Raw genomic sequence first — 190,088 nt, 5'->3', positions numbered from 1 at the left:
GTGTCGGAGTCGGTGTTGGTGTTGGTTTCGGGGTTGGCGTCGGCGTCGGCGTTGGTGTCGGTGCCGGTGCCGGAGTCGGAGTTGGCGTCGGTGTCGGAGCCGGGGATGGTGTCGGTGTCGGCCTTGGCGAGGGCGTAGGCGTCGGAACAGGTGTCGGAGTCGGAGTCGGCACAGGCGTCGGAGCTGGAGCGGGCGTCGGAGCCGGAGTCGGTGCAGGTGCCGGAGCCGGCGAAGGACGCGGACTCGAAGCCGGACTCACACCGTCCGCTTTATCGTTATTCTGCACCGCCGCGCCCGATGCATCGTCGCCGCCACCGCCGCCGCAACCGGAAAGCCCGACGCTAGCCGTGAGCAAAGCGAAGCAAACTGTCTTGCTGAAAGTCTTCATTATTTTCTTCTTCGTAAATCGACGCGGGCCGTTACCGGACATCTTCTGCACGGACATTCGCCGGCAGCAGCCGCGGCAAAATCGCTTTGCCGAAGAAATTGCCAGGCCGGCCGACCGACTCGATCTGGAAGTCGTCGCTACGGTCGATTAACGGACCGGTGCCGCGAGGCTTACCCGCACCCGCCGGCGCCGCGCGATGAAAATAATTGCCTAGCAGCGCATTCATGTCGGGGCGCACCGGCCCCTGCCACGCGACGGCAAACACGACGTTATTGGGCAGCACGTATTCGCGAATCGTGACGCCGTCCGCGTCGCGCGCTTCACGCACGGTGTACGAGGCGGAAGCCAAAGCGGTGGGCGCGGCAACGGCGGCGGACCGCAGCCGTGACTGCGACGCTGCGCTGATCGTCGGCGCGCCGCCCAACGCCGCATAGGAAGCCAGCGGTAACATCACCGCAGCGGCGAGCGCGGCCTTCACAAGATTCATCGCAATGCTCCAGAAAACAGGTCGGAGCATGTTGCCAGCGCAGCCGTACCGGAATATGCCGACAAAGCTGAATGTGTCCTGGGAAATGGCGCAAGAAGGCGCAGCGGTAACAGCGGTAACGCCGCGCCTTCAGTGCCGCGCGAAATGGTTAGAACGCGATGAACGGTCCGGTCTGAGTGCCTACCTTCGCGTTACCCATGGCCGTATAAACGTCGCGCCCATAGAAAAACGGCAGTCCCCACAAGAACATGCTGTTCTTGTGCTGCGAGAAGTTGCTGCCGGCGTCGCTCAGCGCGTAGTAACCCGCTGAGCTTCGGCCGCCCGGATTGGCGATCGAGAACGGCACATCGAGCGGCTTGCCGGAGCCGTTGGTCGACTCCATTGTTGCGCTCAGGCGGAGCGGCGCAGCGGGCGTGTACCAGTCGCCGAGCGCGGTCGGAATGGTGTCGTCCGGAAAGGCATAGGCATTCGTGCCGCTGTCTATCAGGCTGTGGGTGAAGGCCCGGCCTTTGTACTGCGTGGTGAAACTGCCGTATTTGTCGACGGCAAGAATCGTCGCGGTGGACGGCACCTGGTTGTTCTGCTGCGTACCGATGCCGAACACCAGTTGCCCCGTCACGCTCGTCTTGCCGCCGGCCGGCACGGCGGGCAGACGGATGATCGCGCCGTTGTTGTCGGTGGCGAATGACGCGATCGGATTCCTGACCTGCTTGCCGGCCAGCATGCGCGTGCTGACGCACGAGTTCTGCGACGGGCAATAGTAGTAAAGGCCGGGAACCGCGGTGGTCAGTGCGTCCGCCGAATCGCTTGTGAAACTGTCCACACCGACAATGCCGTTCATGTTGGAGAAGTCGGCGCCGCCAATGTCGGCACCGGAGTTCGAGCAGTCGTCCGGCACCGGATAGGCGTTGTCCGAATACACCTGAATGGGAAGATTGCTCGCCGTCTTGCTGCCGATCGTGATGTCGGCGCGCTTGACCGAGCCCCACGTGTAGCCCGACGCGAACGGCATGCATTCGACAATAGGCGCCGAGCCGCTCGTGTCGTCCGCAGCGCCGACCTGCGTGAGCAGCAACGGGGCCAGCGTGGGAATCGCGCGCGCGGCGATGCGCACGCCCGTGGAGCCGGTGTCGACCAGCATGTTGTCCACGGTCACGCATTGCGGCGTGCTCTGCGTGCCCGGCACGCAGATCTTGATGGACACCTTCGGCATGTTGATGCTGCCCATCGACTTGTCGACGGTGATCGTCGCCGTGTTGTCGCCGGTTGCGGGCGGCGATGAATTCCCCGAGTCCGTGCCTGAGCCGTGCGGCGTCCAGTCCGGCGTCGCATTCCAGCCAACCGAATTGCTGCCCTGATTGTTGCTGCCGCCACTGCTGCCGCCGCCTCCACATGCCGAAAGCGCGAACACGCCAATGGCGGCCGCGAGCGAAAGCGTCTTCTTTAATGTATTCATGTCTTGTTCTCTTCGTGCCGAGCGGCGGTTATTCGAGGTCGCCGGGACGCACGCCCGCGGGCAACAGACGCGGCAGCCAGGCCATGCCGGAGAAGTTCCCCAGGCGGCCTGCGGACTCGATGCGGAAATCGTCGTTGCCTTCTATCAGCGGGCCGGAGCCGCGCACGCCGGTCTGGCCGGCGGCAACGTAGTTCGTGAAGTAGCTGCCGAGCAGCGCGCGCATGTTCGGGCGGATCGGCCCTTGCCAGGTGACGGCGAACACGACGTTGGCCGGCAGCAGGTATTCGCGGATCGTGACGCCGTTCGCGTCGACGGACTGGCGCATCGTGTAGGGCGCCGTAGCGGTGACGGCGCTGGCCGGCTGGCTGCCCGCGGCAGGGGATCCCGAAGCGGAACCCGCAACCGACTGCGACGCCGCGGCGCGCAGCACGAGCGGCGCGGAGGCGTTCGCGACGGGGGCGCCGCCAAGCGCCGCAAACGACGACAGCGGCAACAACGTTGCGGCCAGCATCGCGATCTTTATTAGTCTCATCACACGGCTCCCAGAATGAACAGAGCATGGTGCCTGTGTGGCATGCCGAAAAACCTGTGAAATTTCGCAATCAATGCGGCGAAGCGGTGCAAATCTCTTCCATAACGCGGAGCGCGTCCGTATTCTCCATTCGATGCGTTTGCAGTTGCTTGTGCAGTCGCCGCCACCGTGGTGGCTTTCGTAACACGGCAGCCGGATCATGTAGCCGGCTATCGCCAAAAATCTCAACCGGAGAAACGACCATGCCGTATGTGACAACGAAGGACAACGTCGAAATTTTCTACAAGGACTGGGGCCCGAAAGACGCGCAGCCGATCGTCTTCCATCATGGCTGGCCATTGTCTTCCGACGACTGGGATACGCAGATGCTGTTCTTCGTCCAGAAGGGCTATCGCGTGATCGCCCATGACCGGCGCGGCCACGGCCGCTCGTCGCAAGTGTCGGAAGGACACGACATGGACCACTACGCCGCGGATGCTTTCGCGGTGGTCGAAGCGCTCGACTTGCGCAACGCGGTGCACATCGGCCATTCGACGGGCGGCGGCGAGGTGGCGCGTTACGTGGCGAAGCATGGCGAGCCTTCCGGCCGCGTGGCGAAGGCGGTGCTGGTGAGCGCCGTGCCGCCGCTCATGCTCAAGACCGAGGCGAATCCCGAAGGCTTGCCGCTCGAGGTTTTCGACGGCTTTCGCGCGGCGCTTGCAGCCAATCGCGCGCAATTCTTTGTCGATGTTCCGGCGGGCCCGTTCTACGGCTTCAACCGTGCGGGCGCGACAGTCCATCAAGGCGTGATTCAGAACTGGTGGCGTCAGGGGATGATGGGCAGCGCGAAGGCCCACTATGAGGGCATCAAGGCTTTTTCGGAAACGGACCAGAGCGGGGACCTGCGCGCGATCTCGGTGCCCACGCTCGTGCTGCACGGTGAGGACGATCAGATCGTGCCGTATGCGGACGCGGCGCTGAAGTCGATCAAGCTGCTGAAGAACGGCACGCTGAAAACGTATCCGGGCTTCCCGCACGGCATGTTGACGGTGAATGCGGATGTGTTGAACGCGGATCTTCTGGCGTTCGTGCAGGCGTAGTAGCGATTGACGTGAGTCCGCGTTTCGCGGGCTCACGCTCGAGCTGGCGGAAACGAACCGCCTCTACACGATCAGTACGCGATCAGTACGTCGGAACCGACGGATCGACCTGACGCGACCAGGCGTCGATCCCGCCTTGCAGATTGAAGACGTTGGCGTGGCCGCGCGATTCGAGGAACATGGCGACCTGGGCGCTGCGCGCGCCGTGATGGCAGATGCAGACGATCTGCGCGTCGTCGTCGAGTTCCTCGCTGCGCGCGGGAATCTCGCGCATCGGAATCGACACGATGCCCGGCATCGCCGCCGTTTGAATTTCCCACGGTTCACGCACGTCGAGCAACACGGGGGCGGGGCGCGACGTGTCGGCGAGCCATTCGGCGAGTGCGGGAGCGGTCAGGTTTTGCATCAGCGGGACTTCCGTTCAAAGGACGGCGGCGCGCGCCGGCCGTCCGTGAAAAACAGGCGAATCAGAACTTGAAGCGCGGCGGCTGCACGGCGTTGACGAGCGGCTCGACATACGTCTCGAACACGTCGGCAATGCGGTACTGCTTTTCGTCGATGCGCGTGATGATCTGCGCCTTCATGACCGGCGCCGTGCCGACGAATGCCGCCAGACGGCCGCCCACTTTCAGTTGTTCGAGGATTTCCTGCGGCAGCACGGGCAGTCCGCCCGACACGCAGATCACGTCGTACGGCGCGGCGGCGGACCAGCCGCGCGCGGCGTCGCCGGTCGCCACTTCCGCGTTGAGCACGCCGTTGGCGATCAGGTTGGTTCTCGCCAGTTCGGCCAGTTCAGGTTCGATGTCCACCGTCAGCACGTGTTGCGCGCGATGCGCGAGCAGTGCCGCCATATAACCCGAGCCGGCGCCGATTTCCAGCACGCTTTCGTGCTTCTTCACCGCCAGTTCCTGCAGCGTGCGCGCTTCGACGCGCGGCGCCAGCATGTGCTGGCCGGCCGGCAGCGGCACTTCGAAGTCGACGAAGGCCAGTTCGTGGTACGCGGCGGGGACGAAGTTTTCACGCTTGACGATCGACAGCAGATTCAGCACGTCCTGGTCGAGCACTTCCCAGGGGCGGATCTGCTGTTCGATCATGTTGAAACGCGCTTGCTCGATGTTCATGGTGGATTGGCGGTTCTGGTTTGCAAGTTTTGCGATTTATCCGCTGCGCGGGCGCCTGGGCATGAGCCTCGGCATTGAAGCCGGCAGGCAGGCACGGCAGGGTAACTGCGGGATTGTACCAAATGGCGCCGGGGTTCCGGGCCAGGGCGCGCAGCGCGGCGCGGCTGCTTTTGTCCGCGTTGCCCCGCTGCTGCCCGCCGTTGCCCCCGTGTTAATCCCTAGCAATCTGGGCTTGCACTTCGGGCTGTCATCGCTCAAAAATGTAATCGATTACATTCTGGAGCCGCGTCCGTGTCGAGACCGACGTCGAAAGCGAAGCCTGTGGAAAGCGCTGCCACACGCGCAGCCGCAGTCACGCCCGCGCCCGAAGGTTTGTCGATCGCCGGCGTCGCGCGGCAGGCGGGCGTTTCCGTCGCCACCGTATCGCGCGTGCTGAACGCGCACGAGAACGTGCGGCCCGCGACCCGTGACAAGGTGCTGGCCGCCATCGACGCAAGCGGCTATCGCGTCAACGAACTCGCGCGCAATCTGCGAACCGCGGAAAGCCGCCTGCTGCTGACGATGGTCCCCGACTTCGGCAATCCGTTTTACGCGGAGATCGTGCGCGGCATCGACAGCATCGCGCGTCAGCACGGCTACTTCATGCTTCTGTGCGATACCGGCGCCGACCCCGGCCGCGAGCGCAGCTACTTTGATCTGCTGCGCCGCCGCCGCGCGGACGGCGCGATCTGCCTCGATCCCGCGACGATCCAGCAGGCGCTCGGCGAAGCGTCGAGCGCGCTGCCGTGGGTCGCGTGCTGCGAGTTCGATCCGGCGATGGGCGTGCCGTATGTGGGCATCGACAACTATCGGGCCGCGGGCGACGCCGTGCGGCATCTGCTCGCGCGCGGCCACCGGCGCATCGGCCTCATCAATTCGGACGTCGACTACCTGTACGCGCGGCAGCGTCAGCAAGGTTATCTCGATGCGCTGACCGAGGCGGGCATCGAGCCGCTCGACGGCTGGCGCATGAATCTGAACAGTCTCGACTACGAGGCGGGCGCGTCGGCGGCGGTTTCGCTGATGCTGCCGAGGCAAAGGCGGGGACAAGGACAAACGGAGCCGCCGAGCGCGATCTTCGCCGTCTCCGACACGCTCGCGACCGGCGTCCTGCACGGCTTGCGCAGCATCGGCAAACGCGTGCCGCAGGATGTCGCCGTGGTCGGCTTCGACGACATCTCCATCGCCGCGCAAGTCGATCCGCCGCTCACCACCATCGCCCAGCCGATGCGCGAACTCGGCGAGACCGCCGCGCGTCTGCTGTTGCAGCGGCTCGCGAATCCGTTGGCGAACGTGCCGGGCGTGCTGCTGCCGCATCGGCTCGTGATTCGCGGGAGCACCTGAGCCATGAGTCTCGCGATCCGCTTCGACGACATCCGCAAGGACTTCGGCCCTGTGCGCGTGCTGCACGGCGTGAGCTTCGATCTCGCGCCGGGGCGCATCTACGGTTTGCTCGGCGAGAACGGCGCGGGCAAGTCGACGCTGATGAAAATTCTCGCCGGCTACGAAACCGCGACGTCGGGCACGTTGCTGGTCGACGGCCATGCGCAACACTTCGCCGGTTCGCGCGACGCCGAAGCGCAAGGCATCGTGCTGATTCACCAGGAGTTCAACCTCGCCGAGCATCTGACGATTGCGCAGAACATGTACCTCGGCCACGAGAAGCGGCGCGGCTGGTTCGTCGACGACGCCGCGATGCGCGCCGAAGCCGCGCGTTATCTCGCGCAGGTGGGTCTCGACAAGGCGCCGGATACGAAGGTGCGCGAGCTGATCGTCGCGGAAAAGCAGATGGTGGAGATCGCGAAGGCGCTGTCGCGCCGCGCGCGTCTGCTCATCATGGACGAGCCGACCGCTACGCTCACGCCGTCCGAAACCGAGCGGCTTTTCACGCTGATGGCGAAGCTGAAGGCCGACGGCGCGACCATCGTCTACATCTCGCACAAGCTCGATGAAGTCGAGCGCATCACCGACGAAGTGATCGTGATGCGCGACGGCCGCTTCGTCGCGCGCAACGAAACGGCGGCGCTTGCGCGGCAGCAGATGGCGAACCTGATGGTCGGCCGCGACGTGTCCGACATGTTCCCCGACAAGATCACCGTGTCCGCGAGCGCGCCGGTCGCGCTCAAAGTGGAAGGGCTCGTGGTGCCGGAGTGGGTCGACGATCTGAGCTTCGACGTGCGCGCCGGCGAAGTGCTCGGCTTCGCCGGACTCGTCGGCGCGGGCCGCACCGAAGCCTTCGAAGCGATCATCGGTTTGCGCAAGCGCACCGCGGGGCGCATCGAAATCGCCGGGCATGCCGTCGATCTGAAAAGCCCGCGCGATGCGATGCGTCACGGCCTCACGTATCTCAGCGAGGACCGCAAGGGCAAGGGCCTGCATGTGAACCTGAGCCTGCAGGACAACGTCACGCTGATGACGCTCGAACGCTACGCGCATCCGCTGCTCGATATGAAGGCGGGCCGCGACGCGTTGAAGCATGCGGTGAGCGAATTCGGCATACGCACGGGCGATCTGTCGAGCCGCGCGCGCATGCTCTCGGGCGGCAATCAGCAGAAGCTCGCGCTCGCCAAGTTTCTGCAGCCGGAGCCCGACGTGATCGTGCTCGACGAACCGACGCGCGGCGTCGACGTCGGCGCAAAACGCGACATCTATTTCCTGATTCATCGTCTCGCCGCGCAAGGCCGCGCGGTGATCGTCATTTCATCCGAACTGATCGAGCTGATCGGCTTGTGCCATCGCGTCGCCGTGATGCGCGCGGGACGTCTGCAAGCCACGCTCACGCTCGACCATCTGACCGAAGAGGAGTTGATCGCTCATGCGACCGGCACCCACTGAAGCCGTGCAATCCGGCCGCGCGTTGCGCTTCGCGCATCGTCTGTATGCGCTTGGGCCGTTCGCCGGCCTGATCGCGCTGTGCATCGCCGGCACGCTGCTGAACCGCGACTTCGCCACGCTCGACAACATGATGAACGTGCTCACGCGCACGTCGTTCATCGGCATCATCGCGGTCGGCATGACGTTCGTGATCATCTCGGGCGGCATCGATCTGTCGGTCGGCTCGATGGCCGCGCTGATCGCGGGCAGCATGATCTGGCTGATGAACGGGCTCGCCGCGGGCGTCGGCGGCCATACGTTCCCGCCGCTCGTCATCGTCACGTTGGGCATCGCATTCGCGCTCGTACTCGGCGGACTGTTCGGCTGCGCGCACGGTTTGCTGATCACTAAAGGACGCATCGAGCCGTTCATCGTCACGCTGGGCACGCTCGGCATCTTTCGCGCGGTGCTGACTTGGCTCGCCGACGGCGGCGCGCTGACGCTCGATAATTCGTTATCCGATCTTTATGGGCCGGTTTATTACGCGAGCCTCTTCGGCGTGCCGGTGCCGATCTGGGTGTTTCTCGTGACGGCCGCAGGCGGTGCGCTGATTCTCAACCGCACCGCATTTGGCCGGCACGTGCAGGCGATCGGCTCCAATGAACAGGTCGCGCGCTATGCGGCGATACGCGTCGACACGGTGAAGATCGTCACGTATGTGCTGCTCGGCATCTGCGTCGGCGTGGCCACGGTGCTGTACGTGCCGCGCCTCGGCTCGGCGACGCCGACCACCGGCCTGCTGTGGGAGCTGGAGGCGATTGCGTCGGTGGTCGTCGGCGGAACGGCGCTCAAGGGCGGCGAAGGACGCGTGGTCGGCACCGTGGTCGGCGCAATCCTGCTGTCGGTGATCGCCAACATTCTGAATCTCACCAGCATCATCAGCGTGTATCTGAACGCGGCGGTGCAGGGCGTGGTGATTATCTTCGTCGCGTTCGTTCAACGCGGAAGGCGGTAGCGATTCACGGTGATTCACGGTGAAACAACGGAAGGGGCGCACGATCGCCTCACAACATCAGATAGGAGACACACCATGAAGCAGGTCATTCGAGCGATCGGCGCCGGCATGCTGGCGTTGGGCATAGTGAGCACGGCGGGCATCGCGCGCGCCGACGACAAGGTCACGCTGGGCGTCGCGATTCCAACCGCCGATCACGGCTTCACGGGCGGCATCGTCTGGTGGGCCAACAAGGCGAAGGCCGATCTTGAGAAAGAACATCCGAATCTGAAAGTGATCGTCAAGACCGCGGCCGGCTCGCCCGAGCAGGCCAACCAGTTGCAGGATCTCGTGACCGTCAACAAGATCAATGCGCTCGTGATTTTCCCGTTCGAATCGGCGTCGCTCACGCAACCGGTCGCGCAGGTGAAGAAGAAGGGCGTGTATGTGACGGTGGTGGACCGCGGCCTGACCGACACCAGCGCGCAGGATGCATACGTGGCCGGCGACAACACCGCGTTCGGCAGAATCCCCGCTGAATTTCTGGCGAAAGCGCTGGACGGCAAGGGCGACATCGTCGCGCTGCGCGGCATTCCGACCACGCTCGACAACGAACGCTGGACCGCTTTCACCGGCGTATTGAAGGGCTATCCGAACATCAAGATTCTCGACGCGAAATACGCGAACTGGAATCGCGACGACGCGTTCAAGGTGATGCAGGATTACCTCACGCGCTTCAAGCACATCGACGCCGTCTGGGCCGCCGACGACGACATGGCGGTCGGCGTGCTGAAGGCCATCGACCAGGCGAAGCGCAGCGACGTCAAGATCGTATTCGGCGGCGCGGGCTCGAAGGGCATGGTGAAGAACGTGATGGACGGCGCGCCGCTCATCAAGGCCGACGTGTCGTACTCGCCGAAATTCATCTACGACGCGATCAAGCTCACCGCCGAGGCGCGTCTCAAAGGCGAGAAGCTGCCGGCCACGACGATCATTCCTTCGGTGCTCATCACGAAGGAAAACGCGCAGCAGTTCTACTTCCCCGATTCGCCGTTCTGATCGTGAAGCGCGGCCCTCGTTAATGGGTAGATCAACCCAGGATCAAAGGAACCCAAGGTTAAAGGAACCCAACGATGAAAACCATCAAAGGTCCGGCGATTTTTCTCGCTCAGTTCATGGGCGACGAGGCGCCGTTCGACAATCTCGCGCACCTGGCCAGTTGGGCCGCGAGTCTCGGCTTCAAGGGCATTCAGGTGCCGTGCGATGCGCGCCTGATCGATCTCGAACAGGCCGCTTCGAGTCAGTCGTATTGCGACGAGTTGCGCGAGACCGTGGACAACGCGGGCGTGACGATCACCGAGTTGTCGACGCATCTGCAAGGGCAACTCGTGGCCGTGCATCCCGCGTACGACACGTTATTCGACGGCTTTGCGGCGGCTCACGTGCGCGGCAATCCGTCAGCGCGCACCGAATGGGCCATCGAGCAATTGAAGCTCGCCGCGAAGGCGTCGCAGCGTCTCGGCCTCGATGCGCATGTGTCGTTTTCCGGCGCGCTCGCGTGGCCGTATCTGTACCCGTGGCCGCAGCGTCCGGCCGGTCTGGTCGAAGCCGCATTCGACGAACTCGCGCGCCGCTGGACGCCGATTCTCGACGCATTCGACGCCGCCGGCGTGAACGTCTGCTACGAGCTGCATCCGGGCGAAGACCTGCACGACGGCGTGACCTTCGAGCGTTTTCTCGATGCAGTGAGGCAGCATCCGCGCGCGAACATTCTCTACGATCCGAGCCATTTCGTTTTGCAGCAGCTCGACTACCTCGCGTTCATCGACATCTATCACGAGCGCATCAAGGCGTTTCATGTGAAGGACGCGGAATTCCGGCCGAACGGCAAGCAGGGCGTGTATGGCGGCTATAGCGGCTGGGTCGAGCGCGCGGGGCGTTTTCGTTCGCTCGGCGACGGGCAGATCGACTTTCGCGCGATCTTCTCGAAGATGGCGCAATACGATTTCCCCGGCTGGGCAGTGCTCGAATGGGAATGCGCGCTCAAGCATCCTCACGACGGCGCGCGCGAAGGCGCGCAGTTCATTCGCGAGCACATTATCCGCGTGGCCGAACATGCATTCGACGACTTCGCGGGCAGCGGCGTCGACGCGGCGCAATTAAAACGCGTGCTCGGCATTTGAGCGTAGGTAAGCGCAGTGCAACGACAGCAACGACAGGCGAAAGGAAGAAGCGCGATGCCATACAAGAGACTCAGAAGACTCAGGCTCGGGATGGTCGGCGGCGGGCAGGGCGCGTTCATCGGCGCAGTGCATCGGATCGCTGCGCGGCTCGACGATCGCTTCGAACTGGTGGCGGGCGCGTTGTCGTCCGATCCCGAGCGCGCGCGTCAGAGCGCGGCGGAAGCGGGCATCGGGCGCAGCTACGACGACTGGCGCGAGATGGCGCGCGTGGAAGCGGCACGCGATGACGGCATCGACGCCGTCGCTATCGTCACGCCGAATCATCTGCATGCGCCGGTCGCGACCGCGTTTCTCGAAGCCGGCATCCATGTGGTGTGTGACAAGCCGCTCGCCATTTCGCTCGCCGAAGGCGAAGCGCTGGCGAAACTCGCGCGCGAGAAGAACCGGCTCTTTGCGCTGACGCACACCTACTCCGGCTATCCATTGGTGCGCCACGCACGCGAGATGATCGAAGCGGGCGAACTCGGCCAGATTCGCGTCGTGCAGGTCGAATACGCGCAAGACTGGCTGGCCGAACCGATTGAAAACGGCGGCCTGAACAAGCAGGCCGGCTGGCGCACGGACCCGGCGTTGGCGGGGCCGGCAGGTTGTCTCGGCGATATCGGCACGCATGCTTATCAGCTTGCCGCGTTCGTCACGGGCATGACGCCCGTCGCGCTTTCCGCGGAGTTGCATACGTTCGTGCCTGGACGCCGCATCGACGATCATGTGCAGGCCATGCTGCGCTACGCGAACGGCGCGCGCGGCATGCTGTGGGCGAGCCAGGTCGCGAGCGGCGCGGAGAATGCATTGCGTCTGCGCGTGTACGGAACCAAGGCGAGCCTCGCATTCGATCAGGAGCAGCCCAACGAATTGTGGTTCACGCCGCTTGGCGCAGCAGCGCAGCGTTTGACGCGCGCACGCGTGAGCGGCGCGAGCGCGGCCCATGCGACGCGTGTGCCGGCGGGTCATCCCGAAGGTTATCTGGAAGCGTTCGCGCAGTTGTACAAGGACGCGGCGTTGCAGATCGAGGCGCTGAACGAGGGCCGCGCGCTGCCGCCGGAAAGTCTCTTGCTGACAACGGTGGATGACGGCGTGGCGGGTCTGCGTTTTATCGACGCCGTGCTGGCGAGCAGCGCGGCCGATGGTCAGTGGCGCGAGATTGCGCCGTAACCGTTCTAGCCGCCTTTGCTCTTCTTGATCTGGGCTTCGAATGCGATATCGAGCTTGCTTGCCTTGCGAGGCTTGGGCGGGCCGTATGCGTCGACGAACTTGACGAAGTCGTCCAGCGTGAGCGGGTCGGAGACTTTCTTGTCGGAGCCGCCTGATTTGTCGACGAGATAAAAGAGGCCGCCCGAGAGGCTGATCGCGGCGAACTGCGGATTGCCGCTGCGCGTTTTCAGGCGCTCGACGGCGTGGATGGCTCGCGTGGTGCGCATGGTGTGGTAATGCCGGTCGGTTGAAGACTACTACTTTAACAATTTCGTGGCGGCGGTTAAGTTACGCGTGAAGCGCCGCTCCACGCGTAACCGTCGCTTGTTAGACGCTTACTGGCTCAGGTACACGAACTTGCCGTTCTTAATGATGCCCATCACGCTCGCGCGCTGATCCAGTCCGACGTGATCCTTCGCGCTCGTGCTCACGACGCCGTTTGGCACCACCAGTTCATGGGCGTGCTCGAGTTCGTTGCGCAGCGCCACGCGGAAAGCCTGCGTTCCCGGTTGCGCCGTCTTCAGCGCGCGCGTGACCGCATCCTGTAGGCGCGGATAGACGCCCGCTGCATCGCCCGCGAATTGCGTGACGCTGCCTGCGCCGTACTTCGCTTCATAGTCGTTCGCGAACGCGAGCGCCGCTTTTTTCGCGGGATGATCCGCCGGCAACGTGCGCGCGACGACGACCGGCTGCGTCGGAAACAGCGTGCCTTCGACGTCCTTGCCGCCCAGCTTGATGAACTCCGGCGTCGCGATGCCGTGCGTCTGATAGATCGGCCCTTTATACCCGCGCTCGATCAGCGTGCGCTGCGGCAGCACCGTCGGCGTGCCCGCGCCGGCGATCAGAATCGCGTCGGGCTTCGCGGCCATCAGCTTGAGAATCTGGCCGGTGACGCTCGCGTCGGTGCGGTTATAGCGCTCGGTCGCGACCAGTTGAATGTGGCGCAGCGCGGCAAACTTGCTGAACTCGTTGAGCCAGCTTTCGCCGTAGCCGTCCGCGAAACCGATGAAGCCCACCGTCTTCACATTATGGTTCGACATGTAGCGCGTCATCACGTCGGCCATCGCGCTGTCGGTCTGCGCCATCTTGTACGCCCACACCTTCTTGCCTTCCTGCGGCTCGACCACGCTTGCCGAGCCGATCAGCGTGATCATCGGCGTCTGGCTTTCGGCGACCGGATCGAGCGCGGCCATCGCGGCCGGCGTGATGTTCGGGCCGACGATCACGTCGACGTGGTCTTCGTTGATCAGCTTGCGGATATTGCGCACGGCGGCGCCTGGGTCCGACGCGTCGTCGAGAAAAATATAGTCGGCTTTCTGGCCGGCGATCGTGGCCGGCCACATCAGCATCGCGTTCTTGCTGGTGATGCCGATCACGGCGGCCGGGCCGGTGCTCGACAGGTCGATGCCGACCTTGATGTCGGCCTGCGCGGCGGTGGCGAGCAAGAGCGCGCCGAGAGCGGCGAGGCCGCGAAGTCTGTTTTTATGCGACGTCATCGATAGGTCTCCGTAGCGGACAAAGCAAAGCGCGTTGGTCAAATCAAAGTTCGTAGGTTTCGTGTTCGCCCTTGAGCGCCTGTTCGATCAGCCTGCGGTTCAGGCCCGGCGACAGAAGCTCGACCAGCGTATACACATAGCTGCGCAGATACGCGCCGTGCTTGAGCGCGACCCGCGTCACGTTGCTGCCGAACAGGTGGCCGACCGGCATCGCGCGCAGATGACGGTCGCGCTCGGCGTTGAACGCGATATCCGCCATGATGCCGACGCCGAGGCCGAGTTCGACATAGGTTTTGATCACGTCGGCGTCGATCGCCTCGAGCACGATGTCCGGATGCAGCGCGCGCAGCCGGAACGCCTCGTTGATCTTGGTGCGGCCGGCGAACGCGTTGTCGTAGGTGATCAGCGGATACTGCGTCAGATCGTCCAGCGACAACAGCTTGCGGTCGAGCAGCGGGTGATCCGGCTGCATCACCGCGACGTGATGCCACTGGAAGCACGGCAGCGAGACGAGTTCTTTATAGTTGGAGATCGCCTCGGTGGCGATGCAGAGGTCCGCCTGGTCGTGCAGCACCATCTCGGCCACTTGCGTCGGGCTGCCTTGCAGAATCGAAAGGTGAACCTTCGGGAAGCGTTTCTTGAACTCGGCGATGGCGGCGGGCAGCGAATAGCGCGCCTGCGTGTGCGTGGCCGCGATCACCAGGTTGCCCTGATCCTGCGCCGCGTAGTCCTTGCCGACGCGCTTCAGGCTCTCGACTTCCTGCAAAATACGCTCGACCGACTGGAGGATGATGCGCCCCGGTTCGGTCAGCGAACGCACGCGCTTGCCGTGGCGCGTGAAGATTTCCACGCCCAGCTCGTCCTCGAGCTCGATGATCGCCTTGGAAACCCCCGGCTGGCTTGTAAACAGCGCCTTGGCCGCTTCGGTCAGATTGAAGTTCTGCCGCACAGCCTCGCGGACGAAGCGGAACTGATGCAGGTTCATATATAACCTCTCCGCATATCAAAAGAATTTTTTAGTCGTTTGAAATATAAGGCGAGTTTATTACGATCTGTCCATCTTTTTCAATATGGATATCTGTATTTGTTATAAGCAAATGAGAGATAGGTCTAAACCCTGACTCCATCGAGCTGACAAACACGGATGTTCAGAAGCGCGGCGGAGCCGGAGCGCCGGTCGCCGGACCGTCGTGTGTGCAAGCCAAAAAATTGGGGTCCCCGAATGTACCAATACGATCAGTACGACCAGACCATCGTCGATGAACGGGTCGCGCAGTACGCCGATCAGGTTCGCCGCCGCTTGTCGGGCGAATTGAGCGAAGAGGAGTTCCGTCCGCTGCGTCTGCAGAACGGCCTGTACTACCAGCGCCACGCGTACATGCACCGCATCGCGATTCCCTACGGCAACTTGCGCAGCGACCAGCTTCGCATGCTGGCCGTGATCGCGCGCGAGCACGACCGCGGCTATGGCCATTTCTCGACGCGCTCGAACATCCAGTACAACTGGATCAAGCTCGAGGAAACGCCGGAGATTCTGCGCAAGCTCGCGTCGGTGCAGATGCACGCGATCCAGACGTCGGGCAATTGCATCCGCAACATTACCGCCGATCAGTTCGCGGGCGTGGCGCCCGACGAATTCGTCGACCCGCGGCCGTGGGCGGAAATTCTGCGTCAATGGTCGACGTTCCACCCCGAGTTCCTGTGGCTGCCGCGCAAGTTCAAGATCGCCGTTTCCGGTTCGCAGGAAGATCGCGCCGCCGTGCAGATTCACGACATGGGCGTGTACGTGAAGCGCAATGAGCAAGGCGAACTGGTGGTCGACATTCTGGCGGGCGGCGGTCTGGGCCGCACGCCGATCGTCGGCGCGGTCATTCGTCGCGATCTGCCCTGGCAACATCTGCTGACGTACAGCGAAGCCGTGCTGCGTGTGTACAACCGCTACGGCCGCCGCGACAACATGTACAAGGCGCGTATCAAGATTCTGGTGAAGGCGCTGTCGCCGGAGAAGTTCGCCGCGCAGGTCGAAGAGGAATGGCAGCATCTGAAGGACGGTCCTTCGACGCTGACGCAAGCCGAACTCGATCGCGTGTCGCAATACTTCCAGCCGCCGGTGTACGAGAAGCTCGCCGACACGGACGCTTCGTTCGAAAAGCATCTGCTCGAAAACCGTGGCTTCGCGCGTTGGGTCGAGCGCAATGTGCGTCCGCATAAGGTCGCGGGTTACGCGGCCGTCACGCTGTCGCTGAAGAACGGCATCGTCGCGCCGGGAGACGCAACCGACGCGCAGATGGAAGCCGTCGCCGATTGGGCCGACGAATATTCGCTGGGCGAAGTTCGCGTGTCGCACGAACAGAATCTGATTCTCGCGAACGTCAAGAAGCGCGACCTGTTCGCGCTGTGGGAAAAGGCCAAGGCGCAAGGTTTTGCGACGCCGAACATCGGCTTGCTGACCGACATCATCGCGTGCCCGGGCGGCGATTTCTGCTCGCTCGCGAATGCCAAGTCGATCCCGATTGCACTCGCGATTCAGGAGCGTTTCAACGATCTGGACTTCGTGTACGACCTGGGCGACGTGTCGCTGAATATCTCGGGCTGCATCAACGCTTGCGGTCATCACCATGTGGGCAATATCGGCATTCTGGGCGTCGATAAGGACGGCTCGGAGTGGTATCAGGTGACGCTCGGCGGCGAGCAAGGCACGGGCGCAACCGGCGCGCATCTCGGCCGCGTGATCGGCCCGTCGTTCTCGGCGGAAGAAATGCCGGACGTGATCTCGAAGGTGATCGACACGTTCGTCGAGCATCGCGAGGAAGGCGAGCGTTTCATCGACACGTACAGCCGTATCGGCATCGCTCCGTTCAAGGAACGCGTGTACGCATCGCGTCAACCGGCTCACGCGTAAGCGCGCAAAGGATACAGAACAGATGGCTTCTATCATCAAGAATCGCGCGATCGTCAACGATGACTGGACGCTCGTGCGTCCCGCCGAAGACGGCTCGCTGCCCGCGGTGAACGAACTGCCGGCCGGCAAGATCATCGTGCCGCTGGCATTCTGGCAAGCGGAGCGCGACGCATTGAGCGCCTCGCGTGGCGCCGCTGAACTCGGCGTGTGGCTTGCGCCGGACAGCGAACCGGCGGACATCGCCGGCGATTTCGACAAGCTCGCGGTAATCGCCGTGGACTTCCCGGTGTTTCGTGACGGCCGCGGCTACAGCATCGGCCGCCTGCTGCGCGAGCGCTATGGCTACAAGGGCGAATTGCGCGCCATCGGCGACGTGCTGCGCGACCAGGTGCGTTTGATGTTGCGTTGCGGCTTCGACGCATTCGCCGTGCGCGCGGATAAAGACATTAGCGACGCCATCAAGGCATTCGACGATTTCACCGTGCAGTATCAGGGCGCATTCGATGAACCGGCGCCGCTGTTCCGCCGCCGCGCTGCTTCGGCTTCGTCGTCGGCTGCTTCGCAAAAGGTTTCGGCATGAGCGCCGCTTTATCGCAGTCGCTCGCGCCCGAACTCGCTGCCAAGGTCGAGCGCCTCAATGCGCTGCTCGATTCGATCGCCGCGCGTCACGCGAACGTGAAGTTCGCGAGCAGCCTCGCCGCCGAAGACATGCTGCTCACGCACGCGATCCTGTCGCGCGGCGTGAAGATCGGCATCTTCTCGCTGAATACTGGCCGCTTGCACGCCGAGACGCTCGGCATGATCGATCGCGTGAAAGAGCGTTATGGCTACGACATCGAGCAGTTTCATCCGCAGGCTGCCGCCGTCGAAGAATACGTCACGTCACATGGTCTGAACGCGTTCTATGAAAGCGTCGATCTGCGCAAGCGCTGCTGCGAGATCCGCAAGGTCGAGCCGCTCAATCGCGCGCTGTCGGATGTCAGCGCATGGGTGACGGGCCAGCGCCGCGAACAGTCGGTGACGCGTGCCGAACTGCACGAGGAAGAGCACGACGCCGCGCGCAACATCGCGAAGTTCAATCCGCTCACGGACTGGACCGAAGCCGAAGTATGGGATTACCTCAAGGCGTTCGACGTGCCGGTGAATCCGCTGCATGCGCGCGGTTATCCGAGCATTGGCTGCGAGCCGTGCACGCGCGCCGTGCGTCCCGGCGAGGACAGCCGCGCGGGCCGCTGGTGGTGGGAGTCGCGCGACACGAAGGAATGCGGACTGCACATCACGACGATCACGCCGATTGCGGTGGATCGCAGCGAGAACGCCCCGGCCTGAAGCATCGCTTATTGATGCGGCGTGGAGTTGAAGACTTGTCTTTGCTTCTTCACGCCGCACATACCGAATTGAATCTGTGCGCTTCGCGAGCAACCGCTCGACAAGCGAATCAACGAAGGACCCAAACATGAGCACCACGCTCGATTCCACTGTCAACGCTCCGCTTGCCAACACGGCGAACCGGATGGATCACCTCGATTGGCTCGAAGCCGAGTCGATTCATATCCTGCGCGAACTGGTCGCCGAATGCAGCAAGCCGGCGCTGCTGTTTTCGGGCGGCAAGGATTCGGTCGTCGTGCTCGCGCTCGCACTGAAGGCGTTCGGCATCGGCGCGAATCGCAAGACCGTGCTGCCGTTTCCGCTCGTGCATATCGACACGGGCCACAACTACGACGAAGTGATCGACTTCCGCGACCGTCGCGCGAAAGAGATCGGCGCGGAACTGGTGGTTGGCCACGTTGAAGATTCGATCAAGCGCGGCACGGTGCGTCTGCGTCGCGAAACGGATTCGCGCAATGCGGCGCAAGCGGTGACGCTGCTCGAAACTATCGAACAGCATGGCTATACCGCGCTGATCGGCGGCGCGCGTCGCGACGAAGAAAAGGCCCGCGCGAAAGAGCGCATCTTCTCGTTCCGCGACGAGTTCGGCCAATGGGACCCGAAGGCGCAGCGCCCCGAACTGTGGAGCCTGTACAACGCGCGTCTGCATAACGGCGAACATCTGCGCGTGTTCCCGATTTCGAACTGGACCGAACTCGACGTGTGGCAATACATTGCGCGCGAGAAGCTCGAATTGCCGTCGATCTACTACGCGCACCAACGCGAGATCGTGCGCCGCAACGGCCTGCTCGTGCCCGTCACGCCGCTCACGCCGATGCGCGAAGGCGAAGTCAGCGAAACGGCGGTGGTGCGTTTCCGCACGGTCGGCGACATTAGCTGCACCTGCCCCGTTGAAAGCGATGCGGACGATCTGGAGAAGATCATCGCCGAAACGGCCGTGACCGAAATCACGGAGCGCGGCGCGACCCGGATGGACGATCAGGTCTCCGAAGCCGCGATGGAACAGCGCAAGAAGCAAGGTTATTTCTAAGCACGCCGACATACGTAAAGGAACATCATGAGCAGCATTCACCAACCAGAAGACCTCGGCGTGCTTCGCTTCATCACCGCGGGTAGCGTCGACGACGGCAAGAGCACGTTGATCGGCCGCCTGCTGTACGACAGCAAGGCTGTGTTGAGCGACCAGCTTTCCGCGTTGTCGCGCGCGAAGAACAAGCGCACCGTCGGCGACGAAATCGACCTCGCGCTCCTCACCGACGGTCTCGAAGCCGAACGCGAGCAGGGCATCACGATCGACGTCGCGTATCGCTACTTCGCGACCGCGAAGCGCAAGTTCATCATCGCCGATACGCCGGGCCACGAGCAGTACACGCGCAACATGGTGACGGGCGCATCGACCGCGCATGCGGCGATCATTCTCGTCGACGCAACGCGCGTGACCTTCGTCGACGGCGTTGCGCAACTGTTGCCGCAGACCAAGCGTCACAGCGCGATCGTGAAGCTGCTCGGCTTGCAGCATGCGATCGTCGCGATCAACAAGATGGATCTGGTCGACTACAGCGAGACGCGCTTCAACGAGATTCGCGACGCGTATGTCGAACTCGCGCGTCAGCTCGGTTTGAGCGATGTGCGCTTCGTGCCGGTGTCGGCGCTCAAGGGCGACAACATCGTGACCGCCAGCGAGCGCATGCCGTGGTACGCGGGCGAGCCGCTGCTCGATCTGCTCGAAGCGCTACCGGTGCAAGTGCCGACGGGCCAGGCGCTGCGTTTCCCGGTGCAATGGGTCGCGCGCCAGGACGGCAGCCAGGCCGACGACTTCCGCGGCTATATGGGCCGCGTCGAAGCGGGCGAGGTCAAGGTCGGCGACACGATCGTCGTGCTGCCGGCCAATCGCGAAGCGACCGTTGCCGAGATCATCGCGCCGGTGGTGGGCGGCACGGCCGCGGTAGACCGCGCGTTTGCCGGTCAGACGGTGACGATCCGTCTCGCGGAAGACGTCGACGTGTCGCGCGGCGATACCTTCGTGCTGCGCGAGGCCGCGCCTGAACCCGCGAAGAAGCTCGAAGCGGACCTCTGCTGGTTCGACGACACGCCGCTGTCGACACAGCGCAAGTATCTGCTGAAGCAGACCACCAACACTGTGTTCGCGCGCATCGGCTCGATCAAGGAAGTGCTCGACGTGCATACGCTGTCGCAGTCGACGGATCGCCGCGAACTCGCGATGAACGACATCGGCCGCGTGGCGCTCACGTTGCAAAAGCCGCTGGTGTGCGACGTGTACGACTCGCATCAGGGCACGGGCGCGTTCGTGCTGATCGACGAAGCGACGCATCACACAGTCGCGGCCGGCATGATCCGCGCGTTCTCGGCGTAACGGTGATTGATTGGCAGCGAGCGCACTGACGAACAGGCTGACACACATGGGTAAGGTTTATCTGATCGGCGCGGGACCAGGCGCCGCCGACCTGATCACGGTGCGCGGTGCGCGGCTTCTCGCGAGCGCCGACGTCGTGCTGCACGACGCGCTGGTGGAGCCGGCGATGCTCGACTACGCGCCGTCCCACGCAAAGCGGATTGCTGTCGGCAAGCGCTGCGGACAGCTATCGACGGCGCAGCAGTTCATCAACAAGCAGATCGTCGATGCGGCTCTCGAACACGAAGTCGTCGTGCGGTTGAAGGGCGGCGATCCGATGCTGTTCGGTCGCGCCGACGAGGAAATGCGTGCGCTCGAGGCCGCGGGCATCGAGTATGAAGTGGTGCCCGGCATCACGGCTGCGCTCGCCAGCGCGGCCTCCCTGAAGCGTTCGTTGACGTTGCGCGGCGTGTCGCGCAGCGTCGCACTCGCGACGTTCAGCCGCGCGCCGGGCTCCGATGAAATTCGCGAGCAGGTGAACGCCGATTCGCTCGTGTTCTATATGGGGCGTGACAGCGGCGTGGAGATTGCGCAGCAGTTGATCGACGCGGGCAAGCCGGTTTCGACGCCCGTGGCGATTGTCGAGGCCTGCAGCACCGAGCGTGAGCGCATGCTGACGTTGACGCTCGAAGAACTGGCTGCGGGGGAAGCGCAAAGATGGCTGGACGCTTCGCAGCCGAGTCTGTTGATGATCGGCGAGGCGTTTGCGGCGCGCGAAGGTGTGAAGGCGAAGGACGCGGCGCGCTCTGTGGCGGGTGGGATTCTGGTGGCGGCTTAAACGCCGGCTGCAACTAGCGATCCTGGAACAAAAGAATCACTCCTGCCGCAAGCAATACCCCACGACAGCATCGAGCACAGCCTCATCCTCACCCACGGCAACCGCGCACGTAATCTCCACCGAAGGCTGCGCGTCGCGGCAACGCTGAATCAACTCGGGCAGATCGTTCCTGATATGCCCGCCTTGCCCAAAAAACACCGGCACGACGGTAATCGCATCGCAGCCGTCGGCAACGAGTTCGCCGACCGCGGTGGGTAAGTCCGGCTCCATCAACTCGAGAAAAGCGAGACGCACACGGCCATCGTCGCCGTTCGCGCCCGAAGCGCGCGCTGCGCGCAGCTTGTGCGCGAGCCGCTCAAAGGGCTCACGCCAGCGCACATCGCGTGCGCCATGCCCAAACAGGATCAACCCATGCGTAGCCATCGCGAAGGCTCCTAATGGCGATCAACCCACTTTAGCCCGACGAGGCCGAGCACCAGATAAACCAGTCCAGGCGTGGCCGCCGTCAACGGTGCGGGCCACGTGTTCAGCGTGCCGATATGCGAGAACAGCGTGTTGAACAACTGGAAGCTCATGCCGAGCATGATCCCGCCGAACACCTTCATACCGACCACGCCGGCGCGCGTATGCAGATACGCAAAGGGCAGCGACAGCACCAGCATCACGAACACCGCGAACGGATACAGCACCTTGCGCCACAGCGCGATTTCATAGCGCTGCGTGTCCTGATGATTCTCGGTCAAATGCTGAATGTAGCGGAACAGGTTGAACATCGACATGCGATCCGGCGACACCAGCAGCACCGACAGAATCTGCGGCGTCAATTCCGAGCGCAACGAATATTCGGGCAGCGCAACCTGCCTCGCGCGATACACCGGATTCAGCGCATCGGCGGGCGTGCCGGAAGGCGGGGGCACGTCGATCAACTGCGTATCCGTCACGCCGGTCAATTGCCAATGACCGGGCGGCTGATACACGCCGCTCTTCGCAATGCGCACATTCGAAAGCCGGAACTTCGAATCGAACTCGTAAATGCGGACATTGCTGATGGTCGCGTCCGGCTTCAGTTCGCCGACGTTGACAAAGCGCGTGACCTGCTCGCCGTCGGCGCGCGCGGTCAGCGTGTCCTTCACCCATACGCCCGACTGGAAGTTGCTCGACACCGACGACCCGAGCGCCTCGAGCCGCACGCGCTCGGACAACTGATCCGTGTACGGGCCGACCACTTCGCCGATCAGATACGTCAAAAACACCAGCGGAATGCCGATTTTCAGCAGCGAGCGCAGCGCCTGGTTAGTCGCGAGCCCGGACACGCGAAAGATCGTGTACTCGGAATTCGCCGCCATTTGCGCGAACACGTAGATCGCGCTGATCAGCGCGGCGACCGGAATGATCTCGTAGAAACGCGACGGCGTTTGCAGCGCGACGCGCAGCACCGCGTACTGGAATTTATAGTTGCCGTGGCCGACCGAGTTCAGTTCGTTGATCAGGTCGAAGAAAAAGAACAGGCCCGAAAACGCGAACAGAATGAAGATGAACGTGAGGTAGACCTGACGCGCGAAGTACCTTTCATAGATGCGCATTGATCAGGCTCCCTGCGAACGGCTGAACATGGCCCTCGTGAAGAGCGGCCGGTTGCGCACGCGCAGCCAGAAGATAAACGCGACAATCGCTGCCACGATGACATGCAGAATCACGAGCCCGAGCGCGAACGACATCTTGCCTTGCTCGATCCACGACTGCACGACGTTCAGCAGATTCGAATACGTCAGATAGATCAGCACGGCCATCACGAGATTGATCGTGCGGCTGCGCCGCGGGTTCTGATGCGCGAGCGGAATGGCGAGCAGCATCAGATTGATTGCGATGAGCGGCAGCCCCGCGCGCCACGCGAATTCGGCGAGATTCACCTGGGTCGGATTGCGCAGCAGCGTGAGCGTGGGCGTGCCCGTCGTGGTGGGCGTGTTGACCACCGGCTGACTCTCGATTTTGACGCCGTAACGCTCGAACTCCATGATGCGGAAATCCGGATGCCCCGGCTCGCCTTCATAGCGCCGGCCGTTTTCGAGCACGACGAAGCGGTCGCCGTTCTTGTGCGTTTCGGTATGGCCGTTCTTCGACACCACCACGTTGACCTTGCCGTTCTCGGTGCTCGTCACGAATACGTTCTCGACGTGGCCCTGATCCGGCGACATCTTCTCGATGAAGAACACACGATGGCTGCTAGCCGATTCGCGGAACTGGCCTGGCGCGAGCAGTGAAACCTCGTCGCGCTGCTGAAAGCGCGCGCGGATCATTTTGCTTTGCTGATTCGACCACGGCCAGCCGACGAATACGAAGAAACAGATAAGAATAATGATCGGCGTGGCGAACATGCCGATGGGCTTGATAAACCGGGTGAGACTCACGCCCGACGAAAGCCACACGACCATCTCGGAGTCTTTGTACCAGCGCGTCAGCACGAACAGGATCGACACGAACAAAGTGGCGACGAGCATGATGGCGAGATAGCCGATCACGGTCAGGCCGATCAGGACCAGCACGTCGCGCGGGTCGATCTCGCCTTGCGCCGCGAAGCCGACGATGCGGATCATCATCGTGGTCAGCACGAGCGTAAGCAGAACCATGAACACGGCACCAGCCGTATACGCGAGTTCGCGCTGGAGGGAGCGTTCGAAGATCATTATTGATGACGAGAGGGGGCGCTCTCAGCGACGCGCGGATTGCTTTCCGCCACGCCTCCGGTGCAGCCGCCGCAGGAAAAATAGCGGATAATTGCGGCTTTCATCCTAAGCCCAGATTTTATCCGAGGACAAGCGCGATGGACTTTAGCATAAAAGCCTGTGATTGGACCAAAGGCTCGTCAAACGGTTTCCTCACCGGGAAATCGGATTGCATCGTAATCGGCGTGTTCGAGTCGCAGACGCTCTCGGGCGCGGCACTCGAAATCGACGTAGCCACCAAGGGCCTCCTGACCCGCATCATCAAGGCGGGCGACATGGAAGGCAAAGCGGGCAGCACGCTGTTCCTGCATGAAGTCTCGGGTATCGGCGCATCGCGCGTGCTGCTCGTCGGGCTCGGCAAACAGGACGCTTTCAGTCAGAAAGCCTATGGCGAAGCAGTGCGCGCGGCATGGCGCGCGTTGCTCGCCACCAAGGTCGTGCAGGTCACGTTCACGCTGGCGCAACTGCCCATCCTCGAGCGTTCGGCCGACTGGGCTGTGCGCGCCGCGATTCTCGCGCTGCGCGAACTGACCTACAAGTTCACGCAGATGAAGAGCAAGCCGGACAACTCGGCGCGCGCGCTGAAGCGCATCGTCTTCAGCGTGAATACCGGCGACGAGAAGGCCGCCAAGCTCGCCGCGAAGCAGGGCGCCGCGCTCGCCAACGGCATGGACCTGACGCGCGACCTCGGCAATCTGCCGAGCAACGTCTGCACGCCGACTTATCTCGCGAACACCGCGAAGAAGCTCGCGAAAGACTGGAAGCTGAAGGTCGAAGTGCTCGGCGAAAAACAGTGCGAAGCGCTGAAGATGGGCTCGTTCCTGTCGGTCACGGCGGGCTCCACCGAACCCGCGCAGTTCATCGTGCTGCAGTACCAGGGCGGCGCCGCTAAGGCCGCGCCGGTGGTGCTCGTCGGCAAGGGCGTGACGTTCGACACGGGCGGCATTTCGCTCAAGCCCGGCGAAGGCATGGACGAAATGAAGTACGACATGTGCGGCGCCGGTTCGGTGCTGGGCACATTGCGCGCGGTCGCCGAAATGGGCCTGAAGATCAATGTGGTCGGCATCATTCCGGCTGTCGAGAACATGCCTTCGGGCACGGCCACCAAGCCGGGCGACATCGTCACGAGCATGAAGGGCCTGACAATCGAAGTGCTCAACACGGACGCCGAAGGCCGTCTGATCTTGTGCGACGCGCTCACTTATGCGGAGCGCTTCAAGCCCGCCGCGGTGATCGACATTGCCACGCTGACGGGCGCTTGCATCATCGCGCTCGGTCATCACAACAGCGGCCTCTTCTCCAAGAACGATGCGCTGGCGGGCGAGCTGCTCGACGCATCGCGCGAGGCATCGGACCCGGCCTGGCGCCTGCCGCTCGACGACGAGTATCAGGAACAGCTCAAGTCGAATTTCGCGGACCTCGCGAATATCGGCGGCCGGCCGGCGGGCAGCGTGACGGCGGCGTGCTTCCTGTCGCGCTTCACCGACGCGTATCCGTGGGCGCATCTGGACATTGCCGGCACGGCGTGGAAGAGCGGCGCGGCGAAGGGCGCCACCGGACGTCCGGTGCCGTTGCTCGCGCAGTTCTTGATCGATCGCGCCGCGGACGGTAGGGCCGTGGACGGCCGCGCGGCGCAATGACGCATCGCAGTAACGTTGCGCGCGTCGCAGGTGTCCCACGTGCCCCACGTGTCGCAGAGCGCGCCGAAAGCGTAAAGCGGGGCCGCCGATGACTCGAATCGACTTCCATTCGAACGTCGGCGACTCGCTGCTTTATGCGTGCCGCCTGGTGCGCAAGGCGTATCAGGCGGGGCAGCCCACCATCGTCGTGGCTGAGCCCGAGCGGCTGCGCGCGTTCGACGAGCAACTGTGGACTTTCTCGGCGCTCGACTTCGTGCCGCACTGCATGGTGGGCACGCCGCTCGCCGCGCAAACGCCGATCGTGCTGGCCGCGAACCTCGACGACGTGCCGCATCATCAGGTGCTTCTCAATCTCGGTGCGACGGTGCCCGCGCAGTTCGCGCGCTTCGAAAGGTTGCTCGAAGTGGTCGGTAACGCACATGACGAACTCATTGCCGGGCGCGAGCGCTATCGCTTCTATCGCGATCGCGGCTATGCTTTGAACAACTATAAGCAGGGCGGCTAGAGCTTCGTCCCGCCTCGCGTCATGTGTTGCGTTGTGTCCTGTCAAGGCGCGCCGGCGCATACGCGGCCTGCTTCCGCTACGACTCAAACACGGAGGGCGCACGTGTCCGATTCCAACGATAATTCGATTCCTATTCTGCAAGAGGTGCTCGTGCCGGGCCATGCGGCGCAACGGCGCGAGCCGCAGAGCGGCGGTGGGGGGGCGGGTGCGGCTGGTGTGCCGGGCGGTGGTGAATCGGCTGGTGCTGCTGCGGCTGGTGCTGCGCCGGCTGGTACTGCGGCCGCGCCAGCGCCTGTGCCGGTCGCTACCCGGACCGATACTCAGAGCGCGGCTCAGGCCGGTACTCCAACTGCCGCTCAGCCCGCTACTAAGCCCGCTACTCAGCCCGCTGAGGCCGCCATTCAGCCTACGGCTCAGAGTGCCCCTCAGAGTGCCGCTCAGCCCGCGGCTCGCTCCGATACACCTCTGCGCGAACCCGAAGACCTGCGTGAGCCCGGCCTAACAGCCGAGCCCGAACTCGCACCGCAGCCGGTTCTCTCGCCCGAACAAACGTTGACCCCCGAGCCCGTGCTTGCACCGGAGCCTGGCGCAGCGACGCCGGCGCATTCCGCACAGCACGCACAGCCAACCACCTATCCCGACGATGCCCATCGCGCAGCCGAAGCCGAGCACGCGCATGACGAGGTGCTGGCTGCATCGGCGGGCGTGTTCGATCGCACCGAGCCGCCGACGCCGCTCGAGGCGGGCGCCACCGTGCCGCCGGATTTCGCGCACGAAGTGGGCGAGCAGGCATCGTCCGCCGTCGACGCAGAGGTCATCGCCGGGCGTCTACAGGAACGATTCGCGGATTTTCTCGCGGGCGATGGACGCGGCATCGTCGAAGCGCGCTGCCGCAGCGCCGCGCAGGAGCACACCACGCGGCTCGTCGATCAGATCACACGCGAAGTGGTGTCCACGCTCGCGAACGAAATGACGGGCTGGGTACGCGAAGCGGTGGAAGCGGAGATCGCGCGGCGAACACCGAAAGCGTGATCGAAGAGAGGGTCGCGTATCGAGCGCGGCTCGCGCCGTGGCGCTGATAGTTCAGGCGCGGCCCGCTCGTACCCGACCAAGGTCGACCAACGCCGATCAAAGCAAGCCGCGCTACTTCAACGTCAACACCCAGCTCGCGAGCGTGGCCGCCTGGTCGGGCGTGAGCTGCGTATTCGCGGGCATCGGCACCTGGCCCCACACGCCGGTGCTGCCATCCAGAATCTTGTGCTTGAGATAGGTGGTCGCGTCTTCGCGGCCCGAATATTTCGCGGCCACGTCGTGCAGCGCCGGGCCCATGAACGGCCGTGCTACCGAGTGGCAGCTCATGCAGTTTTGCTGTTGTGCAAGCGCGAGTCCCGCCGCCGCTTCCGCATGCGCGGTCGCGCTGACGCCCATCGACAACGCGGCGAACACGGCAGCCGCTGCAAGCACCGCATACGACATTGATTTCATTCTGGTCTCCGCCGGTGCGGATGCCCGGCTTGTGGTGCAGGCATTATAAAAGGAAAGGGGCACACGGTTTTTCGTGCGCCCCTTTCGCTTTTACGTAGGGCTAATGCAGCGACGTTTTGCCCGCCTGCATCGTTACAAACCTTCCCGCGTCGCTTCCAAACCGCATCGCCATCAACCGGTGACCGCCCCCTTGTTGGCCGGCAACGCCAGCGCCGAGTACTTCGCCAGCACGCCGCGCGTGTAGCGCGGCTTCGGCTGCTGCCAGGCGGCGCGGCGGCGCTGCAATTCGGCGTCGTCGACGTTCAGTTGCAAGAGCAACCTGTGTGCGTCGATGGTGATCGAATCGCCTTCCTGCACGAGCCCGATCGTGCCGCCGACGAACGCTTCCGGCGCGACGTGGCCGACCACCATGCCCCATGTGCCGCCCGAAAAGCGTCCGTCGGTGATGAGGCCGACGCTTTCGCCGAGCCCTTTGCCGATAATCGCCGACGTCGGCGCGAGCATTTCCGGCATGCCCGGACCGCCCTTCGGGCCGAGATAGCGCAGCACGACGACATCGCCGGCAACGATCCTGTCCGCCAGAATCGCTTCGAGCGCGCTTTGCTCGTCGTCGAACACGCGAGCCGGCCCGGTGATCACCGGGTTCTTGAGGCCCGTGATCTTCGCCACCGCGCCGTCTTCGGCGAGATTGCCCTTCAGAATCGCGAGATGGCCTTCCTTGTACAGCGCCTTCTCGATCGGGAAGATCACCTGCTGATCGGCGCGCGGCTTGCCCGGCACGTCCTTCAGTTCTTCGGCGAGCGTCTTGCCCGTGATGGTGATGCAGTCGCCATGCAACAGACCCGCGTCGAGCAGAATCTTCATGACCTGTGGAATGCCGCCTGCCTTGTGCAGGTCGGTCGCGACATACTGGCCCGACGGCTTCAGATTGCAGATCACCGGCACTTTTTTGCGGATGCGCTCGAAGTCCTCGATCGTCCACTCCACTTCGGCCGCGTGCGCGATCGCCAGATAGTGCAGCACCGCGTTGGTCGAGCCGCCCGTCGCCATGATCAGCGCGACGGCGTTTTCAATCGACTTCTTCGTGATGATGTCGCGCGGCTTCAGGTCTTTCCTGACCGCTTCGACGAGCACGCGCGCCGATTCAGCGGCCGAGTCGACCTTTTCCTCGTCGGGGTTCGCCATCGTCGACGAATACAGCAGCGACATGCCGAGCGCCTCGAATGACGAGCTCATCGTGTTGGCCGTGTACATGCCGCCGCACGAACCCGTCGACGGGCACGCGTTCTTCTCGATGCCTTCGAAGTCCTCTTCCGACATGCGGCCCGCCGTGAATTCGCCGACCGCCTCGAACGACGACACGATGGTCAGATCGGTGCCCTTCCAGTTGCCCGGACGGATCGTGCCGCCATACACGTAGATGCCCGGCACGTTCATGCGCGCGAGGCCGATCATGCCGCCCGGCATGTTCTTGTCGCAGCCGCCTATCACGACCACGCCGTCCATCCATTGGCCTTGTACGCAGGTCTCGATGCAGTCGGCGATCACTTCGCGTGAGACGAGCGAGTACTTCATGCCTTCGGTGCCCATCGACATGCCGTCCGAGATGGTCGGCGTGCCGAAGATCTGCGGATTCGCGTCCGCGCCCTTGACCGCGGCGACGGCGGCGTCGGCAAGACGCTGCAGGCCGGCGTTGCATGGCGTGATCGTCGAATGGCCGTTCGCGATGCCGATCATCGGCTTGTCGAAGTCTTCCTTCTGATAGCCGAGTGCGTAGTACATCGAGCGGTTCGGCGAACGGGCCACGCCTTGCGTGATGTTCTTCGAACGACGGTTGTATGGCATGGGGAGCTCCAGTCTGTTTGTTTTGCTGGTCGGTCCAGTGTAGTTCGGACGCGTCGGGCAAGAATGCAATTTTGCGAGATGCGTGTCCAATATATTATTGACGGCTTATTAGGTCGTAAAATGTCTTAATCATGCTGCCAGCCGTTCCCGACCTGCGTCAATTGCGCTATTTCGTGACCGTGGCCGAAGAAAAGCACTTCGGCCGCGCCGCCGCGCGCCTGTCGATGACGCAGCCGCCGTTGTCGCAGGCAATTCGTGCGCTCGAGGAGACGCTCGGCGTCGAGCTGTTCGCGCGCACCAAACGCTCGGTGGAGCTGACGCGCGTAGGCGCCGATCTGTTGCCCGAAGTGCAGCGTCTGCTGGCGGGCGCCGAAGGATTGCGGCCGCTTGCGCAAAGCCTCGCGCGCGGGGAGGCGGGCGTGCTCTCGCTGGCGTTCGTATCGACGGCGGATTACGGTTTGCTGCCGCGGCTCTTGCGCGAGTTCGGCGCGCGTCATCCGCGCGTGCGGCTCGAACTGACCGAAGCCACGAGCGACGTGCAGGTGGATGAACTCGTGGCCGGCCGCATCGACGCCGGCCTCGTGATCGCGCCGCTGCCGTCGCGTCATGCGATGCAGCTTTCGTGGCTGCCGATCGAGCGCGAGCCGCTCGTCATCGCGATGTCGACGGAGATGGCGGCGCGGGTTGCGCATGGTGGGGCGCATGGGGCGCATGGGGCGCATGCCGCGGCGGCCACGGACAGCGCCGGCGAGCCGCACGCCGAATGGCTCGACACACCCGTCAGTCTGCGCGAGGTCGCCGACGCGCCGCTCGTCATCTTCCCAAGACGTTTGGCGCCGGGCTTTTATGACATCATTATGGATTGCTACGGCGTCGCGGGGCTCGTGCCGCGCATCGGCCAGGAGGCGATACAGATGCAGACCATCGTCAGCCTCGTGTCGGCCGGCATGGGTGTCGCACTGGTGCCGCAATCGCTGCGTAACCTGCGCCGCACCGGCGTCGTATACCGGCCGTTGCGGGAGTCCGTGCCCGCCATCGAGACAGGCCTCGTCTGGCGCAGCGCCGAGGTGAGTCCGGTGCTCGCGGGCTTTATCGACATCGCGCGGGCGCATGCGGCCGCTGCAGACACGCAGCCGGCCACGTCACGCATCTAGCGCCACGGCGGCGAACGCATTGCGCGCAAAGCCGTCCAATGCAGACGGCGCCCGAGCCGTCCGTCATCCCTACCAACCCGCTTCTGAACCCGAACTGCCCATAACAACACGATGCTCATTCACCCGAACTTCGACCCCGTCGCCATTCACCTGGGGCCGCTTGCCGTGCGCTGGTATGGACTGATGTACCTCGTCGCGTTCATCGCGGCGATCGTCGTCGGCCGGCTGCGGCTGCGCTTGCCGTACGTCGCCGCGCAAGGCTGGACGCCGAAAGACATCGACGACATGCTGTTTTACGGCGTGCTCGGCACGATTCTCGGCGGCCGGCTCGGCTACGTGCTGTTCTACAAGGCGAGCTTTTACCTCGCGCATCCGCTCGACATCTTCAAGGTGTGGGAAGGCGGCATGTCGTTTCACGGCGGCTTTCTCGGCGTGACGTTCGCGATGGTGCTGTTCGCGTATCAGCGCAAACGCTCGTGGCTGCAGGTCACCGACTTCGTTGCGCCGATGGTGCCGACCGGACTCGCCGCGGGGCGGCTCGGCAACTTCATCAACGGCGAGTTGTGGGGGCGCGTGACCGACCCGTCCGCGCCGTGGGCGATGCTCTTTCCCGGCGCCGCGTCCGACGACGCCGCGTGGCTCGCCGCGCATCCGCAGCTCGCCGCGCAATGGCATCTGAACGAAGTGTTCGCGCAATATCACATGCTGCCGCGTCATCCGTCGGAGCTGTACGAGATCGCTCTCGAAGGCATCGCGCTCTTCTTCGTCATGTTCTTCTTTTCGCGCAAGCCGAAGCCGATGGGCGCGATTTCCGCCGTGTTCCTGATCGGCTATGGCCTCGCGCGCTTCACGGTGGAATTCGCACGCGAGCCCGACGACTTCCTCGGTCTTCTCGCAATGGGTCTCTCGATGGGTCAATGGCTTTCGCTGCCGATGATTCTCGCGGGCATCGCGATGCTGGTATGGTCGTATCGGCGCGGCCGCAGCGAAGCGGCTCACGCGTTGCCGTAACGCGTGGCGCGCGTTTTCTTTTGCGCGCGATGGACAGCAAAACGCCACGGGATGCAGTGCATGCCCGTGGCGTTTTTGTTTGGCCGAAAATCTGGCGAAGTGCCAGCGTGTTACTTCATCTGCACCGAGCCCGACACATTCACCGTCACCGTCGACGTGCCGCCTTCTATCGGCACCGGCGCAGCCATTTTCGCGTCCGCGCCCATCGCGCGCGCGCTCATCATCATGACCGGCCGCGGCATCGAGCCGTTGTGCCCGACGTTGACCTCGCGGATCGAATAGCCGCTGTAGCCGAACGCCTGCGCGGACGATGCCGCCTGCTCGCGGAACGACTTGATCGCCTCGCCGGTGAGCTTCTGTTCGGCCACGCGCTGCGCCGCGGGCGACAGCGAGAACTGCACGTTGCCGACCTGCATGATGGAAGCCATTTGCCCCGCGAGCTTCGACGCCGCGGTGAAGTCGTGCGACTCGAGCACGATCTCCGTGCGGCCGCGCCATGCGGAGATGCGCCCGTCACGATCGGTCGACGGATAAATCGAGAACGAACCGGTGCGCGCGGTCACGCCGCTCACACCCTTTGCTTTTTGCAACGCGGAATCGGCACGCTGATTCAGCGTTGACGTGAGCGCCGACGGGTCGCTCGCTTCCTGCTCATAAAAGAGCGTGATGTCGACCACGTCTTGCGGTACGTCGGCGCTCGCTTGCGCATTCAGCGACAGCACGCCGGCCGGTTGATAGGGCACGACGCTCTGCGCGCGCGCAACGGCGGGCGTGAGCGCGAGTGCAGCGGGCGCCGCGCAGACCAGCGCGAAAGCGAGTGCACGTGCGGTGTGTTTCGTCATTATTGGACTCCATGCTTGAACAGGGTTGCGCGCGACGAGGCGAGCGCGACGCAACGGCACGACGCTTGCCGAAGCCGTTTGCGAGTCCGTTAGGCGCTCGTAACCTGAGCTTGGTTCCCTAATTTAACCTTGCTTCAACGTTGCTGCAGCGTGGGCCGCGCGACGTCAAACGAGCCGCGTCGTGATGAAGCGCCACTCCGCTTCGGTCACTGGCGTGATCGACAGACGGTTGCCTCTCGCGAGCACGCGCATGTCCTTCAGTTCTTCATGCTCGCGCAAGGCGGCGAGCGGAATCAACGGAATCTTCTTCTTGAACACGACGTCGACGAGCAGCCAGCGCGGCGTTTCCTGCGACGACTTCGGGTCGTAATACGGGCTCTTGCTATCGAACTGCGTGGGGTCCGGATAGGCCGTGGACGCAACTTCAGCAAGCCCCGCGATGCCCGGCTCGGGGCAGCTCGAGTGATAGAACAGCACGCCGTCGCCGATCTGCATGCCATCGCGCATGAAGTTGCGAGCCTGATAGTTGCGCACGCCCGTCCACGGCAGCGTGCGGTGCGCGGCGTTGGCGAGATGGTCGATGCTTGCTTCGTCCGGTTCGGACTTCATTAGCCAGTAGCGCATGAATCGAATTGAACGTTAGGGGTTTGAAGAAGCACGGCGCCCAAACAAAAACGGCACCGGACGCAAGTCCGATGCCGTTCCAAATAAGGTCCCCGCCTTAGCCGCTAGGCCGGCATCCTGAACCGGGGGTTCAGAATTGGTCGCAGTTAGCAGCACTTCGGGTACATCAGACAGAGTGACGCGCACGCCCGTGCTACAAATTTCCGCAACCGTGCACATGGCATTGGTTCAAGGAATATATGACCTTGGCGAACCAGGCAGGGAAGCTAAACCGATGAAGCTAAACCGATGACACTCAAACGATTGACTCAAACGTTGGGGACCTGTTCGCCTCGCGCAGTTCGTGCATGCTTCACGAACCTTGCCTGCTTACTTTCCGTTTGAATCCGCAGCCGGTATCAGCACCGGCCGCACTGCTTGCAACATGCTACTTGCAACTTACTGCACGCTGTACTGCTCGATGACAGTACCCAGTTGCTCGTTCATTTGATGCATTGTACGCCGGATTTCTTCAGCGGGAAATGCTTCTCCGTGACGCACGCTTGTTTGCAGCTTAAGCAGTTCGGATGCCAGCGACAGCGCAGCCATGACTGCAATGCGATCCGTGCCGCGCACGTTGCTGTTATTGCGGATCTTCGACATTTCGGCGTCGACTCGCGCGACTGCTTCAAGCAGCGCGCCTTCCGTTTCCGGCGAGCAGGCGAGGCGATAGGGCACGCCGAGAATCGATACTTCGATCTGCTTGGTCGTCATGCATTTTCTCCGTGGCGAGTGGCGTCGCTCTCTGTTTCGACCTCGTGCGGAGCGGGCTCGAGCAGATCGAGCTGGTTGTCCGGCTCGTTGTGCGCACGCGCACGCGGCAATTTTTCGAGGATCGCGTTCAGGCGCACCTGCGCGTCGTCGATCTTGGCCGACAGCGCGTCGCGCTCCGCTTGCAGTGCGTCGCGTTCCTCGCGCAGCAGCGCAAGTTCCGTGCGCGTAGCTTCGGCTTCGGCGCGCGACTGCGCGAGTTGCTCTTCGAGCGCGAGGCGCGCTTCATTGTGGCGCTGGCTGATCGCGATCAGCTTGCCGATATTCTGTGAAAGTGTTTCGAGTTCGGTGAGCATGTGCTGCGTCCTCTAAAGACATCGCATTTTAGCGCGGAATGTCGCACGTTCCGACATTTGTCTCGTTTCGAGACGTAACAACCCCGCTTTTTGCAGCCTTTTTTCGACTGAAGAAGAGAAACTACGCGCGTGCCGGAGATCGCGTCGGACAATAGCTCGACCCTGTCCGAATGAATCGCTCTCGCGGCCCGCGTTCTTGACTGACTCAGAGGGCGCTCATACACTGGCCGCACTCTGGTGCCCGCGCGCATTTCATTGTGCGCGCAGTTAAACGGGAAGCAGGCCGCGCCGTTCTACCCGAACGCGCCAACCTGCGCTGCCCCCGCAACGGTAAGCGACCGCATTTCGCGTGCATTGCAGTTCGTCGCATTCGCTGCAGTTCATTGCTGCTCATCGCAGTTCAGTGCTGCGGTACGAATCGTATTTCGAACAGCAGTTCGCGCTTTTGCAGTTCGATCCCCATCGCGTGTTCCGGTTCAACTCGCGAGTGTGCCACTGCGCGTCACGCGTGGGAAGGCGGGATCGAAAGTCGTTAGCCCGGATACCGGCCAGAGGGAGGGGCGCGCGGCGCGAATTGTCAAAAGCGCACGCGCCTCGTTACGCGACGGCCTGCGGGGAAGCGGGCCGCGCACGCCATCCACGGGAAATCTCACTTCATGCTGTCCCCCATCGCCCGCGCGGTGCTGCTCGCTTTTGCCGGGCTGCCCCATCTCGCGCATGCGCAGGCCGCCGCGCCTGCAAACGCCGACGCTTTGTCCACCGCTTCGTCCACTGCATCGTCCACTGTTTTATCGCCCGTCGTGGTGACCGCCGAGCGCGGACCGCAAGCGCTTGCCGATACGATCCCGCAGACGTCGCTATTCGATCAGCAGGACCTGGCCGACACCACCGCAACGGATCTGCCCGGCCTGCTGCAACTCGCGCCCGGCGCGCAAATCTCGCGTACAGGCGGGCCCGGTTCGACGGCGAGCCTTTATTTGCGCGGCGCGTCGTCGACGCAATCGCTGATTCTCATCGACGGCGTGCGCGTCGATTCCGTGAGTCTCGGCACCGCGCAAATCGCGCAGGTTCCGCTCGATCAGATCGATCACGTCGAAGTCGTGAACGGCAACGTGTCCGCGTTATACGGCTCCGGTGCGATCGGCGGCGTGGTACAGGTGTTCACGAAAGACGGCGGCGCGCATCCGCCGCGTTTCAATTTCTCCCTGGGCTACGGCAGCTATCACACGCAGACGCAGCAGGTCGGCGCGAACGGCGCATTGGATAAAGACGGCCGCACGACCTTCAGCATTTCGCTCGCGCGCTCGAAAGACGACGGCTTTTCAGCGCTCAATCCAAGCGAGGCGCCCAACGCGAATCCGAACGCGAACGGCTATCTGAACGAGAGCATTTCGGCGTCGCTGCGCCACAAGTTCAACGACCAATGGGACGCGGGCGTCCGCTATCTGCAGTCGAACGGCAACAACAGCTACGACAACGCGTACGGCGCGCCGACCGATCTGAACAACCTCTACACGAAAGTGCGGCAGGTGTCCGCGTTCGCCAACGGCAAGCTGACCGACTGGTGGACCACGCACTTCATCGTGTCCGAAGGCGACGACCGCAGCGTGTCGAAGACCAACGGCCTCTACAACGGACGCTTCGATACCGACAACCGGCAATACACGTGGCAGAACGATTTCGCGCTGGCCGCGCAGCAAAAACTGCGCGTGGGCTACGAGCATCTCGATCAGAGCCTCGACTCCGATACGTTCGCCGCGCCCACGCGGCATGTCGATTCCGTCTTCGCGGGCTACACGGCGCGCTTCGGACGCAATCAGATCCAGGCCAACGTGCGGCGCGACCAGTACTCCGATTTCGGCGGAGCGAACAGTTACTATCTCGGCTATGGGTTCGACATCACGCCGCATTGGAAGCTGAGCGCAAGCTATTCGGATTCGTTTCGCGCGCCGAGCTTCGACGATCTGTACTATCCGCTAAGCGGCAATCCGTCGATTCAGCCCGAGCGCAGCCATTCGCTCGAAGCGGCGCTGCAGTACGCGTCGAATGCGTTGGGCGTGATGCGTTTGAGTGCTTTCCAGACGCGTTATTCGAATCTGATCGACTATCAGCAGGTCACGCCGGGCATCTATCTGGCGGAGAACGTGGGGCATGCAAAAGTGCAGGGGCTCGAGGGATCGTGGAGCGGACATGTGGGCAAGACCGATGTGCGCGCATCGGTCACGCTGCAAAATCCCGTCGATCTCGACAACGACGTGGACCTCGTGCGGCGCGCGCGGCGCTTCGCGTCCTTGACGGTGAACCGCAGCATCGCAGGGTGGCGCGTGGGCGGCGAGTGGGTCGTGAGCGGCCCGCGCGAGGACAGCAGCGGCAAGCTCGGCGGCTACGGCATCGTGAATCTGTCCGCGCGCTACAACATCACGAAAGCCTGGTACGTGGCCGCGCAAATCCAGAATCTGTTGAACAAGGACTATGAAACGGCCTACTCGTATAACTCGCCGGGGCGCGGTGCGTATGTCACGCTCGGCTGGCAGCAGCAGTGATGCGCGCGCCATGTTGAGAGCGCGCCGATGAGTCGTCATCCAGGTTCGTTGCCCGCCGCATTGCACGCGATGACCGCGAAGCGCGCCGCGGCAATCTGGCTCGTGCTCGCGCTCGCCGCGCTGGTCGTGCTGATGGCGTCGCTGGCGCTGGGCAGCGTCTCGCTCGCGCCCGCGCGCGTGATCGAGGCGCTGTCGCCGTTGCATGCGTCCGCGTCCGGCTCTGCAAGCGCCTCCGAGGATCTCGCCGGCGAGATCGTCCGCACGCTGCGCTTGCCGCGCGCATTAGCCGGTTTCGCGTGCGGCGCATTGCTCGCGATGGCCGGTGCGCTGCTGCAAGTGCTGTTGCGCAATCCGCTCGCGGAGCCGTACGTGTTGGGCGTATCGGGCGGGGCCGCGAGCTTCGCGCTGATCGCGATGATCGCCGGCAGCGCGTGGTGGCTCGTCGATGCGTCCGCGTTCGCAGGCGCATTCGTATCGATTCTGCTCGTGCTCGGTCTCGCGCGCCGCGAGTTGTGGCGCGGCGAGCCACAGGACACGTCGCCGCGTTTGCTGTTGACCGGCGCGGTCATCGCGGCGGGTTGGGGCGCGTTGATCACGTTGCTGCTGAACCTCGCGCCCGACAATCGTCTGCGCGGCATGCTGTTCTGGCTCACCGGCGACCTCAACGGCAATGCGATGCCGTGGACGGCGCTTGCGGCGCTCGTGGTCGTTGTAGTTGTCATCGTGCCGGTTGCGCCGCGTCTGAACGTGCTTTTGCGAGGCGACGCCGTCGCAGAAGCGCTCGGCGTGGCGGTCATGCCGCTGCGCTTGCGCGTCTATCTCGCGGCCTCGCTCGCGGCGGCTGCGGCCGTGACGACGGCGGGCACCATCGGCTTCGTCGGGCTCGTCGTGCCGCATGTGCTGCGGCTCGCGTTCGGCAACGACCAGCGCATGCTGCTGCCCGCCGCGGCGCTCGGCGGCGGCGTCGCGGTGATGGGCGCGGACCTGATCGCACGCCTCGTGATCGCGCCGGCGCAATTGCCGGTCGGCGTGATCACGTCGATCATCGGCGTGCCCGTGTTTCTGTGGATGCTGCTGCGCGCCGGCCGATGATGCACGCCTCCCATCACACCTCCAACCAGGCTCAGCCCGCGCTCAGCGCGCAACGCGTGACCTTGCGTGCCGGCGCACGCACCTTGCTCGACGCCTTCACGCATACGTTCTATCCCGGCGAGATCTGGTGCGTGGCTGGACCGAACGGCGCGGGCAAGACGACGCTTCTATCGACGTTAGCCGGCTTGAAGCAACCGTCGGCGGGACATGTCGAACTCGACGGCGTGCCGCTTGCTCGCTGGCATGGTCAGCAGCTTGCGCAGCGTCGCGCGTTGATGCCGCAAAGCGCGCCCGACGCTTTCAGCGCAAGCGTGCTCGACATCGTCATGCTCAACCGCTTTCCGCATCTGACCGGCTGGGGCTGGGAGCGCGAGGCCGATCGCGAGGCGGCGCACGCCGCGCTCGATGTGCTCGGCCTCACCGAACTCGCCGCGCGCGACGTGCTGTCGCTCTCAGGCGGCGAACGTCAGCGTGTCTCGCTCGCCGGGGTGCTGTGCCAGCAAGCGCCGCTGTTGCTGCTCGATGAACCGCTGTCGCATCTGGACTTGCATCATCAGATAGAGTGCCTGGAAGCGCTGAGCGAATGGACACGCGAGCCGGGACGCACGGTTCTGTTTTCCTGTCACGACCTGAATCTCGCGCGCCGGTTCGCGACGCACGCGCTGCTTCTGGACGGCGCGGGCGCTGCCTATGCGGGTCCCGCCCACGATGTACTGACGCCCGCGTTGACGAGCCGCGTATTCGGCTATCCGCTGATACTGATCCGCGATGGCGAGCACGAAGCACTGATTCCCGCGCCGCGTTCACGTCATGAATCGTCTTCGGTTCATGACACATCGGCAAGCCGGTAGCCAGACCACAACATCATCTATCTTCACGAACTCATGACTTCCACGCCAGGCTTGTCCGCATTGTCCGAAGTTGAACCGCTCGATGAGACGTTGCGCGCCGAGCTTCAGCACATCATCGATACGAAGACGAAGCCGCCCGGCAGTCTCGGCCAGCTTGAAACGCTCGCGTGTCAGATGGGCCTGATCCAGCGCAGCACGCGTCCCACGGTACAACGACCCGCGCTGATCGTATTCGCCGGCGATCATGGCGTTGCCGCTGAAGGCGTGAGCCCCTATCCACAAGCGGTGACCGCGCAGATGGTCGCGAATTTTCTCGCGGGCGGCGCGGCGGTCAATGCGTTGAGCCGCGTCGCGGACGTCGAACTCGAAGTCGTGAACGCCGGTATCGCCACGCCGCTGCCGCACACGGACGGCCTCATCGACATTCCGATTGCAGCGGGCACGCGCAATTTCGCGCACGAACCGGCGATGACGCGTGACCAGGCGCTCGCCGCAATGCACGCCGGCGCCGCGCGCGCGCGGCATCACGCGGCGCTCGGCAGCAATGTGATCGGCTTTGGCGAAATGGGCATTGCGAACACGTCGGCGGCGGCGTGTCTGATGAGCCGTTTGTGCGGCGTGCCGATTGACGAGTGCGTGGGCCGCGGCACCGGTCTCGACGACGCGGGGCTCGCGAAAAAGCGCAACGTGCTGGCGGCGGCGCTCGCGCATCACGGTGCATCGCATGATCCGCACGATCGGCACAATCGGCACAATCCGCTCGATGTGCTCGCCACCTTCGGCGGCTTCGAAATCGCGATGATGGCGGGCGCCTATCTCGCGGCGGCGCAGGCGCGCATGACGATTCTGGTCGACGGCTTCATTGCGAGTTCGGCGCTGCTGGTCGCAAACGCCATTGCGCCGAACGTGCGCGAGCACTGCGTGTTCGCCCATGCGTCGAATGAAGCGGGGCACCGGCGCATGCTCGATCATTTCGGCGCCACGCCATTGCTCGCGCTCGACATGCGGCTCGGCGAAGGCACGGGTGCTGCGCTCGCCGTGCCGCTGCTGCGCGCGGCCTGCGCGTTCATCAACGAGATGGCGAGCTTCGAATCGGCCGGCGTCGCGAATCGCGAAGCCTGAGCGATCCTCGGCATGCTTTTCAAACCCATGCACGCGACGACGCACCCATGAACCCGCTGGCGGAATTGCGCTACTTCTTCACCGCGCTCGGCTATTTCACGCGCGTGCCCGTGCCGCGATGGGTCGGCTATGAACCGCATTATCTGAATGCGGCGGCGCGTTACTTTCCGCTCGTCGGCGCGCTGATCGGCGGCGTCGGCGCGCTCGTCTATCTCGCTGCGCTGCGTGTGTTTCCGGCGGGCGTCGCGGTGTTGCTGTCGATGGCGTCGACGTTGCTGGTTACCGGCGCATTTCACGAGGACGGTCTCGCCGATTGCGTCGATGCGTTCGGTGGCGCCTATGCGCGCGACGATGTTTTGCGCATCATGCATGACTCGCGCATCGGCGCATTTGGCGCAATCGCGCTGGTGATCGCGCTCGCGCTCAAGTGGCAGACGCTCGCCGCGTTGCCGCCGATGCGCGCCGCCAGTCTGATGATTGCGGCCCATGCGGCGAGCCGTGCATGCGCGATCAGCTATCTGGCGACGCTCGACTACGTGCGCGCGGAGGGCAAGGCAAAACCGGTCGCGCAACGCCTGAGCGGCATCGCGCTGCTGTGCGCGGCGGTGTTCGGATTGCCGTGGCTGCTGTGGCCCGATGGTCCGCACGGACTGCTCATGCCCGATTGGCGCTTCGCCTGCGCGACGCTTGCCGTGCTGCTGGTGCTGCGCTTTGCGATGGGCCGCTACTTCGTGCGGCGCATCGGCGGCTATACCGGCGATTGCCTCGGCTTCGCGCAGCAGATCTTTGAACTGAGCATCTATCTGGTGGGGCTCGCATGGACCTCGTTCTGATCCGTCACCCCGCAGTCGCGCTCGACGCGGGCGTGTGCTACGGCCACAGCGATGTGGCGCTCGCCGAGGCGGCTGATGTGTCGTCGGCCGCGCTTGCGCTCAGGCTTGCCGGTTTGCAGGTGCCCGCGCCGCGCGTCGTGATGTCGAGTCCGTTGACGCGCTGCTCGGCGCTCGCCGTCGAAATGGCCAACGATTTCGGCTGCGTGCTGAGCCACGACGACCGGCTGAAGGAAATGAATTTCGGCGCGTGGGAAGAGCGCCGCTGGGACTCGATCGATCGCGAATTGCTCGACGACTGGGCTTCGAACTTCGAGCACGCGCGAGCGCATGGCGGCGAAAGCGTCGCGCAATTCGTCGTTCGAGTGCGTGCATGGTTCGACGCGTACGCGCAAACGCGCGAGCTCTCGCCTGCGTATGTGGTCACGCATGCCGGCGTCATGCGCGCGATTGCGTCGCTGGCGCTCGACCTGCCGCTCGAACGCTGCTTGCGATGGTCGCTTGAAACCGGCGCCATCGTCTGGCTGCGCCGCGGCGGTGACGGCGAGCCGTGGTCGCTCGTGAAGTGGAATGCGTGAGCGCTTGGCGATGTTTGCTTGCTGATGCTTTGTTCACGCTTTGCCGCGCTTCCCGCATCGAGCGTTACTGCGCGTTCTGCTTTCTGCGCGAGCGCGCGAGTTCAAGGTCCTCGCACAGCCGCGTCGCGCCCTGCACGATGCGCGGCGTGGGCCGATTGATCACATCCCCGTCGATGGCGAACAGGTTGTCGTGCGCCACCGCCGATAGACGCGGCCACGCGCGCCATGCGCTCAATTGCGGCAACGTGGTATCCGGTTTCGTCGCGCCGGGCGCGGCCGTGACGATCGCTTCGGGATTGGCGGCGAGCACGGCTTCCGTCGACACCGTGGGCACGAGCGGTTGAAGCGCCGCGAACACGTTGCGCCCGCCGCATAGCGCGATCACGTCGCTGACCATGTGTTCGCCGTTGAGCGTCATCAACGGTTGATCCCACACCTGATAGAACACACTCACAGCCGGCCGTTTCGCGTACTGCGCGCGCAGGTTCGCGATGTCGCGCCGATATGCGGCCGCGGCTGCATCCGCAGTGGACGAGGTGCCGAGCAACTGGCCGAGCTTCGTCAGCGAAACGGCAATATCGTCCAGGCGATGCGGCTCGCTGAAGAACAACGGTATGTGCAATTCGCGCAAACGGTCGAGCTGACGTTGCGCATTGCCGTGCCGCCACACCACGATCAGATCGGGCTTCAACGCGACAATGCGTTCGAGATCGAGCGACTTGTTATCGCCGACGCGCGGCAGTTGCTTTGCCTCGGGCGGATAGTCGCTGTACGACACGGCGCCGACGATTTTCGAGCCGCCGCCGGCCGCATATAAAAGCTCGGTGACGTGCGGCGCGACGCTGATCACGCGTTGCGCTGCGGCGGGCAGGGTGACGACCGCGCCGGTATCGTCGGTCACGGTGATGCCGGCTCGCGCCGGCAGTGCCGCGGTGATCAACATGGCGGCGAAGGTGAGGCGGGCACGGCGCACTGATTGAGTCATCGGTTGGGAGATCGTGTTCGGTGGCGCGTCGGCATGGCAACGGTCGAAGAATCAGGCGGCGCCCGCAGCGCCGATCATATCGATCGCGGCGCGCAGGCTCTCTTGCAGCCGCGCCCATTCCGCTTCGGTTGCAGGCAAGCCGAACCGCACGCTACCTGACGATGCAAAGAGCCGCGTCCACACGCCGCGCGTGGCCAATGCCTGATGCAAGGCCGCGGCGCGTGCGTCGTCGGTCCAGGCGAAGAGCGGCGTGGCGCGCGTGCGAATGCCGTGGGCTTGCAACATGTCGACGAGACGTGCGCTGTCCGCGACGAGCCGTGAGCGCATCTGCTGTTGCCACGCGCGGTCCGCGAACGCCGCTTTCACGGCATGACGCGCGGGGCCGCTGACCGTCCACGCGCCGAGCGCGCGGCGCAAGCTGTCGAGCACGGCGGGCGCGGCGAGCACGAAACCGGCGCGCACACCCGCGAGGCCGAAGAACTTGCCAGGCGAGCGCAACACGATCAACCCTTCGCGATTCGCGTGCGCTGCGAGCGAAGCGGCGGGCATCGTATCGGCGAAGGCTTCGTCGACGAGCAGTGTGCCGCCGCGCGCGCTCAGTTGAGCATGCCAGGCGAGCAGCCTCGCGGCGCTCAAATGCTCGGCCGTCGGATTGTTCGGATTCACAACGATTGCATGCGTGAGCGTCTCGGGCAGCACGTCGCAGGAAATATCGAGCGACATGACGCGATGCCCGGCCCGCTCGAACGCGGGTGCGTATTCGCTGTACGTGAGCGCCGCGACGCCGGCCTGCGCGCGCGGCAGTAACGCCGGCAGCGCGCGAATTGCCGCCTGGCTTCCCGCCACCGGCAACACGTGCGCCGCGTCGGGCGCGCCGTAGTAGCGCGCGGCGCAGGCGGCGAGATCGTCGCCATCGTCGGGCAGGCGGCGCCATGCGTCGGCGGGAACGGGCGGCACCGGATAGCCGTGCGGATTGATGCCCGTCGACAAATCCAGCCACTGATCGTACGGAATGCGATAGCGCTCGGCCGCTTCGTGCAGATTGCCGCCATGCGTGATGAGCGCGCCAGCCGACGCATGAGAAGCCGTGTCGGGCGACGCGTCATGACGCATGCGGGATTCGGCGATGCGCTCAGACATGCAGGGGCACGCTCAGCAAGGCCAGCACGATCAGCACCGCGAGCCACAGGATCACCGTGCGCTCGACCAGCATCAGCGCGGCCGTGATGTGAGCGGCCTTCGCGGGATGACCGAAGCCGAGCGTCGGCCGATGTTCGAGCATGCCGTTATAAACCGCGGGCCCGCCGATCAGCACGTTCAGACTGCCCGCGCCCGAGGCCATCACCGGGCCGGCGTTCGGACTGTCCCAGCGCGGCGCCTGCTCGCGCCAGCAGCGCCACGCGGTGCGCGTGTCGCCGAGCAGCGCGTAGCTCGCGGCGGTGAGGCGCGCGGGAATCCAGTTGAGCACGTCGTCGAGGCGCGCGGCGGCCCAGCCGAAGCGCAAATAGCGCGGCGTGCGATAACCCCACATGGCGTCGAGCGTGTTGGCGAGGCGAAAGCCGAGCGCGCCGGGGCCGCCCGCGATCGCGAACCAGAAGAGCGCGCCGAAAATCGCGTCGTTGCCGTTTTCCAGCGCCGATTCGACGGCGGCACGCGACAGCGCGGCTTCGTCGGCATTGGCGGTTTCGCGCGAGACGATCCGCGCCGTCAGCAAGCGCGCCTCGCCGAGGTCGCGCTGCGCGAGCGCTCGCGCGATCGGTTCGATGTGATCGTGCAGGCTGCGCGCGCCGAGCGCGAACCACAGCAGTGCGACGTGCACGGCGCACGCCGCAAAAAACGGCAGCACGGCGACGAGCCACCAGGCGACCAGCACCGGCGGCAACACAGCCAGCGACCACGCGAGCAAGCCCTTGAGCCGCAAGCGCCGGCCACGGTTGTAGTGCGTTTCGAGGCGCGCCGCCCATTTGCCGAAGCCGACCAGCGGATGCGCGCCGCTCGGCTCGCCGATCCAACGGTCGACGGCCACGCCCGCGGTGGCGAGCGTCACGATGAGAGGAAGCGACAGCATCACGCGCCGCCCGCGGTTTTGAGCGACAGCGGCAGGCCGGCGACCATCATCGTGGCCTGCGTGGAGAGGGCCGCGATACGTTGATTGAGCCGCCCGAGTTCATCGACGTATAGACGCGTGGCCGCGCCGAGCGGCACGACGCCGAGACCAATTTCGTTGCTGACCGCGATGACCTTGCCGCGAGCGTTGGCGAGCGCGGCCTCGAGCGCTTCGATGTGGGCCTGAGTTTGAGCGGGCGGGAGCGCGTCGCCGTCGGCGGGACATAGCAGGTTGGCGAGCCACAGCGTCAGGCAGTCGATCAGCGTGCAATGCCCGGGCGCGTCCGCCTTCGACACCGCGCCCGCGAGGTCGACGTCCGCTTCGAGCAGGCGCCAGTGCGCGGGACGCCGCGCGCGATGATGCGCGATGCGCGCGCTGAATTCGGCGTCGCCGGTGACGCGTGCCGTCGCGATGTAGGTGACGGGCAGCGCGCTTTGACTGGCGAGCTGTTCCGCGTGCACGCTCTTGCCGGAGCGCGCGCCGCCGATGACGAAGGTGAGGTCGCGGGAAATCATCGCGTGATTGTACCGGCGTGCAGCGCGGGTCGGCGCGATGGGATAATGCGTTTCCCCACCGAATCCAACCTTCCCGTGAGCATTCATTCGATCCCGCATGACGCCGTCTTCATGCCGCGCGGCACGCTGATGATCCAGGGCACCACGTCCGATGCGGGCAAGAGCACGCTCGTCGCCGGCCTGTGCCGGCTCGCGCGGCGCGCGGGCGTGCGCGTCGCGCCGTTCAAGCCGCAGAACATGGCGCTCAACAGTGCGGTCACCGTCGACGGCGGCGAGATCGGGCGCGCGCAGGCGCTGCAGGCGGTGGCCGCCGGCATCGCCGCGCACACCGATCTGAACCCCGTGCTGCTCAAGCCGACGAGCGATCGCGGCGCGCAGGTGATCATCCACGGCAAGGCGCGCATGAATCTCGACGCCCGCGCGTATCACGACTACAAGCCGGTCGCGTTCGAGGCGGTGCTCGAGTCATATGCGCGGCTGCAAGCGGCCTACGACACGATCTTTGTGGAAGGGGCGGGCAGTCCGGCCGAGATCAATCTGCGCGATCGCGACATCGCCAACATGGGTTTTGCCGAAGCGGTCGACTGTCCGGTCGTGCTGGTGGCGGACATCGACCGGGGCGGGGTCTTCGCGCATCTCACCGGGACGCTCGCGTGCCTGTCGGCGAGCGAGCAGGCGCGCGTGCGCGGTTTCATCATCAACCGTTTTCGCGGCGATATCGGACTGCTGCAGCCGGGGCTCGACTGGCTCGAAGCAAAGACCGGCAAGCCGGTGCTCGGCGTGCTCCCGTATCTGCACGGCCTCACGCTCGACGCCGAGGACATGCTGCCGCCCGAGTTGCGCGCGGCGCAGCGCGGCGACGCCACGCGCACGTTGCGGGTCGTCGTGCCGGTGCTGCCGCATATCAGCAATCACACGGATTTCGACGCGCTGCGCGCGCATCCGCAGGTCGATTTTCATTACGTGCGAAGCGGCATGGCGCCGCCGCCCGCCGATCTGATCATTCTGCCGGGTTCGAAGAACGTGCCCGGCGATCTCGCGTTCCTGCGCGAGCAAGGCTGGGACGCGGTGCTCGAGCGGCATTTGCGCTACGGCGGCCGGGTGATCGGCATCTGCGGCGGCATGCAGATGTTGGGGCGCGAGGTGGCGGACCCGCATGGCGTGGAAGGCGCGCCGGGGACGTCGGCGGGGCTGGGCTGGCTCGATTACTCGACGGTGCTGACGTGCGAGAAGACGCTCAAGAATGTTAGCGGCCGCCTGGCGCTGCCTGGTTCGCCCGAAGTCGCGGGCTATGAAATTCATATGGGCGAGACGCACGGTCCTGCGCTCGACTCGCCGGCGCTGCGCCTCGGGCAAGCGGACGAGTCGCGTCCCGACGGCGCGCTGTCCGTGGATGGCCAGATTCTCGCGACCTACGTGCACGGCCTGTTCGACACGCCGGCCGCGTGCGCGGCGCTCCTGGCGTGGGCCGGGCTGAGCGATGCCGCGGCGATCGATTATCCGGCGCTGCGCGAAGCGTCGCTGGATCGGCTGGCCGATACGCTGGCGGAGCACTTGGATCTCGGGAAATTGATGGCGGCGATGGCTTGACGGCGGTTGCGCTTGAAAGGACGCGGCCGCCGACTGCATCGCGGCAGGAAATAATCAAAGCGAAATCGACGGTTTTTCGTGCGTGGTGGTTCGAATAGAGTGGCGGACATCGACCGGCTTCGTCCAAGCCGTCTCCCACCTCTCACCAAGGATCCCGTCATGAACCCGAACCGCTCCGCCGATCTGGCGGCTTTGATCTTGCGCGTCGCCCTCGGCGTGCTGTACCTCGCGCACAGCCTGCAAAAGATTTTTGTGTTCACGCTACCCGGCACCGCGCAGTTCTTCGTCTCGCTCGGCTTGCCGGGATGGCTGGCTTATGTGACGACGTTCGTCGAACTGATCGGCGGGATTGCGCTGTTGCTCGGCGTGCAGGTGCGCTGGGTAGCGCTCGTGCTGCTGCCGTTTATGCTCGGCGCAGTCTCCGCGCATTGGCACAACGGCTGGGGATTCGGCTCGCCGCACGGCGGCTGGGAATATCCGGCGTTCTGGGCGGTGACGCTCGTCGTGCAGTCGTTGCTCGGCAGTGGCGCGTTCGCGCTGGGCGGCGTGAAGGCGCCGCGGGCGGTGGTTGCCTGAGGTGCGGCGGGGCGTGGGCGCCGCCGCCTTTAGCCGGCGCCCCTTGAGCCCATCCAGGCAGCATTTCAAAAAGCACGCACCGTCAGGTCGCGTGCTTTTTTGCATCGCAAGCGCGACAGTCGCGTGCCTGCTCCTTCTCCAACCCCTCAATACAACACGATCTGCGTGCAGCGAAACAACGCAATCGTCTTGCCGTTCGCATCGCTCACCGTCGCGTCCCAAACCTGCGTACTGCGGCCGAGGTGCGCGCCTTTCGCCACCGCGCGGATGATGCCCTCTGTGGCCGTGCCGAGGAAGTTGCTTTTCAGCTCGACCGTCGTGAAATTGCGCGCCGTCTCCGGCAGATGCGCGAGGCACGCGTAGCCGCAGGCGGTGTCCGCGAGCCCGATCACCGTGGCCGCGTGCAGAAAGCCGTTCGGCGCGAGCAGTTCCTCGCGCACGGTCAACTCCGCGCTCAACATGCCTTGATCCAGCGACAGCACACGCACGCCCAGCAAGCCGGGCAGCTTGCCCTTCTGGCGTTCGTGCAGGCGTTCGACGGTGTATTCCGGACGGAGCTTGCTCATGGCGGTGGCTTCCTCGAAGGATGGATTCGCTGACGGACGACGCCGATTAGCCATTCGGGGGCTTCGGCCTCGCTGCATTTGTCGATATTATCAACGGCTGGATCGGCGCGCGGACTGAAGCCCAGGCAAATCGGCACATCGGCGCGGCAGCAGGACAGCAGGGCAGCAGGGCAGCAGGGCAAAATCCGACGCATACAGTTGAAGACACACAGCGGCAAACCGGCTGGCAGCGCCCAGCCTTCTTTCCGGGAGTATTCATGACGGTAATCGTGGTGGCGAATCCGAAGGGCGGCGTGGGCAAAAGCACGCTGTCGACGAATCTGGCCGGCTATTTCGCCGCAAACGGCGAGTGGGTGGCGCTCGCGGATCTGGACAAGCAGCAGTCGGCGCATGCGTGGCTGTCGTTGCGGCCCGACACGTTGCCCGCCATCGAAACGTGGGAAGTCAACCCGGAGACGCCTGCCAGGCCGCCGAAGGGGCTCGAGCACGCGATCGTCGACACGCCCGCCGGCCTGCACGGCAATCGCATGAACGTCGCGCTGGAACTGGCGGACAAGGTGATCGTGCCGCTGCAGCCATCCATGTTCGACATCCTCGCCACGCAGGATTTTCTGGAGCGCTTGGCCAAGGAGAAGGCCGTCAGGAAAGGCGCGATCGAGATCGGCGTGGTCGGCATGCGGGTCGACGCGCGCACGCGCTCCGCGGAGCAATTGCACCGTTTCGTCGAGGGATTGAAGCTGCCGGTGCTCGGCTATTTGCGCGACACGCAGAATTACGTGCAGCTCGCGGCGCACGGCCTGACGCTGTGGGACGTCGCGAAAAGCCGCGTGGAGAAGGATCTGGAGCAGTGGCAGCCGATCATCGAATGGACGAACGGCGCCGCGAGGAAGGGTTGAGCGATTGCGGGGCTGGGCGGCGTGGCAATCTTAGGCCGGGCGACGCCGCCCGCGGCTTTCTCAGGTCCAGTTCTGCGTAGGCACGTGGTCGCGGCTACCCTTGACCTTGTTGTTTTCGTCGACGAAAACCAGGTCCGGCTTCCAGCCCGCCTTCAGTTCCGCTTCGTCGACCACGGCGAAGGCCGCGATGATCACGAGGTCGCCCAGTTGCGCGCGCCGCGCCGCCGAGCCGTTCAGCGAAATCATGCCGCTGCCGCGCTCGCCCTTGATCGCGTACGTCGAGAAACGCTCGCCGTTATTGATGTTCCAGATGTCGATCCGCTCGTTTTCGACAATATTCGCCGCTTCGAGCAGATCTTCGTCGATCGCACACGAACCTTCGTAATGCAGCTCGCAATGCGTGACCGCGACGCGGTGAATCTTCGACTTCAGCATGTTGCGTTGCATGGCTAGTCAATCCCTTGTGACTCGTAGGCGCAGTCCAATCGCCTAAGGCAATTTCAGATTTCGAGGTTGTCGATAAGACGGGTCGACCCAAGCTTGGCGGCCGCCAGCACGACAAGTTCGGCGTTCGCGTCTTGCGGACCCGGCGGCAGCAGATTCGAGCGCTTGCGCACCGCGACGTAATCCGGTTGCCAGCCGCGCGCGCTCAGCGCGGCCATCGCCGCGCGCTCGAGCGCCGCGAAGTCGTGTTCGCCGGCGAGCACCGCGTCGCGCACGCGATTGAGCTCGGCGGCCAGCATCGGCGCCTCGGCGCGCTCGGCCGCCTGCAAAAAGCGGTTGCGCGAACTGAGCGCGAGGCCGTCGGCATCGCGCACGGTTTCGGCGGCGATGATGTCGGTCGGCAGCGCGAACTGGTGGCACATGCGGCGCACGATCATCAACTGCTGGTAATCCTTCTTGCCGAACACCGCGACGCGCGGCTGCACGCACGACATCAGCTTCATCACGACGGTGCACACGCCCTGGAAAAAGCCCGGCCGGAATTCGCCCTCGAGGATGTCGCCCAGATCGTGCGGCGGATGCACGCGATACTCCTGCGGCTCCGGATACAGATCGCGCTCGGTCGGCGCGAACAGCACGTAGACGTTTTCCTTCTGCAGCTTCTCGATGTCGGCTTCGAGCGTGCGCGGATATTTGTCGAAATCCTCGTTCGGCCCGAACTGCAGACGATTGACGAAGATGCTCGCCACCACCGGATCGCCGTGCTGGCGCGCGAGGCGCATCAGCGACAGATGGCCCTCGTGCAGATTGCCCATGGTGGGCACGAAGGCCGTGCGATTCTGGCCGCGCAACTGGTCGCGCAATTCATGGATCGAGCTGATGACTTTCATGATCGGACAGGGATTCCTCGCGCGGCGCGAGACTGGGTTGACGCAACGGCCTGGCCGGTTGCGCGGCCCGCGGCCTCACTGGTAATGACAGGTTCGAAGCGCGGGATTGTAGTGGATTTGCCGGCGCGACGCACCGAAATGAGGCCTGATCGGCCACTCGAAATGGGGAGGTGCGGCGCCGCGGTTTCCATGCTGGCCCCGCTGGCGAATGGCTTCGCTAACGGCCTGGCGAATGGCCGGCCCAACGGCCGCGCTTCCGCCCGAAAGCGACGCTCAGGCCGGCAAATAGGCGAGGCGCACATAGATCGGTGCGAACGGCTCCGCCTGCGTAATTTCGACGAGCGATTCCCGGCACAGCTCGAGCACCGCGATGAAGTTCACCACCACCACAGGCACGCCCTTGCCGGTATCGAACAGCTCGGCGAACTCCATGAAGCGTGCGCTTTGCAATTGCCGCAGGATCGAGCTCATGTGCTCGCGCACGGACAGTTCCTCGCGCGAAATCTTGTGATGCTGGACGAGCTTCGCGCGCTTGATGACGTCGGCCCACGCGGCGCGCAGGTCTTCGCTGTTCACGTCGGGAAAGCGCGGCGTGATGCTTTGCTCGATATAGACCTCGGCGCGCAGGAAGTCGCGCCCGAGTTGCGGCAACTGGTCGATGCGCTGCGCGGCGAGCTTCATCTGCTCGTATTCGAGCAGGCGCCGCACGAGTTCGGCGCGCGGGTCTTCGGCTTCCTCGCCGCTGTCCACTTTCTTGACGGGCAGCAGCATGCGCGACTTGATCTCGATCAGCATGGCCGCCATCAGCAGATATTCGGATGCCAGTTCGAGATTGGTCTGGCGCAACTGGTCGACGTAGCCGAGGTATTGCACCGTGACATCCGCCATCGGAATGTCGAGCACGTTGAAGTTCTGCTTGCGGATCAGGTAGAGCAACAGATCCAGCGGTCCCTCGAACGTTTCGAGAAACACCTCGAGCGCGTCCGGCGGGATGTACAGGTCGGTGGGCAGCTTGAAGAGCGGCTCGCCATACAGGCGCGCGAAAGCAATGCCGTCGACGGTGTCCGGCGTCGAATCGGTGGCGGGCGCGGCAAGCGCGGCGTCGGACGAATCCGGCGGCGCGCCGTGTGCCTCGTCGGCGTGACTCATCGGTTGCGCCGGGCGCTTAGAAGTTCTGATAGTACTGGTAAGGCGTCTGTTCGACGCGCGAAGCCTTCTGCTCGGCGCGCTCTTCCAGGTCGATCGGCTGCTTGTCCCACAAGAGCGCCCGGCCGCGGCGCTGCTCGGCTTCCAGCGTGGGCTTCTGCTCCTTGAGCTGATTGAGGAACTGGGTGATGTCCGACTGATACATGGCTCGACGTCCGTGGTTGGGGAAACGGCGGCTTCGCTGGTCTTCGTGCGGATGCCGCATCTATTTCGCAATTTTAGCGCATGCGCCGCGCGCGGTCGAAAAACCCCGTCGACGGCGCACGCATCGTGGCCGATGTTGCGCGTTGCATGCGTGGCTGGAACCGCGCGCCGTATGGCGCGTCAAAGGCGGGCGCGTCCGCCTCGCGGGATGCGTCTGCGGCGGGAATCGGCAGCGCGTTCAAGCTTGTGTTCGGGCGTGCGTTTAGAGATAGCGCGCTTCCGCCGATGTGGTCAAATAGCGAGCTTCGGCGGCACTGCGCGCCCGAACGAAAAATTCATCAACCATGGCCGGAGGTCCTGCTTGGCGGGGTGTGCGATCGAAAAGCCGCTGGAGCGGCGCGGTGAACGCGGCGCGCGGGGTGCAGCGCAGCGGCGCGCGTCGGCCGGCAACGCGGCGCTGCGGCGCTGGCTGCGCGCGTGGCTTGCCGCCGCCGTGCTGCTGCTGACGCTCGCCGGCGGGCCCGCTTACGCGGCGCGCGCGGCGGCGAGCTACAAGGTCGACGTGGAAGCCTCGCCGCGCTCGCTGCGCAAACTCCTCGAAGAGCATCTGGATATTGCGCGCTTCGCGAAGCGTCCCGACATCAGCGAGGATCAGTTCGAGTTTCTGATCACCGCGACGCCGCAGCAGGTGCGCGATCTCGCCGCGACGCAGGGCTACTTCACGCCGGTCGTGCGCACCGACGTGCGCACCGTCGACAACGCGAAGCGCGTCACCGTGAGCGTCGATCCAGGCCCGCAAACCACCATCAGTTCGATCTCGCTGTCGTTTCGCGGCCCGGTGCTGACCGAGGACCCGGAGCAGGAAAACACCGCGCGCTTCGCATTTTCGCTGCACGAAGGCGATCCGTTTTCCCAAGGCGACTGGGACGACGCGAAGAACGCATCGCTGAAGGCGTTGCAGGCGCGCCGCTATCTCGGCGCGAAGATTTACCACTCGGAGGCGCGCGTCGATCCGCGCACGCACGAGGCGAAGCTCTCCGTCGCCTATGAAAGCGGGCCGACCTTCACGATGGGTAAGCTCGACGTGTCGGGCACGCGGCGCTATCCGGAGCAGATCGTCGACAACGTCAATCCGATTTCGGTCGGCGATATTTACGACGTCCAACGCATCACCGAATTGCAGCGGCAGTTGCAGAACACGCCGTACTACGCGAGCGTCGCGATCGACGTGGACAGCGACCCGGCCAAGCCGGCCGAAACGCCGCTGCATGTGAAGGTGTCGGAATATCCGTACAACAGTATTCGCGGCGGCGTCGGCTATTCGACCGATAACGGCGCGCTCGTGCAGGGCGCGTACTCGTATCTGAATACGTTCGGCAAGGCGTGGCCGTTCACCATCGACGGCCGGGTCGATCAGGTGCAGCAATACGGCCAGATCCAGCTTGCGATGCCGCCGGGCCCGCGCGCATGGACCAATAGCGTGCTCGCTTCCTACACGACGACAGATGTTTCCGACACGCGCATCTACAGTATCCGCGGCGGTGTGCAGCGCACGCGCACGTCGCAATTCATCGACTACAACTACGCGCTTCTGTTCTACCAGGATCGGCTCGATCAGAACGTCGGCCCGCCGACCACGAGCCGCGCGCTGGTGCCGACCTGGTCGTGGACCCGGCGCAATACCGACGACCCGCTGTTTCCGCGCAAAGGCAATCTGATCCACGTCGAGGCCGGTTTCGCGGTGAAGGGCGTGCTGACCGACCAGACGTTTATCCGCGGCTACGCGCGCGGCCAGCAGTACCTGCCGATCGGCAAGCAGGACCTCGTGGTATTTCGCGCGGAACTGGGCGGCGTGTTCACGAGCGGCAGTTCGAGCGGCATTCCGGCCTCGCTGCTGTTTCGCGCGGGCGGCTCGAATTCGGTGCGTGGCTATAGTTACCAGAGCATCGGTAACAACGTTCAGGGTTCCGTGCTGCCGACCAAATATCTGCTGACGGGGTCGGCGGAATATCAGCACTGGTTCACGCACGACTGGGGCGCGGCCGCGTTCTTCGACGTCGGCACCGCCACCGACACCTGGGGCGAAAGAGTGTTTTATCCGGGCGTGGGCGTCGGCGCGCGCTGGCGCAGCCCGGTCGGTCCCGTCAACGTCGACGTGGCCTACGGCATCCGCAACCGAAGCGTGCGGCCTTATCTGACGCTTGGGATCGCCTTCTGATGGAAACCTCCTTTTACCCGAACCGCGCATGACCACGGACGTTTCCGCCCAACCTCCCGCGCCGCCGCCCGGCAACGAGCCGCCCGGCGCCGCCGGACAACCCGGCGCGCCGCAGCCGCCTGGGAAGCGCCGCGGCGCCGGCCGTCTGCTGCTGAAGACGCTCGGCTGGATGGTCGTGGTGCTGGTGTTGCTGCTCGTTCTGGCGCTGGGTCTCGTGTACGGCGCGCTTACCACCGAGCGCGGCACCGCGTACGCCTGGCAGGCGGCGGTGCGGCTGCTGGGCGGCAAGCTGAGCGGCACGCTCGAAGGCGGCGCGCTGGCCAACGGCGTGCGGCTGCGCGCAGTGCGCTGGCGCGCGCTGGACGGCAGCGGCACCGACATTCAGATCGACCGCGTGTCTGGCCGCTGGGGACTCACGCGCGAACCGTGGCGCTTCACGATCGACTATCTGCATGTCGGCACCATCGACGCGCGCATCGGCGCATCGTCGCCGAGCAGCAATGAACCGCTGAAGCTGCCGCAGGACCTGCGCTTGCCGATGCAGCTCGAGATCCGCGATGTGCAAGTCGACAGCCTGCTGCTGCGCCAGGGCACGTCGACGAGCGAGTTTTCGCACTTCGCTTTTCATGGCCGCAGCGACGGACGTCATCACGAGGCCGCGGTCGAGCGCCTGGATACGCCGTTCGGCGGGGTGACGGCGTCGGCGAGACTGGACGGCGTCAAACCGTTTCCGCTGACGGGCGATGTCGGTTACTCGGGCAAGGTCAACGACGAGGCGGTGCAGGTGGGCGGGCATCTGAGCGGGTCGCTGGAGAATGTGCTCGCCGAACTCGACGCAAGCGGGATGAAGCTCGCCGGGCACGCGCAAATCGAAGCCACGCCGTTCGCCGAGGTGCCGCTCAAGCGCGCGACGCTGACGTTCGATCACGTCAATCCGCAGGCGTTCGCGCCGGGCGCGCCGCTCGCGGATCTCGCCGTGAGGGCGGAGTTGCAGCCGGTGGGGGCGGGGGCGGGTGCGAGCAGTGTGAACGGCGCGAGCAGCGGAAACGGCGCGACCAGCGCGAACGGCGCAACCAGCGCAAACAGCGCAAACAGCGCAAACAGCGCAAACAGCGCAAACAGCGGAGCGGGCCGTGACGGCGCCGTGCATGCCCCAGGCTCCCCCCATCGCCCCAACGCCAGCAAAAAAACCAGCCCGTTCGCCGTCGCAGGCCATATCTCGATCGTCAACGCGCGTCCCGGCGCGATCGATCAGAACCTGCTGCCGCTCATCGACGCCAACGCCGACGTGCGCCTCGACGCCGACGCGCAGCGCATCTCGAACCTCGCCGTCCGCCTCGTGAAGAACGCGACGCTCACAGGCGGCGGCGCGCTCACCGGCAAGCGCGGGCAGTTCGACCTGCAGGTCGCCGGCCTCGACCTCAACGCACTCCAGGCGACCGTGCGGCCGACGCAGCTTTCCGGGCCCATCGCCATCCGTCTGAATGACGACATTCAGAGCGTGACGCTCGATCTCGCCGACCCGAAAGCGGCGTTGCGCGCGCAAGGCAAGCTCACGATGGACCCGGCGCGGCTCAGCTTCAACGACGTGCGCATCACCTCGGGCAAGGGCCGCATCGAACTGTCCGGCGCGCTCAAGCACGACGCCAATTCCAGCTACAACCTGAAAGCGCAACTGACCGACTTCGACCCGTTGACGCTGACCTCGCAGATGCCGTCGCGCACGCCGGTCGCCGCGTCCTCTGGACCGCAGCGCGCGGCCAAAGGCAAGCAGGCCGCCGAAGTGTCCACCGAAGCTGCCGCACAAGCCGGCAGCACCGCGGGCGCAAAAAGCGCGGCTCCGGCCGACAAGGCGGCTGCCGCCGTGAAGAACACCGGCAAGGCCGTCGTCAAAAGCGAGGTCATGCAGCGCAAGACTCCCGCGCCGAAACGCGCCGCGCCGCCCGCGCGCAAGATCGAGGCGAAGGTCAACGGCACCTTGTCCGCGACCGGCGTCCTGGCTCCGGGCTTCACCACCAAGGCCGAATTCAAACTGGGCCCGAGCGTCTACGACGGCCTGCCGCTGACGGGCGGCGGCACGATCCAACTGGCCGGCTCGCGAATCCTGCCGAGCCGCGCGAACCTGTCGGTGGCGGGCAATCAGGTGGACTTGCAAGGCAGCTTCGGCGCGCGCGGCGACCGCTTGCGTTTTCATATCGACGCGCCCGCGCTCGAGCGCCTCGGCTTCGGCCTCGCCGGAATGATTGCCGCCGACGGCGATCTCACCGGCTCGTTCGACCATCCAAACGTCGTGCTGAACTACAAGGCCGACAGCGTCGTGTTGAGCAGCAACCGCATCGGCCACGCGGAAGGCCACGCCGAAGTGCGCGACGGCGCGAACGGCGCGCTCGTCTTCACGACGGATGCGCGCAACGTGAGCGCCGGCGGCGTCGATCTCGCCACGCTCACCGCGCGCCTGACCGGCACGCGCGCCAATCATTCGCTCGAAGCAGCCGCGACCGGCAAGCTGCAGGATCGGCCGCTCGATCTGACGCTCGCGGCCAACGGCAAGCTCACCGAAGCACGCGACGGCACGCGCTGGGACGGCACCGTGACGCGTCTGCAAAACCGCGGCACGCCCGCGTTGAATCTCGAGTCGCCGCTTGCCGTGAGCGCCGGGCCGCGCCACCTCACGCTCGGCGCGACGCGGCTCACGCTCGAAGGCGCGGTGCTGAGCCTGAAGTCGTTCGCGTTCGATCACGGCCGCGCGCAATCGGCGGGCACGCTGACCGGCATTTCGCTCGCGCGTCTGCAGGACTTGCGGCGCGAGATCACCGGCGCGCCGCCGGCGGTGAGGACCGATCTGATCTTCGACGGCGACTGGGACTTCGCGCTCGGCAGCACCGCAAGCGGCCATATCCAACTGAAGCGGCGCAGCGGCGACGTCACGGTTGAAATCGGCCGCGGGCTGGCATCGCTCGGCATTACCGATATGGCCGCGCGCGCCGAGTTCAGCGGCGGCAATCGTCTGAATGCGACGCTGCACGCGCAGGCGAGCCGCATCGGCGTGATCGACGCGGATGCGCACACCACGCTCGTCGCGCGCGACGGCTTCTTGACCGTCGACGAAGAGAGTGCGCTCAGCGGCAATGTGAGCGCCAACGTGCCGTCGCTGAAAACCACCGGCGGGCTGTTCGGCCCGAGTTATCTGCTCGACGGCCATCTCGCGCTGAAGCTCGCGCTCGGCGGCACGGTGGCCAAGCCCAATCTGACCGGCTCGCTGCTCGGCGACGAGCTGTCGGCCACGCTCGTCGATCAGGGCGTGCAGTTGAAGGACGGCATCGTGCGGATCGCGCTGTCGCACAATCTCGTGGACTTCCAGCAGGTCGAGTTCCACGGCGCGAGCGGCACCTTGCGGGCCACGGGCCGCGTGCGCCTCGACGGCGCGGAGCCGGATCTGACGGCGAGCATCGTCGCCGACAAACTGGAGTTGTTTGCCGCGCCGGACCGCAATCTGTCGCTGACGGGCAGCGCGACCGTCGCGAACGCGGGTGCGCAGGGCGGCATGGCGATCAACGGCAAGTTTGTCGTCGATCACGCGCTGTTCGACATGCCGGAGCAGTCGGCGCCCAAGCTCGGCGACGACGTGGTCGTGGTGCGCCCGGACGGCACCGTGGCCGGCGAGCGGCCGCGGCCGGTACCCGGCAGCAACAAGCCGATCGGGCCGTTCGCGCCGCGCGCGAACATCGACATCAGTCTCGGCAACAGCTTCCGCTTTCGCGGGCAAGGCGCGGATCTTGGCCTGACCGGCACCATCACCGCGATGAGCGCGCCGAATCTGCCGCTGCGCGCGGTCGGCAACGTCCGCGTGACGCCGGGCTCGACGTATACCGCGTTCGGCCGCAAGCTCAACATCGAAAACGGCTTCTTCACGTTCAACGGACCGGTGGCGAATCCGGGCCTCAACATTCTGGCCATGCGCCGCAATCAGCAGGTCGAGGCGGGCGTGCAGGTGACGGGCACGGTTCAGTTCCCGGTCGCGAAGCTCGTGTCCGAGCCGAACGTGCCGGACAACGAGAAGCTCTCATGGCTGCTGTTCGGCCACGGTACGGACCAGGGCAATAACCTCGGCCAGCAGAGCACGATGACGACGGCGCTCGCGTTGCTCGGCAGCGCGAGCGGCAAGCGGATTGCGCAGACCTTCGGGCTCGACGAGTTTTCGATTGGACACAGCGAAGTCGGGCTCACCGATCCGCAGGTGGTGATGGTGTCGAAGGCGATCAACGAATGGCTCGTGATCGGCTATGAGCAGGGCTTGCAGTCGGCGAGCAACGCGATCAAGGCGACGGTCAATCTGACGCGCTACTGGTCGGTCGCGGCTTATGGCGGCACGTTCGACGGACTCACGTTGCTCTACACGCGGCGCTACGACCGGATCAAGTGGTGACTTTTTCGCAGGCGTAAAAAACGGCACGTCTTTTGAGGACGTGCCGTTTTTGTTTGCCGGGCGAGAGCGTGGTGCGGAAAAGCCCGCTGCCGGTTTTACTTCACCCGCATGCCCGGCTTCGCGCCGCTGTGCGGCTCGAGCACGTAAAGGCCCGGTTCGGCTTTCTCGTCCGCCGCCGATGCCGCCAGCACCATGCCTTCGGACAAACCGAACTTCATCTTGCGCGGCGCGAGGTTCGCGACCATCACCGTCAGCTTGCCGATCAACTGCTCCGGCTGATACGCGGACTTGATGCCGGAGAACACGTTGCGCGTTTTCTCTTCGCCGACATCCAGCGTGAGTTGCAGCAGTTTGTCCGAGCCTTCCACCGCCTTGCAGTCGACGATCTTCGCGACGCGCAGGTCGATCTTCGCGAAGTCGTCGATTGAGATGACGTCCGGCGTTTCGTCGTGCGCGCCAGCGGCTGCTGTGAGTGCTTTGGCAGCCTTCGACTTTGCCTTCGCGTCCGCGGCGGACCCAGCCGTTTCCGGCGTGGCCTGCAGCGAGTCGCGATTGGCCGCGATCAGCGCTTCGATCTGCTTCGGATCGACGCGCGTCATCAGATGTTTGTACGCGTTGATCGGGCGCGCGGAGCTGAGCGGCACGTTGGCGTCGGCCCACACCAGCGGCTCGATACCGAGAAAGCCTTCGACGGCTTCGGCGAGCTTCGGCAGCACCGGCTTGAGCGCAAGCGACAACAGGCGGAACGCCTCGATGCTCACGCTGCATGTTTCGTGCAGCGCGACGGCGTTGGCCGGGTCTTTCGCCTGGTCCCACGGCTTGGCGGTATCGACGTAGGCGTTCACCGCGTCGGCCAGTTCCATGGTCTGACGCAGCGCGCGGCTGTACTCGCGCGCCTCGTAATGCGCGGCGATTTGCGGGACCGCGGCGCGCAGCGAAGCGAGCAGCGGATGCTGCATCGCGCTGTCCTGCACACGGCCGTCGAAGCGCTTGATCAGGAAGCCCGCGGCGCGGCTCGCGATGTTCACGTACTTGCCGACCAGATCGCTGTTCACGCGCGCCTGGAAGTCGTCGAGGTTCAGGTCGAGGTCTTCCATCGTGCTGTTCAGCTTGGCGGCGAAGTAGTAGCGCAGCCATTCTGGATTCAGCCCCGTGTCGATCACGCTTTGCGCGGTGATGAAGGTGCCGCGCGACTTCGACATCTTCGCGCCGTCGACGGTCAGAAAGCCGTGCGCGAACACGTTGGTCGGCGTGCGGTGGCCCGAAAATTCGAGCATGGCCGGCCAGAACAGCGTGTGGAAATACAGAATGTCTTTGCCGATGAAGTGATACTGCTCGGCCGTCGAACCCTTGCGGACCCACGCGTCGAAGTCGAGCCCGCGCTTTTGCGCGAGATTCTTGAAGCTCGCGTAGTAGCCGACCGGCGCATCGAGCCACACGTAGAAATACTTGCCCGGCGCGCCCGGAATTTCGAAGCCGAAATAGGGTGCGTCGCGCGAGATGTCCCAGTCGGCGAGCTTGGCTTCGCCGGCGTCGCCGAGCCATTCGCGCATCTTGTTGGTCGCTTCGGGTTGCGCAAGGCCGCCCACCCACGCGCGCAGGAAATTCTCGCAGCGCGGGTCGGACAGGCGGAAGAAGTAGTGCGTCGACGTCTTGCGGATCGGCGTGGCGCCCGACACGACCGAATACGGATTGACGAGCTCGGTCGGCTGATAAGTCGAGCCGCAGACTTCGCAACTGTCGCCGTACTGGTCTTTCGCGCCGCATTTCGGGCACTCGCCCTTGATGAAGCGGTCGGGCAGGAACATTTCCTTGACCGGGTCGTACGCCTGTTCGATGTCGCGCGCGTCGATCAGGCCCGCCTCCTTCAGCGCGAGGTAGATGTTCTCGCTCAGGACGCGGGTCTCTTCGGAATCGGTCGAATAGTAGTTGTCGAACGAAATGCCGAAGCTGTCGAAGTCGCGCTTGTGCTCCTGCCACACGCGGTCGATCAGTTGCTTCGGCGTTATGCCTTCTTTTTCCGCGCGCAGCATGACCGGCGTGCCGTGCGTGTCGTCGGCGCCCACGTAGTAGACCTCGTGACCGTGCATTCGCAGCGCGCGGACCCAGATGTCCGTCTGGATATATTCGACCAGATGGCCAATATGGATTTGCCCGTTCGCGTAAGGAAGGGCCGACGTGACGAGAATCTGGCGGCGGCCCGACGGCGCGCCTGCGATGAGATCGGTAGCGGGTGCTGACATAAGGATGGTGGGAGCCTGCGGTGGGACGAAAGGTCGATTCTAGCAGGCGGACGCCCACCGGGCGCGGGCTCGCGCGGAGCCGGACGCGGAGCGGGATGCGAAGCCGGAGTCATGCCGCGCTGCACCGGGCGATGCGAAAAGCGAGCGCCCAAAAAAAAACCGGGGCGATTAACCCCGGAGCAACAACGACAAGAGGAGAATGGTGACGCGGCGGCTTCGCCAGCCACGTACCGTAAAGACAGACAGCGGATTTTCGCGAGAGTTCGAAATTTTTTTCGTCCTCGTGCGAGATTTCCCGCGATGCATCTTTTACGGCTGGATCATGGCCCGGCGCACGTCGACGCCAGGCGCGCGGGGCCCGCCTGCGGCCCCATTTCTCCTGCGCTTTCGCGCGCTGTCCTTATTGCGTCGTGTGCTGAGCCGTGGCGCGCAGATAGATTTCCACGCGACGGTTAGCGGCACGGCCGGCTTCGGTGTTGTTGTCGGCGATCGGCTGGTTCTGGCCCATGCCTTCTGCCGACAGGCGTTGCGGCGCGACGCCGCGTTGCGCCAGATAGCCCGTCACGCTTTGCGCGCGGTTGACCGACAGCGTCTGGTTGTACGCCGGCTGGCCGGTGCTGTCCGTGTGGCCGACCACTTGCGCGATCACTTCAGGATTCTGCTGCAGCGTTTGCGTGAGCTGATCCAGAACCGGCGCGAACGACGGCTTGATCGCGTAGCTGTTCGTGTCGAACGTGACCGAGCTCGGAATGTTCAGCTTGAGCGAGCCGTCCGGCTGCTCGGTGATCTGCGTGCCGGTGCCCTTGGTGGCGCCCGACAGCTTGTTGTGAATGGATTGCCAGTTGTAGCCGGTAATGCCGCCCACCGCAGCGCCGACGCCGGCGCCGATTGCCGCGCCCTTGCCGCCGCCGAAAATCGCGCCCAGCGCCGCGCCGGTGCCGGCGCCCACGCCCGTGCCGACGGCCGTGTTGGTGCCTTGCTGGCTAGCGCAGCCTGCCAGCAAGGAGCCGGCAACCGCGAAAACAGCCAGGCGAGTCATGATTTTTGCATTCATTTTTAAGTCCTCTTGAGTGAAGCGAATGACGCGCATGAAGCGCGCAGGTAAAGCACTCCGCAGCGTTGCGTCTGGATCAAGCCTGGACGGCGAACGCGGCGGGAGCCAAGCAGACTGCTCATCGAGACGGAACCCGGGCGTCAACCCAGGGCCGCTCTTCAGTCCCGGTCCGACAGTGAAGAAGGGTCTTCCGGCAGCGCACGACGCGAGCCACTACAATAAAGCCTGGCGCGCAGCGATGCGGCCCCACGGCCGTCCGCCTGCCCGAAGGGTGCCCGGCAGGCCCGGTTTTCGCAATGCTGCCTAACAATTTCTTGCAAATTCCGGCGCGTGGACGGGACTTCGATTCCGCCGCGCCGCGAGTGTTCCCTCGGAGTGTCAATGAGTATCGATCGGGCTTTGGTCGACGCTGCGCTCGCAGCCGTCGCTGACCCTAACACCGGCCGGCCGTATGCCGCTGCCAGGAACATCAAAAACGTAACCGTGGAGGGTGACACGGTTAGCGTCGCGGTGGTACTCGGCTATCCGGCCATGCGCCAATTCGACGCGATCCGCAAGCAGTTCGACGACGCGCTCAAGGCCGTGCCGGGCGTGGCCGGGACGCGCGTCGAGGTATCGCAGGAAATCGCCGCGCATACGGTGCAGCGCGGCGTGAAACTCTTGCCGAACGTTAAAAACATCGTGGCGGTGGCGTCGGGCAAGGGCGGCGTCGGCAAGAGCACGACCGCGGTCAACCTGGCGCTCGCGCTGGCAAGCGAAGGCGCTTCGGTGGGCATACTCGACGCGGACATCTACGGGCCGTCGCTGCCGTTGATGCTCGGCATCGAGGGGCGCCCGGAATCGCCGGACGAGAAGACCATGAATCCGATGACGGGTCACGGCCTGCAGGCCAACTCTATCGGCTTCCTGATCGAACAGGACAATCCGATGGTCTGGCGCGGCCCGATGGCCACCTCCGCGCTCGAACAGTTGCTGCGGCAGACCAATTGGCGCGATCTCGACTATCTGATCGTCGACATGCCGCCGGGCACCGGCGACATCCAGTTGACGCTCTCGCAGCGCGTGCCCGTGACCGGCGCCGTGATCGTCACGACGCCACAGGACATCGCGCTGCTCGACGCGCGCAAGGGCCTGAAAATGTTCGAAAAAGTGGGCATTCCGATTCTCGGCATCGTCGAGAACATGGCCATGCATATCTGCTCGAATTGCGGCCACGAAGAACATATCTTCGGCGCCGGAGGCGGCGAGCGCATGGGCAAGGAATACGGCGTCGACGTGCTCGGCAGCCTGCCGCTCGACATTGCGATCCGCGAGCAGACCGACTCCGGCCGGCCGACGGTCGTGGCCGATCCGCAAGGGCGCATCGCGGACATCTATCGCACGATTGCGCGGAAGATGGCAGTGCACATCGCGGAACGGGCGCGCGACATGACCTCGAAGTTTCCGAACATCGTGGTCCAGAACACCTGAGGCGCCCGAGCGGCGGCGGGCGCAACGCTCTATTTGCGCCTTCTCTCGCGGTATCATGTCGACTTCACAAGTTCGGCTCGGCGGCCGCAGGGGCGGCCACCAGGCCGGCAAGAGGATCGCATGGGAAAACGAATCGACGGGCAGGCGGTGCATGCGTTCATCGTCCTGACTGCCTGCAGTGTGCTGTTATGCGGCTGCAGCGCGTTCCTGAGACCACAGGAAAAGCGCGCCGACGCGCAGTTGCTGCCCACCGTGGGCAATCAGGCGCGCGGCCTCGTGACGTTCATCGAGCGCTCAGACGGCGTGCAGGTGACCTACAACCTCTCGGGCTTGCCGCCCAATAGCGATCACGCGCTGCAAGTCCACGAGTGCGGCGACTGCAATGCGACCGACGGCTCGAGCGCCGGCCAGATATTCTCGCCGGCCGCCGAGCGTCTGAAAGCAGGCGCGCGCGTGGAAGGCGATCTCGGCAACATTCATGCGGATGCGAACGGCGTGGCAACCGGCTTCATCGTCGCGCCGGACGTGTCGCTCGACGGTATCCGTTCGGTCCTGCAACGCGCGGTTCTGCTGCATCGCGATCCCACCGATCCTTACGCGTATCCGCAGCATGGCGCCGGTCCGGCGCTCGCGTGCGGCGCGATCCGGCAATGAACGATCGCATGACGGGCCGCGCGCTTGTCCATTCGCGGCGCCTTCGTGGTCCGCATTCGTGGCCCGCATCCGCGGCAGCATCTTCGTGATCGCGTAAAATAAGCGCCTTTCGTCGCGGCGTCCGGCTGGCGTTATCGTCAACAGGACTCGCGGGCGGCTTCGTCCGGGCGCGCTAGCAGCCTTCCCGCCGTCACGGCAATGCGCGAAACCGGCCGCAAGGCGGCCGGCGCACACCGGGCGGTTATCCGTCACACCTCTGTTATTCACGTCGAGCAGCGTTCACCTATGACCATCAAATCCGACAAGTGGATCCGGCGCATGGCCGAGTCGCACAAAATGATCGAGCCGTTCGTGCCCGATCAGGTTCGCGTCTCCGAAGACGGCCGGAAGATTGTCAGCTACGGCACCTCGAGCTACGGCTACGACATTCGCTGCGCCGACGAATTCAAGATCTTCACGAACATCAACTCGACCATTGTCGATCCGAAGAATTTCGACGAGAAATCGTTCGTGGACTTCAAGGGCGACGTCTGCATCATTCCGCCGAATTCGTTCGCGCTCGCGCGCACGGTCGAGTATTTCCGCATTCCGCGCTCGGTGCTGACCGTGTGCCTCGGCAAGTCGACGTACGCGCGCTGCGGGATCATCGTGAACGTCACGCCGTTCGAGCCGGAATGGGAAGGCCACGTCACGCTCGAATTCTCGAATACGACACCTTTGCCTGCGAAAATCTACGCGAACGAAGGCGTCGCCCAAGTGCTGTTTTTCGAAAGCGACGAGATTTGTGAAACGTCGTACGCGGATCGCGGCGGCAAATATCAAGGTCAGCACGGCGTCACGTTGCCGAAGACCTGACGCCGGCAGCGCATCGACCCACCAGGTACACAGGGTGACCGCTGCAATTTATCGAATGCAGCGGTCGTTCTTTTTGGAGAATCGCCCATGAAGTTCCGTTTTCCCGTCGTCATCATCGACGAAGATTTCCGCTCCGAGAACATCTCGGGTTCCGGCATCCGGGCTTTGGCCGAAGCAATCGAGAAAGAAGGCGCGGAAGTGCTCGGGTTGACGAGCTACGGCGATCTGACTTCGTTCGCGCAGCAGTCGAGCCGCGCGTCGTGCTTCATCCTTTCCATCGACGACGACGAGCTGCTGCCGTACGTCGAAAACGTCGTGGTCGAAGGCGAGACGCCGGAACTCGCGGCGGCCATCGTCGCGCTGCGCGCGTTCGTGACCGAAGTGCGCCGCCGCAACGCGGACATTCCGATTTTCCTGTACGGCGAGACGCGCACGTCGCGCCATTTGCCGAACGACATCCTGCGCGAACTGCACGGCTTCATCCACATGTTCGAGGACACGCCGGAGTTCGTCGCGCGCCACATCATCCGCGAAGCCAAGGTGTACCTCGATTCGCTCGCGCCGCCGTTTTTCAAGGAACTGGTGCACTACGCGGAAGAAGGCTCGTACTCGTGGCACTGTCCGGGCCATTCGGGCGGCGTCGCGTTTCTGAAGAGCCCGCTTGGGCAGATGTTCCATCAGTTCTTCGGCGAGAACATGCTGCGCGCCGACGTCTGCAATGCGGTCGACGAACTCGGTCAATTGCTCGATCACACGGGCCCGGTTGCGGCATCGGAGCGCAACGCCGCGCGCATCTTCAGCGCGGATCACGTGTTCTTCGTGACCAACGGCACGTCGACGTCGAACAAGATCGTCTGGCACGGCACGGTCGCGCCGGGCGACATCGTGCTGGTGGACCGCAACTGCCACAAGTCGATCCTGCACGCGATCACGATGACCGGCGCGATTCCGGTGTTCCTCACGCCGACGCGCAACAACTTCGGCATCATCGGTCCGATTCCGCGCAGCGAATTCGAGCCGGAAAACATCCGCAAGAAGATCGCGGCGAATCCGTTCGCGCGCGAAGCGCTCGCGAATAATCCGAACCTGAAGCCGCGCATTCTGACCATCACGCAAAGCACGTACGACGGCGTGATCTACAACGTCGAGATGATCAAGGAGATGTTGGGCGAATGGCTCGACACGCTGCATTTCGACGAAGCCTGGCTGCCGCACGCCGAGTTCCACGAGTTCTATCAGGACATGCATGCGATCGGCGCGGGCCGTCCGCGCATCGGCGCGATGATCTACGCGACGCATTCCACGCACAAGCTGCTGGCCGGCATTTCGCAGGCTTCGCAAATCGTCGTGCAGGATTCGAAGAACAGCCGCTTCGACAAGCATCGCTTCAATGAAGCGTATCTGATGCACACGTCGACGAGCCCGCAGTACGCGATCATCGCGTCGTGCGACGTGGCCGCGGCGATGATGGAAGCGCCAGGCGGCACGGCGCTCGTGGAAGAGTCGATTGCCGAGGCGCTCGACTTCCGCCGCGCGATGAGCAAGGTCGACGCCGAATACGGCGACGACTGGTTCTTCAAGGTGTGGGGCCCCGACCAGTTCGCGGAAGAGGGCATCGGCTCGCGCGAGGACTGGATGCTGCGCCCCGACGATTCGTGGCACGGCTTCGGCCCGCTCGCCGAAGGCTTCAACATGCTCGACCCGATCAAGGCGACCATCGTCACGCCGGGTCTCGACATGAACGGCGATTTCGGCGAGACCGGCATTCCGGCTGCGATCGTCACGAAGTATCTGGCCGAGCACGGCATCATCGTCGAGAAGACCGGCTTGTACTCGTTCTTCATCATGTTCACGATCGGCATCACGAAGGGCCGCTGGAACTCGATGGTGACCGAGCTTCAGCAGTTCAAGGACGACTACGACAACAACCAGCCGTTGTGGCGCGTGCTGCCGGACTTCGTCGCATTGCATCCGACGTATGAGCGCGTCGGGTTGCGCGACTTGTGCCAGCAGATTCACAGCGTCTATCGTGCGAACGACATTGCGCGCCTGACCACCGAGATGTACCTGTCGAGCATGGAGCCGGCGATGAAGCCGTCGGACGCATTCGCGAAGCTCGCGCATCGCGAGATCGACCGTGTGCCTATCGACGAACTCGAAGGCCGCGTCACGTCCATTCTGTTGACGCCGTACCCGCCGGGCATTCCGCTGCTGATTCCGGGCGAGCGCTTCAATAAGACCATCGTCAACTATCTGCGCTTCGCGCGCGAATTCAACGAGCGGTTCCCGGGTTTCCACACGGACATCCACGGACTCGTCGGCGAAATGATCAACGGGCGCATCGAATATTTCGTCGATTGCGTGCGCGTCTGACGATGCGATCGACGTTGCTCGCGCGGGCTGTCATCTGTGCGCTGCTGCTTGGCGTCGCGCCGCTCGCGGCGCGCGCCGAAGTCGCCGCCGCCGATCCGATCGACGCGGCCATGCGCACCTGTCTTGCGCGCAGCGATATGTCGTCGACGGCCGGGCAGGTGCAGTGCATGGAGACGGCGCGCATCGGCTGGAAGAGCGCGCTGGATAACGCATGGCAGCAGTTGCAGGGCGAGTCGCCGCAGACGCGCCGCAAGCAGTGGCAGAAGAGTCAGGCGAGCTGGCAGGCCTGGCGCGATGCCGACACGCAACTGCTCGCGGCGGTGTTCGCCACCACGCGCGGCACGATGTATGTGCTTGCCGCCGCCGATATGCAATTGCAGCCGGTGCGCGACCGCGCGCTCGTGCTGCGCAGCGCGGCGGCAGATGCGAGCGCAGGTGGGCAACCTAAGGCCGGTCGTTCGCGGAGCGGCCGTGTGCGCGCCTGTGCCGCCGACGCGCGCTGCGAACACGCGATGTTCGACATGAACCGCTACTACCGTCGTCTGCAAGCGAAAATGCCGGCGCGTTCGCGTTCCACGCTGACGCGCGCGCAAAAGGCGTGGACCGCTTATCTGAACGCAAGCACGCCTTTGGTCGACGAGCGGGGCCGCATCGACATCATCGGTGCGCGTGTGGCGACGCTCAAGCGCTTGTCGGAAACGGTCGGCAACGACTAGGCTTCTGCGCGCGCAGAAGCCGCCTCATCGAGACGAGAGCTTCAGGTCAACGCGTAGCTGTCGGCTTGCAGATCGGGCAGCGCGACCGCGGGTTCGCCGCGCAGATCGCGCAGTGCGTCTTCAATGGTGAGCGACATGGTGTGCAGCGCGAGGTCGTTGTCGTCGGTGCCGAACGGCTCTTCGATTTGCGACGCGATCGCTTCGTGCGCCATGAACGTGTACGCGACGAACACCGCGAACACCGGCGTAAAAATGCCGATGCTGTCGACGAGTCCGAACGGCAGCGACGCGCAGAAGAAGTAGACCGTGCGGTGAATCATCACCGAGTAGGCAAACGGCAGCGGCGTGGAGGCAATGCGCTCGCATCCGCCGATCACATCCGACAAGCCATTCAGATTCCGGTCGAACGCGAGTACGGCCATCGGATCGATTGAGCCTTTTTGCGCCTGGCGCTGCACCCATTCGCCGAGAACCAGCATCAATGTCGCCGGTTGGTAGCGCGACGCCATCACGCGTTCGAACAGCGCGGGCGGCAGGCGCGCGGCGAGGTCTTCGCGCGGATCGCTTTTGCGAAGCTGATGCCGCAGCGCATGCGGCAACGCGCCCAATGCGGCGCAAAATTCGGCCGCGTCTTCTTTGGGCAACGGCGTCGTTCGCAAGGTCAGCGCCTGACGAATGAGCGAACGCGCGTCGTTCAGCAGTTGACCCCACAGCTTGCGCGCTTCCCACCAGCGGTCATAACTGGCGTTGTTGCGAAAGCCGAGAAACACTGCGAGAGCGATGCCGACGAGCGAGAACGGCGCAGTCGTGTTGAGGTTCAGCGAGATGGGCAGCAGATGATCGTGCGCTGCGACCGCAACGATCGAGATCGCGAAAATGAGGAACAGCCGGGGAAGCAACTGCGGAAGCACCGAGCCGCGCCACGCAAGCAGCATGCGGAACCAATGGAGATGCGGACGGATGATCATCGGTGTGCTGTGCCATGAGCGATGGAGTTTCTATTATCGCTTGTTGTGCGAGTCGCGCGATTGAAGCGCAGGCTCGCACGGGCAATGCTTCAGCAGAAAGCATGAAGGCCACGCCGTAGCGTGGCCTTCATGCAAGCCTCAATCTGCAAACGTCAATCGCGCGCCGATGAAGCCGCGCCGTGACTGAGCCAGTCGAGTACGGCGGTTGCGTCGTCGTCCGCGCCTTGACGCGCTTTCGCCACCGTTTCCGCGACGTCCGCGCTCGGCACGGCCCGGCGAATCGCCACGCCGACCGCGAGAATATCGATCATCACCAGATGCAGGATGCGCGAGATCATCGAGAGTTGCGACTCGCGAATCTCGATGTGATCGGTTTCGAGCGCGACCGTCGCGCGCTTGGCCAACGGCGTGTTGCTCGACGTGATCGCGATCACTTTCGCGCCGGCCTGCATCGCGACATCGAGCACGCGCAGCAACTCGGGCGCGCGGCCCGACTTCGACACCGCGACGATCACGTCGCCCTTGCCGAGCAACGCAGCGGAAGCCGCCTGCATGTACAGATCGCCGTAAGCAATGGTCGGAATGCCGAAGCGGAAGAACTTGTAGTGCGCGTCCTGCGCGACGATGTTCGAATTGCCGAGGCCATAGAACTCGATACGACGCGCGCCGTTCAACAGATCGATTGCGCGTTCCACCTGCTCGAAGTTCAGATGCTCGCGCAATTGCAGAATCGCCGACACGGTGTTGTCGAGCACCTTCGCGCCGAAGTCGGTCGCGGTATCGCCGAGATGCACCTGGCTATGGCTCACCGGAATTGTGCCGGTCAAGCCGGTGGCGAGCTTCAGCTTGAAATCCGACAGTCCCTGGCAGCCGAGCGAACGGCAGAAGCGGATCACGGTCGGCTGACTCACGTCGGCCTTGCGCGCGATGTCGACGATCGGATCGTTGATGATCGAGCGCGGGTGGTTCAACGCGAGATCGGCGACGCGGCGCTCGGCCGGCGTCAACGCGTCGCGCATCTGGCGAATCCGCTCGAATACCGCCGACGAACTGCCGCCCGCGCGATTCGACAACTGTTCGGCGAGAATCGCGGACACGCCGAGAAAGGCCGGATATTCCGCGGTGATCACATAGGTCGGCACGTTCTGCAAGTACGCCTCGAAGCGGCCCTTCGCCTCAAAGCGCTTGCGAAACGACGAGCGCGCGAAGAAGTCGCCGAGCCGCGGCACCACGCCGCCGCCGATGTAAATGCCGCCGAGCGCGCCCAGCGTCACCGCGATATTGCCTGCGAACGTGCCGAGAATCCCGCAGAACACATCGGCGGATTCGGCGGCGAGCGGCTCGCCTTCGAGCGCGCGCTTGACGATCTCGCGCGTGTCGACGTTGGCCGCCACGCGCTTCTTGTCGCGGCCCGCGAGCGCACGATAAATCACTTCCATGCCGGGGCCCGCGGCCACGCGCTCGAACGACACATGCGACCACTTCTTGCGCGCGTAGTGCAGCACGATGTCCTCGCGCTCGTCGGCGGGCGCGAAGGTGGCGTGGCCGCCTTCGCTGCCGAGCGCGATCCAGCGGTCGTCGGCGGGAATCAGACCCGAGACGCCCATGCCGGTGCCCGGACCGAGCAGGCCGATCACGCTATTCGGGCGGCGCGTGCCGCCGCCGACCTGCACGCGCTGCGCGTCGGTGAGGCCCGGCAAGGCCATCGCCAGCGCGGTGAAGTCGTTCACGACCAGCAGCGTGTCGAAGCCGAGCGCGCGGCGCGTCGCTTCGATCGAGAAGGTCCAGTCGTGATTCGTCATGCTGACCTGATCGCCGTCGACCGGGTTCGCAATTGCAATGGCCGCATGATTCACGCGGCCGATCTTCATGTCCTTCAGATACTTCTTGATGACCTCGGCAACACCGGGATACTCCGCGCACGGATAGACCTGCACCGAGCCGATCTCGCCCGGTCCGGTTTCGAGCGCGAAGCGCGCGTTCGTGCCGCCGATGTCGGCGAGAAGCCTCGGTCCATCGGCGTGCTGGCCCGCGCCCGGAGCAGCCTTAGTTTGCACACCAGTAGACATCGAGTCTCACTCCCTTGTCGTTCGCCAACTGCGAGATGGCATTTTTTTGTAGCGAAGAGGCGGCGGCGTTCAGCACATCCATCTTGCGCGGTCCTGCGATCAGCAAATACAGGTGCTTCACTTCCTTCAACGCGGAAAGCGACCAGCTCACGCGCGCATGCGGCGCGCTGCCGGGATGCACGGCGACGAAGCGCTCGCGCGTGGTGATCGCGTGATCCCACTCGGGTGCGTCGGCGAAGATCGACGCGGTGTGGCCGTCTTCGCCCATGCCGAGAATCGCGACGTCGGGCGCATTGGCAAAACGCGCGTCGGCGTTCAGCGCGGCGACGTGCGAATGCAGGTCCTGCGATGTGTCGGCGAGCGGCCAGAAGGTCGCGTTCTGCGCGGCGTTCTGCAGCAGCGTCGCGTGCGCGAGCTGCGCGTTGCTCGCGCTGTCCGTCTCGGGCACCCAGCGGTCGTCGACGAGGGTCACGGCGATGCGCGCCCAGTCGAAGCTTTGCGTGGATAACGTCTGCAGGAACGGGCGCGGACTGCTGCCGCCCGAAACGGCGAGCAGCGCCGGGCGGGCCGCAGATGTCGTGGTGGACGTACCGGCCGTGGACGCGCCGGCAATACCGGCGTCCGACGTTGCCGCCTGGGCGGCCAGCGATGCATGTAGCGCGTCGCCGACTGCCTTCGCCAACGCGTCGGATTGCGCGCGTTGATCGTCGAAAGCGTGAAGCTCGATCACTTCTCCTCCGTGCTGCTTTTTTGTTAGCGCGGCGACCAGCCGCCGCGAATCAATTCTCTTCTTCGAGCCAGCAGGTGCCGTGCTGCGCGAGCATCGCGCTCGCCGCGGCAGGACCCCATGTGCCCGACGCATACGGCTTCGGCGGTTTGTTCGAAGCCTTCCATTCGTTCAGAATCGGTTCGACCCAGCGCCACGCGGCTTCCTGTTCGTCGCGCCGCACGAAGAGGGCGAGACGCCCGTTGATCACATCGAGCAGAAGACGTTGATACGCTTCCATCTGCCCTTCGCGGAAGAACTGGTCGAACGCGAGATCGAGGTGAACGCTGGCGAGGTTCATGCCTTCGCCCGGCTGCTTCGCGAGACAGTAAAGACGGATGGTCTCGTTCGGCTGCAAGCGGATCACCAGACGATTCGCGCCCGCGCGCAACGCCGATGCGCCCAATGCCGAATGCGGCACCGAGCGGAAATTCACGACGATTTCCGCGACGCGATCGGCAAGCCGTTTGCCGGTGCGCAGGAAAAACGGCACGCCCGCCCAGCGCCAGTTTTCTATCTCGACCTTCAGCGCGACGAAGGTTTCGGTCGTGCTGTTCTGCTTCACGCCGGGTTCGGTCGCGTAGGCGGGCACGGCGTTGCCGCGAATCACGCCCGAATGATACTGGCCGCGCACCGCAACCTTGCCGATGTCGAGCTGATTGATGGGCTTGAGCGCGCGCAGCACGCGCAGCTTTTCGTCGCGCACCGAGTCGGAGTCCATCGAATGCGGCGGCTCCATTGCGACGATCGAAAGCAGTTGCAGCAAATGGTTCTGCACCATGTCGCGCAGCGCGCCGGTATTGTCGTAGAAATCGCCGCGCGCTTCGACACCGAGTTCTTCCGCGATCGTGATCTGGATGCTTTCGACCCACTCGCGGCGCCACAGCGGCTCGAACAAAGCATTGCCGAAGCGCAGCGCGAGCAGGTTCTGCACGGGCTCTTTGCCGAGGTAGTGGTCGATGCGGTAGATCTGTTCTTCCGCGAAGATTTCGCCGACCGCGTCGTTGATTGCATTCGACGACTTCAGGTCGTAGCCGAGCGGCTTTTCGAGCACGATGCGCGCGTTTTCATTGAGCCCCACCGACGCGAGCGCGCGGCAGATCGGCACGAACAGCGACGGACCCGTAGCGAGATAAAACACGCGGATGCCGGGCAAGTCCTTCACCGCATCGCGCAGCAACGTGAAGTCTTCGGGATTGCCCAGGTCGATCTTCACGAACTCGATGCGTTCGAGAAAACTCGCCCATGCCGTTTCGTCGACACCGTTCTTCGATACATGCGGCTTGACGTGCTCGTTGACCCACTGAAGATATTCGCCGCGATCCGCTGCGTGGCGCGCGACCGCGACGATCTTGCCGCTGTCGGCCAGCATGCCGCCCGCACGGTGTGCTTCAAACAGTGCGGGGAGAATCTTGCGCATCGACAGATCGCCGGTTCCGCCGAAGAGAACGAAGGTGAAACTTGAATCGGTTTGCATGAGTCTCCGTCGATGTCCTGGGGCCGCCGCGCCAACCGCTCGCTCCTCGCGAACAGGCGACCGTAGTCCGATAAAATATTTTTTGACACTGAATTGTAGTTTAACTACAATCCAAATCAAGAGGTAGCGCTAATTCGATGAAAAAAGCGTGCGCTGCATGTCAGTTGCACGTTTCGCGAATCGGCCAACGTCCCCTGCATGTTAACGGACATTGCAAACGGACATTGCATTGCCGGCATGGGCCAGCCTCGAGTCTGCCGCGCGACGCGGGCGGGCAAAAATCAAAAGAGGAGACAGTCAGTTGCATCCCGAATCACTCATCTCTTGAGCTTCCAGCGGCCGGACATCGGTCCGCCGGCACATGCCTTAACGCATGCGCCCGACCGTGCTCGATCGCCCAGTGTTTTGCCTGTTTGAACCAACCACAGCACCCTGGCGACATCAGGGGCCATTTGTTTTTTGTTCAGGTGTCTGGAGGAGATAAGCAATGAAATTTCGCGCGATCATGGGCGCTCTGTGCGCCGCGGGTCTGATGTGTGGCGTCTCGGCCGTGCAGGCTGCCGAGTCCGTCGAAGTGTTGCACTGGTGGACTTCGGGCGGTGAATCGAAAGCCGTCGGCGTCCTCAAGGACGACATGACGAAGCAGGGTTACACGTGGAAGGACTTTGCGGTTGCGGGTGGCGCGGGCGCGGCTGCCATGACGGCACTGAAGACGCAGGTGATCTCGGGCAATGCACCGAGCGCCGCGCAGATCAAGGGCCCGCTGATTCAGGACTGGGCTTCGCAAGGCGTGCTGGTGCCGATCGACTCCGTCGCGGGCGACTGGAAGAAGAACCTGCCGCCGGAAATCGACAAGATCATGCACGCGGACGGCCACTATGTCGCGGCGCCGTTCTCGGTGCATCGCGTGAACTGGCTGTACATCAATAAGGCGGCGCTCGACAAGGCAGGCGGCAAGGTGCCGACCACGTGGCCTGAATTCTTCGCGGTGGCCGACAAGATGAAGGCCGCGGGCATTCAGCCGATCGCGATGGGCGGCCAGCCGTGGCAAGACCTGACGCTGTGGGAAGACGTCGTGCTGTCGCAAGGCGCGGACTTCTACAAGAAGGCGCTGGTCGACCTCGACGAAAAGACGCTGACGTCGGACAAGATGGTCGGCGTGTTCGACACGGTCCGCAAGATCCAGGGTTACTTCGACGCGGGCCGCACGGGCCGTGACTGGAACCTGGCAACGGCGATGGTCATCAACGGCAAGGCCGGCATGCAGTTCATGGGCGACTGGGCGAAGGGCGAATTCGCCAACGCCGGCAAGAAGTCGGGCGCGGACTACGTTTGCGCCGCCGTGCCGGGCACCGAAAAGTCGTACACGTTCAACGTCGACTCGTTCGTGTTCTTCCAGCAGAAAGGCCAGAAGGCGGCAACGCCGGGTCAGCTCGCGCTCGCGAAGACGATCATGACGCCGGAGTTCCAGGAGCAGTTCAGCCTGAACAAGGGCTCGATTCCGGTTCGTCTGGGCGTCTCGATGGCGAAGTTCGACGACTGCGCGAAGAAGTCGTACGCGGATGAACAAACGGCGATCAAGTCGGGCGGCTATGTGCCGTCGCTCGCTCACGGCATGGCTCAGCCGGATGCGGCAGCCGGCGCGATCTCCGACGTCGTCACGAAGTTCATGAACTCGCAGCAGGATTCGAAGAGCGCAGTGACCGCGCTCGCGAAGGCAGCGAAGACCAAGTAAGTGAAGTAGCGAAGGGCGCGTCCGTCGAATGTATTAAGCGGGCGCGCCCTTCGCGCCGTTGATCGCGTGAATTCGCGCAATGCGGTGTGCGCTGTTTGCACTGCGCCTCGCATGCACGCGGCTTCACCTGACAGTTTCAGCAGGAGTCGAGTAGTGACTGCTTCTATCAGCGGAAACGGGAAAACGGCTAGCGTCGCCCGCCGCACGTCGCCCATGGCGGCCCTTGCCGATCGCTGGATTCCGAAGCTGGTGCTCGCACCCAGCGTCGTGATCAGCCTGATCTTCGTCTATGGCTTCATCGCCATCACCGGCTATCTGTCGCTGTCCAATTCGCGACTGATGCCTCGTTATGATTTCGTCGGTCTGGACCGTTATCGCGAACTGTTCGATAACGACGTGTTCTGGACCTCGGCTGCGAACCTCGGCTGGTTCGGCATTCCGTTTATCGGCATTTGCATCGGCCTCGGTCTCTTTCTCGCGATCCTGCTCGATCAGCAGATCCGCAACGAAGGCGCATTGCGCGCGGTGTTTCTGTATCCGATGGCGCTGTCGTTCATCGTGACCGGCACGGCGTGGCAATGGATCATGACGCCGAGCATCGGCCTCGAAAAAGTTTTCCACGACTGGGGCTGGACGAGCTTTTCGTTTAGCTGGCTCGGCGACCCGGACAAGGCCATTTTTTGCGTGGTGATCGCGGCGGTATGGCAATCCACCGGCTTCGTGATGGCCCTCTTTCTTGCGGGCCTGCGCGGCGTGGACGGCGAAATCTTCAAGGCCGCGCAGATGGACGGCGCGAACCTGCCCACCATCTATCGCAAGATCGTGATTCCGAGCATGCGTCCGGTGTTCTTCTCGGTGCTGCTGATTCTTTGCCACATCACGATCAAGACCTTCGACCTCGTCGTCGCGTTGACGGCGGGCGGTCCGGGCACGTCGTCGTCGCTGCCGGCTATCTTCATGTACACGTTTTCGTTCAATCGCGGGCAACTCGGCGTCGGCGCGGCATCGTCGATGATGATGCTCGCAACCGTCGTGGCCGTGCTCGTGCCGCTCATGTATCTGGAATCGAGGAGCACCCGCAATGCAGCCTAAGATGACGATCAGCCGTGCCGTCATTTACGCGGCCTTGGTCCTGTTTGCCCTGTACTTCCTGTTTCCGCTGTACGTGATGCTGTCCACGTCGTTCAAGGACATCGACCAGTTGCGCACCGGCAATCTGCTGACGCCGCCTACGCACTGGACCGTCGATCCGTGGATCAAGGCATGGAGCGGCGCGTGTACGGGTGTGCGTTGCGACGGCATGCAGCCGTTCTTCATGAACTCGGTGCGGATGGTAATTCCGGCGGTGCTGATCTCGTCGATCATCGGCGCGTTCAACGGTTATGTGCTCACGCACTGGCGTTTTCGCGGCGCCGATCCGATCTTCACGATGCTGCTGGTCGGCTGCTTCATTCCGTTCCAGGCGATCCTGCTGCCGATGGCGCGCTTCGAAGGCTTTCTCGGCCTGTCGAACACCACGACCGGCCTGGTGGTGGTGCACGTGATCTACGGTATCGCGTTCACGACGATGTTCTTCCGCAACTTCTACGTGAGCATTCCGGCTGAACTCGTGAAGGCGGCGCGTATCGACGGCGCGGGTTTCTTCACGATCTTCACGAAGATTCTGCTGCCCGTGTCGCTGCCGATTTTCATGGTCTGCCTCATCTGGCAATTCACGCAGATCTGGAATGACTTCCTGTTCGGTATCGTGTTCTCCGGCGTCGATTCGATGCCGATCACGGTGGCGCTGAACAACCTCGTGAATACGTCGACGGGCGTGAAGGAATACAACGTCGACATGGCCGGCGCGATCATCGCCGCATTGCCGACCTTGCTCGTCTACATCATCGCCGGACGCTATTTCGTGCGCGGGCTGACGGCCGGCGCGGTGAAGGGCTAACGCCTCGCAAACCATCCGAGCGCGGCGGCGTGTCCCGGCGCATAAACAAGACGTTTTCAAGCAGTACCAGAGACTAGAGGATTCACAGCATGGCAAGCCTTTCCATCCGTGACGTGTACAAGACCTACCCGAACGGGGTGCCGGTTCTGAAGGGTGTCAACATCGACATCGAAGACGGTCAGTTCCTGATTCTGGTCGGCGGCTCGGGCTGCGGTAAGTCGACGCTGCTCAATATGATCGCCGGCCTCGAAACGGTGACCAAGGGCGAGATCCAGATCGACGGCAAGACGGTGAACAACCTGTCGCCGAAAGATCGCGATATCGCGATGGTGTTCCAGTCGTACGCGCTGTATCCGTCGATGACGGTGCGCGAGAACATCTCGTTCGGTCTGAATATCCGCAAGGTGCCGAAGCAGGAACAGACGCAGATTGTCGACCGCGTGTCGAACACGCTGCAGATCACGCATCTGCTGGATCGCAAGCCGGGTCAGTTGTCCGGCGGCCAGCGTCAGCGCGTGGCAATGGGCCGCGCATTGGCGCGCGACCCGGTGATGTTCCTGTTCGACGAGCCGCTGTCGAACCTCGACGCCAAGCTGCGTATCGAGATGCGTTCGGAAATCAAGCTGCTGCATCAACGCCTCGGCACGACGATCGTCTACGTGACGCACGATCAGATCGAAGCGATGACGCTCGGCGACCGCATCGCCGTGATGAAAGACGGCATCGTCCAGCAGTTCGGCGCGCCGCAGGAGATTTACGACTCGCCGTCGAACCTGTTCGTGGCCGGCTTTATCGGCGCACCGCCGATGAACTTCATCCAGGGCAAGCTCGTCGAGCAGGGCGCGGGCGTGGGTCTCGAACTCGATACGGGCATTGCGCGCACGGCGCTGAATCTGCCGTTCGACTCGGCGAAGGTCAAGTCGCACGTGGGCCGTGAAGTGATTCTCGGCTTGCGTCCCGAGCGCATTACCGATGCTCGCGGCGCGCATGGCGATCACGCGAAGCTGCAACAGATCGAAGTGAAGGTCGACGTGATCGAGCCGACCGGGCCGGACACTTTGGTGTTCGCGCAGGTCAACGGCAAGCGCGTGGTGAGCCGCGTGCACCCGGCGTCGAATCCGCAGCCGTTGACCAACACGACGCTGCTGTTCGATACGTCGAAAGCGGTGTTGTTCGATCCGTCGAATGAAGAGCGCATCGCCTGATTTTTTGGTCTGATCGCTTGGCCTTGCCTCATTGAGAAAGCCCCTTGCGTCTCGCGACGCAAGGGGCTTTTCTTTTCTTCGCTTGGGCCGGCGGCGCCAGTCAGGCTTCCGGAATACGCAGGTCCGGATTGTTGCGTACGACTTCCGTTACCCACTCGGTGAACGCGCGCAGCCGCGAGCTCAGATTGCGGCGATGCGCGTACAGGATCGACAGCGGCGTGCCGGGGCTCGTGTAGTCAGTGAGAATTTCCTTCAGCACGCCGCGCTCGATCAGATGCGCGACCATGAAGCGCGACGGCTGAATGATGCCGTGGCCGAGTTCGCCCGCGCGAATGTAGACCGAGCCGTCGTTGACCGCGAGCACGCTTTTCATCGCGACTTTCACGGTCTCGCCGTTGACTTCGTATTCGAACGGAAAGGTCTTGCCCGTACGCGCCGACACGTAGTTGACCGCGCGGTGCTCGCTCAATTGATCGAGCGTGGTCGGCGTGCCGTACTTCTCCAGATACGCGGGCGAAGCGCAGGTGACGATACGCGCATGACCAATGCGCCTTGCGACGAGGCTCGATTCTTCCGGCGTGCCCATGCGGATCACGCAATCCACGGCGTCCTGAATCAGGTCGATGTTGCGGTCGGCGAGGCCGAGGCGCACGTCGATTTCAGGGTAGCGCCGGTAGAAGTCGTCGAGCGCGGGCAGCAGCAGCGCGCGAGCGAGCGTGCCCGACGTGTCGACGCGGATCGTACCGACCGGATTCTCACGCTTGTTCGACAGCGACGATTCGGCGTCGGCGACTTCCGCGAGGATGCGCACGCAGCGATCGTAAAAGAGCGCGCCGTCTTCGGTGACGCTGACCTGGCGCGTCGAGCGGTTCAGGAGGCGCACGCCGACATGCTCTTCCAGCGCCTGAATCGTGCGGCTCACTTTCGCGCGCGGCAGGTCGAGCGATTCGGATACTTTCGTGAAGCTGTTCGCCTCGACCACACGCGTAAAGATCTCCATCGCTTCAAAACGGTCCATGTTTGGCCTTCTTATGTGTAATGAGCGGAAATTGGTTTCGACGTGAAGTGTATAGGCTCGGAATAATGTTGTCGCAAGGGGTTGGCGCGCGACTCCGCTGATCCGGCTCAGTCTCCGCTCGTTCCACGCTCGTCGCCGCTCAGTCCCGATCCGGTGCGCCGAGCGGGAACAGCGGGCGGTAGGGCCGGGCTTCGTCGACTGCGCGAGCGAAAGACGGACGCGCCAGCAAGCGCTCGCGATAGGCGCGCACATGGGCGAACGCCGGGTCGATCGCGTGGCTCCAGTCGGCGTAAAAGAGCGCCGGCGCCGCCGCGCAATCGGCGAGGCTGAAGGTGTCGCCCGCGGCCCATTCGCGCGCCGCCATTGTTTTGTCGAGCCACGCGTAGGCCGTATCGAGCATCGCGCGCGCTTCCGTCACGCCGCGCACGTCGCGCTCGGCGTCAGGACGCAGGCTGTCGAACACGATCTTCTGTTGCGGCGTCGAAATATAGTTGTCGAAGAAGCGGTCCATGCTGCGCACGTCGAGCGCCGCGCGGGCGTCGGCGGGCACGAGCGCCACCGGCCCCGGATAGTGCAGGCCGAGATATTCGATGATGATGCTCGCCTCCGTCACCGTGCGCTCGCCGTCGACCAGCACGGGAAATCGCCTGATCGGCCACAGTTCGGCGAATTCGGCCATGATTTGCGGGTCGTCGTGCGCGAGCAGGCGGAATTCGAACGGCGTGCTGTTCTCGTACAGCGCGATGAGCGCCTTCTGGCAGTACGAGGAGAAAGGGTGTGCGTAGAGCTTGAGCTTCATCGTGATCGCCTTCGACGGTTGGACGGCTGCCGCGGCCGGGCAAGGCCGTTCACATCACGACGAGCGAGCGCGGCGCAAATCGACAAACGGCCCCCGTTCCAGTCGTGCCGACGCCGCGCCAGAAACCGCTAATGCGGCAGGCGCACGTTGAAGCGGAACGTCGCGAGCCGCGCCAGCAGAATGAACCCCGTGGCGAACAGCACGCTATACACGGTGTCGAAATTCACGTAGTCCAGCAGCACATACAGCCAGCAGCCGACGAAAGCGCACGTCGCGTAAGGCCGCGAATCGCGCAGGATCAGCGGCACCTCGTTGCACAGCACGTCGCGGATCACGCCGCCGAACACGCCCGTCGCCACGCCCATCATCACGGACGTGAACCAGGGCATTTGCGCGTCGTGCGCAATCGAGGTCCCCGCGATGCTGAAGAGGCCGAGGCCGATCGCATCGGCGACCAGCAGCACGCGCTCGGACAGCAGGCGCGAGGTCATTTTCAGCAAGGTCGGCGCGAACAGCGACATCACGAAGATCGCGATCAGATAGCCCTGATGCTCGACCCAGTAGAACGGCCGGCGCTCGAGCAGCACGTCGCGCAACGTGCCGCCGCCGAAGGCCGTGGCGATGGCGACGAGGAACGTGCCGACCGCGTCGAGGCGGCGCGTCCTCGCTTCGATGAAACCGGAAATCGCGTACGCAAAGATGGCCAGCGCCTCCATGAGGGAGAGCGCGAGTGTGAGTCTTGGATGGATCACTGCGGCTCCGTCAGCGGCCTGGCGTGAGCCGGCGCGGCGCCCGGCTGAAGCAGCACGACGACCGCGCCCGCGCCGCCGTCGTGCGGCCGCGCCTGGCAGAACGCGATCACTTCGTTCTTCTGCACGAGCCACGCGCGCACTTTGCCCTTGAGCACCGGTTCCTTGCCGATCGATCCCAGGCCTTTGCCGTGAATCACGCGCAGGCAGCGCAAGCCGCGCTTGACCGACTCGCGGATGAATTCCGCCAGCGCCTCGCGGGCTTCCTCGCGCCGCATGCCGTGCAGATCGATTTGCGCCTGCACGATCCAGTCGCCGCGCCGCAGTTTTCGCACGACTTCCTGGCTCACGCCGGGGCGGCAATAGGAGAGCGTCTCGTCGGTTTCGAGCAGCACCTCGGGATCGAATTCGTCGGAGATTGCTTCGTGCAGCACGGCTTCTTCATCGAGCAGGGTTTGCACGGGCAGCGGCGGCGGAGGATTGCGCGGCAACGATGCGCGCGGCGGCACGGCGAGCGGCGCGACTTCGCCGATTTCGCGGCGAAACAGATCGGCGTCCGCCGCGGCTTCGTGCCGTGCAGCCGTCGCGGCGGCGCGTTCGCGCTCGCGCTTTTGCGCGTCGACCTTCAACGCGTCGCGCAGTGCGCCGAGGCCGGCTAAGCCCGCGGCCGGCTCGATCTTCGGCGTCGCGGCGGGCGCAGCCGGTTCGCGCGCGGGCGTTGCCGCGGCGCGGACGCGCTTCGGCTCGTTCGGATGAGGGTGGTTCTTCGGCATGGCGGTAGTAGACGCGGATAACGATTCGGTCGCGCGGCGCCTCGCGTGATCCTGGTGCGGCTTCGAATAAAAAAGGCCGCCGGCTCATGAGCCGCGGCCTTTGATCCAACGAGCGGCCGGGCAACGCCCAGCCGCTATTTTACCGTTGCGTTCGCACGAAAGCGCTGCCGATCAACGCTCGGCTTCCTGGCTCATCGCGTGCTCGCCGGCCATCTCGTTGATGGTTTCCAGATAGCGCTGCGCGTCGAGCGCGGCCATACAGCCGGTGCCTGCGCTCGTGATCGCCTGACGGTACACGTGGTCCTGCACGTCGCCGGCCGCGAACACGCCCGGCACGCTGGTCGCGGTGGCAAAGCCGTTCAGGCCGCCCTTCGTGATGATGTAGCCGTTCTTCATCTCCAGTTGGCCTTCGAAGATGTCCGTGTTCGGCTTGTGGCCGATCGCGACGAACAGGCCCTGCAGCGCGATGTCGGTCGTCTCGCCGGTTTGCGTGTGCTTGATGCGCACGCCGGTCACGCCGGACTGGTCGCCCGTCACTTCGTCGAGCGTATGGTTCCACTTGATCTCGACCACGCCTTCCTTCTCTTTCGCGAGCAGGCGGTCGATCAGGATCGGCTCGGCGCGGAACTTGTCGCGGCGATGGATCACCGTGACCTTCTTCGCGATGCCCGACAGATAGAGCGCTTCTTCGACCGCGGTATTGCCGCCGCCGACCACGGCCACATGCTGCTGCTTGTAGAAGAAGCCGTCGCAGGTTGCGCAGGCCGACACGCCCTTGCCCATGAACGCTTCTTCCGACGGCAGGCCGAGATATTGCGCCGACGCGCCCGTCGAGATGATCAGCGAATCGCACGTGTATTCGCCCGAATCGCCGATCAGGCGGATCGGCTTTTCGTCGAGCTTCGCCGTGTGAATGTGGTCGAAGATGATTTCGGTGTTGAAGCGCTCAGCGTGCTCCAGGAAGCGCGCCATCAGTTCCGGGCCTTGCACGCCGTTGGCGTCGGCGGGCCAGTTTTCGACGTCGGTCGTGGTCATCAGCTGGCCGCCTTGCGCGAGGCCCGTGACGAGCACCGGCGCGAGGTTGGCGCGCGCCGCATAGACCGCTGCCGTGTAGCCGGCAGGGCCGGAACCGAGAATCAGAACCTTGGCGTGTTTCGTGGAAGTTGCGGGCATGATCGAATCCTTTTACGGCGCGCTGCCCGCCCATGCGGGCAACGCGACTTGGCTGAAACTGTAGATGGGTATCAGTCGGGCATTATAAAGGGCGGGGCCGCGGGCTGCTCCATGAAGCTTTCCGATCGCGGCGATAGCCCGGCGCGGGGCCTAAGCGATCAGCGCGCGTGGCCGATCGGCCAGGTTACCGTCATTTACAGCCTCATGCGGGGCACTGCGTTTACAATAGGCCGGATCGAAGTTTCGGGTCTTTCGGGTCGACGGCGCCGGGCTCTCTGCCGCGCCGAACGGCTTCGACCCGAGGCCCGGCAATATGCATCGGCCACACAAGCAACAGGATCAATGGCAAAAGCTCCTTATTCCGCGAGCGCGCAGGCATTACCGCACCGCATGTCGCGCCTCTTCACCGAAATCCGCTGGATTCTGCAGGTCGCGCTCGGCGTGTTCCTGCTGATGGCGCTCGTCAGCTACAGCCGCCGCGATCCGAGCTGGACGCACGCCGCGCAGGTCGATCACATCGCCAACTGGGCGGGCCGCGTGGGCGCGTGGACTTCGGACATTCTGCTGCTGCTGTTCGGCCTCTCCGCGTACTGGTGGATCGTGCTGCTCGGCCGGCACATTTCCGCGAACTACAAGCGCATTACCCGTCAGGACGAACCGGACGAAGACGCGCCGCGCGATACGACCTGGCTCGCGGACGCCTTCGCGTTCATGCTCGTGCTGCTCGCCTGCGACGGCATCGAGGCGCTGCGCATGTGGTCGCTCAAGGTTCAACTCCCGCGCGCGCCGGGCGGCGTGATCGGCGAGGCGGTCGCGCGCGGCGTGTCGCATGCGCTCGGCTTCACGGGCGGCACGCTCGCGCTGCTGATCGTGCTGGGCATCGGCTTGTCGCTGTATTTCCGTTTCTCGTGGCTCTCGGTGTCGGAGAAAGTCGGCGAGTCGATCATCTCCGCCGTGACTTTTGCGAAGCTGCGCCGCGAGGCCGGGCGCGACCGCAAGCTCGGCGAAGCTGCCGCGGTCAAGCGCGAGGGCAAGGTCGAGAAGGGGCGAGTGCGCATCGAGGAACATGAGCCGGTCGTGATCGTGCCGCCGGTCGTCACGCCGGCCAAATCCGAGCGCGTCGAGAAGGAACGGCAGGTGCCGCTTTTCACCGATCTGCCGGGCGATTCCACGTTGCCGCCCATTTCGCTGCTCGATCCCGCGCCCGCCGCGCAGGAAACCATTTCGGCCGATACGCTCGAATTCACCTCGCGTCTGATCGAGAAAAAGCTCAAGGACTTCGGCGTTGAAGTGAGCGTGGTCGCCGCCTATCCGGGCCCGGTCGTCACGCGTTACGAGATCGAGCCGGCCACCGGCGTGAAGGGCAGCCAGATCGTGAATCTGGCGAAAGACCTCGCGCGTTCGCTGTCGCTCGTGTCGATCCGCGTCGTCGAAACGATTCCGGGCAAGAATTTCATGGCGCTCGAGTTGCCGAATCAGCGCCGGCAGACCGTGAGCCTGTCCGAGATTCTCGGCTCGGCGGTTTATGCGGATGCCGCGTCGCCGCTCACCATGGGCCTCGGCAAAGACATCGGCGGCAAGCCCGTTTGCGCGGACCTCGCGAAAATGCCGCACTTGCTGGTGGCCGGTACGACCGGTTCGGGCAAGTCGGTCGGTATCAACGCGATGATTTTGTCGCTGCTCTACAAGGCGAGCGCCGACCAGGTCCGCATGATCCTGATCGATCCGAAGATGCTCGAAATGAGCGTCTACGAAGGCATTCCGCATCTGCTGTGTCCGGTCGTGACGGACATGCGCCAGGCCGGCCACGCGCTCAACTGGGCGGTCGCCGAAATGGAGCGGCGCTACAAGCTGATGAGCAAGCTCGGCGTGCGTAACCTCGCCGGCTACAACAACAAGATCGACGAAGCGGCGAAGCGTGACGAGAAGCTGCCGAACCCGTTCAGCCTCACGCCGGACGAGCCGGAACCGCTCACGCGTCTGCCCAACATCGTCGTCGTGATCGACGAACTCGCGGACCTGATGATGGTGGTCGGCAAGAAGGTCGAGGAGCTGATCGCGCGAATCGCGCAGAAGGCGCGCGCGGCCGGCATCCATCTGATTCTCGCCACGCAGCGTCCGTCGGTCGACGTGATCACCGGCCTCATCAAGGCTAACGTGCCGACGCGCATGGCGTTCCAGGTGTCGTCGAAAATCGACTCGCGCACGATTCTCGACCAGCAGGGCGCGGAATCGCTGCTCGGCATGGGCGACATGCTTTATCTGCCGCCCGGCAGCGGCTTGCCGGTGCGGGTGCACGGCGCGTTTGTGTCGGACGAGGAAGTGCATCGCGTTGTCGACAAGCTCAAGGAGCAGGGCGAGCCGAACTATATCGAGGGCATTCTCGAAGGCGGCGTGACGGGCGAGGGCGACGAAGGCTCGGCGGGCGCCGGAGGAAGCGGATCGGGCGACGGCGAGTCGGACCCGCTTTACGATCAGGCGGTGGACGTCGTGCTGAAGAACAAGCGCGCGTCGATCTCGCTGGTGCAGCGGCATTTGCGCATCGGCTATAACCGGGCGGCGCGCCTGCTGGAGCAAATGGAAAACTCCGGCGTGGTGTCGGCGATGTCGTCGAACGGCAATCGCGAGATTCTCGCGCCGGCGCGCGAGGCGGAGTGAGGTTGATTAAGGCATGCTGCGGTGAGGCGTTGGGTTTTTGTCGGCTGCCTTTACCGCTCTGTCTTTTTCGCTTTCTTCACCGCTTGTTCACCGCTTGTAACGTTCGTTTCCAAAGGTTCGCTCCTAAGACTCGCTTAAGGCTGCCTGCCTAAGCTTCGCGCAAAACCGCAGTCTTGCGCGGCAACACCGCTCATGACGATGCGCCGCCAACATCGCGGCCGCTCAACGAATTCAGATCAAGGGAGAAAAACATATGCAGCTATTCGCACAGCAGCATGCACAATCCGGCCGCGTCGGCCGCTTTGCGCATTTGGCTCGCGCGCTTGCGCGCACTGCGGGCACGGTGGCGATCGGCGCATCCGTGCTGGTCGCTTCGCAGGCGTTCGCGAGCGGCACCGAGCAGTTGAAGGCGTTCGTCTCGCAGGTTCACTCGGCGCGCGGCACCTTCGTCCAGCAGGAAGTGCGCGCGCCGGGCAAGGCGCAAGGGGCGAGCGGCGGGAGCGGTGCTAGCGGCGTGCTCTCCACCACGGGCGGCAGCAAGAACAGCACGTCGAGTGGAACATTCACGTTCGCGCGTCCGGGCAAGTTCATCTGGCAATACGAAAAGCCCTACGCACAACTGCTGCAAGCGGACGGCGACAAGCTTTACGTCTACGACAAAGACCTGAACCAGGTGACGGTGCGAAGCCTGGGCGGCGCGCTTGGCGCGAGCCCGGCGGCGATCCTGTTCGGCAGCAACGATCTCGACAAGAACTTCACGCTGCGCGATGCGGGCGTGAAGGCCGGCATCGACTGGCTTGAACTCACGCCGAAAGCGAAGGACACCCAATTCCAGCGCGTGGGCATCGGCTTCAAGGACGGCAATCTGCAAGCTATGGAATTGCACGACGTGTTCGGCAACGTGACCTTGCTGACGTTCTCGAACATCCAGAAGAATCCGCCGCTGCCTGCCGACGCGTTCAAGTTCACCGTGCCGAAGGGCGCGGACGTGATCAACGGCTAAATTGCCGCTGCACGTTCAAGCTGCACGTTCAATGTTGACGAAGAAAGCCGCGCTGAATGCGCGGTTTTTTTATCGCCGATGCAAAACGGGCCGCGCTATTTGCCGGCTTCGATTGCATGCGCGGCCTTCATGTCCTCGAGAAACGCTTCGACAATATCCGTTCGATGCTGCCGTGCGCGCGTGACCATATGAAACGCGACGCGATAGCGCATGACGGCCGGATTCAGCGCGGCGAGCAGTCCTTGCTCGACGAACGGCGCCGCGAAATGTCCCGGTAAATAGCCGAGGTGATGCCCTGAAAGCACGAGCATCGCGACCGCTTCCATGTTGTCGGCGACGGCGGTGACGTTGCGCCCGGCCGTCGAACTTTCGGCCTCCGGCAACGGATAGCTGCGCCACGCCCATTCATGCGCGGCGGCCTGCGCGGGCGTGACTTCACCGGCGCGAGCAAACAGCGGATGCCCTTTCGCGCAGTAGGCGAACTGGTCTTCAGCGAACACTTCGGTGTATTCGAGCGACGGCACGCGATGCCAGAAATAGCCGATGCCGATCTGAATCCGTCCATTGAGCAGCAACTCTTCGAGCTCGCCAGGCGAGCGCACGAGAATCGAAAACCGCACCGACTGATCGCGCGAGCGAAAACGCCCAATCGCCTCGCTGATGCGCGCGCTGGCCGATACCGGCGTGTGCCCGATCATGCCGATGTCGAGCGTGCCGACCAGCTTGCGGCCGACGTTGCGCGCCTGCATGCCGAAGCTGTCGACGGCATCGAGCAGCGCGCGAGCGGCGTCGACGAATTGCGCGCCGCGCGCGCTCAGGCGAAAGCCGCTGCGGCCGCGTTCGCATAGCCGGTAGCCGAGGCGCGTTTCGAGCGTGGCCAGTTGCGTGCTGATAGTCGACTGGCCGACGTTGAGCGTGGCTTGCGCCGGCGAGACGCCGCCCGCATCGACGATCGCGAGAAAGACGCGGATGAGCCGCAGGTCGAGGTCGGTGAGTTGGGAGAACATGCGTCAGGATACATCGCTCGGGATCAATGCGAAGGTTTTTGAGCAGCTATTGGACGTTCACCCGAACTGCTCAAGAATGTAAGTTCGCCCGGCTTGAATAGCTTCTGGCCGCTTGCCAGACACCTGTTCCGCGCCGGTTTCGCCGATTCCCGCCCGCCGGGACTTTTCATTGCCGAGCCACGATGAATACTTCCTCCTTCATTTCTCCCGAAGCCGGCGAGCGGCCGCAGCCGCTGTCCGGCAATGCGATGCCGCGCTGCGGCGGAATCGCGACGATGATGCGCCTGCCGAACGTCGGCTCGGCGGCGGGATTCGACGCCTGCTTCGTCGGCGTGCCGTTCGATCTCGGCACGTCCAACCGCACGGGCGCGCGTTTCGGGCCGCGCCAGATCCGCAGCGAATCCGTGCTGCTGCGCCCGTACAACATGGCGACGCGCGCCGCGCCGTTCGATTCGCTGCGAGTCGCCGATCTCGGCGACGTCGCGATCAATCCGTACAACCTGCACGACTCGATCGCGCGGATCGAAACCGCTTACGACGAGATCCTTCAGCACGATTGCAAGCCGATCACGCTCGGCGGCGATCACACGATCGCGTTGCCGATCCTGCGCGCGATCCATCGCAAGCACGGCAAGGTGGGGCTGATTCACGTCGATGCTCACGCCGACGTCAACGACACGATGATGGGCGAGAAAATCGCGCACGGCACGCCGTTTCGCCGCGCGGTGGAAGAGGGCCTGCTCGATTGCGAGCGCGTCGTGCAGATCGGTCTGCGCGGCACCGGTTACGCGGCGGAAGATTTCGACTGGTGCCGCGATCAGGGCTTCGAGGTCGTGCAGGCGGAAGCGTGCTGGAACCAGTCGCTTGCGCCGCTGATGGCGCGTGTGCGCGAGCGCATGGGCGACGGTCCGGTGTACATCACGTTCGACATCGACGGGATCGATCCGGCCTTTGCACCCGGCACCGGCACGCCTGAAATCGCGGGGCTGACGGTGCCGCAGGCGCTCGAAATCATTCGCGGCGCACACGGCTTGAATATCGTCGGTTGCGATCTGGTCGAGGTGGCGCCGCCGTATGATCCGTTCGGCACCACGGCGCTGCTCGGGGCGAACCTCGCGTTCGAGTTGCTGTGCGTGCTGCCGGGCGTCGAATACCGGACTGCCGCGGCTCGGTGAATCCGTTCGCCACGTAGCTCTTGCGGCGCGCCGTCAGCAACGAAAAAGGCCTGCATTTGCGGGCCTTTTCTGCATTTAGAAGTGCAGCGAGCGCTTACGCGTAAGCAGTCTTGCGCGTCGACACGAACGCGAGATAACACACCGCGCCGATCGCCAGCGAGGGCAACGTCGCGCCGAGGTTCGGCAGCCACTGGTTGATCGCCTGATAGGAGGCAATGCCGATCGCCCACGCGATGAACGCGCTCAGATGCCAGCCGCCCGAAAAGCCGTAGCGGCCGCGCACGTCGGCGAGCACGGCGGCTTCGATGCGGCGCTTGCGCACGATGAAGTGATCGACCAGCACCACGCCGAAGAGCGGCGCGAACACCGAGCCGATCAGCAACAGGAAGTTCTGGTATTTCGCCATCGGCACGAGCAGCGCGATCAACGTGCAGAGCGCGCCGAATGCAGCCGAGAGCATCGGCACGCTGCCGCGCGCCCAGAACGTACCGGTCGACACGGCGGCCGAATGAATGTCGGCGAATGCGTTGTCCACTTCGTCGATCAGGATCAGCAAGAGCGCGAGGCCGCCGCCGGCTTGCGCGAGTGCGCTCGTGAGCAGCGCGTCGCCGCCGCCCGCGGCGAGACCGTAGATCGCGCCCAGCGCATAGAACCATATGTTCGCGATGCCGTAGCCGAGCAGCGTGCCGCGGAACGTGTCGCCGGCGCGGCGGCCAAAGCGCGTGTAATCGGCGATCAGCGGCAGCCATGAGAGCGGCATCGCGACCACCAGATCGATGGCGCCACCGAACGGCATTTCGCCCGTGCCGGGGCGGCGCATCATCGCGCTCAAGTCGTGCTGCGCGAGCAGATTCCACGTGAGCCACGCCGCGCCCGCGAGCAGCAGCCAGATGCCCCACGTGCGCAAAAAGCGCCGCACGAACGACAGCGGCCCGCTGATCGCAAGCAGCGTCGCGAGCAAGCCGAACACGACGGTCCAGACGAGCGGCATCGAGAAGCCGAACGCCTGCTTCGCGAGGGCGTCGGCGGAATCGCGCATCACGATCACTTCGAACGCGCCCCAGCCGACCAGTTGCACCGCGTTCAGCACTGCGGGCACCGACGCGCCGCGCACACCGAGCGTCGGACGCAGCGACGACATCGCGGCGAGCCCCGTGTCGGTGCCGATCACGCCTGCGAGCGCGAGGAGCACCACGCCGATCGCGCTGCCGATCACAATCGCCAGGAGCGCGTGCGGCAGCGACAAGCCCGGCACGAGCAGCGCGCCGGCTTGCGCGACCAGCAGGCCGATGCCGAGCGAGAACCAGAGCGCGAAGGCGTCGCCGGTGCGGAATGCGCGGCGCGCGTCGGGCACCGGCGTGAGCGGTGCGTAGGTGGAACCGGCGTCGCCGGTGAGCGGGTCTTGTGCCATTGGGTGTTGTCCGTGAGTGTGTGTCTGTTGCTTTGGTTTGCCTGCGCGTTCGCGCTCGTGTTCGCATTCGGTAGACGACACGCCGCGCTCGCCGACGCGCCGTCACTGTCATAATGCAGGACGTTGCCCGCGCGTTTCTCGTGCAGGCTTTGCGCTTGTCCGGCAGCACGCCGCCTTCCGACCATCGCAGATACCGTCGCGCGAACCGCGTCCGGAAAAGCCGAGATTATCCCCAAAACGTCATGTTCGAAGAAACCCGTGCCAATGTTCCGCTCGCCGAACGCCTGCGGCCTCGCAATATCGACGAAGTGATCGGTCAGAAGCATCTGCTCGGTCCGAACAAGCCGCTGCGGGTCGCATTCGAATCCGGCGAGGCGCATTCGATGATCCTCTGGGGCCCGCCGGGCGTCGGCAAGACCACGCTTGCGCGGCTCATGGCGGACGCGTTCCACGCGCAGTTCATCGCGCTGTCGGCGGTGCTTTCGGGCGTGAAGGACATTCGCGAGGCGGTCGAGACGGCGCAGATTCATCGCGCGAACGGGCATCAGACGCTGGTGTTCGTCGACGAGGTGCATCGCTTTAACAAGAGTCAGCAAGACGCGTTCTTGCCGCATGTCGAGTCGGGGCTGTTCGTGTTTGTCGGCGCGACGACGGAGAATCCCTCGTTCGAGGTGAACAGCGCGTTGCTGTCACGCGCCGCGGTCTATGTGCTCAAGAGTCTCGACGAGGACGAGTTGCGCGAACTGCTCGAGCGGGCGCAGCGCGAACTCGGCGGCCTCACGTTCACCGACGAAGCCCGCGACGCGCTGATCGGTTCCGCCGACGGCGACGGCCGCAAGCTGTTGAACAACCTGGAAATCGTCGCGCGCGCCGCTGCGCAGCAGAAGACGACGGAGATTGACGGCGCGTTGCTCGGCAGCGCGCTCGCCGAAAATTTGCGCCGCTTCGACAAGGGCGGCGATGCGTTTTACGACCAGATCAGCGCGCTGCATAAGTCGGTGCGCGGCAGCAGTCCGGACGGCGCGCTCTACTGGTTCTGCCGGATGCTCGACGGCGGCGCGGACCCGCGTTATCTGGCGCGGCGCATCGTGCGCATGGCGTGGGAGGACATCGGTCTGGCCGACCCGCGCGCCGCGCGCATCGCGCTCGACGCCGCCGAAACCTACGAGCGCCTGGGCACGCCCGAGGGCGAGCTTGCGCTTGCGCAGGCCATCATCTATCTGGCGGTCGCGCCGAAGTCGAATGCGGGCTACAACGCGTATAACGAGGCGCGGCGCTTCGTCAGCAAGGACAAGTCGCGCGGCGTGCCCGTGCATCTGCGCAATGCGCCGACCAAGCTGATGAAGGAACTCGGCTACGGCCACGAGTATCGCTACGCGCACGACGAGCCGGATGCCTATGCGGCCGGAGAGACCTATCTGCCCGAGAACATGCGCGATCCGCACTGGTACACGCCGACGCCGCGCGGTCTGGAAGGCAAGATCGGCGACAAGATGGCGCGTCTTGCCGAACTCGACGCGCAATGGCGCAGCGAGAACAAGCCGAAGAAGGGCTGAGAGTCTCCGGCGCGGCGCGCCGGTGCGCTAAAATCCCACCTTCATACAACGAATACCCGCCCCATCCCATGCTCGACATCCAGTTGCTGCGCAAAGACCTCGACGGCGTCGCGAAACGCCTCGCCGACCGCGGCTATAGCCTCGACGTCGCGGCGTTCACCGCGCTCGAAGCGGAACGCCGCGATACCCAGACCCGCACCGAAGAAATGCAGGCGCGCCGCAACAGCCTGTCCAAGCAGATCGGCGCGATGAAAGGGCGGGGCGAGGACACGTCGGCGGTGATGGCGGAAGTCGGCGGCATCGGCGACGAGATGAAGGCGTCGGCGGCAAAGCTGGACGATATTCAGAAGCGCCTGTCGGATCTTCTGCTCGGCGTGCCGAATCTTCCGCATGAGAGCGTGCCCGTTGGCCGCGACGAGGCGGAGAACGTCGAAGTGCGCCGCTGGGGCACGCCGCGTCAGTTCGATTTCGAAGTGAAGGATCACGTGGATGTGGGCGCGCCGCTCGGCCTCGATTTCGAGACCGGCGCGAAGCTTTCGGGCGCGCGCTTCACGATGCTGCGTGGGCAGATAGCGCGGCTGCATCGCGCGCTTGCGCAGTTCATGATCGACACGCATACGCAGCAGCATGGTTATACGGAGATTTACACGCCGTACATCGTGAATCCGGAGATTCTGTACGGCACCGGCCAATTGCCCAAATTCGCGGACGACATGTTCCGCGTCGAGAAGGGCGGCGGCGAAAACACGGTCACGCAATATCTGATTTCGACGTCGGAAATTTCGCTGACGAACACAGTGCGCGACAGCATCGTCGAAGGTAATGCGCTGCCGATCAAGCTGACTGCGCATTCGCCGTGCTTCCGTTCGGAAGCGGGCTCGTATGGGCGCGATACGCGCGGCATGATCCGTCAGCATCAGTTCGACAAGGTGGAGATGGTGCAGATCGTGGCGCCGGAAACGTCTTATGACGCGCTGGAACAGATGGTCGGCCACGCGGAGACGATTCTGCAGAAGCTCGAGCTGCCGTATCGCGTGATCACGTTGTGCACCGGCGACATGGGCTTCTCGGCCACCAAGACTTACGACCTCGAGGTGTGGCTGCCGGCGCAAAACACCTATCGCGAGATCTCGAGCTGCTCGAACACCGAGTCGTTCCAGGCTCGCCGGATGCAGGCGCGTTATCGGAACGCGCAGGGCAAGCCGGAACTCGTGCATACGTTGAACGGCTCGGGGCTCGCGGTCGGCCGCACGCTCGTGGCGGTGCTGGAGAATTTCCAGAACGCCGACGGCTCGGTGACGGTGCCGGCTGCACTGCGGCCGTACCTGGGCGGCGTGGAGCGGCTGGAAGTGCCGGCCGCTTGAGTCGTGTTGTACGATTCGCGTACGTCCCTCTGAAATTTTTTCGGCGAGGGACTTGGAAATCCAGATTCACTGTTCTATAATCTTTCTCTCCCAAGCAGCGACCCGCTTGGATCTGACAAAACCGCGCCAGCGTCATACGGCAGCGGCTAGTTAGAAAACCCGGAAAGGTGGCAGAGTGGTCGAATGCGCCGGACTCGAAATCCGGTGTACCTTTAGGGGTACCGTGAGTTCGAATCTCACCCTTTCCGCCAGATTTAGAAAACAGGCCCTTCGGGGCCTGTTTTCGTTTGTATTGCCCAAGTGCTAAGCTTCCTCATCGAGCGGGGGTTTTAGCCGGATACTAATATCGGCTAGCGGTCGCCACATTCTCTGCGGCGATCAATTGGTTTTTGGAGGTGCATCTCATGGCCCAGAAAAAACGTATTACAGAGCTGTATGGCGTTCAGTTGGCGCCGCGAGTGATGGTGCGTCCGAAGGCTTCGGTGAGCGTGGCCACAGAAAAGGAAAAATCGGACGTCCTGCGTTCCGCACGCCGGGTAATCTCCGAGCACCGCGAGGTCTTGATAGCGCTAAAGGATCGGTGAGTGCTCGACCTCGACTACGTCATCACCATTCATGATGAAATTCTGGCCGAGCTCGGGGGCTTGGCTGGCTTCGCTGCAGGAGGTCGAGGCGGAGTGGAGGCAGCGCTGCAACGCATCGAGAACCACGCGCACTACAATGGTCTCGACGACGTGTTCGGCATCGCGGCCATGTACGCCGTCGCTATCGCTAAAGGGCATGTATTCAACGACGCGAATAAACGTACGGGGCTTACCTGCTGTTTGACGTATCTGGAGCGTGAAGGCTTTGAGATTCCTCGAACGCCGGACCTCGAAGAAGCCATGGTCGCAATCGCAGAGGACACCATTGACTACGAAATCTTCGCTTCGTATCTAAGCACAGTGTGGAGTCTGTCCCATCCTTCTTCTGAGTACATCGAACGATAGCGCGGCGATCACGTCCGCGCTCTACGCAACAAGCGAGCGAAGAGTTTCTCGGCAATCTTCGAGTGCTCACCAGGCGTTGCCCATTTAATCCCCCACGCTCGCGATACAAACGCCAGCACCCCCCATTCCCCCGACCCCTCCGCGATCCTCTGTACAATTGGCCGTTCGATTGAATATCGACCTACCTTCGAACCCATCGACCGAATTCATGGCCATTACCTACAAGACTCCCGAAGACATCGCCAGGCTGCGTATTTCAGGCCGCCTCGCGGCCGACGTGCTGGCCATGATCGGCGAGCACGTGAAGGCCGGTGTTTCCACCGACGAGCTGGACGCACTGTGCAACGACTACATCGTCAATACGCAAAAGTCGATTCCGGCGAACGTCGGCTATCTGGGTTTTCCGAAGACGGTGTGCACATCGGTCAATCAGGTTGTCTGCCACGGCATTCCGAGCCGCAACGAAGTGCTCAAGGACGGCGACATCATCAACATCGACGTCGCGATCATCAAGGACGGCTACTTCGGCGACACGAGCCGCATGTATTGCGTCGGCGAGCCGAGCACGGTCGCGCGTCAACTGATCGACACGACGTATGAAGCGATGCTCGCGGGCATCCGCGAAGTGAAGCCGGGCGCGACGCTCGGCGACATCGGCCATGCGATTCAGAAGGTCGCGCAGCGCGACGGCTTTTCGATCGTGCGCGACTATTGCGGCCACGGCATCGGCAAGGTCTATCACGAGGACCCGCAGGTTCTGCATTACGGTCAGCCGGGGCAGGGCGTGCGTCTGAAGCCCGGCATGGTCTTCACGATCGAGCCGATGATCAACGCAGGCCGCGCCGGCACCACCGTCTTGCGCGATGGCTGGACCGTGGTCACGAAAGACCGCTCGCTGTCGGCGCAATGGGAACACATGATCGCCGTCACCGACGACGGCTACGAACTCCTCACACCCTGGCCGGACGGCACCGGCAGCTACGAGGCGCCTTAGCCCGAAACGCTTCCATCGCGAGTGGGCCGAGCTCAGAGACACCGGGCGCGGCAAATGCTGAGAACTCGATGCGCGCTTTGCCAGAACCGGCTCACGCGATAAGATCCCCCGGCAAAGAATGATTTGACTCGCGCGCCGGTTCGGTTAAAGCTACGCCTTAAGGCTTCAAGGGGTTTTCGTCTGCATGAGTCCGTCATTGACCGTTCGCCGTATCGCCGCTGATCAGGGCGCTGTTTTTCGCGAACTCCGTACTGCGTCGCTGCGAGAGGCGCCTTATGCCTTCGGCGCGACGCTAGAGGACGCCTTGTCCGCGGACGCCGCGAGCTTTGACGTCATCGCCGCGAAGCACGCGGTTTCTCTTACCGTCAGCACTTTTATTCTCTATACCGAGGGTCATCCGGCGGGACTCATCGAGGCGCATTTCGAAGAGACTCCCGAGCGCCGCGCATTCGTTTGCGAGTTGTGGGTGGCGCCGGCGGTTCGTCATCTGCGTGGCGGAGAGTTGCTGGTCGACACCGCTAGCGGCTGGCTCGCCAACGAAGGCGCCGCCGAAATTTACGCATGGGTCGCCGACTCGAATCGCACCGCCATGCGCTTTTACGAAGCGCTCGGTTTCGGACCGACCGGCGAACATCGGCGCGTCACGCGCGCGCCGGAACAGGTCGAAAGCCTGCTGGTTCGCCACGTGCCGTCCACGTCACCCGCAGTTGACTCGTGATCCGCCGAGCGGCGCAGCAGTTTGCCGCCCGTTCCGGATCTCTTGCGCGCTTCTGTTGTGCGTTTCCGTTGCGCGCTTCTGTTGCTTCCGTGCTCGCATCCGCAGCCGTATCCCCACAGATGTCCTGCCTCGCCCGTTCTTGCGCGGCGCGGCGTGATCGTTCCTGCTCGCGCAACATGCACAACACGCGCATATCGCCGCGCGCGCGGGCAAAAAATCTCGCCGCACGCGTGGACGCCTGTAAAATACGCAAAATTTTTTGCCGAACGCTATGTCGCCCAAGAAATCGCCCTTTTTCGAACTTCGCAGCGGTTCCGTCGACACGCTCCTCTTTGTGGTCAAGACAACCGACCTCGATGCCATGCGTGCCGAGCTGACCCGGCGCTTCGAGGCGACCCCCGAATTTTTCGCTAACGACGTCGTCGCGATCGACGTGCGCCGTCTCGCGGAAAACGAGCGCGTGCCGCTCGCCGAGATCGCGCAACTGCTCGACAGCGTGCGCATGCGTCCGGTCGGTGTGGTCGCTGACACGCAGCAGTCGTGGGCGACGGAATCGGCGTTGCCGCTTCTCGAAGCGCGTGACCGCCGCGGCGCGGCCGCGAAACCGGCTGACGAAGAATCGGCGAGCACGTCCACGGCGGATTCGGGCGAAGCCGCTAACGGCGCAGCAAGCACGGTAAACGCAGCAAGCGCAGCAAGCACGGCAGCCACGAACGCAGCATCGGGCGCGACGGCAAGCGCATCGCTCGAACCTGCGCCCGCCGCCGAGCCGGTGCGTCTTGCCACGTCTTCGCAAACGATGGTGGTCGAAAAGCCGCTGCGTTCCGGCCAGCGCATCTACGCAAAGGGCGATCTCGTCGTGCTCGGGCTGGTCAGCTACGGCGCGGAAGTCATCGCGGAAGGCAATATCCATATCTATGCGCCGTTGCGCGGCCGCGCGCTCGCCGGCGTGCAGGGCAACCACGACGCGCGCATTTTCTGTACGTGTCTCGAACCGGAACTGATCTCGATCGCGGGCATCTATCGAACGACCGAGAACCCGCTGCCGGCCGATGTACTCGGCAAACCGGTGCAGATCTGGCTCGAAGAAGAAAAGTTGATGATCGAACCATTGCGGCTCACTTGAACGCGGAAAGCACGCTGTGAATCGCGCCGTCCTGGAGCTTTGCGGCGCGCGGCGTTCTGCTCGAAATATGGCCGCACATAATTGACGAATTTGACGAACACAAGGTAAGGGTAATGGCAAAAATCATTGTGGTGACATCGGGCAAGGGTGGCGTGGGCAAGACGACCACGAGCGCGAGTTTTGCATCGGCCCTCGCGTTGCGGGGCAGCAAGACCGCCGTGATCGACTTCGACGTCGGCCTGCGCAATCTCGATCTCATCATGGGCTGCGAGCGCCGCGTCGTGTACGACCTGATCAACGTGATTCAGGGCGAAGCGAATCTGAACCAGGCGCTGATCAAGGACAAGAAGTGCGAGAACCTGTTCATCCTGCCGGCTTCGCAGACGCGTGACAAAGACGCGCTGACCATGGAAGGCGTCGAGAAGGTCATCAACGATCTGATCGCGATGGACTTCGAGTTCATCGTGTGCGACTCGCCGGCCGGTATCGAATCGGGCGCGCTGCTCGCGATGCATTTCGCCGACGAAGCGCTGATCGTGACGAACCCGGAAGTGTCGTCGGTGCGCGACTCGGACCGCATCCTCGGCATTCTGTCGTCGAAGACCAAGCGGGCAATTGAAGGCAAGGAGCCGATCAAGGAGCATCTCCTCATCACGCGCTACAACCCGAAGCGTGTGAGCGAAGGCGAGATGCTGTCGTTGACGGACATCCAGGAAATCTTGCGTATTGACCTGATCGGCGTGATTCCGGAATCGGAAGCGGTGCTGCACGCGTCGAACCAGGGCCTGCCGGCCGTGCACCTCGACGGCACCGACGTGGCGGAAGCCTACAAAGACGTCGTATCGCGTTTTCTCGGCGAGCAGAAATCGCTTCGCTTTACCGATTACCAGAAGCCCGGGCTGCTGCAGCGCCTCTTCGGCACCAAGTAAGGGGAGCGCACGTTATGTCGATTCTTTCGTTTTTGCTGGGCGAGAAGAAGAAATCCGCGTCGGTAGCGAAGGAACGCCTGCAGTTGATCATCGCGCACGAGCGCGCCGGCGGTCATGCTCCCGCCGATTATCTGCCTGCGTTGCAACGCGAACTGGTGGCCGTGATTTCGAAGTACGTGAGGATCTCGGATGACGACATCCGCGTGAGCCTCGAGCGTCAGGACGACCTCGAGGTGCTCGAGGTCAAGATCGAGATCCCGCAGACCTGACGGGCTCGCAGGAACTGGCGCGCGGCTCGCGCGCCATCCGGCCGATATTCACAAGGCAGAGCGGCGCCGGTCGATGCGGCGTCTGCTGATCCATCTGATCGACCTGATCGACTGACCCCAGCCGATCAGTTGTACGTGAAGTTGACCGTTGCGGTTGTCGTCACCGAGCCGGCCGTCAAAGTACCGAGCCGGTAGAACTGCGCGACGAACGGAACGGTCATCGTATTGGTGTTGTCGACCGTGCCGAGCGAACTCGTACTGTTGAGCGTGACGGGCGTGCCCGTCGTCGCGCCCACAGTGGCCGCCTTCAGAATCTGCACGCCCACCTGCGTGGCAGTACCGGTGTTCTGCAACACGCTCGCAACCGTATCTATCGTTCCCGCCACCGACATCGTCACCGCCGTGCCCGGCGAGCAATTCAGCAGGTTCAGACTGAATGCGGTCGGGTTGCCGGTGCTTCCGATCGCCGGAAAATTCATGATCGGCGCGCTGCCCAGACTGATGGTCTGATTGGCCGTCGAGCTATCCACGGTGCAGGACGGCTGCGTGATCAGACCGGTGAAGTTCAGGTTCGCGTCCGCCGCGAGGGCGGACCCGGCGGACCCCGCGCCCATCGCGGCGATCACGGCGGAAGCGGCCAGGAGCATCAAAATCTTTCGCATGGTCGGGTTGTTCAATTTGAGGGTGGAAGGGGCCGCTGCGTCGTTTGGCAAATGCGGCCCTGCGGGGCGTCGAGTCGCTGCAAAACGTGCAATGAGCCGGACCGTTGCATAGGTCCGGTTCGTTGCGTCGGCGTTGCCGCGCCTGTCTGCCTGCGGAATCACTGATATTGCATGGTCACGGTCATTGACGTATTGGCCGGACCAGGCGTAACCGTGGCGCTCGTCTGGTAGTAACGTGCGGCCAGCGGAATCGTATAGCTGCCGCTCGTGCTCGAGCTATAGCCGCTGAACGTCTGCAGACTGCTGAGCGGGAACGCGGCCGAGCCGGCGCTGTTGAGCAGTTGCACGCCGACGCCTGTGGCCGACGAAGTGCTGTCGAGCGCCACCACCGACTGCGAACTGTTCAGCACGGTCGTCGTCGGATCGATCCGGTATTTGATCGAATTCATGCCGGCGGGGCAGTTGTTCAGACTGATGCTGAAGTTGGCGGTAGTGGTCGTTCGGCCGATCGCAGTGAAGCCTGTCGTAGGAAACGTGCCGAGCGGTATGGAGACGTCCGGGGTGGTGCACGAGGCGTTCACCACGTTAAGCGTCGGGAATACGGTTGTGTCAGACTGCGAGTAAAACCACGTCGCATTATTCGGAGGCGTCGTCGTGTAGGAAATCGTACCCGGTGTCAGTTGTCCGACCGATTGCCCCGCGAGCGTTCCGCCGCTGATCGGGCCAGTCTTAACGAACGCAGCGTAGATCATGCCTCGCGGCGTTGTATTGCCGTTGTAGCCATAGCCCGGAGTTGCTGTCGCCAAAGGCCCATTGTTGAATATATTGGACCCCTCCATGTCCTGCCAACCGACCGCAATGCCAATGCCCGGATAGTTGGTTGCGTACACCGGAAATGTAAAACCGGAGTACGACACCGTATAGCCGGTGTTGGACGACATCAGCAATGACGCCGTAATCACGGCACCGGCCTGGGGCTTGGTCGAACTGCACGAGAAGCTTTGCCACGGCGTGGATACCCACTGCGAGATGACGGCGCCGACCACGGCATCCCTGGGTGCGGTCAGGGTAGACGGAAACGGCAACGTGACGGTCTGCCCGCCATTCGTGCAACTATCGGCGTGGGCGAGCGGGCTTACTGCGCCGCACAGAAGTCCCATCAGACACGACATCGTCAGATGCAAGCGTCTGGATCGGGAAAGGAATCTCTTAAAAGCGTTCATACAATACCTTGTCTATGGTCGCTCAATGGCAAGCCGCGTCGGTCGCGATGACACTGTCATCGCTCCGAGCGGGCTTTCGCCAGGCCGTCGATTGTTCGCGTTCGTTCAATTGCAGCTCGCGTCCGAGAACACCGTTGCCGCCGGCTTGTCTTTCTGCGCGACGGGCAGTCCGTAGCTGATCTTGCACGACTGCCCAACGCCCTGGCCCCACTTGACGAGCAACTCGCCTGTCACTGCCTTGGTGTAGAACATCGCGCGGCTACCCTGCGTGACCATGCCGACGTTGTTGCCCTTGTCGTCGAGCACGTCGGCGCCGAACGGCACCGGATCGCCATTCGGGCGGCTCAGGCGCAGCAACGTCGCCTGGCCGCGATTCTCGGTGTCGAACTTCACGCGCACGACGGCACCCGCTGTCGGCGCGAAGTGCTGTTCGGTGCTCTTCAGATCGACGCCCATCGGCAGGCCCTTGGTGTCGATCTCGACCGTGTTCAGCGAGTACGGCTGCATGCCGGCCACGACAGCGAGTCCGTTGTCATCGACACGTACGCCTGGCGCGGTGGCGACGCGCGCGCCCACGGCGTCCTTCGCTTCGATGACCGCGAGTGTGTCGCCCGTCTGCGGCGAGAGCACCACGCCGCCCGGATAGGCGACGATCGTGCCGGAGAGTCCTGCGCCGGCCTGGGTGTAGCCGCCTGAATAGCCGGCGTTGCCGCGCACCTGCGTGTACCGGCTCAGATAGCCCGCATTCGCGTTGATGCTGCCGCCGTTGCCGCTCGCCGAGTCGTAGCCCGTCGAGACGCCATAATTGAACTCGTTGTCGACGCCGGCTGCGCCCGTGAACGCTTCCTGAATCTGATTGCTGTTGTCGCGCGAGTCGTGGGCGAAGCTCGTCGTCGTGTTGGCGACTTTCGAACCGATGTCGAGCGGAATGTTGAGGTTCAGCATCACGCGGTTGTTCCAGCGCGTGGTGTTGATGTCGAGTTCCCGCGACGCCGACACGCCCACGCCCACCCGCCCGACGTTCGTGTTGTAGCCAACCTGGAACGACGTATCGCGATTCGGCTTGTTCCAGTAGTTCTGCGTGAAGCCGGAAGCGTAGATGGAGCCCCAGGACTTCAGGTTCTGGTTCAGCGTGAGCTGAAGCCGTCCTTTCTGGATGCCGCCGTTCGTATTGGGGATGCCGCGCAGCGCCAGGTCGCGCAGATTCATCGCGTCCTGCACGCTCAGGAAGCCGCTGGTCGAGTAGCGATAAGCGGCGAGCGTGACGCTCGTGTCCGTAGGCGCGATGACGCGCGAATACGAAATCCGCAAACTTTGTCCGTTGCGGCCCGGAATGTTCCTGAAGTTCGAGTTGGCCTGCGTCAGGTCGGCCGCGAACGCGCCGATCGGCGTATCCAGTGCCGCACCAATCGCGCCGGAGACGTAATTCTCCGCGACGATCGTCCCGCCATACAACGTGACGAAATTGTTCAGGCCATGCTGCACACCGGCCTCGAACACAACCGGATGGTTCCGCAGACTCGTGTTGCGGTACTGTCCGAGCGCCGTGCTATAGCGCCAGCGACCCTCGCGCAGCGCGTTCACTGGCGCCGCATACGGAACTGCCGACGCATGCTGGCTGCCATCGGCTTCCGTCACGACGACCTGGAGGTCGCCGCCATAGCCAGTGGGATAAAGATCGTTGATCTCGAACGGCCCCGGCGCGACCGTGGTCGTGTAGATGATGTTGCCGTTCTGCTTGACCTCGACCTTCGCATTGCTGTTCGCGATGCCGCGCACAGTCGGCGCATAGCCGCGCTGCGACTCGGGATACATGCGGTCGTCGGTGGTGAGCTGGACGCCGCGCACACCGAAGCTGTCGAAGATCGTACCGTCGGTGTACGAATCGCCGATCGTCAACTGGCTCTTGATGGGTTCGAACGAGCGTTGCAGGTACGTCTGCATGCTTTGCAGATGCGTGCCCGACATGTTGCCGCTCGTGACGTTGCCGTTATAGCGGAAGCGCCACGCGCCGACGTTCACGCCCGCGTTGATGCCGAGATAGCCCTGCGTGGTCGACAGGCCGCTGCCGTTCGTGTGATACAGGTTGGCGTTGTACTGAAGCGTCGCGGCCGGCACGCCGTCGTCCCAGAACTTGGGGTCGACCCAGCCGCGTGCGTTGCGGCTCATCATGGCCTGCGGAATGGTCACGTCGAGGCGCTGCTCGCCCGCGTCGAAACTCGCCGTCGCTTGCGGGATGAGGTCCGGCAGCAGCGCCGCGGCGCCTTGATTCGCTGCGCTGTCGAGCTTGGCGCGTGCAGCGTCGGTGAGACGCGTGAGGTCCACGCCCGCGCGCGTAAGCAGGTCGCGGTCGAACGTCGGCTGGACGTTGCGCTTCTGGCCGTTCAGTTCACGCAGGTTAACATCCGCTACGCCAATCCAGACGCCGTTCACATAGAGCGCCGCCCGGTAGTGTCCCGGCAAGGCGACGTTGCCCTGGTCGAACCGCGAAATATCGACGTTGGCCGCGCCGCTGCCGGTCAGGAACTGCGAGTTGAACTCGACGGTCTGGGGCGCGGCGGCGGAAGTGGAAGCGGTGATCTCGCTGGGCGGGAGCCGCGAGGCCATCGCCGGATGCGCGGTGTTGACGGCCTGGCTATCGGGCGAAGCGGGGTGACGGCCCGCCTGCATGTCCGACGATGCCCCGGCTTGCGCCACGTCGACGGCGCGTGGGGCGGCATCCGCGGAGTCCGGCGCGGGAGTCATCGTTGGGTCGGGCAGCGATTGCGGCGTGCGCCCGGCTTCCGCGGGAAGCAGGGACGCCATCGACGGAGGGGTCTTTCCGATTGACAGGCCATCGGCATGCGCGCGTGCGGCGGTGAATGCCAGCAGAACGGCGATGCTAGCCCGGCTCAAGGATAACGGCTCGGCCTGAGCGCGCCGGGAACTGGATTTCGAATTGCTATTGTTCATGGTGGTGCCGGAATCGCGGGCAACAGGGCGCCCGGCCGACTGTCAACACATCGGCACGCACCCGCTGACCGCGACAATTGATCCTGTTTGCGCGCCAGGGTCATTTCGACCCGACGCACCCCGTCCGGCTGACGAAAGTTCGGATTCCTTCGCAGCGTCGATCCGTTTCACCCGCGCTCTGGCAGGCCACGGCTTTATTGCAGCGTCGCCTCGTGTTTCATGGGACCGCCGTAGTCGTTGAGGGTCGTGAATGAGACCTTGCCGGCAGCAGGCGTGGCCGACAGCGGCAGCGCAAGCTCGCCGCCAGGATCGACCATGCCGCCTTCGTCGAACTTCGCCGGATTCGGGCCTTCGCCGACGAGGGCCTCGATGATCGTGACGTGAAACGGCGTGGGATTCGAGACCAGCAGGGCCGGCTTGCCGTCATGCGTGCCGAGGCGCCATACGAGCTTGGCCGGTGCGTCGTCGGCCTTGCCTTGCAGGCCGGCCGGACGGAAGAAGAATTTCAGGCGCGAGCGGAACGCGAGCTGCACATAGTTCGCTCCAACCTCTGCCGCTGCGGGCTTGGGTGGGACTTCCAGCAAGTTGAACCACAGAAGGGTTTCGCGGTCGCTGGGCATCGCTTCACCGGTATAGGCAATGCGGATGGTCTGCGACTTGTCCGGATCGATGCGAGCCAGCGGCGGCGTCAGCACGAAAGGGAGGTCGAGCTTGCTCGGGTCGACTTTCGGGTCGCCCTTGTCAAGCCACACCTGCGCGAGGGCGGGGGACTTACCGACATTCGAGAGCTTCAGCGTGACTTCGCTGTCCGTCGCGTTATAGACGACACGCGTACCGGCAATGACGACAGAAGCATGCGCCGAGAAGGGCAGCAGTGCGCCCAGTGCGAGCACGCTAGCGGTCATTGCGCTGCCAAGGAGTTTGCGGATATTCATAACGCTCAACCTGAAAAACGGACTTCGGTGAAATGGCGCCGCGAAGATTGCGCGGCGCCGCGCGCCAGGACATCGGCGCTCCCACAGCGAGTCAATGCCTGAAAGGACAGATAAGCAATCGCATACAGGCCTCATCGGCTGTAGCGACACGCGGCGCGGATAACGCCGCATGTGCTTAGTCATACTAAAAAACGACGTAACGCGAAGTTGTCGTTCAGAGCATGTTGATTACTGATAGATCATCGAGTACGTGACATTGGTCGTCACGCTGCCAGCGGTGGCGCCGCCGGCCGGGGACACGTATTGCGCCGCATATTGCAGGTTTGCGCTGCCGCCCGTGATCGTGGCGGTTTGTGCGTTCTGCGCGCCGTCGGCCTTGCTGACGTCGAGGACCTTTTGCGTGCCGTTGTAGTCGACCAGTTGCACTTCCACGTTCGCGGCGGTGCCGTTGTTGCGCAGGTTGCCGTCGGCCAGCGTGTTCGCGCCGTATTCCCAGAACGTGTGGACGGTGCCCGTCGACGGCGTGCAGGCGCTCAGAGCGATGTTAAAACCCGTCGAGCCTGCCGTCGAACCCGCGGCGGACAGCGTCGCGGCAGACAGCGTCGGCAGCGTGACCGCGAAGTTGTTGCCCTGACCATTGCCGCTCACCGTGCAGGTGTTCGCCGTCAACTGGCCGGTGATGGTCAGGACGCCGCCGTTGCTGGCAGGTGCAGCGTGCGCTGCTGAAGCAACGAGACCCATTGCCGCGACGATCAGGGGGAATGCGATTTTTTTCATTGAGATGTACTCCAGGGTGTTGACCGAGGTAGGTTGATGAACGACACATAGCGCACCGAACCGGAACACGCGCCGGCGCCGGCGATTTTTCGGTCTTGGCTGCCGAATCCCGAGGTTGAGTCGCTAAGCTTCCCGTAAGGGCGGACAGATTATTAAGTAATTAGGTAGACTGATTTATCGGACCAGTCCTAAAAGTCAGTGCATAGTTTGCAAACTTGCAAGCGGGCGTCTAAGGGGTCGTGTTTCTGACGAGCGGACGTGACGACGCGACGTCAGCTTGTTAGCTGGCGACAGACTTTGGTTGCTCTAGACCAAGATGAAGATTGCGCGAAGGTGGTAGGGCGCGGCGGTGGCGTCAATCTCGGGATCGCTGAATTCCTGGCGGCAGACGCGTGGTGCGGGGGGGCGATCGGGTCGTCGGTCTTTGCGTGGCGTGACAGGATTTTCTGGCAGCGCGCATGTCGACGCGCGTCGCGAATGAAGCGACGCGCGAACGCCGCTTACCGGGAACCCGAGGCCGGGCCGTCTTTAGTCGGTGTGTTTGCCGGGCGCCTCACCGGCCGCATTAATCGACACATCAGCCGAAGCATCGCCCGACGCCTCACCAGAACCCTCAGCACCGCTCGCCGCCGCCGCCGCCTCCGGCGCATCCACTTCCGGCACCTCCGGCACCGGAGCGGGTGCCGGACGCGGCAGCGGCGCCAGATAGCGCTCGGAAAGCGCCTCGTAAAGCGCCGGGGCGAACATGCGCGACACGCGGCTCGCGATCAGCGCGGTGGCCATCAGCGAAATCACGAGCGCGTGGCCGTTGATCATCTCCATCACGATGACAAACGACGTGATCGGCGATTGCGTGACGGCCGCGAGATAGCCGACCATCGCGAGCGCGATCAGCATCGGCAGTTGCATCGAGCCGAACACCATGTGCAGCAGATTGCCGAAGCCCGCGCCGATCGACAGCGACGGCGCGAAGATGCCGCCCGGAATGCCGGGCAGGTACGAGCCGACCATCGAGATCATCTTGAGAAACGGATAGAACACGGAGAGCTGTTCATGTCCGTCGAGCAGGCCGCGCGCTTCCGCGTAGCCGCTGCCGAACGTGGTGCCGCCCGACACGATGCCGACCACCGCTATCACCAGGCCGCACAACGCCGCGAACACGACGGGCCGCTCGCCGTGCAAGCGGCGCAGCGGCGCGGGAATCCAGCGCGCGGTGTTCAGCAGCAGCCAGCCGAACACGCCGCCCGCAATGCCGGTGACGATGGCCGTCAGCAGCACCGCGAGCGCAAGCAGGTTCGGAAAGTGCGCGCCGATCTGAATCGTGCCGAAGTACGTGTAGTTGCCGTTCAGGCCGAGCGCAATCACGCCGGCGATGATGATCGCCGTAATCAGCACGCCGCTCGCGCGCGCTTCGAAACTGCGCGTCAGTTCCTCGATGGCGAACACGATGCCCGCAAGCGGCGTGTTGAAAGCCGCCGACAAACCCGCTGCCGCGCCGGCCAGCACCAGTTGCCGCTCGATCAGCGCATTCGAGCGCGGATAAAGCCTGCGCAGATTGAACATGAGCGCCGCGCCCACTTGCACCGTCGGACCTTCGCGGCCGATCGTGAAGCCGCCGAGAATCGCCAGAAACGACACGGCGATCTTGCCGAGCAGGATGCGAAACGACAGCAGCCGCGCGCCATATTCGCCGGGCTTCGCATGAAGCGTGGCGATCACTTGCGGGATGCCGCTGCCCTCGGCGCCGCGGAAAAACTTGCGCGTCAGCCACACGGCGAGCGCGGCCACGGCGGGCGTGATGATGAGCGGCGCCCACACATGCTCGCGCTGCACCGCGCGGAATTCGTCGTAGCCCCAGTCGATCAGCCGCGCGTAAAGCACCGCGACGAGTCCGACCGCGATCGCGCCGAGCCAGAAAATGCCGTATTGACGCCAAAGGCGCTTGCCTCGACGCAGAATCCCGGAAGAAAGAAAAGGTTGCGCTCGTGGCATGAGTATCTGGGAAGCAAAGGGGAAAGTATAAAGCCCGCGGATGGCTCTAAAACGTATGAAAGCCTGGTGAAATAGAGTGAAAAGGCATGTTGTAAGGCGAGCGCTGCAGGACGCCGTTGTTAATCCGCTGGACGGCCTTTGCCCGGTTCAGCAAAGACTATTCCATTCGCGGCCAACGCAGACTCTCGCCGCACAGCAGGGCTCGGCCGCGGCTTGAGCGCGGTTGGCTTTGGCCGCGCAATCGTTTGCTCAAAAGAAAAGGGCGTCACGCGCAGAGTGCCTATGCGAACCGGCCCTGTCACGTGACGCCCTGAAACGCCCGCGTCGGGGAACGTCGGGCGAAGAGGATGCGGATTACACGCCGTGTTGCCGCATTACACGGTTGTTAAATCTGTCGCTTTTCGTTGGCCGTCACGCCGGTTGCGCGTGGGGCTCGCGCCGGTTCGTGCCGGTTCGTGCCACCAATGCGCCCACATGGGCCGGTTGCGAGCCGTGTGGCGGCGGGCTCGCTCTCATCTTTGCCACGCCGCGGCGCAACGCCTGCAAGGCGGCGTCGGCGCTTGGCACATGCAAGTCAGTATAGGCGGTGTTTTCGTCGGTTGTTTCGAGAATGTCGGCGCTTGGTGGAAAGCGCTTCGCAAAGCCCGCCGGCGTCGGCGAACCTGTAACACCGGCGTGATCTTCCCTTACAACTGGCAACGTTCAGGCAGGCGCGCGTCGTGTTCAATCGAGTCATTCGGGGCTTGAGCTCGAATAATCTGATTCGACGGAGAACGACATGAAACGCTTGATCCTCACCCTGATCGCCGGCACCGTGCTCGCAAGCATGCTGGGCGGCTGCATCGTCGCTCCTGCGCCGGGCTATTACTACGGCGGTGGTGGTGGCGGTGGCGGCTATTACCACCATCACGGCTATTACTACCGCTAAGACAGTTGAGCCGACTCAACCGGCGGCCCGTCGCGAAGCACCCTCAGGCAAGAGCGCGGCGGACCGTCAGGCAATCAGCATTTCGAACGCGAGCACGGCCGTAATGGCAGCCGCGTTTGCCGCCAGCGCCTCGACGACAATGCCTTTCCAACTGGCCGGCTTGAAGCGCAGCGCGAGCAGCAACGAACACAGAAGCGCGAGCGCGATGATCATCACGACATCCGCATTGTGAAGATGGAAATTCATGCGGGCCTCCCTGCTTGCGATGGGGTTATTTGAATTCGAGTATAGGCAAGTCAAAAAGACGCGCAAGACAGAGGATTCACCCAGCGAAGCAAAGCAAAGCGCCGCGAGGCAGCCGCCTGAGCGATCAGCCGCTCAAGCGCGCCGCTTCGCGGACCGCTCGCGTCACATCATCCGCGAGTCGCGCGTTTCGCGCATGCACAGCACGCCGATCATGCTGACGGCCGCGGCAATCGACACATACGCGCCGACCCACGGCAAGCCGCCGCGCGCGGCCAGCATTTGCGCGATGTACGGCGCCACCGACGCGCCCAGAATCCCGCCAAGGTTATACGACACGCCCGCGCCGGTATAACGCACGTTGGTCGGGAAAAGCTCGGGCAGGAGCGCGCCCATCGGCGCGAAGGTCACGCCCATCAGGAACAGTTCGATCACGAGGAACAGCAGCACGAGCGACGTTTGCCCGCTGCCGAGAAGCGGCGCCATCGTGAAGCCCGACAGCACAGCCGCGACGATGCCGACGATCAGCACCGGCTTGCGGCCATAGCGGTCGCTTGCCCATGCCGACAGCGGCGTGGCGAGCGCCATGAACACGACGGCGACGCACAGCAGCCCGAGGAACGTCTGCCGCGGAATGTGCAGCACCGACACGCCATACGACAGCGAGAACGTCGTCGCGTTGTAGAACAGCGTGTAGCAGACCACCATCGCGAGCGCGCCGAGCAAGGTGGGCAGCCAATGCCGCGACAGCAGCGTGGCGATCGGCACCTTCACGCGCTCCTGCCGTTCGATGGCGGCCTGGAAGGCCGGCGTCTCAGCGATCTTCAGGCGCACGTAAAGGCCGAGCGCGACCAGCACCGCGCTGACGAGGAACGGCACGCGCCAGCCCCAGCTACGGAACTGCTCGTCGGTGAGCGACATCGCGAGCGCGAAGAAGAGGCCATTGGACGCGAGAAAGCCGATCGACGGCCCGAGTTGCGGGAACATGCCGAACCAGCCGCGCTTGCCGGCCGGCGCGTTTTCGGTGGCGAGCAGCGCCGCGCCGCCCCATTCTCCGCCGAGGCCGATGCCCTGGCCGAAGCGCAAGATGCACAGCAGGATCGGCGCAAGGCTGCCGATCGAGTCGTAGCCCGGCACGAAGCCGATCAGCGTCGTGGACACGCCCATCACGAGCAGCGAGGCGACGAGCGTCGACTTGCGGCCGATGCGGTCGCCGAAATGCCCGAACAGGAACGAGCCGATTGGCCGCGCGACGAAGGCAATGCCGAACGTGACGAAGGCGGACAACGCCTGCGCCGTCGCCGAGCCATGCGGGAAAAACACCGGGCCGATGACGAGCGCCGCGGCGGTCGCATAGACATAGAAATCGTAGAACTCGATCGCGGTGCCGATGAAGCTCGCGAAGATGATCCGCGCGCTGTTGGTCTGCCCGGCCGCATTGGGCTTGGCCGCGGAAATCGGCGATGTGGACATGCAGGGTCTCCATGTTTCTTGATGCCGGCTGCCTGCGCCTGGTAGCGGCGCGGTCGACCGCGGTCAGTCGCGGACAGCGGCAAGATCAGTCGGCATCTTTGTTGAGGTGGTGGCGCGCTCGTGTCGATGATAGAGGCTCGCGCCGCGCCGCGTGCAACACACGCCAGCACGCCACGGCATCAAGCACAAAGCGCTTGCACGGCGCGCGCGGATGGCGCGGCGCCGCCAGGATCGGCTGCTAGCACGCCCGCGGATGAGCAGGCGGCCTGAGCCGTGCCGGAGTGCTCCGGCGAGGGAATCGGAAAATTATAGCGAGCGCGGCGCGTGCGCAGCAAGGCGGCTGGCCGATCAGCCAGGCCGCGTTCAGTCGATGGTCAGCGCCTGTGGCGACGCGAGTTCGCGCAACTGGAACTTGCCGTCGTCGTTGAAAAGCCAGTCTTCGAACAGTTCGAGCTGGCCGCGGCCGTTCAGCAGCTTGCCCGGCGGCAACGGCAATGGCGACGCGCGCCGCAAGCTGGCGAGCGCGGTGCCTTCGGCTTCGTCGTCGCCATTCGTGCGATACACCGACGAGTCCACCACATGTCCATTGCGGTCGACCGTGAACGACACCACGACGAGCGAGCGCAGCATCGCCTGAGGCTTGCCGCGCAGCACATACGAAGGATTGCGCTCGACGATGCGCCGCGCGACGGCCTCGCGGTATTGATCGAGCGTCGCGCTGTTGACCGCGGCGGGCGGCGTCGGGACGACCGCGCGGGGCGGCGGCGTGATCGTGCAGCCGGCGGCGGCGAGCGCGAGCAACGCCGCGAGCGCCGTGCCGCGCCGCGTTGGCCATGATGACGAACCGCGGCTAGCGCCGCATTCAGTCAGAAGATGAAGGAAGCGCGTGCGGGTAAGCATGATGAACCACGAAAGAGAGCGGAACCTGTTTCGATGGTAGTCAAAAACCGCGCGGTTTCAATCCGCGTTCGCCCTTGCTGAGCACGCACGCGCGCATAAAAAAGGCGAACTCGCTAACGAGTTCGCCTTCGCAATCTGCCATGCATTTGCGCGCCGGAGAACGGCGCGCTCCGCGTTTTACTTCAACGCTTGCCGTGCCGCCTGAACCGCCGCCAGCACCTGCTCGGGCGCCGTGCCGCCGGGATGATTGCGGCTCGCGACCGAGCCTTCGAGCGTGAGATACGAGAACACGTCGTCGCCGATCAGATGCGCGACGTTCGGCAACTCGGCGCGCATTTCCTCGAGCGTGAGGTCCGCGAGGTCGATGCCGCGATCCGCGCAGATCCGCACGGCGAGCGCAACGGCTTCGTGCGCGTCGCGAAACGCCAGGCCGCGCTTGACCAGATAGTCGGCCAGATCGGTTGCCGTCGAGAAGCCTTGCAACGCGGCGTCGCGCATCGCTTGCGGCTTCACCGAAATGCCCGCGACCATTTCAGCAAAGATGCGCAGCGTGTCCGCCACCGTATCGACGGTATCGAACAGCGGTTCCTTGTCTTCCTGATTGTCCTTGTTGTACGCGAGCGGCTGGCCTTTCATCAGCGTGAGCAGCGCCATCAGATGGCCGTTCACGCGGCCGGTCTTGCCGCGCGCGAGTTCGGGCACGTCCGGGTTCTTCTTCTGCGGCATGATCGACGAACCGGTGCAGAAGCGGTCGGCCAGATCGATGAAGCCGACGCGCGGGCTCATCCACAGCACGAGTTCTTCGGAGAAGCGCGAGATGTGCGTCATCACGAGCGCCGACGCCGCTGTGAATTCGATCGCGAAGTCGCGGTCGGAGACGGCGTCGAGCGAGTTCGCGCAGATGCCGTCGAAGCCGAGCGTTTTCGCGACCGCGTGACGGTCGATCGGATAGCTCGTGCCCGCGAGCGCCGCCGCGCCGAGCGGCAGGCGGTTCACGCGTTTGCGGCAGTCGAGCATGCGCTCGGCGTCGCGCGAAAACATTTCGACGTAGGCGAGCAGATGATGGCCGAACGTGACCGGCTGCGCGACCTGCAAGTGCGTGAAGCCGGGCATGATGGTCGACGCGTTCTTCTCCGCCATGTCGAGCAGCGCGGTGCGCAGTTCCGTCAGCAATCCGCCGATGCGGTCGATCTCGCCGCGCAGCCACAGGCGGATGTCGGTCGCGACCTGGTCGTTACGCGAGCGGCCCGTGTGCAGGCGCTTGCCGGCGTCGCCGATGAGAGCGGTCAGACGCGCCTCGATGTTCAGGTGGACGTCTTCCAGGTCGAGTTGCCACTCGAACTCGCCGCGCTCGATTTCACCCTTGATCTGCGCCATGCCGCGTTGGATCGCGGCGAGGTCGTCGGCGGCGATGATCTTTTGCGCGGCTAGCATCGAGGCGTGCGCAAGCGACCCTTCGATGTCGACGAGCGCCAGACGCTTGTCGAAGAAAACCGACGACGTGTAGCGTTTGACGAGCTCCGACATCGGCTCCGAGAAGCGAGCCGACCAGGCTTCGCCTTTTTTGTGCAGTTGGGACGTCATGGTGTTGGGCAGTTATGCGGCGGTTAAAGTGGCGCTTAGTCGGTGCTTACCTGGCGGTTGAGCGAGCGGCGATAAGGCTGACGGCGCAGTGCACGCGGCATGACCGCGCGCAGCGTCGCCGAAGCGAAGAAAGACGGCGATTTTAACACTGGCGCGAGGCGTGGCCGACGATTGAACGGCCTGATGCTCGCCATTCATAGGAGCTGAAGCCGCCGGGCGACGCAACGTCATGCAACGCGCTGCAACCACAACCGCTCACTCCCGCACCAGCACCACCAGCTTCAAATCCTCACGATGCGCAGGCTTGAACGTGATCTGATCGTAGACGAGCCGCCCGTCGCGCGGATGGTTGAATTCGCGCCGTCCACCTTCGCGGCCGCCGACGTCCTGCGACGCCCAGAAGCGCGCGAACGCGTCGCTCGCGGCGGTCAGCGAATCGATCAGCGCGCGCGTGGGCGCATCGTTCAGATGACGGATCGAATCCGCGCGAAACTCCGCGGCGAGCCGGCGCGCGCGCGTTTCCCAATCGACGATCAGTTCGCGCGCCGCCGCTTCCGTGAACGTGTAGCGCAGCAGATTGCGGTCGTGCGCGCCGTCGAGCCAGCCGACGAAAAGCTCCGCCGCGCGCTCGTTCCACGCCAGCGCATTCCATTGACGGTCCAGCACGTAGGCCGGCGCGTTCACCAGTTGCACGGTTTCGAGCAGCGTGGCGGGCGCGTCGGCGGCGGCCGGATCGGGTTCGGCCGGATCGCGCTGCGCCGCCAGCTCGAACAGATACGCGCGCTCGGCGCGCGACAGTTGCAACGCGACGGCGATGCGCGCGAGCGCATCGGCGGAAGCGGAAACCGGACGGCCTTGCTCGATCCACGTGTACCAGGTCGGACTCACGCCGCACAGTTGCGCGACTTCCTCGCGGCGCAAGCCCGGCGTGCGGCGGCGCGGGCCGGGCGGCAGGCCGACCGCTTGCGGCGACAGCCGTTCGCGATGCGCGCGGATAAAGTCGCCGAGCGCGCGGGCGGGCGTGGCGTCGAGCGGCGGCGGCTGGTCGGCGGAAGAGGGCGGGGTCATTCGGTTCTTGCTGAGCGTGGGGAGGGTGGCGGGGTGGTGTTATAGATACCAGAATAATTGCTTAACTTGTACCGGTACACGGCGGGCTCTATTGTAGCGGCGTAGCGACTCGAACGGCAGGCCGCGCTGCCCGCGCGCTACACGCGGATTCACACGACACGACATCCCACGCTGACAACCGGAGCTATCCATGAAGCATCACGATCAGGTCGCCGACGCCTTTGGCTCGACCGCCGCCGCTTATTTGACGAGTCCGACGCATGCCACCGGCGCCGATCTGCGCACGCTGGCCGAAGCGGTCGCCGCGACGCCGGGCGCGACGGTGCTGGACATGGGTTGCGGCGCGGGCCACGCGAGCTTCGCCGTCGCGCCGCATGCGCAAGAGGTGGTCGCCTACGACATCGCCGCGCCGATGCTCGCGATCGTCGAAAGCGCGGCGAAGGAGCGCGGCCTCGCGAATATCCGCACGCAGCAAGGCGCCGCCGAAAAACTGCCGTTCGGCGATCACACCTTCGACTGGGTCGTGAGCCGCATGAGCGCACATCACTGGCACGACGTGGCGCCCGCGCTTGCCGAAGTGCGGCGCGTGCTGAAGCCGGGCGGCAGGGTGCTGTTCATCGACATTGCGGGCATCGATCATCCGCTGCTCGATACGCACATTCAGGCAATCGAACTGTTGCGCGACGGTTCGCATATTCGCGATTACCGTGCCGACGAATGGATCGCGATGTTCGAAGCCGCGGGCTTCAAGGCGTCGATTCGCGAGCGCTGGCGTATCGACCTCGAATTCAGTTCGTGGATCGCGCGCATGCGCACGCCGGAGCCGCGTGTCGTGGCGATTCAGTCGCTGTGGCGCGGTTCGCCGGATGAGGTGCGGCAGTACTTCGACGTAAAGGAAGATGGCTCGTTCAAGCTCGATGCGTTGATGATCGACGCGAGTTAAGCGCGGCACGATCGCTTGCAGAAAAAACTAAAGCCGGACGCGACCACAATCGATCGACGCCCGGCTTTATTTCAACCGCACGGCAGCAACGTTCTCAATTCTCAAACGTCGCCGCGCACCTTCAGCCCGTATTCCGCAGGCCCGCCGCAATCCCGTTGATCGTCAAATGAATCCCGCGCCGCACGCGCGCGTTGGTATCGCCCGAGCGATGGCGTTTGAGCAATTCCACCTGCAAGTGATTGAGCGGATCGAGATACGGAAAACGGTTCTTGATCGAGCGCGCGAGCAGCGGATTTTCCGCGAGCCGCTCGCTCTTGCCGGTGATCTCCGACAACACCTTCGAGGTGCGCTCCCATTCCGCGACGATCCGCTCGAACACATGCTTGCGCAGCTTCTTGTCGGACACCAGCGCCGCGTAGCGCGAGGCCACCGCGAGGTCGGTCTTGGCGAGCACCATGTCCATGTTCGACAGCAGCGTCGAGAAGAACGGCCAGCTCTTGTGCATCTTCTTGAGCAGCGCAAGACGGCGCCCACGTTCGGCGTCGCTCGGCGCGCCGTCGAGAAACGCGGCGACCGCGCTGCCGAAACCGTACCAGCCCGTCAGCAGTAGCCGGCATTGGCCCCACGAAAAGCCCCACGGAATCGCGCGCAAATCTTCGATCTTGCGTTGCTTCGGGTCTTGCAATTTGCGCGACGCCGGACGGCTGCCGATGTTCAGCTCCGCGATCTCCGAGATCGGCGTCGACTCGAAGAAATATTCCTTGAAGCCGGGCGTTTCGTACACGAGCGCGCGATACGACGCCATCGCCGCGTCGGACAACTGCTGCATCGTTTGCTCGAATGCAGGCAGTTCGGCGGGCGCATTGCCGTGCGGCAGCAGCGACGCTTCGAGCGTCGCCGCCACCACCGTTTCCAGATTGCGCCGGCCGATGTCCGGGTTGCCGAACTTGCTCGCGATCACTTCGCCTTGCTCGGTCAAACGGATCTGGCCGTCGACGGTGCCAGGCGGCTGCGACAGAATCGCCTGATAGGTCGGGCCGCCGCCACGGCCGACGGTGCCGCCGCGTCCGTGGAAAAGGCGCAGCGTGATGGCGCGTTCGTTGAAGAGCGACACGAGCGCGAGTTCGGCGCGGTACAACTCCCAGTTCGACGTGAGGAAGCCGCCGTCCTTGTTGCTGTCCGAATAGCCGAGCATCACTTCCTGCTCGTTGCCCTGATGTTCGATGATCGAATCGACGCCCGGCAGCGCGAGCAGATCGCGCATGATGTGCGGCGCGTTGCGCAAGTCGGGAATCGTCTCGAAGAGCGGAATCACCATCAGCGCCGCTTTGGCCGGATCGTTCGCGTCACCGAGCCGCCCTTGCAGCAGGCCGGTTTCTTTTTGCAGCAGCATCACTTCGACGAGATCGCTGACCGTCTCCGTGTGCGAAATGATGTAGTTGCGCACCGCGCGCGCGCCGAATTTCTCGCGCGTGACGCGGGCTTGCTCCAGCACGCCGAGTTCGCTTTTCACGAGATCCGAGTAGTCGGCGTAAGGCAGGCGCAACGGACGCGGCTGCGCGAGTTCCGTGAGCAGCACGTCGAGCTTCTCGCTTTCTTCGAGCGCCGCGTAGTCGTCGTGGACGCCCGCGCGCTTGAACAGCTCGGCAATCACTGCTTCGTGGATGTCCGAACTCTGACGCAAGTCGATGCTCGCAAGGTGGAAGCCGAACACTTCGGCCGCGCGCGCCAGCGGCGCGAGACGCGGCGCGGCGAGCGGCGCACCGTGATGCTCGGCGAGCGAATCGATCAGCACATGCAGGTCGCGCGCGAATTCGGCGGCGTCGTCATAAGGCGTGGCGCGAATCGGCGCTGCGCCGCGTCCCGCGCTGCGCAGCGGCACGCTGCCTTCGCCGAGACGCACGCGCGCGCTTGCCGCGAGCCGCGTGTACATGCCGATCAGCGCGCGCCGATACGGCTCGTCCGTGCGATGCGGCGAACGATCCGGCGAGCTTTCCGCAAGCGCTTTGAGTTCGTCGCTCGCGCCGGCGAGCAGATTCGACACCGACAATTCCGCGCCGAGCTTGTGCACCTGCTCCAGATAGTGTTCGAAGATGACCTCGGCCTGGCGCGAGATCGCGTGCTCGAGCGTTTCGGCCGTGACGTTCGGATTGCCGTCGCGGTCGCCGCCGATCCAGCTACCCATCTGGAAGAACGGCGGCAGGCGCGCTTCGAGACCGTGCTCCTTCAGCGCTTCTTCGACATCGGCGTAGAGCGCGGGAATTTCCTCGAGGAAGGTCGCGCGGTAGTACGACAGCGCATTTTCGATTTCGTCGGCGACGGTCAGCCGCGAGTCGCGCAGCATGCGCGTTTGCCATAGCGACGTGACGCGTGCGCGCAGCATCGTTTCGTTGTGCGCGCGTTCGCGGTCGGTCAACTGCTGGTCGCGTTCGGCGAGCAGGCGCGCGACGTCGTGCTCCGCATCGAGAATGCTCTTGCGCTGCACTTCAGTCGGGTGCGCGGTGAGCACGGGCACGATCAGCGCGTTGTTGAAAAACTGCTGCAACACCGGCGTTGCCGCGGCGCCCGCTTCGACGAGCCGCTCCAGCGCATAAGCGATGCTGCCCGGCTGCGGCGCCGAGCCCGCCAGCGCGTGAATACGATGGCGGCGATTGCGGTGACGGTCCTCGGCGATATTCGCGAGGTGCGAGAAGTAGCTGAACGCGCGCACCACGCTGACCGTTTGCTCGGGGCTCAGCGAGCGCAGTTTCTTGTCGAGCGTTTGCGCGGCGGCGTTGTCGTCCTCGCGACGAAAACGCACGGCCGTCTGCCGGATCGTTTCGACGACGTCGAACACCGCGTCGCCTTCCTGTTCGCGCAGCACGTCGCCGAGCAGGCGGCCGAGATAGCGGATGTCCTGGAAGAGCGGATGATCCTTGTCGTCGCGCGTGCGGCCGTTGGTTTTCGGCGCGGCGATGACGATGCTTTCCGAGGACACGGCTTGCAGGTTCGCCGCGTTGTCTTCGGCTTTGCTCTTCGTCTTCGCCTTCGCGTTCGCTTTGCCGTTCTTCATCGCGGAGGCGGCCTCGTTCGCTTTGCCAGCCTTCGATGTCTTGACGGTCTTTTCCGCTTTGACGGGCACCGAGGTTTTCTCGGCCTTGATGGCTTTGGCGGCGTTCGCGGCGGTGGCGGCCTTCGTGGCTTTCGCAGGCTTAGCGCCAGTCGTCGCGCGTTTGGCTTTGGCCGGTTGCGTGGCGTGTGCGTCCGCGGCGGACGAGGCGGAAGCAGTCGACGCGTCGACGTCGGCAGTGGAAGCGTTGGGCGATGCAGTGTTGCGGCGGGCGGAGCGCGCCGATCCGGAAGACGTCACGATGGGTTTCCTCAGGGAAGCCAGGGTCTGTTAAGTGATGAACTGCTACTGCGGAACTCGAACTGCACTGAAACGGCAACGTGAACTGCATGAAGCGGTATGCACCGATGGCGATACGCCGGAGAGGATGGCCGCGCGTGACGAGGTCCGCATACGGCGCATGTTGCGCCGCATTGAATCATCGCGCATGCGGCGCCGCGATGCGCGAACGACCGTGCGTGAAGAGGCCGCGGCGAAGTCTGATACACCACAGCCGCAAGTCCCACGCATTTCGCACGCACAACGCGCTGGACAGCCGCGCATGGCGCGACGCCCGTCTCCTCCATCGATACCGCGTCGGCACGGCGCCCCTTCGACCTCTACTCGAGCCTTGATCCGTAAGGGCGGCAGGCGGGCGAGCCGAGGGGGAGAACGCAAGAGCGCGTGCTAACATTCCTTGTTATTCCATCCCGTCATTCAATCGACAAGCTAATGAACACCGAGACGTTTGCCGCGCCACCCCACACGCTTGTGATTGCTTCGCGAGAGAGCCGCCTTGCGATGTGGCAGGCGGAGCATGTGCGATGTGCGCTGCACAAATTATATCCATCTTGCGACGTAAAAATCCTCGGAATGACGACACGCGGCGATCAGATTCTCGATCGTACGCTGTCGAAGGTGGGTGGTAAGGGTCTCTTCGTCAAGGAACTGGAAGCGGCGCTCGCCGATGGCCGCGCCGACCTCGCCGTGCATTCGCTGAAAGACGTGCCGATGGAATTGCCCGCGGGCTTTGCACTATCCACGATCATGGAGCGTGAAGACCCGCGCGATGCGCTCGTCTCGAACGATTACGACTCGCTCGCCGCGCTGCCGGCCGGCGCCGTGGTCGGCACCTCGAGCCTGCGCCGCGAAGCGATGCTGCGCATGCGCTATCCGCATCTCGAAGTGCGGCCGCTGCGTGGCAATCTGGACACGCGTCTCGCCAAGCTCGACCGCGGCGATTATGCGGCGATCATTCTCGCGGCGGCGGGGTTGAAGCGCCTCGGTCTCGAAGGCCGCATCCGCGCGCTGCTCGATCCGGAAGACAGCTTGCCCGCCGCCGGGCAGGGCGCACTCGGCATCGAGATTCGCGCCGACCGCGCGGAACTCACGGCGTGGCTCGCGCCGCTGCATCACGAACACACGGCTGCGGCCGTCGAGGCGGAACGCATGGTGTCGCGCGTGCTCGGCGGCAGTTGCGAAGTGCCGCTCGCCGCGTACGCGACATGGCATGACGGCGCGCTGCATCTGCGCGGCATCGTCGCCACGCCCGACGGTCAACGTGTGCTGAGCGCGCAGGCGTCGGCACCCGCGCCGACCACCGAGCGCGCCATCGCATTGGGCCGCGAAGTGGCGAACGCGCTCGAACAGCAAGGCGCGATGGACATCGTCCGTGCGTTGAGCACGGCGAGCGCCGTGGATGGCGCCGCGGCATCGTCCGGCAACGGCGCGGCGAACAGCGCGGTATCCGGCGACTGATGGCCGCCCATACCGACACATCTGGCAACGCGTCGGCATTATCGCCGGCTGCCGGCAAGGCGGCGTTCACGGTCGTCATTACGCGACCGGCCGGTCAGTCGAACGAACTGATTGAGCGGCTTGCCGCGGCCGGTGCCGTCACGCTCGACTTTCCGCTGATCGACATCGCCCCCGTCGAAGACGACGCGCCGTTGCGCGCCGCGCTCGGCTCGCTCGAACGTTATGCGCTTGTCGTATTCGTGTCGCCGAACGCAATCGATCACGCGTTCGCCCGAAGCGGCGCGATCTGGCCGCATGCATTGCCGGTCGGCGTGGTCGGGCCCGGCAGTGTGCGCGCGCTCGCGCGTCACGGCGTGAATGCGCCGGCGCACCAGGTCATCAGCCCGGCGTCGGACGCCGACGAAGACAACGGCCGCTTTGATTCCGAAGGCCTCTTCGCCGCGATCGACGCAGCGCTCGGCGAGGCGAATCTCGAAGGCAAGCGCGTGCTGATCGTGCGCGGCGACGGCGGCCGCGAGTGGCTCGCCGACCGCCTGCGCGAAGCCGGCGCCGAAGTCGAAACGGTCGCCGCGTATCGGCGCCTCGTGCCCGAGCCGTCTATCGCGGCGTGGGCGCGCGTGCATCGACTGCTGGCGGGCGAACCGCACGCATGGCTTCTGACGAGTTCCGAAGGCGTGCGCAATCTGCACGAACTCGCGCAAGAACATCTCACCGCCGACGAAATCGCGCAGCTCAAGCGCGCGCCGATCGTCGCGCCGCATCCCCGTATCGCGCAGACCGCGCGGGCATTGGGTTTTGATAGGATTACGGTGTCCGGCGCGGGCGACGAGCGCATCGCCCAAGCCTTGCTCGCCGCCCTGCCGACCGTAGTTCAACCGGTATCGTCCAATCCGGCTCATTCACCGGCTCAATCACGCATGACTGAAACGAACGCATCCACGAACGCTTCACCCCAGCCGGCCGCGACCGCAAGCTTGCCGCCGAACCAACCCTTCACGCCCTACGAAGCGCAAAAGCGCCGCAGCGCGAGCGGACCGCTGTTGTGGTTTGTCGTCGTGGTTCTGGCTTGCGCCGCGGGCGTGGGCGGCTATGCGCTCAACCGCAAGCTGGAGCGCACCGAGCAGCAGCTTACGCAACGTCAGCAGGCGAACGACACGCAAGCCAACGAGTTGCGCATCAAGACCGAGCAGGCGCTCGCCACGGTGCGTCAGTCGGACTCGCAGGTCGCGCAACTGGAAGGCAAGCTCGCCGACGCGCAGGCCGGGCAGCAGGCGCTGCAACAGCAATACGCGGATCTCGCGCGCAATCGCGACGACTGGACGCTCGCCGAAGTGGGTCAGATGCTGTCGGCCGCGAGTCAGCAGTTGCAGTTGACCGGCAACACGCAGCTTGCGCTTTTCGCGCTGCAAAGCGCCGACACGCGGCTCGCCGCGTCGGACAGCACGCAGGCGGTCGCCGTGCGCAAGGCGATTGCGCAGGACATCGACAAGCTGAAGGCCGCGCCTTCCACCGATCTCACCGGTCTCGCGATCAAGCTCGACAACGCGGTCGATCAGATCGACAGTCTGCCGCTTTCGGGCGAGGCGCCGATCGCGCATGCGACGCCGCAAGCGGCGACGTGGGCGGACACGGCCAAGGTCGCGGCGGCCACTGGCGAGCCGCGCTGGAAAGTGTGGTGGCGCGAGGTGACGACCGGCATCGGCCAGCAGTTGACGAGTCTCGTGCAGGTGCGCCGCATCGACAACGCGGACGCGATGATGGTCGCGCCCGATCAGGGCTACTTCGTGCGTGAGAACGTGAAGCTGCGTCTGTTGTCCGCGCGGCTCGCGCTCCTGTCGCGCAACCAGACCACGCTCAAGTCCGACCTCCAGGCGGCGCAAACGGCGCTGACGCGCTACTTCGATGCGTCGTCGAAGAAAACGCAAAACGTGGCCGATCTCGTCAAGCAGGTGGAAGCCGGTTCGGCCGCCGTCGAATTGCCGAATCTGAACACGAGTCTGCAGGCGGTCAATCAATACCGGAGCCGAGGTTAATCATGGCGATCCGGGGACTTCTATGGCTCGCGTTGCTGTTCACCATCGCGGTCGTGCTGGCGGTGGTCGGACGCTTCGACATGGGACAGGTGCTGCTGGTGTATCCGCCGTACCGCGTCGACATGTCGCTGAATCTGTTCGTGGTCGGGCTCGTGGTGCTGTTCATTCTGCTGTATGCGTTGCTGCGCATCGTGCGCAATATCTGGCGCATGCCGCAGCGCGTGGCCGCGTATCGTGCGCGCTCGCGTGTCGCGAAGGCGCACGCCGCGCTGCGTGACGCGATCGGCAATCTGTACGCGGGGCGTTTTTCGCGCGCGGAAAAGGCCGCGAAAGACGCGCTCGCGAATGGCGACAACAAGGGCGCGGCCGGCCTGATCGCGGCGGCGGCGGCGCATCGCATGCATGAATATGCACGGCGCGACGAATGGCTCGCGCAGATCGACGAGGCCGACTGGCAGGACGCGCGTCTGATGGCCACCGCCGACATGCGCGCCGACGGCCGCGACGCCGACGGCGCGTTGGCCGCACTCAAGGAAATGCAATCGCAGGGCGGGCGGCGCATTCACGCGCAGCAGATCATGTTGCGCGCGCAACAGCAATTGAAGAACTGGGGCGAAGTGCTCAAGCTCGTCAAGACGCTGGAAAAGCGCGAGGCGATTCATCCGGCGGTGGCCGTGCGCTTGCGGCAACTCGCGGCGGAGAATCTGCTGCGCGATCGTCGGCATAACGCCGATGCGCTGCTCGAACTATGGAATTCGCTGACGCCGACCGAGCGCCATTCGCCGCGTCTCGCCGATCTCGCCGCCGAATTGCTGGTTGCGCTGAATCGTCCGCAGGAAGCGCGCAAGATTGTCGAGGAAGCGCTCGCGCAAAACTGGGACGCGCGCTTGTTGCGTCGTTATCCGGATACGGCGGGCGGCGACGCGTTGCCGCTAATTCAGAAGGCCGAGGGCTGGCAGAAGGATCGTCCGGACGATGCCGACTTGTTGTTCGCGTTGGGGCGCTTGTGTCTGCATCAGCAGTTGTGGGGCAAGGCGCAGTCGTTCCTGGAGCGCGCGCTGAAGCTGGCCGATAACGAGACGCTGAAGATCCGGTCGCATCGCGCGTTGGCTCGCTTGCATGAGCAGCTAGGCGATGCGGAGAAGGCGAGCCTGCATTATCGGGAAAGTGCGTTGGCTATGAATATTGTTTGAGTTGGGTTTTGCGTTTTAGGGTGATGGCCGCAGCGGGTGCTGCGGCCATTTTTTTGGCATTTTGCTTTTTGTTGCTTGTGCGGTTGGTTTGTGGTTTGTGGTTTGCGGGTTGCGGTCGTTGCTTAGTGCGGTGCGGCTGCGGGTGGTTGCGTGATGTTTGCGGTCACGGAGGCGGCGCGTTTCGTGGACGCGTTTTTGCCGCGCGATGTGCTTTCGTCGGCGGCGGTCGAAGAGGCTTTTGCTCTCTGCGATGCTTCGGCGAGCAGCTTCGTCGCATGCTGCGCGGTGATGCGGCTGCGCGGGACGCCCTTCGCATCGAGTGCGATCACCTGGAACAACTCGCGGTCGCATTCGAGTTCCTGCTGATACTGCTCTGCTGTGTCGAGCAACAGTTCGATGAGTTTTTGACGGCGCTGCCTTTCGTCGCGCGAAACGGCAGGATTTCTAACTATCGACGACGCAAGTGTGATCAAGGTGTCCAGTTGAGCTACCTGCCGGTCGCAGAGGTCGAACGCGGAGAGGGCGAGTTTTTCGTACTGGAGTGCGTCGACGGGTGGGCGCGAAGGCTTGGGATTCTTGATGGGCTTGGTCATGGTGCGATCTCCCTGATGCTGCTTTGGATCGCCCGGACACGCGCTTTTTTGAGGAAGGGTGAGCGGGCACGAAGTAGGGTTGACAGACCGGCGTTGAAACCATAACCGGCGAGCCTTGCGGCTCCCCCACCACGGCCCGCCCATTGAATTATAGACGTGCAGCAGTAGACGCACGGCCTGCCTGGGCAGGCGTGCGGGTTTCAACGTTCAGGCTGTCAAACCTGGTCGCAGGGTGTTTTCCGGCGACTTGGTGATTATAGGGGAGTGGGACTGTCTTGAATTTGGGGGAGTTGGGGGAATGCTTCGGAATGTTAAATGGGGGGCGGTGGGGGAGGCGGTTAGTGAGGGGCCGAGATTGACGGCGGATTCAACCGGTCGATGCAACACTCCTGCTGCTCACGCAGCTTCAATTGTGTTGCATCGATGGGTTGAGTTCGCAGCCATAACGAGTCGTTCGGATGGATCAGTTACTCAGACGTTCGTGCGTCAGTTTCACCCAGGAAACAGCCCTTAGGAAAGCTGTTGCACGGTTAATTTGTGACGTTTTGCGATCGTTTGCTTTCATATGGATAACCCGCCCGCTTTACGTCTAGGCTAGCGCGTAACTACCTCACGCTCCCCCGAACGCCCGGCCAGCGGGAGTACCATCATGCGTTGCCATGCCGTCCCAACTTTGCGCCAGTCACCAAGTATCGAGCCATGCAAGAATCAACATCCTTCGTCGCCCACAAGTTCAAGCCGCTCGATAAGTACGGCTGGGAAATCCTGGAAACCAGTACGCTCTACTTTCCCGACTGCGCGAAGTTGAACGACCCGGCAGATTGTCAAATTGACTTGATGTCTGCCTTTCGGCTCGCCCGAGTTGGACTTGCCAACAACGACGAGGCCGATGCTGAAAAGGCGTTCCGGATTCATGCGCAGGCAATTATGGAGCACGCCCGAACATGCGGGATTTTCAGCCTTTGTAGTGGCTCGATCAACAGCGATGCAGGACGGCTGATGTGGGCGCACTATGCGGCTAACCATACGGGGGTCTGCTTGACCTTCGAGATTCCCCACGCGTTCGCGGAACAACTGGTCGGAATGGCACCTGTCGAATATTCGACTGATGAACTCTTTAAAGCGCTTCAGCAGCTTAAGCCGATCCAGCCGCAAGGACCCGATGGCGAGTTCTTCGATACGTTTCTGAAACCAGTCATTACATCCTTCCTCGTCACCAAATCGCCGGAGTGGAAGTACGAGCAAGAATCTCGGTTGGTTTCATCACAGCCTGGCCACGTTGCCTTCGACCCGTCTTGGCTCAAGCAGATTTGCTTTGGCCTTCGCACTAGTACACCAGATCGCGAGCGCGTCGCAGCGCTTGTGAAGAAATTTCCAAGCTGCAACTTGGTGGAAGTAGTCAGGGCGAAGGACGATCTGTTTCGCGTCGATCTTCGCGAACTATAGAGTGGATCCGGAATTAATAGGTGGGGTTGGCTTAAGGGTAAGGCGAAACGCGCCTGGCAGGGCTGTCAGGCGGGAGGCATGTGCGGGTACCCTTGGATCGAAGACAGTCAATAACCATGTGTGTGTGAACGGAAAGGGCCGCCACCCTTTTCGGTCGCTGGTCAGCTCAGTTGCCAAACGGCAGCTTTCGAGGTACAGCGGGCACAACGCCGTGTTGATCGAGAATCAGTTGCGGCCTAGCCGCTGGAGAAGCTAAGCCGACCGCCTACCTAGAGCGTTCCGAATCTGAGAGAACTAGAATTCCAAAGGGCGGCAGCGTCTCGACCAGGGTGACCGGCATATCGATCACGTGTAGTTAAAGCTCCTGGCCAGCGATCAAACGCTTTGCTTCGTCATAGGCGTCTTCTTTCTCCACAATTGACCGAATGAAGCTGGAGTGACTTTCTGACGGAAGCATCGCGTTCTCTATGCGATCGACGGCTTCGGCTAGTTTGCGCATCCGTCGGGTCCGACTCTGGGGCGATTCGGCGGTGCTAAGCTTTGTCAGCGCCTCATTTAAATCAGCTAGAAATTGCCGTATTGAGATTAGCAATGTGGCACGAGGCCTCATCAAACGAGTTGCATCAAGTCCACAAACCTCAATAGTCTTTGCCGCAATTTCGTAATGAGCGCCACGGATCGGCCGCAGGGAGATGTCCTGGAAATAAAAATAGTCGCGCGGATCGTGGTCGTAAGGGTTCACTATGGGAGATGCCACCGTATCGTGCGTCCCCTTCGATCCATTACACTTTCGACAGCACGGCAAGAAGTTGCTCCAGTCAAAAGTACGCTGATAGTGGATCGACTTTGGCGCGAAATGCTCGACTTCAATATTTCCCGACTCTGCTGGCTTTCCCTCGCAGAATGCGCATTTTCCTAGACTACTTTCCTCGAGAGCATGCTTAATATCGTCGTGTCGATAGAAGCAAACCAGCTTCTCCTTTTCGGCGTCAGGTATTGCCTTGTATGATCCATACTTTCCTGCGGCTGCCAGTAAATCCGAAAGCCATTTCGATTTATTCGCCGATAAGATCGCGGGTTCGGCTGGACGATTCAACTTAATCATTTTCAGTCAAGATAATGGATGCCAATCGTACGTCTAATACTTTTACAATCGCGTCGTCCGGGTGAGCGATGGAGCGTAACCGTCCGATGATCGACTTCAAACCGACTGAATCCTTTTCCTCGACGCAATCAAAAGCTTGATGAACCAAGAGTTCATATTGTTTATTTTCAAGACTCCTCACCCCCATGACCTCAGTCAGAATTTGATCCGTGGTCCAACCTGAGTAGCTATGCGGCTGAGGCGCTATCGAACACTTCCCTCGTACGCTGGCGGGCATGGCAATGACTTCGCCGGCGCGCGCGCTTGCAAGCACATGAGGAGAGTGCGTCGTGACAATGAACTGCAAGTTGGGAAACATTTGACGCATACCGTCGCGCAATGTGAATTGCCACTCCGGGTGAAGATGCACATCGATTTCGTCTATAAGAACGGATCCCACCGATTTCTCAATTTCGGCCAATTCGCCCTCGCCCGTTCCTTCGGCCCATTCAATTATGCGCGCGACGATCGTTAACACGGCTTTAAATCCGGAAGAAAGTTCTTCCAAGTAACATTCCCGCCCATAAATCGAGAAAACGGGTTCCATGTCGGACTTGATTCGCACAAATTCGAAGTTGCTGTCGAACGGGGCCAGTGCAGGGAGGGCGCTTAAAAAATGCTGCCAATTCTTCTTTTCGGTAGTCGCCCAGTCTTTATCAACTATGAAGTAACGATTGATCAGCCATTGTTTTACGTTTGAACTGGATTCTTCAAAAATATGCTTAACGGAGTTGTTACGATATTGCTTCCTGCGTTCGACCAATAGCGGTTCGCGTTGCATGCCTTGAGTTTGGATGTAACGTAATGATCGTTGGGCGCCGAGTAAAAGAGGAGAAAAATCTGGCGCATGCTTGTCTGTTTCGATCGAAAGCACGCTTTTTCGCCCCTCGGCCTCGGGTAATGCCGCCCACAACTTCGTACTGGACGTTCGATAGCCATGGCCAGTGAAAGAGCCTTTGCCAAGCCCTACTCGCAGTAGGTCACCCTTATGACTTACATCGATAAAAACCTCGCTCGTATCCGAGGCACGTGAGTGCTCTAACGAGTGATGAGTAAGGGCGTGTGCGACGCATGCCAGTATCGATGTTTTGCCTGAGCCGTTCGGCCCCGCAATAAAATTGAAGCCACTATTGAATTCGACACTAAGATCATCGAATTGTCGGAAATCCCGCACATGAAGCGATTCTATAAACGAGCTTCTCATAGTTCTGTTCCCTAGTCGCACGGCGCGACAGATGCGTGATACCGAGCGCATCATGTCGCACAAATTTGCGAAATTCTACCAGCAGGCCTTGCACGATTCGCCCCGCCCTTAAACCGAAGGCGAGGCAACGCGTCTCATACATGGGGCGTGGGTACAGTCGCCGATGGTACGCAACGGCGGCAATAAACGAATCGACTCCTTTGCGTGGCTACAACGATTGGCCGGTCTGGATCACCAAGAGGTCGTCTGGATGTCGATGCTATATGTCTGTGACCACGATGAGCGCGCATTCGCCGTTTAGATCGCGTGGCCGGATACGGGACGGAGCCGACGCTTGAATGTCCACGCTATGACGCACGCGGACGGCGGCTTCTGGCCGAACTGCGTCCGACGCGCTCTGCTCCATGCACCTCTCAACCTCCGTTCGACCCGCACCACCTCAACGGCGGCGTCCAAACTTCAACTACCATCCATCCGTGAACCCACGGCGGCCGGCACCATCTTTGCCTTTGCCGACATTCGCGCATTGTCGTTAGCCAGCCACCTACACATTGCTTGCCCGCCATTCGCACATCGCGATAACCGCGAATATCAGCTCCCGTCTCACCGCACGCGCCAGCGCAACTCCTAACCGCACATACCAACCATCGCACCTTCGCCTCACGCTCAACCAGTAAAAACCGGCCCCTGTCCCCCCGGCGCAAACGCCGGCAACATCTCGACATGCGGCGCACTCCCCCCAGCATGCGGATGAGGCGCCGCCGCCGGTTCCCTCAACATAACAGCACTATCCGCAGTGATCGGCACACTCGGCTTGGCGAGCAGTTCCGTCTTTCTCATCGAACCCGCCGACGTACCGAAGTAATAGCCGATGATGCTGATCCACGCCGTGCCGAGCGCGCCGATCACCACGTTCACCAGATCGCGGTTTTCGTGAGGCAATTCCCTCAAGGCCATCAGCAGCAGGATGCCGAAGAAGCCGCCGGTCACCACCATCGCGAGCGCCTTGGGCACCCAATCCTTGTTGGCAATGCCCATCGCGCGCGCGTCGGCTCGATCGCCAGCCTGGATGCGTGCCATGTCGGTCTCATGCGCGAGATGGGCGTGCGCCGCAGTCACCATCAACTGCTGCAACTGCACCGCGTTGGCGCCCTCGGCCTGTCTGAGCTTGTCGAGTGCCGTCGGGTCGTTTAGCGCGGTTTCGATCGCGTGCGGATCGTTGGGTGTGCCAAGCGTATGCGAGATGATGGCGGCGGCGGCAGTCACGCCCAACCCTCTCGGGCCGCCTATCAGGCCCGCAAGCAAAGGGGCCGTGCTGCCGATGCTCGACGCTACTTTTGACCAGTCCATCATGCCGCTCCAAGGAGAAGGTTGGTTGCCATACGGTCCGTCCATCCGCGGCTGAAAGTGGGCCACGTATGCAGGTTTCGCAGATACCGCAGCCGATACGCCACGAATCGCAGGACAAACCTCATCGGGTCCGCGCTCTTGACGGCGTCCAGTGTGCCCGGGCCGAACTTGCCGTCTTCCAGGGCACCGGACGCCTTCTGCATCCACAACACGACGAGACCGCCGTTATAGTTCGCATCGAATATCTGGAAGGCGACCCGCGGATCGAGTTCATCCAGATGCAGCGGGTCCCAGTATTTTTCCTTGGCGATCTGCCTGGCGGTTTCAAGCGGCAGGTCCTTCATCGCGCCGGCATAACCGGAGCTACGCGCCACGCGTGCCGTCACGCCCCACATCGTTTCGCCGCCGGGGTCCGCGGGATGGAAGGAATATCCTCCTTCGCTTCCGATCAGAGCCCTGAACGCATCGTCGAAGCTGTTCATCTACTGTCTCCGTGCCTGCTACGTGATACTGCTGAAGAGGATGCCTTTGCACTAAGCCGTCAGCATCGCGATCGGGTTTTGTGTTGCCTCAAGCTGACGTCTCGCGGGCTGATTTAAACGTGGGCGGCTCGTCGCATCCGGAGCCGGCGTGTCGGAACGCGTGACCGCCTGATACTCCTTGCTAAGCCGCGCGATACGGTCTTCGTGCGGCGAGAGCACATCCTTGTCGAGTTTCGATGCCTGCGCATACCGGCGCGCCGCTTCGCTCATCTCGCCACTTAGTTCGAGCGCACGGCCCCATCCCGCATACGACGGCGCGAGATCCGGGCGAAGCGATACGGCCTGAGAGAACTTCGCAATCGCATCGTTGTGACGCCCGACCGCGATAAGCGCCTCACCCCAGTCGTGCAACGTGTTGACTGAGTCCGGCTGCATACGATCGGCTTCCCTGAAAGCCTTCAGTGCTTCCGGATAACGATGCGCGTGCAACATGACGTCGCCCAAGAGACGCAGGTTCTCGGCGGTGCGCGATGATTTTTTTGCGCCGGCCTGGAGTTGTTCCAGCGCGTCGTCGATTCGGTGCTGCTGCTCGAGCGCAATCCCAAGACTGGCCCGCAGAATCGCCGAGCCTTCATAGCGGCGCAGCGCCTCGCGGCTCTGCGCTTCGGCGTCTTTCGCGAGGCCCTGGCTCACGAGCAGCCACGCCTTGCCGGCCTCCGCCCATTCGCTCTGCTTCGAAGCGGGCAGCGCAAGCACTTCATCGTAGATGCCGACGATCTCGCTGTAATTGCATTGCGCAAGCGAGCATTTCGTTTTCTGCACTTCGGTGAACAGATGGCTGGCCAGTATGTTCGGCTCGGCAAGCCGCATCGCCTGCGAGGCAATGTCGCGCACGAATCTGTCGATGTCGCGTCCCGCGAACGGCACCTCGGCCTGGCGCGACTGAAACACGCCGCCTTCGATCTGCACGTGAGCCATGTAGGAATCCGCGGCATCGCCGAGCTTTGTGATGCCGATATGAACGACCACATCCTTCCGGTCGACGACCTCTTTTAGAAAGCGCACGGTCGTCGCATAGGACAGGTCCTGTCCGGGAATCTGGATGTCGGGCTGCGCTTCGCTCGCGGTCAGCGCGTCGTGGGGAATGGAACCGGCATCGCGCCCGATCACCCGCATCTCGGACATGATCTTTTCGGCGAGGAAACTGGATGTGTAGCCGCGTTCGGCGAGAGACGGCGGCGTGGCCACGGGCGGCACCAGCAGTTGTTGCCTGAGCACGCCTTGCACGACGAGATAGCAGAACGCGACAGTGAGACTTCCCAGCAGCCACGGAAGCACGTAAGGCAAATACGCTTTGGGCGCGCCGAAAATCAGCCTTAAGGCGCGCAGCCAGGAGAAGACGTGCAAGCCGTGGTGGGTTCCGCGACTGGCTTGTTGCTGAGCACTGGACATGACGCACCTCGTACGGCCCGATGTTGGTCAATAGACGACTCTTGACCGCGTCGTTTATGCATCGACCGTGCCATGGAACGGTGTGCCTTTATCGGCGGCTGCGTGGGGTTGTATGCCAGTGCGGAGAGCGGGAAAGTGTCGTTCGGTAGCCGACGGTTAGCGGTGGAAGTTTGGTTGGGGGAGACATTGCACAGGGTGACTGGTCACTGTCGATGCGTGCTGGATGAGCAGCGGCTTTGCGTGACTGGGTCAAGTCGGCCCAAATCAGCGCCTTGCACCCCTCGCTGCAGGGGCTAAGCAATTCTACGGCCGAGTGGAGTGGAGGGCACGACGATCGGCAGCGCCCGACCCTAGCCTGGAACACAAAAACAGAAGCGCATCGGTATTCTGATTAACGCCCCTGTCTGCCGGCCTTACCTCCCCGCCTGAAACGCCGCCAACGCCTTCCCGAGTTCCTCGTCGGTGACAGCGGGCGAAATGGTGAACGTAAAGATATCGCCAAACTGCAGCACCCACGCCGCCAGGGGGGCCGTGCTGTCGGCCTCGACGATCGCGCACCCGCTCAACTCGCCGATTGCGTGCCAACGGCCGAGCATCGTGATGCCATCGGGCGGCAGCGCGCCTCCCGTCTTCATGAAACGTTCGATCGCCGATTGCTGTGCCGTCGGTAGCCCCTTCCACTGCACAATGAATTTCATTGCGGACCTCCACTTGACTCGCGACGATGCCGGCCAGTGGCAAGCCGTCATCGCAGCAGGCGCCGCAGGATGCGGCGCGTGAGAGCCTGCATCGGGCGCAGATTCTTCCGACGTTATCCGCGAGGCAATGCCGCCACTTCGGCCTTCTAAAGAATGATAGGCAGCGGCCATCCGAAGGGGAAATGCGGCGCGTAGTCTTTCTCCGCCGCGCAGCGCATCGTCGTTTTGAGCCGCCGTCCCCCACCCGCAGGCTTCCACGCCAGACGCAGCGCTATACTGACTCCCCGTCCATAGCGCGAGTAGCCGGGGCAGCACGAGCGCTGCCCGGCGAACCGATAAAAAATTGGCTGAACACGATCTCAAACGACTCAAAATCGACCGCGCGCCGGTGACTGCGCGCCGTCGGCGCAACTGGACCGGCTACGGGGTGGCCGCGCTTATCGTCGTGGGCGCGCTCGTCGTGGGCTTGCGCTTCGCCAGCCCGCGCACCGTGCAAACCACGTCGGTCGTCTCCGCTTATCCGTCGCAGAGCTACACCTTGCTGAACGCGACGGGCTACGTCGTGCCGCAACGCAAGGCGGCCCTGGCGTCGAAGGCACAAGGGCGGCTCGAATGGCTCGGGGTGCTCGAAGGCACGCATGTGAAAAAGGACGAAGTCATCGCCAGGCTGGAAAGTGCGGACGTCGAGGCGTCGCTGGCGCAGGCGAGGGCGCAGGTGAAGGTCGCACAAGCGAACCTCGCGCTGCAGGTCGCCGAACTGAAAAACGCTGAACTCAACCTGCGCCGCTCCAAGATTCTGGTGCCGAGCGGCGCGATGCCCGCGACGCAGTACGACGCCGACCTCGCGCGCTACGACAAGGCGCAGGCGTCGATCGACAACAGCCGCGCGGCCATCGTGTCGGCGCAGGCGAACGCGCAGGCCGCACAGGTCGCTGTCGATCAGACGGTGATTCGCGCGCCGTTCAACGGCGTGGTGATCGAGAAGCATGCGAACGTCGGCGACAACATCACGCCGTTTTCTCAGGCGTCCGACAGCAAAGGGGCCGTCGTCACCATCGCCGACATGGACACGCTCGAAGTCGAGGCGGATGTCGCGGAATCGAACATCGCGAAGATCGCCGTCGACGCGCCTTGCGAGATCCAGCTCGACGCGCTCCCCGAACTGCGTCTCGCGGGCCGCGTATCGCGCATCGTGCCGACCGTCGACCGCTCGAAGGCGACGGTGCTCGTCAAGGTGCGCTTCGTCGATCGCGACCCACGCGTGCTGCCGGACATGAGCGCAAAGATCGCTTTCCTGTCAAAGCCGGTGCCGCCGCAGGACCGGCGGCCCGTCGTCGCGGCGCAGCCGGCTGCCGTCGTTCAGCGCGACGGACGCAGCGTCGTCTTCGTCGTCAAGGACGAGACCGTGCATCAGGTGCCCGTCACGACGGGCGCGAAACTCGGCGATCTGATCGCGCTCGACGGCGTGCGTGCAGGAGACGTGCTGGTGCGTGCGCCCGACGCGCAGTTGACGGACGGCGCGAAAGTCAACGTGGCGAAGCCATAACATGAGCGGGCAGCAAGCTATGAACCGCGCGAATGGCGCTGCGCCGCTCGTCGAGATATCGCAGCTCGTGAAGTCGTACCGGCGCGGCGTGCAGACGGTGCCGGTGCTGTCGAACATCACGCTTTCGATAGAAGAAGGCGACTTCATCGCATTGATGGGGCCGTCGGGCTCAGGCAAGAGCACGCTGCTCAACCTGATTGCGGGCATCGACCGGCCCGATGGCGGCGTGCTGCGCGTGGGCGGGCTCGACATCACGCAACTGTCGGAAGCGGCGCTGGCCGACTGGCGCGCGGCCAACGTCGGCTTTATCTTCCAGTTCTACAACCTGATGCCGGTGCTGACGGCGTTCGAGAACATCGAGTTGCCGCTGATGCTCACGAGACTCACGCGCAAGGAGCGGCGCGAGCGCGTCGAGCTGGTGCTCGAGATGGTCAACCTCGCGAACCGTGCGCATCACTATCCGTCGGAGCTGTCGGGCGGACAGCAGCAGCGCGTCGCGATTGCCCGCGCAGTCATCACCGACCCGACGCTGATCGTCGCCGACGAACCAACCGGCGACCTCGATCGCACATCGGCGGAAGAAGTCCTCGCGATGCTGCAACGTCTGAACCGCGAACTGGGCAAGACCATCATCATGGTCACGCACGACGCGCATGCCGCAGGCGCCGCGAATGCGCTCGTGCATCTGGACAAAGGGGAGTTGACCGATGGCGACACACGCTGATCGGCGCGACGGCAGCCTGTCATGCACGCGCTGAAGCTGATTACGCGCAACGCGCTGCGCCACAAGCTGCGCACTGCGTTGACGGTGCTCGGGCTCACCATCGCGGTGCTCGCATACGGGCTCCTCAATACGGTAGTCGATGCATGGTATGCGGGCGCCGCGGCCGCATCGAACGCGCGCCTCGTCACGCGCAATGCCATTTCGCTGACGTTCTCGCTGCCGCTCAGCTACGAGAACCGCATTCGCGGCGTGGAAGGCGTGACGCTGGTTGCGCGCTCGAGCTGGTTCGGCGGCGTGTATCGCGAGCCGAAGAACTTCTTCGCGCAGTTCGCCGTGTCGGACAACTATCTGGACCTCTATCCCGAGTTGATCGTGCCCGCTCAACAGCGCAGCGATTACGTACGCGACCGCAAGGGCTGTCTCGTCGGCCGGCAACTCGCGACGCAGTTCGGCTTCAAGGTCGGCGACGTCATCCCCATTAAAGGCACGATCTATCCGGGCACCTGGGAGTTTGTCGTGCGCGGCATCATGGACGGCCGCGACGAATCCACCATCACGCGGCAACTCATTTTTCACTGGGACTATCTGAACGAATCGGTGCGCAAAATGCCGGGGCGGCGCGCGGATCAGGTCGGTGTCTACGTGCTGGGCATTGCTGTTCCCGAGGAGGCCGCCGCGATCTCGCGCAACGTCGACGACGTGTTCAGAAACTCCCTCGCCGAAACGCTGACCGAAACGGAGCAGGCGTTCCAGCTCGGCTTCGTCGCGATGTCGAATCAGATCATCGCGGCGATCCGCGTCGTGTCGTATGTGGTGATCGTCATCATCATGGCCGTGATGGCGAATGCGATGGCGATGAGCGCCCGCGAGCGCACCGTCGAATACGCGACGCTGAAGGCGCTCGGCTTCGGGCCGGGCTTTCTCGCGCTGCTGATGTTCGGCGAGTCGTTGACGCTGTGCATCGCGGGCGGCGGGCTCGGCATGCTGCTGACGCCGCCCGCCGCCAGTATCTTCCGGCAGGCAACGGGCGGTGTATTCCCCGTCTTCCACGTGTCGCGCGACACCGTGCTGTTGCAGGCGGCGTGTGCGGGTGTCGTCGGCGTGGCGGCGGCGATCATTCCGGCGATCCAGGCGGCGCGCGTGCGGATCGTCGAAGGCCTGCGGGCGATCGGGTAGCGCATCGTGGCCATTCCGCTTTCATATATCGCTCGCAACCTGTGGACCCGCCGGCTGACGACGGCGCTCACGGCGGGCGGACTCGCGCTCGTCGTATTTGTGTTCTCGACGGTGCTGATGCTCGACGCGGGCCTCAAGAAAACGCTCGTCTCGACCGGCGAAGAGGACAACGTCGTCGTGATCCGCAAGGGCGCGGAGACGGAAGTGCAGAGCGCGATCGACCGCAATCAGGCCAACGTGATCGAGATGCATCCGGCCGTCGCGATCGGCGGCGACGGACGAAGGCTCGCGTCGAAAGAGTCGGTCGTGCTGATCTCGCTAGCGAAAATCGGCTCGGGCAAGCCGTCGAACGTGGTGATACGCGGTGTGTCGCAAGCGGGCATCGGCTTGCGGCCCCAAGTGCGGCTCGCATCGGGGCGCTTCTTCACGCCGGGATCGTCGGAGATTGTGGTCGGCAGCAGCATTGCGAAGGGCTTCGCGCGCACGCAGCCCGGCGAGCACTTGCGTTTCGCGCAGCGCGAGTGGACCGTGGTCGGCACCTTCGACGCAGGCGGCAGCGGCTTCGATTCGGAGATCTGGGGCGATGCCGATCAGCTGATGCAGGCGTTTCGCCGGACGAGTTATTCGTCGATGGTCGTGCGGCTTTCAGAGAGCGATCAGTTTGAGCGCTTCAGGAGCGATATCGACGTCGACCCGCGCCTCGCCGACGACGCGAAACGCGAGCGAACTTTTTACAGCGACCAGTCGAAGGCGCTGTCGACGTTCCTCAACATACTCGGCTTCACGCTGTCGGCCATTTTTTCCATTGCCGCGATGATCGGCGCGATGATCACGATGTATGCGTCCGTGGCGAATCGCGTGGCCGAGATCGGCACGTTGCGCGCGCTCGGCTTCAAGCGCGCGAACGTGCTCGCGGCGTTCCTCATCGAAGCGATGCTGCTGGGGCTCGTCGGCGGCCTCGCGGGGCTTGGCTGCGCAGCGTTCATGCAGTTCGCGTCGTTCTCGACAACCAACTTCCAGACCTTCGCGGACCTGTCGTTCCGCTTCATCCTGACGCCCGCGATTGTCGGAAAGACATTGGCGTTCTCGGTGACGATGGGGCTGGTCGGCGGCTTTTTGCCCGCGTTGCGCGCGTCGCGGATGAATGTTGTGGATGCGTTGCGGGCGAGGTGAGTGGATGGCGTGTGGGGAGTTGGAATTACTTTCACGAAAAGTCAGGCATTTCCAGAGGCGGCCGGTGACGAGGGGGCCTGGTCCATTGCAGCAACGCTGTAGCAGTGAGTCCGACCACGGCGGTGTACGCAATCATCACGGACCACGGAAACGGTGTGAACCTGAAAGGAGGCGGCAAGTATTTGATGAGTGGCGTGCTCGTCGTTACGTGGGCGAGCAATTGGCAGGTCATCGAAACAGAGAAGATCATCAGGGTCATGCCGCAGTTCCACGCGCGCTGTCCCTTTGGCGAAAGCGCGACTCCAAAGAAGAGCGCGATCGTTGCCGCAATAAGAAGGCTCAAAGGGCGGCCCTGCGGCATTAGGAGCGGTAACCAGCCCGCGCGGCTTGCTGCGAAAGACATTGCAAAAAAATGAAGCAGACACGAGAGACCGAGAGCGCCAATTCGAACCAGATCCCGGACCGTATGTGCCGGCGGCATATGATGGCTCTCGGCAAAGAAGTCGTAACTCCTTTTGCTATACACCAAGGCAATAAACAGGCCGGCGAAAGGCAGCGAAATCAACGCATTGAGCCGGAACGGAAGCGATATTGTCACAGCGATACTGGCGACCGTCGTCCATATGTAGAGCGCTCGGCCCCAAGCGCGTCGATAGCATAAAGCGAGGCTCGCGGCCAGACATCCTAGGGTAGAGACAAACCAAACGGCATCGCACAACAAGAGCTGCCACGGCAGCGTCGCCTTTAATGTCGACCATGAGCCTGACCACGCATATCCCACGTAGGCGAATACCTGCAGCGAGTACACGCTTTGCAACATCAGCGCAAAAGCGATCACTCTTATCGTTGTATATCGTTTTGGGAAACTCGACGTCATTCCGGTGTGGTGGTAGTTTTTTCTCTAACTGACATACTAGGCCTCGAAGCACGCGTTAATTGCGTCGCCGTAGCCAGATGGTTTTCTCGCGTAGCTTCCCGCACTCGCGAAGCCATTAACGTCGCTCAACAGTGGCAGGTTTCCCGGGCCAAAGACTGATGCAACGACATTGTCGACGATCAAGGCTCTGCTGTCGACAGACCGCTCTCGCCCGATCTCTACCGCAAGCCACGCTGTAGTCAACGGCCGTTCGACCGCAACCCCACCTACTCAACCTTTCCCCGGCTAAAGAAAGCGCACAGCCAACACAAGCCCATTAGCCAAAGCGTGCGTAACGTACGTGCTAAAAATCGGCCGCCCTTGCTTCCTGGCCTCCACAACGAAGACCGCCGCAAGCACCGCTGCGCCCAGGACAATACTCACGACAGTACGATCCGTATAACCATGCAGGCAAGTGAATGCAATGGCTGAACAAAGTCCAGCAACCCACCACGGTTGACGGAAAACGCCCCTAACCAATCGAATCGGCAGCCATTGCCCGACTATTGTCTCCACGAATGGCATCGCGACAACGATAACGAACAGTCGCAACTCAATAGAGCGGTTCGCGAACGGTATTTCGTGCGCAGGCGGCGCGCCAAAAAACCACGATCCGACGACAATGAGCGCGATCTGCCCGAACGACATGATCGCTGCCCCTCCCACGATCAATCCCCATCGCGGCGTGTTCGTCCAGTAGTTCTTCAACTTGAAGCTAACGCCAAGTGCCGGGGGCAAAGTACATTCTCCAAACGTGCGTCCACATAATGCCGCGAGTTGGCCCAACAGTAGATGGACGAGATAGTAGTCGTCGCGGCGAATTGTTGCCGAGTAGTGCGACCTTATCGAGCGGCAGCTAATGCCTACGCCAACGCAAACAAACTCAGCGCGCGAGCGCTGGATCGATTTCATTACCCGTCAATCCAAACCTTGCCATGCTGGCGCGATGATCTTCCGAGCCCAGATATAAACGAAGTTGCCGGTTCACCGCATTAATCAGCTCGCTGTTCTTTCGATTAAACGAGAACGCTCCGAGCGGGGGCGTGTGCTGCGCACCGTCCGTTGCCCGCTTGTGCGCCACCGCCTCGAGCGTTGAGCCACCGACCCGACTCGCAACTATGCGATTGCCCAACGCGGTGCTCGCATACGCATCGATCTCGCGCGAAAGGACCGCGTCAATAGCGTCGGCCTGTTGTTGAAAGATGACGATCTGCTCTTCCGATACGCCTGATGCTCTGGCCGAATCGTGTTGAACCTGTCCCGCGATGATGCCAAGGCGGGCATCGGCGCGTTCGGCGAGTGATACATAGCTGTCGAGCGCTTTCGGATTTCCAGCCTGAACGAGAAAGCCGTCGCCGATTCCCCATACAGGTACGCTGAACGCGACCATCTCCGCGCGTTCAGCCGTGACGAAGAGCGGCACATTCATGTCCCACCGGCCTGCTTGAACGCCGGGCAGCAGTTCACTGAACGTGGTCAGGTGATATTCGATCCGCGCTACACCAATCGCCCGAAGGACTGCATCGGCCAAGGCGATGTCAGCGCCTGTAGCGCTACCATCCGCGTCGGTCCAACCGAATGGCGGTTCTTCGATGTACGCAATCGTGACCTTCATCACTGTGTCTCAGGAAATGGCAATGGCAGGAAACTATGCGGATTGTTCGAGCTTTTTCTCGCTTGTGCACGCATTCCTTGTGAGCGCGACTATCGCCTAACGTTACACGTCAATGGCAATAGCCGCGCCTCACTCAAACTCGATGGTTAGCAAACCCACTCACCGATTAACCATCCTCGCCGGCACACTAATCGCCAGCAGTCCCCCAAGAACCAGAAACGCCGCGAGCATATACATCCCCGAATCATTAGCCGCAGTCGCCTGCTTCAACCACCCGACCGCATACGGACTCAAAAACCCCGCAAGATTGCCAATCGAATTAATCATCGCAATCCCGGCCGCGGCACCCGTTCCCGCAAGAATCGCCGTCGGCAAACTCCAGAACAGCGGCAACGTAGTGAGAATGCCCATCGTCGCAAGCGTGAGAGAAGCCATCGCGAGCACGGTGTTGTGCGTGTACACCACCGAAAGCACCAGTCCAACGGCTCCCGCAAACGCCGGCAACGCAATATGCCAGCGACGCTCCCGCATGCGGTCCGCGCTGCGCGCAACCAGCACCATCGCCACCACCGCCGCCGCAAACGGAATCGCGGAAAGCAGGCCGATCGCGAACGCATCGGTCACGCCAGTCGCCTTAATGATCGTCGGCAGCCAGAAGCTCACGCCATACAAACCCATCACGAACGAAAAGTAAGTGAGGCTAAGCATCAGCACGCGGCCGCTCGTCAGCACCTGGCGAATCGGCATGTCGTGCTTGGTCGCTTCTTCCGCGGAAACGTGGCGCTGCAGCAGTTCCTTTTCTTCGTCGGTCAGCCACTTGGCCTTCGAAATACGATCATCGAGTGCGACGAAAACCAGAATGCCCACCAGCACCGACGGCAGCCCTTCGAGCAGAAACAGCCACTGCCAGCCGTGCCAACCGTTCACGCCATTGAACGTCTTCAGGATATAGCCCGACACCGGCCCGCCGATCACTCCCGAGAGCGCAATCGCCGTCATGAACCACGTCGTCATGCGTCCACGCCGATGCGACGGATACCAGTACGTGAGATACAGAATGATGCCGGGAAAGAAGCCGGCTTCGGCAATACCGAGCAGAAAGCGCATCACGTAGAACATGGTCGGCGTGGTGACGAACATGGTCAGCACGGAGATCACGCCCCACGACACCATGATCCGCGCAATCCACACGCGCGCGCCCACCTTGTGCAAAATCACATTGCTTGGGATCTCGAAGAAAAAGTAGCCGACAAAGAAAATGCCTGCGCCGAAGCCATAAACCGCATCGCTCAGGCCGAGGTCGCTCGTCATTTGCAGCTTCGCGAAGCCGACGTTCACGCGGTCGAGATACGCGACCACGTAGCAGAGCATCAGGAGCGGCGCGAGCCGCCAGTTGACCTTGCGATAGGTCGCCTCTTCGAAAGTGGAAGGCGGCGCTCCCGCGCCGGGATGGTGGAGCGGATCTGCGGGACTAGCCATGGTGTCTCCTCTTTTCTTGTGGAATTGAAGTGCCGCGTCGATCGATTCTAGCCGTGCGGCGCGGCTCGCACGTCAATTAGATACCGGGGGAAAACACTGAGCCCCGCAAGCGCCGTACGTGAACGGCGCTTGCTCAGGGCAACGCCACCAACGCCAAACCCAACGCCAGAGCTGCGACTACACGCAGCGCCCGCCATCCACTTCCAGACACACGCCGGTGATGAACTCCGCTTCGTCCGAAGCCAGATAGAGCGCGGCGTTCGCAATGTCCTGCGGCGTCGAAAAGCGTCCCAGCGGAATGCCCGCGAGAAAGCGCTTGCGGTTCTCAGGCGTATCTTCGACGCCCATGAATTCGGACAGCAAAGCCGTTTCGCCGATCACCGGATTCACGCAGTTCACGCGGATGCGGTCCGGCCCGAGTTCCACCGCCAGCGACTTGCTCGCGATGATCACCGCGCCCTTGCTGCCGTTGTACCAGACGAGTCCGGGGCGCGGCCGCACGCCCGCCGTCGACGCGATATTGATGAAGCTGCCGCCGCCTTGCTCGCGGAAATACGGCACGAACTCCTGCACGCTCCAGTAGATGCTCTTGACGTTCACCGCGTACACGCGGTCGAACTCGGCTTCGGTCACTTCGAGCACCGGCTTGTTGCGATGCGTGGTGCCCGCATTGTTGACGACGATCTGCACGCTGCCGAAGTCTTCGAGCGCCGCCTCGCGCAGCTTTTGCCAGTCCTCGCGTTGCGCGACGTTGCCCGCCACCGCAATCGCCTTGCCGCCCGCCAGCGCGATTTCGCTCGCGACGCGCTCGGCGGCGGGGCCGTTGAGATCGTTGACGACGACGTTCGCGCCTTCGCGTGCGTAGGTCTTCGCGATGCCTTCGCCGAAACCCGAGCCGCCACCCGTGACGATGGCCGTTTTACCTGTCAACCGCATGATGTCTCCATTGTTTATGTTGTGGGGCAACCCGCGCACGAGCTAGCCGTGCCGGATCGCAATCGTCTTCAGCACCGTAAAGCCATACAGCGCCTCGAATCCTTTCTCGCGTCCGTGGCCCGAATGTTTGACGCCGCCAAACGGCAATTCGACGCCGCCGCCCGCGCCGTAGTTGTTGATGAACACCTGGCCCGAGCGCAGACGTCGCGCGAGACGCATCTGCCGCGCGCCGTCGCGTGTCCAGATGCCGGCCACCAGGCCGTATTGCGTGCCGTTGGCGAGCGCGAGCGCTTCGTCTTCGTCGCTGAAGGACATGGCGGCGAGCACGGGGCCGAACACTTCGTCGCGGGCAAGGCGGTGGCTCGCGGGCACGTCGCGCAACAACGTGGGCGCCTGATAGAAGCCGCTTTCCGGCGCCTCGGGAATCACTTCGCCGTGCGCGGCCATCGCGATGCCGTCATGCTGCGCGTCGGACAGAAAGTCCCACACGCGCTGCTGCTGTTTCGCGTTGATGAGCGGGCCGCAATCCAGATCCGCATGCGACGGACCGACGCGCAGCGCGTTGAACGCGCCGCTCAGCCGGTCGAGCAGCGGCTCGTAAATCGCGCGGTCGATCAGCACGCGGCTGCCCGCCGAACAGGTTTGCCCGGCGTTCTGCACGATCGCGGAAACGAGCACGGGCAGCGCGGCGTCGAGGTCCGCGTCGGCGAAAACGATTTGCGGGGATTTGCCGCCCAACTCGAGGGTGACGGGCACGTGGTTCTCGGCGGCCATTTGCGTGACGAGCTTGCCGGTCTCGGGCGAGCCGGTGAACGAAATATGATCGATACCCGGATGACGCGCGAGCGCCGCTCCCGCGTCGTGTCCATAACCGGTGACGACATTGAGCGCGCCCGCGGGCAGGCCCGCTTCGGCCGCCAGTTCGGCGACGCGCAGCACCGAAAGGCACGCATCTTCGGCGGGTTTGACGACGCACGCATTGCCCGCCGCGAGCGCCGCGCCCACGCTGCGCCCGAAAATCTGCATCGGATAATTCCACGGCACGATGTGGCCGGTCACGCCGTGCGGCTCGCGGATCGTCATCACCGTGTAGCCGGCCTGGTAGGGCAGCGTCTCGCCATGCAGCTTGTCGGCCGCGCCCGCGTAGAACTCGAAGTAGCGCACGAGCGCCGCCGAATCGGCGCGCGCCTGCTTGAGCGGCTTGCCGGTATCGCGTGCTTCGAGCTGCGCCAGTTCTTCCTGATGCGCGGCGACGAGCATCGACAGCCGGTACAGCACGCGTCCGCGTTCGGCCGCGCTCGCCGCGCCCCATGCACCTTCGAACGCGCGGCGCGCAGCATGCACGGCGGCGTCGATGTCCGCCGCGGTGCCGCGCGCGAGTTGCGTGAACGGCTGGCCGTCCGAGGGATCGAGCACGGCGATGGTCTCGCCGCCTGAAGCAGCGGCCCACTCGCCGCCGATGAAGTGTCGGGCTTCTTCCATGCAGACTCCTTGACATGTCCGCAACCGGCGCACGTTCCACAGAAGTTCGACGGAACGCTGAACGAACGCCGTTACGCGGTGTTCATAAACGAGAGGCACAATCGAGCGACGCCTGATGATTATCGCGCTGATCCGCCGACGGATGCCATCGGCCGATTGGCTATAATGGCGCATTCCGCACTGTCCGGCCGCAGCGCTCGCGTTCGGGGCGAGTTTCATCATGCATCGCCTCGGGCCACGCGCCGCATGCCGTGCTCCGAATTCCATCTGACCAGAGAGCGCTCATGAGCTTCAATAACGTCCCCGCAGGGAAAGACCTTCCGCAAGATTTCAACGTCATCATCGAAATCCCGGCGCAAAGCGACCCGGTGAAGTACGAAGCCGACAAGGACCTGGGCCTGCTCGTCGTCGACCGTTTCATCAGCACCGGCATGCGCTATCCGGCTAACTACGGCTTCATTCCGCAAACGCTGTCGGGCGACGGCGACCCGGTCGACGTGCTGGTGATCACGCCGTTTCCGCTGCTGGCAGGCTCGGTGGTTCGCGCCCGCGCGCTCGGCATGCTGCAAATGACCGACGAATCGGGCGTGGACGCGAAGCTGATTGCCGTGCCGCACGACAAGATCTGCCCGATGACCGCAAGCCTGAAGTCGATCGACGACGTGCCGGCCTACCTGAAGGACCAGATCAAGCACTTCTTCGAGCAATACAAGGCGCTGGAGAAGGGCAAGTGGGTGAAGGTCGAAGGCTGGGCCGACATGGAAGCCGCGCACAAGGAAATCAGCGAAGGCGTGGCGAACTACAAGAAGTAAATGGCACAAGGCGCGCCGATGAAATCGAATCGTCGGCCCGCCAAGTAAGACGCCAGACGCCAGCCAGGTGCGCAAAACCGCGCGAGCCCGAACGGGCCGCGCGGTTTTTTATTGCAATTGCACTCGCGGCGCGCTCGTATAGCCCAACTGCATCGCGCGGATGAACCGAAGCCATTTTTATATCCAGGTATAAACCCTTATGATTTGTGACCGCGTCGGATTGTCCCGACCGCGGCCCAATCTGCCATTGCCCAGCCACACGCCGCCTCAGGAGCCCACTGTCCGGATGACGAACCGCAAGTCCACTACGCCGCGTTCCTTGCCTCGCTGGTCGAACCGGCTGTATGCGATCGCCACGGCGATCTATCGCAAGCGGCCGGTGTGGATGGTGTCGTTCTCCGCCAGCGAGGCCAGTCTCTCCGAAGGCTTGCGCGCCGCGTGCGCATCGACGGCGATGCTCGCGCTCGGCAACTTGCTGCACGATCCGGTCTTTGCATGGGCCGCGATCGGCGCGTTCTGGACCTGTCTCGCCGATGCCGCCGGTTCAAACCGCGCCCGCTTTGCATCGATGATGGGCTTCGCGCTGCTCTCCACCGTATGCGGCGGGCTCACCGCTTTCGCGTCGGCGAGCGGCACGGTGGTTGCCGCGCTCGCGGTCCTCGTCTTCACGAGCCTTGGCGCGTTCGGCCGCATCTGGGGCGCGGCGACCTCGCAAGTGACGATTCTCGCCGCGACCGCCTGCGTCGTCATGGTCGACCGGCCGATGCACGACGTCCGCGAAGGGCTCGCGTTTCTCGGCGTCTATCTGATCGGCTGCCTGTTCGCGGTCGCGTTGAGCCTGACCGTGTGGCGCATTCAGCCGTTTGGCGCAAGCCGCGCTTCGTTGCGCACGGTGTATCTGCGGCTCGCGGATATTGCGTTCGACAGCGCGCGTCTGCTGCAGCAGCGCAGCACGCCGCGCGAATGGGCGACGCATGCCGCGCAGTTTCGCGCCGATGCGCGCGCGGCGCTCGAGCGCTCGCGCAAGGCGCTGGCGCGCGTGCCGCCGACGCGAACCGCCGCGCGCGAGACCTACGACGCGCTGCTCGGCTTGCTGACGGAAGGCGAGGCGTTGTTCGCGTATCTGATCGCCGTCTCGGGCGCGTGCGAAAAAATGCCCGGCGACGAACACCACGCTCGCCACATCAGACGCGCGGCACGTTTGCTCACGGCGCTGGGCGAGACGCTGCGCAACATCGGCGCCGATGCGAACGAAGCGCGCTGGACGCATCTCGTGAAATTGCAGTTGCGCTTGCGCCGGCTCGCGCGGCGTCTTGAAACCGCGCTGATGGAGCCGGTCAAGCTGAAGTCCGACTTCGAACTCGTCGACTTCACGCCGGTACAGGCGCCGCCGCATTTCTTAGGGAGTGTCGCGATCACGTTGGCGCGAGTCTGGTCGACGCTGAAGGCAAACCTGTCGCTGGAGTCGGTCGGCTTGCGCCATGCGGCGCGCGTCGGCGTCACGACGACCGCGGGCTTTGTCGTGATCCGCGTGCTCGGCTTGCCGTTCGGCTATTGGGCGACCATGGCGACGCTGCTGATCTTGCAACCTTCGATTGCCGCGACCTGGCCGCGCAGCATCGAGCGCGCGGCGGGCAGCATTGTCGGCGGCGTGCTGGCGGCGGGCATCGGCTATGCGATTCATTCGCCGCTCGGCATTTCGCTCGCGGTCTTTCCGCTCGTGATGGCGACGATGGCCTTGCGCCCCGTCAGCTACAGCTTGTTCGTGTTGTTCCTCACGCCGACGTTCGTGCTCGTGGCCGACTTCGCGACGCCCGGCGCGAGCGAGATCGCGTATGCGCTCACGCGGCTCGGCAACAATGTGCTCGGCTGCGTGCTCGCGCTGTTCGCCACGTTCTATCTATGGCCGACGCGCGAGAAAACCGATTACCGCGCGTATCTCGGCGACGCCGTGCGCGCCAATCTGGCGTATCTGCTTGCCGCGCTCGAATCGCCGCGTCGAACGGAAAAGGATATGGAGCGCCTGCGCAGGGCGGCGGGCCTCGGCAGCAATAACGCCGAAGAGGCGATCGCGCGGATTCGCCTCGAAAAGCTGGAGCACTCGATGGTCGACACGGTCACGCTGACGGTGCTAAGCGTGCTGCGCAAGATGGCGGGCACGGCGACGCAGTTGCGCTTGAGCGCGAACCGGCGCGAAGCTCACGATGTGCACGCCGAACTTCGCGCGTGGGTGGAGGCGGTGAGCGCGGACATCGAGGCGTCGCTGAATCGCGCGATCGTGCCGCTGCGGCATGAGTTGCCGGCGCGCGAGCGTTTGACATCGCTCGAAGCGGATGCAGTGGGCGAGCTTGCGTTGATGCAGCGCTTGCTGACGGAGCGGATGCGCGAAGCGCGGGGGTGATTGGGCGTTAATGAAGCGTGGCTGACGGTGGCACAGTCACCGCCAACTGCTCAGCGAACGCACCCGTTCACGCCGCGTCGCCTTCGACTTCATCATCATCCAGAGCCGGCTCAGGTTCCGGCATCACCGACTCCAGCGTCCGCCCACCCGCCGCCAGCGTCCGCTTCTGCGCGGGCGTCAAGCGCTTCACCCAATACTCGGCGCGCGACGCGCTCGAACGATCCGCCAGTTCGAACGATGCCAGCACGCGCACCGGCTTGCGCGAGCGCGTATAGCGCGCGCCCGCGCCGCTGACGTGCTTTTCGAAACGCGCGTCGACGTCGGTCGCAATGCCGGTGTAGACGCTGCCGTCCGAGCATTCGAGCAGATAGAGAAACCACGCCACGGACGCGTCAGCCTTTGAACGGATTGTGTTCGCGCAGCTCGTCCACATAAGCGTGGATGCTGTTCTTTTCGTTGTCGAGGAAGTGGCCGACCGCATCGGCGAAAGCGGGATGCGCGAGCCAGTGCGCCGAGCGCGTCACTGTGGGCAGGAAGCCGCGCGCCATCTTGTGTTCGCCTTGCGCGCCGCCTTCGAATGCGCCGAGTTTTTCTTCGATGCAGAACTCGAGCGGCTGATAGTACGCGGTCTCGAAGTGCAGACAGGGCACATGTTCGAGCGCGCCCCAGTAACGGCCGTACAGCGTGCCGCCGGTTTTCGCATCGCGCTGATACACGACGAGCGAACTCGCGATCGGCTTGCCTTCGTACTCGGCGATCACGAGCAGCAGATTCTCCGGCATCGACGCGCCGATCATGCGGAAAAAATCGAGGTTCAGATACGGCGTCGAAAAGTGCTCGCGGTAAGTCTGCCGATAGCACTTGCTGAAGAAGCGCCAGTCCGCGTCCTGAATGTCTTCGCCGCGAATACGGCGCATCGTGATGCCGGCGTCGTGGACTTTGCGGCGTTCCGCGCGGATGTTCTTGCGCTTCTTCTGTTCGAGCGTCGAAAGAAAATCGTCGAAGTCGCGATAGCCGTCGTTCAACCAGTGAAACTGCACGCCTTCGCGCTGCATCATGCCCATCTCGGTGAGCGCGTTGGCTTCGGTTTCGGTCGGAAAGAGCACATGCAGCGACGACACGTCGGCCTGCTCGGCGAACGCCATCAACGTCGCAGCAAGGTGGCGCAACGCGTGCGAATCGGCGGCGAGCAGGCGGTTGCCTTGCACCGGCGTGAACGGCACGGCGCACAGCAGCTTCGGGTAGTAGGGCAAGCCGTTGCGCTTATAGGCGTCGGCCCAGGCCCAGTCGAACACGTACTCGCCGTATGAGTGCCCCTTCAGATAAACCGGCGCGGCCGCGGCGAGCTTGCCCGTGAGCGGGTCGGTCAGCGTGACGAATTGCGGCGCCCAGCCGGTGTCCGCGACCGCGCAACGGGTCGCGTGCAGCGCGCTCAGGAACTCATGCCGCAGAAACGGCGTGGGTTGCGTCTGCTGCGCGAGGAGGGCGTTCCATTCGGCGGCGTCCACCTCGGAGGGCGACGCCAGAATGCCCGTGCGATAATCAAAGCGTTCCTGATTCAATCTGTGTGACTGTCCCAATGAGCGACGCGGTGCGTCAAGCACGTACTGCGTCGTTCGTTTATCCGAGTTGTCCGTTCCGTCGAGCCCACAACAAGCCGCTTTATTTGCAAGCCCTCCACAAGCCTTTCGCTTGCCCGTCGATCCTGCCATGAAGACACGAATCGCTCTTGCTCAAATCAATGTCACCGTCGGCGACTTCGCCGGCAACGTCGCGAAGATCGTCGCCGCCGCGCGTGACGCGCACAGCGCCGGCGCGAAGCTGCTGGTCGCGCCCGAACTCGCGCTGTCCGGCTATCCGCCCGAAGATCTGCTGCTGCGCCCCGCGTTTTATACCGCAAGCGCTGCTGCGTTGGCGGACCTCGCGCAACAACTCAAGCAGTTCGCCGGCTTGCATGTGATCGTCGGTCATCCGTTGCGCGACGCTGCTGACAGTGTTGCCAACAGCGCGGCGAGTGGTCATGGTAATGCAAACGCGCCGATCCAGCGCGGCGTGCCGCCGGTCGACACGTTCAACGCGGCGTCGCTGGTGGTGGACGGCCGGATCGCCGGCACGTATCGCAAGCAGGATTTGCCCAATACGGAAGTGTTCGACGAGAAGCGCTACTTCGCGTCCGACGCGCAGCCGTTCGTCTTCGAACTCGACGGCGTGAAGTACGGCGTGGTGATCTGCGAAGACGCGTGGCATGCGTCGGCCGCGCAAATGGCCAAAGCCGCGGGCGCGCAAGTGCTGCTGATCCCGAACGGCTCGCCGTTTCACCTGAACAAGGAAGCGGTGCGCTTCGACATCCTGCGTGCGCGGATTCGCGAGACCGGGTTGCCGATGGTCTATGTGAACATGGTCGGCGCGCAGGACGAGTTGGTGTTCGACGGCGGCTCGTTCGTGCTCGACGCGCAAGGCGAACTGGTCGCAAAGATGCCGCAGTTCGAGGAAGCGACGGCCTTTGTGGAGTTTGAAAACGCGGTGCCGTTGCGCGGTCATGGCGACGCGCAGCTCGTCGGCAGCGCAACCCGCGCCAACTCCGCCATCGCCCCCGAGCTTTCGCTCGAAGCACAGGTCTATGCGGCGCTCGTCATCGGCGTGCGCGACTACGTCAACAAGAACGGTTTCCCTGGCGCGCTGATCGGCCTCTCCGGCGGCGTCGATTCGGCGCTCGTGCTGGCGGTCGCGTGCGACGCGCTCGGCGCGGATCGGGTGCGCGCGGTGATGATGCCCTCGCGCTACACGGCCGACATCTCCACCACCGACGCCGCCGAGATGGCCCGCCGCGTCGGCGTGCGCTACGACGAAATCGCGATCGCGCCGATGTTCGATGCGTTCCGCAGTTCGCTCGCGCAGGAATTCGAAGGACGCCCGGAAGACGCCACCGAGGAAAACATCCAGGCCCGCATCCGCGGCACGCTCTTGATGGCGCTGTCGAACAAGTTCGGCTCGATCGTCCTCACGACCGGCAACAAGAGCGAGATGGCGGTGGGCTACTGCACGCTTTACGGCGACATGGCCGGCGGCTTTGCGGTGATCAAGGACATCGCGAAGACGCTCGTTTATCGGCTGTGCCACTACCGCAATCAGGCCACGGCCTTCGGCACGCAGAACGTGATTCCCGAGCGCATTCTGACGCGCGCGCCGTCCGCGGAATTGCGCGAGAACCAGACCGACCAGGACAGCTTGCCGCCCTATGACGTGCTCGACGCGATCATGCGCATGTACATGGAAGAGGACCGCTCGCTCGCCGAAATCATCGCCGCGGGTTATGCGGCCGACGACGTGAAGCGTGTCACGCGGCTCATCAAGATCAACGAGTACAAGCGCCGCCAGGCGCCGATCGGCATTCGCGTCACGCATCGCGCGTTCGGCCGCGACTGGCGCTATCCGATCACGTCGCGCTACACCGAACCGGTGGAATGAATCGGAGCCGCGGGCATTGCGACGCACGCCGGACTGCCGCAAGGCATCCGGCGCGGCGTAGAATAAAAATCATCCATTTCCCTTTCACTCTTCCAGTCACGAGACGAGGTTCGCCATGAAGCGCATCACCGCAGTCATCAAACCGTTCAAACTCGACGAAGTGCGCGAGGCGCTCGCTGAAGTCGGCCTCACGGGCCTGACCGTCACCGAGGTCAAAGGATTTGGCCGGCAGAAAGGCCATACCGAGCTCTATCGTGGTGCAGAGTATGTGGTCGACTTTCTGCCGAAGGTGAAGATCGAGGTCGTCGTCGCGGATAACCAGTGCGACCAGGTGATCGACGCGATCATCGGCGCGGCGCGCACGGGCAAGATCGGCGACGGCAAGATTTTCGTCGCGGACGTGGAGCGCGTGATTCGCATCCGTACCGGCGAAGAAAACGAAGCGGCAGTCTAAGCCGCTCGCGCACCGAAGCGGTGCGCCGGCGCGAGCAGGAAACTTCGCGCAACGTCGACAGAACTCGCGAAGCCTTCGCGCCAATAAAAAACGGTGCGATACCCTTTCGGACATCGCACCGATACGCGCCTCTCGCAGCAGCGTGAAAAAGATTCTCTTGAAGAACTTCTAAGCCCCGAAGGCGCCGCCTTCGGGGAACACCGTTCGATTAGAACGAGTGTTGAATGCCTGCGTACACGCCGGTCTGGCTGTGGCCCGGCAGCGGGTTCTCGTTGTACGAGACCGTGCCGTCCGAAGCGGTGATGTTGCCGCCACGGCCTGCGTTGTTCGCATCCAGACCGAAGTTAGCCGACTTGCTGTTACGCACGGTCGCGACCTGGATGTCCAGCAGCGTGCGCTTGGACAGGTTGTACGAACCGCCGATCGTGTAGATCGTTGCGTTGCCGCCGCCCTTGTTCGCGTTCACGTGATACACAGCCGCGATCAGTGCTGCAGCCGGCGTGGCTTGCCACGTCACACCGCCCCATTCGTGATCGAGCGAGGTCGGCGCAGCGTTTACCGCGCTGGCAGCCGCGGACGTGCGCACTGCCTGATACGCGCCCTGGATCTTGAACTGACCGAGGAACACGTTGAACGCAGCCGTGTACTCGCGCGATGCCGTGAACGGGTCCGTGAAGTTGCCGTTGGTGTTGTTGCGGATTTCGTCGTACATGCCGCGCAACTGGAACAGCGACGAGGTGTACGTCACTTGCAGACCGGCTTCGCGGCCTTGCGGCGTCGTGCCGTTACCGTTCCAGTTCGTCGCGTTCGACAGCGCGTACTGACCGTACACGTCAAAGCCGTAGAACTTCGGCGACTGGTAAGCGATGTTGTTGCTCGATTGCGGCCAGTTGCGGCCACGCACCAGCGACGCCGACGACCAGTTCGACTGACCGAACGGGTCGAAGTCCCACACGCCGTTCGAGATGAAGAGCATGCGGCCCATCGTCAACGTACCGTATGCGCTGTTCGACAGACCGACCGTTGCCCAGCGATTGAAGAGACCGCCGCCGCCAGGACCCTGACCGTTCATCGTGTTGAACGAGCCTTCCAACTGGAACAGGACCTTATTGCCGCCGCCGATATCCTCGACGCCCTTCATGCCCCACAGGCTCGTGCCCCAGTCACCACTTTCCGCGCGAAAGCGCGAGGTTGAACCGGTATAGTTGGCGTTCGGCAGGCCGCTGATGTATTCGAGACCTGCGTCCAGGCGGCCATACAGCGTTACGCTGCTTTGGGCATGTGCAACAACCCCGGCCGACATCAGCGCAGCGGCGAGCAAAGCTTTCTTCATCTTCTCCTCCATACCCTGTCAAAAAGTGAAACCCAGTACTGCGAATGGTGTTCGGACGCGAGTTGCGCCGAACAGAAATCGGTACCAGGGAGATTAGCGGGCGGATTGGTCTCCTATCCTGACGTGCAGCCTTGGGGCTGTCTGGTCGTCATGCCGATCCCTCGCCGACCGGTTCTCCTCTGTGCTTTGAAGTAAAACTACTTTTAATGAACTTAGTTTTGCTACTTTGGTTACTAATTTATCAAAAATACACTTGAGTGTGAGAAGAAATTAGTACCGGCGTTGACCTGTGTCTCCAAATTGCAATACCGATGTGGGCAAAGACCCATTGCCGCCTGTGTCAAAACGGCTAAAGCCCTTATGCGACAAGGGAATCACGGATCGGCGGGGGCAAGATTAAGGATTGCCACTATTGACGCTTCGGATACGGCAGGGTAGGGGCGAAAAGACGGGTTGGGAGGCGTGTACGCGACGGTTTCGCGGCCGAAAAGCGCGGATTACACAGGTGACCGAAACAAAAAAGGCGCTCGTAAGCGCCTTGTAAAAAGTACTTCGACTACAGCCCGGTCATGAGGCGTTGCGATGAGTCATCGCCAAATCTCAAATACCAGGCTGTGCGATATGTTTTGCTACCGCATTGCTATTTCAGACTGCCGGACAGGAACTGCTTCAGGCGCTCACTGCGCGTGTTTTTGAACACCTCGTCGGGGCGGCCTTCTTCTTCGACGCGCCCCTGGTGCAGGAACATCACGTGGTTCGACACGTTGCGCGCAAACGCCATTTCGTGCGTGACGACGATCATCGTGCGGCCTTCCTCGGCGAGCGTCTGCATGACCTTGAGCACTTCGCCGACGAGTTCGGGATCGAGCGCGGAAGTCGGTTCGTCGAACAACATCACGTCGGGATGCATCGCCAATGCGCGCGCGATCGCCACGCGCTGCTGCTGACCGCCCGACAGATGCGACGGATACTGCTTCTCGAGACGCGGCGCGAGGCCCACTTTCTCGAGATATTCGCGCGCGCGGTCTTCGGCTTCCTTGCGCTTTAGGCCGAGCACATGCACGGGCGCCTCGATGATGTTCTCGAGCACGTTCATATGCGACCACAAGTTGAAGTGCTGAAACACCATCGACAGTTTGGTGCGCACGCGCTGCAACTGTTTCGGGTCGGACACGCGCAGCGCGCCCTGGTTGTTCTCTTGCGTGCGGACTTCTTCGCCGTCCACGAAGATGCGGCCGGCGTTCGGCTGTTCGAGGAAGTTGATGCAGCGGAGCATCGTGCTCTTGCCCGAACCGGACGAGCCGATCACGCTGATGACGTCGCCGGCGTTCGCCTTCAGCGAAACGCCTTTGAGGACTTCGTTATCGCCGTACTGTTTATGAAGTTCGTCGACGAAAAGCTTTTGCTTCGTGTTGTTCATCGGGGTCCTTGGGCGTGCTTAACCGCGGGGCGTGTGCCCGCTTATTTGCCTTGCGGCCGCAGGTAAGCGAGCCAGCGGCGCTCGGCGCGGCGGAACAGCCACACCAGCGCGAAAGAAATGCACAGATAGAGCAGGGCGGCAATGCCGAACGCGTTGAATGACTGATACGTCGCCGAGTTCACGTCGCGCGCGATCTTCAGAATGTCCGGCACGGTCGCGGTGAAGGCGACGGTCGTGGCGTGCAGCATCAGAATGACTTCGTTGCTGTAGTACGGCAACGCGCGGCGCAGCGCCGACGGCAGGATCACGCGCCGGTACAGCGTGAACGACGACATGCCATACGCGCGCGCCGCTTCGATTTCGCCGTACGGCGTGGCCTTGATCGCGCCCGCGAAAATCTCCGTGGTGTACGCGCAGGTGTTCAGCGTGAAGGCGAGCAGCGTGCAATGCATGCCGTCGCGGAAGAACGCGTTGGTCAGCTCGTGATTGCGGATGACTTCGAGGCTGTACAAGCCCGTGTAGCACAGCAGCAACTGCACATAAAGCGGCGTGCCGCGAAAGATGTACGTGTAAAGCCACACGAGACCGGCGAGCCATTTCCTCTTCGAGACGCGCGCCACCGCAAGCGGGATCGACAGGCAGAAGCCGAGTCCGATCGACACCACCAGCAGCCACAGCGTGATCGCGAGACCCGTGAAGCGGTAGCCGTCCGTGTAGAGATAATTGCGCCAGTATTCCTGAATGATCTCGATCATAGATCCGCCTTTCGCACGCCGGTCGAGTAACGCTTTTCGAGGTACATCAGCACGAAGTTCGACACTGTGGTGATGACGAGATAGATCGCCCCCGCAAGCAGGGTAAAGAAGAAGAACCGCAGGGTGCCCTTGCCCGCATCTTGCGAAGCCTTGACTACGTCAGCGAGTCCGATGATCGACACGAGCGCCGTGGCCTTCACCATCACCTGCCAGTTATTGCCGATGCCGGGCAGCGCGAAGCGCATCATCTGCGGGAACATGATGCGCGCGAACACCTGCCAGCTCGTCATGCCGTAGGCCGCGCCGGCTTCGAGCTGACCGCGCGGCACCGCGAGAAAGGCGCCGCGGAAGGTTTCGGTGAAGTACGCGCCGTAAATGAAGCCGAGCACCGCGACGCCGGCCACGAACGGGTCGATGTCGATCTGGTCCCAGCCGAGCAGGTCGGTCAGATTGTTGAGCCAGATCTGGATGCTGTAGAACAGCAGCAGCATCAGCACAAGGTCGGGCACGCCGCGCACGAGCGTCGTGTAGACGGTGCCGGCGCCGTGCGAGAAGCGGTTCTTCGACAGTTTCGCCGCCGCGCCGAGAAGGCCCAGCAAGAAAGCGAGCGCCAGTGACAACACCGCCAGCTTGACGGTTTGCCAGGTGCCGTTGAGAAGCAGCGGGCCGTAGCCTTGAAGGAACATAGGGGGTCCTTGACGATGCGCTTGCGGCACACCGCGAAAGACGCGGGCGGCCTGGCGCCGCATGTACCGCGAGCGTGGCTCGCCGTGATCCGCGGCGCACAGCGCACCGCTGTGCAAATCATGACTGCATGGCCGTTGCCGGTCCTGCAGCGCGCTTTTCGACTCTCTTTGAAACTAGACCGACTGTATTACGAAGCCTCGCGAGCGCCCATGCGGGCGAGCCCGAGTCTTTTCATTGCTGCGATTACTGCATCTGATGGGAGCGGCGCTGGTGCCCAAAGGCAGCGCCCCCACCGTGCCCGGTGCGTGCTCAGTGTGCCGGATAGATCTCGACGTCGAAGTACTGCTTTTCGAGCTTCGTGAACGTGCCGTCCCGATGAATCTGCGCGAGCGCCTTGTTGAACATCGCCTTCAGTTCGGCATCGTCCTTGCGCAGACCAATGGCCGTGCCTTCGCCGATGGTCTTCGGGTCCTTCACTTCCGGGCCCGCCCACGCGAAGCCCTTGCCGCGCGGCGTCTTCAGAAAACCGGCGTCGGCCTGGATTTCGTCCTGCAGCGCGGCGTCGAGCCGGCCGGACGTGAGATCGGCGTAGACCTGATCCTGGTTCTGATAGGGCACCACGGTCACGCCCTTCGGCTCCCAATACGCCTTGGCGTACGCTTCCTGGGTCGTGCCCTGCTCGACGCCGACGCGCTTGCCCTTCAGCGATTCAGCCGTGGGCAGCAGCGGCGAGCCGGCTTTGGCGATCATGCGCGCGGGGGCGTCGAAGAGCTTGTCGGAGAAGTCGATCTGCTCGCGGCGCTTGTCCGTGATGGTCAGCGACGACACGATCGCGTCGAACTTCTTGCCCTTCAATGCCGGGATGATGCCGTCGAAATCCTGCTCCACCCACACGCATTTGACGTTCATTCGCGCGCACAGCGCCTTGGTCACGTCGACGTCGAACCCGACGACCTGGCCGCTGGCCGCCTTCGATTCGAACGGCGGATAACTGGCGTCAACCCCGATGCGTACGGTTTTCCATTCTTTTGCCATGGCGCCGGTGGCCATGACGGCGAGCGCTACGCACAGTGCGAGCTTCTTCATGTTTCTCCTGGGTCAAACTGATCGTCGTGGTGTCCGATCCCGACGAAGCCGGCTCGTGGCCGGCCGTCGCCTCGGCTCGTGGCCGGCCGTCGCTATTCTAGGCGGTCAAAATTGTCGCGCCGCCGCGGTTTTCCGCGTGGTGTCCGGCCTTGCCAGGCCATTGCGAGCCTTTGCCAAGGCTTTGGCAGGCGAGCCTTCGGCCACCCTATGCGTTGAAAAGCGCGGTATTTTACCCGAACAGGGGCGCGGCGCCAGTGCGCGTTGCCCGCGGCGCCGACGCTGCATCAAGGCCGTTGCGTATGCGCGACGCATTCGCGCGGCGCGTTGCGAAAGCGGTAGACGACGGTTCGATGGGCGCGGCCCGCTTCGCCAACTTCGATTAAGCGGATTTGCGAAACGATCCGGTGCGCCCGCGCCCGATTGTGGATCGGATGGCGAGCCCATACATTCTCGCCATCGCCAATTTCACCGGGAGTACGTCATGATCGAGATTCGCCGCTCCGACGAGCGTGGCCACGCCAACCACGGCTGGCTCGACTCGTATCACAGCTTTTCGTTTGCCGATTATCGCGATCCCGAGCACGTCCACTTCGGGCCGCTGCGCGTGATCAACGAAGACCGCATCGCGGGCGGCCAGGGCTTCGGCACGCACGGGCACCGCGACATGGAGATCGTCACGTACGTGCTCGAAGGCGCGCTCGCGCACCGCGACAGCATGGGCAACGGCTCGACGATCCGTCCCGGCGACGTGCAGCGCATGAGCGCGGGCACGGGCGTGATGCATAGCGAGTTCAACGCGTCGCCGGACGAAGAGGCGCATCTGCTGCAGATATGGGTGATTCCGCAACGCGCGGGCGATCAGCCGGGCTACGAGGAAAAGCGCTTCGACGCCGCCGACAAGCGCGGCCGCCTGCGCGTCGTCGCATCGCCCGACGGCCGCGACGGCTCGGTGACGATCCACGCGGACGCGTCGATTTACGCGGGCTTGATCGACGGCGCGGAAACGGCCAGCTTCGCGGTGCCCGCGGGACGGCTCGTGTACGTGCACGTCGCGCGCGGCTCGCTGACGGTGAACGGCGAGGCGCTGCAAGCGGGCGATGCCGCGAAGCTCAGCGATACGGACACGGTGACGCTGGAAAAGGGCGATCAGGCCGAAGTGCTGCTGTTCGACCTTGGGCGGCTCGATAGCTGAAGCGAGGGCAGTTGTTGCCCGCCGCTCAACGCGGAGTTGGTTGAGGGCGCAACGAAGACGGCACAAAGGGCGCGTGCTGCAAGCTCAGTTGCAGAGGGAATGCACACGCGCGCCGCTATATGTATATATGGAAAACGCCACGGAGTTTTTGAACTGCGCTCCGTGGCGTTTCTGTTTCTGCGAAGCCGCCGCGCTTTGCAGCGCGGCGGCCGCGCCGCTTACTGGCTCGCAGCCGGCGCCGACGCCGCGCCATGATGCTGCTGCCAACGCTCGCGCATCTTCTCGTGACGCGACTCCATCTTCGCAAAGCGCTGCTTCAGCGCCGTGCTGACAGTCGTCTTCTGCTGGTCGTTCAGGCCGTTATAGAACTTGAGCCAGGCGTCCGTGGTTTGCTGGCGCAACTGCGCGTCCTTCTGCTCGATCTGCTGATGAGCGGAAGCCATCGCGTTCAGATCCAGAATCGGCTGCTGCTGCGCGGCCTTGAACTGGTTCTTCATCTGCTCGTGGTTCGCGCGCATCGCTTCATGGCCTTGCTTCATCGTGTCGAGTGCGGCTTGCCACTGCTTTTCCTGATCCGCGTTCAGCTTCAACTGATCGTGCAGTTGCGTGAGTTCCTTCATGAAGTGCCCGTGCCATCCGCCGGGACCGCCGTGGGCCTCATGAGCGGGTTGGGCGGCATAGGCAGCGCCCGCGCCGATGGCGAGAGCGGTGGCGGCAACGGCGAGGGCGCGCGAGATTTTTTTGGTGGACATGTAAGGCTCCTTGTAATGGAATAGCCGACGATGCATCCGATCCAGTTGACGGCCTGCATTCGGTAAGACACAGCGTAGAGAACTGCATCCGGCGCTGTGTTACGCGCCTTCGCGCCGCTGTTACGGGCCATTACGTGCAGCTTTCACCGTAACACCCGGTAACCCTTGAGGCCTCTGTGAAATCGAAAACCGCTGCTGCCGCGCGTTAAACTTCATTCCATGGCTACTCAAATACTTGTTGTCGACGACGACGTCGAACTGCGCGATCTGCTGCGCGACTATCTGGCCCGTCAGGGCATCGAAGTCTCGGTGCTGCACGACGCGGGCTCGCTCGAGCGCAGGCTCGAACGCGAGCGTCCCGATCTGATCGTGCTCGACCTGATGATGCCCGGCGTCGACGGGCTCACTGCATTGCGCAAGCTGCGCGCGTCGGGCGACGATATCCCGGTCATCATGCTGACCGCGCGTGCGGACGACGTCGACCGGATCGTCGGTCTGGAACTCGGCGCGGACGACTATCTCGGCAAGCCGTTCAATCCGCGCGAGCTGCTCGCGCGCGTGCAGGCGGTGTTGCGCCGGCGGCGCACGCTGCCTTCGGCGGCCGCGCCCGAACAGCGCGAGCCGTTCAGCTTCGGCCGCTTCACGCTCGACTTCCAGTCGCGCACGCTGCATCAGGAAGACAAGCCGCTCACGCTGTCGGGCAGCGAGTTCGCGTTGCTGAAAATCTTCGTGAACCATCCCATGCGCACGCTGACGCGCGAGCGTCTGCTCGAGCTGCTGCACGGTCCCGAATACGACGGCACCGACCGCGGTATCGACGTGCAGGTGTGGCGTCTGCGGCGCATTCTCGAAACGGACCCGTCCACGCCGCGCTTCATTCAGACAGTGCGCGGGCGCGGCTACGTGTTCGTGCCCGACGGCGATCAGAATGCGCCGGCCCATTGATTCGTTGTTCGGACGGCTGGCCTTGCTGGTCGTCGCGGTGCTGCTGCTGTCGCATTTCGCGTGGTATGCGCTCATGCGCCTCGAGCGCAGCCAGTTGCAAACCCGCTACGCCGTCGAAGAAGCCACGTTCCTCGTCGACGCGGTGCGTCAGCACGTGGCCCGCAATCCCGATCAGCCGCTGCCGTCGCGCGTAAAGCTCGTCGATCCGGCGAGCCCCGAAGTGCCGCCCGAGACATCGAATCTGCCGCCGCCGCTCGAACGGTTTATCGAAGACGCGCGCGACCGCATGCCGTCCGGCACGCAGGTGCGCGTCGGCTTGCCGGGAGCGCCGCCCACGCTGTGGGTGCGCGCGCCCAGGGACCGTAGCTGGATCGTCGTGCCGGTGCAGCCGCTGCGGCCACCGCGCTCGCTCGACCGAACGGTGCTGTGGCTCGTCATCATCTTCTCGTTCGCGGTGATGGCGGCGCTGTTCGCCGCATGGGCGTTGCAGCAGCCGTTGCGCTCGCTCGCCCAGGCGGTGGCGCGCTTCGGCCGTGGCCTGCCGGTGCCGCCCGTGCCCGAGCGCGGACCGCGCGAGCTCAGGCAATTGACGCATGGCTTTAACCAGATGGTGCAGGAAGTCGCGCGCACCGAGAACGACCGCGCGGTGATGCTCGCGGGCGTCGCGCACGATCTGAAGACGCCGCTTGCGCGCTTGCGTCTGCGCGCCGAAATGATGGACGAAGCGAAGATGCGCGACGGCGTCGTGCGCGACGTCGATTCGATGACGCACATCGTCGAACAATTCCTGGTGTTCGCGCACGACGGCGCGGATCGCAGCGAAGCCGTCGAGGTGGATGCTCAATGCGAGCGCGTCGTGCGCAGCTATCGCGCGGTGGCGTCGGGCGCACCCGCGGTGCAGACCGATCTGCGAGCCGGCCCGGGCTTCCTGCTGCCCGCCGCCACGCTCGACCGGATTCTGTCGAACCTGCTCGACAACGCGCATGCGTACGGAGCGCCGCCTATCGTCGTCGCCACTGCGCGCACGGCGGAAGGCTTCACGTTGTCGGTGAGCGATAACGGCAAGGGCATCGCCGCGCAGGACCTCGTCAACGCAAGCCGGCCTTTCGTGCGGCTCGACCCCGCGCGCGGCGGCAATGGCCACAGCGGTCTTGGGCTTGCGATTGTCGAGCGGCTGGTGCGGCGCGCGGGCGGCGAGTGGCAGATCGGCAACCACGACGGCCGCGGCTTGCGCGTCTTGATGAGCTTCCCGTTTTCGGCGGTGCCTCAGGCGAGGGCGGCGTCGGAGAGCAGTGTCTGGTGATTTGAGTTGCAGGCGCGGCGTTCCGTCGGCCTGGTTTGGTCGTGGGCTGGTGTGGTCCGCCGCCGAGGTCATCCCAGGTCATTACTGCGACCGCGACCACAACTGCTTCCCGCTCGCGAGCTAATCCGAAAACAACGTATTTAGCGCGTTCGCGGCTTCGCTATCCACCGTATTCCACGTCACGGTTTCGGCTTCGAAAATATAGTGGGTCGTGTACTTGCCGAGGCGGCCGAGTATCTCTTCCTGAATGACTTCCGGCGCGACATCGAGCTTCAGATACCACGCGGTCGACGACAGCCGCGTCTGGAACGCGCCGTACTCAGCCAGCAGATGGTCGAACGCGTCAGCATCCTGATCGCGGCAAACAATGACCAGATTTCCCTTCATGCGAATCTCCCGTTAAAGCGGTAGCGACAACTCGAGGTCAGTGTCGATCATACCTGCTTGCTTGCGGAAGGCTCGAAGCTCCGGCTTGCGTCGCGTCAAGGAGCGCGGCCGCCGTTACCAGACGCTTGCGACCGTGCGCGCGGGCGGGGCGGTGTCGTCGGGCGGCAGCGCTTCGGTGCGGTCGCGCCCGCCGGTCTTGGCCGCATAGAGCGCCATGTCGGCGCGGCTCATGATCCGCTCCGGGAGGTCGTCGACGGACAACTCCGTGATGCCGATGCTCACGCTGAGCGTAACGGACGCAGGCAGTTTCGCCGACGGCACGGCTTTCAGACGCAAGCGCAGGCGCTCGACCACTTCGCGGCCGCCCGCGAGATCGGTGCCGGGCAGCAGCACACCGAACTCCTCGCCGCCGAGCCGGCCGATCGCATCGGCGCCGCGCAGTTCGGCGCGGCAGGTCTCGACGAAATGCTCGAGCGCGCGGTCGCCGGCGGCATGGCCGAAGCGGTCGTTGATCTGCTTGAAGTGATCGAGGTCGGCAATCGCCATGCACAGCGGCTGGTTGCCGAGGTGCGCGCGATCGATCTCGTGACGCAGCAGATCGAGGAAGTAGCGGCGCGACAGCGCGCCCGTCAACGCGTCGTGACGCGCCTCCGCCGAAAGCAGCGTATTGGCCGACTGTAGCTGCTCGGCGAGATCGCGCGTGGCCCGATGATGGCGCCGCTCGCGCACGTACGACACGGTGATCACCCACGCGAGCGCCACGGTGCCCGCCAGCGTCAGAAACACCAGCAGATGATCGCGCTTATGGTTGCGCAACAGCTCCGGCCAGGCCGAGAGCGGCTCGACCAGATGCGCGGAGAGCCCCGAGTTCAGGCCGCCACGAGTCTGATACAGCGACGGCCCCAGGCGGCCGGCCGAGCCGAACAGTTGCCCGGCGACGGTCGCCGAGACCCACGGCGCCTGCTCGCGCACTTCGTTGTCGACGCGAATCTGGATGTCCGGGAACGCGTCGCGGCGATAGGTCACGGTGCGCTCGGCGACGCTCATCTTCGTCACGCGCGAATCGGGCAACGCGTGGCCTTCGAGCTTGCTGTCGTGCGCCATGATGATGACGCCGTTATCGTCGGCGACGAAGGTGCCGGCATGCGCGACCCAGTGGCGCAGCCGCGCGATGCCGACCTTGGCGACGACCGCGCCCGCGAGTTCGCCGTCCGCATAGACGGGCACCGCGATGAAGATGCCGGGTTCGCCGCTCGTGCGGCCCACGCCATAGGTTTCGGAGAACGCGCCGAGCAGCGCGTTGGTCAGATACGCGCGCACCCGCATGTCGACGCCGACGAACGAGGCCCGCCGCCTCTGCGGATCGCCGGAGACATCGCTCGAGGCCACGCAGATGCCGTTGGCATTCACGAGCCACACCTGATCGAGCCCGGAGAAGCCCTGTGCCCGGTGCAGGAAGGTGCTGACCGCGCCCAGATGCGGGTCTTTTAGCAACGCGGCGCGCAGCGCGGGTTCCGTCGTCTCGCCGTTCGCGGCATAATTCCGGGATTGCACCAGCGCGTTCTGGACCACGTCCATTTCGGCCATGGTTGCGGGAATGGCTCGCGACATCGCGAGGTCGCTTGCGATCACCTCCGCCATGTTGTCGACGATCGAGGCGGCCATCTGACGCTGCGCGTGCAACGCCGCGTTGAGCTCTTGCTGTACCATCCGGTCCGCGACCATGCCGGCCACGAACCAGCAAGCCAGTACGATCAGCACGAAGCCGATCGGGCCGGTTGCCTGGCGCAAGGTTGTCCTGTTCATCGACCCTCTGATCCGTCTGGCTGAGACATGCAACTAGCTTATTCGTGGCAGCGCCGCGGCGCCGTTTCGCCTCGCGTTTCGCTCGGGGTTGCGCCGCGCGGGCCGGGATAAAACCATCCATACGGGCGCATCTTTAGTGGATTCTAACCGTCATGGGGCCAGACGGCACCCTTATCGCGGCAATGAATCCAGATGGGCTGCACCCATCAGGCTCTTAACGGCAACCGCGCCGTTTTCTTGATGCCGGGAGCGGCAATAGGCCACGCGCAACGAGGCTCGCGGTCTTCACGGAAGCTTCGCGGAAGGCCACTGTCAGGCCATTGCCGGGCCGTTGTCAGGCGAGGCGCAGCAAGTTGCCGGATTTGCCTTCAAAGGTTGTGCCTGAAACATAGGATGGTGTAGTGTCGTGCCGTCCAAAACAAAGGAAAGCTCGCCAGCCTACGGGCGGCGCCTGCGGCGACAGGACTCAGGCTTGACGGTTGCGGTTCGGGGGCGGCTTGCCCATCGGCGCTTCCGTTGCCGGTCCACCTGTCTCGTACGCTAACGATTTACCGCGCACACGCGTTTTGCCATGCCTGATTTCCGCTTTCCGGACCGAACTTCAGACCGCCGCGCGGCAGCCGCGGCCTCCTTCGCGCATTCGAACGCCTGTATTAACGAGGAGCCGGTCTGATGGATTTCAGCTTCAACCTGAAGCGCACCGCCAACGCGTCGGCATGGCGCGTGCTGCCCAACCGCTGGGACTTCGTCGCGTTTCCGCTCATCATCTGCATCATCGCGATGGCGGCGATCGGCTTTCACGAGACGCTCGCGCCGATGTCGACGCTGAAGACCCAGGCGATCTCGCTCGATCCGGCGAATCTGCCCGAGTACGCGATGCGCACCACATTGCGCATGCTCGCGGCGATGGTCGCGTCGCTGATCTTCACGCTCGCCTACGGCACGCTGGCCGCGAAGAGCCGCCGCGCCGGACTGGTGCTGGTGCCGATTCTCGACATCCTGCAGTCGGTGCCGGTGCTCGGCTATATCTCGTTCACGGTCACGTTCTTTCTCGCGCTCTTTCCGGGCCGCGTGCTCGGCGCCGAACTCGCGGCGATCTTTGCGATCTTCACGAGCCAGGCGTGGAACATGACGTTCAGCTTCTATCAGTCGCTGCGCACGGTGCCGCGCGATCTCGATGAAGTCTCGCGCGGTTTTCATCTGACGTCATGGCAGCGCTTCTGGAAACTCGAAGTGCCGTTCTCGATGCCCGGCCTCATCTGGAACATGATGATGTCGATGTCCGGCGGCTGGTTCTTCGTGGTCGCATCGGAGGCGATCACGGTCGGCAATAACACAATCACGCTGCCCGGCATCGGCGCGTACCTCGCGCAGGCGATCGTGGTCAAGAACCTGCATGCGATCGGCTGGGTGATCCTCGCGATGACGGTCGTGATTCTCGCCTACGACCAGTTGCTGTTCCGTCCGCTGGTGGCATGGGCCGACAAGTTCCGCATGGAAACCACCAGTTCGGGCGACGCGCCCGAATCGTGGCTGCTCGATCTGATTCGCCGCACGCGGCTGATTCACCGCTTGCTGGTGCCGCTCGGCTGGATGTTCGCGAAGGCCGCGCGCGTGCCGTTCCGCTTGCCCGCGCTGCAAGCGCCGCGCTTTCCGATTCCGCAGATCCAGAAGAGCTCGCGCATCGGCGACATCGTGTGGGGCGCGCTCGTGCTGGTCGCCACTGTTTATGTGGTGTATCGCGTGTTCATCTACGTGCGCACCGGCGTATCGCTCGATGAAGTCGGCCACGTGTTCGTGCTCGGGCTGATCACGCTGCTGCGGGTTGTGGTGCTGATCGCGCTGGCGTCGGTGGTCTGGGTGCCGGTCGGCGTGCTGATCGGCCTGCGGCCGGCGCTCGCCGAGAAGATTCAGCCGCTCGCGCAGTTTCTGGCCGCGTTCCCGGCGAATCTGCTGTTTCCGGTCTTCGTGATCGTGATCGTGCGCTTCAACCTGAACCCGGATGTCTGGCTCTCGCCGCTGATCGTGCTCGGCACGCAGTGGTATATCCTGTTCAACGTGATTGCCGGCGCGACTTCGTATCCGAACGACTATCGCGAGGCGGCCAAGAATTTCCATATCCGCGGCTGGCAGTGGTGGCGTCAGGCCATCTTGCCGGGCATCTTCCCGTACTACGTGACGGGCGCGATCACCGCGTCGGGCGGCGCGTGGAACGCGAGCATCGTCGCGGAATTCGTGCAGTGGGGCGACACGAAGGTGGCCGCGCACGGGCTCGGCGCCTATATCGCGCAGTCCACGGCGGCGGGCGATTATCCGAAGATCATCGTCGGCATCGCCGTGATGTCGCTATTCGTGACGCTGTTCAACCGCCTGCTGTGGCGTCCGATGTACGCCTACGCCGAAGCGAAGCTGCGGCTCGACTGAGGCCCTGAGGCCGTGAAGCCCTGAGGCCCTGACGCTACGCGCCTGGCCTGCCGCGGTGCACGACAAACCTGCGCGGCCCGGTGTTTTCCTGAGAATTGAAGGCATAACGCGATGCAAAATCCTAAAGCTGCCACGACCGCCGCGCCGATCCAGACGCCGCCGAAGCCGCCGCGTCTCGGCGAAGAAATCCTGCGCGTCAAGGACGTGTGCCGCGGTTTCAACAAGTCGCAAGGCGAACTGCTGGTTCTCGACGACGCCAACCTGTCGCTGCGCGAAGGCGAGATCGTCGGTCTGCTCGGGCGTTCGGGCTCGGGCAAGTCGACGCTGCTGCGCATCATCGCCGGTCTGATCGAGCCGACCGACGGCGAGGTCACGTACATGGGCAAGCCGCTCGACGGTCCCGCGAAGGGCGTCGCGATGGTGTTCCAGACCTTCGCGCTGTTCCCGTGGCTGACCGTGCTGCAAAACGTGGAAGCCGGGCTCGAGGCGCAAGGCGTGGCCGCGCGCGAGCGGCGCGAACGCGCGCTCGCCGCAATCGACCTGATCGGCCTCGACGGTTTCGAGAACGCGTATCCGCGCGAGTTGTCGGGCGGCATGCGCCAGCGCGTCGGCTTTGCGCGCGCGCTGGTGGTCGACCCCACACTGCTTCTGATGGACGAGCCGTTTTCCGCGCTCGACGTGCTGACCGCCGAGACGCTGCGTACCGACCTGCTCGACTTGTGGACGCAAGGCCGCATGCCGATCAAGGCGGTGCTGATCGTCACGCACAACATCGAGGAAGCGGTGTTCATGTGCGACCGGATTCTCGTGTTGTCGTCCAATCCTGGCCGGGTGATCGCCGAGATCAAGGTGCCGTTCAAGCATCCGCGCAATCGTCTCGATCCGGCGTTCCGGCGTCTGGTGGATGAGATCTACGCGAAGATGACCGCGCGTCAGACCGACGAGAAAACGCGGAAGGGCCTCGAGCTGCATAGCTGGTTGCCGCATGTGTCGACCAACCTGATGGCCGGTCTGATCGAGACGCTCGCCGCCGCGCCGTATCACGGCCGCGCGGACATGCCGGAAATCGCGCGTTCGCTGCATCTCGAAGTGGACGACCTGTTCCCGGTTGCGGAAGTGCTTCAGCACCTCGGTTTCGCCGACGTCCGCGAAGGCGATATTTTCCTGACGCCGCCCGCGCGCGTGTTCGCCGAATTCGGCACGCAGGAGCGCAAGATGATGTTCGCCGAGCATCTACTGCGGCATGTGCCGCTCGCCGCGCGAATCAAGAAGGTATTGAACGAGCGGCCGGGCCATCGTGCGCCGCGCGTGCGCTTCGAGCAGGAACTCGAGGATTTTCTGTCCGACAGCGCCGCCGAAGAAACGCTCGACGCGGTCATCAACTGGGGGCGCTATGGCGAGATTTTTTCCTACAACGACCAGACCGAAATCTTCAGTCTGGAAGACGTGGAGTCGTGACCACCGCGGCGCTCACGTGGAGTACGGTGCAATGAAAACGGCAGGGGAGACCCTGCCGTTTTTCGTTATGCGGTGCGATTCGTTTTATTGCAGATTGCCCCAGCGCTCCACGGCCGGTTCCGCGGACGCCCATTTCCAGCCTTTCTCCTGCTGACACGCGCTTGCCGTGTACCAGTCTTCGCGTGCGTTCGGTCCGTCGCCGTCCTGCACCGAGAACACGAACTCCTTGCATAGCGCGAGCGCCGAGCCGAACGCGCGCGTGACGCGCACCTGGCCGTGGCCGTTCTCGATGGGCAGCGTATGTTTGACGGACCACGGACGCGTTTCGCCGACGGGCATCGCGCCGGCCAAAGCCGCGATCAGATTCTGCTGGTCGCTGTGCATGCTGCGCATGTAGCGGCCGATGGCTTCGTCGGTGGCGGCTTGCACCGCGATACCGACGCCGATTCCCACCGCCGGATTCGACGTGACGAGGCCGGACGCGACGCCGGCCGCTGCGCCGCTCGCCGCGCCGATCGACGAGCAACCGCTCGTAAGAAGCGTCGCACTGAGACATAGCGCGCCGGCGAGCGCCGTCAGACTCGCGCGATGCAGCCGCTGAGCGGCCGGAAACGCACGCGCGGTCATTGCAATGCGCCCCAGCGTTCGGTGGCGGGTTCGGCCGACGCCCATTTCCAGTTTTCGCCGTCGCGGCAGATGGAGGCCACGTAGAACGCGCTGCTGGCCGGGACGTTTTTCGTCGCGATGTGGTCGACCGAGAAGACGATTTCCTTGCAGTCGAGCGCGCCCGCGCTAATCGTGCGGCTGACCGTGACGCGGCCGTGTTCGTCGTCTTCGATCGGCATGGAATGCGTGACGCTCCACGGTGCGATCGCGCCCACTTCGAGCGGCCCGGCGATCTTCGCGATGCCGTCCTGCGTATTCCGGTGGACCACGCGCTCGGAGTACTGCACGCCCGCTCGCGCCGCGGCCACTGCGCCGAGACCGATGCCGGTCGCGACCGCGGCGTTGCTCGTGACCTTCGCCGCGAGCGCGGCGCCGGCGATACCCGCGCCGGCGGTGGCGCCTTCTGTGTAGAACGAACTGCAGCCCGAGAGCGCCGACGCGAGCGCCAGGCTCAACGCAACGAGGACCGTTGCGTTACCCCATCCGCGCCTCGCTTCTGGTTGGCGGCGCACTTTCAAGCGCGGTTTCAAGCCTGGTTCCAGGCACCCGGCGCACAGCATTTTCTTTTGCATCCCTGTCTCTACTCTTGCAAGTGCTCCGGCTCGCGTGCGAAGGCAACGGCGAGCCGGCGGCATGTCGTCCCATCGTCGAAAATGGGCTGCTGCATTTTGCAGGATGCGTTTTGTAAATGGCAGAGGGAAAGTGCAAGCAATTGCAAAACATGGTGCGCACCAAACCGGTTTCTGCTCAGACTGCAGACCGGTTTGATTGGCGGTGCGAACTGTTTGATGAGGAAACTTCTGCTGAAGCGCGTCTACTGTTCGGTGTCTTCGTCGGTACTTTCGTCGCCATATGCGCTCAAGCGGTTGTAGAGCGTTTTGAGGCTCACGCCGAGCGCTTTTGCCGCACGCCGCTTGTCGCCGCCGCAGTACTTCAGCGTGCCGAGAATGATCTGCTTTTGCGCGTCGGCGAGCGGCGTGCCGATCCATACGCTCATCGCGTCGCCCTGCGTCACTGGCCGCTTCACCTTCGACGCGAGGTGCGGGTGCGGCAACTCGACCGTTTTCTCCGCAAGAATGAACGCGCGGTACACCGCGTTCTTCAGCTCGCGCACGTTGCCTGGCCACGACCAGGTGCGCAGCGTTTCGATCGAGCGTTTGCTGAAGCTCTTGCTGGTGCCTTCCTGCTGATTGAGCTGCGCAAGAAAGTGTTGCGCGAGCAGTTCGCGGTCGTTCTCGCGTTCGCGCAGCGGCGGCGCGCGCAACGGAAACACCGCGAGCCGGTACATCAGATCCTCGCGCAGACCGTTTTCCTTGACCGCGACGGCCGGGTCGCGATTGGTCGCGGCGATCACGCGCACGTTGCCGCTGATCAGCTCGTTGCCGCCGACGCGATAGAACGTGCCGGTCTCGAGCGCGCGCAGAAGTTTCACCTGACGCACGGGCGCCATTTCGGTGACTTCGTCGAGAAACAGCGTGCCGCCGTTCGCATGCTCGAAGTAGCCGACGCGTCCTTGGACCGCGCCGGTGAAGCTGCCTTTTTCGTGGCCGAACAGTTCGGCCTCGATGAGCTCGTCGGGAATTGCGCCGCAATTCACGGCGACAAACGGCGCCTCCCTGCGGCTGCTTTGATCGTGAATCGTACGGGCGATCAGCTCCTTGCCGGTGCCCGATTCGCCGATGATCAGCGCGGTCGCGTCGGTGCTCGCGACGCGCTCGATCTGCTCGTACAGGTCGAGCATCACCGGGGACGAACCGTACAGCAGGCCGTACGATTTCAGTCCCGCGACGCCGTCCGCGACGCGCTGCTTTGCCTGTGCGGAAGCGCTGCCGCCGGCGGACACAGTGGGCGAGGCCAGATCGATTGACGCCATAAACGGGGAAGTCCTGTGCAAATGAGTTCGTTGGTGCGGCGCGCAGGCCTGGGAACGAGACGACCGAAGTTCTATCTCACAAAGGTCGATTTAACCACTTTGACAGCGCTTCCTGCAATCTATGTGAAGGCGATCGGGCGCGCATCGCCGCGAGTCGGTCGAAACTGCGCGTGGCGCGCGCCGGCCGCGCCTGCGAACCCGCAAAGTTACCGGGCACATGCATTGCAGCTTGCCCCCGGCACGCGTGCGCTCAGGCCGCGGACACCGCGGACGCCGCGGTCCGCGCGGGCGCTGAACCAGACGAGGAGTGAAAGATGACTGACACGACGCAACAGCTCGCACTCGGCGGCCAGAAGATCGTCCAGGATCTGCGGGTGCTGCTGAAGGATTCGGAAGAAATGCTGCGGCTTGCCGCCAATGTGCCGGGCGAGGGCGTCGGCGCGCTGCGCCAGAAGCTCGGCACCCATGTCGAGACGCTGCAATCCGCGCTCGGCGACGCGCAGGAAAACGCGCAGCGGCGCTATCGCTTCGCAACCGTCAACACGGAACGCTACGTGCGGCAGAACCCGTGGAGTTCCGTCGCCATTGCGGCTGGCGTCGGCTTCGTCTTGGGCGTGCTGAGCGCGCGCTAGGCGCGGGTTCGGCGTCCGCGGCGTCCGCTGCGGCCGGCTGCGCGGCGCGGCGGTTTGCACTCTCTGCATCTCTGCATCTAACGATCACAAAACGACCACAAGGAGTTCATGATGGCTCGACCCAAAATTGGCATTTTCGGCGCGCTGATGGCGCTCGGCGGCTACCTCGCGGTGCGCTATGTCCAGCGCAGCCGCGCCGCGCAATCCACCACCGGGCGCGAGTTGAACCGCTGGGAAGACGAGGGCGGCGCGGTCGTCACGCCGTCGGCGGCGTCATCGTCCGCTTCTTCCGGGCAGTCCGGCACGGGCTCGCCGGCATCCGCCGGTCCGGGCGCGCATGGGCCGAACGGCTCCGCTCACCCGGACGCCTGGCCGTTCCCGCACAGCAGCTAGGCTGCTTTCCCGCCGCGCGCCGCCGCCGATCCGCTGGGCATGCGGCGCGTCTCCGGGACTGTTAAATTGTCTCTATAAAGCCGTATAATAGGTAAATACAGAACAATAGTGCCGATCACGTCGCGATTTATGCGTGTATTGTTGCAATATTGAATGGAATCGGTGACCAAGCGCTGTCGGAAGTTGGCGTACGCTCACTTTGAGACAGGTATGCCCGCCACCCGCGCGAGGTCGTCGGCGCTTTTTCAGCATGCTCGCCGCATGCTGTTCCTCCCACGCTTGCAGGCTTTCGAGACGCGATGCCACATGTACTGATTGTCGATGACGACGCAAGTACCCGCGAGGCGCTTTCCGCCATCATCGGGGAAGACGGTCTGACCACCGCCACCGCGGGCGATCTGCGCGAAGCGCGCATTCAACTGGTCCGGCAAATGCCGGACGTTGTCTTTACCGATCTCAAGCTGCCGGACGGCAGCGGGGTCGAACTGTTCGAAGATCTCGATCCACGCTCCGGCGTGGAAGTGATCGTGATTACCGGCCACGCCACGGTCGAGTCGGCGGTGAACGCGCTGAAAATGGGCGCCACCGACTACCTGGTGAAGCCCATCAACATGCAGCGCGTGAAGGCGATTCTGTCGCGCCTGCCGCGCGCCGGCGACCTGAAGGCCGAAATCGGCACCTTGCGCGGCGAACTGCGCCGCATGGGCCGCTTCGGTTTGATGCTCGGCAATTCGCCGGCCATGCAGGAGGTCTACGACCAGATCGGCCGTGTCGCGCCGACGGCGGCTTCGGTCATGCTGGTCGGCGAATCAGGCACCGGCAAGGAAGTCGCCGCGCAGACGCTGCACGAGCTCAGCCTGCGTCGCAAGCATGCGTTTCTGGCGGTGAACTGCGGCGCGATTTCGCCGAATCTGATCGAGTCGGAAATGTTCGGCCACGAGCGCGGCTCGTTCACGGGCGCGGATCGTCAGCACAAGGGTTATTTCGAGCGCGCGAACGGCGGCACGCTGTTTCTCGACGAAATCACCGAAATGCCGATCGAGCTGCAGGTCAAGCTGCTGCGCGTGCTGGAAACCGGCATGTTCATGCGGGTCGGCACGACGAAGGAAATCGAAACCGACGTGCGGCTGATCGCCGCGACCAACCGCGATCCGGAGCAGGCGGTGCTGGAAGGAAAGCTGCGGCTCGACCTCTACCATCGGTTGAACGTGTTTCCGATCAGCCTGCCGCCGCTGCGCGATCGCGGCAAGGACGTCGAACTGCTCGCGCAAGCGTTCCTCGAGGAACTGAACGAGCGGCACGGCACGAAGAAGCATTTCCCGCCCGCGGTGAAGGAGATGCTGCTGTCGTATCCGTGGCCGGGCAATGTGCGCGAGCTGAAGAACTACGTGCAGCGCGCGCACATTATGTCGGGCACGGACTCGGACAGCACCGCGACCGTGCCGTTGCAGATCACGTTGTCGAAGCCGGCTGCGGGCACGGCGATCACGATTCCGTTCGGCACGTCGCTCGCCGAAGCCGACCGTCAGTTGATTCTGGCCACGCTCGAGCAATGCGGCGGCGTGAAGACGCGCGCCGCGGAAATTCTCGGCATCAGCCTGAAGACGCTGTACAACCGCCTCGTGGAATACGGCAACGACGCGCGCGAAGACGGCGATGCCGCCGACGAATCGCGTGCGCTCGGCGGCGCGGACGCTTAACGTCCTGCGCTTAAAGTCCGGCGTGCAAAGTCCACCCGCCGCTTCCCGTCGGGAGCGCGGCGTCGAACGGCACAGCCCTTGCTGCATTCAACACAAACGCATAGCGAGGACCACTGACATGCCGCACTACGCTGCCGCTCCCGCGCTGCCGCTTCGCCAGCACGCGCATCGACCGGAGCCGATCGAGCCGCCGAGTCCAGGCGAGCCGGATACGGTGCCGAATCCGGATCCTGAACCGATCGAACCCGTCGAGCCGCCGATTGGCGACCCGCCTCCGCAGCCCACGCAGACTCCGCAGGCCAGTCGGCGTCCGCCAATCTCTCTGCAACTCTGAATTCCTTGCCGCTCGCGCCTTGGCGGGCGCAGCAAATTTGTGTACATGTTACAAATGCGGCGCATGATTTACCGGCAATTCAATGTCGTCGCTCCTAGACTGTGTTGATGCCGCCGCTGCCAGGCGGCGCGGCTTTGCCCGGAGGCATCGATCATGAGACATCCAGCGCTGCGGCGTTCCGCGCGCCATTCCAAGCGCGACAGCCGTTCTGCGGACAAGAGCGCTCCACCGCCGGCTTCGTCCGGACCCGTTCCGGACGCTTCGGCCGCCGCGGCCGCTGCGGCCTCGTCCGCGCCGCACCACGATCCGTCCGCGCAGAATCGCGTCGCCCCCGACGCGCCGCCTGACGGGGAATACAACCAGGGCGGCGTGCGCCAGGAAGGCCTCGACTACCAGCGCGACTTGGGCTCTGAGCAGGACGCATAAGACTGCTGGGCAGGCCGAGCTTCCAGCCCGAGCAAGACGTTTCCACTTTCATGTGACGAAACGGAAGAAACTCCTTCGCCGCATCATTGCGGCGCGGGTTTGTGCTCGTTTGTCACATTTGCACACATTTTTATTTCCCATTTGCACCGAAACGGCACGCGACTTGCGTGCAATCCTGCCGCACATGTCCGCATGCAACGAAACAACTGAACTAGGTGGAGCACCAATGAGCAGACTGATCGTGGTATCGAATCGTGTCGCGCCGACCCAGGAGGGCCGGCCCGCAGCGGGTGGCCTGGCGATCGGCGTGCTGGACGCGTTGAAGGAAACCGGCGGAGTCTGGTTCGGCTGGAGCGGCGAGACGGTGAGCGAACCGTCGGCGCCGGTAATCGAGAAGCAGGGCAACGTCACGTATGCGACGGTCGGCCTGACCAAGCGCGACTACGACCAGTACTACCGCGGTTTTTCGAATGCGACGCTGTGGCCCACGTTCCACTATCGCAACGACCTCTCGCGCTACGATCGGCAGGAATACGCGGGTTATCAGCGCGTCAATGCGACGCTCGCGAAGCAGTTGAAAGAGCTGCTGCGGCCCGACGACATCATCTGGGTTCACGACTATCATCTGCTGCCGTTCGCGCGCTGCCTGCGCGATCTCGGCGTGAAGAATCCGATCGGCTTCTTCCTGCATATTCCGTTTCCGGTTCCCGAGGTGCTGCGCACGATTCCGCCGCACGAGGAACTCGTCAAGGCAATGTGCAGCTACGACGTGATCGGCTTTCAGACGGAGGCGGATCGCCAGTCGTTTGTCGATTTCATCGAGCGCGGTCATCACGGCACCTCGAGCGAAGACGGCATGGTCCACGCGTATAACCGCTTCCTGAAAGTCGCTGCGTATCCGATCGGCATCTATCCCGATGCGATCGCGAAGGCCGCCGAGCAGTTCACCGACCGAAAGCCGGTGCGCAGCCTGCGCGACGGCATGCGCGGACGCAAGCTGATCATGAGCGTCGATCGCCTCGATTATTCGAAGGGGCTCGTCGAGCGCTTTCAGGCGTTCGAACGTCTGCTGCTGAATGCGCCGGGATGGCACGGGCGCGTGTCGCTGGTGCAGATCGCGCCGCCGACGCGCTCCGACGTGCAAACATATCAGCGGATTCGTCAGACGCTGGAAGGCGAGGCCGGCCGCATCAACGGACGCTTCGCGCAGCTCGACTGGACGCCGATCCAGTACCTGAACCGCAAATACGAGCGCAATCTTCTGATGGCGCTGTTCCGTCAATCGCAGGTCGGCTATGTGACGCCGCTGCGCGACGGCATGAATCTCGTCGCGAAGGAATACGTCGCGTCGCAGGACCCGGCCGATCCTGGCGTGCTCGTGCTGTCGCAGTTCGCGGGCGCGGCCGAACAATTGCCGGGCGCGCTCGTCGTCAATCCGTTCGATCTCTCGCAGATGGCCGAGGCGCTCGAACGCGCGCTGTCGATGCCGCTTGCCGAGCGGCAGGCGCGTCACGCCGACATGATGGCGCCGATGCGCGAGAACAACCTGTCCGTGTGGCGCGATACGTTCCTGGCGGATCTGCGTAACGTGGCGACCGCGTCTTCGGTGACGGCCAAAGCGGTAAAGCTCGCTGACGTGACGGCGTCGTCGTCGTCGTAGGAGTTGTGGGCGGCTGCGCGGTTTCTTTGCGTTTGTTAGAAGCCGCGCGAAGCTGATCACGTCGAAGTGAGAGCCTGGAAGAAAGCGTTGGAGCAGAGCAAGGAAAGGGCGCACATCATGCGATGCGCGCCCTTTTTGCATCTGCGTCGTTTGTCGGATGCGTGGCGTCGTTACGCGGCGCGCGTATTGACCCGCTGCATCACGCGCATCGTGCTGACCACGGCGGCCACCGCCGAAAAACCCGCGGCAACATAAAGCGCGATGACCGGCCCGCTGTGCGGCGCGACGCCGAAGATCAGCGCGACGAGCGCCGCGCCGAGCGTCTGACCGGTCAGGCGCGCAGTACCGAGCATGCCGCTTGCGCCGCCGCTGCGTTCGCGTGGCGCGGACGACAGCATCGTGCGGTTATTCGGCGACTGGAAGATGCCGAAGCCCGCGCCGCACAACGCCATGCGCCACGCGATCTGCCAGGCGTCCGGATGCGGGCCGAGCGTCGCGAGCAGGAGCAGGCCGACCGTCATCGCGGCGAGCCCCACGCCGCCGAGCCAGCCCGACGAGACCTTGTCCGACAGCACGCCGGCAATCGGCGCGGCGACGATGATGATCGCGGGCCACGGCGTCATCAGCAGACCGGTGTCGACCTGCGAGAAACCGAGCATGTCCTGCAACATGAACGGCAGCGACACGAACGCGAGCATCTGCGCGCAGAACGAACACACCGACGTGCCGATCGACAGCGCGAAGATCGGAATCCTCAGCAAATCGATCGGCAGCAGCGGCGCGGGGCGGCTCAACTGACGGCGCACGAAGAAGTAGCCGATCACCACCGCGCCGATCAGTTCCACGACGACATAGCCGAGCCGTTCGCCGTGGCCGAGTCCGTCGACGGCGAAAATCAGCAGGCCGAATACGAACGCGTTCATCACCGCGCTCAACAGGTCGTACGGGGAATCGTGGCCGCGGTTCATCGGCAGCGCCTTGAAGCCGCCGATAATTGCCGCAATGCCGATCGGCACGTTGATCGCAAACAGCCACGGCCACGGAGCGACCGCGAGCACGCCGGAAGCGACCGTGGGTCCGACTGCGGAGGACACTGCAACCACCATCGCGTTGATCGAGACGCCGCGTCCGAGTTGCGTCGGCGGATAGATCATGCGCACGAGCGCCGTGTTCACGCTCATGACGCCCGCCGCGCCGAAGCCCTGCACGACGCGAGCGATCGCGAGCGTCGGCAGCGAGGTCGAGAGCGCGCAACCGAACGACGCCACCGTAAACAGAATCAGCCCGGCCAGATAGATGCGCCGATAGCCGATGCGATCGCCAAGCGACGCGAGCGGCAGCAGCGAAATGGTGATGGCGAGTTGATACGCGTTGACGATCCAGATGGAGCCGGCCGCGCTCGCCTGCAAGTTCCGCGCGATGGTGGGCAGCGCGACATTGGCAATCGCGCTGTCGAGCACCGCAAGCGTCAGCGCAAGAGCGATGACGAGCATCGCCCAATAGCGTTGCGGCGTCGGCAGGCCGGGTTCGGCATTGGACGGCCGCGCGCTGTCAGGAGCGAGCGTGTCCGCGGCATCCGGCGGTAGGGTCCCGCCGTTGCGGGATGGTTGTGCGTGCATCGGTTGTTCGAGTTGCCTTCAGCGTTCCGCACGAAAGCGCGGCGGGTCGCGACTTATGGCTGCTTTCGCGAAAGGTTCGCGCGCGCTGGGTCGATGCCGCGCCGCTTAATATGATGGCGTGCGTTGCGGCATCGTCCGCAGCTCGCCGCTATTTGAGCTCGTAGAGCCCGGTGTGCGTCGTCGAGTCGATCTCATTCAGATGAGTCATGAAGCGCGCGACCGCGTTGGTGGTCTCGGCGGTGATGGGCAGGTGCGGCACCTTCAGCGCATGCAGCCGGAAAATGTAGCGATGCGTTCTGTCGCCGCGCGGCGGCGCGGCACCGCCGAAGCCGACCGTGCCGTAATCGTTGCGCACCTGCAGCGCGCCTTGCGGCAGCAGCGAGCCGTCGGCCTTGCCGGCGTTGCGCGGCAACGAGCGTGCGTCCGCGGGAATGTTGACCACGACCCAGTGCCAGAAGCCGCTGCCCGTTGGCGCGTCGGGATCGTGCACGGTGAGCGCGAAGCTTTGCGTGTCGGCCGGCGCGCCTTCCCATTGCAGCGCGGGCGAGATGTTTTCGCCGTCGACGCCGAATGCCTTGTCGTCGTATTCGTGCGCCTTCGGCATGAAGCCGCTATTGGGAAAATCGTCGGACCACAGACGGAAATCAGCCATTGTGTGCCTCCCTTGCTGGCGGGTTTGATGGCCGAAGCGAGCACCGTGAGTGCCGTGCCGGCGTGAAAGTCGGCGGGCTTAAGTCGCTTCGGGTTAGCCAGTCGAGTGTATCACCGAGGGCTTTCGGTTCGCTCGCCAAACCGCGCGTAGGAGGCGGTGGGCAAGGGCGCTTTCAGGCGCGTTCTTCGAAGCTCGGCGCGTCGCTCTTCAGCCATTCGACGAGACGCGTCAGCACGCCTTCGATGTCGCGATTCGCGCCGCGCAACGCGCATTCCCACACGACGCCGACGCGCCAGCCGGCCGCGAGCAGCGCGGCGCGGACCTTGTCGTCGTTCGCGCGGTTACGGCCGATCTTCTCGCGCCAGAACTCGGGGCGCGTCTGCGGCCATTTGAAAAGAGGGCAGTCGTGACCATGCCAGAAGCAGCCATGCACGAGCACGACGGCGCGGTAGCGAGGCAGCACGATGTCGGGGCGCCCCGGCAAGTCGCGCGCATTCAGGCGAAAGCGAAAGCCCTGCCGATGCAGCAGGCTGCGAATCAGCACCTCGGGCTTCGTATTGCGGCCGCGAATGCCGGACATCATGCGGCTGCGCGTGGCGCTGTCGACGATATCGACCATGCTAGCGCGGCGAGTTTGCGCAGCCCGAACAAGTCGGCGTGCAGGGAAGGCGCTTGTGTCGATTCATGCGATGGCTCCTGGATAAGCGGTGCAACAAGCAGCGTTGCCTACGCAAGAGCACGATGCGCGCCACTTCGGGCGACGCCGGGATTCGATTGAAACCGCGCGCAGGCAAGCCGGCGTATGCCGGCACCCGGCAGTTTACGCAAAATCGCTTGCACCGCGCGCGTATTGGAGAAGATCGGTGGCGTCGTCAGGATCGACGTACCAGCATGCACAGGCTTTGCAAGCTGTGCAGACCCGCGTCATAACCTTCGAGCGTATGGCCGAGGAGCACTCTGCGCGCCATGCGTCTTTGCTCGAAGCTCTTCCTCTCGTCGCTTGTCGGCACCCAGTAAATGCCGGTGCGGGCCTCCTGTATATGGCGGACCGTGCCGGCGTCGACGAGCTGACTCAGCGAAGCCTTGATTTGCCGAGTGCTGCTATTCAACTGATTCGCGAGCGCAACGCAGGTATAGCGCACGCCTGGTGTCATGATGGCGTCGAGACTCGACGCAGTCAGTCTTCTGCGTTTTGCTGCCTCCTCTTTTGCATGTGTGTCCTTTGCGTGTCTATCTGTTGCCTCGTTATCCCGGTTCATAGTCGACGCCTCTCTTCTTGCTGCGTTAGCAGTGCTGGATCGTCTTTACATCGCGTGCCGGAACGCGCGTTCTCCGGCCGCGCCAATAAGACCGCCTATTGAGCGGCGTCCGCGGGAACACCGTCGCGAGCAGCGGCGACGGCGGCGTCGCGCTCTTTCGCTGCGGCCGCTTTCTGCCGCATATACACGCGCTTGGCGGCGGCCACTTTGCCGTCATATACGTGATTAGCCGCGGAAATGCGCTCGTGCATCTGCACGATCTGATCGCTTGTACCGGGCGATGTTTTATTCGCCGGCGTTTGTGCCCAGGATGTCGACGCCGCGCTAATCATGCAGAACAACAGAGTGGAAACGATTTTCTTCATGGGCGCTCCTGCTGAAAAAAAGGCGGCCGCCTTAGCGGCCGCGAAAGTCCACCACTCAGACCTTGGTAAGTGGCGGCTCGGGGTTCGTTACTCGCTGCAACGTGTTGGAAAGTTAATGCAAGCGAACCGTCGGCGGAAGAAGCGGAATGGCGTACGCGTAAAGCAAAAGCGAACGCGGTTCATTGAAAGCGATATGGATCTGTTGCGGCGACGCGCGTGCGTATGCGGAATGGAGCGCCCGGCTCCTTGCTGTGTTGTTCGGAAGCGATTAACGCGTTCAGCATTATGTTGCTTCACAGCGTGCATGGGCTCGCGATACGTTCGCTGCTGGCAGTCAACAGGCGACCGGTTAATTAAAGCGCTGATGTTGTCGAGGACTGCCCACCACACCTACTCACTATGAAATTGAAATCGGAGCAAGTTATGCGTGCACTTACAGCGCAATCGTCGAGTATGTTAAACCTCGCCTTTGCCGCGGCATTATTGCTGGGCTATCCGGCAGCAAGTCGCGCGCAAGACGATCGGACACCAGCACCGGCAAGCGCACCGGGTGCGCAAATGGTAGCCTGGCTCACCAGCCGTATCGTCAATATCGACGCGCAGATGAACCGTATCACCGTGCAGGGATCGCACGGCGAGATAGTAGTGATGGAGGTCGATCCCGAGGTGGCCGACATCAGGCTGCTCAAGGTCGGCGACGAGATACAGGTCCAATACAAAAGCGCGCTGTTGTTGTCGGCGGAAAAGGTGGCGGCCAAGGGCGTGCGCTCGCGAGTCGAAGAAGAATCCGCGAGGCCCATATCGCACAGCATGGCCGTGAAGCTGCGCAAGGTCGACGTGGTCGCGACCGTGCAAAGCATCGACCGCAAGAATCGCCAGGTCGTATTGCGCGGACCCTCGCGCAGCATGCCGCTGCAAATTGCCCCGAACGTACCGCTCGACAAGATCGCGGTAGGCGACAGCGTGCACGCGACATATAGCGCTGAGACGGCGGTTCTCATCACACGCGACGGCAAGCCGATTCGTTAATCGTTATGATGAGCCGGCGGTGAAGTGTAAAGCCGAGTACAGCCGCCGGCGTTGCAGGACAATGGCGCGAATTAGAACAGCCGCTCAGTCGATTGCAGAACCCGCTTTGCTTCTACGCTTCCTGTGTTGTCGCTATCGCGGATGGTCTCCAGAAGTATGTCGATAAGGCAATTTGCCGCCGCGCTTTGAGGATGGCCAAGGCGCGAAACGATTCCAATGGACGTATCTTCGAGTTCTTCTCTCAGCGGGAACGCGCAGAACTTGAAGCGCGTCACACACAGTTCCGCGAGTGGCCACGGGAAAATACTCACTGCGTCGGTTCTTTGCAGTACCGATGCGGCCACCATCAATGAATGCATGTAGTGAACGTTACGCGGTTCCGGCAAGCCATTGCGATAGAACATTTTCTTCGAGAGCCGGCACTCCATATCCGAGTCGAGGCACACCAGCCAATCGGCATCCATCAGATCCGCAAGAGAGCGGGACTGCGCGAGTGGATGTCCACGCCGCGCGACCACGGTCAGGCCGCACGACAAGAGCGGGCGGAAATTGAATTCCGTGTTGACCGTATCGGGAGCCTGCTGGCCCACGAATACTTCGACGCTGCCATCGCGCAAACGCGGATAGGCGATCGACATGAGGCCTTCGAACATCTCGAGTTGCACATTCGGCATTAGCTTGCGGAACTGAATGAATATCTCGGGAAGAAAACATAAAGCTATCCACGGCGTGATCGCGAGCGACAGTTTTCCGCACGGCTCGCCGCGCATCTCATTCAAAGCGCCATGCGCGCGCTCTACTTGCGACACGATAAGTCTTGCATGAGGGAGCAGCGTATTGCCGCATTCCGTCAACGTCGCCCCTGACGATGCGCGCACGATCAAAGGCGCGTTGACGCGGTCTTCGAGATCTTTCAGCGCCTGCGTGATGGCGGAGGGCGACAATCCCAATGCCCTGGCTGCGCCGCGAACGCTGCCGGCGTCTGCAATGGCGACGAGCGCGCGAAGTTGATGGTTCTTCATCGTGTCCTCACCGTTTGAAGGTATGCATGACTAATTGTCAAAACTGTTTGACGATTCAGGCGATTTGTTGGCAGTGCCCTTTCGCAGTGCCCTTTGTTGTGTAACGGGTCAGGAGGTATTTGAAGTTTGCGTTGATGCTGCGCAACGCCTTTGCGATTATGACCGTGGCGAATGCACGGCGCCATCGTCCCAGAAATAATTCTGGATTAACGTGCAGTTATCGTTCGCTGGCTCGGGTTCGCCTGGCGATTTCAATGGCCGTCTCGAGTACCACACATCTTCTGGTTTGAGCGCGCCAGAAAGCGACCAGCCGTCGAGCGGGAATGTCCGCGAGAATTATGCGATTTAACTCACAGGATGCCATTAAGTCCTCTGGGACATGTTCTGGCAATAGCGCAATCGCTCCGCTAACCGACGCCATTCGCAATGACAACTCGAGCGAGTCGCATTCGATCGACGGCTGTATCGCACAACCGAGCACGCGCTCCACGTAACGCCGCACGCCGAAGTGACGAGGCGGCAGCACCAGCTTCAACTCCGACAAACGCGACATGGCTTCGCGGCTGACATCAGTCCGCGCGCTGTGGTAAAGCGCGAGGCGTTCTTCGTGAAGCTCGACGCTTTGAAGGTCGGTCGTGCTCAACTCGGTGGAATAAGCCAGGCCGAGATCGGCCGTGCCGCGCAAAACCATTTCAACGACGCTACTGGAAGTGCTGCATTGCAAAGAGAGACGCGTCTGCGGATAGATTCGCAAGAGTTCGCGGCCGAGGCTCGGTACGAAGTGTCCAACCAGTGTGTCCACTGTGGCAATGCGCAGCGACAGTCCCCAGCCGGGCCCATGCGCGGTGGCGTGCGAAACCGACTGGTCCAGCGCGTCGAGAAGCGGCTCTACCGCCCGAAACAACGCTTCGCCATCCGACGTCAGTTGCATTCCGCGACCATGCCGCCTGAATAGCGCGTGGCCGAGTTTCGATTCGAGCGACTGAATATGCCGGCTCAAGGCCGGCTGCGTGATGCCGACCGCTTCAGCCGCCGCGCGCAGCGAATGGAACTTCGCGACGGCGACGAACATGCGCAATTGCGTGTCGTGGCTGGTACTCATCGTGATGGCGCGTGTCCATGCCGTTTCGAAACGTCTTTCAGTGCAATCATTTTGCGAGCCTCGTGCGAACGCAATGAGTGATCGCGATCATCATCGTGGTGATCGCCCAGTAAGCCACGCCCGCAACGATGAGCACGGGGACGATGGTGCCGTCGCGTTCGCCGATTGCCGTCAGGCGCCTGAAGAAATCGCCCAGCGCGATCACATAGACGAGCGACGTGTCCTGAAAGATGACGATGCATTGTGTAAGCGCAAGCGGCACCATCGCGCGAAACGCCTGCGGCAGAATCACATAGCGCAGCGTCTGCATGGATGTCATGCCGAGTGCGTATCCCGCCTGAAGCTGTCCGCTCGGCAAGCCGGCGATGCCCGCGCGAATGATTTCGCAGAAGAACGCCGCCTCGAGTAACGAATAAGCAGTCAGTGCAGAAACGAGCCGCAAGTCGACCGTGGACGGAAGATTGAACAGCGCCTTCAGCAGTTGCGGCACGATCAGGTAGAACCACAACAACAGCATGACGAGCGGAATCGATCGGAATAGCGCTACATAGGTTTGCGTAAAGAGCCGCAGTGCGCGATTCGCCGACAAACTGAATATCGCGAGTACCGTGCCCCAGGCGAGACCGACGAGAATCGCGACAACGGTAATCTGCAACGTGACCTGCATGCCTGAGAGCAACACGTCTCTCGAGTCGATGAGCGCTTGCCAGTCCATCTCGAACATATCAACTCCCGATCATTCCGTGCAGCGCAGTGCGCCGGCGAATCCAGCGCATGCCGCGCAGAATCGCGAAGTTGAGTGCCATATAGGCAAGCGTCACGCAGATAAACGATTCATACGGCTGCGCGGTGTAGTCCACGAGTTGCCGCGCCTGGCCCGACAGTTCGAGCAAACCGATCGTGGAAGCCACAGCAGAGTTCTTGGATATGATCAGGAACTCGGATGTCAGCGGGCCGAGTATCGTGCGAAACGCGACAGGCAACAGAACATGGCGATAGGCCTGGGCTCGCGTGAGCCCGAGTGCGAACGCCGCATGGAACTGTCCCACGGGTCGCGCCTGTATGCCCGCGCGCACTTGCTCACAGATTCGCGAACCCGTGTACACGCCGAGCGATACAACCGACGCAATCAGAAACTGCGGATGAGAGGGCAGGCTCTTGAACCAGTCTCCGGCAGCGGTGGGCAGTACTTCTGGCACGACGAAGAACCAGATGAAGAACTGCACGATCAGCGGTACGCCGCGAAAGATTGAAACATAGGCCGCACTCGCCGCATTTGCCGCGCGGTTCGGCAAGGTGCGCATGACGCCGAATACGGTGCCTATCGCAAGTGCAAGCGAGAAGGCAAGCAAGGTCAATTCGACGGTATTCACGAGTCCGGAGAAGAGCCAGTCCAGATAAGTGGCGGGCTCGCCGGTCGCGACCGGCTGCAGCAGCACACCCCAGTGCCATCTGTAATCCATTGAATACCTCTAGCCTGCGACGCGGCTCACGATGTCGGCTTGTCGCCGGGGTTGGCGAACAGAGTCTTCATTCGCGGCGACAGCGGTACACCGAGATTGAGTTGCTTTGGCGGAATGGGCTGCTCGAACCAGCGCGTGTACATCTTCGCGGCCAGGCCGGACTTCTGGGCGTCGGCGATCGCGGCGTCCATGATGGCTTTCATCGGCGCGTCGTTTTTGCGCAGCATGCAGCCGTACGCCTCGTAGCTCTGCGGCGTGCCGACAATTTCATAGTCGCTGGGATTGCGCGTTTTCGCGCGTTCGCCGGCGAGCAACGCGTCGTCCATCATCATGGCTTTCGCGCGGCCCGTGGTCAGCATGAGAAACGATTCGGCGTGATCTTTCGCGCTGATGATGTCCATGTTCATCGACTTCTCGACATTCATCTTGCGCAGGATCTTTTCCGAAGTAGTACCCGCGCCGACCACGACGGTTTTGCCTTTCAGATCGTCGAAGTCCTTGATGCCCGACTTCGTGTTGACGAGCAGACGCGTGCCGATAATGAAGAAGCTGTTTGAAAAGGACACTTGCCGCGCGCGCTCGGCGTTGTTCGTCGTGCTCGTGCATTCGAAGTCGATCGTGCCGTTCTGAAGCAGCGACATGCGGTTCTGCGAAGTGATCGGAATAGTGCGGACCTTCAGGTCCGGAAGTTTCAGATCTTTTCTGATGCGCTCGATAACCAGATTCGCGACGTCGATCGAGTAGCCGATCGGCTTTTGATTCGCGTCGTAGTAGGAGAACGGAACCGACGCATCGCGGTAGCCAATGGTAATCACTTTGTCTTCGCTTACTTTCAGAAGCGTGCCCGTGAGCGCGGGTTCCGCCGCCTTCACGCCATGAAGCTGAAGCGCGCTCGATGTTGCAATTGCAACGGTGACGATGGCGCGGGCGAAGTACTCTCGTTTCATCGTTGTCTCCACGGTCTTCATTATTTTGCTTCAACGTGCGCCGGTAATCTGCGAAACGTCGATCACATACATCTGGCGTTCACCCTCGTGAACGGAATCGATGCAGACGGCGAGACCGTCGCGATTCCAGCGCGGGTGCAAGTCGCAGCGGTTTTCTTTTTTCAGCTCCGGCGGTGCATGGAATTCGCCGATCTCATAGCGCACGCCTTCACGCATGTCGTAGATAAACAGAATGCGTGTGTTGGTCCGCGAGTCGGGGTAGGTGTCGGATAACAGCCAGCGCGTGTCGACCGGCGAAAAGCTCATATGCCCGTTCTCGGTCAGCAGATCGCGGCCGATCGCTTCCACCTGGCCGTCGTCGGCGTCTTCATACAGATGATAGTGAATGCTGCCGGCGTGCGGGCTCCATGCGACGATGTGCGCATCGTCTTGCCACAACGGGTGCGAGATCTGGTATTCGGACTTCTCGTAGTCGAACGTGCCGACTGCGGACGGATCGAAATCATCCGCCAGTTGCGGCAGCGGATGGTCCGAGCATTCGAGCAGACGCATGTCGGAGCCGTCGGCGTTCATCGTAATCAGCCGGTGCAGGAAGCAGGTTTCGTCGGCGGTGCGCTCCGTCCAGCGGTGCAAAAACAGCATGCGCGACGACGCAGGATTGATCTCGATGTGGCTTACCCAGTGGATCGCGCGCTCCATCGACGCAACCGGGTGGAACTCGCGCAAGTCGTCATAGCTGACAATCAATGCAGTCTCGCCGGTTGCGAGATCGAGGCGATGGATGCCGTCGTCTGCGGGCGCCAGCTCTAACGTGAATGGACCGCCATGCTCCGCGTAGCCTATCGTTTCGTGCGTCACATAGAGGCGCCGGTAATCGACGCAAAGCGCGTAGCGGCTATCGGGTGCGCATACATAAACGGGCATTGAAAGCGCCGTCTTTTTCCCGCTGTCGATGTCGAAAACATTCGCGCCGAAACCTGGGTAACGCGCCGACATATCGTCGGTACGTGTGTTGTAAATTAATTTGCGGCCGGGCTCGCCGTCGAGCCACTGCAACTGGCAGCCCATTTGCCAGTTCCAGGCGGTGGTTGTGTCGATCGCATGAAAAATTTCGCCATCCTTAAGGTCGAAGTACCCGACGTTGGCCCGCAAGTCCGGCGTAAGCGGCGCATCCATCATTGCGACCTCATTGCCGAGCAGATAGCGGCCCGTGCGATCCCACGCGCTCTTGTTGTAATAGCCGAAGAAATGATGCTGCTCGCCGCCGCGTAGCCGCTGGATAGGACAGGTGCGCCGAAGGGTTCGTGCGCGGTGGCCAGGGCGGTCGGCAATGCAAAGCGGCGAGGCGATCATGAGCGGCCAGGGCTAAAGAGTGCAGGCAAAGCGCCGACGGTTCATGCCGGCGCGAAGAGTGGCAGAAGAATATCGCCGCTCGGCGACGCCGGACAATTCATTTTTGCGGTACGGCTATTCGCGTTTGGTATAGTCAGCCGTCCTAGTCGATTGGATTTCCTCTACATGACGCGGCCATTGAACTTCCAGCAGATTCAGGCGTTCCGCGCCGTCATGCAGATGGGTACAACGACCGGCGCCGCTGCGGCGCTCAATACGACTCAGCCGTCCGTCAGTCGCCGCCTCGCTGAACTGCAAAGCTCTTCGGGCCTGAAACTGTTCGAGATGCACCACGGCAGGTTGAGACCGACAAGCGAAGGACAACTGCTGTACAAGACGGTGCAGAAGCATTTCAACGGTCTGGAGAACATCGAGTCCGTGGTCTCGATTCTGCGCAATTCGGGTACGGGCGCACTGCATATCGGCTGCACGCCGACGCTCGGCAGCGGCCTTTTGCCGCAGGTCATCCGCGAGTTCCGCTCGCGTTTTCCGCAAACGTATCTGAACTTGCAGACGGCCGCTACGCCGCAATTGACCGACCTGCTGCGTCAGGATCTGTTCGATCTGATACTGACAACCGGCAAGCTCGACGAACTCGACTTCGAGACCGAGATCATCAAAACGGTGCCGGCCGTATGCGTGCTGCCGCCTGGCCATCGGTTGAAAGATCAGTCCACGGTTCATGTGGAGGCGCTGCGCGGCGAGCCCTTGCTCTCGCTTGGAGAGATGGACGATCTGACCATCGCGATCAAGGCCGTGCTGGCTGCGCACGATATGCCGGTGGACTTTGCGATCCAGACCACGTCGTCCATCACCATTTGCGCGCTCGTGAGCGCGGGCATTGGCGTGGCAATCGTCAATCCGTATGTGGCGAGCACCTATGCCGGTCAGTTACTGGTGAAACCTTTGGAGCCGACGATTGATGTGCCGGTGCGCATGGCGATGCCCGCGCACACTGCGCCATCGTTGCTGAGCCGGCATTTCATCGATGTTCTGCGGGCGCATCTGGACACGATCGCCGGGTCCGCGCTCGACGTCTCCGCACGCCGATAAACTTTCTCGTTGTTCCGTTTCATTGGACCTATGATGTTTTCACCGCTGTCTTTGCGACAGCGGTTGACACGTCGCGTGCAAACTTCGGAGACGATCAATGCCGTGGTGAGCGCAGAGCCATTATGAATCGAACAACAGGAGTGCTGTCATGAGCAATCAGCCTGCGATCTTGCTGGTCCACGGTTTTTGGGGAGGAGCCGCCCATTGGAGCAAAGTCATCGTCGAGCTTGCGCGTCAAGGTCACGAATCGATTCGCGCCGTTGAATTGCCGCTGACCTCGCTTGCTGACGACGTCGAACGAACCAGCAAGATGATCGCCCAGATCGGCGGACCGGTCTTGTTGGTCGGTCATTCGTATGGAGGCGCGGTCATCACGCAGGCGGGCAATCATCCGAACGTGACGGGGCTCGTGTATATCGCGGCGTTCGCGCCGGATACGGGGGAGAGTCCGGGCGGCATCACGCAGCAGCGTCCGCCAGAGGCGGCCGCCAATCTCGAGCCGGACAGCGACGGTTACCTGTGGATCAAGCCGGAGAAATTCCGTCAAAGCTTCTGTCAGGACCTGAGCGCCGATGAGGCGCTTGTCATGGCCGTCACGCAGAAGGCGCCATTAGCGGGAACGTTCGGAGACCAAATCACTTCGGCGGCATGGGCGCGGAAACCATCGTGGTATCAGATTTCCAGCGAAGACCGAATGATTCATCCGGAGAACCAGAAGATGATGTCCGCGCGGCTCAACGCAAGAAAGATCGTGACGCTTGCGGCTAGTCACGCGTCGCTCGCGTCGCGGCCCACGGAGGTCGCGGCGCTGATTCACGAGGCCGCGACGCAGCCGACAAGCTGAGTTTACGGACGAGTCTTGCGGCCACGCGGTTCTGTCCACGCCGACTACGCGACAGGACCGCGTGTGTGCAAGCGACTATGCGCGCAGTGCTACTTTTGCGCGCTTCGCTTGAACGTCTTGCCCGAGCAGCGCACCGATATGCGGCGCCATGATGCGCGCCACTTCCTGCATGACCGGCACCACCACGCTGTTGCCGAACTGGCGATACGCCTGCGTGTCGCTCACGGGAATCACGAAGTCGTCGGGAAAGCCCATCAGACGGGCGCACTCGCGCGGCGTCAAGCGACGCGGCCGCTCGTCGTGGCCTTGCGCGAGAAGAATCTCGGAGCCGTCCTTGTGATAGCGGGCCGACAACGTGCGTGTGACGCTCGCGGGTGTCACGAGCCCAAAGCCGAAGCCGTTGCCAGCGGCGCGATGTTTATCGGCGTAAGCCTGCAAGTACGCCCACAGATTCGGCGTCAACGTGTATTTCGGCTGAACCTTGCGCTGAACTTGATCGAAGAAACGCTCGCCGTCATGCGGCAGCAGCGGCTCGCTGCCGTCGGTCTTGTGCAGGATCGACGCGAGGCGCGGCCCGGTTGCGGGCAAGCGCAGATCGTCGAAAGAAAATTCGGTATCCGAACGAAAGCCGACAATCACGATTCGCTCGCGATGCTGCGGCGTGAAATGCTGCCCGTCGATGACCTTATAGTGCACGTCGTATTTCAACTCGTCGCGCAATACTTCGAGAATCGTTCGAAACGTATTGCCCTTATCGTGCGACATGAGGTTCTTGACGTTCTCGAGCACGAACGCGGCCGGACGTTTCGCATCGATAATGCGTGCGACGTCATAGAAGAGCGTGCCTTGCGTCGTGCATTCGAAACCATGCGGGCGGCCGAGCGAATTCTTCTTGCTCACGCCCGCGATGCTGAACGGCTGGCACGGAAAGCCGGCGAGCAGCACGTCGTGCGGCGGAATCTCGTCCTCCGCGAATGAAACGATGTCGCCGACGAACTGATGCGCGTCGTCGGCGTCGCGATGATTCTGCTGATACGTCTTCTTCGAGAACTCGTTCCACTCGCTCGTGAAGACGCATTGACCTCCGTGTGCTTCAAAGCCGCGCCGAATCCCGCCGATGCCGGCAAAGAGATCGATGAAGCGAAAAGCCGGCGCGCCTTGCGCGAGCCCGCTGCGTGATTTCGTTCGCAGCATTTCACGCAACGCCGCTTGCGCAATCCGCGGGCAACTCTGATCGGTCTTCCAGCGGCGAATGGTTCGAACGTTTTTTCCGCAGCGTGCCGCGATTTCGGCCTGGCTATAGACCTGCAACGCTTGGGTAAGCAGGTCGTGGCTCGTCGCCAGGGTCATGTCGCGTGTCATGTGTTTTTCGCTGGGAATTTTGGCGGACATTTTGACCGTTCGATAACCGCCTGTCCAGGAATTTTGGGGCGCGATGTGGCGCGCCGGAACGTCGGCGGCGAAATGCGCTTGTCACGGTTGGATGTGTACGCTAGCAGCGTGACGCGAAGTCCCTGCGTTGCGACGTGTTCAGGCCGCGGCATGGTTCGCGGCCGTTTTTTTAGGGCGAGAAGGTCGTCGGCGACGGCGCATCGCCGTCGTTCGCGCGGCGGGCCGGGTCGGGCCGGGCCGCGTGAGGCAAGCGCGATGAAGCGGCGCTAGACGGGGTGCCCCGCGCCGGATTCGTGCGTCGGCGGAAAGAGCGCCGCGGTCGCGGGCGCGAGTTCGTCCCACGGGACGGGCGGCTCGGCCTCGAACTGGTCGAGTTGGAGCAGGAGGCTGTCGACTGCGCAGAGCTGCGGGTGCGTGAGGCTGCCCGTGTCGAGCAGCTTGTAGAGGCGCTCGCGCCAGTACGCCGGCGCCAGGATCGGTCCGGCAAGGTCGCCTTGCAGCGACAGTCGCATGACACGCGCGATGTGCGTGATGTCGCCGTCGATCAGCGCGGCTTTCGACGATGCCGACAGGTTGATGGGTGTGCGGTCCATGGCTCCTCCATGGCCGCTATTACGGCCGGCTGAAGGGAAACTTTAGGGCTTCTGCGAAAAATATTCCTGCGGTTCGCGGCGCGCGGGCATTCCGCCCGCTTATGCGTGGCCGTTTCGGTCCGAAGAACGGCGGGCATGGCCGTTGCTCGACCCGGTTACTGGCGCAATATCGCGTCGGCATTGCTTTCAACCGGAGTCGAAGATGAACAAGGACCAGGTAAAAGGGGTAGGCGAACAGGTGAAGGGCAAGATCAACGAAGCCGTGGGCAAGGCAACCGATAACCCCGGCAAGGAACTCAAGGGCGATCTCCAGCAGGGCGCGGGCAAGGTTCAGCAGAGCTACGGCGACGCGAAGGAAGACGCCAAGGACGCCAGGGACGAAGCCAAGCGCAACAACCCGTAATCGCGTGTGATGCGGTTTGACGAAAGGGCGCCTCGGCGCCTTTTCTCGTTGCAGCGCAGGTCCGGCCTGGGAGTAACCCGGCTTTGGCGCGCCGAGCGCGCCGCGCAGGCTGCGTCGCCTTTAGACTGAATGCATCCAACACGGAGGCCGCGCCAATGACACCGGAAAAAGTCCTTTCGATGTTCGAACGCCAGTATCTGGAGGGCAAAGCGCCCGTCGACCTCGAGGAAACCTGCGCGAATTTCGCGGCCTGGGTCGCGTCGACGTGGGAGCAGCTCGACGCCGGGCACAGGTCGCTGCTGGTGACGGTGGGCGCCGCGTTGTGGCGCGAGGGCTATAACGTGCGCGCGGGCAGCGCGACGAAAGATTTGTGGTGAGCGTCGGCTGACGTCGGGGGCCTGCCGGCTTCCGCACACGTTGCGCCGACTCGGTTTATATTTGGCCGTCGCCGGATCGGGACGATGCATTGAGGCCGCGCATTACGCATTGCGCATTGCGTGCTGAGCGCCGTATCAGCGCCGGCCGTGCCGCCATGCCGCCGAACTGGCTCTGTCGATCGTCCCGATACCGTTTTCATCCGCCATTCCCGCACAGGGCTACACCATCACATGACAGATCTGTCCGCATTCCCGATCACGAAGAAATGGCCCGCCGCGCATCCCGAGCGCCTGCAGCTCTATTCGCTGCCGACGCCCAACGGCGTGAAAGTGTCGATCATGCTCGAGGAAACCGGCTTGCCGTATGAGCCGCATCTGGTGCGCTTCGACACCAACGATCAGTTGACGCCCGAGTTCATGTCGCTCAACCCGAACAACAAGATTCCGGCGATCATCGATCCGAACGGGCCGGACGGCAAGCCGCTGCCGCTCTTCGAATCGGGCGCGATCCTGATCTATCTCGCGGACAAGACCGGGCAGTTGATTCCGCAGGACGCCGCCGGCCGTTACGAGGCCATTCAGTGGGTCATGTTCCAGATGGGCGGCATCGGTCCGATGTTCGGCCAGCTCGGCTTCTTCCACAAATTCGCGGGCAAGGAGTACGAGGACAAGCGTCCGCGCGATCGCTACGTCGCCGAATCGAAGCGCCTGCTCGGCGTGCTGGAGCAGCGTCTGGAAGGACGCGAGTGGATTCTCGGCGATCAGTACTCGATTGCCGATATTGCGACGTTTCCGTGGGTGCGCAATCTGATCGGTTTCTATGAAGCCGGCGAGCTCGTCGCGATTCAGGACTTTCCCAACGTTCAGCGCGCGCTGGCCGCGTTCGTCGCTCGGCCGGCGGTGGTTCGCGGGCTGGATAGTCCGAAGCGGGGTTAGCGGGGAGCGGGCGGGCGGCGAGGCGCTGCGGGCCGCGGTTTTTGGTCGATGCCAGGATTCTCCGCGACGAGGCGCTCGCCGGTCGTTCCGTCTATGTGACACGAAGCGAGTTTCCAGCATGCCCATCAACTATTTGCGCGGCTTCACGGCGCCCGAACGGACCGATGCAACCAACCGGCGTCTGGGACGATCGCTGGCATTCGTCGCGGGCGCGGCCAATGCCGGGGGTTTTCTCGCCGTCGGCCAATATACGTCGCACATGTCCGGGATCGTGTCGTCGCTCGCGGATAATGCCGCGCTCGGCGACGCGAGCCTCTTCGTCGCGGGGCTCAGTTCGCTGCTTGCTTTTCTGATGGGCGCGGCGACCTCGGCGGTGCTGATCAACTGGGGGCGTCGGAGGCGCCTGCGCAGTGTCTATGCGACGCCGCTCGCCATCGAAGCGGTCCTGCTGCTTTGTTTCGGGTTCGTCGGGTCGAATCTCGAACATCATCGCGTGCTGTTTGTGCCGGCGACCGTCTGCATGCTGTGTTTCGTCATGGGCTTGCAGAACGCGATGATCACGAAGATTTCGCGCGCGGAAATCCGCACGACGCACGTGACCGGTCTCGTCACGGACATCGGTATCGAACTCGGCAAGATGATCTACTGGAATGCGGCGCCGGCTGCGGGCCAGGAGCCTGCTGTGCAGGCGGATCGCGAGAAGCTGATTCTGGTGGGGTCGCTGCTGCTTTCGTTTGTTGCGGGCGGGTTGGCGGGGGCCGTCGGGTTCAAGCACATGGGCTTTGTGTCGACGCTGCCGCTTGCGATCGTGCTGCTGACGCTTGCGGTTGTGCCGCTGGTGGATGATGTGCGGGGGAGGTGGTAGGGGGCGACGGGGACTTGCGGGTGATGGGAAGCGGGTGGTAGTTGCCAGTCGGTAGTAAGGTTGCTACTATTTGTCCATTGAGCCCTTGGCAGTAAGCCGTTGCATCCATCCAGCAACGTGCCGAGCCCTCGGGCTTTTTGCTTTTCACCGACAATAAAAAGGTACACATGCCAACGGCGATTCTGATCGATGGCGCATATTTTGTGAAACGCTTTCGGGCGATTGAACCGCACAACGCTCACAATGCCGGCCGTGCAGCCGAATGCGCACACCGATGGGCCTGTGCCCATCTCACACCAAAGTAGGCGCGCAAAGCGGTGACCAATCCCGCGAACGGATCGCAAGGCCGATCGCATCGAGAAGACCGGCGCGAGTTGTATCGCATCTTCTTTTACGACTGTCCGCCGCTCGACAAGAAGATGCACAACCCGGTCAGCAAAAAGGCTGTCGATTTCGGGAAGTCCGCAGAGGCACAGTTTCGCCTGGCACTACACGAGGAGTTGCGCGCCAAACGCAAGGTCGCGCTTCGCCTGGGACATCTATCGGCCCACACGCAATGGACGATCAAACCGCACAAGGTGATAGAACTGCTCGCTGGCAAGATTCAGATGGCTGACCTCCGGGAGGACGACGTCACAATCGATATCCGCCAGAAGGGCGTCGACATGCGAATCGGAGTCGACGTCTCGTCGCCTGCTTTCAAGAAGCAAGTCGATCAGATTGTGCTTATGGCGGGCGATGCCGACTTCGTGCCGGCTGCCAAGCAAGCCCGGCGAGAGGGAATCGACTTCGTGCTTGACCCGATGTGGCAAAAGATTCCCGCAAATCTGAACGAGCACATCGACGGGTTGCGATCAACCTGTCCGCAGCCCACTCGTCGCGCGCCGCTCGCATAAGCTGAGTCCCGAGCGAGAGAGCCGACTACTGCCACCCTAGCCCGCCGCGAGCGGGCTTTCGCACATTCAGCTATCGAAATTGAGGTGTGAAATGGCAAATACAGCGCGGCGCCGGGCTGACCGGGCGCGACTCAAACGTAAACGAAGGGATTGGTGGGCCGGAGCGCCGCACAAGACCGAGGTCCAGCTTGGCCGCCTGATCGATACACCCACGCCCTGCAGTTGCTGGATGTGCGGCAACCCGCGGCGTCATCTAAAGAAAGAGCGGCACTCGATCTGGGAGCGACGTTGGTTTCAGGAGGTTGATGATTTCGCCGATTTTGCGTTTTGATGCGCCCTTGGCAGGCGCATCTGTTCTCGCGTTTTGGCGCAGCGTTGCTTCGCAACTAGCAACTTTCGGCACACGTAGTAGCGGCTGTGGATCTCGTTGGTCCCCCTGGCAGGAACGGAATTCCTGTCAAGGAGCCTTTCTCAGTAAGCCGTGCAGGGCAGTCGGCAACAAATATACCCCCGAATATACCCCCGACTACATTTCCCGCCAGAACCCCGTAACGTGCCCATCTTCCGCGCACGTCAGAATATCGCCGACGCGCAGCTTTGTGCGCAGCTCTGCGTCGTCGAGACGCTCAAGCACTTCGGTGGTTACGGGGACAAATTTTGCGTTGACGCCAGGCGACGAGTAGGCGATCGAAGTGTTCATCTGAATCTCCATATGCGTTTGTCCTTCGCCCGCTGTCAAACGGGGTGGGCAGCAGTGACAGGGTTGACAGACCGGGGCATATGGAACCCGGCAGGCCGAAGCCTCCCTACCACCGCCGCCCATTGAAGGCGCAGAGGTACAGACGAAAAAATACCGCCAGCGGCGGTAATCCGCCACATGCATTCGGGCTGTCAAACCCGATCGACGTTGTATCGTCGATGTCTTCAAGCATAGGCGGAATTAGGGCATACTGCAAGGAGAATAACCAATGTAATCAATAACTTAGTGTACGGTGTCGCCGTACATTGTCGGGGGTTGCCGTACATGAACGACTTCTTGCTTTCGCCCGCGGACCTGATCCGAATAACCGGCGCTACGCGATATTCGAAACAGCGCCGATGGTTCAAGGATCAGTTCGATATCGAGGTCGTGTGCAACCGCCGAGGCGAAGTGATAGTGACGCGCTCGGCATTCGACGCGCTCGTGCTGAACAAATGGAACCTGATTCGCGCGGGCAGCCCCGAATCGAAAAAACTCGAACTCTGCTACGACTAGTGACGTTCGACGTTGATA

Annotated in this window: 175 protein-coding genes, 1 tRNA gene, 1 other RNA gene and 1 riboswitch; of the genes, 86 read left to right on the top strand and 91 right to left on the bottom strand. The window is 63.4% G+C overall.

Features of this window, described 5'->3' with window-relative positions:
- Nucleotides 1-419: 419 nt before the first annotated feature.
- The 3 genes from P0D87_RS16980 to P0D87_RS16970 form a co-directional block, all read right to left on the bottom strand.
- Nucleotides 420-875, bottom strand: coding sequence for a DUF2844 domain-containing protein (locus P0D87_RS16980; protein WP_408636962.1), 456 nt, complete (start codon nt 873-875; stop codon nt 420-422).
- A gap of 148 nt (nt 876-1,023) precedes the next feature.
- Nucleotides 1,024-2,331, bottom strand: coding sequence for a DUF3443 domain-containing protein (locus P0D87_RS16975; RefSeq protein ID WP_053857656.1), 1,308 nt, complete (start codon nt 2,329-2,331; stop codon nt 1,024-1,026).
- Nucleotides 2,332-2,359: 28 nt separating this feature from the next.
- Nucleotides 2,360-2,863, bottom strand: a complete 504-nt coding sequence (locus P0D87_RS16970) for a DUF2844 domain-containing protein (RefSeq protein ID WP_053857657.1) — start codon at nt 2,861-2,863, stop codon at nt 2,360-2,362.
- Between the two features lie 242 nt (nt 2,864-3,105).
- Between P0D87_RS16970 and P0D87_RS16965 the strand changes: the two genes are divergently transcribed.
- Nucleotides 3,106-3,942 carry an alpha/beta fold hydrolase gene (locus P0D87_RS16965; protein ID WP_006048575.1) on the top strand — a complete coding sequence of 279 codons (837 nt, stop codon included), beginning with the start codon at nt 3,106-3,108 and terminating at the stop codon, nt 3,940-3,942.
- An 82-nt stretch (nt 3,943-4,024) separates the two neighbouring features.
- Here the strand turns inward: P0D87_RS16965 and P0D87_RS16960 are convergent, their stop codons facing one another.
- Both P0D87_RS16960 and P0D87_RS16955 read right to left on the bottom strand, forming a co-directional pair.
- A complete protein-coding gene (locus P0D87_RS16960; RefSeq protein WP_006048574.1) occupies nt 4,025-4,348 on the bottom strand; it encodes a rhodanese-like domain-containing protein in 324 nt (107 codons plus the stop codon).
- Between the two features lie 61 nt (nt 4,349-4,409).
- Entirely contained in the window at nt 4,410-5,063 is a 654-nt protein-coding gene (locus P0D87_RS16955; protein WP_006048573.1) for a protein-L-isoaspartate O-methyltransferase family protein, read from the bottom strand.
- Between the two features lie 321 nt (nt 5,064-5,384).
- Here P0D87_RS16955 and P0D87_RS16950 point away from each other — a divergent pair, with 321 nt between their 5' ends.
- From P0D87_RS16950 to P0D87_RS16925, 6 genes are all read left to right on the top strand, one after another.
- A complete protein-coding gene (locus P0D87_RS16950; protein WP_053858968.1) occupies nt 5,385-6,446 on the top strand; it encodes a LacI family DNA-binding transcriptional regulator in 1,062 nt (353 codons plus the stop codon).
- A 3-nt stretch (nt 6,447-6,449) separates the two neighbouring features.
- The gene (locus P0D87_RS16945; protein ID WP_053857658.1) at nt 6,450-7,937 is read left to right on the top strand and encodes a sugar ABC transporter ATP-binding protein; all 1,488 of its coding nucleotides are present in this window, start codon (nt 6,450-6,452) and stop codon (nt 7,935-7,937) included.
- A complete protein-coding gene (locus P0D87_RS16940; RefSeq protein ID WP_006048570.1) occupies nt 7,918-8,931 on the top strand; it encodes an ABC transporter permease in 1,014 nt (337 codons plus the stop codon). The genes P0D87_RS16945 and P0D87_RS16940 overlap by 20 nt, the downstream gene beginning before the upstream one ends.
- A 75-nt stretch (nt 8,932-9,006) precedes the next feature.
- Nucleotides 9,007-9,969: a substrate-binding domain-containing protein gene (locus P0D87_RS16935; RefSeq protein ID WP_006048569.1), complete on the top strand. Its 963-nt coding sequence runs from the start codon at nt 9,007-9,009 to the stop codon at nt 9,967-9,969.
- 74 nt (nt 9,970-10,043) lie between these two features.
- Nucleotides 10,044-11,093 carry a sugar phosphate isomerase/epimerase family protein gene (locus tag P0D87_RS16930; RefSeq protein WP_053857659.1) on the top strand — a complete coding sequence of 350 codons (1,050 nt, stop codon included), beginning with the start codon at nt 10,044-10,046 and terminating at the stop codon, nt 11,091-11,093.
- Between the two features lie 54 nt (nt 11,094-11,147).
- A complete protein-coding gene (locus P0D87_RS16925) occupies nt 11,148-12,305 on the top strand; it encodes a Gfo/Idh/MocA family protein (RefSeq protein WP_053857660.1) in 1,158 nt (385 codons plus the stop codon).
- A 5-nt stretch (nt 12,306-12,310) separates the two neighbouring features.
- Here the strand turns inward: P0D87_RS16925 and P0D87_RS16920 are convergent, their stop codons facing one another.
- The 3 genes from P0D87_RS16920 to P0D87_RS16910 form a co-directional block, all read right to left on the bottom strand.
- Entirely contained in the window at nt 12,311-12,571 is a 261-nt protein-coding gene (locus P0D87_RS16920) for a hypothetical protein (RefSeq protein ID WP_006048566.1), read from the bottom strand.
- 108 nt (nt 12,572-12,679) lie between these two features.
- On the bottom strand, nt 12,680-13,840 hold the full coding sequence (locus P0D87_RS16915) for an ABC transporter substrate-binding protein (RefSeq protein WP_053857661.1): 1,161 nt from the start codon (nt 13,838-13,840) through the stop codon (nt 12,680-12,682).
- Between the two features lie 43 nt (nt 13,841-13,883).
- Nucleotides 13,884-14,825: a CysB family HTH-type transcriptional regulator gene (locus tag P0D87_RS16910; protein WP_029971106.1), complete on the bottom strand. Its 942-nt coding sequence runs from the start codon at nt 14,823-14,825 to the stop codon at nt 13,884-13,886.
- Nucleotides 14,826-15,062: 237 nt separating this feature from the next.
- Between P0D87_RS16910 and P0D87_RS16905 the strand changes: the two genes are divergently transcribed.
- From P0D87_RS16905 to cobA, 6 genes are all read left to right on the top strand, one after another.
- The gene (locus tag P0D87_RS16905; RefSeq protein WP_006048563.1) at nt 15,063-16,742 is read left to right on the top strand and encodes a nitrite/sulfite reductase; all 1,680 of its coding nucleotides are present in this window, start codon (nt 15,063-15,065) and stop codon (nt 16,740-16,742) included.
- Between the two features lie 22 nt (nt 16,743-16,764).
- Nucleotides 16,765-17,322 carry a DUF934 domain-containing protein gene (locus P0D87_RS16900; protein ID WP_006048562.1) on the top strand — a complete coding sequence of 186 codons (558 nt, stop codon included), beginning with the start codon at nt 16,765-16,767 and terminating at the stop codon, nt 17,320-17,322.
- The gene (locus P0D87_RS16895; protein ID WP_029971109.1) at nt 17,319-18,071 is read left to right on the top strand and encodes a phosphoadenylyl-sulfate reductase; all 753 of its coding nucleotides are present in this window, start codon (nt 17,319-17,321) and stop codon (nt 18,069-18,071) included. Before P0D87_RS16900 ends, P0D87_RS16895 begins: the two co-directional genes overlap by 4 nt.
- Before the next feature lie 127 nt (nt 18,072-18,198).
- Nucleotides 18,199-19,161 (top strand): sulfate adenylyltransferase subunit CysD, encoded by a 963-nt coding sequence (cysD, locus tag P0D87_RS16890; protein WP_006048560.1) that lies wholly within the window; start codon nt 18,199-18,201, stop codon nt 19,159-19,161.
- Between the two features lie 27 nt (nt 19,162-19,188).
- Nucleotides 19,189-20,505, top strand: coding sequence for a sulfate adenylyltransferase subunit 1 (locus P0D87_RS16885; RefSeq protein WP_053857662.1), 1,317 nt, complete (start codon nt 19,189-19,191; stop codon nt 20,503-20,505).
- A 46-nt stretch (nt 20,506-20,551) separates the two neighbouring features.
- Nucleotides 20,552-21,322, top strand: a complete 771-nt coding sequence (gene cobA, locus P0D87_RS16880; RefSeq protein ID WP_053857663.1) for a uroporphyrinogen-III C-methyltransferase — start codon at nt 20,552-20,554, stop codon at nt 21,320-21,322.
- A 36-nt stretch (nt 21,323-21,358) separates the two neighbouring features.
- Here the strand turns inward: cobA and P0D87_RS16875 are convergent, their stop codons facing one another.
- The 3 genes from P0D87_RS16875 to lptF are packed head-to-tail and all read right to left on the bottom strand — an operon-like array spanning nt 21,359 to nt 24,006.
- A complete protein-coding gene (locus P0D87_RS16875) occupies nt 21,359-21,745 on the bottom strand; it encodes a sirohydrochlorin chelatase (RefSeq protein WP_053857664.1) in 387 nt (128 codons plus the stop codon).
- A gap of 11 nt (nt 21,746-21,756) precedes the next feature.
- Complete coding sequence (lptG, locus tag P0D87_RS16870; protein ID WP_006048556.1) at nt 21,757-22,905, bottom strand: LPS export ABC transporter permease LptG; 1,149 nt, start codon at nt 22,903-22,905, stop codon at nt 21,757-21,759.
- A gap of 3 nt (nt 22,906-22,908) precedes the next feature.
- Nucleotides 22,909-24,006 (bottom strand): LPS export ABC transporter permease LptF, encoded by a 1,098-nt coding sequence (gene lptF / locus P0D87_RS16865; protein WP_006048555.1) that lies wholly within the window; start codon nt 24,004-24,006, stop codon nt 22,909-22,911.
- Between the two features lie 137 nt (nt 24,007-24,143).
- Here lptF and P0D87_RS16860 point away from each other — a divergent pair, with 137 nt between their 5' ends.
- From P0D87_RS16860 to P0D87_RS16850, 3 genes are all read left to right on the top strand, one after another.
- Complete coding sequence (locus P0D87_RS16860) at nt 24,144-25,685, top strand: leucyl aminopeptidase (RefSeq protein WP_006048554.1); 1,542 nt, start codon at nt 24,144-24,146, stop codon at nt 25,683-25,685.
- 88 nt (nt 25,686-25,773) lie between these two features.
- Complete coding sequence (locus P0D87_RS16855) at nt 25,774-26,190, top strand: DNA polymerase III subunit chi (protein WP_053857665.1); 417 nt, start codon at nt 25,774-25,776, stop codon at nt 26,188-26,190.
- Between the two features lie 552 nt (nt 26,191-26,742).
- On the top strand, nt 26,743-27,222 hold the full coding sequence (locus P0D87_RS16850; protein WP_408636961.1) for a DUF2486 family protein: 480 nt from the start codon (nt 26,743-26,745) through the stop codon (nt 27,220-27,222).
- A 111-nt stretch (nt 27,223-27,333) separates the two neighbouring features.
- On the opposite strand, the gene P0D87_RS16845 is transcribed toward P0D87_RS16850, so the two are convergent.
- Both P0D87_RS16845 and ilvD read right to left on the bottom strand, forming a co-directional pair.
- Entirely contained in the window at nt 27,334-27,675 is a 342-nt protein-coding gene (locus P0D87_RS16845; RefSeq protein ID WP_006048551.1) for a c-type cytochrome, read from the bottom strand.
- 171 nt (nt 27,676-27,846) lie between these two features.
- Nucleotides 27,847-29,520, bottom strand: a complete 1,674-nt coding sequence (gene ilvD / locus P0D87_RS16840; RefSeq protein WP_053857666.1) for a dihydroxy-acid dehydratase — start codon at nt 29,518-29,520, stop codon at nt 27,847-27,849.
- 131 nt (nt 29,521-29,651) lie between these two features.
- On the opposite strand from ilvD, the gene P0D87_RS16835 reads away from it, so the two are divergent.
- Both P0D87_RS16835 and lgt read left to right on the top strand, forming a co-directional pair.
- On the top strand, nt 29,652-30,674 hold the full coding sequence (locus P0D87_RS16835) for a LysR family transcriptional regulator (RefSeq protein WP_053857667.1): 1,023 nt from the start codon (nt 29,652-29,654) through the stop codon (nt 30,672-30,674).
- A 111-nt stretch (nt 30,675-30,785) separates the two neighbouring features.
- Nucleotides 30,786-31,685, top strand: coding sequence for a prolipoprotein diacylglyceryl transferase (lgt, locus tag P0D87_RS16830; protein ID WP_053857668.1), 900 nt, complete (start codon nt 30,786-30,788; stop codon nt 31,683-31,685).
- Between the two features lie 110 nt (nt 31,686-31,795).
- Here lgt and P0D87_RS16825 read toward each other — a convergent pair whose 3' ends face one another.
- From P0D87_RS16825 to P0D87_RS16805, 5 genes are all read right to left on the bottom strand, one after another.
- The gene (locus P0D87_RS16825) at nt 31,796-32,527 is read right to left on the bottom strand and encodes an SIMPL domain-containing protein (RefSeq protein ID WP_006048547.1); all 732 of its coding nucleotides are present in this window, start codon (nt 32,525-32,527) and stop codon (nt 31,796-31,798) included.
- 165 nt (nt 32,528-32,692) lie between these two features.
- Nucleotides 32,693-33,151, bottom strand: coding sequence for an EVE domain-containing protein (locus tag P0D87_RS16820; protein ID WP_006048546.1), 459 nt, complete (start codon nt 33,149-33,151; stop codon nt 32,693-32,695).
- Between the two features lie 85 nt (nt 33,152-33,236).
- Nucleotides 33,237-33,418, bottom strand: a non-coding RNA gene (gene ssrS / locus P0D87_RS16815) — 6S RNA.
- 171 nt (nt 33,419-33,589) lie between these two features.
- The gene (locus P0D87_RS16810) at nt 33,590-33,904 is read right to left on the bottom strand and encodes a cell division protein ZapA (RefSeq protein ID WP_006048545.1); all 315 of its coding nucleotides are present in this window, start codon (nt 33,902-33,904) and stop codon (nt 33,590-33,592) included.
- Complete coding sequence (locus P0D87_RS16805; RefSeq protein ID WP_006048544.1) at nt 33,901-34,257, bottom strand: hypothetical protein; 357 nt, start codon at nt 34,255-34,257, stop codon at nt 33,901-33,903. The genes P0D87_RS16810 and P0D87_RS16805 overlap by 4 nt, the downstream gene beginning before the upstream one ends.
- Nucleotides 34,258-34,475: 218 nt before the next feature.
- Nucleotides 34,476-34,824: riboswitch (cobalamin riboswitch) on the top strand.
- A gap of 89 nt (nt 34,825-34,913) precedes the next feature.
- Between P0D87_RS16805 and P0D87_RS16800 the strand changes: the two genes are divergently transcribed.
- The 6 genes from P0D87_RS16800 to cobC are packed head-to-tail and all read left to right on the top strand — an operon-like array spanning nt 34,914 to nt 41,273.
- A complete protein-coding gene (locus P0D87_RS16800; protein WP_053857669.1) occupies nt 34,914-36,800 on the top strand; it encodes a TonB-dependent receptor domain-containing protein in 1,887 nt (628 codons plus the stop codon).
- A 27-nt stretch (nt 36,801-36,827) separates the two neighbouring features.
- A complete protein-coding gene (locus P0D87_RS16795; protein ID WP_053857670.1) occupies nt 36,828-37,892 on the top strand; it encodes a FecCD family ABC transporter permease in 1,065 nt (354 codons plus the stop codon).
- Nucleotides 37,889-38,743, top strand: coding sequence for an ABC transporter ATP-binding protein (locus P0D87_RS16790; protein ID WP_053857671.1), 855 nt, complete (start codon nt 37,889-37,891; stop codon nt 38,741-38,743). The genes P0D87_RS16795 and P0D87_RS16790 overlap by 4 nt, the downstream gene beginning before the upstream one ends.
- A gap of 33 nt (nt 38,744-38,776) precedes the next feature.
- Complete coding sequence (cobT, locus tag P0D87_RS16785; RefSeq protein WP_053857672.1) at nt 38,777-39,865, top strand: nicotinate-nucleotide--dimethylbenzimidazole phosphoribosyltransferase; 1,089 nt, start codon at nt 38,777-38,779, stop codon at nt 39,863-39,865.
- A 47-nt stretch (nt 39,866-39,912) separates the two neighbouring features.
- Entirely contained in the window at nt 39,913-40,698 is a 786-nt protein-coding gene (locus P0D87_RS16780) for an adenosylcobinamide-GDP ribazoletransferase (RefSeq protein ID WP_053857673.1), read from the top strand.
- Nucleotides 40,683-41,273, top strand: a complete 591-nt coding sequence (gene cobC / locus P0D87_RS16775) for an alpha-ribazole phosphatase (protein ID WP_053857674.1) — start codon at nt 40,683-40,685, stop codon at nt 41,271-41,273. The genes P0D87_RS16780 and cobC overlap by 16 nt, the downstream gene beginning before the upstream one ends.
- 64 nt (nt 41,274-41,337) lie before the next feature.
- On the opposite strand, the gene P0D87_RS16770 is transcribed toward cobC, so the two are convergent.
- The 4 genes from P0D87_RS16770 to cobU are packed head-to-tail and all read right to left on the bottom strand — an operon-like array spanning nt 41,338 to nt 44,880.
- Nucleotides 41,338-42,258 carry a cobalamin-binding protein gene (locus P0D87_RS16770; RefSeq protein ID WP_053857675.1) on the bottom strand — a complete coding sequence of 307 codons (921 nt, stop codon included), beginning with the start codon at nt 42,256-42,258 and terminating at the stop codon, nt 41,338-41,340.
- Nucleotides 42,259-42,309: 51 nt separating this feature from the next.
- A complete protein-coding gene (cobD, locus tag P0D87_RS16765; protein ID WP_053857676.1) occupies nt 42,310-43,371 on the bottom strand; it encodes a threonine-phosphate decarboxylase CobD in 1,062 nt (353 codons plus the stop codon).
- A gap of 19 nt (nt 43,372-43,390) precedes the next feature.
- On the bottom strand, nt 43,391-44,326 hold the full coding sequence (gene cbiB, locus P0D87_RS16760; RefSeq protein ID WP_053857677.1) for an adenosylcobinamide-phosphate synthase CbiB: 936 nt from the start codon (nt 44,324-44,326) through the stop codon (nt 43,391-43,393).
- A complete protein-coding gene (gene cobU / locus P0D87_RS16755; RefSeq protein WP_053857678.1) occupies nt 44,326-44,880 on the bottom strand; it encodes a bifunctional adenosylcobinamide kinase/adenosylcobinamide-phosphate guanylyltransferase in 555 nt (184 codons plus the stop codon). Before cobU ends, cbiB begins: the two co-directional genes overlap by 1 nt.
- Before the next feature lie 45 nt (nt 44,881-44,925).
- On the opposite strand from cobU, the gene P0D87_RS16750 reads away from it, so the two are divergent.
- Nucleotides 44,926-46,470: a cobyric acid synthase gene (locus P0D87_RS16750; RefSeq protein WP_408636959.1), complete on the top strand. Its 1,545-nt coding sequence runs from the start codon at nt 44,926-44,928 to the stop codon at nt 46,468-46,470.
- A 159-nt stretch (nt 46,471-46,629) separates the two neighbouring features.
- Nucleotides 46,630-47,046 carry a DoxX family protein gene (locus P0D87_RS16745; RefSeq protein ID WP_053857679.1) on the top strand — a complete coding sequence of 139 codons (417 nt, stop codon included), beginning with the start codon at nt 46,630-46,632 and terminating at the stop codon, nt 47,044-47,046.
- A 146-nt stretch (nt 47,047-47,192) separates the two neighbouring features.
- Here the strand turns inward: P0D87_RS16745 and P0D87_RS16740 are convergent, their stop codons facing one another.
- Nucleotides 47,193-47,612 (bottom strand): PaaI family thioesterase, encoded by a 420-nt coding sequence (locus tag P0D87_RS16740; RefSeq protein WP_006048529.1) that lies wholly within the window; start codon nt 47,610-47,612, stop codon nt 47,193-47,195.
- 257 nt (nt 47,613-47,869) lie between these two features.
- On the opposite strand from P0D87_RS16740, the gene P0D87_RS16735 reads away from it, so the two are divergent.
- Entirely contained in the window at nt 47,870-48,508 is a 639-nt protein-coding gene (locus P0D87_RS16735) for a ParA family protein (RefSeq protein WP_006048528.1), read from the top strand.
- Between the two features lie 60 nt (nt 48,509-48,568).
- On the opposite strand, the gene panD is transcribed toward P0D87_RS16735, so the two are convergent.
- The 4 genes from panD to P0D87_RS16715 all read right to left on the bottom strand — a co-directional run bounded on the left by panD (nt 48,569) and on the right by P0D87_RS16715 (nt 51,193).
- Nucleotides 48,569-48,955: an aspartate 1-decarboxylase gene (gene panD / locus P0D87_RS16730; protein ID WP_053857680.1), complete on the bottom strand. Its 387-nt coding sequence runs from the start codon at nt 48,953-48,955 to the stop codon at nt 48,569-48,571.
- Nucleotides 48,956-49,008: 53 nt separating this feature from the next.
- Nucleotides 49,009-49,842 carry a pantoate--beta-alanine ligase gene (panC, locus tag P0D87_RS16725; RefSeq protein WP_006048526.1) on the bottom strand — a complete coding sequence of 278 codons (834 nt, stop codon included), beginning with the start codon at nt 49,840-49,842 and terminating at the stop codon, nt 49,009-49,011.
- 273 nt (nt 49,843-50,115) lie between these two features.
- On the bottom strand, nt 50,116-50,991 hold the full coding sequence (locus tag P0D87_RS16720; protein WP_029971130.1) for a segregation and condensation protein A: 876 nt from the start codon (nt 50,989-50,991) through the stop codon (nt 50,116-50,118).
- Nucleotides 50,992-51,007: 16 nt separating this feature from the next.
- Nucleotides 51,008-51,193, bottom strand: a complete 186-nt coding sequence (locus P0D87_RS16715) for a DUF3460 family protein (protein ID WP_029971131.1) — start codon at nt 51,191-51,193, stop codon at nt 51,008-51,010.
- A gap of 360 nt (nt 51,194-51,553) precedes the next feature.
- On the opposite strand from P0D87_RS16715, the gene P0D87_RS16710 reads away from it, so the two are divergent.
- Both P0D87_RS16710 and P0D87_RS16705 read left to right on the top strand, forming a co-directional pair.
- Entirely contained in the window at nt 51,554-53,410 is a 1,857-nt protein-coding gene (locus P0D87_RS16710; RefSeq protein WP_053857681.1) for an autotransporter assembly complex protein TamA, read from the top strand.
- Between the two features lie 28 nt (nt 53,411-53,438).
- Nucleotides 53,439-57,836, top strand: a complete 4,398-nt coding sequence (locus P0D87_RS16705) for a translocation/assembly module TamB domain-containing protein (RefSeq protein ID WP_408636957.1) — start codon at nt 53,439-53,441, stop codon at nt 57,834-57,836.
- Nucleotides 57,837-57,931: 95 nt separating this feature from the next.
- On the opposite strand, the gene metG is transcribed toward P0D87_RS16705, so the two are convergent.
- Complete coding sequence (metG, locus tag P0D87_RS16700) at nt 57,932-60,079, bottom strand: methionine--tRNA ligase (RefSeq protein WP_053857683.1); 2,148 nt, start codon at nt 60,077-60,079, stop codon at nt 57,932-57,934.
- A gap of 400 nt (nt 60,080-60,479) precedes the next feature.
- Nucleotides 60,480-61,133 (bottom strand): YiaD family glycine zipper/OmpA-like lipoprotein, encoded by a 654-nt coding sequence (locus tag P0D87_RS16695; protein ID WP_006048521.1) that lies wholly within the window; start codon nt 61,131-61,133, stop codon nt 60,480-60,482.
- Nucleotides 61,134-61,514: 381 nt separating this feature from the next.
- Here P0D87_RS16695 and apbC point away from each other — a divergent pair, with 381 nt between their 5' ends.
- From apbC to P0D87_RS16670, 5 genes are all read left to right on the top strand, one after another.
- Nucleotides 61,515-62,603, top strand: coding sequence for an iron-sulfur cluster carrier protein ApbC (gene apbC, locus P0D87_RS16690; RefSeq protein WP_053857684.1), 1,089 nt, complete (start codon nt 61,515-61,517; stop codon nt 62,601-62,603).
- Between the two features lie 120 nt (nt 62,604-62,723).
- Nucleotides 62,724-63,257, top strand: coding sequence for a superoxide dismutase family protein (locus P0D87_RS16685; protein WP_408636956.1), 534 nt, complete (start codon nt 62,724-62,726; stop codon nt 63,255-63,257).
- Nucleotides 63,258-63,542: 285 nt separating this feature from the next.
- Nucleotides 63,543-64,112, top strand: coding sequence for a dCTP deaminase (gene dcd / locus P0D87_RS16680; protein WP_006048517.1), 570 nt, complete (start codon nt 63,543-63,545; stop codon nt 64,110-64,112).
- Between the two features lie 87 nt (nt 64,113-64,199).
- Nucleotides 64,200-66,485 (top strand): arginine/lysine/ornithine decarboxylase, encoded by a 2,286-nt coding sequence (locus tag P0D87_RS16675; RefSeq protein WP_006048516.1) that lies wholly within the window; start codon nt 64,200-64,202, stop codon nt 66,483-66,485.
- A gap of 2 nt (nt 66,486-66,487) precedes the next feature.
- Nucleotides 66,488-67,201 (top strand): lysozyme inhibitor LprI family protein, encoded by a 714-nt coding sequence (locus P0D87_RS16670; RefSeq protein WP_053857685.1) that lies wholly within the window; start codon nt 66,488-66,490, stop codon nt 67,199-67,201.
- Nucleotides 67,202-67,242: 41 nt separating this feature from the next.
- Here P0D87_RS16670 and P0D87_RS16665 read toward each other — a convergent pair whose 3' ends face one another.
- The 4 genes from P0D87_RS16665 to zwf form a co-directional block, all read right to left on the bottom strand.
- Nucleotides 67,243-68,169 carry a bestrophin family protein gene (locus tag P0D87_RS16665; RefSeq protein WP_029971138.1) on the bottom strand — a complete coding sequence of 309 codons (927 nt, stop codon included), beginning with the start codon at nt 68,167-68,169 and terminating at the stop codon, nt 67,243-67,245.
- 152 nt (nt 68,170-68,321) lie between these two features.
- Entirely contained in the window at nt 68,322-70,238 is a 1,917-nt protein-coding gene (locus P0D87_RS16660) for a bifunctional transcriptional regulator/glucokinase (protein ID WP_006048513.1), read from the bottom strand.
- Nucleotides 70,216-70,968 carry a 6-phosphogluconolactonase gene (pgl, locus tag P0D87_RS16655; RefSeq protein WP_053857686.1) on the bottom strand — a complete coding sequence of 251 codons (753 nt, stop codon included), beginning with the start codon at nt 70,966-70,968 and terminating at the stop codon, nt 70,216-70,218. Before pgl ends, P0D87_RS16660 begins: the two co-directional genes overlap by 23 nt.
- A 49-nt stretch (nt 70,969-71,017) precedes the next feature.
- On the bottom strand, nt 71,018-72,481 hold the full coding sequence (gene zwf, locus P0D87_RS16650) for a glucose-6-phosphate dehydrogenase (RefSeq protein WP_006048511.1): 1,464 nt from the start codon (nt 72,479-72,481) through the stop codon (nt 71,018-71,020).
- Between the two features lie 487 nt (nt 72,482-72,968).
- Here zwf and P0D87_RS16645 point away from each other — a divergent pair, with 487 nt between their 5' ends.
- From P0D87_RS16645 to P0D87_RS16630, 4 genes are all read left to right on the top strand, one after another.
- Complete coding sequence (locus P0D87_RS16645) at nt 72,969-74,216, top strand: ABC transporter substrate-binding protein (RefSeq protein WP_006048510.1); 1,248 nt, start codon at nt 72,969-72,971, stop codon at nt 74,214-74,216.
- Between the two features lie 153 nt (nt 74,217-74,369).
- A complete protein-coding gene (locus P0D87_RS16640; RefSeq protein ID WP_006048509.1) occupies nt 74,370-75,308 on the top strand; it encodes a carbohydrate ABC transporter permease in 939 nt (312 codons plus the stop codon).
- Complete coding sequence (locus tag P0D87_RS16635; RefSeq protein WP_006048508.1) at nt 75,298-76,155, top strand: carbohydrate ABC transporter permease; 858 nt, start codon at nt 75,298-75,300, stop codon at nt 76,153-76,155. Before P0D87_RS16640 ends, P0D87_RS16635 begins: the two co-directional genes overlap by 11 nt.
- An 89-nt stretch (nt 76,156-76,244) precedes the next feature.
- Complete coding sequence (locus P0D87_RS16630) at nt 76,245-77,360, top strand: ABC transporter ATP-binding protein (RefSeq protein ID WP_006048507.1); 1,116 nt, start codon at nt 76,245-76,247, stop codon at nt 77,358-77,360.
- A gap of 100 nt (nt 77,361-77,460) precedes the next feature.
- Here P0D87_RS16630 and P0D87_RS16625 read toward each other — a convergent pair whose 3' ends face one another.
- The 5 genes from P0D87_RS16625 to trxB form a co-directional block, all read right to left on the bottom strand.
- The gene (locus tag P0D87_RS16625) at nt 77,461-78,378 is read right to left on the bottom strand and encodes a LysR family transcriptional regulator (RefSeq protein WP_053857687.1); all 918 of its coding nucleotides are present in this window, start codon (nt 78,376-78,378) and stop codon (nt 77,461-77,463) included.
- Nucleotides 78,379-78,517: 139 nt separating this feature from the next.
- A complete protein-coding gene (locus tag P0D87_RS16620) occupies nt 78,518-79,177 on the bottom strand; it encodes a glutathione S-transferase family protein (RefSeq protein ID WP_053857688.1) in 660 nt (219 codons plus the stop codon).
- 128 nt (nt 79,178-79,305) lie between these two features.
- Nucleotides 79,306-79,926 (bottom strand): trimeric intracellular cation channel family protein, encoded by a 621-nt coding sequence (locus P0D87_RS16615; RefSeq protein ID WP_029971883.1) that lies wholly within the window; start codon nt 79,924-79,926, stop codon nt 79,306-79,308.
- Complete coding sequence (locus P0D87_RS16610; RefSeq protein WP_053857689.1) at nt 79,926-80,699, bottom strand: Smr/MutS family protein; 774 nt, start codon at nt 80,697-80,699, stop codon at nt 79,926-79,928. The genes P0D87_RS16615 and P0D87_RS16610 overlap by 1 nt, the downstream gene beginning before the upstream one ends.
- 171 nt (nt 80,700-80,870) lie before the next feature.
- Nucleotides 80,871-81,872, bottom strand: a complete 1,002-nt coding sequence (trxB, locus tag P0D87_RS16605; RefSeq protein ID WP_006048502.1) for a thioredoxin-disulfide reductase — start codon at nt 81,870-81,872, stop codon at nt 80,871-80,873.
- A 342-nt stretch (nt 81,873-82,214) separates the two neighbouring features.
- On the opposite strand from trxB, the gene P0D87_RS16600 reads away from it, so the two are divergent.
- Both P0D87_RS16600 and lolA read left to right on the top strand, forming a co-directional pair.
- Nucleotides 82,215-84,530, top strand: a complete 2,316-nt coding sequence (locus P0D87_RS16600) for a DNA translocase FtsK (RefSeq protein WP_029971885.1) — start codon at nt 82,215-82,217, stop codon at nt 84,528-84,530.
- A 253-nt stretch (nt 84,531-84,783) separates the two neighbouring features.
- Nucleotides 84,784-85,533: an outer membrane lipoprotein chaperone LolA gene (lolA, locus tag P0D87_RS16595; RefSeq protein ID WP_053857690.1), complete on the top strand. Its 750-nt coding sequence runs from the start codon at nt 84,784-84,786 to the stop codon at nt 85,531-85,533.
- A 95-nt stretch (nt 85,534-85,628) separates the two neighbouring features.
- On the opposite strand, the gene P0D87_RS16590 is transcribed toward lolA, so the two are convergent.
- Entirely contained in the window at nt 85,629-86,540 is a 912-nt protein-coding gene (locus P0D87_RS16590) for a LysR family transcriptional regulator (RefSeq protein ID WP_053857691.1), read from the bottom strand.
- A gap of 182 nt (nt 86,541-86,722) precedes the next feature.
- On the opposite strand from P0D87_RS16590, the gene speB reads away from it, so the two are divergent.
- Complete coding sequence (gene speB, locus P0D87_RS16585; protein WP_029971887.1) at nt 86,723-87,715, top strand: agmatinase; 993 nt, start codon at nt 86,723-86,725, stop codon at nt 87,713-87,715.
- A gap of 94 nt (nt 87,716-87,809) precedes the next feature.
- Here speB and cytX read toward each other — a convergent pair whose 3' ends face one another.
- The gene (gene cytX / locus P0D87_RS16580) at nt 87,810-89,126 is read right to left on the bottom strand and encodes a putative hydroxymethylpyrimidine transporter CytX (RefSeq protein ID WP_006048496.1); all 1,317 of its coding nucleotides are present in this window, start codon (nt 89,124-89,126) and stop codon (nt 87,810-87,812) included.
- Nucleotides 89,127-89,368: 242 nt separating this feature from the next.
- Between cytX and P0D87_RS16575 the strand changes: the two genes are divergently transcribed.
- From P0D87_RS16575 to minE, 10 genes are all read left to right on the top strand, one after another.
- Nucleotides 89,369-90,682: a replication-associated recombination protein A gene (locus P0D87_RS16575; protein WP_029971889.1), complete on the top strand. Its 1,314-nt coding sequence runs from the start codon at nt 89,369-89,371 to the stop codon at nt 90,680-90,682.
- Between the two features lie 68 nt (nt 90,683-90,750).
- A complete protein-coding gene (gene serS / locus P0D87_RS16570; RefSeq protein ID WP_029971890.1) occupies nt 90,751-92,046 on the top strand; it encodes a serine--tRNA ligase in 1,296 nt (431 codons plus the stop codon).
- Nucleotides 92,047-92,207: 161 nt separating this feature from the next.
- A tRNA-Ser gene (locus P0D87_RS16565) sits at nt 92,208-92,297 on the top strand.
- 153 nt (nt 92,298-92,450) lie between these two features.
- The gene (locus tag P0D87_RS16560; RefSeq protein WP_053857692.1) at nt 92,451-92,630 is read left to right on the top strand and encodes a hypothetical protein; all 180 of its coding nucleotides are present in this window, start codon (nt 92,451-92,453) and stop codon (nt 92,628-92,630) included.
- On the top strand, nt 92,631-93,035 hold the full coding sequence (locus P0D87_RS16555) for a type II toxin-antitoxin system death-on-curing family toxin (RefSeq protein ID WP_053857693.1): 405 nt from the start codon (nt 92,631-92,633) through the stop codon (nt 93,033-93,035).
- A 208-nt stretch (nt 93,036-93,243) separates the two neighbouring features.
- The gene (gene map, locus P0D87_RS16550; protein WP_029971892.1) at nt 93,244-94,029 is read left to right on the top strand and encodes a type I methionyl aminopeptidase; all 786 of its coding nucleotides are present in this window, start codon (nt 93,244-93,246) and stop codon (nt 94,027-94,029) included.
- Between the two features lie 184 nt (nt 94,030-94,213).
- The gene (locus P0D87_RS16545) at nt 94,214-94,747 is read left to right on the top strand and encodes a GNAT family N-acetyltransferase (RefSeq protein ID WP_006048492.1); all 534 of its coding nucleotides are present in this window, start codon (nt 94,214-94,216) and stop codon (nt 94,745-94,747) included.
- 271 nt (nt 94,748-95,018) lie between these two features.
- A complete protein-coding gene (minC, locus tag P0D87_RS16540) occupies nt 95,019-95,873 on the top strand; it encodes a septum site-determining protein MinC (protein WP_006048491.1) in 855 nt (284 codons plus the stop codon).
- A gap of 113 nt (nt 95,874-95,986) precedes the next feature.
- Nucleotides 95,987-96,802 (top strand): septum site-determining protein MinD, encoded by an 816-nt coding sequence (minD, locus tag P0D87_RS16535; protein ID WP_006048490.1) that lies wholly within the window; start codon nt 95,987-95,989, stop codon nt 96,800-96,802.
- 14 nt (nt 96,803-96,816) lie between these two features.
- Entirely contained in the window at nt 96,817-97,071 is a 255-nt protein-coding gene (minE, locus tag P0D87_RS16530; protein WP_006048489.1) for a cell division topological specificity factor MinE, read from the top strand.
- A 125-nt stretch (nt 97,072-97,196) separates the two neighbouring features.
- Here minE and P0D87_RS16525 read toward each other — a convergent pair whose 3' ends face one another.
- From P0D87_RS16525 to P0D87_RS16500, 6 genes are all read right to left on the bottom strand, one after another.
- On the bottom strand, nt 97,197-97,733 hold the full coding sequence (locus P0D87_RS16525) for a fimbrial protein (RefSeq protein ID WP_216649247.1): 537 nt from the start codon (nt 97,731-97,733) through the stop codon (nt 97,197-97,199).
- 158 nt (nt 97,734-97,891) lie between these two features.
- A complete protein-coding gene (locus P0D87_RS16520; protein ID WP_216649246.1) occupies nt 97,892-98,917 on the bottom strand; it encodes a fimbrial protein in 1,026 nt (341 codons plus the stop codon).
- 144 nt (nt 98,918-99,061) lie between these two features.
- Nucleotides 99,062-101,761: a fimbria/pilus outer membrane usher protein gene (locus P0D87_RS16515; RefSeq protein ID WP_321175783.1), complete on the bottom strand. Its 2,700-nt coding sequence runs from the start codon at nt 101,759-101,761 to the stop codon at nt 99,062-99,064.
- 341 nt (nt 101,762-102,102) lie between these two features.
- Nucleotides 102,103-102,813 (bottom strand): fimbria/pilus periplasmic chaperone, encoded by a 711-nt coding sequence (locus tag P0D87_RS16510; protein WP_307252689.1) that lies wholly within the window; start codon nt 102,811-102,813, stop codon nt 102,103-102,105.
- A 258-nt stretch (nt 102,814-103,071) separates the two neighbouring features.
- Nucleotides 103,072-103,620, bottom strand: coding sequence for a fimbrial protein (locus tag P0D87_RS16505; protein ID WP_029971898.1), 549 nt, complete (start codon nt 103,618-103,620; stop codon nt 103,072-103,074).
- 528 nt (nt 103,621-104,148) lie between these two features.
- On the bottom strand, nt 104,149-105,612 hold the full coding sequence (locus tag P0D87_RS16500; protein WP_053857696.1) for a chloride channel protein: 1,464 nt from the start codon (nt 105,610-105,612) through the stop codon (nt 104,149-104,151).
- Nucleotides 105,613-106,390: 778 nt separating this feature from the next.
- Here P0D87_RS16500 and P0D87_RS16495 point away from each other — a divergent pair.
- On the top strand, nt 106,391-106,540 hold the full coding sequence (locus tag P0D87_RS16495) for a hypothetical protein (protein ID WP_165919805.1): 150 nt from the start codon (nt 106,391-106,393) through the stop codon (nt 106,538-106,540).
- 66 nt (nt 106,541-106,606) lie between these two features.
- Here P0D87_RS16495 and P0D87_RS16490 read toward each other — a convergent pair whose 3' ends face one another.
- From P0D87_RS16490 to P0D87_RS16470, 5 genes are all read right to left on the bottom strand, one after another.
- Nucleotides 106,607-106,786, bottom strand: coding sequence for a hypothetical protein (locus tag P0D87_RS16490; RefSeq protein ID WP_006048481.1), 180 nt, complete (start codon nt 106,784-106,786; stop codon nt 106,607-106,609).
- A gap of 162 nt (nt 106,787-106,948) precedes the next feature.
- The gene (locus P0D87_RS16485) at nt 106,949-108,256 is read right to left on the bottom strand and encodes an MFS transporter (RefSeq protein ID WP_029971900.1); all 1,308 of its coding nucleotides are present in this window, start codon (nt 108,254-108,256) and stop codon (nt 106,949-106,951) included.
- Nucleotides 108,257-108,619: 363 nt separating this feature from the next.
- On the bottom strand, nt 108,620-109,156 hold the full coding sequence (locus tag P0D87_RS16480) for an energy transducer TonB family protein (protein ID WP_053857697.1): 537 nt from the start codon (nt 109,154-109,156) through the stop codon (nt 108,620-108,622).
- A gap of 177 nt (nt 109,157-109,333) precedes the next feature.
- Nucleotides 109,334-110,740, bottom strand: a complete 1,407-nt coding sequence (gene argH / locus P0D87_RS16475) for an argininosuccinate lyase (RefSeq protein ID WP_006048478.1) — start codon at nt 110,738-110,740, stop codon at nt 109,334-109,336.
- A 255-nt stretch (nt 110,741-110,995) separates the two neighbouring features.
- Nucleotides 110,996-111,808 carry a helix-turn-helix transcriptional regulator gene (locus tag P0D87_RS16470; RefSeq protein ID WP_006048477.1) on the bottom strand — a complete coding sequence of 271 codons (813 nt, stop codon included), beginning with the start codon at nt 111,806-111,808 and terminating at the stop codon, nt 110,996-110,998.
- 190 nt (nt 111,809-111,998) lie between these two features.
- Here P0D87_RS16470 and P0D87_RS16465 point away from each other — a divergent pair, with 190 nt between their 5' ends.
- Nucleotides 111,999-112,751 (top strand): class I SAM-dependent methyltransferase, encoded by a 753-nt coding sequence (locus P0D87_RS16465; protein WP_006048476.1) that lies wholly within the window; start codon nt 111,999-112,001, stop codon nt 112,749-112,751.
- Nucleotides 112,752-112,872: 121 nt separating this feature from the next.
- Here the strand turns inward: P0D87_RS16465 and ppc are convergent, their stop codons facing one another.
- Complete coding sequence (gene ppc / locus P0D87_RS16460) at nt 112,873-116,100, bottom strand: phosphoenolpyruvate carboxylase (protein WP_053857698.1); 3,228 nt, start codon at nt 116,098-116,100, stop codon at nt 112,873-112,875.
- A gap of 471 nt (nt 116,101-116,571) precedes the next feature.
- Between ppc and hemC the strand changes: the two genes are divergently transcribed.
- From hemC to P0D87_RS16445, 3 genes are read left to right on the top strand one after another with little or no spacing between them, the layout of a single operon-like run.
- Entirely contained in the window at nt 116,572-117,597 is a 1,026-nt protein-coding gene (hemC, locus tag P0D87_RS16455; protein ID WP_408636952.1) for a hydroxymethylbilane synthase, read from the top strand.
- Nucleotides 117,597-119,630: a fused uroporphyrinogen-III synthase HemD/membrane protein HemX gene (hemDX, locus tag P0D87_RS16450; RefSeq protein WP_053857700.1), complete on the top strand. Its 2,034-nt coding sequence runs from the start codon at nt 117,597-117,599 to the stop codon at nt 119,628-119,630. The genes hemC and hemDX overlap by 1 nt, the downstream gene beginning before the upstream one ends.
- A 2-nt stretch (nt 119,631-119,632) precedes the next feature.
- Nucleotides 119,633-120,823 (top strand): heme biosynthesis protein HemY, encoded by a 1,191-nt coding sequence (locus P0D87_RS16445; RefSeq protein WP_053857701.1) that lies wholly within the window; start codon nt 119,633-119,635, stop codon nt 120,821-120,823.
- Between the two features lie 122 nt (nt 120,824-120,945).
- Here P0D87_RS16445 and P0D87_RS16440 read toward each other — a convergent pair whose 3' ends face one another.
- Nucleotides 120,946-121,416 (bottom strand): hypothetical protein, encoded by a 471-nt coding sequence (locus tag P0D87_RS16440; protein WP_053857702.1) that lies wholly within the window; start codon nt 121,414-121,416, stop codon nt 120,946-120,948.
- A gap of 699 nt (nt 121,417-122,115) precedes the next feature.
- Here P0D87_RS16440 and P0D87_RS16435 point away from each other — a divergent pair.
- Nucleotides 122,116-122,862, top strand: a complete 747-nt coding sequence (locus tag P0D87_RS16435; RefSeq protein WP_053857703.1) for a DUF2971 domain-containing protein — start codon at nt 122,116-122,118, stop codon at nt 122,860-122,862.
- Between the two features lie 355 nt (nt 122,863-123,217).
- Here the strand turns inward: P0D87_RS16435 and P0D87_RS16430 are convergent, their stop codons facing one another.
- From P0D87_RS16430 to P0D87_RS16405, 6 genes are all read right to left on the bottom strand, one after another.
- Nucleotides 123,218-123,967, bottom strand: a complete 750-nt coding sequence (locus P0D87_RS16430; protein WP_053857704.1) for an HNH endonuclease family protein — start codon at nt 123,965-123,967, stop codon at nt 123,218-123,220.
- Complete coding sequence (locus tag P0D87_RS16425) at nt 123,960-125,210, bottom strand: AAA family ATPase (RefSeq protein ID WP_053857705.1); 1,251 nt, start codon at nt 125,208-125,210, stop codon at nt 123,960-123,962. The genes P0D87_RS16430 and P0D87_RS16425 overlap by 8 nt, the downstream gene beginning before the upstream one ends.
- A gap of 666 nt (nt 125,211-125,876) precedes the next feature.
- Entirely contained in the window at nt 125,877-126,560 is a 684-nt protein-coding gene (locus tag P0D87_RS16420; protein WP_053857706.1) for a hypothetical protein, read from the bottom strand.
- Nucleotides 126,560-127,042: a glycoside hydrolase family 108 protein gene (locus P0D87_RS16415; protein ID WP_053857707.1), complete on the bottom strand. Its 483-nt coding sequence runs from the start codon at nt 127,040-127,042 to the stop codon at nt 126,560-126,562. The genes P0D87_RS16420 and P0D87_RS16415 overlap by 1 nt, the downstream gene beginning before the upstream one ends.
- 51 nt (nt 127,043-127,093) lie before the next feature.
- The gene (locus P0D87_RS16410; RefSeq protein ID WP_053857708.1) at nt 127,094-128,494 is read right to left on the bottom strand and encodes a tetratricopeptide repeat protein; all 1,401 of its coding nucleotides are present in this window, start codon (nt 128,492-128,494) and stop codon (nt 127,094-127,096) included.
- 413 nt (nt 128,495-128,907) lie between these two features.
- Nucleotides 128,908-129,192 carry a DUF3303 domain-containing protein gene (locus P0D87_RS16405; RefSeq protein WP_053857709.1) on the bottom strand — a complete coding sequence of 95 codons (285 nt, stop codon included), beginning with the start codon at nt 129,190-129,192 and terminating at the stop codon, nt 128,908-128,910.
- A gap of 343 nt (nt 129,193-129,535) precedes the next feature.
- Between P0D87_RS16405 and P0D87_RS16400 the strand changes: the two genes are divergently transcribed.
- The 5 genes from P0D87_RS16400 to P0D87_RS16380 all read left to right on the top strand — a co-directional run bounded on the left by P0D87_RS16400 (nt 129,536) and on the right by P0D87_RS16380 (nt 134,227).
- The gene (locus tag P0D87_RS16400; RefSeq protein ID WP_029970059.1) at nt 129,536-130,738 is read left to right on the top strand and encodes an efflux RND transporter periplasmic adaptor subunit; all 1,203 of its coding nucleotides are present in this window, start codon (nt 129,536-129,538) and stop codon (nt 130,736-130,738) included.
- Between the two features lie 19 nt (nt 130,739-130,757).
- Nucleotides 130,758-131,462, top strand: a complete 705-nt coding sequence (locus P0D87_RS16395) for an ABC transporter ATP-binding protein (protein WP_107707173.1) — start codon at nt 130,758-130,760, stop codon at nt 131,460-131,462.
- Nucleotides 131,463-131,483: 21 nt separating this feature from the next.
- Nucleotides 131,484-132,638: an ABC transporter permease gene (locus tag P0D87_RS16390; protein WP_029970057.1), complete on the top strand. Its 1,155-nt coding sequence runs from the start codon at nt 131,484-131,486 to the stop codon at nt 132,636-132,638.
- A 6-nt stretch (nt 132,639-132,644) separates the two neighbouring features.
- A complete protein-coding gene (locus tag P0D87_RS16385) occupies nt 132,645-133,811 on the top strand; it encodes an ABC transporter permease (RefSeq protein WP_006048456.1) in 1,167 nt (388 codons plus the stop codon).
- 155 nt (nt 133,812-133,966) lie between these two features.
- Entirely contained in the window at nt 133,967-134,227 is a 261-nt protein-coding gene (locus tag P0D87_RS16380) for a hypothetical protein (protein ID WP_171800289.1), read from the top strand.
- A gap of 746 nt (nt 134,228-134,973) precedes the next feature.
- Here P0D87_RS16380 and P0D87_RS16375 read toward each other — a convergent pair.
- From P0D87_RS16375 to P0D87_RS16355, 5 genes are all read right to left on the bottom strand, one after another.
- The gene (locus tag P0D87_RS16375) at nt 134,974-135,639 is read right to left on the bottom strand and encodes a CPBP family glutamic-type intramembrane protease (RefSeq protein ID WP_321175786.1); all 666 of its coding nucleotides are present in this window, start codon (nt 135,637-135,639) and stop codon (nt 134,974-134,976) included.
- Nucleotides 135,611-136,342 carry a transporter substrate-binding domain-containing protein gene (locus P0D87_RS16370; RefSeq protein ID WP_053857712.1) on the bottom strand — a complete coding sequence of 244 codons (732 nt, stop codon included), beginning with the start codon at nt 136,340-136,342 and terminating at the stop codon, nt 135,611-135,613. The genes P0D87_RS16375 and P0D87_RS16370 overlap by 29 nt, the downstream gene beginning before the upstream one ends.
- 159 nt (nt 136,343-136,501) lie before the next feature.
- Nucleotides 136,502-137,821: an MFS transporter gene (locus tag P0D87_RS16365; protein ID WP_053857713.1), complete on the bottom strand. Its 1,320-nt coding sequence runs from the start codon at nt 137,819-137,821 to the stop codon at nt 136,502-136,504.
- Between the two features lie 177 nt (nt 137,822-137,998).
- Nucleotides 137,999-138,757, bottom strand: coding sequence for an SDR family oxidoreductase (locus P0D87_RS16360; protein ID WP_013587565.1), 759 nt, complete (start codon nt 138,755-138,757; stop codon nt 137,999-138,001).
- A 42-nt stretch (nt 138,758-138,799) separates the two neighbouring features.
- On the bottom strand, nt 138,800-140,239 hold the full coding sequence (locus P0D87_RS16355; RefSeq protein WP_006048450.1) for an aldehyde dehydrogenase family protein: 1,440 nt from the start codon (nt 140,237-140,239) through the stop codon (nt 138,800-138,802).
- Nucleotides 140,240-140,523: 284 nt separating this feature from the next.
- Between P0D87_RS16355 and ppa the strand changes: the two genes are divergently transcribed.
- Together ppa and P0D87_RS16345 are read left to right on the top strand one after the other, a co-directional pair.
- Nucleotides 140,524-141,051, top strand: coding sequence for an inorganic diphosphatase (gene ppa / locus P0D87_RS16350; protein ID WP_006048449.1), 528 nt, complete (start codon nt 140,524-140,526; stop codon nt 141,049-141,051).
- Between the two features lie 286 nt (nt 141,052-141,337).
- Nucleotides 141,338-143,452, top strand: a complete 2,115-nt coding sequence (locus P0D87_RS16345; protein ID WP_053857714.1) for an FUSC family protein — start codon at nt 141,338-141,340, stop codon at nt 143,450-143,452.
- A 67-nt stretch (nt 143,453-143,519) separates the two neighbouring features.
- Here the strand turns inward: P0D87_RS16345 and P0D87_RS16340 are convergent, their stop codons facing one another.
- Nucleotides 143,520-143,837 (bottom strand): GIY-YIG nuclease family protein, encoded by a 318-nt coding sequence (locus P0D87_RS16340; protein WP_029970043.1) that lies wholly within the window; start codon nt 143,835-143,837, stop codon nt 143,520-143,522.
- 7 nt (nt 143,838-143,844) lie between these two features.
- Nucleotides 143,845-145,014, bottom strand: coding sequence for a GNAT family N-acetyltransferase (locus P0D87_RS16335; protein WP_006048446.1), 1,170 nt, complete (start codon nt 145,012-145,014; stop codon nt 143,845-143,847).
- Between the two features lie 148 nt (nt 145,015-145,162).
- Here P0D87_RS16335 and P0D87_RS16330 point away from each other — a divergent pair, with 148 nt between their 5' ends.
- Nucleotides 145,163-146,920, top strand: a complete 1,758-nt coding sequence (locus P0D87_RS16330; RefSeq protein ID WP_053857715.1) for an NAD+ synthase — start codon at nt 145,163-145,165, stop codon at nt 146,918-146,920.
- A gap of 115 nt (nt 146,921-147,035) precedes the next feature.
- Nucleotides 147,036-147,374 (top strand): P-II family nitrogen regulator, encoded by a 339-nt coding sequence (gene glnK, locus P0D87_RS16325; protein ID WP_006048444.1) that lies wholly within the window; start codon nt 147,036-147,038, stop codon nt 147,372-147,374.
- A 208-nt stretch (nt 147,375-147,582) separates the two neighbouring features.
- On the opposite strand, the gene P0D87_RS16320 is transcribed toward glnK, so the two are convergent.
- The 5 genes from P0D87_RS16320 to P0D87_RS16300 form a co-directional block, all read right to left on the bottom strand.
- Complete coding sequence (locus P0D87_RS16320) at nt 147,583-148,707, bottom strand: porin (RefSeq protein ID WP_006048443.1); 1,125 nt, start codon at nt 148,705-148,707, stop codon at nt 147,583-147,585.
- A 640-nt stretch (nt 148,708-149,347) separates the two neighbouring features.
- Nucleotides 149,348-150,127: an ABC transporter ATP-binding protein gene (locus P0D87_RS16315; protein ID WP_053857716.1), complete on the bottom strand. Its 780-nt coding sequence runs from the start codon at nt 150,125-150,127 to the stop codon at nt 149,348-149,350.
- A gap of 41 nt (nt 150,128-150,168) precedes the next feature.
- Nucleotides 150,169-150,882 carry an ABC transporter permease gene (locus tag P0D87_RS16310; protein WP_006048441.1) on the bottom strand — a complete coding sequence of 238 codons (714 nt, stop codon included), beginning with the start codon at nt 150,880-150,882 and terminating at the stop codon, nt 150,169-150,171.
- A complete protein-coding gene (locus P0D87_RS16305) occupies nt 150,879-151,568 on the bottom strand; it encodes an ABC transporter permease (RefSeq protein ID WP_006048440.1) in 690 nt (229 codons plus the stop codon). Before P0D87_RS16305 ends, P0D87_RS16310 begins: the two co-directional genes overlap by 4 nt.
- Before the next feature lie 310 nt (nt 151,569-151,878).
- Nucleotides 151,879-152,655 carry an ABC transporter substrate-binding protein gene (locus P0D87_RS16300; protein WP_053857717.1) on the bottom strand — a complete coding sequence of 259 codons (777 nt, stop codon included), beginning with the start codon at nt 152,653-152,655 and terminating at the stop codon, nt 151,879-151,881.
- Between the two features lie 481 nt (nt 152,656-153,136).
- Here P0D87_RS16300 and P0D87_RS16295 point away from each other — a divergent pair, with 481 nt between their 5' ends.
- Nucleotides 153,137-153,847, top strand: coding sequence for a pirin family protein (locus P0D87_RS16295; RefSeq protein ID WP_053857718.1), 711 nt, complete (start codon nt 153,137-153,139; stop codon nt 153,845-153,847).
- Between the two features lie 218 nt (nt 153,848-154,065).
- Here the strand turns inward: P0D87_RS16295 and P0D87_RS16290 are convergent, their stop codons facing one another.
- On the bottom strand, nt 154,066-154,599 hold the full coding sequence (locus P0D87_RS16290) for a Spy/CpxP family protein refolding chaperone (RefSeq protein WP_053857719.1): 534 nt from the start codon (nt 154,597-154,599) through the stop codon (nt 154,066-154,068).
- A 219-nt stretch (nt 154,600-154,818) separates the two neighbouring features.
- On the opposite strand from P0D87_RS16290, the gene P0D87_RS16285 reads away from it, so the two are divergent.
- Entirely contained in the window at nt 154,819-155,544 is a 726-nt protein-coding gene (locus P0D87_RS16285) for a response regulator (protein WP_006048436.1), read from the top strand.
- Entirely contained in the window at nt 155,528-156,847 is a 1,320-nt protein-coding gene (locus P0D87_RS16280) for an ATP-binding protein (RefSeq protein WP_053857720.1), read from the top strand. Before P0D87_RS16285 ends, P0D87_RS16280 begins: the two co-directional genes overlap by 17 nt.
- Nucleotides 156,848-156,967: 120 nt before the next feature.
- On the opposite strand, the gene P0D87_RS16275 is transcribed toward P0D87_RS16280, so the two are convergent.
- Together P0D87_RS16275 and P0D87_RS16270 are read right to left on the bottom strand one after the other, a co-directional pair.
- Complete coding sequence (locus tag P0D87_RS16275) at nt 156,968-157,234, bottom strand: double-stranded DNA-specific endonuclease (protein ID WP_006048434.1); 267 nt, start codon at nt 157,232-157,234, stop codon at nt 156,968-156,970.
- Nucleotides 157,235-157,348: 114 nt separating this feature from the next.
- The gene (locus P0D87_RS16270; protein WP_029970034.1) at nt 157,349-159,040 is read right to left on the bottom strand and encodes a sensor domain-containing diguanylate cyclase; all 1,692 of its coding nucleotides are present in this window, start codon (nt 159,038-159,040) and stop codon (nt 157,349-157,351) included.
- Between the two features lie 672 nt (nt 159,041-159,712).
- On the opposite strand from P0D87_RS16270, the gene P0D87_RS16265 reads away from it, so the two are divergent.
- Together P0D87_RS16265 and P0D87_RS16260 are read left to right on the top strand one after the other, a co-directional pair.
- A complete protein-coding gene (locus P0D87_RS16265; RefSeq protein WP_006048432.1) occupies nt 159,713-161,464 on the top strand; it encodes an ABC transporter permease in 1,752 nt (583 codons plus the stop codon).
- Between the two features lie 111 nt (nt 161,465-161,575).
- Nucleotides 161,576-162,922: an ABC transporter ATP-binding protein gene (locus P0D87_RS16260; protein ID WP_053857721.1), complete on the top strand. Its 1,347-nt coding sequence runs from the start codon at nt 161,576-161,578 to the stop codon at nt 162,920-162,922.
- Between the two features lie 84 nt (nt 162,923-163,006).
- Here the strand turns inward: P0D87_RS16260 and P0D87_RS16255 are convergent, their stop codons facing one another.
- The 3 genes from P0D87_RS16255 to P0D87_RS16245 form a co-directional block, all read right to left on the bottom strand.
- Nucleotides 163,007-163,549 (bottom strand): hypothetical protein, encoded by a 543-nt coding sequence (locus P0D87_RS16255; RefSeq protein ID WP_053857722.1) that lies wholly within the window; start codon nt 163,547-163,549, stop codon nt 163,007-163,009.
- Nucleotides 163,546-164,160 carry a hypothetical protein gene (locus P0D87_RS16250; RefSeq protein ID WP_006048429.1) on the bottom strand — a complete coding sequence of 205 codons (615 nt, stop codon included), beginning with the start codon at nt 164,158-164,160 and terminating at the stop codon, nt 163,546-163,548. The genes P0D87_RS16255 and P0D87_RS16250 overlap by 4 nt, the downstream gene beginning before the upstream one ends.
- Before the next feature lie 242 nt (nt 164,161-164,402).
- Entirely contained in the window at nt 164,403-165,461 is a 1,059-nt protein-coding gene (locus tag P0D87_RS16245) for a sigma-54 interaction domain-containing protein (protein WP_006048428.1), read from the bottom strand.
- 314 nt (nt 165,462-165,775) lie between these two features.
- Here P0D87_RS16245 and P0D87_RS16240 point away from each other — a divergent pair, with 314 nt between their 5' ends.
- The 6 genes from P0D87_RS16240 (at nt 165,776) to otsA (ending at nt 170,606) form a co-directional block, all read left to right on the top strand.
- Nucleotides 165,776-166,093, top strand: coding sequence for an ElaB/YgaM/YqjD family protein (locus tag P0D87_RS16240; RefSeq protein ID WP_006048427.1), 318 nt, complete (start codon nt 165,776-165,778; stop codon nt 166,091-166,093).
- 111 nt (nt 166,094-166,204) lie between these two features.
- Nucleotides 166,205-166,486, top strand: a complete 282-nt coding sequence (locus P0D87_RS16235) for a hypothetical protein (protein ID WP_053857723.1) — start codon at nt 166,205-166,207, stop codon at nt 166,484-166,486.
- Nucleotides 166,487-166,785: 299 nt separating this feature from the next.
- On the top strand, nt 166,786-168,186 hold the full coding sequence (locus P0D87_RS16230) for a sigma-54-dependent transcriptional regulator (protein ID WP_006048425.1): 1,401 nt from the start codon (nt 166,786-166,788) through the stop codon (nt 168,184-168,186).
- Between the two features lie 118 nt (nt 168,187-168,304).
- Nucleotides 168,305-168,520 carry a hypothetical protein gene (locus P0D87_RS16225; protein ID WP_006048424.1) on the top strand — a complete coding sequence of 72 codons (216 nt, stop codon included), beginning with the start codon at nt 168,305-168,307 and terminating at the stop codon, nt 168,518-168,520.
- A 153-nt stretch (nt 168,521-168,673) separates the two neighbouring features.
- Nucleotides 168,674-168,946, top strand: coding sequence for a hypothetical protein (locus tag P0D87_RS16220; RefSeq protein ID WP_006048423.1), 273 nt, complete (start codon nt 168,674-168,676; stop codon nt 168,944-168,946).
- Nucleotides 168,947-169,172: 226 nt separating this feature from the next.
- Nucleotides 169,173-170,606, top strand: a complete 1,434-nt coding sequence (otsA, locus tag P0D87_RS16215) for an alpha,alpha-trehalose-phosphate synthase (UDP-forming) (RefSeq protein WP_029970024.1) — start codon at nt 169,173-169,175, stop codon at nt 170,604-170,606.
- Between the two features lie 170 nt (nt 170,607-170,776).
- Here the strand turns inward: otsA and P0D87_RS16210 are convergent, their stop codons facing one another.
- The 5 genes from P0D87_RS16210 to P0D87_RS16190 form a co-directional block, all read right to left on the bottom strand.
- The gene (locus P0D87_RS16210) at nt 170,777-172,225 is read right to left on the bottom strand and encodes an MFS transporter (protein WP_082366951.1); all 1,449 of its coding nucleotides are present in this window, start codon (nt 172,223-172,225) and stop codon (nt 170,777-170,779) included.
- 148 nt (nt 172,226-172,373) lie between these two features.
- Nucleotides 172,374-172,877 carry a YbhB/YbcL family Raf kinase inhibitor-like protein gene (locus P0D87_RS16205; protein ID WP_006048419.1) on the bottom strand — a complete coding sequence of 168 codons (504 nt, stop codon included), beginning with the start codon at nt 172,875-172,877 and terminating at the stop codon, nt 172,374-172,376.
- 172 nt (nt 172,878-173,049) lie between these two features.
- Nucleotides 173,050-173,496 carry a very short patch repair endonuclease gene (locus tag P0D87_RS16200; protein ID WP_006048418.1) on the bottom strand — a complete coding sequence of 149 codons (447 nt, stop codon included), beginning with the start codon at nt 173,494-173,496 and terminating at the stop codon, nt 173,050-173,052.
- A gap of 253 nt (nt 173,497-173,749) precedes the next feature.
- Nucleotides 173,750-174,136: a hypothetical protein gene (locus tag P0D87_RS16195; RefSeq protein ID WP_006048417.1), complete on the bottom strand. Its 387-nt coding sequence runs from the start codon at nt 174,134-174,136 to the stop codon at nt 173,750-173,752.
- 95 nt (nt 174,137-174,231) lie between these two features.
- Nucleotides 174,232-174,501, bottom strand: coding sequence for a hypothetical protein (locus P0D87_RS16190; RefSeq protein ID WP_006048416.1), 270 nt, complete (start codon nt 174,499-174,501; stop codon nt 174,232-174,234).
- Between the two features lie 558 nt (nt 174,502-175,059).
- Between P0D87_RS16190 and P0D87_RS16185 the strand changes: the two genes are divergently transcribed.
- Entirely contained in the window at nt 175,060-175,530 is a 471-nt protein-coding gene (locus tag P0D87_RS16185) for a hypothetical protein (RefSeq protein WP_310034637.1), read from the top strand.
- 71 nt (nt 175,531-175,601) lie between these two features.
- Here the strand turns inward: P0D87_RS16185 and P0D87_RS16180 are convergent, their stop codons facing one another.
- From P0D87_RS16180 to P0D87_RS16155, 6 genes are all read right to left on the bottom strand, one after another.
- On the bottom strand, nt 175,602-176,552 hold the full coding sequence (locus P0D87_RS16180) for a LysR family transcriptional regulator (protein ID WP_006048414.1): 951 nt from the start codon (nt 176,550-176,552) through the stop codon (nt 175,602-175,604).
- Between the two features lie 217 nt (nt 176,553-176,769).
- Nucleotides 176,770-177,654, bottom strand: coding sequence for a LysR family transcriptional regulator (locus P0D87_RS16175; RefSeq protein WP_216649244.1), 885 nt, complete (start codon nt 177,652-177,654; stop codon nt 176,770-176,772).
- Between the two features lie 46 nt (nt 177,655-177,700).
- Entirely contained in the window at nt 177,701-178,378 is a 678-nt protein-coding gene (locus P0D87_RS16170) for an ABC transporter permease subunit (protein ID WP_029970016.1), read from the bottom strand.
- Nucleotide 178,379: 1 nt separating this feature from the next.
- A complete protein-coding gene (locus P0D87_RS16165; protein WP_053857724.1) occupies nt 178,380-179,117 on the bottom strand; it encodes an amino acid ABC transporter permease in 738 nt (245 codons plus the stop codon).
- 26 nt (nt 179,118-179,143) lie between these two features.
- Nucleotides 179,144-180,064 (bottom strand): glutamate/aspartate ABC transporter substrate-binding protein, encoded by a 921-nt coding sequence (locus tag P0D87_RS16160; RefSeq protein WP_053858973.1) that lies wholly within the window; start codon nt 180,062-180,064, stop codon nt 179,144-179,146.
- A 30-nt stretch (nt 180,065-180,094) separates the two neighbouring features.
- Nucleotides 180,095-181,417, bottom strand: coding sequence for a hypothetical protein (locus P0D87_RS16155; protein ID WP_171800287.1), 1,323 nt, complete (start codon nt 181,415-181,417; stop codon nt 180,095-180,097).
- 165 nt (nt 181,418-181,582) lie between these two features.
- On the opposite strand from P0D87_RS16155, the gene P0D87_RS16150 reads away from it, so the two are divergent.
- Both P0D87_RS16150 and P0D87_RS16145 read left to right on the top strand, forming a co-directional pair.
- Entirely contained in the window at nt 181,583-182,509 is a 927-nt protein-coding gene (locus P0D87_RS16150) for a LysR substrate-binding domain-containing protein (protein WP_053857725.1), read from the top strand.
- A 148-nt stretch (nt 182,510-182,657) separates the two neighbouring features.
- Complete coding sequence (locus P0D87_RS16145) at nt 182,658-183,353, top strand: alpha/beta hydrolase (protein WP_053857726.1); 696 nt, start codon at nt 182,658-182,660, stop codon at nt 183,351-183,353.
- A 75-nt stretch (nt 183,354-183,428) separates the two neighbouring features.
- On the opposite strand, the gene dcm is transcribed toward P0D87_RS16145, so the two are convergent.
- Together dcm and P0D87_RS16135 are read right to left on the bottom strand one after the other, a co-directional pair.
- Nucleotides 183,429-184,703: a DNA (cytosine-5-)-methyltransferase gene (gene dcm, locus P0D87_RS16140; RefSeq protein ID WP_321175787.1), complete on the bottom strand. Its 1,275-nt coding sequence runs from the start codon at nt 184,701-184,703 to the stop codon at nt 183,429-183,431.
- A 308-nt stretch (nt 184,704-185,011) separates the two neighbouring features.
- Nucleotides 185,012-185,338: a hypothetical protein gene (locus P0D87_RS16135; protein ID WP_006048405.1), complete on the bottom strand. Its 327-nt coding sequence runs from the start codon at nt 185,336-185,338 to the stop codon at nt 185,012-185,014.
- 202 nt (nt 185,339-185,540) lie between these two features.
- Here P0D87_RS16135 and P0D87_RS16130 point away from each other — a divergent pair, with 202 nt between their 5' ends.
- The 5 genes from P0D87_RS16130 to P0D87_RS16110 all read left to right on the top strand — a co-directional run bounded on the left by P0D87_RS16130 (nt 185,541) and on the right by P0D87_RS16110 (nt 188,815).
- Complete coding sequence (locus tag P0D87_RS16130; protein ID WP_006048404.1) at nt 185,541-185,741, top strand: CsbD family protein; 201 nt, start codon at nt 185,541-185,543, stop codon at nt 185,739-185,741.
- 155 nt (nt 185,742-185,896) lie between these two features.
- Nucleotides 185,897-186,118 carry a hypothetical protein gene (locus P0D87_RS16125; RefSeq protein WP_029970009.1) on the top strand — a complete coding sequence of 74 codons (222 nt, stop codon included), beginning with the start codon at nt 185,897-185,899 and terminating at the stop codon, nt 186,116-186,118.
- A gap of 231 nt (nt 186,119-186,349) precedes the next feature.
- Nucleotides 186,350-187,054, top strand: a complete 705-nt coding sequence (locus P0D87_RS16120) for a glutathione binding-like protein (protein ID WP_006048402.1) — start codon at nt 186,350-186,352, stop codon at nt 187,052-187,054.
- Nucleotides 187,055-187,172: 118 nt separating this feature from the next.
- Nucleotides 187,173-187,919 (top strand): YoaK family protein, encoded by a 747-nt coding sequence (locus P0D87_RS16115; protein WP_006048401.1) that lies wholly within the window; start codon nt 187,173-187,175, stop codon nt 187,917-187,919.
- Nucleotides 187,920-188,236: 317 nt separating this feature from the next.
- Nucleotides 188,237-188,815 (top strand): NYN domain-containing protein, encoded by a 579-nt coding sequence (locus P0D87_RS16110; RefSeq protein ID WP_321175788.1) that lies wholly within the window; start codon nt 188,237-188,239, stop codon nt 188,813-188,815.
- Nucleotides 188,816-189,341: 526 nt separating this feature from the next.
- Here the strand turns inward: P0D87_RS16110 and P0D87_RS16105 are convergent.
- The gene (locus P0D87_RS16105) at nt 189,342-189,515 is read right to left on the bottom strand and encodes a hypothetical protein (RefSeq protein ID WP_408636951.1); all 174 of its coding nucleotides are present in this window, start codon (nt 189,513-189,515) and stop codon (nt 189,342-189,344) included.
- A gap of 324 nt (nt 189,516-189,839) precedes the next feature.
- Between P0D87_RS16105 and P0D87_RS16100 the strand changes: the two genes are divergently transcribed.
- Nucleotides 189,840-190,070, top strand: coding sequence for a DUF4224 domain-containing protein (locus P0D87_RS16100; protein WP_408636950.1), 231 nt, complete (start codon nt 189,840-189,842; stop codon nt 190,068-190,070).
- Nucleotides 190,071-190,088: the final 18 nt, after the last annotated feature.

The sequence above is a fragment of the Paraburkholderia sp. RL17-368-BIF-A genome (assembly GCF_046054045.1).
GTDB classification, from domain to species: domain Bacteria; phylum Pseudomonadota; class Gammaproteobacteria; order Burkholderiales; family Burkholderiaceae; genus Paraburkholderia; species Paraburkholderia graminis.
The sequence above is the reverse complement of the archived record's forward strand: the minus strand, read 5'-3'. Positions and strand labels throughout refer to the sequence as shown.

What these genes read in the sequence shown, in the direction of transcription:
- P0D87_RS16525 (WP_216649247.1), bottom strand. Translation starts at nt 97,733, where the DNA reads ATGCGAAAGATTTTGATGCTCCTGGCCGCTTCCGCCGTGATCGCCGCG.
- P0D87_RS16175 (WP_216649244.1), bottom strand. Translation starts at nt 177,654, where the DNA reads ATGAGTACCAGCCACGACACGCAATTGCGCATGTTCGTCGCCGTCGCG.
- cysD (WP_006048560.1), top strand. Translation starts at nt 18,199, where the DNA reads ATGAGCACCACGCTCGATTCCACTGTCAACGCTCCGCTTGCCAACACG.
- P0D87_RS16345 (WP_053857714.1), top strand. Translation starts at nt 141,338, where the DNA reads ATGACGAACCGCAAGTCCACTACGCCGCGTTCCTTGCCTCGCTGGTCG.
- P0D87_RS16575 (WP_029971889.1), top strand. Translation starts at nt 89,369, where the DNA reads ATGTTCGAAGAAACCCGTGCCAATGTTCCGCTCGCCGAACGCCTGCGG.
- P0D87_RS16490 (WP_006048481.1), bottom strand. Translation starts at nt 106,786, where the DNA reads ATGAATTTCCATCTTCACAATGCGGATGTCGTGATGATCATCGCGCTC.
- P0D87_RS16625 (WP_053857687.1), bottom strand. Translation starts at nt 78,378, where the DNA reads ATGGACCGTTTTGAAGCGATGGAGATCTTTACGCGTGTGGTCGAGGCG.
- P0D87_RS16260 (WP_053857721.1), top strand. Translation starts at nt 161,576, where the DNA reads ATGCAAAATCCTAAAGCTGCCACGACCGCCGCGCCGATCCAGACGCCG.
- P0D87_RS16300 (WP_053857717.1), bottom strand. Translation starts at nt 152,655, where the DNA reads ATGAAGAAGCTCGCACTGTGCGTAGCGCTCGCCGTCATGGCCACCGGC.
- P0D87_RS16250 (WP_006048429.1), bottom strand. Translation starts at nt 164,160, where the DNA reads ATGCAAAAGAAAATGCTGTGCGCCGGGTGCCTGGAACCAGGCTTGAAA.
- P0D87_RS16635 (WP_006048508.1), top strand. Translation starts at nt 75,298, where the DNA reads ATGCAGCCTAAGATGACGATCAGCCGTGCCGTCATTTACGCGGCCTTG.
- P0D87_RS16130 (WP_006048404.1), top strand. Translation starts at nt 185,541, where the DNA reads ATGAACAAGGACCAGGTAAAAGGGGTAGGCGAACAGGTGAAGGGCAAG.
- P0D87_RS16120 (WP_006048402.1), top strand. Translation starts at nt 186,350, where the DNA reads ATGACAGATCTGTCCGCATTCCCGATCACGAAGAAATGGCCCGCCGCG.
- P0D87_RS16915 (WP_053857661.1), bottom strand. Translation starts at nt 13,840, where the DNA reads ATGACGTCGCATAAAAACAGACTTCGCGGCCTCGCCGCTCTCGGCGCG.
- P0D87_RS16315 (WP_053857716.1), bottom strand. Translation starts at nt 150,127, where the DNA reads ATGAACAACACGAAGCAAAAGCTTTTCGTCGACGAACTTCATAAACAG.
- P0D87_RS16660 (WP_006048513.1), bottom strand. Translation starts at nt 70,238, where the DNA reads ATGTCTACTGGTGTGCAAACTAAGGCTGCTCCGGGCGCGGGCCAGCAC.
- P0D87_RS16620 (WP_053857688.1), bottom strand. Translation starts at nt 79,177, where the DNA reads ATGAAGCTCAAGCTCTACGCACACCCTTTCTCCTCGTACTGCCAGAAG.
- P0D87_RS16235 (WP_053857723.1), top strand. Translation starts at nt 166,205, where the DNA reads ATGGCTCGACCCAAAATTGGCATTTTCGGCGCGCTGATGGCGCTCGGC.
- dcm (WP_321175787.1), bottom strand. Translation starts at nt 184,703, where the DNA reads ATGACCCTGGCGACGAGCCACGACCTGCTTACCCAAGCGTTGCAGGTC.
- P0D87_RS16270 (WP_029970034.1), bottom strand. Translation starts at nt 159,040, where the DNA reads ATGAACAGGACAACCTTGCGCCAGGCAACCGGCCCGATCGGCTTCGTG.
- P0D87_RS16875 (WP_053857664.1), bottom strand. Translation starts at nt 21,745, where the DNA reads ATGGCTACGCATGGGTTGATCCTGTTTGGGCATGGCGCACGCGATGTG.
- P0D87_RS16545 (WP_006048492.1), top strand. Translation starts at nt 94,214, where the DNA reads ATGAGTCCGTCATTGACCGTTCGCCGTATCGCCGCTGATCAGGGCGCT.
- cobD (WP_053857676.1), bottom strand. Translation starts at nt 43,371, where the DNA reads ATGCGTCATGACGCGTCGCCCGACACGGCTTCTCATGCGTCGGCTGGC.
- P0D87_RS16750 (WP_408636959.1), top strand. Translation starts at nt 44,926, where the DNA reads ATGCGTTTCCCCACCGAATCCAACCTTCCCGTGAGCATTCATTCGATC.
- P0D87_RS16145 (WP_053857726.1), top strand. Translation starts at nt 182,658, where the DNA reads ATGAGCAATCAGCCTGCGATCTTGCTGGTCCACGGTTTTTGGGGAGGA.
- P0D87_RS16705 (WP_408636957.1), top strand. Translation starts at nt 53,439, where the DNA reads ATGACCACGGACGTTTCCGCCCAACCTCCCGCGCCGCCGCCCGGCAAC.
- cbiB (WP_053857677.1), bottom strand. Translation starts at nt 44,326, where the DNA reads ATGCTGTCGCTTCCTCTCATCGTGACGCTCGCCACCGCGGGCGTGGCC.
- P0D87_RS16100 (WP_408636950.1), top strand. Translation starts at nt 189,840, where the DNA reads ATGAACGACTTCTTGCTTTCGCCCGCGGACCTGATCCGAATAACCGGC.
- P0D87_RS16940 (WP_006048570.1), top strand. Translation starts at nt 7,918, where the DNA reads ATGCGACCGGCACCCACTGAAGCCGTGCAATCCGGCCGCGCGTTGCGC.
- cytX (WP_006048496.1), bottom strand. Translation starts at nt 89,126, where the DNA reads ATGGCACAAGACCCGCTCACCGGCGACGCCGGTTCCACCTACGCACCG.
- P0D87_RS16825 (WP_006048547.1), bottom strand. Translation starts at nt 32,527, where the DNA reads ATGACGAAACACACCGCACGTGCACTCGCTTTCGCGCTGGTCTGCGCG.
- P0D87_RS16800 (WP_053857669.1), top strand. Translation starts at nt 34,914, where the DNA reads ATGCTGTCCCCCATCGCCCGCGCGGTGCTGCTCGCTTTTGCCGGGCTG.
- P0D87_RS16790 (WP_053857671.1), top strand. Translation starts at nt 37,889, where the DNA reads ATGATGCACGCCTCCCATCACACCTCCAACCAGGCTCAGCCCGCGCTC.
- P0D87_RS16715 (WP_029971131.1), bottom strand. Translation starts at nt 51,193, where the DNA reads ATGTATCAGTCGGACATCACCCAGTTCCTCAATCAGCTCAAGGAGCAG.
- P0D87_RS16510 (WP_307252689.1), bottom strand. Translation starts at nt 102,813, where the DNA reads ATGACCGCTAGCGTGCTCGCACTGGGCGCACTGCTGCCCTTCTCGGCG.
- P0D87_RS16500 (WP_053857696.1), bottom strand. Translation starts at nt 105,612, where the DNA reads ATGCCACGAGCGCAACCTTTTCTTTCTTCCGGGATTCTGCGTCGAGGC.
- P0D87_RS16180 (WP_006048414.1), bottom strand. Translation starts at nt 176,552, where the DNA reads ATGAAGAACCATCAACTTCGCGCGCTCGTCGCCATTGCAGACGCCGGC.
- P0D87_RS16745 (WP_053857679.1), top strand. Translation starts at nt 46,630, where the DNA reads ATGAACCCGAACCGCTCCGCCGATCTGGCGGCTTTGATCTTGCGCGTC.
- argH (WP_006048478.1), bottom strand. Translation starts at nt 110,740, where the DNA reads ATGACGTCCCAACTGCACAAAAAAGGCGAAGCCTGGTCGGCTCGCTTC.
- P0D87_RS16965 (WP_006048575.1), top strand. Translation starts at nt 3,106, where the DNA reads ATGCCGTATGTGACAACGAAGGACAACGTCGAAATTTTCTACAAGGAC.
- metG (WP_053857683.1), bottom strand. Translation starts at nt 60,079, where the DNA reads ATGTCAGCACCCGCTACCGATCTCATCGCAGGCGCGCCGTCGGGCCGC.
- P0D87_RS16390 (WP_029970057.1), top strand. Translation starts at nt 131,484, where the DNA reads ATGCACGCGCTGAAGCTGATTACGCGCAACGCGCTGCGCCACAAGCTG.
- cobA (WP_053857663.1), top strand. Translation starts at nt 20,552, where the DNA reads ATGGGTAAGGTTTATCTGATCGGCGCGGGACCAGGCGCCGCCGACCTG.
- P0D87_RS16835 (WP_053857667.1), top strand. Translation starts at nt 29,652, where the DNA reads ATGCTGCCAGCCGTTCCCGACCTGCGTCAATTGCGCTATTTCGTGACC.
- otsA (WP_029970024.1), top strand. Translation starts at nt 169,173, where the DNA reads ATGAGCAGACTGATCGTGGTATCGAATCGTGTCGCGCCGACCCAGGAG.
- cobU (WP_053857678.1), bottom strand. Translation starts at nt 44,880, where the DNA reads ATGATTTCCCGCGACCTCACCTTCGTCATCGGCGGCGCGCGCTCCGGC.
- P0D87_RS16955 (WP_006048573.1), bottom strand. Translation starts at nt 5,063, where the DNA reads ATGAACATCGAGCAAGCGCGTTTCAACATGATCGAACAGCAGATCCGC.
- P0D87_RS16465 (WP_006048476.1), top strand. Translation starts at nt 111,999, where the DNA reads ATGAAGCATCACGATCAGGTCGCCGACGCCTTTGGCTCGACCGCCGCC.
- hemC (WP_408636952.1), top strand. Translation starts at nt 116,572, where the DNA reads ATGAACACCGAGACGTTTGCCGCGCCACCCCACACGCTTGTGATTGCT.
- P0D87_RS16425 (WP_053857705.1), bottom strand. Translation starts at nt 125,210, where the DNA reads ATGAGAAGCTCGTTTATAGAATCGCTTCATGTGCGGGATTTCCGACAA.
- P0D87_RS16370 (WP_053857712.1), bottom strand. Translation starts at nt 136,342, where the DNA reads ATGAAGGTCACGATTGCGTACATCGAAGAACCGCCATTCGGTTGGACC.
- P0D87_RS16405 (WP_053857709.1), bottom strand. Translation starts at nt 129,192, where the DNA reads ATGAAATTCATTGTGCAGTGGAAGGGGCTACCGACGGCACAGCAATCG.
- P0D87_RS16295 (WP_053857718.1), top strand. Translation starts at nt 153,137, where the DNA reads ATGATCGAGATTCGCCGCTCCGACGAGCGTGGCCACGCCAACCACGGC.
- P0D87_RS16240 (WP_006048427.1), top strand. Translation starts at nt 165,776, where the DNA reads ATGACTGACACGACGCAACAGCTCGCACTCGGCGGCCAGAAGATCGTC.
- P0D87_RS16190 (WP_006048416.1), bottom strand. Translation starts at nt 174,501, where the DNA reads ATGAAGAAAATCGTTTCCACTCTGTTGTTCTGCATGATTAGCGCGGCG.
- P0D87_RS16960 (WP_006048574.1), bottom strand. Translation starts at nt 4,348, where the DNA reads ATGCAAAACCTGACCGCTCCCGCACTCGCCGAATGGCTCGCCGACACG.
- P0D87_RS16845 (WP_006048551.1), bottom strand. Translation starts at nt 27,675, where the DNA reads ATGAAATCAATGTCGTATGCGGTGCTTGCAGCGGCTGCCGTGTTCGCC.
- P0D87_RS16160 (WP_053858973.1), bottom strand. Translation starts at nt 180,064, where the DNA reads ATGAAACGAGAGTACTTCGCCCGCGCCATCGTCACCGTTGCAATTGCA.
- P0D87_RS16970 (WP_053857657.1), bottom strand. Translation starts at nt 2,863, where the DNA reads ATGAGACTAATAAAGATCGCGATGCTGGCCGCAACGTTGTTGCCGCTG.
- minE (WP_006048489.1), top strand. Translation starts at nt 96,817, where the DNA reads ATGTCGATTCTTTCGTTTTTGCTGGGCGAGAAGAAGAAATCCGCGTCG.
- P0D87_RS16410 (WP_053857708.1), bottom strand. Translation starts at nt 128,494, where the DNA reads ATGTCCAGTGCTCAGCAACAAGCCAGTCGCGGAACCCACCACGGCTTG.
- P0D87_RS16115 (WP_006048401.1), top strand. Translation starts at nt 187,173, where the DNA reads ATGCCCATCAACTATTTGCGCGGCTTCACGGCGCCCGAACGGACCGAT.
- P0D87_RS16665 (WP_029971138.1), bottom strand. Translation starts at nt 68,169, where the DNA reads ATGATCATCCGTCCGCATCTCCATTGGTTCCGCATGCTGCTTGCGTGG.
- P0D87_RS16685 (WP_408636956.1), top strand. Translation starts at nt 62,724, where the DNA reads ATGGGAAAACGAATCGACGGGCAGGCGGTGCATGCGTTCATCGTCCTG.
- P0D87_RS16740 (WP_006048529.1), bottom strand. Translation starts at nt 47,612, where the DNA reads ATGAGCAAGCTCCGTCCGGAATACACCGTCGAACGCCTGCACGAACGC.
- P0D87_RS16770 (WP_053857675.1), bottom strand. Translation starts at nt 42,258, where the DNA reads ATGACTCAATCAGTGCGCCGTGCCCGCCTCACCTTCGCCGCCATGTTG.
- P0D87_RS16375 (WP_321175786.1), bottom strand. Translation starts at nt 135,639, where the DNA reads ATGAAATCGATCCAGCGCTCGCGCGCTGAGTTTGTTTGCGTTGGCGTA.
- P0D87_RS16910 (WP_029971106.1), bottom strand. Translation starts at nt 14,825, where the DNA reads ATGAACCTGCATCAGTTCCGCTTCGTCCGCGAGGCTGTGCGGCAGAAC.
- P0D87_RS16275 (WP_006048434.1), bottom strand. Translation starts at nt 157,234, where the DNA reads ATGAAGGGAAATCTGGTCATTGTTTGCCGCGATCAGGATGCTGACGCG.
- P0D87_RS16290 (WP_053857719.1), bottom strand. Translation starts at nt 154,599, where the DNA reads ATGTCCACCAAAAAAATCTCGCGCGCCCTCGCCGTTGCCGCCACCGCT.
- minD (WP_006048490.1), top strand. Translation starts at nt 95,987, where the DNA reads ATGGCAAAAATCATTGTGGTGACATCGGGCAAGGGTGGCGTGGGCAAG.
- P0D87_RS16560 (WP_053857692.1), top strand. Translation starts at nt 92,451, where the DNA reads ATGGCCCAGAAAAAACGTATTACAGAGCTGTATGGCGTTCAGTTGGCG.
- P0D87_RS16895 (WP_029971109.1), top strand. Translation starts at nt 17,319, where the DNA reads ATGAGCGCCGCTTTATCGCAGTCGCTCGCGCCCGAACTCGCTGCCAAG.
- P0D87_RS16720 (WP_029971130.1), bottom strand. Translation starts at nt 50,991, where the DNA reads ATGAGTCACGCCGACGAGGCACACGGCGCGCCGCCGGATTCGTCCGAC.
- P0D87_RS16185 (WP_310034637.1), top strand. Translation starts at nt 175,060, where the DNA reads ATGGTAGCCTGGCTCACCAGCCGTATCGTCAATATCGACGCGCAGATG.
- P0D87_RS16310 (WP_006048441.1), bottom strand. Translation starts at nt 150,882, where the DNA reads ATGATCGAGATCATTCAGGAATACTGGCGCAATTATCTCTACACGGAC.
- P0D87_RS16675 (WP_006048516.1), top strand. Translation starts at nt 64,200, where the DNA reads ATGAAGTTCCGTTTTCCCGTCGTCATCATCGACGAAGATTTCCGCTCC.
- P0D87_RS16205 (WP_006048419.1), bottom strand. Translation starts at nt 172,877, where the DNA reads ATGGCTGATTTCCGTCTGTGGTCCGACGATTTTCCCAATAGCGGCTTC.
- ppa (WP_006048449.1), top strand. Translation starts at nt 140,524, where the DNA reads ATGAGCTTCAATAACGTCCCCGCAGGGAAAGACCTTCCGCAAGATTTC.
- P0D87_RS16600 (WP_029971885.1), top strand. Translation starts at nt 82,215, where the DNA reads ATGGCAAAAGCTCCTTATTCCGCGAGCGCGCAGGCATTACCGCACCGC.
- P0D87_RS16170 (WP_029970016.1), bottom strand. Translation starts at nt 178,378, where the DNA reads ATGTTCGAGATGGACTGGCAAGCGCTCATCGACTCGAGAGACGTGTTG.
- P0D87_RS16610 (WP_053857689.1), bottom strand. Translation starts at nt 80,699, where the DNA reads ATGCCGAAGAACCACCCTCATCCGAACGAGCCGAAGCGCGTCCGCGCC.
- trxB (WP_006048502.1), bottom strand. Translation starts at nt 81,872, where the DNA reads ATGCCCGCAACTTCCACGAAACACGCCAAGGTTCTGATTCTCGGTTCC.
- P0D87_RS16285 (WP_006048436.1), top strand. Translation starts at nt 154,819, where the DNA reads ATGGCTACTCAAATACTTGTTGTCGACGACGACGTCGAACTGCGCGAT.
- lptF (WP_006048555.1), bottom strand. Translation starts at nt 24,006, where the DNA reads ATGATCTTCGAACGCTCCCTCCAGCGCGAACTCGCGTATACGGCTGGT.
- P0D87_RS16245 (WP_006048428.1), bottom strand. Translation starts at nt 165,461, where the DNA reads ATGGCGTCAATCGATCTGGCCTCGCCCACTGTGTCCGCCGGCGGCAGC.
- P0D87_RS16930 (WP_053857659.1), top strand. Translation starts at nt 10,044, where the DNA reads ATGAAAACCATCAAAGGTCCGGCGATTTTTCTCGCTCAGTTCATGGGC.
- cobT (WP_053857672.1), top strand. Translation starts at nt 38,777, where the DNA reads ATGACTTCCACGCCAGGCTTGTCCGCATTGTCCGAAGTTGAACCGCTC.
- P0D87_RS16435 (WP_053857703.1), top strand. Translation starts at nt 122,116, where the DNA reads ATGCAAGAATCAACATCCTTCGTCGCCCACAAGTTCAAGCCGCTCGAT.
- P0D87_RS16220 (WP_006048423.1), top strand. Translation starts at nt 168,674, where the DNA reads ATGAGACATCCAGCGCTGCGGCGTTCCGCGCGCCATTCCAAGCGCGAC.
- apbC (WP_053857684.1), top strand. Translation starts at nt 61,515, where the DNA reads ATGAGTATCGATCGGGCTTTGGTCGACGCTGCGCTCGCAGCCGTCGCT.
- P0D87_RS16885 (WP_053857662.1), top strand. Translation starts at nt 19,189, where the DNA reads ATGAGCAGCATTCACCAACCAGAAGACCTCGGCGTGCTTCGCTTCATC.
- P0D87_RS16485 (WP_029971900.1), bottom strand. Translation starts at nt 108,256, where the DNA reads ATGTCCACATCGCCGATTTCCGCGGCCAAGCCCAATGCGGCCGGGCAG.
- cobC (WP_053857674.1), top strand. Translation starts at nt 40,683, where the DNA reads ATGGACCTCGTTCTGATCCGTCACCCCGCAGTCGCGCTCGACGCGGGC.
- P0D87_RS16645 (WP_006048510.1), top strand. Translation starts at nt 72,969, where the DNA reads ATGAAATTTCGCGCGATCATGGGCGCTCTGTGCGCCGCGGGTCTGATG.
- glnK (WP_006048444.1), top strand. Translation starts at nt 147,036, where the DNA reads ATGAAGCGCATCACCGCAGTCATCAAACCGTTCAAACTCGACGAAGTG.
- P0D87_RS16320 (WP_006048443.1), bottom strand. Translation starts at nt 148,707, where the DNA reads ATGAAGAAAGCTTTGCTCGCCGCTGCGCTGATGTCGGCCGGGGTTGTT.
- lgt (WP_053857668.1), top strand. Translation starts at nt 30,786, where the DNA reads ATGCTCATTCACCCGAACTTCGACCCCGTCGCCATTCACCTGGGGCCG.
- P0D87_RS16900 (WP_006048562.1), top strand. Translation starts at nt 16,765, where the DNA reads ATGGCTTCTATCATCAAGAATCGCGCGATCGTCAACGATGACTGGACG.
- P0D87_RS16360 (WP_013587565.1), bottom strand. Translation starts at nt 138,757, where the DNA reads ATGCGGTTGACAGGTAAAACGGCCATCGTCACGGGTGGCGGCTCGGGT.
- P0D87_RS16515 (WP_321175783.1), bottom strand. Translation starts at nt 101,761, where the DNA reads ATGGCGTCCCTGCTTCCCGCGGAAGCCGGGCGCACGCCGCAATCGCTG.
- P0D87_RS16415 (WP_053857707.1), bottom strand. Translation starts at nt 127,042, where the DNA reads ATGAACAGCTTCGACGATGCGTTCAGGGCTCTGATCGGAAGCGAAGGA.
- P0D87_RS16480 (WP_053857697.1), bottom strand. Translation starts at nt 109,156, where the DNA reads ATGCTTACCCGCACGCGCTTCCTTCATCTTCTGACTGAATGCGGCGCT.
- dcd (WP_006048517.1), top strand. Translation starts at nt 63,543, where the DNA reads ATGACCATCAAATCCGACAAGTGGATCCGGCGCATGGCCGAGTCGCAC.
- P0D87_RS16125 (WP_029970009.1), top strand. Translation starts at nt 185,897, where the DNA reads ATGACACCGGAAAAAGTCCTTTCGATGTTCGAACGCCAGTATCTGGAG.
- ilvD (WP_053857666.1), bottom strand. Translation starts at nt 29,520, where the DNA reads ATGCCATACAACCGTCGTTCGAAGAACATCACGCAAGGCGTGGCCCGT.
- P0D87_RS16105 (WP_408636951.1), bottom strand. Translation starts at nt 189,515, where the DNA reads ATGAACACTTCGATCGCCTACTCGTCGCCTGGCGTCAACGCAAAATTT.
- P0D87_RS16735 (WP_006048528.1), top strand. Translation starts at nt 47,870, where the DNA reads ATGACGGTAATCGTGGTGGCGAATCCGAAGGGCGGCGTGGGCAAAAGC.
- P0D87_RS16820 (WP_006048546.1), bottom strand. Translation starts at nt 33,151, where the DNA reads ATGCGCTACTGGCTAATGAAGTCCGAACCGGACGAAGCAAGCATCGAC.
- P0D87_RS16695 (WP_006048521.1), bottom strand. Translation starts at nt 61,133, where the DNA reads ATGAATGCAAAAATCATGACTCGCCTGGCTGTTTTCGCGGTTGCCGGC.
- P0D87_RS16935 (WP_006048569.1), top strand. Translation starts at nt 9,007, where the DNA reads ATGAAGCAGGTCATTCGAGCGATCGGCGCCGGCATGCTGGCGTTGGGC.
- P0D87_RS16210 (WP_082366951.1), bottom strand. Translation starts at nt 172,225, where the DNA reads ATGCACGCACAACCATCCCGCAACGGCGGGACCCTACCGCCGGATGCC.
- P0D87_RS16925 (WP_053857660.1), top strand. Translation starts at nt 11,148, where the DNA reads ATGCCATACAAGAGACTCAGAAGACTCAGGCTCGGGATGGTCGGCGGC.
- P0D87_RS16420 (WP_053857706.1), bottom strand. Translation starts at nt 126,560, where the DNA reads ATGGACTGGTCAAAAGTAGCGTCGAGCATCGGCAGCACGGCCCCTTTG.
- P0D87_RS16780 (WP_053857673.1), top strand. Translation starts at nt 39,913, where the DNA reads ATGAACCCGCTGGCGGAATTGCGCTACTTCTTCACCGCGCTCGGCTAT.
- speB (WP_029971887.1), top strand. Translation starts at nt 86,723, where the DNA reads ATGAATACTTCCTCCTTCATTTCTCCCGAAGCCGGCGAGCGGCCGCAG.
- P0D87_RS16795 (WP_053857670.1), top strand. Translation starts at nt 36,828, where the DNA reads ATGAGTCGTCATCCAGGTTCGTTGCCCGCCGCATTGCACGCGATGACC.
- P0D87_RS16230 (WP_006048425.1), top strand. Translation starts at nt 166,786, where the DNA reads ATGCCACATGTACTGATTGTCGATGACGACGCAAGTACCCGCGAGGCG.
- P0D87_RS16150 (WP_053857725.1), top strand. Translation starts at nt 181,583, where the DNA reads ATGACGCGGCCATTGAACTTCCAGCAGATTCAGGCGTTCCGCGCCGTC.
- lptG (WP_006048556.1), bottom strand. Translation starts at nt 22,905, where the DNA reads ATGCGCATCTATGAAAGGTACTTCGCGCGTCAGGTCTACCTCACGTTC.
- panC (WP_006048526.1), bottom strand. Translation starts at nt 49,842, where the DNA reads ATGAAAGTCATCAGCTCGATCCATGAATTGCGCGACCAGTTGCGCGGC.
- P0D87_RS16945 (WP_053857658.1), top strand. Translation starts at nt 6,450, where the DNA reads ATGAGTCTCGCGATCCGCTTCGACGACATCCGCAAGGACTTCGGCCCT.
- P0D87_RS16305 (WP_006048440.1), bottom strand. Translation starts at nt 151,568, where the DNA reads ATGTTCCTTCAAGGCTACGGCCCGCTGCTTCTCAACGGCACCTGGCAA.
- map (WP_029971892.1), top strand. Translation starts at nt 93,244, where the DNA reads ATGGCCATTACCTACAAGACTCCCGAAGACATCGCCAGGCTGCGTATT.
- P0D87_RS16395 (WP_107707173.1), top strand. Translation starts at nt 130,758, where the DNA reads ATGAACCGCGCGAATGGCGCTGCGCCGCTCGTCGAGATATCGCAGCTC.
- P0D87_RS16920 (WP_006048566.1), bottom strand. Translation starts at nt 12,571, where the DNA reads ATGCGCACCACGCGAGCCATCCACGCCGTCGAGCGCCTGAAAACGCGC.
- P0D87_RS16630 (WP_006048507.1), top strand. Translation starts at nt 76,245, where the DNA reads ATGGCAAGCCTTTCCATCCGTGACGTGTACAAGACCTACCCGAACGGG.
- lolA (WP_053857690.1), top strand. Translation starts at nt 84,784, where the DNA reads ATGCAGCTATTCGCACAGCAGCATGCACAATCCGGCCGCGTCGGCCGC.
- P0D87_RS16495 (WP_165919805.1), top strand. Translation starts at nt 106,391, where the DNA reads ATGAAACGCTTGATCCTCACCCTGATCGCCGGCACCGTGCTCGCAAGC.
- P0D87_RS16155 (WP_171800287.1), bottom strand. Translation starts at nt 181,417, where the DNA reads ATGATCGCCTCGCCGCTTTGCATTGCCGACCGCCCTGGCCACCGCGCA.
- P0D87_RS16805 (WP_006048544.1), bottom strand. Translation starts at nt 34,257, where the DNA reads ATGCTCACCGAACTCGAAACACTTTCACAGAATATCGGCAAGCTGATC.
- P0D87_RS16470 (WP_006048477.1), bottom strand. Translation starts at nt 111,808, where the DNA reads ATGACCCCGCCCTCTTCCGCCGACCAGCCGCCGCCGCTCGACGCCACG.
- P0D87_RS16590 (WP_053857691.1), bottom strand. Translation starts at nt 86,540, where the DNA reads ATGTTCTCCCAACTCACCGACCTCGACCTGCGGCTCATCCGCGTCTTT.
- P0D87_RS16165 (WP_053857724.1), bottom strand. Translation starts at nt 179,117, where the DNA reads ATGGATTACAGATGGCACTGGGGTGTGCTGCTGCAGCCGGTCGCGACC.
- P0D87_RS16975 (WP_053857656.1), bottom strand. Translation starts at nt 2,331, where the DNA reads ATGAATACATTAAAGAAGACGCTTTCGCTCGCGGCCGCCATTGGCGTG.
- P0D87_RS16855 (WP_053857665.1), top strand. Translation starts at nt 25,774, where the DNA reads ATGACTCGAATCGACTTCCATTCGAACGTCGGCGACTCGCTGCTTTAT.
- P0D87_RS16860 (WP_006048554.1), top strand. Translation starts at nt 24,144, where the DNA reads ATGGACTTTAGCATAAAAGCCTGTGATTGGACCAAAGGCTCGTCAAAC.
- P0D87_RS16810 (WP_006048545.1), bottom strand. Translation starts at nt 33,904, where the DNA reads ATGACGACCAAGCAGATCGAAGTATCGATTCTCGGCGTGCCCTATCGC.
- P0D87_RS16195 (WP_006048417.1), bottom strand. Translation starts at nt 174,136, where the DNA reads ATGAACCGGGATAACGAGGCAACAGATAGACACGCAAAGGACACACAT.
- panD (WP_053857680.1), bottom strand. Translation starts at nt 48,955, where the DNA reads ATGCAACGCAACATGCTGAAGTCGAAGATTCACCGCGTCGCGGTCACG.
- P0D87_RS16135 (WP_006048405.1), bottom strand. Translation starts at nt 185,338, where the DNA reads ATGGACCGCACACCCATCAACCTGTCGGCATCGTCGAAAGCCGCGCTG.
- serS (WP_029971890.1), top strand. Translation starts at nt 90,751, where the DNA reads ATGCTCGACATCCAGTTGCTGCGCAAAGACCTCGACGGCGTCGCGAAA.
- P0D87_RS16330 (WP_053857715.1), top strand. Translation starts at nt 145,163, where the DNA reads ATGAAGACACGAATCGCTCTTGCTCAAATCAATGTCACCGTCGGCGAC.
- P0D87_RS16355 (WP_006048450.1), bottom strand. Translation starts at nt 140,239, where the DNA reads ATGGAAGAAGCCCGACACTTCATCGGCGGCGAGTGGGCCGCTGCTTCA.
- P0D87_RS16505 (WP_029971898.1), bottom strand. Translation starts at nt 103,620, where the DNA reads ATGAAAAAAATCGCATTCCCCCTGATCGTCGCGGCAATGGGTCTCGTT.
- P0D87_RS16670 (WP_053857685.1), top strand. Translation starts at nt 66,488, where the DNA reads ATGCGATCGACGTTGCTCGCGCGGGCTGTCATCTGTGCGCTGCTGCTT.
- P0D87_RS16280 (WP_053857720.1), top strand. Translation starts at nt 155,528, where the DNA reads ATGCGCCGGCCCATTGATTCGTTGTTCGGACGGCTGGCCTTGCTGGTC.
- minC (WP_006048491.1), top strand. Translation starts at nt 95,019, where the DNA reads ATGTCGCCCAAGAAATCGCCCTTTTTCGAACTTCGCAGCGGTTCCGTC.
- hemDX (WP_053857700.1), top strand. Translation starts at nt 117,597, where the DNA reads ATGGCCGCCCATACCGACACATCTGGCAACGCGTCGGCATTATCGCCG.
- P0D87_RS16365 (WP_053857713.1), bottom strand. Translation starts at nt 137,821, where the DNA reads ATGGCTAGTCCCGCAGATCCGCTCCACCATCCCGGCGCGGGAGCGCCG.
- zwf (WP_006048511.1), bottom strand. Translation starts at nt 72,481, where the DNA reads ATGCAAACCGATTCAAGTTTCACCTTCGTTCTCTTCGGCGGAACCGGC.
- P0D87_RS16200 (WP_006048418.1), bottom strand. Translation starts at nt 173,496, where the DNA reads ATGGTCGATATCGTCGACAGCGCCACGCGCAGCCGCATGATGTCCGGC.
- P0D87_RS16905 (WP_006048563.1), top strand. Translation starts at nt 15,063, where the DNA reads ATGTACCAATACGATCAGTACGACCAGACCATCGTCGATGAACGGGTC.
- P0D87_RS16980 (WP_408636962.1), bottom strand. Translation starts at nt 875, where the DNA reads ATGAATCTTGTGAAGGCCGCGCTCGCCGCTGCGGTGATGTTACCGCTG.
- P0D87_RS16265 (WP_006048432.1), top strand. Translation starts at nt 159,713, where the DNA reads ATGGATTTCAGCTTCAACCTGAAGCGCACCGCCAACGCGTCGGCATGG.
- P0D87_RS16430 (WP_053857704.1), bottom strand. Translation starts at nt 123,967, where the DNA reads ATGATTAAGTTGAATCGTCCAGCCGAACCCGCGATCTTATCGGCGAAT.
- P0D87_RS16440 (WP_053857702.1), bottom strand. Translation starts at nt 121,416, where the DNA reads ATGACCAAGCCCATCAAGAATCCCAAGCCTTCGCGCCCACCCGTCGAC.
- P0D87_RS16445 (WP_053857701.1), top strand. Translation starts at nt 119,633, where the DNA reads ATGGCGATCCGGGGACTTCTATGGCTCGCGTTGCTGTTCACCATCGCG.
- P0D87_RS16255 (WP_053857722.1), bottom strand. Translation starts at nt 163,549, where the DNA reads ATGACCGCGCGTGCGTTTCCGGCCGCTCAGCGGCTGCATCGCGCGAGT.
- P0D87_RS16225 (WP_006048424.1), top strand. Translation starts at nt 168,305, where the DNA reads ATGCCGCACTACGCTGCCGCTCCCGCGCTGCCGCTTCGCCAGCACGCG.